Origin of the sequence: Halopseudomonas laoshanensis, from assembly GCF_008365385.1 — a bacterium.
GTDB classification, from domain to species: Bacteria; Pseudomonadota; Gammaproteobacteria; order Pseudomonadales; family Pseudomonadaceae; genus Halopseudomonas; species Halopseudomonas laoshanensis.
This window is the reverse complement of record NZ_QOVF01000003.1, coordinates 56,263-286,948: the sequence shown is the minus strand read 5'-3', so window position 1 is coordinate 286,948 and position 230,686 is coordinate 56,263. Positions and strand designations below refer to the sequence as shown.

Here is a 230,686-nt window from a genome sequence, read left to right as displayed (position 1 = left end):
AAAACTATGATGAGATGGGCGTTATGCTATTCACAATGGGAGCAGCGGTCCTTCATCTAACAGCCGACGAGATCGAAGAGTTCAGGAAGGTCAACGAAGAGACTGGGAGAATTGAAGATTTCAATGTCTCCGACAGCTGGCCTCCAAATGATTGATCGCCCCAGTGCGCCTGAGATATGCGCTTACCGGGGCGATTAAACATATGCTTGGACTCGCCTAAAACGAGTAATTCAGCGGGGAGCTCAAGACCCCCCCCACAACTAATCACACGTCGAGGTTAGACACCGCCAGCGCATTGGTTTCGATAAATTCACGACGCGGTTCGACGTGGTCACCCATCAGCGTGTTGAATATCTGATCCGCCGCGATGGCATCCTCAATATTCACCCGCAACATCCGCCGGCTTTCCGGATCCATGGTGGTTTCCCACAGCTGATCAGGGTTCATCTCACCCAGCCCTTTATAGCGCTGAATGGTATGCCGGCGGGCAGTCTCACTCATCATCCACTCCAGACCTTCCTTGAAATGGGTGATTGGTTTTTTCTTTTCACCGCGCTGCATGTACGCGCCTTCTTCCAACAGGCTCTGCAACTTCTCGCCTAACTCCGCCATAGTGCGGTAGTCGTTACTAGCGAACAAATCGCGGTTGAAGGTGCAGTAGCTTGAGAGGCCGTGTGAGATCGATTCAACCTCAGGCAGCCACAGGTGGCGCTCTTTATCTTCCCGCAGGCTCACAGCGTATTGCTGGCCGGATTTCTCGCCAGTTTTCACCATGGTTTCGAACTGCGCTACCCAGCTCTGCATAAAGGCTTTATCCGCCAGGTTATCCAGAGTCAAACGCGGCAGATAGATAAAGTGCTCCATCAGTTCCAGCGGGTACAGACGCGCCAGACGCTTTAGCGTCTTCATAACCGAGCGAAACTCTTGAACGATACGCTCCAGGCCTTCGCCGGTAATACCGGGTGCATCTTCATTTACAAACAGATAGGAATCTTCCAGTGCCGATTGCGTGAGGTATTCCTCAAGCGCTTCGTCATCTTTCAGGTACTGTTCCTGCTTGCCTTTCTTGATCTTGTACAACGGTGGCTGAGCGATGTAGATATAGCCGCGTTCGATCAGCAACGGCATCTGCCGGAAAAAGAAGGTCAGCAGCAAGGTACGGATGTGCGAGCCGTCGACGTCAGCATCGGTCATGATGATGATGTTGTGGTAACGCAACTTGTCGACGTTGAACTCGTCGCGGCCAATACCACAACCCAGAGCAGTAATCAGGGTGCCAACTTCGGCGGAGGAGAGCATCTTGTCAAAGCGGGCTTTTTCCACGTTGAGAATCTTGCCCTTCAACGGCAGAATCGCCTGGGTCTTGCGGTTACGGCCCTGTTTCGCCGAGCCACCCGCAGAGTCACCCTCCACTATGTACAGTTCGGAGAGTGCCGGGTCCTTCTCCTGGCAGTCGGCCAGCTTGCCGGGCAAGCCCGCGATATCCAACGCGCCTTTACGGCGGGTCATCTCACGCGCTTTGCGGGCAGCTTCACGAGCGCGCGCAGCATCGATCATCTTGCCGACGACGGCTTTGGCTTCGCCCGGCTTCTCCAGCAGGTAGTCGGAGAAGAACTTGTTCATCTCCTGCTCGACGGCGGTCTTTACCTCGGAGGAAACCAGCTTGTCTTTGGTTTGTGAGGAAAACTTGGGGTCAGGCACTTTTACTGAAATGATCGCGGTCAAACCTTCCCGCGCGTCATCACCAGAGGTACTGACCTTGAGCTTTTTCAGCAGACCTTCCTGCTCAATATAGCTGTTCAGAGTCCGCGTCAGTGCGCTACGGAATCCGGCCAAGTGAGCACCGCCATCGCGCTGCGGAATATTATTGGTAAAGCACAGGATGCTTTCATTAAAGCTGTCGTTCCACTGCATCGCTACTTCCACGGCAATGCCGTCATCGCGCTGCAAGTCAAAATGAAAGACCGAGTTGATGGTCGACTTGTTGACGTTGAGGTAGTCAACAAAGGCGCGCAAACCGCCTTCGTACTTGAACAGTTCCTTCTTGCCGGAGCGCTCGTCGGAGAGATGAATACCGACCCCGGAGTTCAGGAAGGACAATTCACGCAGACGCTTGGCGAGGATGTCCCAGCTGAAGCTGATGCTGGTGAAGGTTTCAGCTGACGGTTTGAAATGGATCTGCGTACCAGTAGTGTCGGTGTCGCCAACCTCTCTCAGAGGCTCCTGAGGCACGCCGTGGCTGTAAGTCTGCTCCCAGACCTTGCCAGCCCGGCGAATGGTCAATATAAGCTCTTCTGACAGAGCGTTGACCACTGACACCCCAACACCGTGCAAGCCGCCTGACACCTTGTAGCTGTTATCGTCAAACTTACCGCCAGCGTGCAACACGGTCATGATGACCTCGGCGGCGGAAACCCCTTCCTCGTGCATATCCACAGGGATACCGCGGCCGTTATCCCGTACGGTGATGGACTCATCGGTATGCATGGTGATGGTGATGTCACTGCAGTGACCCGCCAGCGCCTCATCGATCGAGTTATCGACTACCTCAAACACCATATGGTGCAAACCGGTACCGTCATCCGTATCACCGATGTACATGCCGGGGCGTTTCCGCACGGCATCAAGGCCTTTAAGTACCTTGATACTGGATGAATCGTAGGCTCTATTTTCGGTCATTTTTTAATCACTCCAGACGACGGTCGGTCTGCACAATGTGCCCATGTTCCACGTGGAACATCGACAAGGATGTATCTGTCTGCCAGCTGTTCGCTAGCTGTTCTGCTTCTACACCGGTAATAAATACCTGACAGTTGAGCGCTTCTAGAAGCCTGCACAGGGCATTGCGGTGTTGTTCGTCCAACTCGGAGGGCAGGTCATCAACCAGGAAAATACAATCCTGCTGACGGCCACGCTCCTTTAATAGGTGTCCCTGAGCAATCTTCAGGGCACAAACAACCAATTTCTGCTGCCCGCGAGATAACACCTCGGCAGCGTTCATGCCTTTTATGCGCAAGCGCAAATCTGCTCGCTGCGGCCCAGCTTGGGTATGACCTAACTGGCAATCACGTTCGAACTGAGAATCCAGCACCTGCTGCAAGCTGCGATCCTTATCCCAGCCACGGAAGTAGCTGAGAGTCAGATCATCCAGCTCTATCAACTGGCCAAGCACCGATTCAAATGCGGGCTTGAGCTTTAGCAAATAGGCCTGCCGGAAGGCGTCCATACGCTCACTGGCTTCACAAAACTCCAGTTCCCATGGCGTCAGCAGAGAACGTTCGATTCTACCACGTCGCAGCAATGAATTCCGTTGCTTGAGGCTTTTTTGCACCCGCTGCCACGTGATGAGAAACTGATGTTCCACGTGGAACACACCCCAATCAAGATACTGTCGACGCTGTTTGGGAGCGCCTTCAAGCAAACGAAAGCTATCTGGATTGATTAGCTGAAGCGGCAACGTATCCGCCAGTTGCGCGGTACTGCGGATAGTCTGACCGTCGATGCGAATCTGATAATCCGCTTGCTTACTTCGGGTTATACCCATCGATGTAGTCAGACCGCTGGCCAACGCCACTTCAGCAAAGACTGTGCAGGCTTGATGTTCGTGCTGGATTACCGGTTGCAGGCGAGTGCTGCGGAAAGAACGAGCGAGACCCAGTATATGAATAGCTTCAAGCAGGCTGGTCTTGCCGCTGCCGTTATCGCCGTAAATCAGATTAATGCGGGGGGAGGGGGAAATTGTCACCGGGTGCAGGTTACGCACCGCGGTGACGGATAGCTTTTTGAGGGGCATTAAACGGGCTTAGAGACGCATCGGCATGACGACGTAAACACTGTCATCGGATTCGGCTTCCTGCACCAGTGCGCTGCTGTTTGCATCGGACAGGATCATCTTGACCTGTTCGCTGCCAAGCACGTTCATCACATCCAGCAGATAGCTAACGTTGAAACCAATCTCCAGCGCACTGCCTGCATACTCGACCGCGATATCTTCCTCGGCCTCTTCCTGCTCAGGGTTGTTGGCCTGAATTTTCAGCAACGCATCGCTGAGCATCAAACGAATACCGCGGTATTTTTCATTGGACAGAATCGCGGTACGGCTGAATGCGTTGCGCAGTACCTGGCGCTCGGCGATAACGATCTTGTCGCCACCGCGTGGCAGTACGCGCTCGTAATCCGGAAATTTACCGTCAACCAGTTTGGAGGTGAAAGTAAAATCGCCTGTGGTTGCACGGATGTGATGAGTGCCGAGGACAATATTCACCAGGTCATCCGCTTCACCCAACAGTCGAGCCAATTCAAGAATACCCTTGCGCGGCACGATCAACTGATAGCGTTCCTGATAATCGATATTCGCATCCTGAGTACACATCGCCATGCGGTGGCCGTCAGTAGCCACTGCACGCAGTTGACCTTTATTGATCTCCAGCAGCATGCCATTCAGATAGTAACGGACGTCCTGCTGCGCCATGGCGAAACTGGTGCGCTCGATAAGGCGGCGCAATTTATTCTGATTGATCGCAAAGCTGAGTGAGCCAGGACCGTCTTCGACATTGGGGAAGTCGGAGGCGGGGAGAGTAGCTAGGGTAAACCGGCTGCGGCCCGCCTTGATGATCGCCTTGTTGTCTTCAACCTTGAAACTCAGTGCAACGTCATCAGGAAGCGACTTGCAGATATCCATCAGCTTGCGCGCCGGTACGGTAATCTCACCCGCTTCTGCCGGCTCTTCCAGATTGATACGTCCGACCAGCTCGACCTCCAGGTCGGTACCAGTCATCGACAACGTACTACCATCCACTACCAACAGCACATTGGACAGCACGGGCAATGTCTGCCGACGTTCTACTACCCCGGCAACCAGTTGCAGGGGTTTCAACAGGGCTTCACGCTGAATGGTAAATTGCATTGTCTTCCTTCGACCTCGTGCAGGTTATCTTGTGCTGAACACCGCACCCGAACATCAGGTGGTCAGTGTCCTCAGCAGGTTTTTGTAATCTTCGCGGATATCCGCATCCATTTCACGTAACTCGGCAATTTTCCGAGTGGCGTGCAAAACCGTGGTGTGATCCCGGCCGCCAAACGCATCACCAATCTCGGGCAAACTGTGATTGGTCAATTCCTTGGACAGAGCCATGGCTACTTGTCGAGGTCTTGCGACCGAACGCGAGCGACGCTTGGATAATACGTCCGATACCTTGATCTTGTAGTACTCGGCAACAGTGCGCTGGATGTTATCAATGCTCACCAGCTTATCCTGCAGTGCGAGCAAATCCTTGAGCGATTCGCGAATCAACTCGATGGTGATATCGCGACCCATAAAATGCGCGCTGGCAATCACTCGCTTAAGCGCACCTTCCAGTTCACGCACATTCGAGCGAATGCGCTGAGCGATAAAGAAAGCAGCGTCATGCGGCAGATCGACCCGCGACTGCTCGGCTTTCTTCATCAGGATCGCTACACGGGTTTCCAGCTCCGGTGGTTCAACCGCCACCGTAAGCCCCCAACCAAACCGGGATTTGAGCCGCTCTTCCAACCCATCAATTTCCTTGGGGTAGCGGTCACTGGTGAGGATGACCTGCTGGCCACCTTCAAGCAGCGCATTGAAGGTGTGGAAGAACTCTTCCTGGGAGCGTTCTTTCTTGGCGAAAAACTGAATGTCATCGATCAGCAATGCATCCACAGAACGATAGTAACGTTTGAAATCGTTAATCGCGTTCATCTGCAAGGCCTTGACCATGTCGGCGACAAAACGCTCAGAGTGCAGGTACACAATCTTGGCTGCGGGATTCTTCTTCAACAGATGGTTACCCACGGCATGCATCAAGTGGGTCTTACCCAGGCCTACGCCGCCATACAGGAACAGCGGGTTGTATCCATGCTTGGGATTGTCGGCGACTTGCCAGGCGGCAGCGCGAGCCAGCTGGTTGGATTTACCTTCAACAAAGTTTTCAAAGGTGAAGCTGCGGTTCAGGTAGCTGGTGTGCTTGATGACTGGCGAACTGGGTCCGGCCTGATCAGCGCGCTGCGGCGGGCGCGGATCTTCTTCATCTATACGCACACCCTGGGATTGCTCTGGCTGAAAGCCCTGAGCAATGACCTGGGTACGTGGTGTCACCGGGGCACTGGCGGTTTGCACGGTATCCGCGGACGCCGCAACGGATTGCACTGGAGCCGGAGCTCCCGCTTGCGCTCGCACCGTCGACGCCACCCGGCGACTACCTATAAGCAAAGACACCAAAGGCGCCTGACCCTGGGAGAGGTCGTCAAGCAGCTCTTGAACCCGATTGAGGTATTTGTCGTTTACCCAGTCAAGGACAAAGCGGTTCGGCGCGTAAAGGCGCAGCTCAGTCTGATCGCCATCAACCTGCAGAGGCCTGATCCAGGTATTGAACTCTTGGGATGGAAGCTCATCACGCAAAAAATCGATGCATTGCTGCCAGAGTACAACCGACACAAATATCCCCCGGAACATCAGCCGCATACGGCTTTATTGTTGGACAAATCAAACCCGTTTACTGGCGATTTGAAGGCGTATTTTCAGCGGCTATTCTAGCGCTTTCGGGGCCTACTTATCCACACTCTTGGTAGCTCAAAGAGCACTATCACACCCGCTACTTTAGTCAGAACTGGTTGACCCATATGGCAAATCCCTTGCATGGCGCGGCCTTGAGCATTGTGCATAAGCCAGCTTGGAGATTGTGTGTAAGCGCCCCCGAATACGGTGGATAAAACCGCCTGTGGATAAGACGCCTTTCTATCCACAGGCTGAACACAGGAGATCGCGCCGCCCAGCAACCGCTTGCACACATCTTTTTGTACAACGGAACGAACTGATTTCTAAGTGGTTTTTGCAGATATCCACAGCAAATCGTTTAACCATTAGTATTAACTTCATTAATCTCTTTAAAGAATTGATTTTATATTGTTTTTAATAGTCTTCAGGGCGTAAATCGAATTGACCTGCACAGGGTTATTCTCTAGAATTGCCGGTCCCTTGAAAGGGCTCACTGGCTCTGACGCGAATTAATCAGGTAACTCAAGATGAAAAGAACATTTCAACCCAGCGTTTTGAAGCGTAAGCGTAACCACGGTTTCCGCGCTCGCATGGCTACTGCCAATGGTCGTAACGTACTGGCACGCCGTCGCGCCAAAGGCCGCAAGCGTCTGTCAGCTTAAGACCCGGTTTTGCAGGTGGATTTCGGATTCGGTCCTGAGTGCAGGCTGTTAACGCCAAGTCAGTTCAAGAACGTATTCGATGGTGCCACCCGCAAGGCTTCCGGGCCTTATGTCTTGCTGTTGGCCAAGGCAAATACCACGGACCAGCCAAGACTGGGCCTGGTGATTGCCAAAAAAAGTGTCCGACGAGCCGTTGATCGCAATCGGATCAAACGTATAGCTCGAGACTCATTCCGGCTGAACAAGCCGGAACTGGGCAATCTGGACATTGTCGTCCTGGCTCGCAAGGGCCTGGGTGAACTGGATAATGCTGCGTTACATGAGCTGTTCAAAGGCATGTGGCGCAGGCTATCCCGGTCAACGGACAAGCCGCCACGTTCACGCCATTCCGGACCCCCGTCATCCAATGCGTAACCTCGCGCTCGGAGTGATCAAGGTATATCGCTACGCTATCAGCCCGCTGATGGCCAGTCATTGCCGTTTCTACCCGTCCTGTTCCTGCTATGCCCAAGAAGCCATTGAACAACATGGTTTTATCCAGGGCAGTCTGCTGGGTGCTAAGCGTTTGAGCCGTTGCCATCCCTGGAATCCCGGTGGATACGATCCGGTACCGCCTGCCTCTGCCACACCTTCTTCTCAGATGACCAATAAACCATGAACATGCAACGAAATATCCTCATAGCTGCTTTGCTCGTGATTACCTATCTCATGGTTTTGCAGTGGAATGCTGATTATGGCCAGGGCGATGAACTGCCGCCGGTTGCCACGGAATCCAGCCAGTCTGGAAATGATGAAGTCCCGTCATTACCCGAATCGCAGAATGCCGGCGAGACTGGTAACAGCAGCGCCGCTACCAGTGATGTCCCACCTGCAGTAGAGCCCGGTGGTGACGCAGAAGTGCCGCAAACCGCGGCAACGCCAGACGACACCAGCGGTAATCTGATCAGGATCGAGACCGATACACTGCGGGCGGAAATTGATCCCCGTGGTGGTGATCTGGTGACCTTGTCACTGCCCCAGTATCCGGTGCGCAAGGATCGTCCTGATCTGCCTTTCCCGATTCTGGAAAACTCCAACGCTATGACCTACGTAGCGCAAAGCGGGCTTACCGGTAAAAACGGACCGGATGCCCGCTCTGCCGGTCGCCCGTTGTACAGTGCTGAAAGCCAGAGCTACAGCCTGGGCGATGACGAGCAGTTGGTAGTAGACCTGCGTTTTGAAGAAAACGATGTCAGCTATATCAAGCGCTTTACCTTCACCCGTGGTGAGTATCTGGTAGACGTCGATTACATCATCGACAACCAGAGTGGCGAGACTTGGACTGGTAACCTGTTCGGTCAGATCAAGCGTGATGACAGCAGCGATCCTTCCAGTTCCAGCGCTACCGGCATGGCGACCTATCTTGGCGCAGCCTACTGGAGTGCGGACGAGTCCTACACCAAGGTGTCGATGTCCGACATGGACAAGAATCGCCTCAAGGAAACGGTCGGCGGTGGCTGGGTTGCCTGGTTGCAGCACTACTTCGTAACAGCCTGGATTCCCGCTGCCGATCAACAGCATGTGTACCAGACGCGCACTGACAGCGCCGGCAATTACATTGTCGGTTTCACCAGCCCGGCCAGCGTCATCGAGCCTGGCCAGCAAGCCAGCATCAGTGCCGACTTCTATGCCGGCCCCAAGATCCAGGACAGCCTGAAAGAAATTTCGCCTGGCCTGGAGCTGACTGTCGATTACGGTTTCTTGTGGTGGATTGCACAGCCTCTGTTCTGGGTATTGAGCCTGATCCACAGCTTTGTCGGTAACTGGGGCTGGAGCATCATCCTGCTCACCGTGCTGATCAAACTGGTGTTCTTCCCGCTCTCGGCTACTAGCTACCGTTCCATGGCCAACATGCGCCGCGTTGCACCCAAGCTGCAAGCGCTGCGTGAACAGCATGGCGACGACCGTCAGAAAATGTCCCAGGGCATGATGGAGTTGTACAAGAAAGAGAAGATCAATCCATTGGGCGGCTGTTTGCCGATCCTGGTGCAGATGCCGGTGTTTATTGCGCTGTACTGGACACTGATGGAAAGCGTCGAGATGCGTCAGGCGCCGTGGCTAGGATGGATCACCGATCTATCGCTCAAGGATCCCTATTTCATTCTGCCGATCCTGATGGGCGCCACCATGTTCATCCAGCAGCAGCTGAACCCGGCGCCACCGGATCCGATGCAGGCCAAGGTAATGAAGATGCTGCCGATCGTCTTTACCTTCTTCTTCCTCTGGTTCCCGGCAGGTCTGGTGCTGTACTGGGTGGTCAACAACATGCTGTCGATCGCACAACAGTGGTACATTACCCGTCAGATCGAAAAAGGCGCTGCAGCAAAAGGCGAGTAATTCCGCCTTCCGCAGAGCTAAGCACGCGCCCCGATATCGGGGCGTTTTGCTATCTGTCTTTCCACTAGCGTTACATCAGCATCCCGACACGCTTACCCAGAGAATGACCATGCCCAGTTATCACGCCGATACCATTGCCGCCATCGCCACACCACCAGGTCAGGGTGGGGTAGGGATTATCCGTGTATCCGGACCGGCCGCACCGGCTATTGCCAAACAGATAGCGCGTATCCAACCCACACCCCGGCATGCCCATTACGGTACCTTCTGGCAACAGGACGTAGCGCTGGATCAAGGCCTGACGCTGTACTTCCCCGGGCCACATTCCTTCACCGGCGAAGATGTACTGGAGCTGCAAGGTCATGGTGGGCCAGTGGTCATGGATCTGCTGCTCAAGGCCTGTCTGCACGCCGGCGCGCGCTTGGCCAACCCTGGTGAGTTCAGTGAACGGGCGTTTCTGAATGACAAACTCGACCTGGCCCAGGCTGAGGCCATTGCCGATCTGATCGAGGCCAGCTCGGAGCAGGCCGCACGCAATGCGTTGCACTCCTTGCAGGGCGCGTTTTCCACGCGGGTGAATGCGCTGACTGAGGCGCTTATTGCACTACGTATCTATGTGGAAGCGGCAATTGATTTCCCGGAAGAAGAAATTGATTTTCTCGCTGATGGTCACGTGCTGGCCCAACTTCAGACAGTCCGTGAGCAACTCCGGCAGGTGCAGCGGGAAGCCGGGCAGGGCGCGTTGTTACGTGACGGAATGACCGTGGTTATCGCCGGCCGGCCCAATGCGGGCAAATCCAGCCTGCTTAATGCCTTGGCCGGCAAGGACAGCGCCATCGTCACGGATATCGCCGGCACCACCCGGGATATCCTGCGTGAACATATTCACATCGACAGTATGCCGCTGCATATCATTGACACTGCAGGGCTGCGGGATACTGAAGACCAAGTCGAAAAGATCGGCGTCGAACGCGCCATGGCCGCCATCGCCGAGGCCGACCGGATCCTGTTAATGGTCGATGCGTCGCAGCCCGAGGCGCATCATCCGGAAAACCTGTGGCCAGAGTTTCTGCTGCAGCGACCCGACCCCAGCAAGGTGACCCTGATTCATAACAAGATCGACCTGATAGGTGAGCAGCCAGGCCAGCAACAGGCGGTTGATGGCAGCGTGACCATCCAGCTCTGTGCTCGTACTGGCGAGGGTGTGGAGCTGCTGCGTGAGCACCTGAAAACCTGCATGGGCTATGAGCAAGCATCGGAAAGCCTGTTCAGTGCTCGTCGACGCCATTTGCAGGCATTGGAACAGGCTAGCGAGCACCTGTCTCATGGTCACGACCAGTTAACCCTGATGGGTGCAGGAGAGTTGCTCGCTGAGGACCTGCGCATGGCGCAACAAGCCCTTGGCAGCATAACCGGCGAATTCAGCGCCGATGATCTGCTCGGCCGGATCTTCTCCAGCTTCTGCATTGGCAAATAAACAGCCCGTCAATACTGGAATTTTCGATCACGCCTCGGAATTGCACCTTCGTTGACGTCTTTTTTCGCTTATTTTTTCCCTTCTATACGCTTATTTCACCTCGTTCAACCTGACTGAGCCCTGTGTACAACTAGCCCTGAGACTAGGTCGAAAGTCTGTGTACAACCTGCACCCAAAACACCCTGTGGATAAGCATGCAAGTTATGCACAAGTAACACACCGCTTACGGACCCATTCAAACCCAGCCTGACCACAACCTTTCTTTCATTCCAAATGATTGATTTATATAGGTTTAAAGCAGTTACTCACAGAAAAGCGCTTACTCATTAACATTAACTACATAAAGCTTTTTAAATCTTTCTTTAATTTATTCTACTAATGAGCTGAGTAGGTCGAGAGTACCCAGACCTGTCTGACCGGCTGTTCAAAAAACATCCAGCACAAAGCTGCAATTTTCTCAACACAAGCCTATAATCAGCCCCTTTTCCCGAAGCCAGCCGTTGTCTGGCAACGAGGTTTACCGTGCAATTTCCAAGTCGTTTTGACGTAATCGTTGTAGGCGGGGGCCACGCTGGCACCGAAGCCGCACTGGCTGCTGCTCGTATGGGCGTGAAGACCTTGCTGCTGAGCCATAACGTCGAGACGCTTGGGCAGATGAGCTGTAACCCTGCGATCGGCGGTATCGGCAAGAGCCATCTGGTCAAGGAAATCGATGCTCTGGGCGGAGCCATGGCCAGGGCAACCGATCTGGCGGGTATTCAGTTTCGCGTGCTCAACAGCCGCAAAGGCCCGGCTGTGCGTGCCACGCGGGCTCAGGCTGACCGTATCCTGTACAAGGCGGCCATTCGTGAAATGCTGGAGAACCAACCCAATCTGTGGATATTCCAGCAGGCCTGTGACGATCTGATTGTCGAGAACGATCAGGTATGTGGGGTTGTTACCCAGATGGGTCTGCGTTTCCATGCCGACAACGTCGTGCTGACTACCGGTACTTTCCTCGGCGGCTTGATTCACATAGGTCTGGATAACTACTCTGGTGGCCGTGCCGGTGATCCACCGGCTATTGCCCTGGCTGATCGTTTACGTGAATTGCCCCTGCGCGTGGACCGCTTGAAGACCGGTACGCCACCGCGCATTGACGGGCGCACCGTGGATTACAGCAAGATGACCGTGCAGCCCGGCGACACCCCCTTGCCGGTAATGTCGTTCCTGGGCAACGTCAACGAGCATCCGCAACAGGTCAATTGCTGGATTACCTACACCAACGAGCGTACTCACGAGATTATTCGCAACAATCTGGATCGCTCGCCGATGTATACCGGTGTGATCGAAGGGGTAGGCCCACGCTATTGCCCGTCGATCGAAGACAAGATTCATCGCTTTGCCGACAAGAATCAGCATCAGGTGTTTATCGAGCCGGAAGGTTTGACCACCCATGAGCTGTACCCCAACGGCATATCCACTTCATTGCCGTTCGATGTGCAGTTGCAGGTCGTGCAATCGATCGAGGGCATGGAAAACGCCCACATCCTGCGTCCCGGTTACGCGATTGAATACGATTACTTCAACCCGCAGGATCTGAAGTACTCACTGGAAACCAAGGTGATTGGCGGGCTGTTCTTTGCCGGGCAGATCAACGGCACTACCGGTTATGAAGAAGCCGCTGCTCAGGGCCTGCTCGCGGGCATGAACGCTGCGCGACGCTCGCAGGATCAGGAAGCCTGGTGCCCGCGTCGTGATGAAGCCTACATCGGCGTACTGGTCGACGATCTGATCACCATGGGCACGCGCGAGCCTTACCGCATGTTTACTTCGCGGGCTGAGTACCGACTGGTATTGCGTGAAGACAACGCCGACCTGCGTTTGACGGAAAAGGGTCGCGAGCTGGGCCTGGTCGATGACCATCGCTGGTCAGTATTCAGTGCCAAGCGCGAAGCAATCGACGCCGAGCGTAAGCGCCTGAGCAGTACCTGGGTGCAGCCCAACAGTGAGATCGGCAAAGCTTTTGCCGAGCGCTACGCCACGCCGCTGAATCACGAATATAATTTGCTCGATTTGTTGCGTCGTCCAGAAGTGGACTACACGGCCCTGTGCGAGCTGACTGGCAAGGTGGATATTCCTGCGGATGCCGCGGAACAGGTGGAAATCCATACCAAGTACGCCGGCTATATCGAGCGACAGCAAGAAGAGATCGACCGTTTGCGGCAGCACGAACAGACGCTGCTCCCCGATGGGTTGGATTATCTGACGCTCAATGGTCTGTCCAACGAGATCAAGCACAAGCTCGCTGATGTGCGCCCGCAAACCCTGGGTCAGGCCTCGCGCATACCGGGTGTAACTCCGGCGGCGGTCAGTCTGCTGTTGATCCATCTGAAAAAACGCAGCGCCGCGGGCAGCAGCCTGGCAAGAGAGGCGTGAGCGCGATGGCCGATCATGCTGCTGAACTTATTCAAGGTGCTGCCGCCCTGGGCATCGAGCTGAGCCCGGAACAAACTCGGCAGCTGCTGGCCTATCTCGAGCTGTTGCACAAATGGAACAAGGCTTACAACCTGACAGCGGTGCGCGATCCGGATGAAATGGTCAGCCGCCATCTGCTCGACAGTCTGAGCATTTTGCCCTATGTGCAAGGCGAACGCTGGTTGGATGTGGGCAGTGGCGGCGGTATGCCGGGGATTATTCTGGCAATCATGCGGCCTGATGCGCGCTTCACCGTGCTCGATAGCAACGGCAAGAAAACCCGCTTTCTCACCCAGGTCCGACTGGAGCTGGGGTTGGCCAATCTGACCGTGGTGCAGAACCGCGTGGAAGCCTATCAGGCAGAGCAGCCGTTTCACGGCATTGTCTCCCGGGCCTTCAGTTCCCTCGCTGATTTTACTCATCTGACACGTCATCTGAGCGATACCGATACACGTTGGTTGGCAATGAAGGGGCAGTATCCGGAGGAGGAGTTGGCTGCATTGCCGGTCGACTTCCAGGTCACTGACAGCGCACAATTGGCGGTACCCGGTTGCCAGGGCAGCCGACATCTGCTGATACTGCAACGGCAGGTTCAGGCTGACAACGGATAGGAGGTCATAGTGGGCAAGGTATTGGCAATAGCCAACCAGAAAGGCGGCGTCGGCAAGACCACCACCTGCATCAACCTCGCCGCCTCGCTGGCTGCTACCAAACGCAAGGTGTTGCTGGTGGATCTGGATCCCCAGGGCAATGCGACCATGGGTAGCGGTATCGACAAATCCGATCTGGAGAATTCGGTTTACGAGTTGCTGACCGGTCGCTGTGAGCTGAAGCAGGCGCTGCAACGTTCCGAAAACGGTGGTTATGACATATTGCCGGCCAACGGTGATCTGACTGCTGCCGAAGTCGAACTGCTCGATGTGAAGATGAAGGAAAGCCGCCTGCGTTACGCGCTGACAACCCTGCGCAGTCAGTACGATTACATTCTGATCGATTGCCCGCCCTCGCTGAACATGTTGACCGTCAATGGATTGGTCGCCGCCGATGGGGTCATTATTCCCATGCAATGCGAATACTATGCGTTGGAAGGCCTGTCGGCGCTGGTCAATACTATCCAGCGGATCAGTTCGGTGCTTAATCCCACGCTGCAGATCGAAGGCTTGCTGCGCACCATGTACGATCCGCGCAATAGTCTGACGCTGGATGTATCGGCGCAGTTGACCAGTCACTTTGGTGACAAGCTGTACCAGACCGTGATCCCGCGTAATGTGCGTCTGGCCGAGGCGCCCAGCTTTGGCATGCCGGCGCTGACCTATGACAAGCAATCCCGAGGTGCTGTGGCTTATCTGGCGCTGGCCGGCGAAGTGGTAAGACGCTCCAAACAAGCTGCCAAAGCAAGTGCTCTGGCGAGCGCGAACGACTAATCGAATAAAAGGACAATACCGGCATGGCGGTCAAGAAACGCGGCTTGGGAAGGGGGCTGGATGCGCTGCTAGGGCAATCCAACAGCGCCGGTCAGGGATCTGAGAATCAGGAGCAACTGCTTAAGGAATTACCGGTTGATCTGATTCAGCGCGGCAAATACCAACCCCGCCGCGACATGGATCCCCAGGCTCTGGAAGAGCTGGCCAATTCCATTCGTGTGCAAGGCGTCATGCAGCCAATAGTGGTCCGCCCGATTGCCGAGGGTCGTTACGAAATCATCGCCGGCGAAAGGCGCTGGCGTGCCACACAGCAAGCCGGCCTGGATTCGATCCCGGCGGTAATCCGCGATGTACCCGACGAAGCGGCTATTGCCATGGCGCTGATCGAGAACATCCAGCGCGAAGATCTCAACCCGATCGAAGAAGCCATCGCCCTGCAACGTTTGCAGTTGGAGTTCGAACTGACCCAGCAGCAGGTTGCTGACGCGGTGGGTAAATCCCGGGTCAGCATTACCAATCTGCTGCGTCTGATGGCGCTGCCAGATGATGTCAAATTGTTACTGGAACGCGGTGATCTGGAAATGGGCCATGCGCGGGCTTTGCTGGGTTTGCCCAGCGAGGATCAGACAGCCGCGGCCCGGCAGGTAGTCGCCAAAGGTTTGACCGTTCGTCAGACTGAAGCATTGGTGCGCCAGTGGCTGAATCCCCGCCGCGAAGCCGGTGATACCCGCGCTAATCCTGATATTGAGCGGTTGCAACAGGATCTCGCCGAACGTATAGGCGCCGAAGTGAAGATTCAGCACGGCGCCAAGGGCAAGGGCAAACTGGTTATCAGCTATAGCTCGTTGGATGAACTTGATGGCGTGTTGATGCATATCAAGTGAGCCAGTTGGTGAATGCGGAAGAGACGTCATAGTCGCCAAACGGGCCGTCGAATGCGGCCTACTGATTGAAAAGACGGGGGATTCGCCCGGTTAGTGTTGAATCGGAGGATTATTCAACCTATACTCCTCGCGCTATTTTAGCTGGTGAAATGCACCAGTTTGTTGCGGGGAAAGCCCCGGAAAAGAACCTGAAGCAGCGGTCGCGAGGCGGGTAAATGGACGCAAGAACGCCCAATAGAACCCCTTTCCATCGCTTGCCAGCTTTCCCGGTGTTGTTGCTTCAAGCTTGCGTAGCCCTTTTGGCAGCGCTGATTCTGTGGTTTTTCCAGAATCCTGTAGCCGGATATTCCGGCCTCTTGGGTGGACTTGTCGCGCTGGTCCCCAATGCCTATTTTGCTTATCGGGTGTACCGCTATAGCGGAGCCCGATCAGCCCAGGCCATCGTCCGTGAATTTTATTCCGGCGAGGCTGGCAAAATAATATTGACCGCCGCACTTTTTGTGCTGGTGTGGGTAGGTGTAAAGCCGCTGGAGGCGACCGCAGTATTTGCTGGTTACCTCGCGGTGCTGGCCGTCGGAGCCAGTGGCCTGCTCATAGTCAAACGATTTCAAAAGCATTAGTCAGAGGCAAATATGGCAGGCACTTCAGCTGAATATATCCAGCACCATTTGCAGAACCTCACTTACGGCAAATTGCCCGCAGGTTACGAGCGTTATGACGGCACAGTTGTTCAGGAAACCACCTGGACGCTAGCCCAATCAGGCGCTGAAGCAACCGACATGGGCTTTATGGCGTTTCACGTGGATACCCTGGGTTGGTCGGTATTCATGGGTCTGATTTTCCTGTTCCTGTTCCGCACCGTTGCCAAGCGCGCCACGGTTGGCGTGCCGGGCAAGCTGCAGAACGTCGTCGAGATGACCGTGGAGTTCATCCAGGGCATCGTCAAGGATACTTTCCACGGCCGTAACGCCTTGGTTGCGCCTCTGGCGTTGACCATTTTCGTCTGGGTGTTCCTGATGAACTCCCTGAAATGGATACCGGTGGATTACATCCCCGGCCTGGCCACCGCTCTGGGACTGGATTACTTCAAGATCGTGCCGACGGCTGATCCGAACGGTACCTTTGGTATTTCCCTGGGTGTCTTCATCCTGATTATTTTCTACAGTTTCAAGGTCAAGGGCTTCGGCGGCTTTATCAAGGAACTGTCCTTCACCCCTTTCAAGCACTGGGCGTTGATTCCGTTCAACCTGTTCCTTGAACTGCTCGGCCTGCTGACCAAACCACTGAGTCTGGCATTGCGACTGTTCGGTAACATGTACGCCGGTGAAGTGGTCTTTATTCTGATCGCGCTACTGCCGTTCTACCTCCAATGGGGTCTGAACGTGCCATGGGCAATCTTCCATATTCTAGTCATTCCGCTACAGGCCTTCATCTTCATGGTGCTGACTGTGGTGTATCTAAGTGCGGCTCATGAGGATGCTCACTGACCGCACTCGAACCCTGTTCAATCAACCAACCTTGAACTGCAACCTTGAACTTTAGGAGTAATTATGGAACTCGTAATCATTGCTGCCTCCATCATGATCGGTCTGGGCGCCCTGGGTACCGGTATTGGCTTCGCCCTGCTGGGTGGCAAGCTGCTGGAATCCACTGCACGTCAGCCTGAGCTGGGCCCGCAGCTGCAAACCAAAACCTTCCTGATGGCCGGTCTGCTCGACGCCGTGCCGATGATCGGTGTTGGTATCGCGATGTACCTGATCTTCGTTGTTGCCCCTGGCGTTGCCGCTTAATTCAGATGACTGATCTCCGGTAAGCCACGGTTTGCCGGACCTATCATCTGGATCAAGAGATCCGGGACTCAACGAATAGCACGAGGTAAATCGCTGTGAATATTAATCTGACGCTGTTTGGTCAAACGATTGCCTTCGCTATTTTTGTCTGGTTCTGCATGAAGTATGTGTGGCCGCCGATCACGGCAGCCATGGCAGAGCGCCAGAAAAAAATCGCTGAAGGTCTGGACGCGGCTGGCCGCGCCCAACGTGACCTTGACCTGGCCCAAGAGAAAGCTTCCCAGACCCTGCGTGAAACCAAGGAACAGGCTACTCAGATCATCGAGCAAGCCAACAAGAGTGCCAACCTCATTGTTGAGGAAGCTAAAGAGCAGGCACGTTCCGAAGGTGAACGTCTGATCACAGCCGCTAAGGCCGAGATCGAACAGGAAGTGAATCGCGCCAAGGATGACCTTCGGGCCCAGGTGGCCGTATTGGCCGTTCGGGGCGCTGAGCAAATTCTGGGGTCGGAAATCGACGCCAAGGCGCACAGTGAGCTGGTCAATAAATTGGCCTCACAACTCTAAGCGAGGCGAGCTATGGCTACTATCAATACGCTAGCTCGGCCTTACGCAAAAGCAGCTTTTGAACACGCTTCTGCTGCCGGTGGTCTGGATGCCTGGTCTGGCATGCTGACCCTGGCAGCAGCGGCCGTTCAGGATGACGCTTTTGCCGCGAGGATGCGTAATCCCGGTCTGACCGAGGAACGCAAGGCCGACGACCTGCTCATGGTGTGCGAGGGTCATGTGGATGAGGCTTTCGGTAATTTTATCCGGACGCTGTCTGAGCATGACCGTTTGCCCTTGATCCCGGTTATTGCCGAGCTCTATGAGCAACACAAGGCAGAACATGATCGTAGCGTGGCAGTCGAGGTGGAATCCGCCTTTGAGCTGAGCGACGATCAACAGAAAACGCTGGCAACCGCTCTTTCCAAGCGGTTAGACCGGACAGTAACTCCTCATGTGACCATCAACCCGGCCTTGATCGGCGGTGTGTTGATTCGTGCGGGTGACTTGGTCATCGACGGTTCGGTCCGCGGCAAGCTGGATAAGCTGGCCGAGGCGTTGAAATCCTGATTTGAGGGACATGGCATGCAGCAATTGAATCCTTCCGAAATTAGCGAAATTATCAAGCAGCGCATCGAGAAACTCGATGTGTCTTCGCAGGCTCGCAATGTAGGCACCATCGTCAGCGTTTCCGACGGTATCGTGCGCATTCACGGCCTTGCTGATGTGATGTACGGGGAAATGATTGAATTCCCCGGTGGTGTATACGGTATGGCACTGAACCTGGAGCAGGACTCCGTGGGTTCTGTTGTATTGGGTGATTACCTGAATCTGACCGAAGGCATGACAGCCAAATGTACCGGTCGTATTCTGGAAGTTCCGGTCGGCCCCGAGTTGCTCGGTCGCGTTGTTGACGCGCTGGGTAACCCGATTGACGGCAAGGGCGTAATCGATGCCAAACTGACTGACGCGGTAGAAAAGGTTGCGCCTGGCGTAATCTGGCGTAAGTCGGTAGATCAGCCGGTCCAGACCGGCTACAAGTCCATCGATGCGATGATCCCGATTGGCCGTGGTCAGCGTGAGCTGATCATCGGTGACCGTCAGACAGGTAAGACGGCCATCGCGATCGACGCGATCATCAACCAGAAAGATTCCGGCATCAAGTGTGTGTACGTGGCTATCGGTCAGAAGCAGTCGACCATCGCCAACGTCGTACGCAAGCTGGAAGAGCATGGCGCGATGAGCAACACCATCGTCGTTGCGGCTTCCGCTTCCGAGCCGGCTGCCCTGCAATTCCTGGCACCTTACTCAGGCTGCACCATGGGCGAGTACTTCCGTGACCGTGGTGAAGACGCGCTGATCATCTACGATGATCTGTCCAAGCAGGCTATTGCCTACCGTCAGATCTCGCTGTTGCTGCGTCGTCCGCCGGGTCGTGAAGCCTACCCCGGCGACGTGTTCTATCTCCACAGCCGTCTGCTGGAGCGCGCATCGCGCATCTCCGAGGACTATGTCGAGAAGCTCACCAACGGTGAAGTGAAGGGCAAGACCGGTTCTCTGACCGCACTGCCGATCATTGAAACGCTGGCGGGTGACGTATCAGCATTCGTACCGACCAACGTGATCTCGATCACTGACGGCCAGATCTTCCTGGAATCCAACCTGTTCAACGCAGGTATCCGCCCGGCCGTTAACGCCGGTGTATCGGTATCCCGTGTTGGTGGTGCAGCCCAGACCAAGATCATCAAGAAGCTGTCCGGTGGTATTCGTACCGCGCTGGCCCAGTATCGTGAACTGGCGGCTTTCGCCCAGTTTGCTTCGGACCTCGATGAGGCTACCCGTAAGCAGCTAGAGCATGGTCAGCGGGTTACCGAGCTGATGAAGCAGCACCAGTATGCGCCTATGTCGATCGCTGACATGGCCATCAGTCTGTACGCTGCCGAGAAGGGCTTCCTGGTCGATGTCGAGCTGAACAAGGTCGGCCCGTTCGAGAAGGCTTTGCTCGCTTACTTCAAACGTGACAAGGCCGATCTGTTGGCCAAGATCAACGAGAAGGGCGACTACAACGACGAGATCGAAGCCGGTATCAAGTCTGGCATCGAGAACTTCAAGGCAACCCAGAGCTGGTAAGCCGAGCGCGGGGCATGATTCGATCATGTCCCGCATCGTGCGATCTGGCCTCGGGCTAACCTGAAAGGTGAGACATGGCAGGCGCAAAAGAGATACGCGGTAAAATTTCGAGTATCAAAAGTACTCAGAAGATCACCAGCGCCATGGAGAAGGTGGCGGTCAGCAAAATGCGCAGAGCACAACAGCGCATGGCCTCCAGCCGTCCCTACGCTGAGCGTATCCGTCAGGTCATTGGCCATCTGGCCAATGCCAATCCCGAATATCGTCACCCGTTCATGCAAGAGCGTGAAGTCAAACGGGTCGGCTATATCGTGGTCAGTACGGATCGGGGTCTTTGCGGTGGCTTGAACACCAACCTGTTCAAGGCGCTGGTACAAAACATGAAAGAGTGGCGTGACCGTAACGTCGAGACCGAGCTGTGCGTGATTGGCAGCAAGGGCGCCGCGTTTTTTCGCAGTTATGGCGGTAACGTTGTCGCAGCGATCAGTCACCTGGGCGAACAGCCCTCGTTGAATGATCTGATCGGTAGCGTCAAGGTCATGCTCGATGGTTATCAGGAAGGTCGTATCGACCGCTTGTACCTGGTCTCCAATGCCTTTGTGAACACCATGGTGCAAACGCCCAAGGTCGAACAAATGATCCCGCTGGTTCCGGCTGACAAAGAGGAACTCAAGGGGCATTGGGACTACGTTTACGAGCCTGACGCCAACGAGCTGCTCGATGGCCTGTTGACCCGTTATATCGAGTCGCAGGTATATCAGGCAGTGATCGAGAACAACGCCAGCGAACAGGCGGCACGGATGATCGCAATGAAAAACGCGACCGACAACGCAGGGGATATCATCGACAGCCTGCAGCTTATCTACAACAAAGCTCGTCAGTCTGCGATCACCCAGGAAATTTCGGAAATCGTCGGCGGCGCCGCCGCAGTCTCTTGAGACTTCGGACAGACGATAACGGTTTCATACCACTTAGAGGAACCAAACATGAGTAGCGGACGTATCGTTCAAATCATCGGTGCCGTCATTGACGTGGAATTCCCACGTGACAGCGTGCCGAAGGTGTATGACGCGCTGCATGTCGACGAAAAGGGTCTGACCCTGGAAGTCCAGCAGCAATTGGGTGATGGCATCGTACGGACCATCGCCATGGGTACCACCGAAGGTGTCAAGCGCGGCCTGGCCGTCAGCAGCACCGGTGCAGCCATCACCGTTCCAGTGGGCGTCAAGACCCTGGGCCGGATCATGGACGTACTCGGCAACCCCATCGACGAAGCCGGCCCGATTGGCGAAGAAGAGCGCTGGGGCATTCACCGCCCAGCACCTTCCTACGCAGAACAGGCCAGCTCCAACGAACTGCTGGAAACGGGCATCAAGGTTATCGACCTGATCTGCCCGTTTGCCAAGGGCGGTAAAGTCGGTCTGTTCGGTGGTGCCGGTGTTGGTAAAACCGTAAACATGATGGAGCTGATCCGTAACATCGCCATCGAGCACAGCGGTTATTCCGTATTTGCCGGTGTGGGTGAGCGGACTCGTGAAGGTAACGACTTCTATCACGAGATGAAGGACTCCAACGTACTGGACAAGGTAGCCCTGGTTTACGGTCAGATGAACGAGCCGCCGGGTAACCGTCTGCGCGTAGCACTGACTGGCCTGACCATGGCCGAGAAATTCCGGGACGAAGGTCGTGACGTACTGTTGTTCATCGACAACATCTACCGTTACACCCTGGCCGGTACCGAAGTATCCGCACTGTTGGGCCGTATGCCTTCAGCGGTAGGTTACCAGCCAACGCTGGCCGAGGAGATGGGTGTTCTGCAGGAGCGTATTACCTCCACCAAGCAGGGCTCCATTACGTCGATTCAGGCGGTATACGTACCAGCCGATGACTTGACTGACCCCTCGCCAGCCACCACCTTCGCTCACTTGGATGCGACCGTGGTACTGTCTCGTGATATCGCCTCGCTGGGTATCTACCCTGCAGTAGATCCGCTGGACTCCACCTCCCGTCAGCTGGACCCCCAGGTGATTGGTCAGGAGCACTACGATACTGCCCGTGGCGTACAGTATGTTCTGCAGCGCTACAAAGAGCTGAAAGACATCATCGCGATTCTGGGTATGGACGAACTGTCCGAGGAAGACAAGCAACTGGTAGCCCGCGCTCGTAAGATCCAGCGTTACCTGTCGCAGCCGTTCTTCGTGGCCGAAGTCTTCACCGGTTCGCCAGGCAAGTACGTTTCTCTGAAGGACACTATCCGTGCCTTCAAAGGCATTCTGGATGGCGAGTTCGACCACCTGCCCGAGCAGGCGTTCTACATGGTCGGCACCATCGATGAAGCCATCGAGAAAGCCAAGAAAATGTAATGCTAGCGCCCGCGCAAGCGGGCGCAGAATCGAGGCAATGACATGGCTATGACAGTGCACTGCGATATCGTCAGCGCGGAAGAAGAGCTGTTCTCAGGCCTGGTTTCGATGGTCGTCGCACACGGCAACATGGGTGATCTGGGTATTCTGCCAGGTCACACGCCGTTGCTTACCGACCTCAAGCCCGGCCCGGTTCGGGTGATCAAGCAGGATGGCAGCGAGGAAGTGTTCTACATTTCTGGCGGCTTCCTGGAGATCCAGCCGAGCATGGTCAAGGTGCTTGCCGACACGGCTATCCGTGCTGGCGACATCGACGAAGCATCTGCAGTTGAAGCGAAAAAGGCCGCTGAAAAGGCCTTGAGCGAGAAGGGCGCCGAGTTCGATTACGGTTCCGCTTCTGCGCGTCTTGCTGAAGCTGCAGCCCAGCTGCGTACCGTGCAGGAACTGCGCAAGAAATACGGCGGACCGGCATTCAACAATCGCTGAGTTCGTTTGCAATAAAAAAGGCAGCCTCGGCTGCCTTTTTTATTGCGCTGCAAGCGGCAAGCTACGGGCGACAAGTAGTTCGAGTGAACTTGTGTTTTTCTTGCTGATCTGAGGAGAGTGCTTGGCGGCTCGCCGCCAAGGCCATCCTGATAACGCTTGCAGCTCGCAGCTTTGCTATCATCCACCCACTCTCCACCAACCACGGTTCTCACTATGATATTGGATATCGTCATTCTCGCCGCCGGCCAAGGCACCCGTATGCGTTCAGCACTACCCAAGGTGCTTCACCCGGTAGCTGGCAAGCCGATGCTTGGGCATGTTATCGATTGCGCCCGGGCGCTGACACCTCGGCGCATCCATGTGGTGATCGGCCACGGAGCGGACAAGGTGCGTGAGACCCTGGCGGCCGACGATATCAATTGGGTAGTGCAAAGTGAGCAGCTCGGTACCGGGCATGCGGTGGCGCAGGCGTTGCCTGATATCACCGATGCGGATCAGATCCTGGTGCTCTACGGCGATGTGCCGCTGCTGCGCGCGGAGACTCTGCAGCGTCTGAGCACGCAGGCCGGCGTTCAGGCGTTGGGCCTGTTGACGGTGACTATGGCTGATCCCACCGGCTATGGGCGTATTGTTCGCAGCCCGAGCGGCGCAGTGAAAGCCATTGTTGAGCAGAAGGATGCCAGCGCGGAGCACCTGCTGATCACCGAAGGTAATACCGGCATCATGGCGCTGCCCGGTAACCAGGCAGCCCAGTGGCTTTCCAGCCTGTCGAATGACAACGCCCAGGGCGAATATTACCTGACCGACGTAGTGGCGTTGGCAGTCAGCCACAAGGTCCCGGTAGAAGTGGCGCAACCGCTGGATGAGCTTGAGGTAATGGGCGCCAACAACCGTCAGCAGCTCTCTGTCCTTGAGCGCGCGTGGCAGCAGCGGGAAGGCCTGCGCTTGATGAGCGAAGGCGTGACACTGGCGGATCCGGCCCGCCTTGATGTACGCGGTACCGTCAAGGTAGGGCGGGATATCTTCATGGATATCAACGTGGTGCTGGAAGGCGAGGTCGAGATTGGCGATAACGTCGACATCGGACCCCATTGCGTCATCCGTAACAGCCGTATCGCCGCCGGTACTGTGATCAAAGCGTTCAGCCATATCGACGGCGCCGATGTAGGCGAACGCTGCGATATCGGCCCGTATGCGCGGCTGCGTCCAGGCACCCGGATGCATGCCGGGGCGAAAATCGGCAATTTTGTCGAAACCAAGAAAGCTGAAATCGGCGCTGACTCCAAAATCAATCATCTGTCCTACGTAGGTGATGCGGTAGTGGGTGCCCAGGTCAATATCGGCGCCGGTACCATCACCTGCAACTATGACGGGGTGAACAAATTCGTCACGCGCATAGATGATGGCGTGTTTATCGGCTCCAACACCGCCCTGGTGGCGCCCGTCAGCGTTGGTGCCGGCGCGACCACGGCAGCGGGATCCACTGTCACCCAGGATGTGCCTGCCCAGGCCTTGGCGGTAGGCCGCGCCAGGCAGAAGAATATCGAAGGTTGGAAACGTCCGAGCAAGAAGACCTGAATAAGGAATTTGCTGGCGACGTGACAGCTGAGCAACTTGATCTATATTGAAGGGAGAGATGGCTAACCGCTATTTGGTCGCTTTGGAGGGTCGGTATGCTGACGCAACTGTCCGAGAGCCTGAGCAAGTTGAAGCTGCCCTTGAGAGTCAGTCTGGCGGGCGGGCCCAGTCTCGATCTGGGTCCAGATCCGCGAGTAACCCTCGAGATCCTTGACCCATTGTTGCTCAACGATCTGCGCCAACCCAGCCTGGACAAGCTCGGGGAGGCGTTTATCGATCAGCGCATGGAAGTACGTGGCCCGATCATGGATGTGGTCGAGATTGCCGACCACCTGAGCATGGGCCTGCTCGGTGACAATAGCGAGCCGGTGTGCTCCCGCACGACGCATGACAAGGCCATGGACGCCGAGGCCATCGCATACCATTATGATATTTCCAATGACTTCTATCGCCTCTGGCTCGACCCGGAGATGGTCTACTCCTGCGCGTATTTCCGCGATCCCCTGCACGACAGTCTGGCCCAGGCGCAGATCAACAAGCTGGATCATCTGTGTCGCAAGCTCCGCTTGAAGCCGGGAGAGCGTCTGCTGGATGTGGGTTGTGGCTGGGGCGGTCTGGCTCGTCACGCGGCACGGCACTATGGTGTAAGCGTATACGGGATCACCCTGAGCAAGGAACAGCTCGAGCTGGCCAGAGAGAAAAACGCCGAACAGGGTCTGGAAGACTCCATTGAGCTGCAGCTACAGGATTATCGGGATCTGCCCGGCGATCAGGCGTTCGACAAGGTGGTCAGCGTCGGCATGTTTGAGCATGTCGGTCATGCCAATCTGCAACATTACTTCAAAATGCTGTATGACCAGGTCAAACCGGGCGGACTGGTCATGAACCACGGCATCACCGCCAAATACGTTGACGGCCGCCCGGTAAGTCGCGGCGCTGGGACCTTTATCGGTCGGTATGTGTTCCCCCACGGCGAGTTACCCCACCTGTCCACGGCGATTGCCAGTATGAGCGAGGAGGGACTGGAAGTAGTCGATGTAGAAAGCCTGCGCCTTCACTATGCTCGCACCCTGGAGCATTGGAGTACCAATCTCGAAGCGCGGCTGGAGGAGGCTCGAGCGCTGGTTTCAGACAAGACCTTGCGCATCTGGCGCATCTATCTCGCTGGGTGTGCCTATGGCTTTCGCAAAAATTGGATGAATATTCACCAGATACTGGCGGTCAAACCGCTGCCAGGGGGGCAGCACCACCTGCCCTGGACGCGGGATGACATATATTCCTGATGCAGCGCCTTGCTCCCGCCGTCCAGAGCGGTCCGCTGAATTCTGGAAAAGATTGATAGCACTGTGCCTGTTACGCCTGTGATACATTTGCGGGGTAGTGATCCCCGATTTGGAATGGAGACCAAGCGTGACTTTGATACCTCTTACAGAACGAGAAGTCGGCGTGGGCAAACCTTTGCCATGGGACGTTCTGGACGCTGAGGGCAGTGTGTTGCTGGAGCAGTCGCGCATTATTGATAGCGAACCGTTACTGGCTCAGCTGTTGAAGATGGGACTCTTTCGAGCGGCCCCCGAACGCAACGCGGCCGAGGAAAAGCTTGATGTTGCCGGCAATGGTGCGACCGCCGAAGTACAGACCTCCAGTTTGTCGCAAATTCAGCTAGCCCCCGGGGATCTGGTGCAGTTGCAGACATTGCATCCGACGCATGCCGAGCGTTATCAGGTACGCATGATCGGGTTTCACGCACCCGTGAGCCTGATGGTGACTTCTCCCACAGTCCAGGGTCGTCTGGTATTCGTCAAGGAAGGCCAACAGTTTCTGGTCCGCGGGTTTGTGGGTAAGGATGCGGTCGCTTACAAGACGCGCGTGATCAAGTCGAACCTGTCGCCTTTCCCCTATCTGCATCTGGCTTACCCGGAAACCGTACAGTCCATGCGTATCCGAGGCTCCTCGCGCGTATCAGTGGAACTGGTAACCTCGGTTAATGGTCCCGCCGGTTCGGCGGCGGCCAAGATCGTTGACCTCAGTTGCGGTGGCGCTCGCATGATGTCGCCCAAACCGGTAGCCGCCAAGGGCGATGATGTAAAACTCTCGTTTCGTATCAACCCATCCGGGCTGGATGTGTATCTGACCATCAATGCCAAGGTGCGCGCGGTTAGCCGCGATGAAACGGCCAATAGCCAGGTAGCGACCGGCGTCGAATTTGTTGACCTGAATGAACAAGACAGGTTGTATCTGACTAATATGGTCTACCAGAACCTACTCAAAGATAACCTCTGATGCGCTCACTCCTGACTGCTCTGACAGGCTGCATACTGTTGATACTGGCATGCAGCGTGGTGGCCGAACCTGCTGCTGAAGGCGAGTGGTGGATCATGCAGCTGGCGGACGAAACCTTCCGGATAGAGCGGGTGGCTGACCCGGAAAGCCGCCGCCAAGGTTTGATGGGAAGGAGATTGGCTCCTGATGAGGGCATGTTGTTCGATTTTCCAGCGGGTACAGTCCCGGCCATCTGGATGCGCAACATGCAGATCAGTCTCGATCTGGTCTATATCGATGAGCGTGGGCAGATTACTAATATCTTTGCCGCGGTGCCGCCGTGCCGGAATATGCCCTGCGACATCTACCAGGCCGATCGCCCTTTGCGCTTCGTACTGGAGTTGCCGGCAGGGACTGCTGCACGCCTGGGGCTCACCGTAGGCCACCAGTTGCCGATGGATGAGCTACGGGCATTGCCGGTGCCCTCCGCATAAACTGCCCTCAGGGCGTGTCCCAGCGTCCTTCGCTGATGTTTTCACAGTATGCCTTAAGTATAGGTGCGTCATCGGCGTCGCTGTAGTAATGAATTGCCTGCTCGTAGGCCACGCCCGGCGTTTTCGCGCCATGACAGATTCCATAAGCGCCCTCAGGACATTCCTCGGTGAAAGCCACGTCAAAGGAGCGGTCGGGTATCTGCGGCTGGCAGAAGCTGTCGGTAAATAGCGACGGCGGTATGTTGATGTTCTGCTGGCACATGCGAATCGGCAACTGATCGTCATTGGAGCTGATCACGCACGCCGTCGCCATTACCTGAGAGCTGAACAGAGCCAGCATTGCACTACTGAGAAGGGTAAATTTCATGGTCTGCGCTGCATAAAAGGTTCTACCTTAATGGTTGCTCGTGGCCGCCCGCAAGCTGTTCTGCAGCGCTACCTGGTCGGGACGTTGTGCTGTCAGCAGCTCGATGCGGTTATCCTTATTCCAGCCGCTGTGTTGCCAGGCAATCGTCTCCCCTGGCAAGGCATTGAATGCCATCCAGCCGCCAGTGGTATGCACAACGCCTTTGGCGCGGATCCAGCGCTGCGTCGCCAGCCAGCTCTGCAGTGCTTCCGGCTCAAACAGCACATCAGGGTGCATGCGCCAGCCGATACTGTGGTGGGCCTCCATGCTCTGCACCCTGCAATGCCAATCCTCGATCGTTCTCCACAAGACCGGCATGTCCGGCAAAGCGGCGGCGTCAGGCAGGGCAGTGGCCTCGCTGCAGGCCGTGGTCGTGGTCGTGGTCGTGGGTAAAAGGTCGAAACTGATATTGGCCTTGTCGCACCAGAGTATTTGCCGATCTGGAAGTGAAGTGGCAATCCTTTGCTTGGCCAGAGCGTCCAAATCCACAGACTTATTCAGCAATAACAACCCGGCCTCTGGTAGCGCCAGGCGTTGCGACTCTGCCAACGGCTTGCCGCTGGCCAGTTGGCCGGCGTCCAGGACCATGATCAACGGCTGCAGCGCTAGTACCCCTTGCCAGGGTGGGGCCGCCAACTGCTGCTGCAGCTTGAGTGGATGGCCAAGCCCTGACGCTTCGATAAACACGCGAGTCGGTCGCGCTTTACGCAGCAGACGGTTCAAGCCGACCTGAAAAGGCAGGCCGTTCACACAACATAGGCAGCCGCCCGGCACTTCTGCGAGAGCAACGCCCTGGGCGTCGCTTTCCAGTAGAGCGGCATCAATGCCGATCTGGCCAAACTCGTTGATTAATATGCCCCACTTTTCGCCGCTCGGCCGCTGGCGTAACAGCTGTTTGAGCAATGTGGTCTTGCCCGCACCTAAGGGGCCGGCTATCAGATGGGTGGGGATATTCTCGATCATGTTGCCAAGCATAAAGCCAGAGCCCAGCCGCTGCCAGCCCTGAGGGTTCCACGTGGAACCTGCACCTCTTCCCTCAAACCTGTAAATTTTGCTCTCAGGGAAGGATCAGACCTGCTTGTAGGCGTTTTGGCAACCTGCCGACCACTAGTTGATGAGATTCGCGGACCAATCCGCGCAGCTCTTCAGTGGTGAGTTTGTAAGGGTAGTCGAGGCTTACCCAGTGCGCGCGGGCCAGGTAGGGCGATGGATGAAACCCTGGCCGGTCGCAAAATCCGAGAAAAAGGGGTTGATCCACCTTGAACGCGCAGCTATCGGTGGTCAAATCAATCAGCGCAAACATTTTGGTACCTGCGACCGAGAACACCCGATTTTGACCCCATTTGAGATCCTCTCGGGCGCCGGGCAGGCTCAGGCAAAAGTGCGACAGTTCGGCGGCATTCATAGCAGCTTTTCGCGCAGATTCGGATCATCCGGCCCCGCGCTGGGAAAGGGGTGCGGCGCCAATTCTATGCCGAGCAGGCGCGCCCCGTGTAGCTGAATATTGCCGTGGTATCGCCTTTCACCGGTGACGGTAAACTCAAACCCATAGCGGCGGACCACGCCAAAGCGGCCGCCCCGGTTGCGTGCCAGACGAATTCGGTTAAGGACGATGCTTTCGTCGAGCAACTGCACATCCACCTGCTTGCAATGCTGCCTGACCAGAATCAGAGCCCGGTCACGCAAGCCCAGGCCTCGCCATATCCAGGTGCCGATCAGGCCCGCCAGCATCAGCAGGGCCACATGGCTCAGATCAAACATCAGGCATCCTCTCGGGCAGATTAGTCGTCAGGCTACGCCATGGAGTCATACAGGGAGAGGGCAACCGGCGAGCCAACAATGGCGCGAGTATAGCTGCTGGTGGCCGCGTTAGTCGCGCCTTGGGGCCGGTCAGGCAGCGACCATACATGCCATTCAATGCGCGGCCGGCAAGATCTGTTCGATAGACAAAACGCAGATACGATCAGGTTGCGGGTAATGCCAGCACACATTCAGATCCCAGAAGCGTACCCCATAGCGGCGCTCCGTCCCCGGCTGCTGATAAGCAGGCTTGGGATCTTGCGCCAGGCACTGCTCGATTACCTCGACAACTGGCTGGCACAAGCGGTCAGCCTGGTCTCGGGCCTGTTGCAGGGCGGCGGGTGCCCAATCAACTGCCAGCAGGATCGGTGCGGCATCGGCCAGGCTGTTGCTGGCCATCGGCAGACTGTCAGCGTAGGGCACATAGGGTTTGATATCGAGGATGGGGGTGCCGTCCAGTAGATCGATCGACGAGATCCGCAGACGGCCCGGCTCTATGCCGTCGAGTTTCACCACGGACTGGCCGATAGGGTTGGGTCTATGGGTCGAGCGGCTGGCAAAAACGCCGATGCGCTGGTTGCCACCCAATCGCGGCGGCCTGACCCGAAGATGGGTCGGACCCGACGGCGCGGCGTGGAACACGAACAACAGCCACAGGTGGGACACCCCCTCCAGCCCGGCGACTGCCTCAGGTTGATCATAGGGCGGTAACAGTTCGATCACGCCGCTGGCGGCGGGCGCCAGACTTGGCTGCCTGGGTATGGCGAATTTCTCGCTGAAGCAGGAGCGGACGACCGCTATTGGTTCGAACTGATAAGCCATGGTCAGTTAGGCCGCAGCGGCGGGATGCTGTCCGGGTGGTCGGGCAGAACAAAATGGCTGCCCCCATCGATCTCGATGATCTGCAGGTTCTCTGCCTGCCGGGCGCTAGCGAGCATCGCGGCACTTTGCAGCACACGATCATCGCCGGGGACCAGGATCGCGCCGCGTTTGACGTATTGGTAGATATCGGTACCGGTGTTCGGCATCCAATCCGCCATATCCTTGAGGTTGGCCAGCATGATCGCTGCACGCTTGGGATTGAAAGGCACGCCCATGATCAGTTCGCGCTTGCGCGGGTTATCCAGAGGGCCCCAGATTTTCCGATTGCGCTCATTGATGGGCTGCTGCTGCCAGAAGGGTAAAAAGAACGGCAGTAACCAGCGTACTAGAGCAGGCATCGGCGTATAGGGCTGGCCTTGGGGTAGCACCGGTGCTTCCAGAATGACTTCAATCTGCTCGAATAGCGCGGGTTGCTGGCGAGCGGCTTCCAGGGTTACTGCGCCCCCGCGCGAATGGCCGTGTACACGCACATTCGGAGTCGTCACCAGGTGCGTCAGTGCCAGATTCAACACCTGCGCATCATAGGCAATGCTTCCCGCATGAGCTGTTGGCGCGGTGGCCCACTTTGCTTGGGTTAATCGCGGGTTGGTGACCGGTACATGGTAGTCAGCACTGGTCAGCAGAATCAGCTCGATGGCCGGGTCCGCATAGTACTCGGTGAAATACAGAAAGTTTTCTACAAAGCCGGGCATGACAACCACCGTAGAGGTAGCGCCGTTGTGCGCCCGCTTGGCCACACAGGCCAGACCGACCTGATACAACTCACCGCTGAAAGGCATAGCCTGTGTTTGCGGAGATTCCTTTCTCAGCAGGTACTTGCGCAGGTAAAACAGCACCAGTAGCGCAAGACCCGTAAAACCAATCAGCGATTCCATCTGAACTCCTGGTCAACTCATGGGCGAAGCGCCAAGCATACCGGAATTGGATGGCGGGTTACCCACCCGGAAGGGGGAGACCAGCGATTCACTCGCCGTCGTAGACCCACACCTGGTCCGCTTCAACGCGGTAACTGGCATCTGCCAGCGCATTACTGGTCTGGTCAATATGCAGCGTGCCAGACATCCAGAATGCTTCGTAGATATCGTCAATGGCGATTCCCTGCGGATAATCCACCAGAATGATCTGATTGGGCGGTGGCGGTGGGACGTGGATGCAGGCACCGGCATACGGCACCAGAAAAAACGAGGTGTAGTCGCCATTCTCGTTTGTTTCCAGCGGCACCGGGAATCCGGCGATTTTCACCTGCTGTTTGTCGAAGGATTCAACCACGCTGGTGGAGTACATGACGGCCGGAAGATCGTCACGCTGGCGCATGCTTTGGGTAAAGTCACCCGGCGCCTCGGTCTTGCCGTCATGGCCAATCTCAGGCATTTCCAGCATCGCCTGATAATCCTCTTCGGGGAGCAGGTCGAGCCAGTCCACGGTGCGGGGGGCGGCGTGCACAGTCGCCGACAATACAAGGCATAAGCAGACAAGACAAAGCAGGCGCATAAATCAGAACTCAAAACAGGAAGGATACAGGCTGAGACAACTCAAGCCCCAGGAGTTTCCCGAAGACCACGGGCTTTGCCAAGCAAATATTTTTCAGCGCCCTATGGCGCAGGGGTGGCGCTGGCACCTGATTGAGAAACGTCAGAGTTGTTCGTCCTGCAAGAAGCGGCTGAGGCGTTGTTTGAGATATTCATTCTCCGCCTTGAGTTGCTGTACCTCCTCAAGCAAGCCCAATACCAACGGGATATCGGCCCATTCAACCGTCAATTCATGGTGCAGGCGTTCCGCTTTGTGCACGATGCTGACGCAGGTACTATCAAACTCCCACTCCTCGGGCAGCTTGCCCACCTGCGGTGTGAGAATCCCTTCCGCCACCAACTCGAGTAATTGTTCCTCACTGAGGCTCACACACTGCCTCAGCTCGGCAAATTTGATGTGTACCTGGGTCACGGTGGTCATGATGCCTGGCTCCACTCTGCTCGTGGATCGAACTCGGCAGTTTTGGCCAGTTGCGTCCACAGTGTTCGGCTTGCCTCGTCAGCGTGTTGGGGCATGACGACCTTGAGTACGGCAAACAGGTCGCCCGGACCAGCCTTGCCGACCAAGCCCTTGCCCTTGATACGTAGCCGCTGCCCTGATTGGCTGTTGGGGCGAATGGTCAATTGGATTTTGCCGACCAATGTCGGGATCGTCACCTTGGCCCCCAGCGCCGCTTCCCAGGGAGCCAGTGGCACAGTAAGCACCAGATTATGCCCCTCCACATCAAACAGCGGGTGCGGTACCAGACGAATGTGCAAATACAGGTCGCCATTCGCCGCATTGCCGCTGCCGGGGGCGCCCTGGCCCTTCAGGCGAATCCGCTCACCATCACGCACGCCGGCTGGAATCTTGACCTTGAGGGATTTTTTCAGCTCCTGCATCCGGCCGCGTTCATCCCGGTAGGGCAGCATGAACTCCACTGGTTTGCTGGTGCTTTCCAGCGTTTCTTCGAGAAATACCGGCATCTCTATTTCCACGTCACTGCCTTTCTGAGCAAAGCGGTTGTCGCCAAAGGGCGATTGGTGGGCAGATCCCGAACCAAACATCGAGGCGAAGAAGTCGGCAAAGTCCTGATCGCTTCCTGCTGAGCCTGCTGACGCACCCTGTGATGTGCTGCTGTAGCGTTGCCGCTGCTGTCGCGCCAGGCGCAGCTCGTCGTACTCGGCGCGCTTTTCCGGGCTGTGCAGCACGTCGTAGGCTTCGGCGACTTCCTTGAATTTCTCCTCGGCGCCGGCCAGGCTGCTGACATCGGGATGGTACTGGCGCGCGAGTTTGCGATAGGCGGTTTTGATCGCCTTGTCGTCCGCGTCCGGTTCCACACCGAGCGTGGCGTAATAATCCTTGAATTCCATAATAGCGGTGGCCCGTGGTCGTCGATGAGGCCGGCGCGCTGCCAGCCTCCATCGTGCCTATCTTGCTCTGAGCATAGAGCATGTTGATCTGTAACGGGCAATTGTTACTGGGCGCCTGGCAAGCAGGCGTCCAGTAACAGGGGCAAGGCAGTGGGGGTGAGAAGAGACTAAGGCTGGATCAGACGCTGTACGTCACTGATACGCGCCTTTAACGTGGCGGCATCTGCACAGCGCAGCGTTGCGTGGCCCACTTTCCGGCCGCTTTTGAAGGCTTTGCCGTAGTGATGCAGGTGGCAATCGCTGATCGCGGTGACCTTGTCCACTGCCGGCACTTCGCCGATAAAGTTGAGCATCGCGCTTTCACCCAGCTTGGCGGTGGAGCCCAAGGGTAGGCCGGCGATCGCGCGTAGGTGGTTTTCGAACTGGCTGCATTCGGCCCCTTCAATGGTCCAGTGGCCGGAGTTGTGTACGCGCGGGGCGATTTCGTTGGCCTTGAGACCGCCGTCGATCTCAAAGAATTCGAATGCGAGTACGCCGACATAATCCAGCTGCTTGAGGACCCGGCTGGCGTAGTCCTCAGCCAGGCCTTGCAACGAGTGGTCAGTGCTGGCAATCGACAGACGCAGGATGCCCTGTTCATGAGTGTTGTGCACCAGCGGGTAGAAGGCGGTTTCGCCGTCCCGGCCGCGCACGGCGATCAATGAAACCTCACCGGTGAAGGGCACGAAACCCTCAAGAATGCAGGGTACATTGCCCAGTTCGGCAAAGGCGCCTTGCACGTCCTCGGCATGGCGCAAGACCTTCTGGCCCTTGCCATCGTAGCCCAGGGTGCGGGTTTTCATTACCGCCGGCAGACCGATGCGTTTCACCGCTGCATCAAGGTTGTCCTGGGATTGGATATCCGCAAATTCCGGCGTCGGGATGCCGAGGTCCTGAAACATGGATTTCTCAAACCAGCGATCCCGGGCGATCCGCAGCGATTCAGCATTGGGGAAAACAGGAACGAACTGCGACAGAAAGGCCACGGTTTCCGCGGGCACGCTTTCAAACTCGAAGGTCACCACGTCGGCTTCATCAGCCAGTTGGCGCAGATGATCGCGGTCGCTGTAGTCAGCGCGAATGTGTTCGCCCAGGGCCTGGGCGCAGGCGTCAGGTGCCGGATCAAGAAAGGCGAATTGCTGGCCCAGCGGGGTACCGGCCAGGGCCAGCATGCGTCCGAGTTGTCCACCACCAATGACACCGATTTTCATTGCATTGTCCTCAGGCCTGACGCGGGTCGGGGTTGTTCAGCACGGTGTCCGTCTGCTGGTTGCGGAAGGCTTCCAGCGCCTGGTGATACTCGGGGTATTTACCGCCAAGAATACTGGCAGACAGCAGCGCGGCATTGATCGCGCCAGCCTTGCCGATGGCCAGCGTCGCAACGGGCACACCCGCGGGCATCTGTACGATCGACAACAATGAATCCACGCCTGAAAGCATGGAAGACTGCACTGGCACGCCGAGCACTGGCAGGTGCGTCTTGGCCGCGCACATGCCGGGCAGGTGGGCAGCACCGCCGGCACCGGCGATGATCACTTCGATGCCTTTGCCCGCCGCTTCTTCGGCGTACTGGAACAACAGGTCCGGTGTGCGATGGGCAGAGACCACTTTCACTTCATAGGGGATGCCGAGCTTATCCAGCATATCCGCCGTATGGCTCAAAGTGGACCAGTCTGACTTGGAGCCCATGATCACGCCAACCAATGCGGTCATCTATTTTCTGCCTCGCTCAGTGTTCCGCCCTTGGACGGTAAAAACCAACAAGCCACGCCAGAGAACTGGAGTGGCTTGGAGAACACAGGCCGATTGGAAAGACGAGCCAGCCTGCAGATTGAAATCAAGCCGCAGAGTATAACCCGATTGACGCCAATACAGAATGGATGGTCGGGAGATATGACGCAGCCCCGTTATCCATCAGTGTTATTTCAAGCGCTTGGATGGCGATGGGTACCGCGCTCTGGGTGTGGCCATGGGCAGCGGACCGTCGCCGATCTGCCGGAATTCGCCGGTGTCGGCGTCATAGGCCCGAATCTGCGCAGTTTCGATGTCATACACCCAGCCATGGATAAACAGCTCGCCGCGGGCCAGACGCGATGCCACGGAGGGATGCGTCGCCAGATGCTGCAACTGAGCCAGAACGTTTTCCTCGGTCATCATGCCCAGCTTGTCTGCTTCACAACTGCAGTTGTCTTCCACCACGATCTTGGCCACCTCGGCGTGCCGCAGCCAGGCTTTGACGGTGGGCAGTGAGTCCAGGGTCGCCGGGTTGAGTACGGCTTTCATCGCGCCGCAGTCGGAGTGGCCACAGATGATGATGTGGTGAACGTTCAGCGCCAGCACCGCAAACTCGATCGCGGTAGAGACGCCGCCCATCATCTGACCGTAGGGCGGCACCACGTTACCGACGTTGCGCGATACGAACAAATCGCCCGGCGAGCTTTGGGTAATCAGCTCCGGGGCGACTCGCGAATCAGCACAGGTGATAAACATGGCCCGCGGTGTTTGCTCGTGAGCCAGCTTCTTGAACAGCTCCTGCTGATCAGGATAAATCTCATGGCGAAAGCGATTGAAGCCGTCGACAATATGCTGGAGGGCCTCTTCAGCCGTTTCGTTATGTTTTTCGTCGTTATTCATGTGCAGTCTCTTTGTTCCGGGTGGGCTGTACAGATAAACGTTCTCGTCGTTCATGCCGCACCGGCGCCGAGCGGACACCGGTGCTGACAGACCTCAGGCTTCGATTTCAATCAGGATCTCACCTGGATTGACCCGGTCACCCTTGGCCACGTTCACGGCCTTGACGGTACCGGCGATCGCCGCCTGAATTTCGCTCTCCATTTTCATGGCTTCGCTGACCAGTACGCCTTGGCCGGCTTTGACCACATCACCGACCGCAACCAGTACATCAACCACGTTGCCGGGCATGCTGGTGGTGACGTGACCCGGCTGGCTGGCCTGCTTGCGACTGCTGCCGCCGGTGCCGCTGAAGGAGTTCAAGGGTTCAAACACGGCTTCTTCAGGCATGCCGTCCAGGCTCAGGTAGAAATGCCGCTTGCCATCACCCTTGACGCTGACGCCGGTGATGTCAACGCGGTAGCTTTCACCGTGGACGTCGATGATGAACTCGGTCGGGGCGCCGTCTTCGGCCATGGGTTTGCCGGCAGCGCCGGGTTCCGGCAGCAACGCTTCAGGTTTGAGTGTGCCGGCGGCACGCTCTTCGAGAAACTTGCGACCAATGTCGGGGAACATGGCGTAGGTCAGCACGTCCTCCTCTGACTCGGCCAGGCTGCCGACTTCGGCCTTGAGCTTGTCCATTTCCGGCTTGATCAGATCGGCAGGACGCACGTCGATCACCGCCTCGTTACCAATGGCGCGGCGCTGCAGCTCGGCATTCACTTCACCGGGTGCCTGGCCATAACGGCCTTGCAGGTAGAGTTTCACCTCGTTGGTGATGGTCTTGTAGCGCTCGCCGGCCAGAACGTTAAATACCGCCTGGGTGCCGACGATCTGCGAGGTGGGCGTGACCAGCGGCGGGAAGCCCAGGTCTGCACGTACGCGCGGAATTTCGTCAAACACTTCCTGAATACGGCCCAGTGCATTCTGTTCCTTCAACTGGTTGGCCAGGTTGGACATCATGCCGCCCGGAACCTGGTTCACCTGCACGCGGGTGTCGACCCCGGTGAACTCGCTCTCAAACTGATGATACTTCTTGCGCACGGCATGGAAATACATGCCGATTTCCTGCAGCAGTTCCAGGTCCAGGCCGGTATCAAACGGGGTGCCACGCAGCGCCGCGACCATGGACTCGGTACCCGGGTGGCTGGTGCCCCAGGCCATGCTGGAAATGGCGGTATCGATGTGATCGGCGCCGTTTTCGATCGCTTTCAGCTGGCACATCGCGGCGAGGCCGGCGGTGTCATGCGAGTGAATATACACCGGCAAGGATTGTTCGGCTTTCAGCGCCTTGACCAGTTCGCCGGTGGCATAGGGCGTCAACAGACCGGCCATGTCCTTGATTGCCAGAGAATCGCAGCCCAGCGCTTCCATTGTCTGCGCCTGTTTTACGAAGGCCTCGACGGTATGCACCGGGCTGGTGGTGTAGGCGATGGTGCCCTGGGCATGCTTGCCCGCGTCCTTGACCGCCTTGATCGAGGTTTCCAGGTTACGCACGTCATTCATCGCATCGAAAATCCGGAACACGTCGATACCGTTGGCCGCCGCCTTGGCAACAAAGGCGCGCACTACGTCGTCGCTGTAGTGGCGGTAGCCGAGCAGGTTCTGGCCGCGCAACAGCATCTGCAGGCGCGTGTTGGGCAGCGCTTCGCGCAGTTGGCGCAGGCGCTCCCAGGGGTCTTCCTTGAGAAAGCGAATGCAGGCATCGAAAGTCGCGCCGCCCCAGACTTCCAGCGACCAGTAGCCAACCTGGTCGAGCTTCTCGCAGATCGGCAGCATGTCTTCGGTGCGCATGCGCGTGGCCAGCAACGATTGGTGGGCATCGCGCAGGATGGTATCGGTGACAGTAATTTTGCGTGTAGTGCTCATCATCTGTTCCTCGTTAGCTGCAAGCTTCAAGCGCGGAGCTGCCAGCGGATCGGTGTTCTTCTGTGGCTTGCGGTGGGGCGCATGCCGCTGTTTATAGGCCCGCGTGCGCCGCGATGGCAGTGGCAATCGCCAGGGCGAGCTCTTCCGGTTTGCGTTTGACCGAGTAGCGCGTCAGCTCGGGGTGGGCTTCAACGAAGCTGGTGTCAAATACCCCGGAACGAAACTCCTCATTGCGCAAGATCTCCTGATAGTAGGCCGTGGTGGTCTTCACACCCTGCAGGCGCATGTCGTCCAGCGCCCGCAGCCCGCGGTCCAGCGCCTCTTCCCAGGTCAGTGCCCAGACAATCAGCTTCAGGCACATGGAGTCGTAATAGGGCGGAATGCTGTAGCCGGTATAGATTGCCGTATCCACGCGCACGCCGGGGCCGCCGGGGGCGTAGTAGCGCGTGATCTTGCCGAACGAGGGCAGAAAGTCGTTTTTCGGGTCTTCAGCATTGATGCGGAACTGGATGGCAAAGCCGCGGTGCTGAATGTCTTCCTGCTTGACCGACAGCGGCAAACCAGAGGCAATGCGGATCTGCTCGCGAACAATATCGATACCGGTGATCTGTTCGGTAATGGTGTGCTCGACCTGGACGCGGGTGTTCATTTCCATGAAATACACCTCGCCTTCGGCGAGCAGAAACTCCACCGTGCCGGCGTTCTCGTAGCCCACCGCCTGTGCGGCCTTGACCGCCAGATCACCAATATAGGCGCGCTGCTCGGGGGTCAGCTGCGGGCTGGGGGCGATCTCGATCAGCTTCTGATTACGCCGCTGGATCGAACAGTCACGCTCGAACAGATGCACGGTGTTGCCGTGGCTGTCGGCGAGAATCTGCGCTTCGATATGCTTGGGATTGACGATGCATTTTTCCAGAAACACGTCGGCCGAGCCGAAGGCCTTGGTCGCTTCGGAAATAACCCGTGGCCAGGCCTGCTCTAGCTCGGCGCGGCTGTTACAACGACGAATACCGCGGCCGCCGCCACCCGAAGTAGCCTTGAGCATGACCGGATAGCCTACGCGTTCGGCTTCGCTCAGGGCTTCGGCCAGATCGGCCAGATTGCCATCGGTGCCTGGTGTCACGGGTACGCCAGCCCTGATCATGCTGCGCCGGGCTTCGGTTTTGTCACCCATACCGCGGATGACATCCCCACTAGGGCCAATAAACTTGATGCCGCGTTCGGCGCAAATATCGGCCAGCTCGGCATTTTCGGAAAGAAAACCATAGCCTGGATGCAGCGCGTCACAGCCGGTTTGCACCGCCAGATTGACCAGTTGCCGGGCATTCAGATAGCCCGCCAGGGGCTCACTGCCCAGGTTATAAGACTCGTCTGCGCGTTTGACATGCAGCGCGTAACGGTCGGCTTCGGAGTAGATAGCCACGGAACGAATGCCCATCTCCGCGCAAGCGCGAACTATTCGTACGGCAATTTCCCCGCGGTTAGCGATAAGAATCTTCTTGATCACGTCCGCTGTCCTCTTGGTGGTGATCGGTAGGTTTAAGCTACGCCTGCACGGCATCGATGAAAAATGAATAATAATGAGCTTGAGTATAAGTAATAACTTATACATCCTGCTGGCAGATGCATTTTAGTCTTCTTAAGGGTAGTCCAGCATGCGCAAATCCCTCTATCGGTTGACCCTGCGACAGATGCAGGTGTTCCAGGCGGTGTGCCGAAGCCTCTCCTACAGCCGGGCAGCGGAAGAGATGTCGCTGACCCAATCGGCGGTGAGTCAGCAGATTCGTCAGTTGGAGGAACTGGTCGGGCAGGGGTTGTTCGAGTACGTCGGCAAGAAGCTGTACATGACTGAAGCGGCTGACAGCCTGCTGCAGGCCAGTGGCGATATATTTGCCCGGCTGGACAGTCTGGACATGAGCCTGACCACCTTGCAGGGCAGTCTTCAGGGTGAGTTGCGGTTAGCGGTGGTGAGCAGCATTCAATACCTGACGCCTCACCTGTTGGCAGAGTTCCGGCAACGCTTCCCCCAGGTCAGCTTCCGCCTTGAAGTCACCCGGCGTTCACAGGTCATCCAGCGCTTACAGGACAATCAGGACGATATAGTGCTGATGGGTCTGGTGCCGGAGGATCGGGCGCTGGAGTTCTTCCCGTTCCTGAACAATGCCATCATTGCCGTGGCTGCGCCCAGCCATCCTCTGACCAATCAGCCTTCACTGGCGCTGGCGGAGCTGGAAACCCAGTGTGTGCTGCAGCGTGAGCCCGGCTCGGGCACACGCAAGGCCTGCGATGATTTCTTCGTCCAGCGCCGGGTGCATTTGCAGCACACCATGCAAATGGGCTCGGGCGAAAGCATGGTTCAGGGCGCCGCAGCCGGATTGGGCATAGCGCTGGTTTCCGAGCATTCGGCTGCAGCGTTCTTGCGCAATGGCGACCTGGTACGTCTGGATTTCACTGAGTTGCCGCTGTATCGCAGCTGGTGTGCGGTGCATGCCCGCGGCAAGCGCATGAGTCCGGTCGCCGAAGCCTTTCTGGCTTATTTGCGTGAAGAACGCGCGTCGATCAAACGTATTGCTGCCCGGTTTACTGTGAAAGGTTAATTCTGCAAGCAAGCACGGAAGACTGCGGCGCAAAGAAGCCCCAATGCCATTGCGAATCATTATCGTTATCAGTAGTATCCGTTGCCTCAGTCTTTCGATGTGAGCCACGAGCATGCTGTCTGCGGCAGAACCTACTCTGGACCGACTTTACACGCGCCACAGCCATTGGTTGAAGGCCGTGGTGTACCGTCGTGTAGGTTGCGCGGAGACCTCCGCCGATCTGGTGCAGGATGTGTTCATGCGCTTGTTGGGCAAGGCCGCTATGCCGGTCATGGACGAGCCCCGCGCCTACCTGGCGCGCATCGCTCACGGCTTGCTGATCGATTTTCGCCGACGGCAGGCGTTGGAACGGTCCTGGCTGGAGAGACTGAGGTCCTTGCCAGAGGCTGATATGCCTTCGCCAGAAGAACACCTGCAGATTGTCGAAGCCCTGGCGCGCATCGACGCCCTGCTTGACGGTCTCAACCCGCGGGTACGCCGGGTGTTTTTGCTGTCGCGGCTGGAAGGCAGGAGTTATCCCCTTATAGCTGCGCAGTTGAACGTATCTCTGAGCACGGTGGAAAAGGATATGGCCCAGGCCCTGCGTCATTGTTATCGCGTTCTGATGGGCTAGCCCAATGAGCAGCTTCGACGACAACCACGAGATTTCCGACCAGATGCTGGAGCGGGTGATTGCCTGGGCTGTTGCGCTCGGCGCCGAAGGTGCAGACGACTGCACTCGCCATGCCTTCGAGCTGTGGCTGCAGGAGCAGCCGTTGCATCGCGTGGCCTGGAATCGACTGCAGGTGGTGGAGCGTGAATTCGGCGGACTTGCTACGCGCAGGGGTAAATCAGCTTGGACCTCAACATTGAGTCATTATTTTTTACGGGTTTGCAACGCTCGCTCGGCATAGGGGTAATCATTTCGATGCCAAGGTCAAATCCATGTCCCGTTCTTCGCACTTTTCTCGTCTCGCTACTCGTCAATCGCTATTGTCTTTGAGCATCAGCCTCGCCGTTTTCGGTAGCGCTCCTGCCTGGGCTCAGAGTTCGGCAGACTCAGCCGTTCAAGCCGCCGAATCCATCACCCTTGAGGCGGTCACGGTGACGGCCACAGCGGGCAAAACCGCCACTACCGAAGGCACTGAGTCCTACACCACCGACTCGATGAATACCGCCACCCGGCTCTCGCTACCCATTCGCCAAACACCGCAGTCGGTCTCGGTGGTAACCCGTCAGGTAATCGATGACATGGCGCTGGAGTCGATTACGGACGTGGTGAACATGACCACCGGTGTGTCCAGCAAGGCGTTTGACAGTTCGCGCAGCGGATTTTCCGCACGCGGGTTTGATATTACCAATCTGCAGATCGACGGCGTGCCGACGACCTGGACCAGCGGTTGGTCTGCAGGTGAAACGGAGATGGATACAGTCCTGTATGACCGAGTCGAGATCGTCCGGGGCGCTACCGGTCTGGTCACCGGGGCCGGCAACCCGTCGGCAGCGATCAACCTGGTACGCAAGCGTGCCGACAGTGACCAGCTCACAGGATTTGTCAGTGGTCAGGTGGGCTCATGGGATCGTTACCAGGGCACCTTTGATGTGGCTGATGCGCTAAATGAAAGCGGCACGATCCGCGGCCGGGTAGTCGGCAGTTATCTGCAGCAGGACTCCTATATAGATCTGCTCGAAACGGAAAAATCGGTACTCTTCGGTACGCTTGGGATCGATCTTACCGAGCGTACCCTGCTTAATCTGGGCGCAAGTTACCAGGAGAACAGCCCGACCGGTTCGATGTGGGGTGGTTTGCCCACCTGGTTCAGCGACGGTACGCGCACTGACTGGAGTCGGTCGAAAACCAACGGCACCGATTGGTCGGAATGGGCTTCCGAGCACACGACATATTACGCCAACCTCGAGCACGTATTTGATTCCGGGGTGAAGTTATACGGGGCCTACACCCGCAGCATCAACGAGGGTGATCTGCGCCTGCTCTGGCTATCCGGCGCACCTGACAAGACAACCGGGCTGGGCATGAGTGGCGGCGCCAGCTGGTATGACGTCAGGCGCGAACAGGACACCCTGGACGTCTACGTCAACACACCCTTCCGCTTTGCCGGTCGTGAGCACGAGTTCACCGTCGGGCTCATGCATAGCCAGCAGGAGCTGGTAACTGACAACCGCCCGCGACTGGGGACGTCACCGACGGGTAACTACTACGAGTGGGACGGTTCCCACCCCGAGCCGCAATGGGGGCCCTCCAGCACCTATACCACCCAGGATATCGACCAATTGGGTGCTTACGCAGTCGCACGCCTGCAACTGACTGATCCCCTGCAACTGATCATCGGTAGCCGCATCAGCAACTGGGACACCAACGGCAGGAAATGGAATGGCGAGCTGTATGAGTTTGATCACGACAGGGAACTGACACCTTATGCCGGCCTGATCTACGACATCAACGATCAGCATTCAGCCTATGTCAGTTACTCGGAGATTTTCAATCCGCAAGAATATCAGGACCGCAACGGCGATTTCCTGGAGCCGCTGGAGGGCAAGAACTACGAAGCCGGGGTCAAGGGTGAGTACTTTGCCGGCCGCTTGAACGCATCGCTCGCCTTATTCCGCATAGAGCAGGACAACCTCGCCCAGCCGGACGTAGGAGCGGTTGTGCCTGGTGGAATTGCTCAGGCGTACTACCCCGCGCAAGGGACCACCAGCGATGGTTATGAGATCGAGCTTTCCGGCGCGCTGTCCGACAACTGGAACCTGTTATTTGGCTGGGCCCAGTTCAGTGCCAAGGACGCCGACGGAGAGCCGGTGAATACGAGGTTCTCTCGACGCACGGCGAATATCTTCAGTACCTACCGTCTTGACCGGCTGACCCTGGGCGGCGGTGTCAACTGGGAGGATGGCAACTACACAGTGGCGACCAATCCGCTGGGCGAGAAGGAAAAGCTCGAGCAGCCATCTTACGCCCTGGTCAATGTCATGGCCCGCTACCAGCTCAGCGACGCCCTCAGTGCCCAGTTGAATATCGATAACCTGCTCGACAAGAAGTATTACAGCCAGATCGGCTTCTATAGCCAGTACGCCTATGGCGAGCCGCGTAACGGCAAGCTCACCCTCAAGTACAGCTTTTGATCCCACCCAATACCACAGGGCCGGAGTAGTTCGGCCCGACAACCTGTGGAACAAGGAGATTTCCCATGTTGCAGCGCAATAAATGGGTACTTACCGCGAGCCTGGTTATAGCCAGTGCCTCAACAACAGCATTGCGAGCCGAAGAGGCGCCAACTGCGGGTCAAAGCAACGATGTAACCAATCTTGCACCGGTGACCGTGACCGCCGAGAAAGGCGCGCTCGACGAGAGCGTGACCGAGAACACCGGCTCCTACACCACCAGCAATATGCGCTCGGCGACCGGGCTCAATCTGGCGCCACGAGAGACACCGCAATCGGTGGCCGTTATCACCCGTCAACAGATGGACGACTTTGCCCTTAATGACGTGGCTGCCGCGCTGAGCCAGACCACCGGCGTCAGCGTCAATCAGGCGGAAAGTGACCGGGCGTTCCCCTCGGCGCGGGGCTTCCCCATTACCCATGTGCAGATCGACGGCACCCCGGTGGAAGCGCAAAGCAGCGTGGAGGGCGACTTTCTGGCAGATACCGCGATCTATGACCGGGTGGAAGTGGTGCGCGGTGCGGCGGGTCTACTGAGTGGCGCGGGCAACCCCTCCGCGGCGATCAATCTGGTGCGCAAACGGCCAACCCGGACATTCCAGGGCAGCACCAGTCTGAGTGCCGGTAGCTGGGACAAGTACCGCGCCGAAACCGACCTGTCCGGGCCCCTGACCGAGAACGGTCACATACGTGGCCGTCTGGTGGCCGCCTACCAGGGCAACAAGTCCTATATGGATTTTCTTCACCAGCAACGTGAGGTGCTCTACGGTATCGGCGAGATCGACCTGACGGAAAACACCACACTGTCATTTGGCTTGGATTACCAGAATCTGGGTTCCGACGGGACCACCTACGGCGAGCCGGTGCCATTGTTCTTTTCCAACGGGCAGCGCACCGACTTTTCCCGTTCGACTACCACGGGCACTGACTGGACGGTCTGGGACAAGAAACGCAGCATCTACTTCGCCGACCTGGTGCATCAGTTCGCCAATGGCTGGAATGCCAAGCTCTCGGTGAGCCATTTGCAGGGTGATTACTTTGGCCGCATGCAGTATCTGTCTGGCTACATCGACCAGGACACCGGCACCGGCTTCAATAGCTCCCTTAACAGCTTCAGTGTCGACCGTAGCCAGACCGGCGTGAACCTGTTCGCCAGCGGGCCTTTCGAATTCATGGGGCGTGAGCACGAGCTGATAGTCGGCTGGAACCGCGCCCGGGAGACCAACGACCGGGAATGGTACGACCCGGTGACCCGGCCTGATCCCGGTAGCTTCTATGATTGGGACTATCCGCGCCCGGTGTTCGACGAACAGGCCTCACGCTTTCGCAAGGCTACCACTGACCAGTCCGGCTATTACACTGCGGCGCGGCTAAGCGTTACCGATGCCCTTGCCGTGGTCGCGGGGGTCCGGGTCAGCGACTGGGAACGGGAGGAGTGGGTTAACAAGCAGAAGACCGACGAGTACAGCCATAGCGATGAAGTCACCCCCTACGGCGGCGTGATCTACGACATAAATGATACCTACTCGCTGTATGCCGGCTACAGCCAGATCTTCAATCCCCAGTCCAATCGCGACGTCAGCAACCAGGTGCTTGCGCCCATCGAAGGCACCAGCTACGACGCCGGCATCAAGGCAGCGTTTCTCAATGAGCGTGTGAATGCGTCGTTGTCGGTTTTTCGCATCGAACAGGACAACGTAGCTGAACCGGACCGCATGATTGATGGCGAGCAGCGCTATCGCCCTCGAGAAGGGGTGGTGTCCAAGGGGTTCGAGGCGGAAGTGTCCGGCGAAGTCACGCCGCGGGCGCGCTTGTACGCAGGCTATACCCATCGCGAGGCCGAAGACGCCGAAGGTGAGGCAGCGCTCACCTACGAGCCCGAAGACATGTTCCGACTGTCCGGCACCTACGACCTACTCGATGGACCCCACCGCACCGTTGTGGGCGGCGCGGTGCGCTGGCAGGGCGATATCTACAAGGAAAATTCCGGCCCCAATGGCGAAAAGGCAGAACAGGGCAGCTATGCAGTGGTGGACCTGATGGCTCGCCAGGAACTGCTACCGGACCTGACCGCCAGCCTGAACCTGAACAACCTGCTGGACCGTACTTACTACACCACCTTCGTCTATAACGGCGGCTTTTATGGCGCACCGCGCAATGCCGAAGTGAAGCTGCAGTATGCATTCTGATCAGCGATAAAGTCGCCAGCTGCCGCCGTTCCGTTAATGCAGGCGCTGGTGATTCTGTGCAGTACCGATCAGATCGGGGAAGTCGCACACCAGCGCATGCAGCGCTTTGCTTTCCCGGTAGTCCTCGATCGCACGGCGGTAGGCCATGCGCTTCTTGTCTTCCTGCTGGCGCCGTTGTTTACGTACGTTGCTGGTAGAGTCGTCGAGATTGTCTTGGTCAAAAGTCATGCTGCATCCTCCGATATGGGGGCGGGAGACTCGGGTAGCTCTGAGCGAGAAGCTTCAGATTGTCCCGGTGGCATGACAGCAGAGTGACAGGGGTGTTGCGGGGCGATGAATCTTTCGCGGTGGTGTTAATGACTCAAGCGCAGCATTGACAGGCGCGCCTGCCAATTGCCGTTATTGTGCCGCTGGCAGGCTTCTTCGGTATCGAAGCTGACATGGGCTTCCGCTGCGCGCACGGCAATTGCGGCCTCGGTGAAGGCTTGGGCCGTCAGTTCATACATGCGCTTACCCAGACCGGTTTCCAAAGCGTGCGCCAAGCTCGCCTGCGTGTCGAATATCCAGACAACGTGCAGGTTACCGGGCGACAGGTTGCGATCGCCCTCGTGTGTCAGCCAGAGAAAACCGGGGATTTCCAGCTTGGCTAGCTCGCAGGCGCGCGTCAGGCTGGTGACCAGGCGTTCTTCGGCCTGTGGGCTCGTATCGGTAGATCTGTTCAAGGCGCTCACTTTTTAAATCGGTTCAGGTACCTATAAGACCGCTATCCGCTGAAAAAGTTTGTTCAGCGCTGCTATGCTCCGAAACCTGAGCGGAGAGCCCTAGATGATCGAACTGGACACCACCCTGGCGCAGTACATCGTTGACCGTGCAATGGCCATCCTGCCGCATAACCTCAATGTGATGGATACGCAGGGCATGATCATTGGCAGCGGCGACCCGACGCGACTGCATACCCGCCACGAAGGGGCGCAACTGGTACTGGCCAACCAGCGTGTGGTGGAGATCGACGCCGAGGCCGCTGCCTGCTTGCAAGGGGTCCGCGCTGGGGTGAATCTACCGCTGATGCACGAAGGGCGTTTGATTGGCGTGCTGGGCATCACCGGCGATCCGGAGCAGGTTCGGCCGCTGGCCGAGTTGCTGCGGATGACCGCAGAAATGCTGGTGGAGCAGCGTGCTTCGTATGCCGAGCGGCAGTGGCATAACCAGCAGCAGGAAACCTGGCTCACCCATCTGCTGGATGATGGCTATTCTCTCGGCCGACTGCAGATCGATACCGAGCATCTGGGTCTGGCCCTGGCCTGGCCGCGGCAGGCCTGCCTGCTGAGTCTTGCCCGGGAAGCTGACAGCCCCACTAGTCAGGCACAGTTGATCATGCAGATGCGCGAGCGGCATCCCCAGCATGTGGTCCTGCCACTGGGAGCCAACGCTGTGCTGTGGTTGCGCTCGCCGCTGAATGCCGCGGCTGATCATGCCTGGCTTGAGCAGGCTGACCGTCGGCACTGGGCACTACAGCGTGTGCATACTGCGGAGCCGGTCGAATCATTGGCCGATCTGCGCCAGGCCTGTCAGGCGCTCCTGGCCCTGCGCGATTTTGCCGAAGACCTGGCGCTGCCCAGGCGGTATCTGGCGCTGGAGGATTTTCGCCTCACGGCGCTACTGCATGCCCAGCGCGAGTCCTGGACCGTCAGACAATTGCTGGCACCCCTCGAGCGCCTGCGCTTGGCGGATGCGCAAGACGTCTTGCTGGATACCCTGCGGGTTTGGCTGGCGCACGACGGCTCGGCGCAATTCAGTGCCGCGCAGCTCGGCATTCATCGTAATACGCTACGCTACAGATTGGAGCGCATCGGGCAGCTAAGCGCGCTTGACCTGAGCAGGGCCGATCATCGCATGCAGCTGGCGCTGAGCATGGCGTTGCAAGGTGAATGGCGACCGGCAGAGTAATTGTGCAACTGCACAGTATTTTATCTGCAGGGGCGCTATCGGGTGTTGCCTGTGCATAAGGATTTTGCACGGTGGCTGGGCGACAATGTTGGGCTGCGTATCCCACCCCTCAGACAATAATAAGGAGTTCGGTCATGGGTCTTGTTCTGATTCTGGTCGCCCTGGTCGTCTTTATCGTGTTGGCGACCACCCGCTTCAAGCTGCATCCGTTCCTGGCCCTGCTCGCCGCTGCCTTGTTGGCCGGTTTTGCCTATCAGGTGCCGGCGATGGAAATCGTCAAGCACATCACCACCGGCTTCGGTGGGATTCTCGGTTATATCGGCATCGTTATCGCCTTTGGCACCATCATCGGGGTGATTCTTGAGCGCAGCGGTGCCGCCATCACCATGGCGGAAACCGTGATCCGGGTACTGGGCGAGCGGTTCCCCACCCTGACCATGTCGATCATCGGTTATCTGGTGTCCATTCCGGTGTTCTGCGACTCCGGTTACGTGATCCTCAACTCGCTCAAGAACGCCCTGGCGGCGCGGATGAAAATTTCCGTTATCGCCATGAGTGTGGCGTTGGCCACCGGTTTGTATGCCTCGCATACCTTCGTCCCGCCCACGCCGGGCCCGATTGCGGCGGCGGGTAATCTGGGTCTCGAATCCAGTCTGGGGCTGGTGATTCTGGTTGGTCTGTTTGTCTCGGCGGTCACCGCATTGGCCGGGATGTGGTGGGCCAACCGGTTTATTGGCAAGGATATTCCGCTGGAAGAGGATGGCGCGCCAATCATGGCCAGCGAAGACTATCAACAGATGCGCGATAGTTACGGTGTGCTGCCCAGCGCCGGCAAAGCCTTTGCGCCCATCTTCGTGCCCATTGGCCTGATCTGTCTGGGTACCTTGGCCAACCTCCCGGCCAAGCCCGTCGGCGAAGGCTTTATTTACACTGTCATGGCCTTTCTCGGTCAGCCAGTCATCGCGCTGGCCGTCGGTCTGGGCCTGGCCTGTACGCTGCTGAAATCGGACAACAAGCGCCAGGAGTTTCATGATCGGGTGGTCGAGGGCATCCTCGCCGCTGCGCCGATCCTGCTGATTACCGGTGCCGGCGGTGCCTTCGGCGCAGTGCTCAAAGTCACGCCGCTGGGCGACTACCTCGGGGAAACGCTGTCGGCACTGGGCATCGGTTTGTTTATGCCGTTCCTGGTGGCTGCAGCGCTGAAATCGGCGCAGGGCTCGACTACCGTGGCCTTGGTTGCGACCTCGGCACTGGTAGCACCGATGCTCGGCCAGCTGGGCCTGGATAGCGAAATGGGCCGGGTGCTGACGGTGATGGCCATTGGCGCGGGCTCGATGACCGTATCGCATGCCAATGACAGCTTCTTCTGGGTCGTCACCCAGTTCAGCCGCATGAGCGTCGCCACGGCGTACAAGGCTCAGACCATGGCCACCCTGATTCAGGGGCTGACCGGTATGCTGACTGTCTGGCTGCTTAGCCTGATCCTGCTGTGAGCAAAGCCATGAAAGTCATCATCGCCCCGGACTCATTCAAAGAGAGTCTGAGCGCCAACGCCGTCGCCGAGGCTATTGCCGCAGGCTGGGCGAGCGTCTATCCGGAGGCGGAGATCGGGCTATTTCCGATGGCCGATGGCGGCGAGGGGACGGTGGACGCGGTACTGGCTGCCACCGGTGGCGAGCGCCGCGAGGCGCTGGTCCAAGGCCCGCTGGGGGAGCCGGTCAGCGCCCACTGGGGTTGGCTGGGTGACGGCCAGGCGGTGATCGAAATGGCTTCTGCCAGTGGCTTGCATTGTGTACCCAGCGAGCAGCGCGATGCTCTCAAAGCCAGCAGTTTCGGTACCGGGCAACTCATCGCAGCCGCACTGGATGCGGGGGCTACGCGGATTATTCTGGGCCTGGGGGGCAGCGCAACCAATGATGCGGGTACTGGCTTGCTGGCAGCCCTGGGCGCGCGTTTTCTGAATAACCAGGATCAGCCCTTGGCTCCGGGTGGCGGCGCCTTGCAGGGGTTGCACTACATCGATCTGGATGGCCTGGACGCGCGGCTGGACCGTGTGGAGTTCATGGTGGCGGCCGACGTCGACAACCCCCTGTGTGGGCCCCGCGGCGCCTCGCATGTGTTCGGGCCGCAGAAGGGTGCCAGCGCAGAACAGGTGGAACAGTTGGACCGGGCATTGGGCCATTTTGCCGACGTACTGGCCAAGACCATCAGTGTCGATCTGCGTCATGAGCCTGGCGTTGGCGCCGCTGGCGGGCTGGGGTTCGCTGCTGCCGCGGTGCTGCATGCGCGGTTTCGTCCGGGAATCGAGCTGGTGGCGGAGTTATCGGGTTTGGCGCAAGCCGTTCAAGACGCCGATCTGGTGATTACCGGCGAAGGCCGGCTGGATGGCCAGAGCCTGCACGGCAAAACGCCGGTAGGTGTTGCCCGTATCGCCAAAGCAGCGGGAGTGCCGGTTATCGCCCTGGCCGGGAGCCTTGGCGAAGGATATCAACGGCTTTACGAGGCAGGCATCGATGCGGCGTTCAGTCTGACGCCGGGGCCTATGGTACTCCAGGAAGCGATGGCGAACGCAGCTTCGCAGTTGCAGGCCCGTGCTGCTGACATTGCGCGTCTTTGGCGGGTTGCCAGGGGCTGACATTAACAACTCCCAATATCTAGGTGTTTTGGCCAGCGATGGAGTGGGCGGCTAACGGAAAAGCGGTAGGTAATAGACAATGGCTGCCCACAACATTGGATATTCGAGATCTGTTAATGGAGCAACGGGGCGTATTGCTGAGCTGGGATGACGGCAAGGGATTTGGTTTTATTCAACCGGAAAACGGCGGCACCAAGCTCTTTGTGCATATTTCGGTTATGCGCGGAGACGCTCGTCCGAGTCAGGGTGACACCGTGCTGTATCTGGCAGGCAAGGATGCAAAAGGACGGTTGCGGGCTACTCATATGCGCGGGGAAGGGCTGAGCCTCGATCGTCCCGCTATTCGGCGCAAGCCCAAAGAGCCATCAGGCCGTCCGCCTGCTGGCAGGGCGAGCAAGCCCGCTGCAACAGGTCGCTCTGCCACTGAAAGGAAAGTGGCAGTTCGGCGTAGCGCTTCCGTTCAGTATCTGTTGCCGAAGCTGATGGCCTGGTTGGCGCTATGCCTTCTGCCGTTGATCGGTTCATTGCAGATGCTGAATGGGCAGGGTTGGATCTTGCCACTGGCGGCCTATGGCGGCGTCAGCCTTATCAGCCTGTTTCTTTATTGGTCGGACAAGCGTGCCGCCGAACAGTCGCTGCAGCGGACGCCGGAAAAGGTTTTGCACCTGTCGGAGCTTTTAGGCGGTTGGCCCGGGGCGCTTGTTGCGCAGCAGGTGCTGCGTCACAAGACCCGCAAGGCCTCTTACCAGCAGCTATGCTGGCTGATCATCCTCGCCCACCAGCTGTTCTGGGTGGACTGGGTGCTACTGGATAGTCGCTACCTGCTACAACTGCTGGGGAATTGAAACTCAGACCGCAACGCCCAGCTCACGCAGGTAGTCGTCGTAGCTGCCGTTGAAGTCGGTCACGCCGTTTTCGTTCAGCTCGATGATGCGGGTCGCCAGACTGGACACGAATTCGCGGTCATGGCTGACGAAGATCAGCGTGCCGGGGTAGTTTTCCAGCGCCAGGTTCAACGCTTCGATGGATTCCATGTCCAGGTGGTTGGTCGGCTCGTCCATGATCATCACGTTGGCTTTTTGCAGGATCAGTTTGCCGAACAGCATGCGGCCCTGTTCGCCACCGGAGATCACCTTCACCGATTTCAGGATGTCATCGTTGGAGAACAGCATGCGCCCGAGGGTGCCACGCACCAGTTGCTCGCCACCGGTGGTCCACTGCGACATCCAGTCAAACAGGGTCCAGTCGTTCTTGAAGTCATCAGCGTGTTCCTGGGCAAAGTAGCCCAGATCCGCGCTTTCCGCCCACTTGACCGTGCCGGCCATCGGCTTCAGCTCATTGACCAGAGTCCGCAGCAGCGTCGTCTTGCCGATGCCGTTGGGTCCGATGATCGCCACGCGCTCGCCGGCTTCGATCTGCAGGCTGAGATTCTTGAACAGCGGCTTGCCGTCAAAGCCCTGGCTGACGTGATCGAGGATCACCGCCTGGCGGTGCAGCTTCTTGTTCTGGTCAAAGCGGATAAACGGGCTGATCCGGCTGGAGGGCTTGACCTCATCCAGCTGGATCTTGTCGATCTGCTTGGCGCGGCTGGTCGCCTGCTTGGCCTTGGAGGCGTTGGCAGAGAAGCGGCTGACGAAGGTCTGCAGCTCGGCGATCTGTGCCTTCTTCTTGGCATTGTCCGAGAGCAGGCGTTCACGCGCCTGGGTCGCGGCCATCATGTACTCATCATAGTTGCCCGGGAACAGACGCAGCTCGCAGAAATCCAGGTCAGCCATGTGCGTGCACACGCTGTTGAGGAAGTGGCGATCGTGGGAAATGATGATCATGGTGCTGTTACGCGAAGTCAGTATGCTTTCCAGCCAGCGGATGGTGTTGATATCCAAGTGGTTGGTTGGCTCGTCCAGCAGCAGGACTTCCGGATCGGAAAACAATGCCTGTGCCAGCAATACACGCAACTTCCAGCCGGGAGCGACTTCGCTCATCGGGCCGTTGTGCTGTTCCAGAGGAATGCCCAGGCCCAGCAGCAATTCGCCGGCACGGGCCTCGGCGGTATAGCCGTCCATCTCGGCAAATTCGGTTTCCAGGTCGGCGACTTTCATGCCGTCCTCTTCGCTCATCTCCGGCAGTGAGTAGATGCGGTCGCGCTCGGCGTGCACTTGCCACAATTCTTCGTGGCCCATGATCACGGTGTTCAATACCGTGAATTCTTCATAGGCGAACTGGTCCTGGCGCAGCTTACCCAGGCGCACATTGGGCTCGAGCATCACCTGACCACCGGAGGGCTCCAGATCGCCGCCAAGGATTTTCATGAATGTCGACTTGCCGCTGCCGTTGGCGCCGATCAGACCGTAGCGGTTACCCCCGCCAAATTTGACAGACACGTTCTCGAACAGCGGCTTGGCGCCGAATTGCATGGTGATATTGGCGGTGGAGATCACAATAGAGTCCTGCAAAGAGCAAATGGAGTGGCCGCAGACGGGGCGCAAAGTGAGCGCAGCAGTAAAGCGGGCCGCATATTGTACTGACTATGCGGCACAAGTGACAGGGCTGGCCGTCGGACGGCCAAGCGGGGATTAGTCGTTCAGCTTGCCGGCCATGCGCGGTAACACATCCTGTTCGGTGGCTTTGCGGCGATGGTAAAGCGTCATGCCGATATGGCCGATGATCATCGCCAGCAAAGTCCAGCCAAGCCAGCCGTGCAATAAGTTGCCAGGAGCGGTTAGCGCTTCGATCTCGCCCTCGAAACCGGACATCAGCTGCAGGCCAAACACGGCAAACTCCCGGCCTGACCCGTACTGGCGCAAGAGTGCAAGGAGCGGAATGATCAGCATCAGCGCATACAACACCCAGTGCCCCAGCCGAGCCGCCATGCTGAGCGCGGGCGGCCGCTGACGAGAATTGATCAGTGCCCAGATTACCCGCAGCAGGATCAACGTCATCAGCAAGGTACCCACGGCCTTGTGTGTGCCCCAGGTAAATTCATCCAGTGCAGAGTCTTCCATCAAAACGCGTACTGTGGTGGTGAAGAATTGCCACCCGAGCAGCAGCGCCATGCCCCAATGCAGGCAACGGCTGATCAGGCCGTAGCGGTAGGTCGAATCCTGAACGGTGGAAGACATTGGCGGTTCCGCTGTGTAGTAAGAGGCAGGTCAAATTACCATTCTTGACGGGTTTCTGCACAGCCTCTACAAACAAGAAGGGCTTTCAGCGCGGGGTGTCACCTGACCTGATCCGTGCCGGCAGCCTCAGCTGGAAAGCGATGATGCCATTGCTTTGCTGCACGTTAAGACTACCGCCGTGCGCTTGAGCGATGCGCGAGGTGACGAACAGGCCGATGCCCAGTTGCTTGCCAGGTGGTCCATCGCCGTCACGCTCGCCGCCTCGGTGGGCGCTGAGCAACGAGCCAAGCTGCGACGGGGGCAGGGTGGCGGCGTAGTTGCTGAACTCCAGCACTACGTCGCCATTCAGCGGGTCGCAGTTCAGTGTGATGCTGACCGGGGTGCCTGCAGTGGCGTACTGGGCGGCGTTATTCAGCAGATGTCTGACCGCCTCGGTGATCTTGTCTGGATCCAGCATCAATTGCAGGTCGGTATCGATGCTGGCTTGCAGGTTCAATTGCGGGCTAGTGTTGCGCAGCCGGCTGACCTCACTGGCGATCAGCGTCGACAGATTGGTATCGGCGGTCGCCAGCCGCGGGCTTTCACCGCCGTGCAGCCGATTGACCTCCAGCACGCGTTGAATCTGCTGGAGCATGCTCTCACTGGCCACATTGATGTGCTCGCGCAGATCAGTGCTGCGTTGGTCATGGGGTTTGAGCAACGCGGCGGACATGCTGATTGATTGCAATGGGTTGCACAGGCCGTGCCCGAGTGTGGAGATCAACCGGCGTTGTTTGGCGCCGAAGGCTCTGGCGTGATCCAGGCTGATCTCCAGCAACTCACAGCGCAGGGTTTCGGCCAGGTGTAACTCCGAAGCGTTCCATGCCTGCGCGGTGTCGGCACTGCGAAACCAGAGCAACCAGCCGTTACCCAGCCGATCAAAGGGCAGCGCCAGCACCTTGGTGCTACTGGCGGCGTCCCCGTGAATGGGGTTCTGCCAATCCAATTGATAACAGGCTTGCCGCGGCTGTTGCTGCAGTTGACCGATCAGCTTGCGGGTAGACGATGCATCACCATTGAGCAGGCGGCCGTCTTCAAGCAAGCGGATATCGTCGCCAAGACTCACCGCCGCGCCGTCACAGTGCAGCAGGTCAGCAATGTTAAGCTCGGGCTCGCATAGCGCGCCGAGCAAGTCATGACTGCGGCTGAGTTGCGTTAGCAGCGTGCTCAAACGCTCAGCGTTTTCCGAGGAGTGCTGAGTGGGGAAAAGGGTGTCGGGCATGTTAATTCCATGGTCCATCGATGGCTCCATTCAATATTAGCCTAGCGTGCCGTTCAAGCGGCTCTAGATAGGGCTTCTTATTTGTGGGACTGGCATGCATGGCTATCGTTCAGGTCGTTTGCTGGGGATCGCGGCAAAAATTGTTATGATGCGTCCACTGTAGTTGCGTTATCGGGAACCACTCAGGCAGTTGGGAATCGGATATTTCAGGCTTGGTCAGGCAGCGCATGAGTATGATTAAACAGAGGATGTAATGGTTAAACCTCCAAAACGGCGCTCTCCGAATGTGCCGCAAAATCAGCCGCAGTTGATGATGAGTCATCTGCCTTTTCCGGTAGTGGGAATAGGCGCTTCGGCGGGCGGTTTACAGGCGCTGCTGAAATTTTTCGAGCATATGCCGCAAGACAACGGCATGGCCTTCGTCATCATCATGCATCTGTCACCCGACCATGAAAGCAGCGCCGACCGGATTCTTCAGGGTGTGACCAACATGCCGGTGCAGCAGGTCAGCAAGCCGGTACCCATCGAGAAAAACAGTGTTTACATTATCTCGCCCGCGCATCTGCTGTCGATGAATGACGGCCACTTGCGGGTGCGTAAGCCTGACCCCTCCAGACCACGCCACGCCGCCATTGACCTGTTCTTTCGTGATCTCGCCGATGTGCACAAGGATCGAGCTTATTGTCTGGTGCTCTCGGGCACTGGATCGGACGGCGCCTCGGGGCTGTCACGGATCAAGGAACAGAACGGCATTACCATGGCCCAGTCGCCGGACGACGCGGAATTTGATGGGATGCCGAGCAGTGCGATAGCGACAGGCATGGTTGATCTGGTGCTGCCGGTCGCGGAAATGCCGCACAAGCTGATGGAGCTGTGGCGCAACGCGAGCAGTATTCATATGCCGGTCAGCGAGGATCCGGAAATCAGCGCCGCTGCGGCAAACGATGCTACCGATGATGGCCCGGCCGCGGAAACCGCGCTGCGTGCCGTCCTGGCGCAACTGTTCAACCGCACCGGTTATGATTTTGCCCACTACAAGCGCGCCACGGTGTTGCGGCGCATAGAGCGGCGCATGCAGGTCAATGCCCAGCCGGACATGCCAGCCTATCTTGAATACCTGCAGGCGCACCCGGAAGAAACCAAGCCGCTGCTGGACGACATGTTTATCGGCGTGACCAATTTTTTCCGCGACCGCGAGGCTTTCGAGGCACTGGAACGGGACGTGATTCCGCAGTTGTTCCGCTTCGGCATGGATTTTCCTGGCGATGAGAAAGCCGGGGTTAGGGTCTGGTCAGCGGGCACCTCAACTGGTGAGGAAGCTTTTTCGCTGGCCATGCTGCTGGCGGATCAGGTGCAACTGGAAGCGGCGCAGGTCAAGGTGCAGGTGTTCGGTACTGATATCGACGAACGTGCCATTGGTATTGGTCGCGCAGGGATTTATCCGGCGTCGATCATTACCGACGTTGCTCCGCCGCGCTTACGCCAGTACTTCATCAAGAACCAGACCCATTACAAAGTCAAAAAAGAGATCCGCGAGAAAATTCTATTTGCCCAGCATAGCCTGCTGCGCGACCCGCCTTTTTCCCACGTGCACTTGATCTGCTGCCGTAACCTTCTCATTTACTTGGATAGAGACGCGCAGCGCAAGATTCTTGAGATGTTTCACTTTGCCTTGCGTCCTGGCGGCTTCCTGTTTCTGGGTAGCTCAGAATCGGCGGACATTTGTGCCGATCTATTTACCCCGGTGGACAAGAAGAACAGGATTTACCGGGCCAAGAACGCCCCAGCCCCAGCGCGCCATGTTCCGGTGGTGCCAAGCGCGAACGGCAGCCGCCGGTTGGACATTCCGGCGCCGGTGATGCAGCCACGCAAACAATCATTTGCGGAAGTGCATCAGCGCGTGCTGGAGCAGTACGCGCCCCCCAGTGTGATTGTGGACACCGACGCAGACATAGTGCATATGTCCGATCGCGCGGGGCATTTCCTGCGCTTCATGGGCGGTGAACCGTCGCGTAATCTGCTCGCGGTGGTTGCGCCTGAGCTGCGTCTGGAGCTGCGCACCGCGCTATTTCAAGCACAGCAGACCGGCAAGAGTGTGGAAGCGCGGCGGGTCAGAGTACGCCGGGGTGATCGCTCCTACCATGTGCACATGGTGGCCAAACCCTTCAAGGATGAAACCGCCGGCAGCGAATTTATCCTGGTGATGTTCGATGAAGTCGAGGATGCCATTACCGAAGCCGCTGGGCAGAAAGAGCAGCAGGAGCAAGAGCAGGATCGCAGCAAGGACACAGTGTTAACCCTGCTCGAAGAGGAACTGCAACGGACCAAGCTGCATTTGCAGAATACCCTGGAGCAGTCTGGTACTTCGCATGAAGAGCTAAGAGCTTCAAATGAAGAGTTGCAGGCGATCAACGAAGAGCTGCGCTCGGCTACCGAAGAGCTGGAAACCAGCAAGGAAGAGCTGCAGTCAATTAATGAAGAGCTGATTACAGTCAACTACGAGCTCAAATCCAAGGTCGAAGAGACCGGCAAGATCAATGATGACCTGCAGAACCTGATCACCTCCACCGACATCGCTACCGTGTTTGTTGATCGCGGTATGCGCATCAAATGGTTCACACCCCGGGCTACGCAGATATTCAGCATGCTACCGGTCGATTCCGGGCGCTCGTTGCTGGATATTACTCACCGCCTGGATTACCCCGACCTGGCTGATGACGCCACTCTGGTGTTCGAGTCTCTCAAACTGGTCGAACGCGAGGTGCGCAGCAGCGACGGTCGCTGGTATATCGCGCGCTTGTTGCCTTACCGCACCAGCGATGACCATATCGAAGGCGCAGTGCTGACCTTTATCGATATTTCTGGCCGGCGCGCGGCGGAAGCCGAATTGCGCCTGGGCGAGGAGCGCATGCGCCTGGTGGCGGAAAGTACTGAAGACTACGCCATCATTGTGCAGGACACCGAAGGGATGATTACCGGCTGGAACCGGGGCGCCGAGCTGATCTTCGGTTATTCCAAGGCCGAGGCCGAAGGCCAGCCCTGTCATTTGATCTTCACCCCGGAAGATCGGGCTGCGGGTGTGCCGGAAATTGAGTTGCGCCGGGCCCGTGAAAGTGGTCGCGCCGAGGATGAGCGCTGGCATATGCGCAAGGATGGTTCACGGTTTTACTGCAGCGGGGTCGTTAACCCGTTACAGAATGACCATCTGCGCGGTTATGTGAAGATAGCCCGCGACCTGACGGATCGGCAGCAACGCCACGATGAGCAGGCCAAAAGGCTGGTGGAAACGCAAAACACCATACAGCTGAAAGATGAGTTCTTCGCTGTGATGTCTCATGAGCTGAAGCATCCATTGAATCTTATTCAGCTTAACGCCGAACTGCTCGGTCGCCTGCCGATTACCAAGCGTACGCCGACAGTGGCCAAGGCAGTCAGGACCATCAATGAGGCTGTCAGCAGTCAGGCGCAGATTATTGATGATCTGCTGGATGTCAGCCGCGTGCACACCGGCAAGCTCAAGCTTGACTGCCACAAAGTCGATTTGGGCAATGTGCTGCGCGACGTACTCGAGGTGGTCCACAACGATGAGCCAGCACGGACACTGACCCTGCATGTCGAGGAATCCGATATACAGCGCCTGCTGATCAACGTGGATTCGACGCGTCTGGAACAGATTATCTGGAACCTGCTGAATAATGCGCTGAAGTTCACCCCGATGAACGGTGAGATCACCATCAGCGCTACGCGCTCAGGTAACTGGGCGCAGTTGGACGTAAGCGATACCGGCGAGGGCATTGCGCCGGAATACCTGGACAAGGTGTTCGACCTCTTTGGTCAGGCGGATACGCAGCATGTGCGCATTCACCGGGACGGTTTGGGCATCGGTTTGTCGCTGGTACGCCAATTGGTCGAGGCCCACGGCGGCGATGTGCAAGTGAGATCCGATGGCATTGATAAAGGCAGTGCGTTCACGGTCTGGCTGCCGCTGTATCTGGAGCAGGATGAGCAAACGGAAGATCTGCGGCGCAGCGTCCCTACCGGCCGGTTGCATGATCTGCGCGTACTACTGGTGGACGATTCGCTGGAAGTGCTCGAGGTCATGACCATGCTGCTCGAAACTGAAGAGGCACTGGTCACCAGCTTCTCCGGTGCGCCCGAGGCGCTGGCCGCGGCGCAGGCGCAGGAACAGGTATTCGATCTGATTATCTCGGATATCGGCATGCCGACCATGGACGGCCATCAGTTGATCGCCGCGCTGCGCCAGTTGCCCGCGTTCGCGCAACTACCGGCGATTGCCTTGACCGGCTACGGCGGCAATCAGGACATCGACAAAGCGCTCAGGGCCGGGTTTAACCAGCACCTGAGCAAGCCGGTGTCCTATGAAAGCCTGATCAGCACCATTGAGAAACTGGCGCTGGACAAGGTGGACGAATAACGCCGGGCTTAGTACCGCTCAAGCCAATGCGCATAGGGTGCCGGCAGGGTCCAGGAGGCCTTGTCGATGCCCAGTTCACGGGCGGCGAAGTACGCCCAGTGCGGATTCGCCAGATGCGCCTTGCCGACCATGACCAGGTCGAGCTGGCCGTCCTTCACGGCTTTTTCAGCAATATGCGGCTCACCGAAACCCCAGGCTGAGGAGACCGGGATGCCGGCTTCACGGCGTACGCGCTCGGCAATCGGGCCCATAAAGCCTGGCGCCCAGGGAATCTTGGCATCGGGTGTGGAAAAGCCGATGCTGACGCTGAGCATATCCAGACCTGCGGCCTTGAACTGACGCGTCAGCTCGATGGAGTCGAGCATGGTCTGCTCGTCACGACCGTCAAACTCGATCACCCCGAAGCGCGCCGTCAGTGGCAGGTTTTCCGGCCAGACTTCGCGCACGGCGGCCAGGGTTTCCAGCAGAAAGCGGCTGCGCTTTTCTACGCTGCCGCCGTAGGCATCGTCACGCTGGTTGGAATGCGCGGAAAAGAAGCTTTGCCCCAGATAACCGTGAGCGAAATGCAGCTCCAGCCATTCAAAGCCGACATCGCGGGCGCGTTGAGCGGCGGCGACGAAATCGTCGCGGACCCGCGCGATGTCATCCAGGCTCATGGCCTCGGGTTGCTTGGGCAGGTTGGCGCCGAAGGGCAGGGCGGATGGGGCAATCGTCTGCCAACCGCGAGCGTCGCTGTCAGCGATATGATCGTCGCCTTCCCAGGGGCGATTGGCACTGGCCTTGCGGCCGGCGTGGGCAATCTGAATACCCGGGACCGAGCCCGCCGCTTTGATCGCTTTCACAGCAGGGACGAACGCCTGCGCCAATTGGTCGTTCCAGATACCGGCGCAGCCGGGGGTAATACGGCCTTCCGGCGCCACCGCGGTTGCCTCAACGATAACCAGCCCGGCGCCGCCGCGCGCCAGCGCAGCCAGGTGCACTTGATGCCAGTCGTTGATTAAGCCGTCGGTGGCCGAGTATTGGCACATGGGCGGCACGGCAATGCGATTGCGCAAAGTAACGTCTTTCAACGTGAAGGGTTGGAATAGGGCAGACATATTGACTCCAGAGAAATAAGGCAAGATCAGTGCTTGTTCAGTTGTTCGATAATATTGGAACTATGGATGAATGGCAACCTGCCGTGTATTATTCCGCCCATGCGACCTTTCAAACATCCTGCGGCAAATGACTTCGAGCTTGAGCGCGTGCTCTATGCGCTCAGCGATCCTGTGCGTCTGGAAATCGTCCGGCATCTGGCGGGTGTGCCGGAGGCCAGTTGCGGCGAGCTGGACGGCGGACGGCCTAAATCCAGTATGTCGCATCATTTCCGGGTGCTGCGTGACGCCGGTTTGGTGATGACCCAAGGGGTCGGCACCACGCATATGAATTCCCTGCGCCGCACGGATATGGATGCGCGCTTTCCTGGACTGCTGGACGCGATCCTCTCCCACCGCGGCTAGTTCGTCGGGCGTCAGCCTCTGTTCAATCGCTCTTGAGTAAGTATAATGCGAATTGTTTGTATTAATTTCTAGCGATTCGCGCGCTGACTGTGCGGTTCGCTGCTGCCCGCCGGGTAGTTTCGCTTACCTCAAGAGACTTTCTTCCCCATGCATGCCACTCCTTTCAAACGCACCTTGTTGTCGTTGACGATGTTCTCCGTGCTGCCTTTGACCGGCTACGCGCAAACCTCCACCGGCACCAATGCCGAAGATCCGCTGAACCTGCCCTCGATGGAAGTGCGCGCCAGCGCTGACGCTTCCGCTGAAGGCCTGCGTCCGGCCTATGCGGGTGGCCAGGTAGCGCGAGGCGGGCGAGTGGGTGTCTTGGGTAATCGCGACAATATGGAAACGCCCTTTGCCTTGACCAGCTACACTCAGATGCTGATTCAGGACCAACAGGCCGCCAGCGTGGGTGATGTATTGCTGAACGATCCGGCGGTGCGCGTGGCGCGCGGGTTTGGCAACTATCAGCAGGTTTATCTGGTACGTGGTCTGCCGATCTTTTCCGATGATATGTCCTACAACGGTTTGTACGGTCTGCTGCCCCGCCAGTATCTGGGCGCCGAGCTGGTCGAGCGGGTGGAAGTGCTGCGCGGCGCCAACGCCTTTCTCAATGGCGCGGCCCCCGGCGGCAGCGGCCTGGGTGGAGCGGTCAACGTAGTGCCCAAGCGTGCCCCCAACACGCCTTTGAACCAGGTTACCGCTGGCGTGCGCTCCGGCGGTGAAGCTTATGTGGCCGGTGATTTTGCCCGACGTTCCGAGGACGACCGCTTTGGCCTGCGCCTGAATATGGCCCGCCGTGACGGTGATACCTCGGTGGATGACGCTTCCCAGGAGCTGAGCCTGGTTTCGCTGGGCGCGGACTACCGGCATAACGGCCTGCGTATTTCCGCCGACCTGGGACACCAGGATCATCAGCTGGATGCATTGCAGCCGAGCATCACCTTTGCCCCGGGCGTGGATATCACCTCCGCTCCGGATGCGTCGCAGAGCATCGCGCAGCCGTGGACTTACTCCAACGCGCGCGACAACTTCGGCACACTGCGCGTCGAGTATGATTTCAACGAGGTGTTTACCGGTTGGGCGGCGGCAGGTATGCGTCAGAGCGATGAGTCCACATCCTTTGCCAACCCGACGGTGAACAATGCGCAAGGCGATAGCTCAAGCTCGCGCTTTGATAACACCCGTGAAGACAAGGTCCGCACCGGTGAGGCCGGTCTGCGGGCACGCTTCAACACCGGCGCTGTCGGCCATACCGTGACCGCTTCGGCTTCGACTTTTCATTCCGAAGAGCGCAACGCCTACGGCATGTCCGGCGCCTTTGCCGGCAATATTTACAACCCGTCGGATGTCATCGCCCCTGCGCCAACCGTCTTCACTGGCGGCGACTTGAGCAACCCTCTGCTGGTGGGTCGCGTCCAGACACGCAGCCTGGCGTTGGCTGATGTGCTGTCGTTTATGGACGATCGTTTGCAGGTTACCGTCGGTGCGCGCCATCAGAATATCAAGACCGATAGCTACGACTACAACACCGGTGATCGCAACGTTGGCGCCTCCTATTCCGACAGCGCAGTGACGCCAGTGGCGGGCGTGCTGTATCGCTTTACGCCGGGCCTCTCCGGCTATGTGAATTACATCGAAGGTCTGGTGAAGGGCGACGTCGCGCCTGACCTCGCCAATGGTCAGCCGGTAACAAATGCCGGTGAAGGGCAGGAGCCGTTCAAGACCGAGCAGGTCGAAGCGGGTCTCAAATACGATGGCGGCCGCATCGGCGGCGGGATCAGCGTATTTCAGAGCCGCAAGGAAGTGGCTGGCGTAGAGGATGCCGAATTCCAGATCATCGGTCACCAGCGTAACCGTGGCGTTGAACTGACTGCTTTCGGCCAGCCCATGCCTGGTCTGACCGTATTGGGTGGCCTGAGCCTGCTGGATACGGAGCTGGAGAGCAATGACGCGATTGGCTCACCCACCACTCAGGCGAATGTCGGTGTCGATTGGATGGTACCGGGTGTCAATGGCCTCTCGGTAGACGCCCGCGCCATTCATACCAGCTCGCAGTATGCTGACCTGGACAACACCCAGAAAGTGCCGTCCTGGTCGCGCTTCGATCTCGGTGCGCGCTATACCACGCTGGTCAATGATGAGCAGCAACTGACCCTGCGTGCCCGTGTCGAGAACGTCGCTGATCGTGACTACTGGGCCTCGGCAGGCGGTTATCCCGGTGCAGGCTATCTGACGGTTGGTGCCCCACGGACCTTTATCTTGTCCACCACGCTGGACTTCTAAAGTCTCAGTCTGCGGCACCTGCGTTCCCCTGAACGGCTGGAACGCAGGTGTCGCAACCCTCTGTGCAAATATAACCGCAACTTTACCGTAGGCGGCCTTACTAAAATTTAGTAGGCGCCCCGCCGCGGCCTGTCGCCAGCCTTCGGCTGCGTCCAATGTCATGTTCGGAAAATCACCCTGGCGGGTCTAACACTTACCGACCAGGAGATTTTCATGAGAGCGCTACGCTGGCATGGCAAGAATGATATCCGCTGCGACGATCACGTTCCCGACCCTCAAATAGAAGACCCGCGCGATGCGATTGTGCAGGTGTCGGCCTGTGCGATCTGCGGGTCGGATTTGCACCTGCACGATGGCTTCATGCCCGGCATGAAGCAGGGCGACATCCTGGGCCATGAATTCATGGGCGAAGTGGTGGAGCTCGGCTCGGCCAAACACAAACTGAAGATCGGTGACCGGGTGGTGGTGCCCTTTACCATCGTCTGTGGTGACTGCGACCAGTGTCGGCGCGGCAATTTTTCCGTGTGCGAGCGCAGTAACCGCAACAAGCATATCGCCGATAAAATGTTTGGGCACAGCGGCGCCGGGCTTTACGGCTATACGCATCTGACCGGTGGTTATGCTGGTGGCCAGGCCGAGTATGTGCGCGTGCCCTATGCCGATGTCGGCCCGGTAGTCATTCCCGAGGGCTTGACCGATGAGCAGGTGCTGTTTCTCGGTGATATTTTCCCCACCGGTTGGCAGGCCGCCGCCCAGTGTGAAATCGAGCCGACCGATACGGTGGCGATCTGGGGCGCCGGGCCGGTCGGCCAATTCGCCATTCGCAGTGCGATCATGATGGGCGCCGAGCAGGTGGTGTGTATCGACAATGTGCCAGAGCGTCTGTCGATGGCCCGAGCAGGGGGCGCGCTGACGATCAACTTCGACGAGGAAAGCGTACTTGAGCGCCTGCAGCAACTGACTCAGGGCAAGGGTCCGCAGAAGTGTATCGATGCGGTAGGTATGGAAGCGCATGCCGCGCGCTCTATCGACTCTATGTATGACCGCGCGAAACAGGCTTTGATGCTGGAAACCGACCGGCCACATGTACTTCGGGAAATGATCTACGTCTGCCGACCAGCGGGCATTCTATCGATTCCCGGCGTGTATGGCGGGTTGGTCGACAAAATCCCCTTTGGTGCCGCCATGAACAAGGGGCTGACCTTCCGCATGGGTCAGACCCATGTCAATCGCTGGACTGATGACCTGCTGCGTCGCATTCAGGAAGGCCAGATCGACCCCTCGTTCGTCATCACCCACACGGTGGGTCTGGAGCAGGGGCCGGAGATGTACAAGACCTTTCGTGACAAACAGGACGGCTGCATCAAAGTCGTCCTCAAACCTTGAGGAGAGCATCCATGGCACTTCCACGTGAGCAGTATCAGGAATATCAGCTCAATCACCCGGCGCGCCAATCTGCGCGGCGCCTCGGTTGGATCAGTATCGGCCTGGGTGTGCTTGAACTATGCGCCCCGGTGCCTCTGGCGCGGGCGCTGGGTCTGCCGGCGTCCACCAGTGTACTGCTGCGCTTGTGCGGGTTGCGTGAGCTGGCAACGGGCGCTGGGCTGTTGCTCAGCGACAAGCCCAAGCCCTGGGTCAAGGCCCGGCTTGCGGGCGACGCGCTGGATATGGCGGCGCTGGGCGTCACCATGCACTGCGGCGAGAGGCCGCTGACGGCAGCGCTAGCTGCTGGCGGCGTGGCTGGATTAGCGGTGATGGATATGACCTGCGCCAAGGGGCTGGCTACCGAGCAGCAACTCACCACCGTGTATGACTACAGTGATCGCAGCGGCTTCCCGCAGCCGGCAGCACAGATGCGCGGCGTCGCAGCCTCAGACGCGCCCAAGGAACTATCGCCCTCTAGCTGAACTGCAGCATGCGTTGCACCCTGTGCTTCAGGGTGCTGACGCTGAAGGGTTTGGTCAGCATTTCCATACCGGGGCGCATGAAACCATGGGCCTGGATGGCATTTTCGGCGTAACCGGTAATCAGCAGTACCTTCAAGCCCGGTACGCTTTCCATGGCTTGGCCAGCAAGCTGGTAGCCGTTCATCCCCGGCAAGCCGATATCGGTGATCAACAGATCTATGCCTTGATTCGCACGAAAAGTGGCCAGACCGGACAGGCCGTCTTCAGCCTGCAATACATCGCAATCGAGATCGCGCAGCATTTCCGCAGTCATATTGCGAATGACACTTTCATCCTCGACCACCAATACCTTAAGGCCGGTCCGAAGCTGGTGCTCTACCGGTTTTTCCAGCTTCGCGGGAACGTCCGTGAATACTTCCTGATAGCGCGGCAGGTAGATATTGATGCTGGTGCCGCGGCCTTCTTCCGAGAGAATTTCCAGGTGGCCTTCGCTCTGTTTGACGAAGCCATATACCATCGACAGCCCCAGGCCAGTACCTTGCTCCTGAGGCTTGGTAGTGAAAAACGGCTCGGTGGCGCGCTGCTGGATGGTCGAGGACATACCGGTGCCGGTATCGCTGATTGTCAGCAACACGCATTCGTCGGCAAGCTTCTTCAACTGCGTTTCATGGCAGCTGTGGGTGTTGCGGGCGGAGACTTTCAGGGTGCCGCCATCAGGCATCGCATCGCGGGCGTTGATGACGATATTGAGAACTGCGCTTTCCAGTTGGTAAGGATCGCACAGCGTGGTCCACAGGGGCTCTTCGATGTCGAACTCGATCAGGCATTGTTCGCCGAGCGTACTGCGCATCAGCTTTTCCATGCTGTAGACCAGATTGCCGGCGTTGACCGGCTTGGGGTCCAATGGCTGACGCCGGGCGAAGGCCAGCAGCCGATGGGTTAGCGCCGCAGCACGCTGGGACGAATTCATGGCGGTTTGCACATAGCGCTCGATGGAGTCAGCGCGGCCTTGTGAAATGCGCATCTGCATCAGCTCCAAGGAGCCCATGATACCGGTCAGAATGTTATTGAAGTCGTGGGCGATGCCGCCGGTCAACTGGCCGACGGCCTCCATTTTCTGCGATTGGCGCAATTGCTCTTCGGTTTTTAACAGGGTTTCCGACTGTAACTTTTCGGCCGTGACGTGACGGCCATAGGCATACACCGAATCACCGCCCGTGGAGGTGTACCAGCAGATCCAGCGCGGGGTGCCGTCACGGTGTTTGCAGCGATGCTCGAAATCAGTCAGCTGTATTCCGCCCACAGCGCTGTCGAAACCCCGGCTGGCCAGTTCTCCATCCTCTGGCCAGGCAAAGTCGAGAAAATGGCGGCCTTCCACTTCTTCGGGTTGATAGCCCAGGATCGCTGTCCAGGCGGGATTGGCGGCGCGGAAGATGCCGTCAGGACCGACGATGGCCAGGAGGTCCCGGCAGTTGTGCCATACCCGATCGCGTTCGGCGGTACGCTCGGCAACCCGCTGCTCCAGGGTGTCGTTCATCTCGCGCAATACTTGCGTGAGTGCGATATAGCGCCGCTCGCTGGCCCGCAGTGCTTCCTGTGAGCGGTAGGCCGTAGTGACGTCGTAACCTTCGACAAAGATGCCGGTAATCTCACCGTCTTTATCGCGCACCGGCTCGTAGATGAAGTCCACGAAGCGGTTGTCGATTGCGCCATTCGGCAAGCGTCTCAGGCTAATCGGGGCACCGGAGGAAATCACCCGTTCGCCACTCTGATAGACCTGATCCAGCAGTTCGTAAAAGCCTTGGCCTTCCAGCTCCGGCAACACTTCGCGCACAGTCTTGCCGGTAAAGTTATGGCGGCCGACCAGGTTGGCGAAGGCTTCATTGAAGAAATCGAAGGTATGGGTCGGGCCGTTGATGATCGCAATAAAGCCCGGGGCGCGTTCGAACAGCTGCCTTTGCCGCAGGCTCTCTTCGGCCAGCCGCCGTTCCGCCAATACCCGGGCGGTAATTTCTGTCAGCGGGCAATAAAAACCGGCGATAATGCCGGCTTCATCGCGAATCGGTGTGTAAGAGAAGGTAAAGTGCGTTTCTTCTACGTAGCCGCGGCGCTCGATCATCAGCATGATGTCGGCCATATGCACCGATTGCCCGGAGTAGGTGGTTTCGATGATCGGCAGCAGGTCTTCGCGGATCTCCGCAAAGACGTCCAGAAAGGGCTGGCCCAGCGCGGCGGGGTGCTTGTTACCGAGTACCTGTATGTAGGCATCATTGTAGATCAGACGGTGTTCCGGCCCCCAGACGACGAACATTGCCTGATTTGAACCCAGCACCAGGCTAACCACTGTCTGCAAGGGCTGTGGCCAGGTGTCGGGCGTGCCGAGCGGGGAACGCGCCCAATCATGAATCCGGGTAAGCTGGCCCATCTCGCCCCCACCACCGAGAAAGCCATTGGTCATATTATTCATTTGGATTACGTCTGATTTCCAGATTGTTCTATCAGCTACCCTGGATGGCCAGCTGAGATAAGCTCTCTGTCAATTCCTGCATATTGTATGGCTTGCAGAACACCGGATAGCCGGCCCATTCTGCGGGTAAGCCGGCTGCGCCGTACCCTGTGGTAAATACGAACGGAATACCGCGTTCCTTTAATTGCACCGCTAGCGGAAATACCGGCTCGCCATGCAGGCTGATATCCAGAAGCGCAATATCCATGCTTGCAGACTCGCCCATATGTTGTGCCTGCTCCAGCTCAGTGGCACGTGCTACGACCTCAAAGCCGCTGTTTGTCAGCATCTCTTCCAGCAGCATGCCAATCAGCTCTTCGTCTTCTACTATGAATACTTTGGTCATGCTGTCTCCGGCGCCATTCCATCTACCACAGCCTATGATAGGCAAACGGCCCTGCTTGTTCCTGATAAATGTAATTTGCCGGAACTTGACTGTTCCTGCGGCTACCAATACTTAACGAATATCGATCCGGGCGGTAATGGCCCAGGGCCGGTATTTTACCTTTATGCAGCTGTCAGCGTTAAGTCTGTTGTGCAGAACCCACGCTGCAAATGGAGAAATATAGATGAATATCAACCACCCTTGTGCATCCCCCTTGTGCCGTCCAGCCTCCGGCAGCCAACTGGTAGCAGTCAGTGGCGTGGCCAGAAAGGTCGCCGCTACGTTGATGCTGAGCTTATTGGGTAGTGGCTATGCCCTTGCCGATTCCACCAGCGTGAGCATTTCCAAGGTTAATGCTCAGGGCACCAGTGAAGAAGTGGGTCAGATCAGCATCGAAGAAACCGAGCACGGCCTGCTGTTTACGCCGGACCTGAATTCGCTACCCGGTGGCCTGCATGGCTTTCACGTGCATGAGCACGGCAGTTGTGATCCTGCGCACAAGGAAGGGGAGATGTCAGCAGCGGAAAGCGCTGGAGGGCATTTCGACCCGGATGCCAAGGGTAAACATCTTGGTCCTTATGCCGACGGCCACCTGGGCGATCTGCCTGCGCTCTACGTTGATGAGCAGGGTAGAGGGCAAACGCCGGTACTGGCGCCCCGGCTGACATCAGTCTCGCAACTGCAAGGGCGAGCATTAATGATTCATGCCGGTGGTGATAATTACGCGGATGAACCCAAGCCGTTAGGCGGCGGGGGCAGCCGCCTGGCCTGCGGCGTGATCTGAGCTGGCGAAGGTAATAAGCAGTCAGTCGCGGAAAAATACCTGCACCAGGTGATAACCGAACTGGGTCTTGACCGGGCCATGGATCTGCTTGAGCGGCTTCTTGAAAATGATCTGATCGATAGCGCGGACCATCTGACCCGGTTTGACCTCACCCAGGTCGCCGCCGCGCTTCTTCGACGGGCAGGTGGAATGCTTCTTTGCCAGCACGTCAAAAGCTTCGCCCGCGGCCAGGCGCTTTTTCAGCTGGACGGCTTCGGCCTCGGTTTTGACCAGAATATGGCGGGCCATGGCGATCGGCATGGGTGCTCCTTGGGTTGTTAACAGTGCTGGTTGCGCGGCGCTGGAGGGTTCAGTCCTGGCCTTCCGCGGCGCGCTGCCCGGCTTTGTGAGTCAGGCGCAGGCCGCGCAGGCTGCGCTTGACGTTCTTCAGGTGGTTGACCAGTTCGGGTCCGCGACGCATGGCCATGCCCATGGCCAGCACGTCGATCACCACCAGATGCGCGATGCGTGAGGACAGCGGCGTGTAGATGTCAGTGTCCTCGGTCACATCGATGGCAATATGAACACTGCCCAAATCCGCCAGCGGTGTGTGGCTTGGGCACAGGCAGATCAGTGTCGCCCCGGTCTCTGCCACCAATGCTGCCGAGTGCAGCAGATCCTTGGTGCGACCGGTTTGCGAAATGGCCACGGCCACATCCTCCGGCCCCAGCGTCACCGCAGACATCGCCTGCATATGCGGGTCGGAATAAGCCGCAGTGGAGACTTGCAAGCGAAAGAACTTGTGCTGCGCATCGCTGGCCACCGCACCCGATGCGCCGAAGCCGTAGAACTCCACCCGGCGGGCGACGCTCAGGGCAGCGATCGCCTGTTCCAGCCGCAACGGATCAAGGCTCTCGCGCACTTCCATCAGGGTCGCCAGGGTGGTATCGAAGATCTTGTGCGAGAGCTGATCGGTGTTGTCGTCTTCGCTGATGGAAAACTGCCCGAAGCTCGCGCCCGCAGCCAGACTTTGAGCCAGCCGCAGCTTCAGATCCTGAAATCCGGTGCAGCCAATGGCCCGGCAGAAGCGCACGATGGTCGGTTCGCTGACACCCACCTCCCGCGCCAGGTCGGCCATGGACGAGTGCATGACCAACGCAGCGTGGGCGAGTACATGGTCAGCCACCTTCAGCTCGGACTTGCGGAGCAGGAGGCGGCTGGCGGCGATATGCTGGAGCAGATTCACGTTGGCTTCATGTTAGTCTGAGGATCTGGAGGATCGATTCTTGTAGTTATACTACAAAAATCCGCTCTTCGCCTTGATCCTGAGACCATCTGGAGAAGCATCGTGCCTTCGCAACACCGCGCGGCCTGTGACATTGTAGTGTTTGGCGGGACCGGTGACCTGGCGCTACGCAAATTGTTGCCGGCGCTGTACTACCTGCATCGCGATAATCATCTGCATCCGGCTACCCGGGTCCTGGCGCTGGCGCGTGCTCGGCATGAGTTGCCTGCGTATCGCCAACTGGTGCAACGGCATGTCAGCCAGTACGTGGCCCAAGGCGATTTCGATCAGCACAGTTGGGACAGCTTTGCCGAGCGGCTCGACTACATGAGCCTGGATGTCAGCCAGCGGGTGGAATTTCCCAAGCTGGCCAAGGCCCTGGGCAAAAAGTCCGATCGGGTACGGCTGTTCTATCTGGCCACCTTCCCCAATCTGTTTGCCGCCACCGCTCACCATCTGGCCTCGGTCGGTCTGACCGATGGGCGTTCACGCATCGTTCTGGAAAAGCCCCTGGGGCAGAGTCTGACTACCGCCAATGCGATCAACGATGGTATTGGCAGCGTATTCGATGAGGCGCGGGTATTCCGCATCGATCACTACCTGGGCAAGGAAGCGGTGCAGAACCTTCTGGCGCTGCGGTTTGGCAACGCGCTGTTCGAGCCGTTGTGGCGCAATGCGCATATCGATCATGTTCAGATCAGCGTGATGGAAACCGTGGGCGTGGAGAATCGCGGTGATTACTACGATCACGCTGGCGCCATGCGCGACATGGTGCAAAATCATTTGCTGCAACTGCTGTGTCTGGTGGCCATGGAAGCCCCCGTGCATTTCGAGCCAGAGGCCGTGCGCAACGAGAAGCTGAAAATACTCGAAGCATTGCGTCCGATTTCCGGCATGGATGTGCAGGACAGCACCGTGCGTGGGCAATATTCCAGTGGCCAGCGCGCTGGCGAAAAACTGCCGGCGTATTACTTCGAGAAAAGCGTCGACCACGACAGCAATACCGAAACCTTCGTTGCCCTCAAAGCCGAGATAGATAACTGGCGCTGGGCCGGCGTGCCCTTTTACCTGCGTACCGGCAAGGCGCTAGCGCAGCGCAAGTCGGAGATCGTCATCCAGTTCAAAGCAGTACCCTACCGGCTGTTTGGCGGCAGTAATGAGCCAGCCCATAACCGTCTGGTGATTCGCTTGCAACCGGATGAAAGCATCAGCCTGTCGCTGATGGCCAAGACCCCCGGGCGCGGGATGGCTCTGCAGGAAGTCGAGCTGGATCTGAATTTCGCCGATGCGTTCAAGCGCCGTCGCTGGGACGCCTACGAACGCTTACTGCTGGATGTGATCGAAGGCGACGCCACCCTGTTTATGCGTCGGGACGAGATTGAAGCCGCCTGGCGTTGGGTCGACCCGATCATTCAAGGCTGGCAGGACTGCTACCGCTCGCCCAAACGTTACGCTGCCGGCAGCTGGGGACCGGATGCGGCAGACAGCCTGCTGGACCGACTCGGCCACGCCTGGTTGGATGAACGCTAGCGCACGGCTAAGCCTGAGCAGATTGCGGAGGCTTGTGTGGAGTCAGGCTGATGTGTAGCCGTGGATTGATCGCTAGGGTTGCACCGGTGCCTGAGCTTCGGCATTTTCCAGCAGTAGCGCGGTAAAACCACTGGCCGGTAGCGGACGGCTGATCAAATACCCCTGAACCTCATCACAGCCGTGTTGCTTGAGGAAGCTCAACTGCCCGGCCTCCTCGACACCTTCAGCCACCACGTTCATGTTCAAGCTATGCGCCATGGCGATAATGGCACGGACGATCGCCGCGTCGTGATCGGCCGCGTTGTCTTCGCTGAATTCGTTCAGCTCGCTGATAAACGCGCGGTCTATCTTCAGCGTGCTGATCGGGAAGCGCTTCAGATATGCCAATGACGAGTAACCGGTACCAAAGTCGTCGATGGCCAGCTTGATGCCCATTATCTGTAATGCGGCAATATTCTCGGTGACCGCATCCAGGTGCTCGAGCAGCATGCTTTCGGTCAGCTCCAGCTCAAGCATTTCGGCGGGCAGATTGGCGCTCTCGAGAATCTGCGCGATCCGCTCGGCAAAGTGATTTTGCCGCAGCTGCTGTACTGACAGGTTGACGGCTACGCGTATCGGCGCGGGCCCGCAGTGGTACCACTCGGCTGCTTGCTGGCAGGCCTTGACCAGTACGGCATCGCCCAGAGCGATGATCATGCCAGTCTCTTCGGCAATTTCGATGAAATGCCCAGGCATGATCAGCCCGCGTTCAGGGTGCTGCCAGCGCACCAGTGCTTCTGCGCCGCCAATCTGGTCAGTACTCAGGTGCAACTTGGGCTGGTAATGCACCACCAGTTGGTCGTCATCCAGGGCTTTGCGCAGTTGGTTTTCCAGCTGCAGGCGGTCCAGGCTGTACGCCTGCAGGCTGTCGGTGAAAAACTGGAAGCCGTTGCCGCCCAGATGCTTGGCGTGCTGCATGGCCTGATTGGCCTGGGTGATGAGGACCAGATTGTCACGCGCGGTTTTCGGGAACTGGCTGATGCCAACCGAGGCGGTGACGATCAATTCATGCTCGCCGATATTGACCGGCTGGCGCAGTACTTCAAGCACCTGATCCGCACGGTGGGCGAGCTGCTCGGGCTGGGTATCGTCTTCGATGATGATGACAAACTCGTCCGCCGACAGACGCGCCAGGGAGGTGGACTCCGGCGTCAGCTCGCGCAAGCGCACCGCCACTTGTTGCAGCAGTTCATCGGCTACCTTGTGGCCGAGGGTGTCATTGATGTACTTGAAGCGGTCCAGATCCACATGCATCAACGCCAGCGTGCTGCCATTCTGCCGCGCCCTGGAGGTCGCCTCCTGCAGCCGTTGGGTAAACATGTTGCGGTTGGCCAACTGGGTCAGGGCGTCGTGGGTGGTCAGGTACTGCAATTGTTCTTCGGTCTGGCGATGCACGCTCAGATCGGCAAAGAAGCCGACGTAGTGGCTGATGGTGCCGCTGCTGTCGCGCACCACCGCCAGCTGCATCCACTGCGGATACAGCTCACCGCTGCGGCGCTGGCCGACGCGCTCACCCTCCCAGCGATCCGCCGTCTGCAACGAGTTTTTCAGATCTTCCAGGGATTGCTGATTCTTGCTCTGTACTACCGGATCGTAAATCGGATGACCGATGCATTCTTCCAGCGCGTAGCCAGTGATCACACTGAAGGCGTGGTTGACCGAGAGAATTCGCAGCTCCGGGTCAAGAATGAAAATACCCTCGGCCGTGGCCTGAAATACCGTTGCGGCCAACTGTGCTTGCTCGTCCTGCTGCTTGCGCGCGCTGACGTCGCGCCGGGTGCCGATCATGCGCAACACGCGGCCGTTTTCGTCGCGCGCGACGGCACGGCCGCTGTCCTCGACCCAGATCCAGCTGCCGTCGGCGTGCATGACGCGATATTCGATGCGGTAGGAGGGGATCTGGCCTTTCATGTGTTTAAGCAGCGTATCGCGAACCAGCGGCGCATCTTCAGGATGCAGGCGCGGTTTCAGGTGATGCAGCATGGAGGTGACCGAGTCCTCTTCCAGGCCGAATATTTCCGCGACATGCGAGTGGTAGACGCGGTCGCTGATCAGGTCCCAGTCCCATAAGCCCAGTTGGCTGGCATCCAGCGCCAGACTCAGCTGCGCTTCACTGGCCTGCAAAGCGTCGCTCGCCTGCTGCAACTCCATGGTGCGCCGAGACACCCGTTCTTCCAGTTCGGTATGGCTCTCGCGCAGGCGTTGCTCAGCCTGTCGGCGCTGCTGTATCTCGCGGGTCAGTTGCTGATTCAGCGCCTCGGCCTGCTGGCGCGAATCGTCCAGGCCGGCGACCAGCGCTTCATTGCGCGCGTTGGCGCGCATGGCCATGCTCACGGAGCGGTTGATAAAGGCGGCGCCGAGCAGCAGGCAACCGAACAGCGTCACGCCCATCAGGCCCCAATAGGGGCTGGTAGGGCCGCCCTGGGTGAGCAAATACAGCGTGGGGGGTATCCAGGCCGGCACCGCGAAGGTGACGAACGCCATAAAACGGCTGGCGTAGATAATGCTCACGCAGAGGCTCACGCCAGCCGTCAGTCCGTAGGCGGGCGCCTGCAGATTGAAGGTATCTAGCGGCACCAGGCTCAGCTGCACCCAGGCCAGGCACAGCCCCGAGGCGAGATTGCCAAGATAAAACAGCAGGGTCCAGCGCAGGCGCAGGCGGGTGTTGGGCGCCGCCTGACGGTAATGACGCACCAGCAGGCTGCGCAGCAGAATCAATACAGTGACCACCGTCAGCCAGCCGAGCAGCATGCTGCGCGGCGCAACATCCCAGACCAAAGTGGTAATCACCAACGCGCTGAGCATGATCAGCCATTGGGGGAGACGGGAGTACTCGTAAAGCGTATCGAGTTCGCGAATACGCCGATGCTGCCGGTTGACGACTGGTTGTAATGGGGGAAACGTCATGTGACGCAGTTCCTCTGGAACGCTGGGCGTTTCTTGTTATCGATTTAGAGTCGCATTCAGTCGGCGATGCGACATTGCTGGCGTAACCTTACACTAGAGCATCTGACAGGCACAGCCCCCTATTTGGCAAAAAAATACAAAAGAAAGCCTCTGGGTTGGGCCTGTCCGTCATTGCTTCCGAGTTTGCTGCCGCGGCTGGTAGAATGCGCCGATGGATATTTCGCATCTACTCAATTCCCTGAATGACGCTCAACGCCAGGCCGTAACCGCCACCCCCGGCCAACAGCTGGTGCTGGCGGGTGCCGGCTCGGGCAAAACCCGTGTGCTGGTGCATCGCATTGCCTGGCTGGTCGAGGTCGAGAACGCCTCACCCTGGAGCATTCTCTCGGTGACCTTTACCAACAAGGCCGCCCATGAGATGCGTCACCGCATCGAACAACTGCTGGGCATTTCCCCACAGGGCATGTGGGTAGGTACTTTCCACGGCCTGGCGCATCGGCTACTGCGCGCGCATTGGAAAGAAGCCGGTCTGGCGGAACAATTCCAGATTCTCGACAGCGATGACCAGTTGCGGCTGGTCAAACGGGTTGTCCGCGAACTGGGACTGGACGAGAACCAATGGGCACCGCGCCAGGCACAGTGGTGGATCAACGGGCAGAAGGATGAAGGCCTGCGCCCGCAACATATCCAGGCCGCCGGCGATCTGTTTCTGACCACCATGTTGCGTATCTACCAGGCCTACGAGCAGGCCTGCGCGCGTGCCGGCGTGGTCGATTTCGCCGAGTTGCTGCTGCGTTCGCTGGAGCTGTGGCGTGATAACAACACGCTGCGTGAGCAATATCAGGCACGCTTCAAACATATGCTGGTGGACGAGTTTCAGGACACCAACGCCGTGCAGTACGCCTGGCTGCGCCTGATCGCCGGCAAGACGCCGAGCCTGATGGTGGTCGGCGACGATGACCAGTCGATCTACGGCTGGCGCGGGGCCAAGATCGAGAACATTCACCAGTTCCAGCGTGATTACCCGAACTCCGAACTGATCCGCCTGGAGCAGAATTACCGCTCCACCGCCTGCATCCTCAACGCCGCCAACGCGCTGATCACCCAGAATGCCGGGCGCATGGGCAAGGAGTTGTGGACCGATGGCGAAGAAGGCGAGCCGATTGCTTTGTACGCCGGCTTCAACGAGCAGGACGAAGCGCGGTTTATCGTCGAACGCATCGATCAGGCCGTGCGCGACGGCATGAATCGCAGTGAAATTGCCATTCTGTACCGCTCCAACGCCCAGTCCCGGGTGCTGGAAGAAGCGCTGTTGCGCGCCGCCGTGCCCTATCGCATTTATGGCGGGCAGCGCTTTTTCGAGCGCGCAGAGATCAAGAACGCCATGGCTTACATGCGCCTGGTGGCCAATCGCGGCGACGATGGCGCATTGGAACGGATCATCAACCTGCCGACCCGCGGCATCGGTGACAAGACTATCGAAGGTCTGCGCCAGCATGCGCGCCAGCAGGATGTATCCATGTGGCAGGCGGCTTGTGACTTGCTCGATAACAAGGGGCTGCCTGGCCGCGCGGCGAATGCGGTACAGGCGTTCTGTCAGCTGATTGAAGACATCACCGTGCGCGTGGAAGGAGTGCCGCTCTACAGCATGGCGCAGCAGGTGATTGAACACAGCGGCCTGCTGCAGTTTCACGAGAACGAGAAAGGCGAGAAGGCCCAGGCGCGGGTGGAAAACCTGGAAGAGCTGGTTTCTGCGGCGCGGGCGTTCGAGAACGATCAGGCTGATGAAGAAGCCGAGGGCGATACCTTGCTGGCGTTTCTCGCCCACGCTTCGCTGGAAGCCGGGGAAACCCAGGCTGACCGCTTTGAAGACAGCGTGCAGTTGATGACCTTGCACAGCGCCAAGGGCCTTGAGTTTCCGCTGGTGTTTCTCGCCGGCGTGGAAGAGGGCCTGTTCCCGCACAAGATGAGCCTGGAGGAGCCCGGCCGTCTGGAAGAGGAGCGGCGCCTGGCGTATGTGGGCATCACCCGGGCGATGCAGCAACTGGTGATCACCTGGGCTGAAACGCGGCGCCTGTATGGCAGTGAAACCTTCAACAAGGTCTCGCGCTTCGTTCGCGAAATTCCTTCCGAACTGATACGCGAAGTGCGCATGGGCAATCAGGTCAGCCGACCCTTTGGCCCCGGTAATGCCAGTACCAGCAGCCTGTTCCAGAATGACGCCACCGAAAGTACCGGCTTCGCGCTGGGTCAGCGGGTCATGCATACGCTGTTTGGTGAAGGCGTGGTGCTCAACTATGAAGGGCAGGGCGCGCAGGCGCGCATACAGGTCAATTTCGACGATGAAGGCAGCAAATGGTTAATGGTTTCCTATGCCAAGCTGCAGGCGCTGTAAATGCAACAGCGGCCCAAGTGCCGCCGCCAGCATTGTGCTCAGCCCTCACCGTCATTCCCGCGAACGCGGGAATCCAACTTGATCGGTGGCTCAGTAATCCCGACTCACACAACTACCACTAGAGAATCACGATGAAACGCCGCGAACTCCTCACTGCCGCCGGCCTCGGGCTGGGCGCTGTAGCCCTCAGCGCCTGCTCCGATCAGACCGCCTCCATCGGCGGGAATCCGACTCAGCCCGAGCAGCGTTTTCGCTGGAAAATGGTCACCTCCTGGCCACAGAACTTTCCCGGCCTGGGCACCACAGCGCAGCGTTTTGCCGAGACGGTGAACAGTCTCTCCAACGGTCGGCTGACCGTGCAGGTATTCGCCGCTGGCGAACTGGTACCGGCGTTGGAAGTCTTCGATGCGGTGTCCAGTGGCACCGCCGAATTGGGCCACAGCGCCGCCTATTACTGGAAAGGCAAAAGCCCGGCTGCGCCGTTTTTCACTGCGGTGCCCTTCGGCATGAACGCCCAGGAAATGAACGCCTGGCTATATGAAGGCGGTGGGCTGGAGTTATGGCAGCAGGCCTACGCCAGCATGGGTGTATTGCCCTTGCCCTGCGGCAATACCGGGGTGCAGATGGCCGGCTGGTTCAACAAGGAGATCAACAGCCTGGAGGATCTGCGCGGCTTGAAGATCCGCATGCCCGGTTTTGGCGGCGAGGTGCTGGCGCGTGCCGGCGCGACCACGGTCAATCTGCCGGGTAGTGAAATTTTCAGCTCCCTGCAAAATGGCGTGATCGACGCCACTGACTGGGTCAGCCCGTACAACGATCTGGCTTTTGGTCTGCACCAGGCCGCCAAGTATTATTACTACCCCGGCTGGCAGGAGCCCTGCGCGGTCCTGGAGCTGAGCATCAATCAGCAAGCCTTCGAGACCTTGCCCGAGGACCTGCAAGGCATCGTGCGCGAAGCCGCGCGCTCGACCAATCAGTTTATGCTCGACGAATATACCCGGCGCAATGCCGAGGCGCTGGATACGCTGGTCAATGAGCATCAGGTCCAGTTGCGCCGTTTGCCGGATGAGGTGCTTGATCGTTTGCGCGAGCTGTCCAAGGAAGTGCTCGAGGAAACCGCCGACGCCGACGCGTTGAACCGGCAGGTCTGGGACTCGATGGAGGCTTTCAGGGAAAAGGTCTGGGCGTATCACGCGATCAGTGAAAAAACCATGTATGACCTGCGCGGTTAACAGCCGGCAGAATGACGCTGTTCCGCGCTTTGCGGGCTTTCGGATCATCTGGAGTATGTCTTGAGAACGTTTTTCGTCGTGACCTGTTTTGCCGTGTTGCTGACCGGCTGCGCTGCTTTTGAGCAATCGCAGGAGCGGGAGTCCACCGCGATGTTGATGATGCAGGCCGCAGGGCAGGCAGAGGGCCTGCATGATCTGCGGGTACCGCCGGCAGCGGTCGATGACCGAGCGGCGTTGATCCAGGCAGCTGAAGCGGCCTTGGTCAGCGAACTCGCGCCCCTGAATGTCGGCCGCGCCGAGCCAGTAAGCTATCCGGTGCAGGCAGCCTTTATGACCACCAGCGCCCGCACGGATCCGACCTTGCACAGCCGCGCCGGTATTGGCTTGATCGGCTGGCTACCGGCCAGCCTTGCAGAGAATGACCTGGCCGCCCGAACCGCCTGGTCTGAGGTCGTCGAGCAGGCGGCCGCTCGGGCATTGCCGGAGGGCTATGAAACGCAGCCTTTCGAGTGGATTGACGTCTCGGCAGAGGGCAAAAAAAGCGCTCGCCGGGTGTTGCGGGTCCAGGGACCGCTCTGTCTGGACTGGTCCTGTGTTCTGGACGGCGCCTTTACCAGCCGGGAAGCACCGCGGTTGAACCCGGAAGGCCAGATGCAGCGCGTACAGACTCCCGAGCTGGCAGGGCATGGCGAAGCGGAGTCCTATACGCCGCTTCAGGCCCATCCCTTGAGCGTTCGCAGGCTGACAGCCCAGTATCTGGAGGTCGGTAACGGGCAGAGCCAGCAGTACCGTATGGAAACCCAACCGCTCGCCGAGTTCGACATCAGTGCTTTCTACCTGCGATTAAGTGCCGAACTGCCTGAGTGGGCCTTCATTTTTGTCGGTTCGGAGAACGCGGTGTATGACCCCGTCGTTCCGGTGGTGCTGCATCAGGGCCAGGAGCTGTTCTTTGCCGTTCCGGGAACAAGGCAGCGATAGCGTCATTGGGTCGCAGGGGTCAGGATGCGTGAGTGTGCAACAACTGTCTAAATGACCGGTCTATACCCCGGACGTTAACCGAGGTGAGACCTTGACCCAACCTGACCCCACAGCTGAAACGAACTCTGCTGCAACTGCCGCCACATGGTCTCCGCGAGCCTGGATTGCCCTGGTGCTGGGCGTGGTGGTGCAACCTTTTGTTTTTCTCTATATCAACCGCCCACGCATTTTCGCCGTCTATCTGGTACTGGCGCTTGGCGCGCTGGCGGCGGATTTTTACTGGACGGTGGGTTATTTCAATCTGCTGCTGAGCGTGCTTTGCCCGCTGCATGCCTGGTGGTTGATTCGCCGCTATGACAGGCGCCAGGTGTGCGGCTGGTATGCGCGCTGGTGGGTCAGTCTGGCGCTGTATCTGTGTTTGGTAATGAGCATTTTTGCGTTTCGCAGCTTTCTCTACGAGCCCTTTACCGTGCCCTCCGCATCGATGAATCCGACGCTGGAAGCGGGCGATCGCATTGTGGTGCGCAAGCTGGGGTTTGGTCATTACGCGAGCCTGGGGCTCAACCTGGGGACGCCGGGTGTGACCGATCCGCAGCAGATGCAACGGGGCGAGGTGTATGTGTTCCTGCATCCCGAACTCAATGTTCCGTATGTAAAGCGCCTGCTTGGGCTGCCGGGGGACCGCCTGGAGTTCACCGAGCGCACGGTGTTGGTCAACGGGCAGGCGCTGGCAGTGCAATCCGACAGGCAGGACGAACAGCAGCAGCTATTGACTGAAACCGCTGGCGCCGTGAGCTATCACATCCGTCATATGAGCCAGCCGGTATCGCCGGCCACCGGCACCTTTGTCGTGCCTGAAGGCCAGTACTTCTTTGTCGGCGATAATCGGGATGATTCATCCGACAGTCGTCACTGGGGCCCGGTCAGCAGTGAGAATATCATTGGCGAAGTCGTCTGGGTGATCGACTGAGCCGCGGCTCAGAGCACCGCCAAAGTCGCAACGCGTCAGAGCAGCCCAGGCAACCAGGTAACCAGCCCCGGCCAGATTGCGACTATGATCAGCATCAATAGCTGAATCGCAATAAAGGGCAGCACTCCGCGGTAGATCGCAGAGGTAGGCACGCTGGGCGGTGTGACGCCGCGCAGATAGAACAGCGCAAAGCCGAAGGGTGGCGTCAGGAAAGAGGTTTGCAGGTTCAGCGCGATCATCACGCCGAGCCAGATGGGGTCCAGGCCCATCATCAACAGCACCGGACCGACAATGGGCACCACGACAAAGGTGATCTCGATAAAGTCGAGAATAAAGCCGAGCAAAAAGATCACCAGCATCACCAGCAACGTCGCGGTAAAGACACCGCCGGGCAGTTGATTGAACAGCCCGTGAATCATGTCCTCACCACCAAAGCCGCGGAACACCAGCGAGAAAATCGAGGCGCCGATCAGGATCATGAACACCATGGCGCTGATATCGGTCGTCGCGGTGGTCACTTCACGCAGCCGGCGGAAGGTCAATTGCCGCTTGGCAATGGCTAACAAGGTGGCGCCGACGGCGCCGACGGCAGCGGCCTCGGTGGGCGTGGCGATACCCCAGAGAATCGAGCCCAGTACGGTGAGTATCAACAATAGCGGGGGAAGCAGTGCGGCAAACAACTTGCCCATGTGCAATTCGCCGCGCTCTTGCTTGCTCATCGCCGGCAGTTTGCCCGGCTGCCGCCAGGCGACCAATGCCAGGTAGGCCAGGTACAGCACCACCAGTAATAGCCCGGGCAGCAGCGAGCCCATAAACAGATCGCCGACCGTGACCGTCTTGGGTGAGAAGATGCCCATGCGCAACTGCGCCTGCTGATAGGCGTTGGACAACACATCACCGAGCAGCACCAGCACGATGGATGGCGGAATGATCTGCCCCAGCGTGCCGGTCGCCGCGAGCGTACCGGTGGCCAGCGCCGGATCATAGCCGCGCTTGAGCATGGTCGGCAGCGCCAGCAGGCCCAACGTCACCACGGTGGCGCCGACGATGCCGGTGCTGGCCGCCAGCAAGGCACCGACCAGGCAGACGGAAAATGCCAGGCCGCCCCGCAGGCCGCCGAACAGCCGCGACATGGATTCGAGCAGGTCTTCGGCGACACGCGATTTTTCCAGCATCACGCCCATGAATACGAACAGCGGGACCGCCAGCAAGGTCGCGTTGTTCATGGTGCCGAACAGACGGCTGGGCAGGGCGCCGAAGAAGCTCGGGTCGAATACGCCCAGCAGGACGCCGGCGCCTGCAAACAACAGCGACAAGCCGCCGAGGGTAAAGGCCACCGGGTAGCCGGCCATCAACGTCAGGCACAGGCAAATAAACAGCCCGATCGCCATGAATTCCGGCAGGCTCACAGGTGTTCTCCCGGGTGTTCTGTGACCGGTACGCTGGGCAGATGCGTTGGCAGTACTCCGGTAATCACGCAGGCGGTCTTGATGATTTGCGCCAGGGCTTGTAATAGCAGGCTGGCAACCAAAAGCAGGATGATACTCTTCTGCCAATAGACCCAGGGCAACCCACCGGCATCGGCGGAGCGCTCATTGCGCGCCCAGGACACCGCCACATAATCCCAGCAGTTCCAGGCCAGAAACAGGCACATGGGCAGCAGGAAGATCAGACTGCCGGTCAGGTCGACCAAGGCCTGGCGCCGCGGCGGCATGCGGCGGAAGAAGATGTCGACCCGCACATGTGCGTCACGTTGCAGGGCCCAGGCGGCCGCACCCATGAACACCAGCGCGTGGCAGTACATCACCAGTTCCTGAGTGGCGGTAGCGCCCAGATCAAAGCCGTAGCGCATCGCTACGACGAACACCGTCAGCAGGACCATGGCCAGCGTCAGCCAACTCAGCAGCCGACCCAGCACGCTATTCAGCGTATCGATCAGGCGGGCAATAGACAGGCAGCTGGAGGCAAATCGACCGGGCATGGCAGGGGTGTTCCAGATAGATGCGCCCCGGCACTGAGCACCGGGCAGGCTAGGGGCAGACAAAAAGGACGGTTCGCCTCAGGACGGAATAATGCGCGTCCGGCCGCGGTCGTCGATGGCGACGAAAACGAATATGGCTTCGGTCACCTTGCGGCTCTCGTCGTGAGCCAGATCCTCGCTCCAGACCTCGACCAGCATCTTCACTGAGCTGCGGCCGATTTCCAGCACGTGGGCATGGAAAGCCAACTGCGCGCCTATCGGTACCGGCACCATAAAGCCCATTCGGTCGATGGCGACCGTCGCCACACGGCCGCGCGCCAGGCGGGCTGCGGTACTGGAGCCGGCGATGTCCATCTGCGATACCAGCCAGCCGCCGAAAATATCACCAAAGCTATTACCGTCGCGCGGCAGAGCAGTGATCTTGAGCGCCAGCTCCCCCTTGGGTAGCGGATCCTTGTCTAATTCGTGCATGGATTACTCGAATAATGGTCTGTTGTATTTATTATCTTCACTCATGCGGTGAATGATCGTTGACATTCCTAAAACAGCGCTATGGTAAGGGAATGCGGGCTGCGTCTCAATCTTTGTCTGCAGCGCCCAGCCCTGCCGCAGAGGCTGCAGCCGATCAATCGTCGCGCGCGGGGGCGGTGCTGGGAAACCAGTGCTGAGTGCGGTTGGCGAATGCCACTAGCGACAGCATCACCGGTACTTCCACCAGTACACCCACCACGGTGACCAGGGCGGCGCCTGAATTGAGCCCGAACATGCCGATGGCCACGGCAACCGCCAGTTCGAAGAAGTTGGAAGTGCCGATCATGGCGCAGGGCGCAGCGACGTTGAACGGCACCTTCCAAAGCCTGGCGGCGGCGTAGGCGATAGCAAAAATGCCATAGGACTGAATCAGCAGCGGCACCGCAATCAAGCCGATCAGCAGCGGCTGTTGCAAAATGACAGTGCCCTGAAAACCGAACAGCAGCACTACCGTGGCCAGCAGGCCGAGCACAGACAAGGGTTTCACTGTGGAGATAAAGCGTTTTACTGCCCGTTCTGCATCCTCCCGGGAGCTGGCACCGGCGCTGATCTGCCAGCGGGTCAGCACGCCGGCGATCAACGGAATGAGCACATACAGGGCCACCGAGAGAATAAGCGTAGCCCAGGGCACTTCGATATCCGTGACCCCCAGCAGCAGCGCGACGATAGGGGCGAAGGCGAAAATCATGATGACATCGTTGAGGGCGACCTGGGCCAGGGTGTAGTTGGGGTCACCCTTGGTCAGTTGCGACCAGACAAAAACCATGGCGGTGCAGGGCGCCGCGCCCAGCAGAATCAGGCCGGCGATGTACTGATTGGCGTTAGCCGGGTCGATCAGGTCGATAAAAAAATAATGGAAAAACGCCACGCCCAGGCCGGCCATGGTGAATGGCTTGATCAGCCAGTTCACCACCAGGGTGATGATCAAGCCTTTGGGGCGCTCATGAACCCGTTTCAGGCTGCTGAAGTCCACCGACACCATCATCGGGTAGACCATAAACCAGATCAGTACGGCGACGATGAAATTCACCGAGCCGTATTCTATCGCGGCCAGCCATTGAAAACCGTCGGGCAGCAGACTGCCCAGCGCGATGCCGGCTGCGATGGCTAATGCCACCCATAGCGACAGGTAACGTTCGAATGCGGAAATGGAGGTGTGTTTGTTGCTCAGAGGTAGTTACCCAATGGATCAACGGCACTGACAGATGACGAGATGGCCAACTGCCGAGGTTGAACGCTAACGGATGAATGGCGGCTCACGCCGTTAGCGTCAGTTTGACTGAACGATTTGCCAGTCAGGCACGGTTGGCGAGCTGAATTACTTCAGGCTCAAAACCCACTCGGCCAATTCAGTGGCTTCTTCGTCAGTGACCTGGTTGGCCGGCATCGGGATCGGGCCCCACAGACCGGAGACACCGTTTTTGATATGTCCGGCAACAGTCGCAACTGCGCCTTCTTCGCCTTTGTATTTGGCCGCGACATCGTTCAACGCGGGGCCGACCAGTTTGCTGTCCACTTTATGGCAGGCGACGCAGGGCTTGCTGTTGAACAGTGCTTCGCCGTCGGCGAGCGCCAGAGGGGCGGCGAGCAGAGCGCCGACAGTCATCAAGGGTAGTATCAAACGTTTCATGGTGTTTCCTCACAGGGCTAATCAGGTGCGCAGTACCGATCTGAATGACGGCTTTTACGCAGCATGCAATCAAATTGCCGCTTTAACCTGGACAACACAAGTGGCGATTTGTCGCAGAATACGTAGGCGCGGCTTCTTTTGGCCGAGGCGCAAAATGCCTTGGCAGATAACAGCAATGGACGCGGTCAGCATGTTTGGGTATGTTTCGGGACACAAAATCGTTCTGTATCTATTGTTGTGCATCTGCGCTCTATGGTGCCGGTGACACTTTCTTCTGCAATTGTATTGGAGGCAGCATGGAAATCACGTCCTACAGCATGAATTGGCACTACCCCACCGCAATGCGTGTGGGCGCCGGGCGTATTCGTGAACTTGGCAAGTGTTGTGGGCAGTTGGGCATGCAGGCACCGCTGCTGGTCACTGATCCGGGTCTGGCTGCTTTCCCGATGGTCGAAGCGGCACTGCAGAATTGCCGTGATGCCGGGCTGCGCGTGGGTCTGTTCAGTGCAATCAAAGGCAATCCCACCGGCGCTAATGTCGCCGACGGAGTGGCCGCGTTGAAAGCCGGTGAACATGATGGTGTGATTGCCTTTGGCGGGGGCTCCGCTATCGATGCGGCCAAGGCCATTGCGCTGATTGCACACCAGAGCTGCGGCTTGTTCGAAGCCAACCCGGGCACGGTAGACGCCAGCAAGATGCTGCCGGTGGTCGCCGTGCCAACTACTGCCGGTACCGGTTCGGAAGTGGGCCAGGCGGTGGTGATCACTGACGAAGACAAGCACGTCAAGCGTCCGATCTTTCACCTGAAGATGGTGCCGGGCATTGTCATTCTGGATCCCGAGCTGACCCTGGGCCTACCGCCCAAACTGACTGCCGCTACCGGTATGGATGCGCTGGCGCACAACCTGGAAGCCTACTGCACGCCGCTCTACCACCCGATGGCCGAAGCCGTGGCCCTGGAGGGCATGCGTCTGGTCAAGGAGTACCTGCCGCGCGCGACGGCCAACGGGCAGGATGTGGAAGCGCGTCAACAGATGCTGGTGGCGTCCAGCATGGGCGCGGTGGCATTTCAGCGGGGTCTGGGTGCTATCCATGCGGTGTCGCATACTCTGGGCGCGCTTTACGACAGCCATCACGGGCTGCTGAATGCGATCATGATGCCCTATGTACTGCAGGCCAATCGCGCGCAGATCGAGCCCGAAATGCTGCGCCTGTCGCGTTATCTGGACTTGCCCACCCCAGGCTTCGAAGGCGTCCTGGCGTGGATACTGCAATTGCGTGCCGAACTTGATATTCCGCATACCCTGGCCGATATCGGCATGGACGACACCCAGGCCGAGACTATCGGCAAGATGTCCGCGAGGGACGTTACGGCGCGTACCAACGCAGTGCAGATGGATGCGGCGCAGTACCAGCAACTGTTTCTAAATGCCTTGAAGGGCACACTTTAAGGCGCGGTCCGTCGCGGTCCGTCGGGGCTTTCGCGTAGGTCATAGCCCGTTTTAAAGCGGTTACCACATGTTAGTGCAAATGCCGGCCCGGGGCTGCGCATTTGCGCTATTTGCCTATTCCCGGCGCAGGATTCGCTGACATGTCTGTGGTTTAGCGGCGGTCTGCGCTAAGCTTGGACTGAAATTCAGCTCAAGAGAAATGAGATGGCTAAAGTATCGGCCCTGATAGTGGATGATGCGCCCTTTATCCGCGATCTGGTGAAGAAGGCCCTGCGCGGACAATTCCCCGGTTTGCAGATCGAAGAGGCGGTGAACGGACGCAAAGCGCAACAAGTGCTTAGCCGTCAGGGTTTTGACCTTATTCTCTGTGATTGGGAAATGCCGGAGATGAGCGGGCTGGAACTGCTGCAGTGGTTCCGCGGCCAGCCAGGCTCGGAGAAAACCCCGTTCATCATGGTGACCAGTCGTGGTGACAAGGAAAATGTTATCGAGGCGATCCAGTCCGGGGTCAGCGACTACATAGGCAAGCCTTTTACCAACGATCAGCTCAGTGCCAAGGTGAAAAAGGCGCTGCATCGCAGCGGCAAGCTTGAACTGCTGATGGGACGTCAACCACAGGCGAGTACCGGCACCGCGCATGACTCGGTGAGCAATCTGATGGGCGGTAAATCGCCAGCTCCGGCAGCCCCGCCCGCGGCGAAAGCGCCGCCAGTCAACCCTTTCGAACGCCTGACGCCGGCCAGCCAGACCGCGGAGAAACCACCGGAAACCGCAGAAAAGCAGATTCGTGGCCAGGCGCAGTTGCGTCTGGCGGGTGAACAATTCGCCTGCGTGGTCAAGGCGCTGAGCCTGCGTGACGCGCTGGTCGTGGTGCGCCGGGGCGAGCGTCTACCTCAGGTGTTTGAAAGTGGAGTGCTGGATCTAGAGCAGGATGCTGATCAATCTGTCGCGCGAATGAACGTCTACGTTCACAGCGTCGCGGCAATGGAAGCCAACGTGGACTGTGAGTGGCTGAAAGTGACGCTCAAATTCGTCGATCAAGACCCCCAGAAAATGGAGTACCTGTCCCGCCTGATCGCCTCGGGTAGCGCCCAGCGACATTATTCGCCGGGCGCGTGAGAGGTTCGGCCGGACAGGCTCGGCCAGACAGGCTCGGCCAGACAGGTTCGGCCGGACAGGCTCAGACCAGCCGCGCAGCAGGGAAGTGGCAGATAAAAGTGCTGCCCTTGTCTGGCGCACTGACAATATCCAGTTTGCCCTGGTGACGCAGCAACACGTGCTTGACGATGGCTAGCCCCAGGCCGGTACCGCCGGTATTGGTACTGCGGCTGGAGTCCACTCGGTAGAAGCGCTCGGTCAAACGGTGGATATGTTGCGCAGCGATCCCGGTACCGTTATCCGCGACGCTCAGATGCGCGCCCTTGTCGTCCTGCCACCAGCGAATGTGAATTTCGCCGTTGTCCGGCGTGTATTTCACTGCATTGAACACCAGATTGGAAAAAGCGCTACGCAGTTCCATCTCGCTACCGCGCAGGCGCGTCTTGCTCGCCGCATCGAGGGTGATCTGGTGGTTGCGCTCGCCTGACAGCGCCTGGGCGTCGCGGCGAATGCCGATCAGCATCAGGTCGATGTCCACCGCGGTTTCTTCGGTCACCTCATCGCCGGTTTCCAGTCGTGCCAGCATCAGCAGGTCATTAAGCAGGCTCTGCATGCGCGACGCCTGTTGCTGCATCTGATGCAGAGGTCGTTTCCAGCGCGGATTGATTGGCTCTTCGCTGTCCTGCATGGTTTCCAGATAGCCAACCACCACCGTCAAGGGGGTGCGCAACTCATGGGAGACGTTAGCGACGAAATCCTTGCGCATCTGCTCAAGGTTATGCAGACGAGTAACGTCCCGCACGACCATCAGCCGTTCGCCTTCACCGTAGTGGGTGACGGTGTATTGCAGCCAGGTACTGACATCAATCGGTGAGGGGATGTCGAGCGGATCGCGATAATTGCCGGTTTCAAAGAAATCGACGAAGCGCGGATCGCGAATCAGGTTGGTCACGTATTGTCCGCTGTCGTCCGGGGCGCGCAGCCCGAGCATGCGCTCGGCGGCGTGGTTCCACCATTCCAGCTTGCCCTTGCTGTCAATCATCACCACCGCATCACTCAGCGCAGCGGTAGATGCCTGGATACGGTCGATGACCAATTGCAGGCGCGTGCGCATGCGGTTATTGCGCCGCTGCAAATGGTGAATGCTGTCGAAGATGTTGCCCCAGACGCCGCTGGTCTCGGGTGGGGGCTCATTGGGTTGGGTGGTCAGCCACTGGTGGAAGCGCAGCATCTGGCGCAGGTTCCACACCAGGTAAGCGCTAAGGCCGGCAACCAGCGCCCAGGCTATCTGACCGAATATGAATCCCGCGATCAGGCAGGGAAGAAGAATCCAGAACAGGCGATAGATCACGCCGCCCAGCCAGTTTGTCCTCACGCTTGCTCCCATAAGCTTGCAAACCCATACATTACGTCACTGAGGTGCATGCGTCATGCACCAGATCGGTATCAGCTTTTGGTCGAGAATCGGTAACCGGTGCCGCGTACGGTTTGTACCAGGTGCTCGTACTGGTTACCCAGCGCCTTGCGCAAGCGGCGGATATGCACGTCGACCGTGCGTTCTTCAACGTAAACGTTGCCACCCCAGACCTGGTCCAGCAACTGGCCGCGGGTGTAGGCGCGTTCCTGGTGAGTCATGAAAAATTGCAGCAGGCGGTATTCGGTCGGGCCCATATCGGCGGGGCGGTCATCGATGGTGACGCGGTGGCTGGCCGGGTCCAGGTGCAGACCGTTGATCTCGATCGGCGCATCGTTATCGGCGGGGCCGGCGCGGCGTAGTACGGCCTTCAGACGGGCGACCAGCTCGCGCGGTGAAAACGGCTTGGTGATGTAATCATCAGCGCCGACTTCCAGGCCCTGGATCTTGTTATCTTCCTCACCTTTGGCTGTGAGCATGATGATCGGAATCTCGGCGGTCATCTCATTGCGCTTGAGACGCCTGGCCAGCTCAATGCCCGTGGTACCCGGGAGCATCCAGTCGAGCAGGATCAGGTCTGGCTGCTTATCGATAATACAGGCATGCGCCTGTTGGGTATTCTCTGCTTCGATGCAGTCATAGCCCGCCATTTCCAGCGCTACCGCGATCATTTCCCGGATAGGGGCTTCATCATCGACGATCAGTATGGTCTTGCCTGCCATGGTATTGCCATCCCGTTGCATTCTGCTGATATGCGCCGATTAGATAACACTTTTGTTGCAGTTGTGTGACGCCGGGATGGCGGCTCGGTTAATTCGGCTGAGACTCGGCCTTAAACCGCCGGGGCATTCACGGCAAAGTGCAGCGCCAAGCCAATAAAAACCAGCATGCCGACCCAGTGATTGGATAAGAACGCGCGCAAACAGGCTTGTGGATCACGATCGCGGATCAGCCACTGCTGCCAGCAAAAACCCAGGAGCATGCCGAGCAGTCCCAGGTAGTAGAACAAGCCCAGCTCGAAGCGGCTGCCGACAACCAGCAGGCAAATCAGGGTCAGGCCCTGTAACACGCCTATCACCAGGCGGTCGGCCTCCCCGAACAGAATGGCGGTCGACTTCACGCCGAGCTGCAGATCGTCTTCGCGGTCACACATGGCGTACTGGGTATCGTAGGCCACCGTCCACAGCAGGTTGGCGATATACAGTAGCCACAGCAGTATCGGTAGGCTGTTGGTCTGCGCGGCAAACGCCATCGGGATGGCCCAGGAGAACGCCGCCCCCAATACCAGTTGCGGGTAAAAGGTGAAGCGCTTGCAGAATGGGTAGATGGCCGCCAGAAACACGCCCCCGAAGGAGAGGGCGATGGTCAGACCGTTGGTGGCTAACACCAGCACGGCGCTGATGCCGACCAATATGCCGAAGGTAATCAGTGCTTCCTGCTCGGAAATGCGCCCGGTTGCCATCGGGCGCTCGCGGGTACGCCTGACGTGCCCATCGATCTTGCGGTCGGCAAAATCGTTGATCACACAGCCAGCGGCGCGCATAAAGATGACGCCCAATATGAAAATGATCAGCACCGGGATGCTCGGGATACCTTCGGCGGCGAGCCACAACGCCCAGAGCGTTGGCCACAACAGCAGGTAGGTGCCGATCGGTCGGTCCAGACGCATCAGCTGGAAAAAATCCGGCGCGCGCGGATGCAGGCGCGCGAGAGTAGTGGTGACAAAACCGGGCACAGCTGTACTCCTGTTGAATATCGATTCAGCCCGCGGGCCAACCTGGCAGAAACACTTCGCATACCAGCAATGGCAACTCGCCGTCGCTGAACAGCGAGCGGCGGCCCCAGCAATCTGCCTGCTGCTCCGCCCAGGGCGATGGTAGCCACGCAGATGGATAGCGGCTGATCTGCAGTGGTCCGCGAGTGACCTTCGGGTTGCTGAATAGTAACAGCCCCAGGCTGCGCGTACCCAGGGTCTGCAGATCAATATTCGAGGCGCTGACGGCCGCCAGTGGGGCCACGCTGCGGGCAAACACGCGTGGCGCGCCGGCCGTGTGCAGCAGTACTTCACGGGTCCAGACCGGCTCACCGGTCGGTATGCCCAGCGCCTGCGCTTCATCTGCCCGTGCCGGCTGGCTCTGCTGTACCAGTAGCTGCACGCGAAAGTCATCCGCGCCAGCGTCCGTCAGACGCAAGGTCAGCGACCCCTGGTCATTCAACCAGTCGAGTAACGTCAGGCCGGGCGGGTCCGGGTGTTGTTCCACCGGATACCATTGCGGCATTGCAGGCGGTGACGAAGGAGGTAAAAACACGGCGTGGACTCGGTCCTGGGCAGTCATTCAGGCGGCCAAGATTAGCATGAATACAGAGTGTTACGCTGGCCTGCGGCGGTCTTGGCCTTGCTGGGCATTTGCGGTAGTGTCTGCCCCAGTCTCTTTTAACCGTGATGGGTAGCCGTATGAAGAAGTGGCAATGTGTTGTCTGTGGTTTTATTTATGATGAAGCGGAAGGCTGGCCGGACGATGGCATCGCTGCCGGTACGGCCTGGGAAGACGTGCCCGGTGATTGGCAGTGCCCTGATTGTGGCGTTGGCAAGGAAGATTTTGAAATGATCGAGATTGGCTGAAGCAGCCACAGGAGTACGACGTGTCTGACAGCGCACCACTGATCATTCTGGGAACCGGCCTGGCCGGCTACAACCTGGCCCGCGAATTTCGCAAGCTCGACAGCCAGCGCGAGTTGTTGCTGATCACCGCGGATGACGGCCGCTTCTATTCCAAACCCTTGCTTTCAACGGGCTTTGCCAAGGGTAAAGAAGCCGATGAGCTGGGCATGCAGGATGCGCAGACCATGGCGGCGCAGCTCAATGCGCAGGTGCTGACAGGGGTGCGCGTGACCGGCATCGATCGCGAAAATAAAACGCTGATACATACTGACGGTGAGCTGGCGTACAGCGAGTTGGTGCTGGCCTGTGGTGCTCAGGCGCGGCAACTTCCGGGCGCGGCGGCGATGGGCGAGCAGCTGTTGTCGATCAACGATTTGCAGGACTATGCACGTTTTCGCCGCGCGCTGGCCGGCAAGCAACGGGTGCTTATTATCGGCGCCGGATTGATCGGCAGTGAATTTGCCAATGACCTGGCGAGTGCCGGCATGCAGGTGGAGGTGGTCGCGCCTGATGCGCAGCTGATGCCCGGGCTGATTCCACCGCAAGTGGCAGCAGCGGTTCAGGCTGGGCTGGAAAGTCTGGGTGTGCGCTTTTATCTGGGCCGTTCAGTACGCGCAATGCAGCCGACTGAAGAAGGCCTGCAGGTCGAGCTGGATGATGGCAGCCAGTTGCACGCGGAGCTGGGATTGTCGGCTATCGGGCTGACCGCCAACACCGATCTGGCCAGCAGCGCAGGGCTTGAATGCGGCCGCGGGGTCAAGGTTGATCGCCAACTGCGCAGCAGTGATCCGGCGATTTACGCTCTTGGAGACTGCGCCGAAGTGCAGGGTCTGAGTCTGATGTACGTCATGCCGTTAATGACCGCGGCGCGCTCACTGGCGCAGACGCTGGCGGGCCAGACCACCCAGCTGGTCTATGGCCCCATGCCGGTGATGGTCAAAACACCCGCTTGCCCGTTGGTAGTGGCCCCGCCAGTGACGTCGCCCGACGGAAACTGGACGATCAGCGGCAGCGGCGCGGATATTACCGCGCTGTTCCATACCGCGCAGGGCGAGCTGGCAGGTTACGCGTTGACGGGGGCGGCGGTGAGCAAGAAACTCGAGCTGAATCGTCAGCTCGCAGCCTGGTTGCCCTGACATAACCGACAGAATGGCAGGACCTTTCTGCCTTTTGTCGGGAAAACAGTGAATCACAGCACAGCGGGGAACTATTTCGACTGGCGTGTACGCCATAGTCGTGCCATTCTGATTAGGCTGTGAAGGCCAGTCCAGGCAGCTCTGCCCGGCCTGACAAGTCGTTGCGAGGATGCAGCGGCAGTAAAAACAAAAACAACACGAACGAGGCTTCTATGCGTAAACCGGATCTCGCTGCGGCTATTGCCGATAAGGCTGACCTAACCAAAGACCAGGCCAATCGCGTACTAAACGCGGTTCTTGATGAAATCACCCAGGCACTCAGCCGCAAAGACACTGTGACCCTGGTCGGATTTGGTACCTTCCTCCAACGCCATCGTGGTGCCCGTACCGGCAAAAACCCGCAAACCGGCGCCCCTGTCGCCATCAAAGCCAGTAATACGGTGTCCTTCAAACCAGGCAAGAGCCTGAAAGAGTCGGTTAACTGAGTTACCGCTGCCGGGAGTCTGAGCAGGCCATCAGCGGATGGCCCAGACTCCCGGATTAATACCATTCAGCGCATGCCTGGACCGCGAGTCTTGTTCACTGTCCCGTCCTGATTTGTGTATGCGGCGACTGCCCCGTGAGGCAGGCGCTTCTCTCCGTAAAAAATCCAGTTCTTATGCCGCGTCGGGCTCAGTCATGCTGATAGCTGCTGACCAATACCTTTAGGGCATCACGGGCGTCCAGCACCTTGTGAATTACCTGGCGGGCATCCTCATCGGTCAGTTCCAGGCGCTTGAGCAGCGCGTCCGGGATATCTACCACGGGACCTCCGCCAATGCCTTCCTGGCGCAGCAGTGCCAATGCCAGAAACACCAGGTTGGCGTAGACGCTGTCTGGTCCCTGGTAGTCGCCATCATGCTGGTAGCGAATCGCGGTGGCCACCTCGGTAGGCATGTCCCAGAAGCGCATTAACCAGCTGCCGATCTGGTCGCGACTGACGCCGAGCAGATGCTGATCGATCAGTTCGACCGATACATGCGGGTTGGCTTCCTGATGCCGGCAGATGGTCTTGAAGTAAGGCGGAAAGATAAAGGCCAACACCAGATAGCCGAAATTGTGCAGCAACCCGGCAAGGTAATTGAGGCCCAGCTCCGGTCGTTTGGCGCGCGGCATGGCTTTGGCCAGCCCTTCAATAACGGCGGCGGTATAGATTGCCTGTTCGCGGTAGTTAGTATTTCCTTCGGGTGCATCCTTGGGCAGGCTGAAGGTTTTACCCAGGGATAGGCCCACCGCCAGATTGATCACCAGGTCAAAGCCCAGCACCCGGCCAATCGCGTCCTCCACCGAACGGATTTTGCCCGGGGCCGCGTAGAACGGCGATGAGGCCCAACTGACCACCTGTGCCGCCAGGCTTGGATCGGTTTCCACCACGTCGGCCAGATCGTCAATGCTGGCTTCGGGTTGGACGCGCAGCTTCATGACCTTCTGCGCGGTAATCGGCATGGGTGGAATTTCAATGGTTTCTTCCAGACGCTGACGCATGCGCAGGGCGGTGAAGTTTGTCACCGCACGGGTCAGGTCCTGGCTGTCCTGGGCTGGGTCTGCTGGCAGGCTCGGCAGGCTGTCCAGGCGAATCGAGAAGCGCGCCGCACTGGCTTTGGCAACCAGGGTGCGCGCCGCCTGTTGATCAATTTCCAGGCTCCAGCCCTGCAGGCCGCTGTCCAGCCACAGGGTCGGATGCTCCAGCAAGCTTTGCTCAAAGACGCAGGGTGAACTGAACAGTACCGGCAGGCCGGGCAGCTGGTTAAGCTGGTGCTTGGCCAGAATCCGCTGCAACTGTACGGCGCGGACCGGCTCCAGCTCGCGGCCGAGCAACACGCTGATGTTCTTCAGATCCAATAAATGGTCCTTGGGAAACAAGGCCAGCACCGTCCCCAGGCTATCGCAGAGCAGCGAGGCCTGGACCTGCTGAGCCGCCGGACCGGCATGCCGTGACGGTCGCAGCTGATAGCTTAGGCCCTGCTGTTGCAGCAGTTTTTCTATCAGATGGGGCAGGCTGGCATTGGCCTCCTCGGAGGCGGCAAGGGTATTCATCGGCATGGTCCTTGTTCAGGGAGACAGGATGCGTTGCTTCCGCTAAAGCGGGCACTGGACCGCAGTAGCATGCGCTTTCCAAGATCTTAGCATGGGCTCTGGTGTTGCGCTGTGACGCTGCACAAAGTCTGTGCAACAGGCGCTCTCCCGCGGCTCAATACTAAAACCCATTGGTCCTATACCTGCGCGAACTGCTGCCCGTGGGCCAGCCAGCGGTCGATCAGCGCCGGGCAGCGCTCAGGATGGCGCTGCTGCATCATGCCGGCCGCCTCCTGTACGCGCGGCAGCAGATCGGCGTCGCGCACCAGATCGGCAACACGAAATTGCATCAGGCCGGTTTGCCGGGTGCCGAGCACCTCTCCAGGGCCGCGCAGTTGCAGATCCTTTTCGGCAATGACGAAGCCGTCAGTGCTTTCGCGCATGATCCCCAGACGTTCGCGACCCAGATGCGAAAGCGGTGCGTGATAAAGCAGCACGCAGTGGCTGGCGGTGCTGCCGCGACCCACCCGGCCGCGCAACTGGTGCAACTGGGCGAGGCCCAGGCGTTCGGGGTTTTCGATAATCATCAGACTGGCATTGGGCACGTCTACGCCGACCTCGATGACCGTGGTGGCGACCAGCAAGTGCAGGTCGCCACCCTTGAAGGCGGCCATGATCTCGGCTTTTTCGCTGGGTTTCATGCGCCCGTGAATCAGGCCGATCGATAGTTCCGGCAGACTCTCGCAGAGCGATTCCCAGGTTACTTCCGCGGCTTGCGCCTGCAACTGCTCGGACTCTTCAATCAGCGTGCACACCCAATACGCCTGCCGCCCCTCTGCGCAGCCGGCGCGTACGCGCTCGACCACTTCTTCGCGGCGGCTGTCGGCGATCAGCACGGTGTTCACCGGTGTGCGCCCCGGTGGCAGCTCATCCAGCACCGAGGTATCCAGATCGGCGTAGGCGCTCATCGCCAGAGTGCGGGGAATCGGCGTGGCGGTCATGATCAACTGGTGCGGCGAGAACTGCCCGGCGGCGCCCTTGTCGCGCAGCGCCAGGCGCTGTTGCACGCCGAAGCGGTGTTGCTCATCAATGATCGCCAAGCCCAGATTGTGGAACTGCACTTCGCCTTGAAACAGCGCGTGGGTGCCCACCACCATGGCAGCGTCGCCGGTGGCGATCATCTGTAGTTGATTCTGCCGGGCTTTGCCCTTGAGCTTGCCCGCCAGCCAGGCGACAGATATACCCAGCGGTGCGAACCAGGCGCTGAAATTGGCATGATGCTGTTCAGCGAGAATCTCGGTAGGCGCCATCAAGGCCACCTGCCAGCCAGCCTCCAGCGCCTGCAATGCAGCCATGGCCGCGACTACCGTCTTGCCAGCACCGACATCGCCTTGCACCAGCCGCAGCATGGGTTGGCGCTGCTGCAGATCTGTGCTGATTTCCACGCCAACACGCTGCTGAGCGCCGGTCAGCGGGAACGGCAGGCGTTTGAGAAACTGCGCTGTCAGCTCCCGGCTGGGCGGCATCGCTGGCGCCTGATGCGCACGGAATTCGGCGCGCAGGCGCAGCATGGTCAGTTGGTGCGCGAGCAATTCCTCAAAGGCCAAGCGGTGCTGCGCCCAATGTCGCCCGTCTTCCAGTGCCTGCAGATCCACCGAGGGCGGTGGGCGGTGCAGGGTGCGGATCGCATCGTGCAGGGAACCCAGCTGATATTCGTTGGTAATCTCTTCCGGCAACAGATCGAGCAAGCTGTTGCCCTGTGCCAGCCACGCTAGCGCTGCATCGGACAAGCTGCGCAGGCGCTGTTGCGACAGGCCTTCAGTGCTTGGATAGATCGGCGTGAGGGTGTCGGAAACGGGGAGCGGCTCCGAGCTATCCAGGTTCTGCAGCTCTGGATGGTAGATTTCCAGGCCGGATGCGCCTGGGCGGACTTCGCCGTAACAGCGCCAGCGACTGCCGCGCTGCAAGTTGGATTTCAGTGCGCCGGAGAAATAGTAGAACCGCAGGCTCAGCGTGCCACTGCCATCCTGAATCCGGCACAGCAGGCTTTTACGCCGGCCCATGACCACATCGGCGCCTTGCACTACGCCTTCTATTACCGCATCCATGCCCGGGCGCAGCGCGCCGATCGGCATGACCCGCGTGCGGTCTTGATAGCGCAGCGGCAAATGAAACAGGATGTCCTGTACCGATCTCAGACCCAGCTTGGTCAGCTTTTCGGCCAGCGCCGGGCCGATGCCCTTCAGAGCCGTTAGCGAGGTGGTCTCCGGCACAGGCGGCATAGGCTTATTTGCGTACCTTGGGCTGGCCTACAGAGCACAGACGAATCGAGTCGCTGAGAATTTCGATGGCCTTGGGCCGCGGGAAGCTGGCGCGCCAGGCGATGGCCACGGTGCGATAGGGGGCCGGGGTCTTGAACTGTTTGGTCACCAGCAGCTCGGAGCTGTAGTAACGATCATCGGCCGCGGACATCGGCAATACGGTCATGCCAATCCCCGACGCGACCATATGCCGAATGGTCTCCAGCGAACTGGATTCGATCGTGGTTTGCCGCGACTGCTCATCGTTCTTGCGCAGGCTGGGGCAGGCTTCCAGTACCTGGTCGCGGAAGCAGTGGCCCTCGCCTAGCAGCAGTAGCTTGTTGTCGTCGAGATCTTCCAGGCTGACATTGTCGCGGTCGGCCCAGGCATGGTTGGCCGGAATCAGCAGGCTGAATGGCTCATCGTAAAGCGGCTTGGTCAGTACATCCGGCTCGCTGAAGGGCAGCGCAATAATGATCGCGTCCAGGTCACCGTTGCGCAGTTTGTCGCGCAGTACATGGGTGAAGTTCTCTTCAATATACAACGGCATTTCCGGCGCCACGTTGTGTAGCTGTGGCACCAGATGCGGGAACATGTACGGGCCGATGGTGTAGATGGCGCCGACCTTGAGTGGGGCGGACAATTGATTTTTGCCGGCGCTGGCCAACTCGCGAATGGTCATCGACTCTTCAAGCACCTTCTGCGCCTGGGCGACGATGCGCTCGCCGATCGGCGTGACCCTGACCGCACTTTTGCTGCGCTCAAAAATCATCACGCCCAGCTCATCCTCAAGCTTCTTGACCCCAACACTCAGCGTCGGCTGAGACACGTGGCAGCGCTCCGCCGCGTGGCCGAAATGCTGTTCCTGGGCCAGGGTAACGATGTAACGCAGTTCGGTTAGAGTCATGGCGTATACTGCTCTCATATTCAATGACCCTAAGCATAGCGGGTTGATCGATAGAGGAAAACAATGAAACAGGTACTTATTGTCGGTTGTGGTGATCTGGGAACGGCTCTGGGCCTGCGTCTGGTGCAACGCGGTTGGCAGGTTACCGGCGTGCGTCGCGACCCTTCTGCTTTGCCTGCGGAGATCACCCCGTTGGCCGCTGACCTGTTGAAGGACGACAAACCCGCCGGCTGGCCGGCGCGGGTGGATTATCTGATTTACTGCCCCGCTGCCGGCAACCGGGACGCCGAGCTCTATCAGCAGTTGTATGTTGAAGGGTTACAGCGCGTATTAGGCTGGCTGGGCGACGGCCGCAAGCAGTTAGGCTATCTGCTGCAGGTATCCAGTACCGGCGTGTATGCGCAAAGTGAAGGTGAGTGGGTGACGGAAAACAGTCCGGCCCTGGCGAACAGCGACACTGCCAAAGCGTTGATTCGCGCTGAAGATGTTGCCCTGCGCAGTGGTGTGCCGGCTAGCGTGGTGCGGCTGGCCGGCATCTATGGGCCCGGTCGTACCAGGCTGATTGAACAGGTGCGCGGTGGATTATGTGTGCCGCAAGAGCCGGTGCAATACAGCAATCGTATCCACCGTGATGATGCCGCGGCGCTGCTTGAGCATTTGCTGTTGCAGGTCGAGGAAGACGAGTTGCTGGCGCCCTGTTATCTGGGCGTGGATGACGAGCCAGCGAGCATGTACGAGGTGGCCAGCTGGTTGGCCGCTCAGTTGGGCGTGGCCTTGTTGGCTGAAGGTGCAACCAGCGGCCGGGTCGGCAGCAAACGCTGCAGTAACGAACTGGCGCGCGAAACTGGCTGGCAGCCAAAGTACCCAAGTTTTCGCGAGGGTTATGCCGAGATGCTGGGCGTAGATTAACCGCTCAACGCGGTCCGCTCTGGCGCAATACCAGGCAGATGGACCGAACCGGGTTTTGCGTTGTCCCAACAGGACCGGAAGCTGGCCATCAGGCCGGCTTTCATCTGGCAACCTGAAAAGAGGACACGTCATGAATAAGACTGCATCAGCCCACTGGGAAGGCGACCTTAAAAAAGGTAAAGGCACTATCTCGACCCAAAGCGGCGCTCTGAAAGACAATCCCTACGGTTTCAACACGCGTTTTGAAGATGCTCCCGGCACCAATCCGGAAGAGCTGGTCGGCGCGGCACATGCCGGCTGTTTCTCGATGGCCTTCTCCATGCTGCTCGGCGAGGAAAACTTCACACCGGACAGCATCGACACCAAAGCCACGGTGACTCTGGAAAAACAGAGTGATGGTTTTGCCGTGACCGCTGTGCGGCTGGATATGCGGGCACGCATCCCCGGTATCGATCAGGCCAAGTTCGAAGAGATAGCCAATAAGGCCAAGAGCGGATGCCCGATATCCAAGCTGCTCAATGCCGAGATCACCCTGGACGCCACGCTGGAAGGTTAAAGCGCAGAGTGCTTCAGGCAGGCAGGGAGCCCCGAGCGGGGCCCCTGCTGATTACGCTCTTAACCAACTACCATCACTGCATCCATTTCCACCGGCACACCTTTGGGCAGTGCTGCGACGCCGATCGCGGCGCGGGCGGGATAAGGCTGCTGGAAGTAGCGGGTCATGACCTCGTTGACCAGAGCAAAATGCCCTAGATCGGTCAGGAAGATATTCAATTTGACGATGTCCTGCAGCGTGCCGCCCGCGGCCTCTGCAACGGCGCTCAGGTTGTCGAACACCTGGCAAATCTGCTTCTCCATGCCTTCCACGACTTCCATGCTGGTTGGGTCGAGCGGAATCTGTCCGGACAGGTACACGGTATTACCGACCTTGATGGCCTGGGAATAGGGTCCGATAGCGGCCGGAGCCCGGTCGCTGGTAATCACTTGCTTGTTCATTGATGCTCCAGAGGTAGTCAGTTTTTCAGACGGGTAATGCGCATCACGCCTTTCAGGGCACGGATACGCTTGATCAGTTGGGAAAGGTGCAGGCGGTCGCGAACGCGCACCACCAGTTGCACGACGCTGATACGGCCATCACGCTCGTCGACGCTGATCTTGTCGATGCTGGCGTCGGCCATGGTGATGCCGGCGGCCAGTTGGGCGATGATGCCGCGCTCGTTTTCCAGCTCCACCTGCAGCTCCACGGTAAATTCGCCGCTGACATTCTTGTCCCAGGTCAGATGCAGGGTCTTTTCATTGCTGTGGCGATTGTCCGCCAGCTTGATGCAGTTTTCCTGGTGAATGACCATGCCCTTGCCGGAGGACAGGTAACCGACAATCGGATCCCCCGGGATCGGGTTGCAGCAGCGCGCGAAACTGACCACCAGGCCTTCGGTACCGCGGATAGCCAAGGGCAGTTCGCGGATGTCGGTATCCGATGGCGTGTTGACGGAGGTGGTTTCCGCATCCGATTCGACCACGTTGGAGCTCGCCAGCAGGCGACGCGCCACCACATAAGCCATACGGTTGCCCAGGCCGATGTCGGCCAGCAGATCTTCCATCAGCTCCATGCTGCAATCTTTGAGCACTTGCTGAATGTTCTCTGCCGGCACGTCGGCCAGGCTGGTGTCGAAGCTCGCGAGTACCTTGTCGAGTAGACGCTCACCCAGAGCAATGGACTCGGAGTGGCGCTGATGCTTGAGGAAGTGACGAATATTGCTGCGTGCTTTGCCGGTGATCACGAAGCTCAACCAGGCCGGATTCGGACGCGCGCCGGGAGCGGTAATGACTTCTACCGTTTGCCCGCTCTGCAGCGGCTCGGATAACGGCGCCAGGCGGCGGTTTACTCGGCAGGCGATGCAGCTGTTGCCCACGTCGGTATGCACTGCGTAGGCAAAATCAACCGGCGTTGAGCCCTTGGGCAGCTCCATGATGCGGCCCTTGGGGGTAAAGATATACACCTCATCCGGGAACAGATCTATCTTGACGTTCTCGATGAATTCCAGCGAGTTGCCGGCGTTCTGTTGCAACTCCATCACGCCCTTCAGCCACTGGCGGGTACGCGCGTGGTGGCCGTTGATCACATCATCCTTGGACTTGTACACCCAATGCGCGGCAATGCCGTTGTTGGCCATGTCCTCCATCTCCTCAGTGCGGATCTGGATTTCGATGGGTACCCCATGCAGACCAAACAGTGTGGTATGCAATGACTGGTAGCCGTTGGCCTTGGGGATGGCGATGTAATCCTTGAAGCGACCCGGAAAGGGTTTATACAGGCTGTGCACGGCGCCCAGCACCCGGTAACAGGTATCGGGTTTGTCGACGATGATGCGAAAAGCGTACACATCCATGATTTCGGTGAAGGCTTTGCGCTTGCCGCGCATCTTCTGATAGATGCCATACAAATGCTTTTCGCGGCCCATCACCTTGCCCGGCATGCCTTCGCGCTCAAGGCAGCTTTGCAAGGACTCGAGAATCTTGTTCAGTAACTCCTTGCGATTGCCCCGGGCGCTGCGTACCGCGCGATCAATCATGTTGGAGCGCATCGGATGCATGGCCTTGAAGCCCAGGTCCTCGAACTCGGTACTCAGGCTATGCATGCCCAGGCGGTTGGCGATAGGCGCGTAAATCTCCAGGGTCTCCTTGGCAATCCGCCGGCGCTTCTCCGGTGCCAGTGCGCCCAGGGTGCGCATGTTGTGCAGACGATCGGCGAGCTTGACCAGAATCACGCGAATATCGCGGGCCATCGCCAGGGCCATCTTCTGGAAGTTCTCCGCCTGCGCCTCGGCTTTGGTCTCGAAGGTCATCTGCGTAAGTTTGCTGACGCCATCGACCAGTTCGGCCACGGTGTCACCGAACTGGGTGACCAAGGCATCCTTGGGAATGCCGGTGTCTTCGATCACATCATGCAGCATGGCGGCCATCAGGCTTTGATGGTCCATATGCATGTCGGCGAGGATATTGGCTACGGCAAGAGGATGGGTGACGTAAGGCTCGCCACTGCGACGGGTTTGACCGTCGTGGGCCTGCTCGGCATAGAAATACGCGCGCCGGACCAGATTGACCTGGTCCGGCTCAAGATAACGGTCGAGCCGTTCGGCAAAAGCTTCTATACCGGGCATAGGATTCTCCCGGTCACGCGTGCGCAGGCTTCGGCGCCAGTGGTTGGCACCCAGGGGTGGCCTGTCACCGACCTGCGCAAGGCGATTACTCGTCCAGATCTGATTCCATCGAGTACAGCGGTTCCTGCTGATCCTGAATGGCTTCCTGTGCCAAAATCTCGTTGGAAATCAGGCCGCCAGCGATTTCACGCAGGGCGACTACGGTGGGCTTGTCATTTTCCCAGGCTACCTTCGGCTCCTTGCCGCCGGTGGCCAGCTGACGCGAGCGTTTGGTGGCCAGCATAACCAGCTCAAAACGGTTTTCTACATTTTCCAGGCAGTCTTCAACGGTAACGCGGGCCATGGGTGTACTCCGGAACGGCTTTAATATCGTAACTCGACGCGCCCAGAACGGGTCGCCGGACCGTGTAGTGTACTGAATTGCGCCCTAGTCTGACAAGAGCGCTGCCAACATACCCTGATAGCGGTCCTGCTGGCAGGCCTGGCTCAGGCGATGACTGCGGAGGATGGATTTGAGGTCATCCAGGGCAGTATTGAAGTCGTCATTGATCACCAGAAAATCATATTCCACGTAGTGGCTGATCTCATCGCGGGCCTGGGACATGCGTTTGTCGATCACGCCATAGTCGTCCGTACCACGGTTGGTCAGGCGTTCGCGCAGCGCCTCGCGCGAGGGTGGCAGGATGAAGATCGAGCGCGCCTGGGGCAGGGCATGGCGCACCTGCTGAGCGCCTTGCCAATCAATCTCCAGAATCATGTCGTGGCCTTCAGCCAGGGTTTTCTCTACCGCGCTTTGCGAGGTGCCATAGAGGTTGCCGAACACTTCCGCGTGCTCGAGAAAGTCGCCCTGCTTGATCTGCTCAACGAAAACGTCACGGCTGACGAAGTGGTAATTGACCCCGTCCAGCTCCCCGGGACGCATGCTTCTGGTGGTGTGGGAGACGGAGACTTTAAGACTCTCGAGCTGATCAATCAGCGCCTTCACCAGGCTGGTTTTGCCTGCGCCCGAGGGCGCAGAAACGATATACAGGGTGCCAGTGGCTTGGGTCATCAGAGGGGTGTCCTGCGGGTCAACGGCTGGAATAATGCGGGTGATTATAGGGGGATTGCGCTCCCGCGTCATGATTCAGCACTTTACGTAGGCTTACATGCGGCTATTCTAGCGGGGCAAGGCGCTTGCGCCGTCCCTTTTCTGGAGTAATGCATGATTTCGAAATGGCAGTGGGTGCTGGCGCAATTGACCCGAATGCTTTGGGTGCGCGCCTCGCTGTTCGCCTTGCTGGCAGTGCTTGCGGCGCTGCTGGCGAGCGCCGCCGACCGGGTTATGCCCGAAGGTTTGCCGATCAGCATCGGCGGGGACTCGGTCGAGACCATCCTGCATATCCTCGCCTCCAGCATGCTGACGGTGACGACCTTTTCCCTGACAGTGATGGTCTCAGCCTATGCGGCCGCGACCACCAGCGTAACGCCGCGGGCCATTCGGCTGCTGATGCAGGACACCACCACGCAGAATGTGTTGGCCACCTTTCTCGGCTCATTTCTATTCAGCCTGGTCGGCATTATTGCCCTGAGTACCGAGATCTACGGCGAACGCGGGCGGATCGTGTTGTTCGCCTTCACCTTGCTGGTGATTCTGATGATCGTGATCACCATGTTGCGCTGGATCGATCATCTGTCTTCATTTGGTCGCGTTGGCGATACCACGGACCGGGTGGAGCAGGCGACGCTCAAGGCGCTGGTTGACCGTATCGACAACCCCTGTGTCGGCGGTCATCCCTGGCTGGATGGCAAGCTCCCGGAAGGCTGGGTTCCGCTGTATGCCGATAGTATTGGCTATGTACAGCATCTGGACGTTGAAGAGATATCGGATTGCGCTCAGGAACATGATCTGCAGGTGTATGTAAGCAGCTTGCCGGGCAGTTTTGTGCACGAGTCGCGGCCACTGGCGTGGGTCGATCCCCAGGCCGATAGCGCTCAGTTTGATACTCTGCGTGCCGCGTTTACCGTGGGCAAGACCCGCTCATTTGATCAGGACCCGCGCTTCGGACTGGCGGTGCTTGCCGAGATCGCTTCCCGCGCCCTGTCGCCATCCATGAATGACCCGGGCACGGCGATCGACGTAATCGGCCGGGCGGTGCGTATCCTCTCCCATTGGCCCGTCGACGCTGAAATTCACCAGAGCAAGGACGTGAGTTGCCAGCGTGTGTGGGTCCCGGCACTGCAGCTGGAGGAGTTGTTCGATGATATCTTCCCGCCTATCGCCCGCGACGGTGCCTCGCTGATCGAGGTGCAATTGCGCCTGCAGAAGGCCTTTCAGGCATTGGCGGAACGGGGCGGTCAGTTCCGCCCGGTAGCCGTGCGGCATGCTCAGGTGGCGTTCAGGCGCGCTGAAGCGGTGATGGTGCTGGATGACGATGTCGCCCTGCTACGCGAACTGGCTGGCAAGCTTCAAAGCTGAACAGGGCTTTCGGCGCGGCTTGCCGGTGAAGCATCTTCGAACCGATTGACCTGGCGCAAGGACTTGAAGCCCAGCGCCAGGCCGCTGACCACACCCAGTGTGCACAGGCTGCCGATCACCGCCGCCGGCACCACGCCAAACCAGGCGGCGCTGGTCCCGCCGCGGAAAACCCCGAGCTCGTTGGATGAGCCGATAAACAGCATGTTGACCGCATTCACCCGGCCGCGCATGGTATCCGGGGTAGAAAACTGGATGAGTGCCGAGCGAATGTACATGCTGACCATATCCGCGGCGCCGGCGACCATCAGCGCCCCAAAAGACAGCCAGAACAGCGTCGACAGCGCAAAGACCAGATTGGCGACGCCGAAAATGGCCACGGCAATAAACATGGTGCGGCCCACATTGCGGTTGAATGGCCGCGCACTCAGGTAAATGCCAACCATGATTTCGCCGATGGCCATGGCGCTGCGCAAGGCGCCCAGCCCCTCTGGCCCGACTTGCAGCACCTCCTTGGCATAAATCGGCAGCAGCGCGACCACGCCGCCGAGCAGCACGGCAAACAGGTCCAGGGAGATAGTGCCGAGAATGATCGGCCGCGAGCGGATAAAGCTGATACCAGCGGTAAAGCGTTTCCAGGCGGTGGCCTCCAGGATCTGCCGCTTTTCGGCGTAGAGCACCGGCACCCGCAGCAGTAGACCGAGACCCCCGAGAAAACAGCCGAGACAGACCGAATAGGTCAGCTCGCCGCCGCCCAGCGCAAACAGCACGCCCCCCATCACCGGCCCCAGAATGGTCGCGGCCCGCATGATCATGCTGTTGGTGGCGATCGCCTGGGCCAGATGATCACGCGGCACAATCTGCGGCAACAGGCTCTGCAATGAGGTGCCAATAAACGCCCGGGCGCTGCCGTAAAGCATCAGTGCCAGGTAAAACCAGTAGACGTCTTCAGCGTCTGTCACCGACAACCACCAGAGCGCAGCGCTGCACAGCGCAGCACCGCTCCAGGCCAGGGCCAGAATGCGCTTGCGGTCGAAGCGATCAATAAGATCGCCTGCGGGCATCAGCAGCAAAACCATGGGGACGAACTGAGCCAGACCGACATAGGCCAGCGACAACGGATCGTTGGTGATCTCGTAAACCTGCCAGGCCACGACAATGGCCTGAATCTGCATCGCAAACACCGCGATCAGACGGGCGATGACAAAGGGCAGAAAGCCCGGCTGGCGATAGACGTTTGGGCGGCTGAGGCTGGGGTCAGGGCTGTGGCTGGCCAAATGGACGCTCTAGTGGTTCAGGGGGTTGTTAGCCACATCATTCGATGTTCTGCACTTGCTCGCGCATCTGCTCGATATACACCTTCAGATCCACGGCAGCCTGAGTGCTGCGACTATCAATGGCTTTGGAGCCGAGGGTATTGGCTTCACGATTGAACTCCTGCATCAGAAAATCCAGTCGCCGGCCCATCGCCGCCTTGCCGCCGAGCACGTGGCGGGTTTCGGTAACATGGGTATCGAGCCGGTCCAGCTCTTCAGCAACGTCAATCTTCTGCGCCAGCAGTACCAGTTCCTGTTCGACCCGGGTACCGTCGAGCTCCAGGCGCGCCTCGTTGAAACGGTCGATCAGTTTCTGTCGGTGCGCTGCCAGCAGGCTGGGCATCATCTCGCGCAGAGTCTCGACCCGCTCGGAGATTGCCTCAAGCCGTTCTTCGAGCAGCTTTTTCAGCTCCGCACCTTCACGCGCGCGTTGGGTCTTGAGCTCGGCCACGGCCTGCTCGAACAGCTTGTTGGCCTGGGCCGTCATTTCCGCCTGGTGGTCCTGTGCGCCGCCCAGTACGCCGGGCCAAGCCAGCACTTCCAGCGGATTGATTGGCGCTGGGGTGTCCAATTGCTGGCTCACCTGTCTGGCGGCAGCAAGCAGCTGGCTGACCAGTGGCTGGTTCAGTTGCAGGCTGTCGACGCTCTGGTCGGCGGGGTTGAAGCGCAGGGTACATTCCAGTTTGCCGCGGGCGAACTCCTTGCGCAGACGCTCCCGCAGCGGGCCCTCCAGCTCACGAAAAGCCTCGGGCATACGCAAGCTCGGCTCCAGGTAGCGATGGTTGACCGAGCGGATTTCCCAGGCAAGGTTGCCCTGATCTGTGCTCAATTCGCAGCGCGAAAAGGCAGTCATGCTATACACCATCGGTGGGCCTCGTAGAGGGGAAACGGAAACGCATTGTACCCCTGCGCACTCTCAGGTGTCGCCCCGCCTGCTTGAGCCGTATAATCCCAGGCACACATACTTGCAGTACAAGGATTCAATAGATGAAACGTCCCAGTGGCCGCGAAGCCGATCAGATGCGTCAGGTGACCCTGACCCGACATTACACCAAGCATGCCGAAGGTTCGGTGCTGGTGGAGTTTGGTGATACCAAGGTGATCTGTACTGTCAGCGTCGAGGCCGGTGTACCGCGCTTCCTGCGCGGTTCTGGCCAAGGCTGGATTACCGCTGAATACGGCATGTTGCCGCGTTCGACTGGTGGCCGCATGCAGCGTGAAGCCAGCCGTGGCAAGCAGGGTGGGCGTACCCTGGAGATTCAACGGCTGATCGGTCGGTCACTGCGTGCCGCGGTCGACCTGAAAAGCCTCGGCGAAAATACCCTGTATATCGATTGTGACGTGATCCAGGCCGACGGTGGCACCCGTACCGCGTCCATCACCGGCGCCTGCGTGGCATTGGTCGACGCCTTACGGGTCATGAAACAGCGCGGCGCACTGAAGAAGATGCCCGCTGTACAGATGATTGCTGCGGTTTCCGTGGGCATCTATCAGGGCGAACCAGTGCTGGATCTGGACTACCTGGAAGATTCCGCCGCAGACACTGACCTCAACGTGGTCGTGACTGACAAAGGCGGCTTTATTGAAGTGCAGGGCACCGCCGAAGCTGCGCCGTTCAGCGCGGAAGAACTGAATGCTATGCTGGCATTGGCCAAGCAGGGTGTTGATCAGCTGTTTGCCTTGCAGCTTGCCGCGCTGGAAACCGAGTAACCGCGCCTGGCGCGGTTCGGTGACTCAGCTTATACAATGTCAGCCCATGATAGGGAGTTCAGGCAATGATCGATGAAGCTCAAACGGTAGTAGATGCCGGGTTGCCCGGTCCGGAAGCGCGTCAGTGGGCAATGTTTGCCCATCTCTCGGGCTTTCTGGGTTGCCTGATCCCCTTCGGCAGCCTGATTGGGCCGCTGTTGGTCTGGCAGCTGAAAAAGGATCAGGATCCCTTTATCGATGATCAGGGCAAGGAAGCGCTCAACTTCCAGATCAGCGTCGCGCTGGCGGGATTGCTCTGTGTACTGCTGATGGTCGTGGTAATCGGCTTTCTGCTGATCTGGGCGGTAATTATCGGGGCGGTAATCTTGATGATCATCGCCGCGATCAAGGCCAATGAGGGCAAGGCCTACCGCTATCCGTTCTGCTGGCGAATCATCAAGTAGCTACCAGCTCGCGCCGCGGGGCCGCGGCGCGAACAACGTCTCAGATACTCAACGTCCAGTCATAATCAATGATCACCGGTGCGTGCTGCGAAAAACGCGCGTCACGGGGGATTTGTGCATTGGTGACGAAACGGCGCAGGCCGGGGGTCAGGATCTGGTAATCGAAGCGCAAGCCCAGATTCAGGCTCTCGGCCTGCTCGCTATCCGGCCACCAGCTATACAGCTCAGCTTCGCGGGTCACTTCGCGCAGGGCATCGACATAGCCCAGATTGCCAAAAATCTCATCCATCCAGGCCCGTTCCGGGGCCATGAAGCCGGGCTCATTCTGGCAGTCGCGCCAGTTTTTTACGTCCAGCTTCAGGTGGGCGCTGAACAGCGAACCGCAGTAGATAAACTCGCGACGTTTCCGGCGCTGCTTGTTCAGGTAGCCGGTAAAGTCGTTCATGAACTTGAATTTCTGATTCAGGTCAGCGTCGCCATTGCGCCCGGACGGCAGCAACAGGCAGCCAATGCTGACCTTGTCAAAATCGGCCTGAATGTAGCGGCCGTAACGGTCGGCCAGCTCAAAATCCAGCCCCATGATGATCGCTTTGGGCGCGGTCTTGGTGTAGATCGCAACGCCGCCCTGGCTCGGGACTTCTGCTTCGAAGCAGTATTGCCAGTAGCCGTCGATCCAGTAGGGGTCCTGCTCAAGTTCGGGGGCGGTAACTCGGATGTCCTGCAGGCAAATCACATCAGCATCTTGTGTGCGCAGCCAGTCAAACAGACCTCGGGCGGCCGCCGCCTCGACGCCGTTGACATTCAGACTGATAATTCGCATACATGGCTCCCCAAAAATCGAACGTGTATGATAACCGAGCTTGAGGGGATTTTGTTAAGAAGAGGGTGGGGATGCACGAATATCAGCGGGAATTCATACGTTTTGCTCTGGACCGACAGGTATTGCGCTTTGGCGAATTCACGCTGAAATCCGGTCGCAAGAGCCCTTATTTCTTTAATGCCGGCCTGTTCAACACCGGCTCTGCGTTAGGGCGCCTGGGGCGTTTCTATGCCCAAGCCTTTGTGCACAGCGGGCTGGATGATATCGACGTGATTTTTGGGCCCGCTTATAAAGGCATCCCCTTAGCGGCCGTCACCGCGGTTTCTCTGGCTGAAAGTTTTGATCGCGATGTGCCATACTGCTTCAACAGAAAAGAAGCCAAGGACCATGGCGAGGGCGGCACGCTGGTAGGCGCGCCACTCAAAGGCCGGGTGCTGATCATCGACGATGTGATCACTGCGGGCACTGCCGTGCGAGAGGTGATGGAGATTATCAAGGCCGCTGGCGCCGAGCCCGCCGCCGTGATGATTGCCCTCAACCGCGAAGAGCGTGGCCAGGGCGAGCTGTCGGCAATTCAGGAGGTCGAGCGCGATTTCGGCATTCCGGTTGTCAGTATTGTTTCCCTGACCCAGGTTCTGGATTTTCTGCAAGAAGACGCCGATTTGCGGCATCACCTGCCAGCCGTGCAGGCGTACCGCGCTGAGTTCGGCATATAAGTCCCGGCAGCCCTGTCGCAGGTTGTCTGGTCGTACACTGGGAGCCATGGCTCCAAGGACAGGGGTGTTGATTTTATGCTGAGGTCGTTTTCCGGCGTGCTCGTCGGGCTGCTGATCAGTGTGGCTGCTTATGGTCAGCAGGCGCAGCTCTATCGCTACGTTGATGACAAGGGGGTCACCGTATTGGGCAATCGGGTGCCTCCCGAGTTTGTCAGCCGCGGCTACGAAGTGCTGGACAGCAACGGCCGCGTGCGCGAAGTCATTCCCGCTGCGCCAACCCCCGAAGAGCTCCAGGCCACCCGCGAGGCCAGGGAAGCACAGGCGCGTCAGCGCCAATCCGATACCACTCTGTTACGGCTGTACAGCAGTCAGGCGGATCTGGATCGCGCTCACGCACGCCAGTTGGCCCAGATCGAGAGCCTCATTCAGTCCGCTCGCGGTGAGATCGACGGAGTGCAGGATCGTCGCGAAGAATTGCAGCAACGGGCTGCGGTGCAGGAACGTGCTGGCCGCGAGATAGATGCACAGATTCTGCAGGAACTGGCGCATGCCGACGATGAAACCGAGCGTCTGGAGCGGTTGATTGAAGCCAAGCAGTTGGAAATAAAAGAAGTACGCGCCAGTTTTGTGCATCAGCGCGCACGTCTGGGTTACTTGCTGGGCGCCAGCGACAGCGATAGCTGATCACAGCTGAGCTGCCTCGCCTCAGTACTCTCTGCGCAAGCTCAACCACTCGGGCGCCGTTCAGGCGCCTTCGGGAAGCACTTTTTCGAATTCGCTGACTGCGCTACGAAAGCTGGCAGGAATCGGGCTCGGTCTGCGACTGCTCTGGTCGGCATGCACATAGACGATTTCGCCATTGACCAACAGCTCCTCAGCGCGATAAATCCCGATCAGAAACTGCATGCTCGAATTGCCCAGCCGAGCGATGCGCACATGCACATCCAGCAGCTCATCGAAGCGTGCGGGTGAGCGGTATTCCAGCAGGGTGCGCACGGCGAAGAAGTCGCTGCCATTCACGCCGGTTTCGCCGCTATAGGTCTGACCCATGGCGCGAAAATACTCGGTGATACCGACGTCGGCATAGGTCAGATAATGGCCGTTGAACACGATGCCTTGCATATCGGCCTCGGCCCAACGCACGCGCAGCGTGTGATGGAAGCGGAAGTCATCCAGTTGCATCGTTCAGTCCTGCTTCTGATTGGTAATCAGGGTGCCCACGCCGGTATCGGTGAAGATTTCCAGCAAGACAGCATTTGGCACCCGACCGTCGACGATGATCGCGCTGCTGACGCCGCCCTGCACCGCATCCAGTGCGCAGCGGATCTTCGGCAGCATGCCGCCATAGATGGTGCCGTCGGCGATCAGTGCGTCGACCTGAGCGGTAGTGAGCCCGGTGAGCACATTGCCGGCCTTGTCCATCAACCCGGCGATGTTGGTGAGTAGCATCAGTTTCTCTGCCTGCAGCGCTTCGGCAACCTTGCCCGCCACGAGATCAGCATTGATGTTGTATGAGGCGCCATCGCTGCCCACCCCAATGGGTGCAATTACCGGGATGTAGTCATCGCAGACCAGGCTATTGATCAGCTTGGTATTGATCTCCACGACTTCGCCTACGTGGCCGATGTCGATGATCTCCGGCTTGTCCATGCCGGGGGTGTTGCGCGTGACCTTGAGCTGACGCGCCTTGATCAGGCCCGCGTCCTTGCCGGTGAGTCCGATTGCGCTACCACCGTGCTGGTTGATCAGGTTGACGATGTCCTTGTTCACCAGGCCGCCGAGAACCATTTCCACCACGTCCATGGTCTGGGTGTCGGTAACGCGCATCCCTTCAATGAACTGGCTTTCAATATTCAGACGCTTGAGCAGATCGCCGATCTGCGGCCCGCCGCCATGCACTACCACCGGATTGATGCCGACGGTTTTCATCAGCACGATGTCGCGGGCGAAGCTGTTTTTCAGCTCGTCGCTTTCCATCGCGTTTCCGCCGTATTTGATCACAATGGTCTTGCCGGTAAAGCGTTGGATATAGGGCAGAGCTTCGGTAAGAACCCGGGAAACCTGGGTGGCGGCGTCACGACTCAACATGGTGGGTCTCATTCTCCTATCGATAAGATATTCAGTCCGGGATGCCGGGCATCACCGCTACGCAAAGCAAGGCCCGCCGCTGTATGACAGGGGCGGGCCGGTAATTGTTCAGAATGTTGGCTGTATATCGCTGGCGACCAGCGCCAGCTGCTCGCGGAACAGTTGCTGGATCCGCTCGAGTTCTTCGGCTTGATCGGCCTCGAAGCGCAGTACCAGCATTGGCGTGGTGTTGGAAGCACGTACCAGACCCCAGCCTGAGGGATAGTCGACGCGGATCCCGTCCAGCGTGGAGACCTTGCCGGTGCCCCATTGCGCCTGCTTTTTCAACGCCTCGATGATCTCGAACTTGCGCGCTTCGCCCACGCTCAGGTTGATCTCGGGGGTCACCAGGCCAACCGGGTACTTGTCGAAGATATCGGCGCTCTCGTCACTGTTGTGCGTCAGAATGGACATCAGCTCCAGCAGACGGCAGGCGCTGTACAGGCCATCATCGAAGCCGAACCAGCGCTCCTTGAAGAAGATGTGCCCGCTCATCTCGCCGCCGAGCATCGCGCCGGTTTCAATCATCTTGGCCTTGATCAGCGAATGGCCGGATTTCCACATCACCGGCCGGCCGCCCATGCGGCTGATCAGCATCGGCAAGCGCCGTGAGCACTTGATGTCAAAGACGATGTCGGCGCCGGGATGACGGGTGACGATATCTTCGGAAAACAGCATCATCAGGCGATCGGCATAGATCATCTCGCCCTTGGCGGTGACCACGCCGAGGCGGTCAGCATCGCCGTCCAGGGCTATGCCGACATCGGCGCCCTGACGGGCTACCTCGGCGATCAGGTCCTGCAGGTTTTCCAGCTTGCCTGGGTCCGGATGATGGTTAGGGAAGTTACCGTCCACCTCGCAATACAGTGGCGTCACTTCGCAGCCCAGGCTTTCGATCAATTGCTGGGCGATCACACCGCCGACGCCGTTGCCGCAATCAATGACCACCTTCAACGGGCGTACCAACACCACATCTTCGGTGATCTGACGACGATAGGCGTCCAACAGATCCAGTTGCCTGCGGCTGCCGGCACCTTCGTGCAGATCGTTTTCGCGCAGCCGCCGGTGCAGATCGCTGATGCGCTTTTCAGAGAGAGTTTCGCCAGCAATAACGATCTTCAAGCCGTTATAGTCGGCCGGATTGTGGCTGCCGGTGAGCATCACGCCGGAGGTGGCTTCACTAGTGTGGGTGCCGTAGTAGAGCACCGGGGTTGGCACCATGCCCAGATCGGTAACATGACAGCCGCTATCCATCAGGCCGCGAATCAGTTGCTCGCTAAGTGCCGGTCCGGAGAGCCGGCCATCCCGGGCGACCGCGACCTTGGCTTCATCCGCAGCGATGGATTCGCTACCGATAGCTCTGCCCAGCCAGTAAACGGCCTCTTCGGTAAGGGTTTTACCCACTACGCCGCGGATGTCATAGGCGCGGAAAATTTCGGCGGGGATGTCAGGAATGGCTGGGCCGGCAGGCTGCTCGCCCGACATGCCGAAGGCGTCGTCGTCACTGTCGACGATGTCGATGTCGAGTATGTCGCGGCGGGCAAGAGGCTGGTTGTCAGGCACTTCCTGACGCACCGGCTTGGAGGGCTTCCTGCCGGCATTCTCGCGCTCCGGGCTGGGGCCCAGGGTGCGACCATTGCCACTGGCCAGTTGCATGATGCTCTGGCCCACGGGCACTAACGGACCGAGCTGCAAGCCGGCGGCCTTGTGCCCATAGGTGAGCTGCGTCAGCACCTCGGCATCCGCGTTCAGCCTCGAGGTCCAGCTGCGCTGTAACTGCCACAGACCGATCATCAGGCCAAACAGAGCCAGTAGAACCGCTGCGAGCAACAGTAGCGGATTGACCAGGCCGGCGCTGAGCGCGGGGCCAGCCATGAACTGGATACTCCAGGCCGGATTGACGCTGGTGATCGACACCGGTTCGCCAAAGCCGCTGCCCGCCTGATATAGAGTTTGTGTCGTGGCGCCGGGAAAGGTCTGAGTCAGGGTAATCTGGCCACTGTCTTCAGGGAGGGCGGGGAGGGCGGAAGTAAGCCGCTGCAGTTCGAAAACGGCGATCAGCGTGCCACCGATGGGCGCGTTCTCTGAAGCGCGCAGGGGCTTGACCGCATACAGGCGCCACTGGCCGTCCACCGGATGCACTTCCATGGGCACCGGCATGTTGCGTTCGGCACGCCGAATCATGTCCAGGGCGGCAAAGCTGAGCGGCGCATCCTGCGCATCGGTCACTTCAGCACGGCCGACGGCGTTGGTGTAAATCGCCAGATTGCCGGCCAGGTTGTAACGCAGCAAGCGCTGCATGCTGGCGCTGCCGCCTTGCTGCAGCGCGACCTGCAACTGCGGATTGGCGGCCAGCCGGCTGAGGTCGGCATCCAGTTGACGAATGCTCTGGTTCAGCGCGCCGGCCTGTTGTGTCGCATAGGCGCTGGTCATGTCTGTGCGGTAGCGTTCACTGCCCATGCCGAACAGCGCGATCCAGATCGGAATCGCCGCCAAAGCCAAGCCTATCAGTGCCAGCAGCAACGGCGTCAAAGTACTGGGCAGGGTTGATCCTGCTTTGGCCGTCTTTTGTTTTTTTAGTTTGATCACTGCGTACCGCCTCCCTGCCCACTGCGTCGTGAATGGTTAATGGCTGCCAGTATGGCCGAATCCGCCAGCGCCCCGCTGACTGTTATCGAAGCTGTCGACGATGTCCAGCTTTGCTTGCAGCACCGGCACCAGAATCAGCTGAGCGATGCGTTCGCCGGGCTCTATGGTGAAAGCGTTGTGGCTGCGATTCCAGCAGGAGACCATCAGTTGGCCCTGGTAATCGGAGTCAATCAGGCCAACCAGATTGCCCAGTACTATCCCGTGTTTATGGCCCATGCCGGAGCGCGGCAGAATCATCGCAGCCAGGCCCGGATCGGCAATGTGGATGGCCAGTCCGGTGGGCAGCAGTTGAGTCTGGCCAGGCTCAAGTGTCAGCGGCTCATCCAGCATGGCGCGCAGGTCCAGCCCGGCGGAGCCTTCGGTGGCGTAATGCGGCAAAGGCCACTGCTGACCCAGACGCGGGTCCATTACCTTGGCTTGAAGTGTGTGCATGCGGCTTCCTTATGAAGTCTGGATCATGAAATCGTCAGTCACGGGTCTGAGAAGAGGGCTGCCGGGCAAGCTGCTCGGCTATAAAGGCAATGATCTGCCGGGCCAGCTTCTGTTTGCTGGCGTGCGGCAGGCTGTGCTGTTGCAGCGACCGGTCAATCAGAGTCACGGCATTGTCATCGCTGTTAAAACCAATGCCCGGTTGGCTGACGTCATTGGCGATGATCAGATCAAGATTCTTGCGCTGCAGTTTGCCCTGGGCGTAGCTGAGCACCTCATTGGTTTCAGCGGCGAAGCCGACGCACCAGGGACGTGCCTGGCCTGCTGGAGGCGAGGAGAGCGTGGCGAGAATATCCGGATTGCGTACCAGGCTCAGCGTCATGCCGTCTCCTGAATGCGGATCTTTCTTCAACTTGCTGTCGGCGCAGTGTGCAGGGCGGTAGTCGGCTACCGCCGCAGAGGCAATGAATACATCGGCGGGCAGGGCGTTCTGGCAGGCGTGGAGCATATCTTCAGCGCTGACCACGTCCACCCGTTGCACTCGTGGCGGGGTCGGCAGGTTCACCGGTCCGGCGACCAGGGTGACCCGCGCACCGGCTTCGGCGGCCGCTTCAGCCAGCGCAAAGCCCATTTTTCCGGAACTGTGATTGGAGATGTAGCGTACCGGGTCGATGGCCTCGCGTGTGGGGCCGGCGTTGATCAGCAGATGCAGGCCGGCGAGGCTGCCGCGCTCAAAACAGCCAGCGACCTTCATGGCAATATCCGTCGGTTCGAGCATGCGGCCGGGGCCGACATCGCCACAGGCTTGTTCGCCGGCTCCAGGCCCGAAGACGCTGACGCCGCGTTGCAGCAGGGTATCGAGGTTGGCCTGGGTCGCCGCATCGCGCCACATAGCCTGGTTCATCGCGGGTGCCAGGGCGATTGGCGCATCAGTAGCCAGTACCAGTGTGGTCAGCAGATCATCGCCACGGCCCTGGGCCAGGCGGGCCATCAGGTCGGCAGTGGCAGGCGCGATCAGCACCACATCAGCCCAGCGCGCAAGTTCGATATGACCCATGGCCGCCTCGGCAGCCGGATCGAGCAGATCACCATGCACGGGGTGCCCCGACAACGCCTGCAGTGTCAGCGGAGTAATGAACTCGCGCGCGGCCTGGGTCATGACCACCCGTACCTCGGCGCCGGCATCACGCAGCCGGCGAATCAGTTCCGCGCTTTTATAGGCGGCAATGCCGCCGCTGACGCCGAGAAGAACCCGTTTGTTGACCAACCGCTGCATGCTTGACTCCTGAGCTACGCCGAACTATGGCGAACACATTCCAGCCCAGTGATACTAGCACAAGGCCGCTATTTGGCTGCGCAGGCGGGTATCGACCCGCTTGTCGTCAGCTTTTATACTGCGCACATATTACACCGCACGAACAGGAAGTACGTGCCTGACTAGCAGGGAAATGCGCATGCCTATTACCGACTGGCCGCTCGCAGAACGTCCGCGGGAAAAACTCATAAAGCAGGGCGCCGCTGCGCTGTCGGATGCCGAATTGCTCGCGATCTTTCTCCGCACGGGTATTCCCGGTCGCAGCGCGGTGGACCTGGCGCGGGACCTGCTCAGCAGTTTCGGCAGCCTGCGTGCCCTGGTGCAAGCGGATATGCCCGACTTTTGCACGCATCCCGGGCTTGGTCCGGCCAAATATGTGCAGTTGCAGGCGGTGATGGAAATGGCCCGCCGGCATCTGTTCGAGGAACTCAAGCGCGGCACGGCGCTAACCTCGCCCGGTGCAGTGCGCCAATACCTGCGTAGCCGCATGGCGCATCTGCCGCATGAAGTCTTCGCCTGTCTGTTTCTGGATAACCAGCACCGTGTCATCGCGTTCGAAGAGCTGTTCCAGGGCACGCTCGATAGTGCCAGCGTTTACCCACGCGAAGTGGTCAAGCGCGCCTTGGCACTGAACGCTGCTGCGGTGATTCTTACGCATAACCACCCGTCGGGTGTGGCCGAGCCGAGTCAGGCTGATCAGATGCTTACACGGCGCCTGAAAGAAGCGCTGGGGCTGGTGGATATACGCGTGCTTGACCACTTGGTGGTGGGTGATGGGGATCCGGTTTCCTTTGCTGAACGGGGCCTGCTATAAAGTAGAAATAATCAAAAGTCGTTGCTTGCAGGGCCTGCTTTTGATATAAAGCTCCGCTCTTCTCGGGGCTGCGCCTGCACAGATGCATTTGCAGGTCGGCATAAAGGCTTGCCCCGGCTGGAAAACACATTTTTTATGGCTTCCAACCAGTTCGGGTTGGGCAAGTGGTTGGAGAGGGTTAACCATGTCTCGAGTATGTCAGGTGACCGGTAAAGGTCCAGTGACTGGGAACAACGTTTCCCACGCTAACAACAGAACCAAGCGTCGTTTTCTGCCTAACCTGCAGCATCATCGTTTTTGGGTAGAGTCAGAGAAGCGTTTTGTGCGTCTGCGCACGTCCACCAAGGGTATGCGTATTATTGACAAGCGCGGCATTGATGTCGTCCTGTCTGAAATGCGCGCCCGTGGCGAAAAAGTTTAAGGAGCAGTTCCATGCGTGAATTAATTCGTCTGATTTCTTCTGCCGGTACTGGTCACTTCTACACTACCGATAAGAACAAGCGTACTACGCCCGATAAGATCGAAATCAAGAAGTTCGATCCCGTCGTTCGCAAGCACGTGATGTACAAGGAAGGCAAGATCAAATAAGGTCTGCCTCCCACAACAAAAAACCCGCTTCGGCGGGTTTTTTGTTGTCTGGATTTTGCTTGGTATTGGTTGCCAGTCGGCTCTTAAGGCTCGCCGCCCACTGCAAAGTTGGGCAGCCGGTCCACGGCCTGGGTGAAAGCGAAGGGAATGGAGATGGTATCCAGCCCTACATTCTTCTGCACCACGAAATGCAGGTGCGGACCGGTACTGTTACCGGTATTGCCGGACTTGCCCAGTGGCGTACCGACATTCACACGCTGGCCTTCCTGCACCACCACCGAGCGGTGTTTGAGATGCAGGTACACACTCATGGTGCCGTCATCATGCAGCAACCTTACAAAGTTACCTGAGGGGTTGGTACCGCGGCCAGACTGGTTGTTTTCGGTTTTCACCACCACACCGGGGCGCGAAGCCACAATCGGCGTGCCTTCCGGCATGGCGATATCAATGGCGTAGCGGCCCTTGGCCCCGGTATGGCTATAACCGCCGCCCGGGCCCTGGGTCACGCGGAAAGGACCACCCTGCCAAGGCAAGGGGTAATCCTTCAACGCATGTTTAGCACGTGGGTCACCTACGGCGTGCCGCAGCTTGTAGCTGTAGCTGGGCGGCCCGGCACCGACTTCGGGAGCCAGGGTCAGCAGGCGCATCTGCTGGCGTGGTTGCAAAATCCAGCGCACCGGTTTGGCCGGTACGCCGATCAGATTTTTTGCCGACTCAATGCTCAGCTCAACTTCCACTGGCGCATACAGATCGTTATGCACCACCAGGGTTTCGCCGCCGGCATGCTTGTCGGTGGTGACGTAAACGTCTTTATCGAAGGTTTCGACCATGGCATCGCGAAACACGAATATCTCGGCGCCCTTGGTTTCCTTGTCGGTGTAGGTCACTACACCATTGCTGTCGACATATTTATAGATGGTCGATGCCAGCAGCACAGGGCTTGCCAGCAGCAAAGCCAGGCCGGTGAAGAAGGTCCGCATCCTTTGCAACCTCACATAATGCGTGTTGGCGAAAAACCCGAGTCTATCCTGTTGTGCGCGTGGTGGCGACACGCACAACAGGGCGCTGTGGATCAGCGTGCCATGCCCGGCGCAGGTTGCAGGGAATAGGTCCGCAGCGTCGCAGCAAAATCCTGCAGCGCCTTGATCCCACTGGTTTCTGCCTGGTGACACCATTCACGCAAAGCCTGCAGCATATCGTGGCCATTGGCACTGGTGCGCCCCCAGATCTGCTGTAGCGCCAGACGCTTCTCGTAGATCACTTTCAGTGCCTGACTCTCAGCCAGTACACGCTGCAGTTTTTCTTCATTCTGGCTGTCCATCAAACTGCTTTCGCGGCTGAGCAGGCGCTTGGCGCGACGAAACAGGTGGCGGACCGATTCATCAACCCGATGCATTTCCTGCTGCACCAGCGGTTTGATCACCAACTTGCGATACTGGGCCATGATCTGAAAGCGATTATTCAAGATCGCCATCGCGGTATCCATGTCCAGCGTCTGCTTGCCTTCGACCTGGTGCGCGATGGGCGCGGTACGCCGCACCTTGGCCAGCCCCAGCAGGCTGAACAGGCGGATCCACAACCAACCCATATCGAATTCCCACTTCTTCACCGACAGCTTGGCGGAGTTCGGGTAGGTGTGATGATTGTTATGCAGTTCTTCGCCGCCAATCAGAATGCCCCAGGGCATGATATTGGTCGCGGCGTCCTTGCATTCAAAGTTACGGTAGCCCAGCGCGTGGCCCAGTCCATTGATCACGCCTGCGGCCATCACCGGGATCCACATCATCTGCACAGCCCAGACAGTCAGGCCGAGCACGCCGAATAGCGCCAGATCAATGAACGCCAGCAGGGTCACGCCAGCAATCGGAAAGCGGCTGTAGAGATTGCGCTCGATCCAATCATCCGGGCAGTTCTTGCCATAGATACGCAGGGTTTCTTCGTTCTTGGCCTCTTCCATATACAGCTCGGCGCCTTTGCGCAGCACGGTGGACAGGCCTTTATGCACCGGGCTATGTGGGTCTTCCGGTGTTTCACATTTGGCGTGATGTTTACGATGGATGGCGGTCCACTCGCGGGTATTCATGCTGGTTGTAAGCCACAACCAGAAACGGAAAAAGTGCTGCAGCGCGGGGTGTAGCTCGAGCGCACGGTGGGCCGAGTAACGGTGCAGATAAACAGTGACGCTGACGATGGTGATATGCGTCAGAACCAGAGTCACGGCCAGGATTTGCCAGCCGTTGAGTTGCAGTAAACCTTGATACCACATAGGGGTTCTATTCCTCTTTCAGCATTTCCGGAAAAACACCGGAATTTCGATTATGGACCAGGACACAGCGAAATGACACGCCCGTCAGACAATCGGCGGGTGCTATATTGCTAACGAAGCCTGAATACAATACTGAGTAATGCATGACATCCAGCCGCAGTGCCTGGCACATCAGCCTTATATATATGGTAGTCGCTACCCTGTGGATTCTGTTCAGTGACAAGGTGTTGCTGTGGATGGGTGTGGAAGTCATCACCCAGCAGCGCTTGCAGACGATTAAAGGGCTGGTGTTCGTTGTCGTTACCGGCGCGCTGCTATTTTATTCAACGCGCCATCATCTGCGCGGCCGGCAGCAGCAGGAGCAGGCGCTGCGTCACAGCGAAGAACGTTTTGACCTGGCATTGCTGGGCTCCAACGACGGCGTCTGGGATTGGGATATGGTCTCCGGTGAGCTGTACTTTTCCGATCGCTGCAAGCTGATTCTTGGTCACCCGCCCGAGTTCAACATGAATCAACAGGACACCTGGCTGAAGCATCTGCATCCGGAAGATCGCCTGTCACTGCAGGCGGAGCTGCGCCGGCATATAAGGGGCGAAACCGAGCGTCTGGATCATGTGCACCGGATCCGCCGGCGCGATGGGTTTTACGCCTGGGTCCAGGCGCGCGGCCAGGCGGTGCGCAACGCGCAGGGCAGAGCAATCCGCATGGTCGGCATCGTTTGCGATGTGACCCAGCAGAAACTGGATAACGAGCGCCTGCAGCAGGCCGCGGTGGTGTTCGACAGTACCAATGAAGGCGTCGTGGTCAGCGATAGCCGTAATCGTATTACCAACGTCAATAACGCCTTCTGCCGTATTACCGGTTATACCCACGATGAGGTGGTCGGGCAGAAGCCCGGGTTGCTGAAATCCGGTTGGCATGACGAGCTGTTCTATCGGGAAATGTGGGAAACCTTGGCCCATACGGGTAGCTGGCAGGGCGAAATCTGGAACCGGCGCAAGGATGGCGAGATATACCCGCAATGGCAGGCCATCAATACCGTAAAGGACAGCAGCGGCAAGCTCACGCATTACGTAGCGGTATTCTCGGATATATCCGTGCTCAAGCAGTCGCGTCAGGAGATCGACTTTCTCGCGCACCATGATCCGCTCACACGGTTGCCGAATCGACTATTGCTGACCGAGCGGCTGACCAATGCCCTGGTGCGCGCCAAGCGCCGTGAGCACCGGCTAGGCCTGATCTTTATTGATCTGGACCGCTTCAAGACGGTTAACGATAGTCTCGGGCATACCGCCGGCGATGAACTGCTGCGCCAGGCGGCCAAACGCATGTCGCGTCTGTGTCGCGAAGAAGACACGCTAGCCCGTCTGGGGGGTGATGAGTTTGTCATGCTGGTGGAAAATCTTGCCGAGACTGACGACATCACGCCCATCGCGCAACGCTTGCAACGCGGCTTTGCCCGACCCTTCGACATCAACGGGCAACTCATTCACCTGAGCGCCAGCCTAGGGATGAGCATCTTCCCCGAAGACGGACAGGAAGGTGGCGAGCTGCTGACCAATGCCGATGCCGCGGTTACCCAAGCCAAGCAGAATGGCCGCAATACCTACGCTTTTTACACCCAGGCGCTGACCAACAATGCCCGCCTGCAGATGTCCCTGCAGGCGGACCTGCACCGGGCGATCAAGCTGCATCAACTGCAGGTGTTCTACCAGCCGCAGATCGACATGCACAGTGGGCGCGTCATCGCTCTTGAGGCGCTGGTGCGTTGGCAGCATCCGCAGCGAGGCCTGATACCTCCGGCGGAGTTTCTGCCGGTGGCTCAGCATGTCGGCTTGTTGATACCAATTGATGAATACGTGCTGCAGCAGGCCTGTCTGCAAATGCGTCAGTGGCTGGATGCGGGGTATCCGCTGACCTGCGTGGCGGTGAACATGTCCGGCTCCACGCTGGAACGTGGCGATGTGGTTAGCAACGTTAAAAAGGCGCTCGCGGGCGCCAATCTCCCCGCCGCACACCTGGAATTGGAATTGACTGAAAGCGAAATCATGCAACAGGACGATCGCTGTATAGATACTCTCGATGCCCTGCGTGGCATGGGAGTCCGGCTATCGATTGACGATTTCGGCACCGGCTATTCTTCGCTGCTCAGGCTCAAGCGCCTGCCGGTCGATACCTTGAAGATTGATCGCGGTTTTATTAACGACTTGCCGGGTTCGGCAAACGACAGCGCCATATCCCGGGCCATCATTGCCTTGGGCCAGAGTTTGCAAATGTCTATCGTCGCCGAGGGTATCGAGACTCAGGCACAGCACGACCTGCTCCGAGAGATGAAGTGCGATGTCGGGCAGGGCTATCTGTACAGCAAGCCACAGGATGTAACGACGATCACCGCCTATCTGCTCGACCACTTCAGCGCTGAGTTGAAATAGCCAAGGTGTGTAACATGGATTGTACATTGCGGAATTTATTGTACAGGTACTGTACAAAGATAGTGCAACTCACATAACACCCTCCTTGGAGAATACTATGTTTGCACTGACTCAAAACTTCACCCAACGCGCTCGCTACACCCTGCTGGCCATGTTCAGCGCCAGCATGTTGATAGCAGCTCCCGCTTATGCGGATCACCATGGCGACAAGAAAGCCGCGGCGGACATCGTGGATACTGCGGTAGCAGCTGGCAGCTTCGAAACCCTGGTCACGGCAGTACAAGCGGCTGACCTGGTGGACACGCTGAAAGGCGACGGCCCGTTCACCGTATTTGCGCCTACTGACGAGGCTTTTGCCAAGATCCCTCAGGCCGACCTGGAGGCCCTGTTGGCCGATAAGAAAAAACTGACGGAAGTACTCACCTACCACGTGGTGCCAGGCAAGGTGATGGCAGCCGACGTGATCAGCATGACCAGCGCTGAAACGGTGCAGGGCGGTATGCTGACGATTGATGCTTCTGACGGCGTGAAGGTCAATGACGCTACTGTTACTGATACGGACATCAAAGCCAGCAATGGTGTGATCCATGTGATCGACACAGTATTGATGCCGGGTATGTAAGTACGCGGTTGCATTACAGCGGGGCAGACTTTGGTCTGCCCTTTTTTATGGGCAGGGCTTTATGAGAACGGCGTGCTCACTTCAACAAATTCTCCTCATCCGAGGTGCGCAGTTCCTCCGCCACTTGCTTGTCTATGCTCAGATCGGTCGCGGTATCCATGGCGCTCGAGTGGGAGGCCGGCGCAGGATTGTTTGTGATCGCGGATGGAGGTGAAACAGACTGTGCATCATTGTCCAGCAGCACCCGGTAGGTCGCTAAAGGTGCGACTATCGCCGCCTGGTCGAAAGCCAGCTTCACGATGCGAATCGCTTCGCTGCGGGACTTGTGAAAATCACTCTCGCGTTGATCAATCCAGGCCAGAAAGCGCAGTTGCGCTGCGCTGTCACCCAGCTCCATGATCAGGCCCTGGGGTTCCGGATCATCGAGTACACCAGGGATGCCGCGAAGCGCGTCGAGCCCCAATTGGCGAGCCTGGGCCAGGTCGTGAGGGCTGGGGATGCTGATATTGAACTCAAAGCGGCGCAGCGGGTTGCGGGTGAAATTGGTCATTGCTGAGGTGATGATGACGCTGTTGGGGATGCGCAGATGGTTGCCGTCGCGGGTCATCAATACCGTATCCCGCGAGGTCAGACGCATGACCTTGCCGTTGAATGCGCCGACCTCCACCTGGTCGCCGATGCTGAAGGGATTGCGGGCGCTGAGCAGGATGCCTGCCAGGTAGTTCTCAACGATATTGCGAAAGGCAAAGCCCACGGCAATGCCGGCTACGCCGGCGATACCCAGAATGGCGCCTACCAATGCTGTGGCGTCCATGACCTCCAGAGCGATTAACACGCCTACAGCGGTGATCACCAGGCGAACAATCCGCTTGCCGAGGTTGGAAGCCAGCTCGGACAGGCCGATTCGTCGCAGCCATGCGTCGTGGTTGCCGGCCCAGCGACCGAGCAGCGCGAAGACGATAAAGATCGCCAGCGCCATCAGGCCCACCGGAAGCGTCTGCAATGCGCTGGCGCTCATGTCCCTGAAGCGGCGCGTTAACGGCTGAACGCGCGCTGAAATGTTCACATCATCTTCCAGGCGATTCTGAACGTAGACCACGCCTTCAACTCGACGGGCAATGTCGTCGATATCCCGAGCGACGCGCAGATTGCTGACATTGCCGCTCAGCGTGACCACGCCGGCACTGACCTGAATCTGAATGGCATCCAGGCCGTCAATCGCGCCGAGGACCTGGGTCAGGCGCTGCTGGATGGCCTCGTCCTGGGGGGCGTCGATGACGCGTATTTCCGCATCCAGATTAGCTCCTTGCTGACTCTGCGCCAGGGGCATCCAACTTAGCAGCAGGGCTAGGGTGAAGAGCAGTCGCTTGGTCATCATCAGACTCTTGACGGTTAAGTGATGGCATTGGAGCAAGTAGCTGGGCAGTTTAGAGCAAGAGCGCGGCGTCGCCTATTGGAACGAAAATCATCAAGTGTCAGTCACACATAGCGAATTGTTCTCAAAGAGGTTATTCATGCGACTGAAAATGCTGACACTGTGCTCTGCTTTGCTAATGACCTGTGGTGCTGCGATGGCCAACCAGCCAAACGTTTATGGGCTGAGTGAAAAGGCCTTGCTGCCGGAATTGGATCTGGAAGTACCTGCCAAGCTGGATACCGGTGCGGTTACCGCATCGCTCAGCGCCCAGAACATCAAGCTGTTCAAGCGTGATGGCGAGGATTGGGTGCGTTTCGAACTGGCGGTTGAGGGTGAGCAGGAAGGTAAAGAGCTGGAGCTGCCGGTAGTGCGCATCAGCCAGATCAAGCGCCGCGCAGCGGACATACCAGAAGGCGAAAGCAAGGATTATACGTCCCGGCCGGTGATCGAAATGGCCGTGTGCATGGGTGGTGTGAAAGAGAATATTGAGGTCAATCTGACTGACCGGACCTCGTTTTCCTACCCTTTACTGATCGGTTCGACTGCGTTACAGCAGTTTGATGCGATGGTTGATCCGAGCCTGGAATATTCTGCCGGCAACCCGGAATGTACATCATAGCGCTTGAGTCATAGCCGCTAAGGCTTTGTGAACAACGGTCGCCGTAGCACTGTCGTGCTCGGCGGCCGTTGTTGTTTCTGCTGCAGTTGCCCGCTTATTCCTCGGACCTTATTCCTCGGAACCCAGCTTGTACGCGAGTACATAGTCGCCAATGGTGGTGCCTACCGAACCATGTCCGCCGGCTACCAGTACTACCATCTGCTCGCCCTGGCTATTCAGATAGGTCATCGGCGTAGCCTGGCCGCCCGCGGGTATGCGCTGCTCCCAGAGCTGCTCACCGTCGGTAAGACGATAAGCGCGGAAGTAGTTGTCTACGCTCGCCGCCAGAAAGGCCACGCCACCCCGGGTGATGATCGGACCGCCGATGCCGGGCACACCCATCTTGATCTTCAGGGGCAATGGAGTCATATCCTGGACGGTGCCGTTCTTGTGTTTCCAGTGAGTTTCACCGGTACGCAAATCAGCGCCTGCCACGTAGCCCCACGGCGGTTGCTGGCAAGGAATGCCCAGCGGCGACAGGAAGGGGCTCAGCTCCACTGCGTACTCGGCACCGGCGTTCTCGTTAAGGCCCTGCTCGCCGGAATTGGTCGCGCCTTCTAGGTCTTTGCCCTCTTCCTTGGCGACCAGCTTTGATGTGAACGCCAGGTACAGTGGCATGCCGAACATGACCTGACGCTCGGGATCAACGGCAATGCTGCCCCAGTTGAACACGCCGAAGTTGCCCGGATATACCAGTGTGCCCTGCTCGGAGGGCGGTGTGTAACGACCCTCGTAATGCAGCGACTCGAACTGGATACGGCAGATCATCTGATCCACCAGGGTGGCGCCCCACATGTCTGCGGAGCGCAGCGGTTCAGGGGCAAAACTCAGCGCTGACACCGGCTGGGTCGGCGCAGTCCAGTCGCCTTCAATGGCGCCTTGCGGCGCAGGTACTTCGCTGATCGGCAATAGCGGCTCACCGGTTTCCCGGTTCAGCACGTACACATCGCCCTGTTTGGTCGGCACTACCAGGCCCGGCTGCAGCCCCTGTTCGGTCTGAATATCGACCAGGCTGGGCTGCGCCGGCGTGTCCATGTCCCACAGGTCGTGGTGGACGAACTGCTGCACCCATTGCGCCTGCCCGGTTTCCAGGCTCAGGGCCACCACGGAGCTGGCGTACTTTTCCTCTTCGGGAGTGCGGTACATGCCCAACTGGTCGGGGGTACGGTTACCCATGGGGAAATAGATCAGCCCCAGCTCCTCATCCGCGCTGGCAACGGCCCAGCTGTTGGGCGAGCTGGTGGCGTAGGTGTCACCTTCGGCGATCGGCGCGGTGTCTTCGGGGTTGGCTGAATCCCAGTTCCAGCGCAACTCGCCAGTGCGGGCGTCGTAAGCACGGATCACGCCGGAGGGAGCATTGATGTCGTAATTGTCATTCACCGCACCGGCGACCACGATCAGGCCGGCCGCGACCACAGGAGGCGATGTGGAGTAGTAGAAGCCGTCCTGGGTGTGGGGCATGTTGTGCATCAGATCGAGCACGCCGTTATCGGCAAAGTTGCTGCAACGGGCGCCTGTTTGCGGATCTACCGCGATCAGTCGTGCGTCCGAGGTAGGCATGTACAGCTGCGCATCACAGCGGATCGCAGCCAGGTCTTGGGCTGGCTCCGAGGCAGGCACGCTGGCGGTAGTGCTGGTGCGCTCCGCTGCAGGTGCCAGATAGGACACGCCGCGACAGGTCTGATGCTGGCGCTGGCTTTCGGCAGGTACCTTGGCGTCATACACCCAGAGTTCTTCGCCGGAGTCTGCATCCAGTGCTACCAGCCAGTTATGCGGTGTGCACAGAAACAGACTATTACCGATTTTCAGCGGGGTAGCCTGGTAGGTTGTTTCGGTCACATCTTCAGGGCCCTTCAGGTCGCCGGTCTGGTATTCCCAGGCCAGCTCCAGCTCGGCCACGTTGTCTGGCGTGATCTGCTCCAGCGGGGAATAGCGTTGGCCATAATTGCTGCGGCCATAGCTTGGCCAGTCGTTCTGATTCGCTGCCAGACCCAGCTCAGGATCGGTAACCACGGAGTCTGTCGTCAGTTCGCCTTCAATACGGTGGGCATCATTGAACAGGCTGCCGAGCAGCACCAACCCAGTCACCGCCCAAACGCCGAACAAGACCAGCGCCGGTGCCCGGCTTGCCTGCCTGGCCGGCCACAATAGCGGAATGGCGAGCAGCAATAGCACGCCTAGCCGGGTTGCCAGCGGCCACCAGTCGTATCCACTCTCCCACAGAGCCCATACCGCTGTACTGGCGAGTAACAAGGCGTAGATCAGTTGCGCTGCCGTGCGGCGCGAGCGCAGCAACATGGCCACCGCCAACAGGGCTGCGCCCGCGATAGCGTAATAGACGCTGCCCCCTAATGCGGCCAGCCAGAGACCTCCGGCCAGTAACGCTAAGCCGAGCAATGCAAAAATCAGTAAGAGGACAATCATCTATTGGCGCCTTGTTCCATGGTCTTTTTAAATCCGCTTGGGCTACGCACAAGGCGGAGCCAGCGTGCTGAGGTGCTGCAAACTACCAGCTCGGACGCAGGAAATCGCCTCCGGTTCCCTCACCAGCATAGACCACATGGGTTGCAGGATGGCTTGCGGCGGCACCTCTGAGTAAAAACGGCCGGTAATGGGGCTCTTCGAGCATTCTTGCCTATACTCATATCGAGTTCTGCCTGACCGCCCGCGGCCACGCAGAATCCTGCCCACGCAGCGTCACCCGGCTGCGGGTCAGTCCACCGGTCACAAGCTGGTGGATCAGGGGTCGCGGCCTACCGGCCGGACTGGCACTCGCCATCGGCAGCCACCAGAGCATGCCGATTGAGGAGATACATTATGTCTTTGACGGTAAACCTGCCTTACACCCGCCTGATCGACGATGAAGGCCAGCCGCTGGGCGAACTGCCAGCCTGGACCGCAGATCACGCGCTGTTGTTGTCGTTATACAAAAACATGCAACGCGTTCGCAGCTTTGACCAGAAGTGCGTGGCTTTGCAGCGCACTGGCCAACTGGGTACCTATGCCTCGACGCTCGGGCAGGAGGCGATCGGCTCGGCCGTCGGCCGGGCCATGGCTTCAGAAGACGTACTCATTCCCTATTACCGCGACACAGCCACCCAGTTGCAGCGCGGCGTGGCCATGCACGAAATTCTGCTCTATTGGGGCGGCGACGAGCGGGGCAGCGCCTGGGAAAATCCAGCGGTGGCGGAGGACTTCCCCATTTGCGTACCGATCGCCACCCAAGCCTGTCATGCCTGCGGTATTGCCGCTGCCTTTCGGATTCGTCAACAGCCACGGGTGGCGGTGACTACGTGCGGCGATGGGGCGACCAGCAAGGGCGACTTTCTTGAGAGTCTGAACCTGGCGGGCGTGTGGCAACTGCCGGTGGTCTTTGTGGTGAATAACAACCAGTGGGCGATCTCGGTACCGCGCAGCCTGCAGAGCGCCGCACCGACCCTGGCGCATAAAGCGCTGGGTGCCGGCTTGCCGGGCGAGCAAGTGGATGGCAACGATGTGCTGGCTGTCTATGACCGGGTGCTGCATGCGATTGAGCGAGCTCGGGCTGGCAAAGGCGCAAGCCTGATCGAGTGCGTCAGCTATCGGCTAGGTGATCACACCACCGCAGACGATGCCAGCCGCTATCGCTCCGATGATGAACTGAACGCGGCCTGGAAACATGAGCCGGTAGGCCGCATGCGGCGCTTTCTGCATGGCCAGCATCTATGGGATGAGGACAAGGAGCAGGCGCTGCAGGCCGAGCTTGGCGAAGCAGTCACTGCCGCGGTCGAGCGTTATCGCGGCACGCCGCCAGCAGAGGCCACCGCCGCCTTTGATCATTTGTTTGCACAGTTACCGCCTGAGTACGATCACCAACGTGCCGAGCTTGGCAAACGGGTGGCGTCGCTGAACGGAGGTGACCATGAGTGAGGACAAATCCCTGTGCATGGTCGAGGCCATCAACCTGGCGTTACATCGGGCGATGCAGGATGACCCGGATGTTGTAGTGCTGGGCGAAGATGTTGCCGGCAATGGTGGCGTGTTTCGCGCGACGGTGGGCTTGCACGAGCGCTTCGGGTTCCGGCGGGTGATGGATACGCCACTGGCCGAAACGCTGATTGCCGGCATCAGTGTGGGCATGGCTGCGCAGGGCTTGAAGCCGGTCGCGGAGATCCAGTTCATGGGCTTTATCTACGCTGGCATGGAGCAGCTGATTTCCCATGCCAGCCGTCTGCGCAGCCGCACCCGCAGCCGGCTAAGTTGTCCGATGGTGGTGCGTACGCCGCATGGCGCGGGGATTCATGCGCCCGAGCATCATGGTGAAAGTACCGAAGCGCTGTTCGCGCATATTCCCGGCCTGCGCGTAGTGATTCCGTCCTCGCCCCGGCGGGCCTACGGTCTACTGCTGGCGGCAATTGCCGATCCGGATCCGGTAATCTTTCTTGAACCCACGCGGCTGTATCGCTCGGTGCAGCAGCGGGTCCGTGACGACGGTAAAGCTTTGCCGCTGGATAGCTGTTTTACCCTGCGCGAAGGCCAGGATCTCACATTGATCAGTTGGGGTGCGGCGCTCAAGGAAACGCTGGAAGCCGCGGCGCTGCTGGCGGAGCAGGGCGTGGATGCAGAAGTGATTGATGTCGCCTGCCTCAAGCCGCTGGACAGCCAAACGCTGATCGCCTCGGTTAGCAAGACCGGGCACTGCGTGATTGTTCATGAAGCGGCGCGCAGTTATGGCCCGGGTGCGGAAATTGCCGCATTGCTGCAGGAGCACGCCTGGCAGGCGTTGCGCGCACCCATATTGCGTGTCACCGGGCTCGACTGTGTGATTCCCTACGCGCGTCAGGAGCTGGCCTATCTGCCCGACGTGCAGAGTATCTGTCAGGCCGCGCGTGCGGTAATGAACGGAGAACAGCTATGAAAACTTTCAAATTGCCAGACCTGGGAGAAGGGCTTCAGGAATCGGAGATTGTCGAGTGGCATGTGCAGGCTGGCGATCAGGTCGAGGTGGATCAGTTGCTGGTCTCGGTGGAAACGGCCAAGGCGATCGTCGATGTACCCTCGCCCCAGGCGGGCGTGATAGCGCGCTGTTTCGGTAAGCCGGGCGACCAGTTGCACGTGGGTGAGCCGTTGGTGGTTTTCGAGGGCGAAGCCGAAGACAGCGGTACTGTGGTTGGTGATCTTGGGGTTGGCAATCTGGACAAGGCGGATGCCAGTGCGGGCCTGGCCGCGGAGGAATTCCATATCGGCATGTCGCCCTCCACCCGCGATTATCAGCCCGCCAGAGCCACGCCCTCGATCCGCCGTCTGGCGCAGCAATTGGATGTGGATCTGGCGCGCCTGCATGGCTCCGGTGACAGCGGGCTGATCAACGAAGAGGATGTGCGCCGGGCCGCAGAGCCGCTTGGGCAGGGCCAGGGCGAAGCGCTGCGCAGCGTGCGCCGGACCATGGCCAAGAATATGGCCCGCGCGCATGCCGAGGTAGTGCCGGTGATGCTGGTTGAGGATGCCGACCTGCATGCCTGGACCGCCCCGGTGCGCGACCCGATGATCCGGCTGACCCGGGCCATCGCCATCGCCTGCAAGGCGCAACCGGCCTTGAATGCCGGCTTTGATGGAAGGCGGCTTACGGTACAGCCGCATGCGCAGATCGATCTGGGAGTCGCCGTGGATACGCCGGACGGGCTATTTGTGCCGGTGCTGCGGGATATTGCCGAGCGTGACCCAGACGACCTGAGGCGCGGCCTGGCACAGCTGCGCGAGGATGTCGCCAAACGTTCGATTCCGCCCAGGGAATTGATGGGCGCGACCATTACGCTGTCCAATTTCGGCACGTTGTTTGGCCGTTACGCCAATCCAATAGTGATGCCGCCGCAGGTCGCCATCATTGGCGCGGGTACGCTGCGTAAACAGCCGGTGGCATGGGAAGATCAGGTAGTGATACATCCTGTACTCCCGCTGTCACTCACCTTCGATCATCGTGCAGTGACGGGCGGCGAGGCCTCGCGTTTTCTCAAAGCGCTGGTGCTGGATTTGCAGTTGCCGGAGTAGGCTACTTTTTCTGTAACAAGCGCGGCCTGTCAGCGGTCGGTTTGGGAGTTATGCTGGCAACTCACTCATGCCTGTGGAGATCATCTTGTCCAGTTCCTTTACGCCGCTGAATATGGATCGCCGGCTGGCGGTACTGGTCCGCCCCGGCGATCAACATTGGCTGGATGCCCCCCAAGCACCAGTCAGACGCTGGCCACTGGAACGGGAAGCGCCGGAGAGCGGCGAAGTCACCAGCCTGGTCGAGTATCTGCCCGGAGCGCGCTTTCCCGAGCACCGTCACCCCAATGGCGAAGAAATACTGGTGCTGAGCGGCGTGTTCAGCGACGAGGGCGGAGATTATCCGGCGGGCAGTTACCTGCGCAGCCCTGCCGCCTCCCGTCACAGTCCGTTTTCACAGCCCGGCTGCCAGATCTTCGTCAAGCTCAACCAGTTTGCCCAGGGCGATATGACCACACTGCGGCTCGGGCCGCAGCAGATGCGCTGGCAGACGCTGAACCAAGGCATGGAGCAGGCCCAATTGCATACCTTTGCCAACGAATGCAGCAGCCTGCAACGTTACGCCAAGACGATGCGGGTTCCTTTGCCAGAGCAGAACCGGGGTGAAATTCTGGTGTTGGAGGGGAGCCTTACGCTGAATGATGAGCCCTTGCCTGCGGGCAGCTGGCTTCGCGCTCCCAGTTTTGATGCATTGTGTCTGACTGCGGCCGAGAACACGCTGATATTGGTTAAAACTCAGCTGGTAGGGGATTACCAGCTGTCGTAGGGAATGCCGTGGGCTTTGATATAGGCTTTCGACTCTTCGGAGAGAGGCAAGGCATAGCGGCCCTCCGACCTGCCTTGATCCGGACCCTCTGGGTGAATTTTGCCAACAAAACGGCCTATCTCAATGGGCTCAAGGCAACCGCCGATTAACCAGGCTTTGGCGATACCGCCTGGGGCGAGACCAAGAGTGACATTCTTCCGGTAACTCGTAACATTCTTGCCGTCAAACCGACAATAGGCCTCGTCAGGTTTGAGCATTTCCTCCCGCGCCCACTCGGGAATATTGATCCGAACATGGTAGGTCTGCGGCTCCACTAGGGATTGCCACCGTACAAAGATTATTTCGGGAAGGTCTATGTTTGTCATGGGTTTGAGCGCCCCGGAGCCCACACGCTCAGGCCAGCCAGTGGGATTGCCCCGATTATCCGGGGGGGTTTGAATTGAGGCCAACCCGCCGTGAACCCGGTAATAAGCAAGACCTCGCTGGTCCAAGACGTCGACACTTTCCACCCAGACCTCCATATAGTTCGGCGCCATCATTCCGATACTCCAGCGGTCGTAGGGTAGCTTGGGCGGCGGCGGATTAAGCGGGTCGCGAGCGCAGGCACTCAGACTGATGATCAGGCCGAGCAGCAGACAAAGCGATTTCATTGGGGATAACCTTTATGCGGTTGATCTGGATAAATAGCCCTACCGCCTGCCTTGGGGCGATTAAGTAGGAGCCCTCTTGACGTAGTCCAGTTGGCCGAGCGATGTATGTAATGGCCTTGAAGAAAGCGAGATTCATCGGGGGAGAGCGGAGCGACTATGCCGCGGAGTGCATGAGAAATAATGGTTTGTGCGATAGCTTGCAGCTCGCTAGGGAGTTTAAATTTTTCGGTATCGGGTATGCTTCTGAACGGTACCGAAAATTTCACCGACCATCCGTGCATTACCCGCAGCGCCACTCTCGACAATTCCCCTCTGACCTTTCGATCCAGCCCCAGAGTTAATACGGTATCGGTAGCGTCCAGATTGCGCTGATTCGGAGCGACTCGGCTGATTTGCTCTCGTTTAAACTCACCGGGCCCGGGCAGACCCAGCCCCATCAGTTGCATTTGCACGGTATTGCGTTCGTCCCACTGCCGAGTAGCGCGAATGGCATTTGTGCTGCTATTGTCTCCACCGCGTTGGAAAGGAATGACTCTGGGACGATCAACCAGCAGCCGCTCATGCATCATTGCTGGGTACCCACCCCCGATATCCGAATGCACACCCGGCAGGGCAATTTCCTCATGGGCGGGGCCAACCTGATTGAGGCTGAACAGATAGCGTTCCTCATGCTGAGCGGTCAGTTGCACTACCTTGCGCGCACAATCTGGCGGCAAATACAGATTGATACCTGGGTTTCGCGCATTTCCGGGATTCAGGTCGCCACTCAGTGGATCGACCATTGCAGCGACTGTATCAAATAGGCCAATAAAGTTGATGCAAACATGTTTAGCCCATTCAAAACCGGCTTTGTATGCGGGCGAATTCTGATTAAGTGTTTTGGATAGCATCCCCCCGTCAGGTTTCAGCAGCTCATTGGCAAAATGACGTGCCGCAGCGGCACCTCGACTAAAGCCAAAGATATCGAACTCAACGCGCTCGATAACAAGATGGGGGTTATTGGCAAGCAGTAGGCGTAGTTGTCCAATAATAACGTTAGGGCTTTGTGCCACACCCGCAATAACACCAGTGTCTCCCTGCCCGGTCGCAAGACCTCGAAGCGAGTCAGATCCGCCACTGCGAGTACCCGCACCTTCGATGTACGCCTTCAAATACGCCTGCTTGGCTGTGCTCTCCAACTGCTGATCTGCTTGATCTTCATAAAGATCAAACAACAACGCTACATTCGTCATGGCATTGCCATAACTGCTCCCCGGCATTTGGTCAAACAGCCCGTCACCATTGGTGTCGCGGTATTGTCGGGATTCACATAGCTGGGTAATGGCTTGCAGGGTCTCGGGGTCGAAGTCGTGCAGATCCTGACGCCTGCATTGTTCAGTCAGGGCGGCGTTGGCCAGGTTGTTGCCGGTGCCGTCGAAGAACATGCCCAGGCGCAGTGTGATGCGCTGCTCAAGCGGGAGCTCGGTTTCCTCTTCCTCCTCTTCGTACTCAAGCGTTTCTGCAAGCTGCTCTGATTGAAGGTTTCGACGCAGCTCCTGGGCGGTCGGCGCCAGAGCCTGGGTGGTGTGGGACTCTTCGGCATCCAGCGCAGCCCCGTTGCCAAAACTTACCGCGCCACCAATAACGATATTGCCCGATCCGCCGATTACCACGTCGCCATGGGCACCGGTACTGCCGGTCACCACCGCAGGGCGGCCGTTGATCAGTACGTTGGGTATCACCTGGCCGGTAATGGTGCTGCCACACGCGGTTTTATCGCCGAGGCGTGCGGCGGGCATGCCGTTGAACGATACATCCGGTGAGCCACTGACGATGGCGCTGCTGCCGTGGCCTTTCTTGGGGCATTGGGTGGCGTCGCCCTGACGCGCTGCGGGTTTTCCTGACATGGCCTTGTTCCCTGGCGGTGGATAATCCGTTACCTGTGCCAGGATGCTAGTGCCAGGAAAGGCCCTCTACAAGGCGGGCAGCCCCGGAATGTGAACCGGTAGGCATGCGGGCTACCTAGTCCTTTATCAGGCCCGCTAGCGTAGCCTGACGGTTCAGAGGAACATCCAGAGCAGCGCGACCCCCAGAATGATGCGGTAGATCACAAACGGCTGCATACCGATGCGATTGATAAACGCCAGGAAGAAGTGGATACACAGAAAGGCGCTGATACCGGAGGCGACTACGCCGCCGATCATGAAGGCCCAATCTACTGGCACGCCGGCAGTTGCGAGATCGAATGACTTCAGTGCGCAGGCGATCACGATCACCGGAATCGAAAGCAGAAAGGAAAAGCGCGCAGAGGCCTCGCGGCTGAGACCGAGCATCAGGCCAGCGGTCATGGTTATGCCCGAGCGGGAAGTGCCTGGGAACAGCGCCACGGCCTGGGCCAGACCGATGAACAATACATCCTTCCAGTTCATCTCCTCGACTTCACGCTCACCCTTGTGGCGCCAGTCGGCCCAACTCAGCAGCAGACCGAACACGATCAAACCGATCGCCAGATAGATGGGCGAGCGCAGCACGGTTTCGATACTGTCTTTGAGCAGCAGCCCGGCAATGCCGACAGGGATAGTGCCCAGAATAACCGCCCAGGCCAGGCGTGCGTCGCTGTCCATCTCCCGGTGGGTCACCGAACGCGTCCAGCTGCGGGTCATCTTGATCAGATCGCGCCGGAAATAGATCACCACCGCCGAAAGACTGCCCAAATGCAGCGCCACGTCAAAGGCCAGACCCTGGTCCTCCCAACTGGTCAGTGCGGGTACCAGAATCAGGTGGGCAGAACTGGAAACGGGGAGGAACTCGGTCAGGCCTTGCACCATGGCCAGAACAATGACTTGCAGCCAATCCATTTGGGTGTCCATCGGTAGTGAATAGAAGGGGTGGCAATTAAACCATGCCGGCCATATTCGCGGCGACAGCTGCACGCGGCTTTTTCGCGAGCGGTTGTTATGTTCATGCAACACCGGGGGTGATAAGCGTGACCGACGCCTTTGAGCATGGCATCTTGAGGGCTGAAGCCGCGAACGCAAAGGAGACGCTCATGCGCTGGAAAAACCGCCCGGAAGGGTCTAACTGGGGTGACTTTGGGCCCGACGATGAACTCGGCAGGCTTAATCTGCTCACCCCTGACAAGGTGTTGCAGGGCGTAGCCGAGGTACATGAAGGCCGCTCATTCTGCCTCAGCCTGCCGCTGGATTATCCCGGCGGCAACGCCCTGAACCGCCTGCGTCACCCTCCGCGGCGCTTTACCTCCGGGCGCGGTGACAAGCTCAACTACAATTTCGCCCTGAACCGTATCAACCCGAGCTTTACCGACGTGGTCAGCGACGATGCGGTGTTGCTGTTCACCCAGTATTCCACCCAGTGGGACGCGCTCTCGCATGTCGGCGCGCTGTTCGACGCGGACGGTGACGGCGAAGCTGAACCGCTGTACTACAACGGCTGGCGCGCCGGTGAAGATATTCAGGGCCCAAGTGGTCACGAGGATGCGCTGGAAGGCGTCTGCGCCAAGCGTCTGGGGATCGAGAAAATGGCCGAGACCGCGGTGAGCGGCCGTGCGGTGATGATCGATCTGGAAAAACATTGTGGCCACGAGCGGGTACTGGTCGATTACGCACGCCTGCAGCAGATCTTGAAACTGGACGGGGTGGTGATCGAACCGGGAGACATGGTCTGCCTGTATACCGGCTTTGCCGATGTGGTGCTGGGTATGCGCAAGAATCCGGATGCGCCCACGCTGGAAAACAGCTGTGCGGTGCTGGATGGTCGCGATCCATTGCTGCTGCAATGGATCACTGACAGCGGCCTGAGCGTGTTGATCGCCGACAACTATGCGGTCGAGGCCTACCCGGCGCGTGAAGGGCAGGGCTGTTGCGCCGCACTGCCGCTGCATGAGCATTGCCTGTTCAAGCTCGGCATTCATCTGGGCGAACTCTGGTACCTCAGCGAGTTGGCCAGCTATCTGCGCGCCAACGGGCGCTCGCGGTTTATGCTGACCGCGCCGCCGCTGCGCCTACCCGGTGCTGTTGGTTCACCGCTAACCCCGGTGGCGCTGGTTTAGCTAGCGATCCGTGCTGACCTGGAAGCTGTCGGACAATTGATGCCCGGCCAGCTCCTCAAGCCGGCGCCCAACGCCTATGCACAAGGCCCAGGGCAAGAGTCAGCGCGATCAGCCCAAAGGAGAGGATAAACAGGGTCTGCTCACTGATCAGAATATAGGGGTTGTGGGGCATCGCCAGGAACAGCCCGCCAACGATCAACCCCAGGCGCAATGGCCAGTGCAACAGTCCGCGCTCGGTAAGATCGCCGAGTTTCGGCAGGTAACCCTGCAAGCCCCCCGAGATCAGCACGATACCGCCCACAGCGCAGGCAATGGCGATGATGATTTCTGTCGCAGTGCCTTGCAGCAACAGGGCTGGCTCCAGCACGAAGAAGAAGGGGATGAAGTAGATGATGCTGCCCATTTGCATGGAAACCAGACTGGTCCGCATCGGGCTGGACCCCGCTACCGAAGCAGCGGCAAAGGCACCGATGGCCACTGGCGGTGTGATAAAGCTGAGCATGCCCCAGTAGAGGATGAACATGTGCACAGCCATCGGGTTCATCCCGCCATTGATCAAGGCCGGAGCCAGGGCAATGGCGAGGAAGATATAGGCGGCGGTCACCGGCATGCCGATGCCGAGAATAAAGCTGGTCAAGGCGCCCATGATCAGCAGCACCAGCATGTCACCACCAGCGATAAACAGCAGGTCGTTGGCAATGGTTCCAGACATGCCGGAAACCGCCAGCGCACCCATGATCAGGCCCACCCCGGCCATCAGGCCGGTCAGTTCGGCGAACAGCGCCCCGCAGGATTCGGCAAAGTCCTTGAAATCCTGCCATTTCCAGCGGCTGTGCTTGCGCAGCTGGTTGATCACCAGCAGCAGAGCGGTCGCATAGAACGGCGCAATCGCTTCCTGCTTCATGAATAGCAACATCCAGATCAGAAAAGCGAAAACGAAAATGTAGTGCCAGCCTTCGATCATGGTCTGTTTGATCTTCGGCAAGTCAATCGCTGGCAATCCGGCCAGACGATTGCGGGCTGCGTAGAAATCGATCTGGGTAAACAAACCAAAGAAATACAGGGCCGATGGTATGGCCGCGGCCAGGGCGATATCGCCATAGGGAATATCGAGAAAGGTCGCCATGACGAAGGCCGTCGCGCCCATTACCGGCGGCATCAACACGCCCCCGGTCGAGGCGCAGGTTTCCACGCCAGCGGCGTAGGTCTTGCTGAAGCCGACCTTGCGCATCGCCGGAATAGACAGCGGGCCGGTGGTCAATACGTTGGTCACTACACTGCCGGACATTGAGCCCATCAGGCCGCTGGAAAAGATCGAAACCTTGGCCGGCCCGCCGCGGACCTTGCCCAGCAATGCGAACGCCAGGTCGATAAAGAACTTGCCGCCGCCGGTGCGCTGCAGTGCGATGCCGAACAACAGAAAGCCGATCACCAGGTTGGCGAAGGCCTGAGAAGGAATGCCCAGCAGGCTCTCGTCACTGTTGGTGTGATAGATCGCGGCCAGATCGATAGGGGTGGAAATACCGGCAAAGCTGTCCGGCAGGTAGCCGGCGAATAGCGGGAATAGCGACGCGAGAAATACCACGATAAAGATTGGCCAGCCGCCGCAGCGACGCGTGGCTTCCAGCGCCAGGGCCCAGGTCAGCAAGCTGATGTAGACCACATTCTGCGGCGCGGCGTATTCCCAGCCTTCATCGACCGCTTCGTTGGAGTTGATGATAAAGAATATGCAGCACAGCGAGCTGGCCACTGCCAGAAGCCAGTCATACCAGGGCGTTGGCTCGATTCGGCGGCCGCGGGCTAATGGGATGGCGATAAATACCGTAGGCAGCATCATCGCCAGCAGCGCATAGATATATTGGCTGGTGAGCATGGTGAAGCCGGTGTAGGTACCCAGATTGAAGATCTGGTAGATAGCCAGGGTTGCGGTCAGCAGCGCGCCAATGGCTAGTATCTTGCCCGTCAGCGGGTTGCGCAGGTCTTGTTGTTCTTCTGACATATCAGCCTCATGGTCATACGTGGTCGAGCCAGCAAAAGCCGGCTGGCAGTCAAATCATTCGGGTGTGGTTAACGCTCAGCGCTGGAAACCCGGATCGAATCCGGCAGCGGTCAGCACCTGGCTGCGGCGCTCCATCCAGCTGCGTTGAAACTCGGGTAGCGGCAGGTCAGCCGAGGCAGCTAGCTGCTCTTCCCAGGCATCAAGCATGAGTTGCTGGCGCTGTAGCAGATTGTGGTTATGCGCTTCATGCGCCTCGGTCCAGACACCCGCTTCACGGAAATAGCGGATAGCCCCCTCGTGGTAGGGCATCACCCAGTCAAACACCTGACGACTCAACTCCCAGCCTTCAGCGCCAGGCGCCAGATTCTTGAATTCGTCGTAATGCTCATCGACAAAGCGCGTCAACGCATAGATCTCGTCAGTATCACGATCGGCATTGGTCACCAGAATTGGCAGAGCGTACCCACCACCGTGCCAGGGGGTTTCTTCCGAAACACCGGCGCCACGTGTTTCGAACTGTGGCAGGTAATAAGGAATAATCTGTTTTGCACGTGCCCAGGCAGCTTTCTCTTCCGGTGTTTCGTTGGGCATGCCCAGCCAGCTGATCCCGCGCGGGCTGGCGGCGATACGCTCCATCAAGGGGGTGCGAGTAGACATGGGCATGATGTCGGCATGGCCGTTGATCAGCGCTTCAATGGCTTCATTGGTGCCGGAGGCATCGACCCGGCGCACATCGTCCCAGGTGAGTCCGCCATAGGCCAGTACCGCGCTGGTGATCATGTTGATGGAGTCGGCGCCGCGGATAAAGATGATGCGCTGGCCCTTCAATTCGCTTGGATGCTTCAGGCCGGTATCGGCGGCGGCGGCCAGGCCAAAGCTCTGAGTGCCCTGTGATGCCAGGACCATACGAATTGGCTGCGGACCCCAGTCCGGCTTGTTGAACAGGAATATTCCCTCCTGGCCAAAGTAGCTGGCGATACCGCACAGGCAGTAGCCGGCGCGGCCGGTTTTAAGGGGGATCATTCGAGACACGTCATTGCGGCCGGGGAGGATACGAATATTGCTATTCTCCTCAAACTTCAGCAGCCCGCCCAACGCTGCAGCCTGGGCGTACCCGGCAGCGCCGGTACCATAAGCGGTCCAGACCATGACGCGGGGTAGAGCAGATTCGGCAACGGCTGCTATTGGCAGGGTAAACGCTAATGCCAGTGTGGTGGCGAGCCTGGAAAGAGAAATTCGCATAGAAGACGCCTTTTATATTCCGCTGTGCGGAACATTATTGTATTTATGTTTCGCTAATCAGAATGGCATTTTACTTTGCGTGAGACACATTGCAAAAGACTTGAGGTAATGAAAGGTTAATATGGCGGCATAAAATGACAATAAATGATACAGATTGTTGCGTATAACGGCATTCAGGGCTTCTGGATGTACAGTATTGCGAAGCGCACTTTTACACAGTTGCGGTAAATACAGACTCCGTCACGCCGCAATACCTCGTCATTCCCGCGCAGGCGGGAATCCATTTTGACTGTGACTTTGACTTCCCAAAAGCCCAATAAAAAACCCCGGCTCTCGCGAACCGGGGTTTTCCTAAGGCGTTTAGCGTAAAGCGGCTATTACACCTTGCTTTCCAACTCCGGAATCGCTTCAAACAGATCCGCAACCAGACCGTAATCGGCTACCGAGAAGATCGGCGCTTCTTCGTCCTTGTTGATCGCGACGATCACTTTGGAGTCTTTCATACCGGCCAAGTGCTGAATCGCACCGGAAATGCCGACAGCGATATACAGGTTCGGCGCAACGATCTTGCCGGTCTGACCGACCTGCATGTCGTTGGGCACAAAGCCTGCGTCAACCGCGGCACGCGAAGCGCCTACAGCCGCGCCAAGCTTGTCGGCCAGCGAGTACAGGTGCTTAAAGTTGTCACCGTTCTGCATGCCACGGCCGCCGGAGATCACGATCTTGGCACCGGCCAGTTCAGGACGGTCGGACTTGGCCAGCTCTTCGCCAACAAAGCTCGATACACCGGCGTCCTGGACGCTGGAAACCGCCTCGACGCTGGCGCTGCCGCCTTCGGCTGCAACGGCGTCAAAGCCGGTGGCGCGTACAGTGATGACCTTGACCGCAGCGCTGGACTGCACGGTGGCAATCGCGTTACCGGCATAGATCGGACGCTTGAAGGTATCAGCGCTATCGACCGCAATGATCTCGGAGATCTGATCCACGTCCAGTAGTGCAGCGACGCGCGGGCCGTAGTTCTTGCCGTTGGTGCTGGCAGCACAGAGGATGTGGCTGTGGCTCTTGCCAACTTCAGCAATCAGCAGTGCCAGGTTTTCCGGCAACTGGTGGCCGTAGGCAGCGTTATCCGCCAGCAGCACCTTGGTTACGCCTTCGGCCTTGGCCACTTGATCAGCGACTGCAGAGCAGCCTTCGCCAGCGACCAGTACGTCGATATCACCACCGATCGCTTTGGCAGCAGCCAGGGTGTTCAGCGTCGCGGCATTCAGTTCGGCGTTGTTGTGTTCAGCAATAACTAGAATCGTCATCTCAGATCACCTTGGCTTCGTTCTTGAGTTTGTCGACCAGCTCGTCGACGCTCTTGACCTTGATACCCGCGCTGCGGGCAGCCGGCGCTTCGACCTTGATGGTCTTGACGGTAGAAGAGACGCTCACGCCGAGATCTTCCGGCTTGAGGTTTTCCATCGGCTTTTTCTTGGCCTTCATGATGTTCGGCAGCGACGCATAGCGCGGCTCGTTCAGGCGCAGGTCGGTGGTGACGATCGCTGGCAGTTTCAGGTCAACCGTCTGCAGGCCGCCGTCGATTTCACGGGTGACCTTGACGCTCTCGCCGGAGACTTCCACAGCAGAGGCGAAGGTGCCCTGGCCGTAGCCGCTCAGCGCAGCCAGCATCTGGCCGGTCTGGTTGTTGTCGGAATCGATAGCCTGCTTGCCGAGAATGACTAGCTGGGGCTGTTCTTTATCGACAACGGCCTTGAGCAGCTTGGCAATGGCCAGCGAGCTCAAGTCATCGGCGGACTCGACCAGAATGGCGCGGTCAGCACCCAGAGCCAGTGCAGTACGCAGTTGTTCCTGGGCGGCTACGGGGCCGACGGAAACGGCGATCACTTCAGTCGCAACGCCTTTTTCTTTCAGGCGCACGGCCTCTTCCACGGCGATTTCGCAGAAGGGGTTCATGGACATCTTGACGTTGGCGAGATCGACACCGGAATTGTCCGCTTTGACGCGAACCTTGACGTTGTAATCGACCACGCGCTTAACGGCGACGAGGATTTTCATGGACGCTAGTCCTCCAAAGTCTGTAGGACGCCCGCAAGGGCGCTCGAAAGGGGTGCCATAGGATACCGAGCCTGAACCCTGGCCGATAGTACCTATCTAGTACCTATGTGCAATATGTGACGGCATAAGTGCCGGAATAACGGCTAATTTGCCGTTATTCCGCGAGTTGAAGCTATCAGGCAACGCTCATCTGATTGGCGTAGGCTTCCAGATGATGGTCGTCGTCACCCAGCTGGTGGCTGATCATGACCAGGCGCTTGGCGTAGTGAGCCAGGGAGTATTCCCAGGTCATCGCGATGCCGCCGTGCAGCTGAATAGCCTCTTCGGCGACCTTGCGGCCACAACGGTTGATCATGAACTTGGCCGCCGTCAGGGTGCGGGTGCGTTCAGCGTTATCGGCTTCATCAGCTACGCAGGCAGCCAGAATGGCCATCGAAGTAGCCTGCTCCAGCTCGGTACGCATATCCACCATGCGGTGCTGCAGTGCCTGGAACTTGCCGATCGGCACGCCGAACTGCTTGCGTGTCTTCAGGTAGTCCAGGGTGATGTCGCAGGCCACTTCCATCGCGCCGACGGCTTCAGCGCACAGTGCAGCCATGGCACGACCAGCCTGGTAGCTGATGGCGTCAAAGGCTTCGCCGGCTTGACCCAGCAGTTCGCCCTGGGCGTTGTCCAGGAACAGTTCGCAGGCTTTACGACCGTCTACGGTCGCGTAGTTGCGGCGGGTGACGCCAGTGCTGGCCGGATCAACGATAAACAGGCTGATGCCTTGCTGATCGCGCAGATCACCTGCGGTACGTGCAGACACCAGAATCTTGCCAGCGGTGTGGCCACCGATAACAACGGCCTTGCGACCGGTCAGGCTCCAGCTGTCGCCCTGCTGCTTGGCAGTGGTTTGCACTTCAGACAGCTGATAGTGGCTGTTGGGCTCGTCGAGAGCGACGGCCGCCTGCAGCTCACCGCTGGCGATACCGGCCAGCAGCTCGTCTTTCTGAGTATCGGAACCCAGCTGGGTGATCAGACCGCCGGCGAAAATCACCGACTCCATGTAGGGCTCCAGGCAGATACCGCGGCCCAGTTCCTTCATGATCAGCATGTTTTCCACGCCAGTGCCGCCGAAGCCGCCGAGTTCTTCCGGGAACGGAATCGCGGTCAGGCCCAGTTCACCCATCTGTTGCCAGAATTCAGGGCTGAAGCCGGTGTCGCTGGCGCTGGCCTTTTCACGCTTGTCGAACGTGTAGGTATCACGTACCAGACGGGCCGCAGTTTCCTGCAGCATCTGTTGCTCTTCTGTGAGTTTAAAGTCCATGACTAATCTCCTACAGTTCCAGAATCATTTTAGAGACGATGTTCTTCTGGATCTCGTTGGATCCGCCGAAGATCGACAGTTTGCGCATGTTGAAATAATCACCGGCCAGCGCTGGGCTGGACTCGCTGTTCAACATCTCGCCATCAAAATCGTATTCCAGCTCTTCCGGCAGGAAGGGCAGGGCGTAAGGGCCAACGGCCTTGCGCAGCAGGTTGGTGATCGCCTGACGGATCTCGGTACCCTTGACCTTGAGGATCGAGCTCTCGGCACCGGGTACGCCACCTTCACGGGCCGCGGCGATGATACGCAGCGTGCTCATTTCGGCTGCCATCAGCTGGATTTCAACTTCAGCTACCTGGGTGCGGAACAGGGTGTCTTCGATCAGCGGCTTGCCATTCTTCTGCTGCTTGGATGCAACCTTTTTCAGGTGCGTCAGCGCTGCCTTGGACGCGCCGATGCCGGCCAGGCCAGTACGCTCGTGAGTCAGCAGGTACTTGGCGCAGGTCCAGCCCTTGTTCTCTTCGCCTACCAGGTTCTCGACCGGTACCTTGACGTCGTCGAAGAACACTTCGTTGACTTCATGGTCGCCGTCCAGGGTGATGATCGGACGCACGGTAATACCCGGGGTAGCCATGTCGATCAGCAGGAAGGAAATACCGCGCTGCTGCTGGGCTTCGGGATCGGTACGCACCAGACAGAAAATCCAGTTGGCGTGCTGACCCAGTGTGGTCCAGGTTTTCTGACCGTTGACGATGTAGTGGTCGCCATCGCGCACGGCGCGGGTTTTCAGCGAGGCCAGGTCGGAACCGGCACCGGGCTCTGAATAGCCCTGGCACCACCAGTCTTCACCAGACAGGATGCGCGGCAGGTAATGTTCTTTCTGCTGCTCTGTACCGAACTTGATGATTACCGGGGCAACCATGTTCACACCGAATGGAATGGTGCGTGGCGCGCCAAAAGCGGCAGACTCTTCATCGAAAATGTGTTTTTCGACCGGGCCCCATGTAGTGCCGCCGTGCTCTACCGGCCAGCCGGGAGCGTACCAACCGCGCTTGGACAGAATTTTCTGCCAGCGCTGATGATCTTCCTTGGACATGTTCTTGCCATTTTTTACCTTGGCAGCGATATCTTCCGGCAGCTCGTTTTTCAGGAATTCACGCACTTCATCGCGGAAGGCGAGTTCTTCTGGGGTGTAATGAATGTCCATGTAAGGTCCTCGTTATAAAGCGAATACGAGCCCCCGGCACTCAGTGCTCGGGGGCCGATTTTATCTGTACTTATAAGTTCAGAGATCAGCGAACTTGCGACCTTCCTTGGCCAGCTTTTCCAGCAATGGGGCCGGCTTCCACCAGGCACCGTGCTGCTTGTGGAATTCGCAAATCCGGTTGTAAACATGATCCAGTCCAAGACTATCAGCATAGAACATCGGGCCACCCTGGTGGGCAGGGAAACCGTAGCCATTTATGTAGATCACGTCGATATCGCTGCTGCGCTGGGCAATGCCTTCTTCGAGGATCTTCGCGCCCTCGTTGATCAGCGCAAACAAGGTGCGCTCAAGAATATACTCGTCAGTCAGTTCACGGCGCTCGATGCCTTGCTCTTTTGAAGCAGCCTCGAGGATGGCCGGCAGTTCAGGGTTGTTCAGCGGGGTACGCGAACCCTTTTCGTATACATAAAAACCTTTGCCGGTCTTCTGACCGAGCATACCGGCTGCAGCCATCTTGTCCAGGATGGTCGGCAACTTGAACTCGGCCGGCAGGGTCTGACGCTGGCGGGTACGGATGCTCAGGCCAATATCCAGGCCGGACAGATCGCGCATCGCAAAAGGACCCATAGCCATGCCGAACTTGCGCAGCGCGCCATCGACCTGGGCCGGGGTGGCGCCTTCTTCCAGCAGGAATTCAGATTCGCGACCGTATTGGAAGACCATGCGGTTGCCGACAAAGCCGTCGCACACGCCCACCGGCACAGCCACTTTCTTCAGCTTCTTGCCGATCGCCATGGCGGTCGCCAGTACGTCGTTGGCAGTCTTCTCGCCGCGCACCACTTCCAGCAGGCGCATGACGTTGGCCGGGCTGAAGAAATGCAGGCCCACTACGTCCTGCGGACGCTTGGTGAACTCGGCAATCTGGTTCAGGTCCAGCGATGAGGTGTTGCTGGCCAGGATAGCGCCGGGCTTGCAATGGGTATCCAGCGCTTCAAAGACCTTCTGCTTGACGCCCATCTCTTCAAATACGGCTTCGACCACCAGATCAACACCGGACAGGTCCGCATAGTCGGTAACGCCTTCGACCAGGGTCAGACGCTTGTTCATCGCGTCTTCGGTCAGGCTGCCGCGCTTGACGCTCATCATGTAGGTATCGCGGCAACGCTCCATGGCTTTGTCCATGGCCTCGTCGCTGACTTCCAGAATCTTCACTGGAATACCGACGTTGGCAAAACACAGGGCAATACCGACGCCCATGGTGCCGCCACCGATAACGGCTGCGGAATTGATCTCGCGTACCGGGGTGTCCTTCGGCAGATCGTCGATCTTCGACGCCAGACGCTCGGTAAAGAAGGCATGCACCAGTGCGCTGCGCTGCGGCGATACCAGACACTCGCCGAACAGTTCGCGCTCGCGCTTGAGACCTTCTTCCAGCGGCAGGGTAAAGGACGCCTCAACAGCAGAGATGCAGCGCTGGGGCGAGAACAAACCAGGGGTTTTCTTCTCGACTTCGGCGCGCTTGGCGGCAACCAGGGCGGCATTGTCGATGCCATCGAGCTTGTCGGTGCGCTCGCCGGTGCGGCGTGCACCCTTGCCATCGGCAATCAGTTTCTCGGCGAAGGCGATGCCAGCAGCGGTCAGGTCGCCGTCAACCAGTTCATCAATCACGCCCAGTTCCAGGGCTTCGCTGGCGCTGATCGGGTTGCCGCTGACAATCATGTCCAGGGCTTTCTCGACACCGACCAGGCGTGGCAGACGCTGAGTACCACCGGCACCCGGCAACAGGCCGAGCTTCACTTCCGGCAGGCCGACCTTGGCGCTTTTCAGCGCGATGCGGTAATGGCAGCTGACTGCCACTTCCAGACCACCACCCAGTGCGGTGCCATGGATCACGGCGACGCTGGGCTTGCTGCCCGCTTCGATGCCGCTGACCACTTCGGGCAGGCCTGGGGATTTTGGCGGCTTGCCGAATTCCTTGATGTCGGCGCCGGCGATAAAGGTCGAACCCTCGCAGACCAGCACGATGGCCTTGACCTGCGGATCGGCTTCGGCTGCCTTGAAGCTGTCCTGAAGACCTTCACGCACGGCAATGCCCAGCGCGTTGACGGGTGGATTATTGACTCTGACGACCGCAATGGCGCCCTGTCTTTCCAGTGTGACCACGTCCGACATGCTAAATCTCCGAGTGTGAGCGCCTTTGAGTAATCCGCTGGCGGGTTATGAAACGCTGTAAATAAGTCGACAGCAGTTTGCAGCGGCTTGTTCAAATAACGCCTGATTCAAAAAGGTGTTTCACTATGCGAAATAATGAAACCGTGTTCCGCTAGGCAAAATACAAAAAAACAAAGCCGTTGTCGATGCCCGTGTTTTAGCGAAATGTATACAGATTAGCCAAGATGATGGTCAGCCCTCGCTCGCGAGGGCTGCGGCTCACACCCCGAGGCGTTCGATGTCGCGAGCGAGCATGGCCAACTGGTGCGCCAGCTGATTTTTGACCTTCTCTTCCGAAACCAGATAAGAGGGTGCGCCGCAGGTCAGGGCCATGATGGTGCCGTCCTGCAGAAACAGGGGTACGCCGGCGGCGTTTACATTACGGTCCCAGTTACCCAGCGACAGGCAGAAACCGTGCTGACGATAGTCTTCGAAACTGTCCATCAGCTGTGCATGCATTTCGGTCCAGTTATCCGGGTTGCGGGCGGCGAGGGCATCCAGCACGTGGCTGCGTTCATCATCTTTCATCGCAGCCAGGTAGGCGCGGCCGGCGGCGGTGGTGGCCAGCGGCAGGCGGACGCCAACATCCATACGCAACGAGGTGGATTCCGCCGGCCGGCAGTTCTCGACGTAGATCATCGACAGACGATCACGGCAGGTCAGGCCCACAGAGGTATTGGTCGAGCGGGCGAATTCATCCATATACGGCTTGGCCAGTTGGCGCACGCGCAGATTGGACACATAAGCATAGCCCAGCGCCAACACCCCGGAATCCAGCTGGTACTTTTCCAGCTGCGGCGAATAGCTCAGGTAACCCAGCTTGGTCAGGGTATAGGTCATACGCGATACGGTAGGCTTGGGCAGCCCGGTGATGCGAGCGATGTCCTGATTGCCCATGACCACCGCGCCCTGGCTGAAGGCGCGCAATACGTCCAGCCCGCGCGATAACGCCTCGACAAACTTGCGGTCCTTGGCTACAGCGGGTTCCTTGAGTAGTTCGAGATCGTCATTCATGGGGCATTAACCTTGTGATCTTATCAATCGAAACAAAGGCCTTGCTTGGGAGCCAGCACGTCTCCAAACCTATTGTTCGACATCAGTCTATTATTGTTGCACACAGAGTCAGAACCATAGCAGATATGGCCGTTCTGCATAGCGGTATGCAAGCAGTTTTGTCTCAATGATTGCACAGCGTTAGACGATAGAATAGCATCTTTTTGGTATTGTATTCCGCTGTGCAAAATAATGATTCGATAAGAGGTTTCCATGTCAACACCCGCTCATTCCCCTGTCGGCACTATCGTCAGCACTCAACTGGCGCAGTTGGGTCACACCAGCCTTGCTGATGTTCTGACCAAGGCCTGCCAGGACTACGCCGACAAGCCCGCCTTCTCCTGTGGCATGGACACCCTTTCCTTTAATGACCTGGATGCCAAGGCGGACGCGCTGGCGCGATACCTGCGCGGTCCCCTCGGCTTGCAGCCGGGCGAGCGCATCGCCATCCAGCTGCCTAACTTGCTGCAATACACCATCAGCATTTTTGCGGCACTGAAAGCCGGCCTGGTTATCGTCAACACCAACCCGCAATACACGCCGTTCGAAACCCGCCATCAGTTTGCCGATTCCGGCGCCCGCGCGCTGATCGTGCTCGACAAGCTGCTGCCCATGGTGCGCAAGATCCAGCCAGAGACGCAGATTGAAAAGCTGATCGTGACCAGCATGGACGATATGACCCAACCGGTGTTCGAGTCGGACGAGGCGGATCTCACGCGCTTTATGTTGGCCCTGCGCGAAGGCGCGCAGCAACCGGCCGTCAGCCCCGAACAGGGCCTGGATGATCTGGCGATTCTGCAATACACCGGCGGCACTACGGGCGTATCCAAGGGTGCGATGCTCAGCCACCGGAATATTCTCAGCAACGTGCTGCAGGCAGTCGATGTAATCAAGCCCGGGGATGTGGAGTACGGCAACGAAGTCCGCGTCTCGCCGCTGCCGCTGTACCATATCTTCGCTTTTACCGCGAACTGCATAGCCTCTGTATTCACCGGCTTCCACAGCATTTTGATCACCAATCCGCGCGATCTGGACGGCATGATCGGCGACCTCAAGCGGCATCGGATCACGCTGCTGACCGGCATCAATTCGTTGTTCGTGTCGCTGATGGCGCATCCGGATTTCGACAGCATCGACTTCTCGCATCTCAAGTGGGTCAACTCCGGCGGCGCTCCGCTGAATACCGAGATCGCACGGCGTTGGTTCGAGCGTACCGGCAGTGTCGTGCGTGAAGGCTACGGTCTGACGGAAACCTCGCCGGTGGTTGTCGCTTCCACCGCGTTCACGCCCTATAAAGAAGGCTTTATCGGCAAGGCGGTAATCGATACCGAGATGAAGACGGTCGACGACGATGGCCAGGAAACGCCCCGCGGCGAGCCCGGCGAACTGCTGATCCGTGGTCCACAGGTGATGCAGGGCTATTGGCAGCGCCCCGAGGCCACGGCCGAGACCTTCGCTGATGGCTGGCTGAAAACCGGCGACGTTGGCGTCATCGATGAAGAGGGCTTTCTCAAGCTGGTTGATCGCAAGAAAGACATGATTCTGGTCTCCGGTTTCAACGTCTACCCCAATGAAGTCGAAGACGCCGTCATGCGCCACGCTGGTATTCGCGAGTGCGTCGCTGTGGGCGTGCCGGACGAGAAGAAGGGTGAGTCGATCAAGCTGTTCGTCAGCCTGCATGATCCCAAGTTGGGCCAGGCCGAGATCATCGCCCATTGCCGCGAGCATCTGACCGGTTACAAGGTACCGAGCACCGTGGAAATCCGCGACGATCTGCCCAAGTCCACCGTAGGCAAGCTGCTACGCCGCGTATTGCGTGACGAAGCGCGGGCGGCCTCATGAGCGGCCTGAGCATGGCCACCCGTGATGGCATGGCCGAGATCACGCTGAATGACGGCAAGGTCAATGCCCTGTCGCAGGTGATGATCGAGTATCTGCTGGCCGCGCTGGATCAAGCTGCTCAAGCCGACTGCGCGGTGCTGATTGTCGGCCGCGAGGGTATTTTCAGCGCCGGTTACGATCGCAAGGTGATTGACGCGGGCGGCCCGGCACGCGATGCCATGCGCGCCGCCGGCGACCGGCTGACACTGGCGCTGCTCGATCACCCGGCCCCTGTAGTGATTGCCAGTACCGGTCATTGCATGGCCAAGGCGGCATTCATGTTGCTGCTGGCCGATTATCGATTGGGTGCTGATGGCGCCTTTACTACGGGCTTGAATGAAGTGGCGATTGGCATGAGCATGCCACCGGCGGCGATGGAGCTGGCCCGGGAACGCATAACCCCGCAATGGTTGTCACGCTGCGCACTGCAGGCCGAGTCGATGGACCCTGCGCAGGCACTGCAAGCCGGTTTTCTGGATGAGCTAGCCGCTCCTGATCAACTGCTGGGCAAGGCCCGCATCAAGCTCGCCGAATTGGCTGCGCTGGATCGCACAGCCTATCGGGAAACCCGCCAGCGCATGAACGCACCGCTGCGTGAGCGGATACTGCCCCTGCTGACCCTGAGCTAAATCACCAGGCCGAGATGGACCTCGGCCTGGTCGGAGCCTTTGTTGGGGGTGCTTTGTTAGCCGCGCTGATAAGTACCGATCAGCCGGTTCATCGCCAGGCAATGCGGTTCAACCTTTGCCAGCAGCTCCCACAATGTCAGCCCTTCCGGCAGATTCAGTTCGCTGTCCAGCGCCAGTACCCAGAAGTAATACTGATGCTTGCCATGGCCTTCGGGCGGCATGGGGCCGTTGTAACCGGTCTTGCCAAAGTTGTTCTTGCCCTGGGTATGCTGATCACAGCCTTCGGAGATCGAAGTAACCGAGCCCGGAATGTTGTAGTGCACCCAGTGTACGAAGCCGTAGGTGCCGTTGGCAGAGATCAGCGGCGCGTCCGGGTCATGGCAGACCACGGCATAGCTTTTGGTGCCTTCGGGAGCTTTCTTCCAGCTCAGCGCCGGGGAGACATCTTCACCCTCGCCGGTATGCTTGCTGGGGATAGCCGCTTCGTTACCGAAAGCACTGCTGCTCAGGTGTAGATCATTGCTGAATGCGAAACCCATAACGTTCTCCTCGAATAGTCCAGGTGAAACTCGGTTGGAATCAACTCCAGCGTATCAGTGCGCTAAGCAACCATAAACCCAGCAAGCACCAGATGACGCCGCCAAAAATGCGTTTGTGCAGGAAGGCGCGAACCCCTGCGTAAATCATGATCAGGCCAACCACCACAAAGATGACGGTGAAGATATTGCTGTCGACCCCCAGTGCCCGGGAGAAACCGTTTACAAAGGCGGAGCTGGCGCCAGCGAGCACGTCAAAGATCCATGCCAGGCTATCGACCAACAGGCGGATGACGGTACCAAAGGCTTCGCCGAGCCATTCAAACGGGTTGGAGTTCAGTTGCATTGATGCATTCACTATACGGGTGGATGTGGTGGAGCACTTTATCAGAAAACAAGGCGGGAGCTTAGTTCAGTGGGGCGGGATGGGTGCTTGAAGCCCTTCGCGGCGAGGCCGCGAAGGGTTTACGAACAAAACAGACAGGTATCAGACGCGCTCGATAACCGCAGCCACACCCTGACCCAAACCAATACACAGACTGACCAGCGCATAACGCTTACCGGTACGCTCCAGCTGACGCAGTGCAGTCAGGGTCAGACGCGCACCGGAGGCGCCGAGCGGGTGGCCGACGGCAATCGCGCCGCCGTTCGGGTTCAGGCGCGGATCGTCAAAGGCAATGCCCAGTTGCTTGGCGCAGCCGAGAACCTGGGAAGCGAAGGCTTCGTTGATCTCGATCACGTCCATATCATCCAGGCTCAGGCCGGCACGGCTCAGCGCCTTTTTGCAGGCTTCAACCGGGCCCAGGCCCATCACCCGCGGAGCGACACCGGACACAGCGCCGGCGAGAATCTTCGCCCGCGGCTTGATGCCGTACTTCTGGCCAATAGCTTCAGAGCCAATCAGCAACGCGGCTGCACCGTCATTCACGCCGGAAGCGTTGCCGGCAGTGACCACGCCATCCTTGAACAGCGAACGCAGGTTGGAAAGCACTTCCAGGGTGCTGTCTGCACGCGGATGCTCATCCTGATCCACCAGCTTGGCTGGCTTCTTGCGGCCCTGGGAGACTTCAATCGGGTGGATTTCTTCGGCAAAAAAACCATCGGCACGTGCTGCTTCATACAATGCCTGGCTGCGCGCGGCGTAAGTGTCGGCCTGTTCGCGGGTAATACCCAGATCGGCGGCAACGTTGTCGGCGGTTTGCGGCATGGTGTCATCGCCGTATTCATCTTCCACCTTGGGGTTGGGGAAGCGCGCGCCGATGGTGCTGTCGAACGCGCGGAAATCGCGTGAGTAGGCACTTTCGCTCTTGGCAATCACAAAGGGCGCGCGGCTCATGCTCTCGGCACCGCCAGCGACAAACAGCTCGCCTTCGCCGGTTTTCACCGCGCGCGAGGCATCCAGAATCGCCGCCAGACCAGAGCCGCACAGACGGTTCACGGTCACGCCAGCGACTTCTTGCGGCAGCCCGGCCAGCAGGCCGGCGTGACGCGCGATATTGCGCGCATCTTCGCCCGCCTGATTGGTGCAACCCATGATCACATCTTCGTAATCCCGACCTTCAAAACCATTACGGGCAACCAGCGCGCGCATGACTTCAGCGAGCAGGTCATCGGGGCGCACGCTGGCCAGAGCACCGGCGTGGCGGCCAAAGGGGGAGCGCAAACCATCATAGATATAGGCAGTCATTCAAATTACTCCTGGATGTCGGGTGTGGTCAGCGGCAGGTCAAGCTGCACGCGGCGTCGCAGCCAGGGGCTGGGACGGTAGCGCGGCTCGCCATACACGGCCTGCAGATTGTTCAATACGGTGAGAATGTTGCACTTCTTGTAATGTTCGCCGAACGCCAGTGGGCCTTTGGGGTAACCCAGGGCCAGTTGAATGGCACGGTCGAGCGTGTCCGGCGTGGCGATGCCTTTCTGCGCAATCTCGCAGCCAAGGTTGACCACGCTGGCCATCAGCCGCTGGATAATAAAGCCGGGCGAGTCGTTGATTACTTCCACCGGCACACCGTCGGCACTCAGCGCCTGACGGGCCTGGGCAACGATCTCGGCACTGCTGGCCGGGTTGCGCATCAGCACGCGGCGCTTGTCCCAGTCGGCAAAGCAGTCAATCGCGACCGTGCGCTCGGCCGGCAGCGCCTGGCGCGCCAGGCTGTTGGTGCAGTCTTCACCCAGGGGAGCAACCAGGCAAATCGCCTCGGGGCTGGGGATATTGGTGTCTTCCAGTGTGGCGCCAGCGGCGGAGAGGGCAGCAGATACATTGCTGCGCACCACGTCATCATGGCTGTCCAGCCAGAACGGCCGGTTGACGATCACCGTTTCCGGTTCGGCTTCTGGCTGCTCGATCTTCTGGCCATCTTCGTACCGATAGAAGCCCTGCCCGGTCTTGCGACCCAGCAAACCCGCGGCCACGCGCTGGGCGGCAATAAAGGACGGGGTGTAGCGCGGGTCATGGTAGAACTGCTCGTAGACCGACTCCATCACCGCGTGCGACACGTCCAGGCCAGTCAGGTCGAACAGCTCGAACGGCCCCATGCGAAAGCCAGGGCCATCACGCAGAATCCGGTCGATCTGCTGCGGTGTCGCCACACCCTCGCTGAGAATGCGCAGCGCTTCGGTGCCGAACGCGCGGCCTGCGTGGTTGACCAGAAAGCCGGGGGTGTCCGGAGTGATCGCAGCAAAATGCCCGGCGTTCTCCGCCAGCTCGACCAGCCCCTGCACATAGCGCTCATCGGTGCGCTCGCCACGGACCACTTCGACAATCTTCATCAACGGCACGGGATTGAAAAAGTGGAAACCCGCAACGCGTTCGGGCCGCTTGCAGGTACTGGCAATGCGCGTAACCGACAGGGAAGAGGTGTTGGTCGCCAGCACGCAGTCTTCGCGCACGATGGCTTCCAACTGATCGAACAGCTTCTGCTTGACCTCGAGCAACTCGACGATGGCTTCAATCACCAGATCGCAATCTTTCAATGCATCGAGTTCGGCGGCCGGCTGCATGCGCGCCATGGTCGCCTCAAAATCCGCTTCGCTGAGCTTGCCCTTGGCCACCGAGCGCTGCAGCAGGTTGCGATTAAAGGCGATGGCATCATCAATCGCTTCAGCCCGGGTATCGTAAATCAGTACCTGCTGGCCACTGCTGGCGAACAACTGGGCAATACCGCGACCCATGGCTCCTGCGCCGATCACGCCAATTCGGTTGAACATGCAATGACTCCTTATTCACCCTGTCAATTCCGCATGGCGGAATAGTATTTCGTTTAAGATGGTGCGAGATTAAATCCTGCCGGGGATCAGCGCAAGTTCGCTGGCCTGAGATGGACCGACGTACCGCAGGTCGGTATTGCCTGTGGCATAATTGTCTCCCGCTGGTACAAATCGAGCTCAACATACAAGCACGCCCGCCCTTGGCGGTTTGCGCCGCTGTCAGCTTGAATCTCTATCGGATGTGGCAGAAACGAGTGTAGTAACAATAGCGTAGTTAAAAAGGGTAGGTGTCCGTGAATAAAGACCAACAGCAAGCCGTAGAACGCTCCGTTACCGGATTCTTTCAGGATGTGGGTTGTGAGTTGCTGGAGTATTCCGAAGGCCGCGCCGTGGTCGGGCTGACGCTGACACCGCGACATATGAACAACGCCGGCAACCTGCACGGCGGCGTTACCGCCAGCCTGCTGGATATCGCCATGGGCTTGTGCGGCACCTGGGCACCGACCGCCGAAGAACGACGGGTAGCCATCACCCTGTCACTCAATGTCAACTTCTCTGCAACCGCGCAAATCGGCACCCAGGTACGCGCCGTAGCGACCTGCCGCAGCGCCGGGCACAAGGTATTCATGGCTGCCTGCGATCTGCTGGATGAAAACGACAACCTGATCGGCTTTGGCGAAGGCGTGTTGAAAAAGGGTGCCTACCGCAAGGACCTGCCGTGAGCCAACGCGTATGAAACTGGCGCTGCTGCCACTTGGAGTAGGCCTGGAGCTGACGGCACTGCTGCTGCAATTGCCGATGCTCAGCTGGCTGGCCGCCGCCGTGTTTCTGCTGTATTTCCTGCTGCATTTCAGCCGCCTTAATCGTTACCCGCAGTGGCTGGGCATTATCACCCTGGCGGTATTGATCGCCGCGGCGCTGAATGCGCGAACGGACGCGAGCTTGTGGCCCAAACTCGCCGCATCAGCCGCCTATTACACCAGCTTCCTCGCGGCGCTTGGCCTGATGCAGCTGCTGGCCAAGCGTCTGCCGCAGCTCAGCGAACTGCATAAGGCGCTGCTCTCCGGCTCCAAGGTCGTGCTCTACCCACGCTATGTGCTCACCGCCGGCAGCATCGGTTCGATTCTTAATTTCGGCATGATGAACCTGCTCTGCGGCACCCTGACCACACATCTCAAGCGCTATCCACTGACCGATGACCAGCGCCGCGACGGCCTGCGCAGTGTCATGGTCACCACGCTCCGTGGTTTTGCCTTGGTGCCGCTGCTGGCGCCGACCAGTGTGACCATTGCGATCATCTCCCGGGAAATGCCCGAGCTGTCCTGGAGCGCCATGCTGCCCTACGGAATCGTTGCGGCGGTAATGATGATCCTGGTCGGCTGGCGCCGCGAAACCCGCGGCCTGCTGGCGCTACGAGACAATATCGGCGACAGCACGCGTGCCGAAGGCATGATCAGTCTGCTGCTGGGCAGTCTGTTAGGTTTGCTGGCCATTGGCGCCATGGCGTCAGTCTCGGCCCTGACCGCGTCGCAATCGGCGATGGTACTGGTGCCAGTCGGAGTCATCAGTTACCTCCTGTGGCGCGATCGCTCACCCAAGCGCGCGCTGGAAGAAGTAGCCGAGAATATGGGCAGCATGCATAACGAAATGTTTATCTTCGGCTGTGCGGCGCTGCTCGGTGGTGCCCTCGGCGCCATCGCCCCGCTGGAAGAAATCGCCGCCTGGCTCGCCGCCGAACCCAAATACAACCTGTTGCTCGCTGTCGCCAGCCTGTTCAGCACCATTACCCTGGCAGTGATGGGAGTGGCGCCGATCGTTTCGCTGTCGTTGATTGCAGGCCTGTTGGCGCAACTGGCGGTGCTGGGCGTGCCGATCATGACCCCGGCGGTCGGCTTGATGTGCGGTTTCTCGCTGGCGATGATCTGCTCACCCTTCGGACCCTCGACGCTGATCCTGTCGCGCTACAGCGGCGAGACGCCATTCCGCGTGGCGTTCGGTTGGAACGGACGCTTCGTCATGAGCGTCATGCCCCTGCTCTTGCTCCTGCTGTTCGGAACCTACTGGCTGCATAGTTAGTAAAGCGGCAAGCCACGAGCCACAAGTCAAAAAGAAGAAACCAGAAAGCTTCAGAGGGCATGTTGAGCTAACGCAGCGTTATCAGGCGCCGGTCAGAAGTCCCGCTTTGCTGTACCGTCGGAGCCCATGGATGGGCGACGCCGAGCGCCCAGGGATGGGACAGCGTGTCAGCAAAGCGGGGCTGCTGATCGGCGCCCCGCACAGACCCAGTGCTCAACATGCCCCACCCGGACTCAGCGCTCAACATGCGCTCACGCAGAATCTCTAGCACGCTCCGGCGCATAACCTCTAACATGTCCCCACGCTAACGTCTTACAGGCCGCTAAATGCCCGAACTACCCGAAGTAGAAACCACCCGCCGCGGCATTGCCCCGCATTTGGAAGGTCGCAAGGTCACCCGGCTGATTGTGCGCGACAGCCGTCTGCGCTGGCCGATCCCGGAAGATCTGGCAATCCAAATAGAAGATCAAACCTTCAGCCAGATCCGTCGCCGGGCCAAATACCTGTTGATGGATATCGGCGGCGGCAGCCTGATCAGTCATTTGGGCATGTCCGGCAATTTGCGTCTGGTACCCATCGGCAGTCCAGTGGGCAAACACGAGCACGTGGATATCGAGCTGGATTCGGGCATGGCGCTGCGCTACACCGATCCGCGGCGCTTTGGCGCGATGTTGTGGATCAAGGCTGGAGAGATGCATCCGCTGCTGTCACGGCTGGGTCCCGAGCCGCTGTCGGAGTTGTTCGACGGCGAGCGGCTCTATCAATGCTCACGGGGCAAATCCATGGCCGTGAAACCCTTCATCATGGATAACGCCGTGGTCGTCGGTGTCGGTAATATCTACGCCACCGAAGCCCTGTTTGCCGCCGGGATTGATCCGCGTCGTGAAGCAGGGCGCATCAGCCGCGCGCGCTATCAGATACTCGCCGAAGAGATAAAACGCATCCTCGCCTACGCCATCGAACGCGGCGGCACCACCTTGCGTGACTTCCTCGGCGGCGACGGCCAGCCCGGATACTTCCAGCAGGAGCTGTTTGTTTACGGGCGCGGCGGGCAACCCTGCAAGGTCTGTGGCACAGAGCTTTCAGAGTGTCGGCTAGGTCAACGCAGCTCGGTATTTTGTCGGCGTTGTCAGCGCTAAACCGGTCGGATCCAGGACCTGGTTGGCAATTTTCACGCACCTGATTCCGAAACCGGCGTAATGTGCCTACAATGAAGGCTGAAGGCTACCCCGGATGGGAGTCTCTCCAAGAATAACGCCTATGGGCAACTACCAGGGATTCAACTATGCGCCTGTTACGTCACACTACCGCTCTCATGGCTGGCATGCTGCTCAGCGCCAGCGTTCTGGCCCAAGAAAACTCGCATTCGCCTTATCAAGATCATGTTGAGAACCCCGGCATATTTGCCATGATTGGTGACCTCGTGATTGCCCGGCCCTTGCTGTTGGGCGTGACCGCGATTGGCGCAGCTGCCTTTGTAGTCAGTCTGCCTTTCACCCTGGCGGGCGGGAATGTGACAGAAGCAGGTCAGGAACTGGTCTTGCGTCCTGGTACCGAAACCTTTGTACGTTGCCTGGGTTGTACAAAAAGCGGTTATGGCCGTAGCCAGCAGGATGAAAATCTCTAAGCAGATTTTCCGTTCGATATGAGTTCAGGCCGCTGATTGTCACGTTGGTGGCCTGCAGCCTCTTTGCAGAGAAGTAAGGCTGATGCACGTATTGTTCAAACCACTCTGGGTGCCCGTTGTTCTACTGGTGCTCGTATTCCTGTTCGTCTGGAAGCCCGAGCTGGCCACGCTGGCAGCGGGCATCGCGCTGTTCATGCTAGGCATGTTCCATCTCGAAGATGGCTTCCGCGCTTTTACCGGCGGCGCCCTTGAACGCTGGCTGAAGCGCAGCACCAATCGCCTGTGGAAAAGCCTGCTGTTCGGCATTACCAGCACCGCGCTGGTGCAATCCAGCTCCCTGGTTACCGTACTCAGTATTGCCTTCCTCAGCGCTGGCATGATCAGCCTTGTGGCCGGTATTGGCATTGTGTTCGGTGCCAACCTGGGTACCACCACCGGCGCCTGGTTGATTGCTCTGGTGGGCCTCAAAGTCGATCTCGCGCTCGTAGCCATGCCTTTGCTGGTGTTCGGTGTGCTGCTCGGCCGGCGCATGGAAAGCCTGTGGAAGGGCGCAGGTCAGGTACTGCTCGGGGTGGGTCTGCTGTTTCTCGGCATCGACCTGATGAAGGACGGCTTCGCCAGCTTCGATGGCCTGCTGGCGCTGGACGGCTTTGCGGTAGAGGGTTGGACTGGCGTGGTGCTGTATGCGCTGTTGGGCCTGGTAGCGACCATTCTGATGCAGTCCAGCCATGCGGCCATGATGATCACTCTGGCTGCGTTGGCCAGCGGCCAATTGGCTTACGGTAATGCGCTGGCCATGGCGATTGGCGCCAACTTGGGCACCACCGTCACCGCGCTGCTAGCTGCTCTGGGCAGCAACAACGCCGGTCGCCGCCTGGCGGCTGCGCATATTTTGTTCAACCTGGTCACAGCGCTGGTCGCCCTGGCGATATTGCCGAGCCTGACGCGCTCGGTAGACTGGCTGGCCGATGTGCTGGGCATAGCCGCAGATGCCTACACGCTCAAGCTGGCGCTGTTTCATACCCTGTTCAATGTCCTGGGCTTGGCGATCATGCTGCCCTGGATCCCGCTGATGGTGAAATGGCTGATGCGCTGGCTGCCTGACGCCACATCCGTTGGCAGCCCGCGGGAAAGGCATGCAGCCTTGAGCGAGCAGCCGCGCATGCGCGCACGCTTTCTCAATGACTCAGCCCTGCAGCATGCGGATACCGCGCTTAAGGTACTGGGCCAGGAAGTGCAGAATCTCGGCGCATTGAGCCGCCAGGTGATTGCCGCTGCGTTGTATCTGCCGCCGGGCAATCTCAGCGATCTGTCCCGTGAGCAGTTGCACAAGTTGGTACTGCGCGCCGTGCCTGAAGATCGCCGCGAGGATGCTGACGCGCTGTACGAGCGGCATGTCAAAGGCGTGTACGCGGACATTATCGACTTTATCAGTCGGATGGATCTGTCACTGCTGCCGGCCCAGCAGCAAGTTCTGATGGACTACAACGCGGCCGCCCGCGAGCTGATAGAAGCGGTAAAAGCGGCCAAGCATCTACAGTCCAATCTGCGCAAACAGATCGACAGCCGCCAACCGGCAATCCATGAAGCCTACGATCTGTTGCGTGAACAGGGCGGTCAGGCGCTGGTGGATATGGGGCGGTTGATGAACATGCAAGGCGACACGGAAGCGCGGGGAGAGTTGTTCGGCGCTTATGAGGAGCAGGAGCGGCTATTTGCCGATCATTTCCAGCAGACCATTCAGACGCGTCTGCGTAACCGGGAGCTGGACGGCTGGCAGGCCTCATCGATGCTCAACGATCTGCATTACCTGTTGCGCGTCCGTCAGCACCTGTACCGCGCGCATGCCGAGTTGCATGACCAGGATGCGCAGGTACTCAGTACTTCGCCCACCGGGCGTATCGAGCCATCGCTCAGTCTGCCGTAACCGCGCGCGGCTCAGCGTTACGCTGGGCCGGCTGCTCGGCGCGCGCTTTAACCTGAGCCTGGCCCACGCCGCGCGGATCACTGGCAGCCTGCAGTTCGCCGGTCTGCTTGTTCCAGTGCACTGCGTGCATATCGCCGTAATCCCGGCCCACCGGCTTGATGCTGTGGCCCAGCGCTTCCAGCTCGCTTTGCAGTTGCGGGCTGAAGGCGCCGTCTTCGATCTGAATATGATCTGGCAGATACTGATGATGGAAGCGCGGTCTGCTGACCCAGGCCTCTACGTTCTCGCCCTCAATTGCTTCCAGCGCGCCCAGCAGCACCATGGTGATGATGCGGCTGCCGCCCGGTGTACCCAGAATCGCCAGTTGCTCACCGCTTTCCAGCATGGTCGGGGTCATGCTGGATAACGGCCGCTTGCCCGGCCCGACACTGTTGGGTTCGCTGCCGGCCAGTTGATAGGCATTTTCGCCGGTGGGGTCGGTGGCAAAGTCATCCATTTCGTTGTTCAGCAGCACCCCGGTGCCGGGCACCGTGAAAGCCGCGCCGAACGGTAGATTGATGCTTAGCGTTGCAGCCACGGCATTGCCCTGGGCGTCGATCAGCGAAAAGTGCGTGGTATCGGTGCCCTGGCTGAACGGCGCAGGGTCTCCCAGCTCGCTGCTCGGCGTGGCTCTGTTCGGATTAATGCTGGCGGCCATGGCCTGGGCATGTTCGGCGGACAGCAGTCTTTCTGTGGGTACTTCAACAAAATCACTATCACCCAGCAGCATGCGCTCGCGGTAACTGCGGCGCATCAGCTCCACCAACTGGTGAGTCCAGGTGGTTGAGCCGGGAGTTGCCTGCGGCAATGCTTCGAGCCCCTGGAGTATGTTGGCCAGCGCAATGCCGCCGGCGGAGGGCAGGGGCGCGCTGAAGACTTGCATACCGAAGCTGTTAAAGCTGACCGGTTGGCGTTCAATCACCCGGTAATTATCCAGATCAGCTTGCTTCCAGGCTCCGCCGCCAGCGTGCACGGCATCCAGCAGTAGCTTGGCCACCGGCCCCTGATAGAAGCCCGCGTGGCCGCGTTCGGCCAGGGCGCGTAGGGTCAGCGCCAGTTCCGGCTGACGGATCAGCGTGCCCACGGCGGGGATGTCGCCCTCGCGCAGGAACAGCCGTGTGGTTTCAGCGTTGCGACGCATCGCCTCCAGTCTAAAACCACCAAGCATGCGGTAACGCTCGGTCACGGCAAAGCCCTGCTCTGCGGCGTTGATCGCCGGCTGCAGGCTCTGCTTCAGGCTCAGATTGCCATATTCCTCGGCCAGCAACACCAATGCGGCGGGCAGGCCCGGAATACCGGCGGCGCGGGGGCCGTTCAGCGCAGGGTCACGTTGAAACTTGCCGTCAGCATCCTGATAGAAGTCGCGCCCAGCGGATAACGGGGCGGTTTCCCGCGCATCGAGGAAGCGATAGTCGGTGCCGCTTTCAGCCTGCTGGCGCAGCAGAAAGAAGCCGCCGCCACCCAGCCCGGAGCTGTAGGGCTCGGCTACTGCCAATGTGGCTGCAACCGCGACAGCAGCATCGAAGGCATTGCCGCCCTGGTCGAGAATCTGATGGCCGGCGGCGGTGGCAGCAGGGTGAGCGCTGGCGACGGCTTGCTGGTTTGGAGTTTGCGCCTGGGTGAACGGGGCGAAGATCAGGGCACACAGCAGAAGCAGAGGCGCTACCTGACGCTGGGCTAAGAGCATCGGCTCAGTTGCCTGTCAGGATATGATATTTGGCCATCAGCTCCTCCTGGCTCTCCACATTTTCCGGATCCAGGGGAATACAGTCGACCGGGCAGACCTGCTGGCACTGCGGCTCGTCAAAATGCCCCACGCATTCGGTGCAGAGGTTAGGGTCGATCACATAGATCTCTTCGCCAGCCGAGATCGCCCCGTTGGGGCACTCAGGCTCGCAGACGTCGCAGTTGATGCAATCGTCGGTAATGATCAGCGACATGAATCGATAACTCCGTGGGCCGTTGGCCCGGTTACTCGTGGTAGCGCTTGATCAGCGCGGCGTTCACCGAAGGGTGCACGAATTTGGTAACGTCGCCATTTAGAGCGGCGATTTCCCGAACCAGCGAAGAGGAAATATACGAATATTTTTCCGACGGGGTCAGGAACAGGCTTTCGACATCGGGGGCCAGCACCCGGTTCATGTTGGCCAGCTGGAATTCGTATTCGAAATCCGAAACCGCGCGCAAACCGCGCAACAGCACATTGGCATCGACCTTCTTGACGAAATGCGCAAGCAGTTCGGAAAAGCCCACGACTTCCACGTTGGGTATGTGGCTGAGCACTTCCCGCGCCATGTTTACCCGCTCGTCCAGGGTAAACGCCGGATTCTTCTTGGTGCTGGCGGCCACGGCAACAATCACCTTGTCGAACAGCCGCGCGGCGCGCTCGACCAGATCGGTATGGCCTTTGGTGATCGGATCGAAAGTGCCGGGATAAAGAACCGTATTCATGCGCATGTTCCTGCAGCAGTGTGGATGGGGCAGATGGTAGCTGAATGGCGTCCCGGGGCCAACCAGCGTGATCAACCCAACGGCTAGGCCAGAGTTTTGGCCAGGTCCGTCGCCAGCCGCGCTACCAGGCCATAAATGGATAGTTGCGGGTTGGCGCCAATGCTGGTGGGAAACAGCGAGCCATCCAGGATCGACAGATTCTCCAACTGGTGATGTTGCCCTTTGCTGTTGGTCACCGCGAGCATCGGATCCTCGCCCATGGCGCAGCCGCCCATTACGTGGGCACTGGCCAGACGCACATCGTAGCGTGCGTAACTCAGGTTGTTCACCTGCTCCTGAAAGTCCTGCCAACTGCTGCTCAGGCGGCCCCGACTGTGGGTCGGCATCACCGCGGTGGCGCCAGCGGCGAACTGGATTTCACCCATGGCCAGCCAGGCACGGCGGGCGCCGTCCCAGATGTAATCGTCCAATGGGTAATCCAGCACCGGGCTGCCGTCATCACGCAATACGACTTCACCGCCCTGGCTGCGCTCGTCAAAGCCGTCACGCATCAGCGCGATCAGAATATTGCTCTGCGCCAGCTTCTGCATACGCTGGAAGTGGTCCTGGCCATAGCCCCCCAGCAGCGCAGCGGTGATGCTTGGCTGCATGGGCGGTACTTCCAGCTTGAAGCCGATCGGCCCTGTGGTGCCGTTGTTCCACTGAAAGTGGTCGGAATACACCGACTGCGGCGCGCCATAGAAACCATTGATGGTCTTGTCGTACTGGGCCAGGGAAAAATTCACCGGGTGCAAGAAGGTGCGTTTACCCAGCCGGCCATGGGGGTCGGGGGCTTTGGAGCGCATCAGCAGCGCCGGGCTGTTGATCGCGCCGCCGGCGAGAATCACATGGCGGCCACGCAGCCGAACGCTGCGGCCGTCTGCGCGGGTCATCTGTTCATTCATGCCGCGGCAGAGTACTTCTGTCACCTGATCACCCTCGAACACCAGTTGCTCGGCCTTGAGCCGGTGAATCAGGGTTGCGCCCTTTTCCAACGCGGCGGGCAGAGTGGTGACCAGCATTGATTGTTTGGCGTTGGTCGGGCAGCCGGTACCGCAATAGCCCAGGTTCCAGCAGCCGCGCACGTTGCGCGGAATGACTTCCCAGTGCCAACCCAGAGCTTCGCAACCGGTGCTGATCACCTCGTTGTTGGCATTCGCCGGCACCGCCCAGGGCGCGACGCCCAGGCGTTCTTCCATGCGCGCAAACCAGGACGCCATGCTCGCGGAATCCAGACCCTTGACCCCATGCACCTGTTCCCAGTGGGCGAGGGTCGGGTCTGGGGTGCGGAAGCTGCTGGTCCAGTTGACGGTGGTGGTGCCGCCCACGGTGCGGCCCTGCAGAATACCAATGCCGCCGTCCTGGGTGGCGCGGGCCAGGCCCTCCTGATATAGCTCGGCATAGGCCTTGGCCTCGTCATTCTTGAAGTCGCTGGAGGTTTTCAGTGAGCCTTCTTCCACCAGCAAGACCTTGAACCCCGCATTGGCGAGGATCTCGGCACTGGTGCCGCCACCAGCGCCGGTGCCGATGATAATCACGTCCGCCTCGAACGAGCGGTCGGCGTCTAGTTCGCCGGCATCAATTACTTGCCAGCCGCGGGCTATACCTTGCAAAAAAAGATCAGGAACGGGCATCTCGGGTCACCTGGGCAGTGGCGAAAAAGGGAGATTCAGATGGCTGGCGGGCCGGGGTAGCCGGTGGCTTCCCAGGAAACGGGCAGCGCGTACCAGGCCATCTGCAGCGCCTGGTTCAGCGCGCTGTGACCCTGGCGTAACATATCCAGGCGGCTGTCGCGCCAGCGCTCCAGAAACGCCCGCACCTCCGCATCGCTGGCGTTTTCCCAGCTTCCCCAGATCCCGGTCAGGGGGCCGCGGGTGACGCCCATGCTGAGCAGCCCGAACAGATCGGATACCTGCTTCTGCGCTGCCGTGGAGGTCCACGCCAGGGTCTTGTCCAGTTGCGCGATGGCAGCGTCCAGATTGGCCGGATTCAGCGCCGGGTGCGGGCCGACCAGCGTCTTCATGATGGCTTTGAGCATCGGAATATCGCTGTCGCGCAACACCTGAAAGCCGCTCGCCGGCGCGTCGCTGCTACAACCGGACAACGTGGCGGTCAGGCCCGCAGTCGCCAGCACTGCGCTGGCGCCGACACCGAGCTTGAGCAGGCTTCGGCGACTCAGCTGGATTGAAGCCCGCTGTGTTGAAGAGTGAGTCGACATGGTGTGCGTCTCATTTGTTTTTATGGGTTGAAACACGTTCTGTCAGTGCTGTTTGAGGTCACCGGATAAAGAGTTTGTACACCAGTTTCAGGATCATCCCGCCATAGGGAGGGTAGATCGGCTTGGCGCCGTTAAAGCGCTGCTTGATATACACGCCCTTGGCCTTGCTGAACGTCAGGAAACCCTCGTGGCCGTGGTAGTGGCCCATGCCGGATGGCCCGACGCCGCCGAACGGCAGGTCGTCCTGGGCCACATGCAGGATGGTGTCATTGATGCACATGCCACCCGCATGGGTCTGCTCCATCAGCCGCTGCTGTTCGGCCTTGTCATAGCCGAAGTAATACAGTGCCAGCGGCCGCGGCCGGTCGGCCACGTACTGCATCGCTTGATCCATGCTGTCGTAGGGCACGATCGGCAGCAGGGGGCCGAAGATTTCGTCCTGCATGACTTTCATGTCGTCGCTGACATTCAGCAGCAAGGTCGGGGCGATGACCCGTGTCTGGCTGAAATCTTCCGTGCGCGGGTTCAGCTCGATTACCTGCGCGCCCTTGCTGCGCGCATCGTTCAGATAACCCTGAATACGCTGATGCTGGCGCGGATTGATGATTTGCGTGTAGTCCGGGTTGGCCGCCAGGTGCGGATAGAGCTTGCTGAACTGCTTGCCCAGCGCGGTGACCAGCTCTTCTACCCGGCCGCGCGGGCAGAGCACGTAATCGGGGGCGACGCAGGTCTGACCAGCGTTCACGCCCTTGCCGAAGGCGATCCGCTCGGCGGCGTCATCGATCGGCACCTCGAGTGAAACAATCGCCGGGGACTTGCCGCCCAGCTCCAGCGTGACCGGGGTCAGGTTCTCTGCAGCAGCGCGCATCACATGGCGACCGATGCCGGTGCCGCCGGTGAACAGCAGATGATCTAGTGGCAATCGCGAAAAGGCCTCGCCGACCTCCGCCTCGCCGGTGATCACGGCAACCTGATCCTCGGTAAAAATCTCAGCCAGCATGCGCTCGAAGGCTTCGGCGGTGGCCGGGGTGGACTCGCTCATCTTGATCAGCACCCGATTGCCGGCAGCCAGCGCTGCCGTGAGCGGGCCCATGGCGAGATAGAGCGGGTAGTTCCAGGGCACGATTACGCCGACCACGCCCAGCGGTTGATAAATCACCTGCGCCTTGCCGGGCTGAAAGGCCATGCCGACGTGGCGTTTGGAGGGCTTCATCCAGCGTCGTACGCGCTTGGTAACGTAATTGATGCCTTCGATCGACGGCAGAATTTCCGCCAGACGCGTTTCGTCCGCCGAGCGCCGGCCAAAATCCGTGCTGATCGCCTCGATCAGGCTCTGCTGGTGGTCGAGCAGGGCACCTTTAAGCGCCTTGAGCATTTCAATGCGATTATCGGCGGAGGGCATTGGATGCTGTTTGAATGCCCGTTGCTGCGTGGCAAAAACCTGATGCATGCGGGAAATCGACTGCTGCTGGTCCTGCATATAGGCAATATCGGCTACCATGTGGCCTCCACAGAGTCCGCTGAACGGCTCTGGTTTTATGATGACTATTGAGCTTTTTAGAGCAATTGCTCTAAGCTGTCAAACAGACTTTGCATCATCCGCCCTGGCAGCCGGATCTCAGGTAATGGAAACAAGATAATGAAAACCCGTGATCGCATTCTTCAGGCTAGCCTGCAACTGTTCAACGAGCAGGGCGAACGGCTGGTGACCACCAACCATATTGCCCAGCATATGGGCATGTCGCCGGGCAATCTGTACTACCACTTCCGCAACAAGCAGCAGATCATCGCCGAGCTGTTCAGCCATTACGAAGCCCAGGTGGATGATTATCTGCAGGTGCCGGCAGGGCGTGAACTGGAAGTGGCGGACAAGGCGGTTTATCTGGAATCGATTTTCCGTGGCCTCTGGGAGTACCGTTTTCTGCATCGCGATCTGGAGCACCTGCTCAACAGTGACGCAGAATTGGCCGGCCGTTACCGGCTGTTTTCACGGCGCTGCGTGCAGAGTGGGCAGACGATCTATCAGGGGCTGGTGGACGCCGGCATTCTTTGCGCCGAGCGCACCGATCCGCAGGCGCTGGCGATCAACAGCTGGCTGTTGATGACCGGTTGGGTAGGCTTTCTCTGTGCCTCGGTACTGGATGAGCAACAGCCGGAACTGACCCCGGAGCTGCTGCGCCGGGGCGTGTATCAGGTGTTGTCACAGGAAACCGGGCTGCTGACCGAGCGGGTCAGGCCCGCTGTCGAAGCAATGCTGCGGGATTATTACGTACCGCTGAAATAGGCCTTGATCAGACGCGCGGCCTGGTCTCAGGTGCGCTGCCAGAGGCTGTACCACACCTGGCCGGCGCGTTTTTCGCGATGCAGGCTCCAGTTCGCCGGCCGCTCCAGCTGCGTAGGCCGCAATTCGCTTTCGGTATAAATCCAGGCGTTGGCGGTCAGCCAGCCGTTGGCTTCCAGCGCGGCGCAGCTGGGCGCCAGCAGGCCCTGATGAAAGGGCGGATCAAGGAACACCAGGTCGTAGGGCTTTTCCGGGCTGCCGGCCAGGAACGCCAGCGCGTCCTGCTGCTGGATATCCGCATGCGTGCAGGCCAGCGTCTGCAAATGCCCACGCAGGGTATTGACCACATCGCGGCTGCTGTCGCAGGCCAGCGCGTAAGCCGCCCCGCGCGACAGCGCTTCCAGCGTCAGCGCGCCGCTACCGGCGAAAGGGTCCAGGCAGCGCGAACCTTCTATCCGGCCACTCAACCAATTGAACAAGGTTTCCCGCACCCGGTCCGGAGTCGGGCGCAGGCCGGGTTGCTCGGTAAAGGTGAAACGGCGGCTGCGCCATTCACCGGCGATGATGCGCAGCTGGCTGGTTCTGGCGGGGGTGTGCTTCATGCTTCGGGCGCCTCCGTCGCTGCATCGCTTGTTGGCTCGGCGGGCGCATCCTCGGCGCTCATTTCCTGGTCTGCTTCCACTTCAGGCTCTGGTAACGGCTGGCCGACGGTGACGATCAACCGCTGCTCTTTGCTCAAGTGACGCTGAAACGCGGAACGCACATCCTCGACCGTGAGTTTCTCCACCTGATCCAGAAACAGCTGCAGGTGATTGAGCGGCAGATTGTAGAAGCCGATCATGCCCAGCTGACTAACGATGGCGCTATTGCTGGCGGTGGATAGCGGAAACTCGCCCATGATCTGGCGCTTGCTGCGGATCAGCTCGGCCTCGGTCGGGCCCTCCTCGATAAAGCCGTCCAGGGTGGTATTGATCACCTCCAGCGCCTGCTCGACCTGATCAGTCCGCGTCTGCATATTGATCACGAAGGGCCCGGTGGCCTGCATCGGCGAAAAATTGCTGCTGACCGAATAGGACAACCCACGGGTTTCTCTGATCTCTTCCATCAGGCGTGAACCGAAGCCCGAGCCAAGTATCTGATTCCCGACGTAGAGCGCCGGGTAGTCTTCGGCGCTGCGGCTGACGCCCAGCTGACCCAGCATGATATGCGTCTGTTGCGAATCGAAGTCCACATGCCTGCGCGCGGACTGGATGGGTTCCGGTTCCGTTACCGCTGGCGCTGCGGGCCCTTCCGGCAATGCGCTGGACAGGCGCGCGGCAATGCGCTCGGCCTGCTGACGGTCGACATCACCTACCAGTGAGATCACCGCATTGCCTGCCGAATAGTATTGCTCGTGAAAGGCGCGCAGATGCTTCGGAGTGATTTCCGCCAGGCTCTCGGGTTGGCCTTCCGGCAGGCTGGCATACGGGTGGTTGCCATACAATCCGCTCCAGAATGCTTCGCTGGCTTGTGCGGCGGGGCTTTGCAAACGGAACTGCAGCCCGGCCAGAAGCTGATTGCGCAGGCGCTGGTAGGCATCTTCGGGAAAGTCGGGCTGGCTGACCACCTGGGCGAACAGCGCCAGGGCCGGGTCGAGCTTGTCGGCAGCGGTCAGGCTGCGCACGCTGACCAGCGCCATATCCCGGTGGGAGCTGTTTTCGAACTCGGCCCCCAGGTTCTCGAAGCCGGCGGCGATTTCACCTGAATCCAGCCCGGCTGCGCCTTCATTCAACATGCCGTTGACCAGCGTGGCCAGGCCGGGCAGCTCGCCGTCGCGGCTGGCGCCAGCGGCAAACAGCAACTGCAGATCAAGCATCGGCAGCTCGCTGGCCTGCATGAAATACACGCGCGCACCTTCGGCGGTGGTCCAATGCTGCAGATCCAGAACGCGGCGGGCCGGAGCCTTGTCGCGGTCGATGCTTTGCAGCGTGGTCAGCGGCGGAATGGGGTCGAGTTCCGGATCCACATCCGGAACGCTGACGGCGGGTGTTTCGGTTGTGTCGGTGGTGGCCGCAGGCGGGGCGCTGGGCGCTTGATTGCGCTCGTTGATCAGGACGGCAACGATCAGAATCAGCACCGCCACAGCCACGATCCAGCGTAGTGGGGACATCGGCTTGGCGGACATCAGTTGCTTTCCTCTTGTGTGTTATTTGCGGCCGGCGACCCGGCGGCAGGCGACCCTGCGGCAGGCAAAATATGCCCACGGGTCAGGCGTTCGCTGACCAGATAGCGTCGGGCGACTTCGCTGACCTGCTCGGGCGTTATCGCCTCAAGCGCTGCCGCGTCCTCTTCGATCAACGTCCAGGGCAGGCCTACGCTTTCCAGCTGGCCAATCTGCGTGGCCTGATGGCTGATGCTGTCCTGCTGGTAGACATCCGCAGCAATCATCTGGGTTTTCACCCGGGTCAGTTCGGCGGAGGATGGCGGGGTGTTCTTCAGCTCGTCGATTTCCTTCCACAAGGCTGCTTCCAGCTGCTCGAGGCTGATATCGCGCGCCTGATTGGGCAGGCCGTTGAGGGTGAACAAGGTGTCGCCGCGGGTAAAGCCGCTGTAACTGGCGGACGCTGAAGTGGCAATCGACTCACCGCGTTCCAGCCGGCTGGCCAGTCGCGCGCTGTAGCCGCCATCCAGTACACCGCTGAGCAATCTCAGCGCATGCACTTCCCAGGCCTCGGCGGCGGTGCTCAGGCTTGGCACATTGAAACTCAGCAACAGGCTGGGTAATTGCACGTCCAGATGCATGGTCACTTCACGCTCGGCACCGCCGGGCAGTTCCAATGGCTTTTTGTGATCCGGCACCGGGCCAGCCGCGATGGGCGCAAAATGCTTTTCCACTAGCGGCTTGATTTCGTCCAGGGTCACATCGCCGACAATCACCAGCACCGCGTTGCCCGGCACGTAGTGGGTGGTGTACCAGGCGCGCAGATCCTCAACGGTCAGCCGTTCGATATCATGCATCCAGCCGATCACCGGCTGCGCGTAGGGGCTGGCGATATGCGCCTGGGTCAGATAGCGCTCATAGGCCAGGCTGTTGGGATTGTCATCGACGCGCAGGCGACGCTCTTCCTTGATCACCTCCATCTCGCGGATAAACTCATCTTCCGGCAGCGTGGCGGTATGCATTCTTTCAGCTTCCATTTCCAGCGCAATCGGCAGCTGGTCACGGCTTAACACCTGGTAATAGGCGGTGTAATCGCGGCTGGTAAAGGCGTTTTCTTCGGCGCCCAGGCTGCGCAGCACGCGCGAGGATTCACCCGGTCCGAGGTTCTTGCTGCCCTTGAACATCATATGTTCCAGCGCGTGGGAAATACCGGTCTGGCCGGGCGGCTCATAGCTGCTTCCGACTTTGTACCAGATTTGCGAAACGACCACCGGGGCGCGATGGTCTTCACGCACTATGACCTTCAGGCCATTGTCCAGCGTCAGCTCGTGAGTGGGTTGGCGGGCGTCTTCCGCCACAACCGGGCTGGCGAGAACCGCCAGCAGAAAATAACCAAGTGAAGTCTTCAGCCGTAACATGCATGCATCCTGTAGGAACTTACCGCCTGCGGCGGAAGTGGGGTAGGATAACCCAACCTTCAACGCGGTGGCTAAACAGCCGCCGCCAGCCATAGATAGTGATCGTCAATGTTTGGTTCCAAAGACAAGCCAGAACACCCCGAAGCACCCAAAAGCGCGCAGGACAAGGCCAAAGCCGAGAAAAAAGGCCTGTTTGGCTGGGGGCGTCGCAAGCAGGAAGAAGCTCCCTCCGCGCCTGCCAGTACTGAACAGCCGCCTGCCGCTGCTGACCAGGCACCCGCCAGCCATGACCAGGCGGCGAAGGACGCGGCTGCGTCGCTGTTCGCCGGCCTAGGCAGTGCCGAAACTGTGGAGCCGGGCACTGAAGCAGCCACGGAGCAGAGCAAAGAGCCCCAGGGCTTTTTTGCCCGGATGAAGCAGGGCCTGTCGAAGACCAGTGTCAATCTGGGCGACGGCATGGCCAATCTGTTCCTGGGTGAAAAGGATATCGATGACGAGCTGCTCGAAGAGCTCGAAACCCGTCTGCTGATGGCCGATGTGGGCATTGAAGCCGCGACCCTGATCATGGAATCGCTGCAATCCCGCGTGCGCCGCCACCAGCTGTCCAACCGCAAGGCGCTGTATACCGCGCTGCAGAATGAGCTGGAGGCCTTGCTGGCCAATGTGGCCAAGCCGATGGTCATCAGTGCGGATAAAAAGCCCTTTGTGATTCTGGTGGTGGGCGTTAATGGCGTGGGTAAAACCACCACCATTGGCAAACTGGCCAAGCGTCTGCAGGGCGAGGGCAAGCAGGTGATGCTGGCCGCGGGCGATACCTTCCGCGCCGCCGCCGTCGAGCAATTGCAGGTCTGGGGTGAGCGCAACAAGATCCCGGTGGTCGCCCAGCATACCGGCGCCGATTCCGCGTCAGTCATTTTTGACGCGCTGCAGGCCGCGAAATCCCGTGGTGCAGACGTACTGATCGCCGATACCGCGGGCCGTCTGCACAATAAAGACAACCTCATGGACGAGCTGAAGAAGGTCAAGCGTGTGCTGGCCAAGCTCGATCCGGAAGCGCCGCATGAAGTGCTGCTGGTGCTGGATGCCGGTACCGGCCAGAACGCGATTTCTCAGACCAAGCTGTTTGACCAGGCAGTGGGCCTGACCGGCCTGGCGCTGACCAAGCTCGACGGGACCGCCAAGGGCGGGGTGATCTTTGCGCTAGCCAAGCAGTTTGGTTTGCCGATCCGCTTTATTGGCGTGGGCGAGCAGATCGACGATCTGCGTCCCTTCACCGCCTCGGAGTTTGTCAAAGCCCTGTTTGGGCGCGATTAAGTCATGATTCGTTTCGATCAGGTCAGCAAACGCTACCCCAACGGTCATATGGGCTTGAACAAGCTCAGCTTGCATATCAAGACCGGCGAAATGGTGTTTATCACCGGGCATTCCGGCGCGGGCAAGAGCACGCTGCTCAAATTGATCATGTGCATGGAGCGTCCCAGCTCCGGGCAGGTGCATGTCGGCGGGCAGAATTTGGCAGAGCTGAGCAGTGATGACATCCCCTATCTGCGCCGCCAGGTCGGCGTGGTGTTCCAGAATCACCAGTTGCTGTTCGACCGCACGGTATTCGACAACGTCGCGCTGCCGCTGATTATCAATGGCACGCCGCCAGACGAGATCGGCCGTCGCGTACGCGCAGCCCTGGACAAAGTTGGCCTGCTGAGCCGCGAGGCGCTGTACCCGATTGCGCTGTCCGGCGGTGAGCAGCAGCGCGTCGGCATTGCCCGTGCGGTAGTGCACAAACCGGCTTTGCTGCTGGCGGACGAACCCACCGGTAACCTGGATCCGGAGCTGTCAGCCGAGATCATGGGGCTGTTTGAAGATTTCAACCGGGTGGGCGTGACGGTGATCATTGCCAGTCACGATCTACCCTTGATCGCCACGCTGGACCACCGCATGTTGACGCTCGATCAGGGCACTTTGCTCAGGGATGGTGATCAGCATGGCTGAAGACAAACGCAAGGCACCCGGTAAAGCGCTTGGCAAAACGGCTGATAAAGCCGCCGGTAAAACCGTCAAGCGCCCGCAAAAGGCACCGGCCAAAGGCGCAGCGCGCTCCGAGCGCAGCTGGCGGCATCCGCTGCGCAGTTGGGCCGGCAGCCACCGCGCCAGTGCCCGCCAGGCGGTTGATCGCGTACGCCATCACCCGCTCAGCAGCGCCATGACGATTCTGGTGATGACGATCGTGCTGGCTTTGCCCATGGGGCTGGCCGTGCTGATCGGTCAGGTCGAGCGCTTGGGCGTGGATTGGCAGCGGGCGGCGCAACTATCGGTCTACCTGCAGGACAGCGTCTCCAGCGAAGCGGCGGAGCAACTGCTCGGCGATATCCAGGCGCTGGAGGGCGTGGCCGAAGCCACCTTGCTCGACAAGGCGCTGGCGCTCGAAGAGTTTCAACAGCATTCGGGCATGGGCGAGGCGTTGCAGCAGCTGTCCTACAATCCATTGCCCTCGGTGATCGTGGTGACCCCGGCGAGTATCGACGGCGGCGCGGCGGCATTGGAGCCGGTGCGTGATCAGCTGGCCGCGCTACCCGGTGTGGAGCTGGTGCAGATTGATTTGCTCTGGATCGAACGCCTGACCAGCATCCTCGCCATGCTGGAACGCTTTACCGGCGGTCTGGCGGTATTGCTGGTGCTGGCGCTGTTACTGGTGATGACCAATACCATTCGCCTGGCGATTGAAAGCCGGCGCAACGAGATTCTGGTGATCAAGCTGGTCGGCGGCACCGATGCCTTCGTGCGCCGACCGTTCCTGTATATCGGCGTGCTCTATGGGCTGTTGGCCGGGCTGTTGGCCTGGTTGCTACTGGGCCTGGGCATGCTTTGGTTGAATGGCACCGTGCGCGAGGTTGCCGCACTCTATCAAAGCGACTTCGAACTGGCCGGGATGCCGGTGGTCGATGGCCTGAGCCTGGTGGCGGGTGCCATGCTGCTGGGCCTGGTTGGCGCCTGGTTGGCAGTCGGGCGTCATATCCGCGACATACAGCCGCAGTAAAATGCAGGTAAAACACTCTGTTTTTAGACGCAAGCTGTTGATTTATATGGCCATAGGTTGTTGTAAGGGAACTTATCCAAGGCATTCACACTCTTAGTCCGGAGTGATACACTCGGCTACCATTTTCTTGGAGTTCAAGCATGAGCACTGCGTTGCAGCCCATACACAGTCTGGTCCCAGGCGCGAATCTGGAGGCCTACGTTCAGACAGTAAGCGCCATCCCGATTCTGAGCGTCGAGGAAGAGCGCACGCTGGCTGATCGCTTGTACTACAACGAAGATCTCGAAGCGGCACGTCAACTGGTTATGTCGCACCTGCGCTTTGTCGTGCACATCGCGCGCAGCTACTCCGGTTACGGCCTCAACCAGTCCGACCTGGTGCAGGAAGGCAACGTCGGCCTGATGAAGGCGGTCAAGCGCTTCAACCCGGAAATGGGTGTGCGTCTGGTGTCCTTCGCCGTGCACTGGATCCGCGCCGAGATTCACGAGTTCATTCTGCGCAACTGGCGCATCGTCAAGGTCGCCACCACCAAGGCCCAGCGCAAACTGTTCTTCAATCTGCGCAGCGCGAAGAAAAAGCTTTCGTGGTTGTCCCAGGATGAAGTCGATGCGGTAGCGGCGGATCTGGGTGTGGCCACGCGCGAAGTGCGCGAGATGGAAAGCCGACTATATGGTCAGGATTTGGGCTTTGATGGCGCCCAGGACGATGAAGATGACACCGTAGCTTACGCGCCGGTGCATTACCTGGAAGACAAGCGCTACGACCCGGCGACCCAACTGGAGTCCGCAGACTGGTCCGACAGCTCGGTCCATCAGCTGCAGCAAGGCCTGGAACAGCTGGACGAGCGCAGCCGCGATATTCTTTACCAGCGCTGGCTGGCTGAAGAAAAAGCTACGTTGCACGAATTGGCAGCCAAATATCAGGTATCGGCTGAGCGCATTCGTCAGTTGGAAAAGAACGCTATGAACAAGCTGAAGAAGAACCTCGAGACTGAAGACGATCTCTGATTTTCCGGCCAGGCGTTGAATCAAAGGCATCCTTCGGGATGCCTTTTTTGTGGCCTGGCTGGCAGCTAACCCGTCCAGCCCGCATAATCCCCCGTTCAAACAACAATCGGAGCTTCACATGGCATTTCGCCCGCGCCTTGGTATGGCCACGTTTTTCAGTCTGATCATCATTGGTCTGTTTGCCCTGGGTAACTGGATCATGGACCGGCCCGGCGCGGAGCCCGAACCCATGCAGTGGCGAGCTACCTACGAGGAACGCCTCTGGGCTCCGCTGCGTGACGGCAATCTGACCCTGGCCGATGTGGTGGCCGTGATGGGCGAGACCGGCGAGCTATGGATGATCAGTGCCGACGGCGAACCGCAACTGGTCAGCCGGCATGTTATTCAGAGCGATGACGCCGACTGGCGGATGCAGGCGGTTATCAGCCTGGACGAGCAGCGTATGGAAAGCCTGAAGCAAGCGCAGGACTGGAAAGCCGACATGGCCGACCAATCCGTATCGCCGGCGGTCGCCGCCGCATTGGTTGGTCAGCCGGTGGAGCGCATGAGCCTGATGCCGTTCAAGCCGATTGAAACCCAACGTATTATCGCCACCCTGGGTGAGCCGGACATGCGCATGGAGGTCAGCGGCGATGATCAGGCCTGGGTTTACGGCCGTGCGGGCATCGTGGTGGCGGTGACCGGTGAGGAAGCCTACTCGATCATGTTCGGCCTGCGCGGTAACCGCTAAAGGGCTATACCTCGAGACGGTTGCGCCAGTAGCTCAGGCTCAGCCATTCCGGTAGCGGCCGGCCGGCTTCCATCTCGCGCAGGTAATGCGCGCCGCCCAACTGCCGGGACTGGCGTTGAATCCAGCTGGCGCGGCGCTGCACATGCGCCGGCGGGGCCGCCGCACTCCATTCGCGCGGATTCGGCAGTACCGCGGCCAGCTGCGCGGCATGGCGATCGGACAGGTAGCTGGCATCAATGCCGAAGTGTTGCTGGGCTGCGGCCTGAACACCAAACACACCTTCATCCCATTCGACAATATTCAGATAGATTTCCAGAATGCGCTGCTTCGGCCAGAGCACTTCGATCCACAGGGTGAACCAGGCTTCCAGTGCCTTGCGCGGCCAACTGCGCCCCGACCAGAGAAACTGATTCTTGGCTACCTGTTGGGTCAGGGTGCTGGCGCCACGCAGGCTGCCGCCCTGACGGTTATGCTCCACCGCCGCCTTGATCGCTTCCAGGTCGAAGCCGAAGTGCTCGGCAAACCGCTGATCTTCACCAGCAATCACCGCCATCTTCATACTCTCGGGTATGCTCTTGTAAGGCACCCACTGCCGGCGGATCTCGGTGGGGTTGTCGTCCTGACGAAACTCGAACCAGCGCTCGACCATCAGCGCCGAACCGGGGGAGGGCACCCAGCGCAGCAGAATGACCGGAATCAGGCTTAATGCCATGAGAATGATCAGCCATTTGCTGATCTTGAGAAAGAGTGTTTTCAACATGCGGTGAGTCGTCTGGGCGGCTTGACCCGCAGTATAGAACGGAGGATTCAAGCTTGGCCAAACTATTGCTTCTACTGGCGTCATTCAGTGGCTTTACCGGCGTGGCACTGGGCGCGTTCGCCGCCCACGGCCTGCGCAGCCGTCTGCCGGAAAATCTGCTCGGCGCTTTTCAGACCGGTGTGCAGTATCAGCTCTGGCACACTGCAGCACTGATGGGCGTGGCGCTGTTGTTGCTGCGCTGGCCGGAGGCAACGCTGTTCAAGAGCGCCGGGGCGCTGCTCGTGCTGGGTATGCTGCTGTTTTCCGGCAGCCTGTACGTGATGGCCCTGACCGGCGTGACCAAGCTGGGCATTATCACGCCCTTTGGCGGTGTGGCGTTTCTGCTCGGCTGGCTATGCCTGGGCATTGGTGTGTGGCGTCATCTTTAAGTGCGTATCATGCCGCGTGAGTTGGGCGCGGCGTGGCCACAGCGGCGCCCGTCGCGTTATAATGCGGCCTTTCCCGCACGACCACAGAGACCTTACCCATGCAGATCCAACTGAATGGCGAAGCCTGCTCCCTCGATCACCCGCTCAGTGTTACCGAGCTGCTTGAGCGCATGGGGCTGACCGGCAAGCGACTGGCCGTGGAACTGAATCTGGAGATCGTGCCGCGCAGCGAGCACGCCCAAACCCGGTTGGCCGAAGGCGACCGAGTGGAAATTGTCCAAGCCATCGGCGGCGGCTAGCCGCCCATCGGAGACCCTCATGACAGATACCAATCAGGACGCCTTTGAAATTGCCGGCGTGCGTTACCGCTCCCGTCTGCTGGTGGGTACCGGAAAGTACAAGGATATGGACGAAACCCGCGCCGCTATTGAAGCCTCTGGCGCGGAAATCGTCACGGTGGCGATCCGCCGCAGCAATATTGGCCAGAACCCTGACGAGCCGAATCTGCTGGATGTGATCCCGCCGGATCGTTACACCATCCTGCCGAATACCGCGGGCTGCTATACCGCCGAAGATGCGGTGCGCACCTGCCGCCTGGCGCGCGAACTGCTGGACGGCCACAAGCTGGTAAAGCTGGAAGTACTGGCCGATCAGAAGACCCTGTTCCCCAACGTGATCGAAACCATCAAGGCCGCCGAAGTGCTGGTCAAAGACGGCTTCGACGTGATGGTCTACACCAGCGATGACCCGATCATTGCCCGCCAGTTGGCGGAGATGGGCTGTGTGGCGGTGATGCCGCTGGCCGGCTTGATCGGCTCGGGTCTGGGCATCTGCAACCCCTACAACCTGCGGATCATTCTGGAAGAAGCCACGGTGCCGGTACTGGTTGATGCCGGTGTGGGTACTGCGTCTGATGCCGCCATCGCCATGGAGCTGGGCTGCGCCGGGGTGTTGATGAACTCGGCCATTGCCCATGCGCAGAAGCCGGTACTGATGGCTGAAGCGATGAAGCACGCCATACTGGCCGGCCGCAGCGCCTACCTGGCTGGGCGCATGCCGCGCAAGCTGTACGCCACGGCGTCGTCACCGCTGGACGGCACCTTCGTCTGAATCTTTTTTCCGGCACGCTCTGATCCCGTATCAGAGCAGCCTTTGCACGCAACCGAGCCCGACATGACCGACAACCACGATCTGCCCGACACCGCCGACCTCCCCGAGGCCGGTGCCGAATCAAGCTTCCCGCGCCGCGCCATCCGCAGCTTCGTGATGCGCGCGGGACGCATGACCGACGCGCAGAAACGCGGCATCGATCTGGGCTGGCCGCGCTTCGGGCTGAATCTGGAAAACGGGCTGCTGAATCTGGATGCGCTGTTCGGCCGCGAAGCGCCGCGCACCCTGGAGATTGGCTTCGGCATGGGCCAGTCCCTGCTGGAAATGGCCCAGGCCGCGCCCGAGCAGGACTTTATCGGTGTGGAAGTACACCGCCCCGGCGTGGGTTCGCTGCTCAATGGCGTACTGACCGCGGGTATCGACAACCTGCGCGTATTCGACTGTGACGCCATCGAAGTGCTCAACCAGTGCATCCCCGACGCCAGTCTCGACCGCGTCCTGCTGTTCTTCCCCGATCCCTGGCACAAGAAGAAGCACAACAAGCGCCGCATCGTGCAGCTGGCCTTTGCCGAGCAGTTACGCAGCAAGCTGAAGATCGGCGGCGTATTCCATATGGCGACCGACTGGGAAGCCTATGCCGAGCACATGCTGGAAGTCATGAGCGCTGCGCCGGGCTATCGCAATCTGGCCGAAGACGGCACCTACGTACCGCGCCCGGAAGAGCGCCCGATCACCAAGTTTGAGCGCCGTGGTGAGCGGTTGGGGCATGGGGTGTGGGATCTGAAGTTCGAGCGGATTGAGTAAGCCGACAGGGCTCGTCAATACGCCGAACCTCACCTGTCAGCCAGGCCAGCCAGCGATTAGCAATCGTCTGGCGTCCGGTCCGCTTTTATCGCTATTGATCACGCCTCATGGGTGCGGGCCTCTTCGGTGAGGGTGGGTTCGTCAGCCTCCTGTTCGGTTTGCGGTTCTTCTTTCTCGGGCTTGCCCAATGTCTTGTCGACATCGTCCTGCACGCCATCAATCGTTTCGTTCATCTGCTCCATTGCATCAGCAAGGGTCTCGTTAACCAGCTCACGGGCCGCTTCGGTCGTCTTTTCGACGGTCTCGTCGAACAGTTCCTGGGCAGATTGTTCTGCGGCCTCACAGCCGGTGAGTATCAGCAGCGCCAGACCAAGGGCTGGCAGTGATATGTAGCGCGTCTTGATATTCATGTTTTCACCTTCCAGATAGTTTGCCCGGGAGGCCAATCGGCCTCCCGAACAGCACTCAGACGTGGGGGGACCCGTCGATGACGTGCGGCGGCTGGCCGCGTGTTTTGTAGAGCGACACCAGCACACCACCAACCAGCAGAGCCAGGGTCACGCCGAGGGAAATGCTCGAGGGTATCTTGCCGATGATGCCGACCAGAAAGATCTTCGAACCAATGAATATCAGCACCAGTGCCAGGGCGTATTTCAGGTAGGCGAAACGATGGATCATCGCAGCCAAGGCAAAGTACAGAGCGCGCAGGCCAAGGATCGCGAAGATGTTCGAGGTGTAGACGATAAACGGGTCCTGGGTGATCGCAAAGATCGCCGGAACGCTGTCTATGGCAAACACCAGGTCCGCACACTCAATCAGGATCAGAGCCAGAAACAGCGGCGTCACCCAGAGCACGCGCTTGCCGCTGGCATCAGGCTGCTTGACGAAAAAGCGCTGTTCATGGAGCCGATCGGTTACCCGCAGATGCCGACGCAGGAAGTTCACGAAAGCATTCTTTTCAAGATCGGGATGATCATCCACCTTGGTGAACAGCATCTTCACGCCGGTGATCGCCAGGAACGCACCGAACACATAGAGAATCCAGCTGTACTCGTGGATCAGCGCCGCGCCCAGGCCGATCATCAGCGCGCGCAGCACGATCACGCCCATGATCCCCCAGAACAGCACCTTGTGCTGGTACTGCCGCGGGATAGCCAGAAAGCTGAAAATCAGCGCCATCACGAACACGTTGTCCATGGACAAGGATTTTTCGATCAGAAATCCGGTGTAGAAGTCCATGCCGGCAATACTGCCCTTCTGGGACCATACCCAAAGGCCAAACAGCAGACCGGCGCTAATGTAGCCGGCGGACAACAACAGACTCTCACGCACGCCAATTTCTCGATCATCACGGTGCAGTACACCGAGATCGAAGGCCAGCAGAGAGAAAACAACCGCGAGAAAGACCAGCCACAACCAGGTAGCCGTACCGAGAAAATCAGAAAACAGGAATAGTTCTAGGGCGTTCATGAGCCCCTCCTTACAGTCAAGTTGAATAGACTGTGATTCCGACATCGCGGTATTAACCGCCAGAGGGGCCCGGCTTCACGGCGCCAAAATAGCACTTCGCCGAAAGCGCACAAGCGAGCAGATGATACAGAATGTTTCATAAAGCTATCGTGACGAAAAAGGCGTTATTACCGAAAGCCAACAACCTCATTCTTGACCGCAGATCAAACACTGCCTAGGGTGGCGCTCGAAATTCAACCCGAGGCCTTCATGAGCAAGCGCTACACACTCCCACCCACCGTTTACCTGCTGTCGTTCACCATCTTCTCGCTGGTCACTGCCGAATTCATGGTCGCAGGCATGATGCCCGCGCTGGCGGATGCGTTCTCGGTCAGCATTGCCCAGGTCGGCAATTTGATCGCCTTTTACGCTCTGGGTATGGCGCTGGGTGGGCCGCCGGTCATCATGTTGCTGTTGGTACGGCGCGTGAGTAACAAGCACGCGTTGGTGGGGCTGCTGGTGCTTTACGTTCTTGCCGCTGCGCTTGCTGCCGCCGCGCCCACCTACCCTGTGATGCTTATAGCGCGCTGCCTTATGGGCATTTCCAGCGCTGCATGCATCGGCCTGTGTCTTACCATATGCGCCGCTTTGGTACCGGTAGACGCAAGGGGTCGCGCCATCTCCGTGGTGCTGGCAGGCCTGATGCTCGCGCCCGTCGCCGGCGTGCCGTTGATGGCCTGGCTTGAACAGCACTTCGGCTGGCGCGCCAGCGGTTGGCTGATCGTGGTGATGGCGTCACTCTGCACCCTGCTGGCGGCCACTCGTATCCCGAGGGTTGAGCCGGGCAGCGAACCCGCGTTGAGCCAGCAATGGGCGACATTGAACAGGCGCAGCCTGTGGGCAGCCTACCTCACCAGCGGCCTGATCATCGGCGCGACCTTCGCCGCGTTTAGCTACTGTGCGCCTATCCTGATTGATGCGGCAGGCTTGCAGCCGCGACATCTTGCACCCTTGCTAGCGCTTTATGGCATCGCCAACCTGTTGGGTAATTACGTAGTAGGGCGCATCGCTGACCGCTACACCATGCCCGCCCTGGGTTGGGGCCTGGCGATGCTGGTGGTCAGCTTGAGCGGCTTTGCCCTGGCCGGTGATCGGCTTTGGCTGAATATCGGATTCTTTATCATGCTGGGCCTGACCGGCGTCGCACTCAACCCGGCCATGGTCGCGCGCGTGATGAAAGCGGCAGAGCCAACTGCCCTGGTCAACATCCTGCACACGTCGGTGATTACGGGTGGGCTGGCGGTAGGCAGTTGGGCGGGAGGCGCGGTGATCGAAGCAGGTTATGGTCTGCGTGCGCCGCTTTGGGTGGGGGCGGGTATTGCACTGGTTGGGTTGGTCAGTCTTTGGCGTCCGTTTGTGGTTCGGCGGGAGGCGGAGGTTTGTGTTTAGGTGCGGTGGTGAATAGCTTAGTCACGACTCTAAATCGATCTGCCCTCATGTCGGTTAAGTGGCTAACTCCGCTTGGCCGGGCTTCCGGGGTAGGGCAGTGTTGGCTGACAGGGCACGCCGACACGCAGCAAGTACGTCCATGTAGCTCGGCGATGGCATCCCTGCCATCGACGGTCGGCTTAGCCCTATCAGCCAACACTGCCTGCTGCTTTAGTGTTGCCAGCAGGTAATTTTCATCTGACCCCGATTACCCAGATCTATCTCCCATAGATTTTATCTAGAACACTTCTAAACTCTAGGCCTTCCCATTCGGGACTACTCATGCTCAATAATTCGAATGTGTTTCCATTAGTATGTACTAACCATAAAACCTCTACTGGAGTGCCTGCCTTCCAAAACGCCTCACTAAACGCCGTCAATGCGGCCAAGAGATAGGGTTGATTGTTATCTTGGTCATCACAATTGGGCGAAATAACGCCCGACAATGTTGGTGTGGGATCGCACCGATATGCTTGGTTGAGGTCAAGAATCATTGTACTGTTGATCCTTTTGAAGTATTCAATTGCGTGCCACAACTGATTTTTATTTTCAAAATCAGCTTCTGGCCCTTCTTTTTTTATAAATAAATCTATCTTATAAGTTGCTTCGCGATGCAGCTTTTCAGAGATTTTTCCGGAGAATTTAACAATCCGCTCGCCTCTCTCTGTTTCATAGCTTTGCCATTCCGCTTTATCGAAAGATGCTGAAAACGCCTTGTCTATAGTAGTAGAGTTATAGTTCGAGATCGTGCCATTTCTGACTGTAGATATATCTGATTTTCCACAGCCAGCAATGGAAATAGCGATCACACAAATAAAAAGGACCATTCTTTTAAGCTTCATTTTATATCCTTAATAATAAATGCGTATGATTTAATTAAATATTGCTGGTAGCTATGGGTTTCTGAAAAATAAATATTCATCCACTCGCTAGGTATTAGCAGGTAAAATATTTGAACAGATAAATTGCTAGCTTGTTAGTTTTAAATTATATAGATGCTTCGGCACACAATGTCATTTCGTAAACTAGTGTTACCGCCGATAAAGCTGTTGCTATGATTTTCAGAAAATTTACGTAGTCAAGTATTGTTGATGTCGAGGGCCAGTCTAACTCCCCCGCAGGATGTGCGATTTTGTTCCGGAGATCCATTAACTCATTCAGCTTTTTCTTCGCCTTTGCTTCAGTTGTTCCGGTATCTAATTCCTGGAAATGATGCTTAACCGCTGCTTGCTCCGAAATCCTAAACCATACCTTTTCGGCACCCACCCTCGCGAATAGATCATTCAATGCTTCTGCCCGCATATTCGTATCAGTAATAGAAAGACATTCGTGATTAACTTTGCTGAAAGGGGATCTGGCGTCTAGGTTGGCGGCTAAGGTGGCCACAAATGAGCGAACGCCATTTTCTGCATGACCGTATTTTCGCGGCTCGGCAATTATTTTCGCCGTGTAGATGGTGAGATTGTCACGCATCTTTTTAGGTAGACTATCGAACTTATCAGCTTTTGAAACCAGTCTCTGGCATAAATCTTCAAACAGAGTTCGTGCCATCGATTCGAATCGCCCACAAGTGTACAAAATTAGAGTTCCACTAATTATGGGAAGGTGGTTGTGTATCAGCTTGGCATTGGCGTGGATATCTCGAGCTGCCGCTAGAAAATCATCATCTGTACCCTTGGGGACTAACGGCGAGCAGCTTGAAAAACTCCTAAGTTCATCAATGAAGTTAAGTTGGCTAACGATCGTCTCAAGATCTTTTCCAAACTCATTAACAATAATATCCATTTGTACTAGCCCGCCAGAATTTTTTGAGCTAGACCTACTCGGTTCTTAATCGAATCAAGCGTATTACCTCTTCCCACGAGTATTTCATACGACTCGGGGCTTGCTAAGGCGGCGTCTAATCTCGCGTGAATAGCTGGAGCATCATGCTGAAGATTTACGCTCGGAAGCAGGTGTGCTGCAACCAATATGGCATCATAAAGAGGTCGGCTCGCTTGCTTTCCATTGGGGAGGATATGAAAATCTAACCCTAACGCTTCAATAACTCTTGAAAGACTTTCATTAAATTGGCTCTCCAACGTCTCAATCTGAGAGGACGATGCTTGACTGTAACGCTCCATTGTTTTGTCAAATATTTGTCTTAATGAGCCTTTGACTTTTCCGTTAACTACATCAGATACCGAAAAAAATCTCAAGACTAGTTCGCAGTCCATCATGGATTTGTATAAAACGTTTTTTTGAAGGTTAGCAGGGGGGGCTTGGTCTTCTTTCGGGGTCTTTTTCGGTATCCGCCAAAGAGAAGTAAAGTTTTCACTTCGAGACAAAGTGTGCAACATCTCATTGAACGAACCTGGGTACAGAGCATTGCGCATTTCTTGCGCATTAAGCTTCACCCCACCTGTATTCAGGCGTCTAAAGAGAATGAGTCGTATATCGAAGGACTCATCACTTTTCTCAGTTTCCGCAAGTAGTACTACTGCATTGATAGTTCTGCGAAGCAAGCCACGCTGAATAGTACCCGGAAGATCATCGTACCTTCTCCCCTGAAGTTCAGGCCAAAACTCTAAGCCCGTAAGTGCGTATTTATTGTCTAGAAACTCCGAAATGGCCTCCAGCCGCTGGCGTCCGTCCATGATTTCATATTGATTGTAATCTTTTTCAAACAAAAAAATCGGTGGAATAGGGATATTCATCAAGAAAGATTCGATTAATAACGACTTTTTCTTTTTATCCCATCGGGCGCGGCGCTGGTAGCCCGGAGCAATATCAATGTAGTTTTTGTCTTTGATTGAGGAGGCTAGAGTGTGAAGCGTGAAATCTAGTGAGGAACGGACAATACGAATCTGTGATTCGGCATACTTAGTCGCTAACTCCTCGTCCGACAATGGTTCGCCTACTGTCGACTCGTCTTCCGTATCAAACCACAGCTCAATATCTTCCTCTGAAAGGTCATCAATGTTCTTATTAGAGCTAGGCATTTCCATTCCTTAGAACCTACGTTTTCGTGGTGAGATCTTGATTTTCCAGCCGGATATACCGGCGGTCTGAGATTGAGTTTACCTTAGTAGTCAGCCTTGTTGAAAATTATGTAGAAATTCCCATTCCGCAACTCTATATGACTGATGTTGCTTTTTCTCAAAGCAATTCCCGTAGAACTAGGCTAAAGCGTCGAGCTTATTTACCCTTGTGGCAGCTGATAAATCAGACACGCTGGTGTAGATGATGCAGGTTGTTATGGACGCGAAAAGTGATGAGCAGTGTCAATGAACCGGGCACAGATTAATTTCTGCTCTCTATATCACTGAAGTGTTGTCAGGCTGGAATGGCCAACACCTGGCTCTGCTGCCCAATATCTTAAGTCATCAGTGCCGACAGGGTAATCTCATCCACCCCAACAATACCCCCACATACGCCTCATAACTTAACTGGTCCCTGTGACCGGTCAGTTCTACACTGGGCGGCATCTGATCAACAGGGAGCACCCTCATGTCTTACGAAACGCTCGATTACCAGGTAAAGGACGGCATTCTCACGCTGACCCTGAACCGCCCCGACCGCATGAACGCCTTTAACGCTGCCATGTGCCGCGAACTGATCGCTGCTTTTGATGCGGCAGATGCCGATGACAATGTGCGGGTGATCATCATGACCGGCGCGGGCAAGGCGTTTTGTGCGGGTGCGGATTTGGAGAAGGGGGGTGACACCTTTAACCGCCACAAGCGCCAGAGTGAGCCTGAGGGTGACACGCTGCGTGATGGTGGCGGTACCGTTTCCCTGCGGATTTATGAGTGCACCAAGCCGGTGATCGGTGCCTTTAACGGCGCTGCGGTGGGTGTGGGTGCGACCATGACGTTGCCGATGGATATTCGTATGGCTTCGACCAAGGCTCGCTTCGGCTTTGTGTTTGCGCGTCGTGGTATCACCATGGAAGCTTGCTCCAGCTGGTTCCTGCCGCGTCTGGTTGGGCCGATGCAGGCTGCTGAGTGGGTATACACCGGTCGTGTGTTTGATGCTGAGGAAGCGCTGAAAGGCGGGTTGATTCGCAGTATTCATGAGCCGGAAGAATTGCTGCCTGCGGCTTATGCATTGGCGCGTGAAATTGCTGACAACACCTCGGGCATGTCTGCGCTGCTCAACCGTCAGTTGTTGTGGCGCATGATGGCGGCGGATCATCCGATGGAAGCGCACAAGGTTGATTCGCGGGCGATTGCCTTTATGGGCGAGTCGGCCGATGCCCAGGAGGGTGTACAGTCCTTCCTGGAAAAGCGTCCGCCGCAGTTCAAGCTCAGCCCGAGCAAGGACCGCCCGGCGTTCTACCCCTGGTGGGATGAGCGGCCCTTCAAGTAATTCCCCCTCCGCAGTGCAAACAATCGTTTGCACTTGCGCGCTTCGAGCGGGTCAATGTGAATGTTACTCTTGTAACCCTTTCCATTGACCTGCCCGGGAGCTATTACCATGAGTCGCCATTTTGAATCCGCTGTCGGACTCTGCGAGAACCGCGATCCGGCCACCGAAGGTTTCGTATTCAACCAGACCATGCTGCGCATCAAGTCGCCGAAAGCGACGCTGGATTTCTATACCCGCATTATGGGCATGACGCTGGTGAAGAAGCTGGATTTCGAAGAGATGAAGTTCAGCCTGTACTTCCTGGCTGCTATCGATACCCATGAGCTGGTGGACTGGTCGCACGATAACCGCGAGCGCCTGGTGCAGACTTTTGGCCGCCCGGCGATGCTGGAGTTGACGCATAACTGGGGCACCGAGGACGATGCCGACTTCAGTTACCACAACGGCAATGACGAGCCCAAGGGCTTTGGGCATATCGGCTTCGCCGTGCCGGATCTGGAGGCGGCCTGCGCGCGCTTTGAGGAGCTGGGGGTCAGCTTCGTCAAACGCCCGCAGGATGGCAAGATGAAGAATATTGCCTTTATCCGCGATCCGGATGGTTACTGGATTGAGCTGTTCACGCCGGGCGATCTGCCCGCTGTGTTGGGCTGATCTTCAGACCAGCAACTTCTCCAGCGCTGCGCGGGGCCCTGCGGGTATTGCGCAGGAGCGGTTGCTGGCGCGTTCGACAAATACATGCACGAAGCGGCCTGCGGCGCAGGCTTCTTCGACACCTGCCTTGAACACCGCCAATTCATAGTGCACTGAGCTGTTGCCGAGCTTGGCGACACGCACGCCGATCTCGATGGTTTCAGGAAAAGCGATGGGGGCGAAGTAGTCGCAGCCGGAGCTGACGACGAAGGCGATCTGATCGCCCTGATGAATATCCAGCCCACCCTGTTCGATCAACCAGCTGTTTACCGCGCTGTCGAAGTAGTTGTAGTACACCACGTTGTTTACATGCCCGTACACGTCATTGTCGTGCCAGCGGGTGGTGATGGGGTGTAGGTGGGGGTAGTCGCTGCGTGTTTGTTTTTCACTCATATCAGAAGTCTTTTCTCGGGAAACTTGGTTCAGCTGAAGGCGGTTTGACGGTGATGATGGATTCTATATACCCGCTGCCTTGACCGACACCCTCCGTAGACACGCCATAAACCCGTCCCTGGGGGCTCGGCAGCGCCCATCCAGGGCGCAGACGGTCTACTGCGGGTGTCGCCCAAGGCTGCTTTAGCGTTGAGCTGGCTGCGGGCAAAAACCTTTAAAATCAGTACGCCTTGCGATAAATCGCCAGCGCATCCGCCTCAGTCAGCTCCCGTGGGTTATTGACCAGCAGGCGCTGTTGCAGCATCGCGTCCTTGGCCAATTGCGGCAGCATATCTTCCGGTACCCCGGCGTCACGCAGGCGTGTCGGCAGCTTGCAGCGTGGGCTTAGCGCGGCCAATTCTGAGACCAGTTGTGCGGTCAGGCTGGCGGCATTGCCGGGCTTCAGGTCTTTGACCAGCAGCGGTGCCAGATCGGCGTACAGATCTTCTGCGGCCGAGGCGTTGAATTCGATTACTGCGGGCAAAACCAGCGCATTGGACAGGCCGTGGGGGATATGGAAATGCCCGCCCAGCGGATAGGCCAGTGCGTGTACTGCTGCAACCGGGGCGTTGGCAAAGGCCTGGCCGGCCAGCAGGGCGCCGAGCAGCATGCCTTGGCGGGCTTCACGGTTGCTGCCGTTGTGAACGGCTTCATCCAGATTGGCGGCTAGCAGGCGCAGGGCTTCGCGGGCGAGCATGTCCGATAGCGGGTTCTTTTTGACCTTGCTGGTGTAAGCCTCAATGGCGTGCACCATCGCATCAATACCGGTGGCGGCGGTGACGGCCGGGGGCAGGCCTAGGGTCAGGTCGGCGTCCAGCAAGGCCATGTCTGGCAGCAGGATCGGCGAGACGACGCCCATCTTGGTGGTTTCTCCGGTGGTGATGATGGAGATCTGCGTGACTTCCGAGCCGGTACCGGCGGTAGTCGGAACCTGGATCAGCGGCAGGCGCTGGCCTTTGGCATTGCCGACGCCGTAGATGTCGGCCAGTTGCTGCTGGCAGCCGGGGTGGGCAAGAAAGGCCACCAGTTTGGCGACGTCCATCGAGCTGCCGCCGCCGAAACCCACGACCAGATCCGCCTTCATCGCGCGGCCCTGTTCTACCGCTGCCATCACTACTGATTCTGGCGGATCAGCCTGCACGGCGTCGAAGATTTCCACGGCCATGCCGGCCTTGGCAAAGCCGGGCAGGATGTCATTGAGCATGCCCAGTTTGGTGATGCCCGGATCGGTCACGATCATCACACGATTGGCACCGCGCTCCTTGCAGAGTTCGGCCAGGCGAATGGCCGAACCGGACTCGCAAAGAATCTGGGCGGTGGTGGCAAACAGAAAGGGAGACATGGGGCACCTCTGTAAATGAGACAGTTTGCAATACTGTATGGGGGCAGAGCCCAAGCTGCAAGTTTCAAGCGGCAAGCTACAAGTTTAGACCAACGCGTTAAACCCTTCGCCGCGTAAGGGTTTGGCGTATGCCTAAAGAAACATCTCAAGCAGGTCATTGAGAAATAGCCGACCGCGCTCGGTCGGGCGCAGTTGCTGGTCCCAGGGTTCGAGCAGGCCTTTGCGTACGGCTTCGTTCAGCTGTGGCGCAATGGCTTCAATGGGCTGGCCGGTGCGCGCCAGATAGAACGCGGTAGGTACGCCGTCGCTCAGGCGCAGGGCGTTCATCAGGAAGTCGAAGGGCAGGTCAGCGGCTGCGATGACTTTGCGGCCGGCGCAATAGTCCTTGGCGGCGTCCAGATAATCTCTGGGTAGACGGGTTTTCCAATAGCGTTCGATACGACCATCGGCATGGCTCAGCTTGCCGTGCGCGCCGGCGCCGATGCCGAGAAAGTCGCCGTATTGCCAGTAATTGAGATTGTGCCGGGCCTGGCGGCCTGGCTGGGCATAGGCGGAGACTTCATATTGCGCCAGCCCGGCTTCGGCCAGCCTGGCCTGACCGGCTTCCTGAATGGCCCACAGGGTGTCTTCCACCGGCAGGATCGGCGGCTTGCTGTAGAACACGGTATTGGGTTCCAGCGTCAGCTGATACCAGGACAGATGCTCCGGGCCCAGCTCGATGGCCTGGTTGATATCTGCCATGGCGTCGTCCAGCGACTGATCCGGCAGGCCGTGCATCAGGTCCAGATTCAGGTTGTCGAAGCCGGCCTTGCGCGCCATGGCTACAGCGGCCAAGGCTTCCTTGTCATCGTGGATGCGGCCCAGCGCTTTCAGGTGTTTGGCGTTAAAGCTCTGAATGCCAATCGACAGGCGATTGATGCCTGCCGCGCGGTAGCCGGCGAACTTGATCTGTTCGAAGGTGCCGGGGTTGGCTTCCAGGGTGATTTCGATATCCGCGGCGAAGTTCAGGCGGCTGGCCATGGCATCCAGTAGCCGGCCGAGGCTTTCTGCAGAAAACAGGCTCGGCGTACCGCCGCCAAAGAAGATCGAGGTCAGTTCCCGCCCTTGGGCGCCGGGCAGGTCCAGTTCAAGATCGGCAATCAGCGCATCAATATATTCAGCTTCGGGCAGGCCCCGTTCGCTGACGTGGGAATTGAAGTCGCAATAGGGGCATTTGCGCACGCACCAGGGGATATGTACGTAGGCTGCCAGGGGCGGCAATACCAGGCTGGCAGCGTTAGACGGGGTCACGCCAATCCCAGCCGCGCTCGCAGCTGAAACATGGCCTTGGCGCGGTGACTCAGGCGGTTCTTGTCTGCCGGGCTGAGTTCGGCGCTGGAGCAGTTGGCTTCGGGTACCCAGAACAGCGGGTCGTAGCCGAAGCCGTGCTCGCCCCGGGCTGAGTGAAGAATACTGCCGTGCCAGACGCCTTCGCAGATGATCGGCGTCGGGTCTTCAGCGTGCATCATCAGTACCAGCACGGATATAAAGCGCGCGCCGCGTTGTTCGGGCGGTAACCCTTCGAGCGCTTGCAGAAGCTTGGCGTTGTTGGCTGCGTCACCGCCGGCACCAGCGTAGCGAGCGGAATAGATGCCGGGTGCGCCGGCCAGTGCATCCACGGCAATGCCCGAGTCATCCGCCAGTGCGGGTAATCCCGAGGCTCGGCAGGCGTGTCGCGCCTTGATAATGGCGTTCTCGACAAAGCTGAGTCCGTCCTCCACCGCTTCAGTGGCTACAAACTGGCTTTGTGGCAACACAGTCACCTGTTCGCCGAGCATCGCTTGCAGTTCCTTGAGCTTGCCGGCGTTGCCGCTGGCCAGGACCAGCTGCTGGAAGGGCAGGCGTGTATCACTCATCGGGGAAGAACTCCTGCTGGAAGCGCAGGGTTTGCGTGGTGCCGCCGGTGCTGGGGCGCACTTCCACTTCAAAGCGCAACAAGCCGCGCTGAGTAGCGGTGTAATTGGCGACGAAGTAGATCGACTCTTCTTCCTGTATGCGAATAAAACGCAGCGGCGATCTCTGCCCCAACAGGTTGGTCACGTTACCCGTAAGCAAGGCATCGACGGCGACGGGGCCGTCCTGCGTTTCGCGCTGGATGGCGATGTTGACGACGCCATGATTAGGTCCGCGCGTCAGCCCGGTGGTCGCGGCGATGTCCGGCAGCAGATAGCTGCTGTTGAAGGTGTTGTAGTACACCAACATATCGCCGAAGCGTTGCGGGCTTGTTTGCTGGGCGTTAGCCAGAGCAGGCAGCAGTAGCAGGCTCAAGAGCAGGGCGCGAAACATCATGATTCTCCTTTCAAAGGCCAATGGGCCTAGCGGGTAACCCGGTAAATGGCGATCTCGCCCAACAGATTCGGCCACAGACCGCTGAGCACTCCGCTGCGATGGGTCTGGTCGACCACTAATCGATCAAGGATGCGAATCGAGCGTTCGCGACACAGCGCTTCGAAATCCTTGAAAGTACAGAAGTGGATATTGGGCGTGTTGTACCAAGTGTAGGGCATGAACTCGGAGACCGGCATGCGGCCCTTTGTACCCAGATATAAACGGCAGCGCCAATGGGCGAAGTTGGGGAAGGTCAGGATCGCTTCGCGGCCGATGCGCAGCATTTCTTCCAGCACCTGATCGGGGTAATGCACGGCCTGCAGCGCCTGGGTCATCAATACGCTGTCAAAGGTATTGTCGCCAAAGTTGCTCAGGCCGGTGTCCAGGTTCTGTTCGATCACGTTGACGCCGTTGTCGATACAGGCGTTGATCTTCTCCGGATCGATTTCCAGACCGTAGCCGGTAACCTTGCGCTGCTCGGACAGGTAGCGCAGCAGTTCGCCGTCGCCACAGCCCAGATCCAGCAGGCGGCTGCCGGGTTTGATCCATTCCTGAATGATTTCCAGATCCGCGCGCATGCTCATGCATTCACCTCGATACGGTTCATGTACGCCTGCAGTGCCTGCACATAGCGGGGAATCGGCAGCAGGAAGGCGTCGTGGCCCTGGGCTGCTTCAATTTCCAGGTAGCTGACCTGCTTGCGAGCGGCGAGCAGGGCGTCGACCAGTTCGCGTGAGCGCGCCGGCGAGAAGCGCCAGTCGGTGGTGAAAGACATGACCATGCAGCGCGCCTGAATACCTTCCAGCGCTTTCGCCAGGTTGCCATCATGGGCACCGGCGGGGTCGAAATAATCCAGCGCCTTGGTCATCAGCAGATAGGTGTTGGCGTCAAAGCGCTCGGAGAATTCCTGGCCCTGATAGCGCAGATAGCTTTCCACCTGGAACTCGACGCTGGTGAAGTCGTAATTGAGCACATCGGTACGCAGCTCGCGGCCGAATTTCTCGCCCATGGAGTCGTCTGACAGATAAGTAATATGCCCGACCATGCGCGCCAGCATCAGGCCACGTTTGGGGATCACGCCGAAGGCGGCGTAATCGCCGTTGTGGAAATCCGGATCGGTAATGATCGCCTGGCGCGCTACTTCGTTGAAGGCGATGTTCTGCGCCGAGAGTTTCGGTGCGGTGGCAATCGCCAGGCAGTGGCGAATACGCTGCGGGTAGCTGATCGCCCATTGCAGCGCTTGCATGCCGCCAAGGCTGCCGCCGACCACAGCGGCCCAGGTGTCGATGCCCAGCTGGTCGGCCAGCAGCGCCTGGCTGTGTACCCAGTCTTCCACGGTCAGTACCGGGAAGCTGGCGCCATAGGGCTTGCCGGTCGCCGGATTGATGCTGGAGGGACCGGTGGAACCGTGGCAACCGCCGAGGTTGTTCAGGCTGACAACAAAGAAACGGTTGGTGTCGATCGCCTTGCCGGGGCCGATGCAGGCATCCCACCAACCCGGCTTGCGCTCATCGGCGCTGTGAAAGCCGGCGGCGTGATGGTGGCCGGACAGCGCATGGCAGATCAGCAGCGCATTGCTGCGGCTGGCATTCAGTTGACCGTAGGTTTCATACACCAGCTCGAACTGTTCCAGGGATTTGCCGCAGGCGAGTTTCAACGGCTCGCTGAAGCTAAGGCGCTGGGGTGTTACCAGTCCGACGGAGTCGGCAGGGAATGTCGACATGAATAGGCAGTTCCTTTATAGGTTGGCGGTGGCCAGCCAGGGGCGGTGCCAACAATCGAGGCGCCAGTCTAAAGAGCGCCATCGCTGGACGCAATATTTCCCGGCGGGGCTATGGCCAACCCCTCTGGCAACCGCTCGGGCGCCTGGACAAGTACGCGTTTCTGCCGGCTCTGCTGGCCGCTGAGCAGGCTGACCTGCTGCTTGCTGACGGCGAATTCCTCGGCCAGAAAGGCCAGCAGCAACAGATTGGCCTTGCCATCAACCGGTGGGGCGCTGATGCGGATTTTCAGCCGCTCGCCGTGTTGCCCGGCAAAGCCCATGGTCTTGGCGCCGGGCTGCAGGTGGCAATCCAGGATCAGATCGGCGCCGCGCCACTGGTAGAAAGACATCGCCGGATCAGATCGCCAGTGTCAGCCCGCGCGGCATGCCGGTGGCGGCGGCGATATTGGCGATGATCAGCATGTCGAACAGGCGCAGCGCGATAAAGCCGAAAATCGGCGACAGATCCAGCCCGCCCATGGACGGCAGAATCTTGCGGATCGGTGCCAGCACCGGCTCACACAGCTGGTGGACCAGCAGCGCCGCGGGATTGCTGCTGGTCGGTGCGACCCAGGACAGAATCACGCTGATAATCAGCGCGAAGAAGAAAATCTTCAGGAACAGCGCAGTCAGCGCGACCATCGACCAGACCAGCAATTGCAGCACGTTCGGCAACGCATAACCCATCAACTTGATGATCACGGTCATCAGCAGCATCTGCAGGATCAGCGCCAGTACCAGTGAGGCAAAGTCGATACCACCAAAGCCGGGGATCACTCGACGCAGGGGCATCAGCAATGGCTTGGTGGCGCGCACGATAAACTGCGAGACCGGGTTATAGAAGTCGGCCTTGACCAGTTGCAGCACAAAGCGCAGCAACACGATAAGCAGGTACAGACTGCCGAGGGTCTGGACGATATAGATGGCGGCCATATTAAGGCTGTTCATGCGGTTTCCTCAGGCTAGTTCTTTGGTCATTTCGGCGGCGCGTGCGGCGGCGGCCTGCATGGCGCGCGCGACGATCGCGGGTAGGTCATCTTCGGCAAAGCTGTTGATCGCGCGCTCGGTGGTGCCGCCGGGGGAGCAGACCCGGCGGCGCAGTTCGGCTGCGTCCACGTCACTGTGCACGGCCATGTCGGCGGCGCCCAGGGCGGTAAACAGCGTCAGGCGCTCGGCGGTGTCACGCGGCAGGCCGAGCTGCTCGCCGGCCGCGGTCATGGCTTCCATCATGTAGAAGAAGTACGCCGGGCCACTGCCGGATACCGCGGTGACTGCGTCGATCAGCTCTTCGCGCTCCAGCCACAGGCTGATGCCCACGGCGTTGAGGATAGCTTCGGTCTGTTGCTTTTGCGTGTCGCTGACCTGGGCATTGGCGAACAGGCCGCTGACACCTTGGCGGCGCAACGACGGCGTATTGGGCATGCAGCGCACGATAGCGCTGCCTGCGCCCAGCCAGTTTTCCAGGCTGGCACAGCTGATGCCTGCGGCAATCGAGATGATCAACTGGCCGGGTTTGCGCTCGGCCGGCAGTGCACGGCAAACCGCCTGCATCACCTGCGGCTTGACCGCCAGTACCAGCACGTCGCATTCGGCGGCGAGCAGGTCGTTGTCGGTGCTGGTACGAATACCGAATTGCTTGCCCAGCCGCTCGACCTGCTCGGCGGTGCGATCGCTGGCGAGAATCTGGCTGGCCTTGATGTTCTGCTGCAGCATGCCGCCAATCAGGCTGGTAGCCATATTGCCGGCGCCGATGAATCCGATGGTCGGAGTGCTCATGGGGTTTATCCTTGCGCGGATGGGGGTGGAGTGGGGTTGCGCTCGCCAAACAGCGCGGTGCCAATACGTACTTGCGTGGCGCCTTCCTGAACCGCTTCGGTCAGGTCATCGCTCATGCCCATGGACAGGGTGTCCAGCGGCAAGGGCAATGCTTCCAGAGCTTCGCGGAGTGCTTTTAACGGGGCGCGGCGGCCTACGCTGTCCTGCGCCGGCGCAGGTATCGCCATCAGCCCACGCAGCTTGATATTGGGCAGTTCGGCAACTTCGGCGGCCAGCGCCGCCAGCTCTTCCGGCATGACGCCGGACTTGCTTGGCTCGCGGCTGATATTCACCTGCAAACAGATGTTCAACGGCGGCAGCTCGGCGGGGCGCTGCTCGGACAGGCGCCGGGCAATTTTCAGCCGGTCTACGCCATGCACCCAGTCGAAGTGTTCGGCGATGGATTTGGTCTTGTTCGATTGGATCGGGCCGATGAAATGCCAGGTCAGCGGCAAGTCTGCCAGCTGCGCCTGTTTATCCAGTGCTTCCTGCAGATAATTTTCGCCCACATGGGTGATGCCGGCAGCCCAGGCGTCACGGATCGCGCTGGCTGGACGGGTTTTGCTGACCGCGACCAGCGTCACCTCCTGGGGATTTCGTCCGGCACCGACCGCAGAACGCTGAATACGCTCATGAACGTTTGCAATATTCTCTGCTATCGTAGACATTACGGACATTAATACCTGCCAATCTAATAAAATCTTCTGGCATTCTACATGCTTGCTGGTTGTTATGGGGAACCCTATGGATATTACCGAGCTGTTAGCCTTCAGCGCCAAACAGGGCGCGTCGGACTTGCACCTGTCGGCCGGACTGCCGCCCATGATTCGTGTCGATGGCGACGTACGCCGCATCAACGTACCGGCCATGGATCACAAGATGGTTCATGGTCTGATCTACGACATCATGAACGACAAGCAGCGCAAGGATTTTGAAGAGTTCCTCGAAACTGACTTCTCCTTTGAAGTGCCCGGTGTGGCGCGCTTCCGGGTTAACGCTTTCAACCAGAATCGTGGCGCCGGTGCGGTATTCCGTACCATCCCCTCGAAGGTCCTGAGCATGGACGATCTGGGCATGGGCGATGTGTTCAAGAAGATTTCCGATGTGCCGCGTGGTCTGGTGCTGGTCACTGGCCCGACTGGTTCGGGCAAGTCCACCACCCTGGCGGCAATGCTCGACTACCTGAACAACACCAAATACCAGCACGTACTGACCATCGAAGACCCGATCGAATTCGTGCATGAATCGAAGAAGTGCCTGGTCAACCAGCGTGAAGTGCACCGCGATACGCTCGGCTTTGCTGAAGCCCTGCGCTCGGCACTGCGGGAAGACCCGGACATCATCCTGGTCGGTGAGATGCGTGACCTGGAAACCATTCGCCTGGCATTGACCGCCGCGGAAACCGGCCACCTGGTGTTTGGCACGTTGCACACCACCTCGGCGGCAAAAACCATCGACCGGGTAGTCGACGTGTTCCCGGCCGAAGAAAAATCCATGGTGCGTTCGATGTTGTCCGAGTCACTGACGGCGGTGGTTTCGCAAACGCTGCTGAAGAAGATCGGTGGCGGCCGGGTTGCGGCCCACGAGATCATGATCGGCACGCCGGCGATTCGTAACCTGATTCGTGAAGACAAGGTTGCGCAGATGTATTCCGCTATTCAGACCGGTGGCAACATCGGCATGCAGACGCTGGATATGTGCCTCAAGGCCCTGGTTGCCAAGGGCCTGGTTACCAAGGAAAGTGCGCGCGAGAAAGCCAAGAACACCGACAGTTTCTAAAGCGCGGCCATTACAGCGGCGCAGGCGTCACTGCCTGCACTCGGAAGTGAGAAGAGGCACATCATGGAGTTTGAGAAATTATTGCGGCTGATGGTCGAGAAGGGTGCTTCTGACCTTTTCATCACCGCCGGCGTTGCCCCGAGCATGAAGGTCAACGGCAAGATCCTGCCCGTCACCAAGACGCCGCTGTCGCCTGAGCAAACACGCGAGACCGTGCTGGGGGTGATGACTGAATCCCAGCGCCGCGAGTTTGCTGAAAAGCGTGAGTGCAACTTCGCCATCAGTGCGCGTGGCATTGGCCGTTTCCGCGTCAGTGCTTTCTACCAGCGCAACCTGGTGGGTATGGTGCTGCGCCGCATCGAAGTTAATATCCCGAGCATGGAAGAACTGCGCCTGCCGGAGGTGCTGAAAAAGCTGTCTATGACCAAGCGCGGTCTGGTGATTTTTGTTGGCGCCACCGGCACCGGTAAATCTACCTCGCTGGCGTCAATGATTGGCTACCGCAACAAGAACTCCAGCGGTCACATCATCACCATCGAAGACCCGATCGAATTTATTCACCAGCATCAGAACTGCATCGTCACCCAGCGCGAAGTCGGTATCGATACCGATTCCTTCGAGGTGGCGCTGAAGAACACCCTGCGTCAGGCGCCGGATGTGATTCTGATCGGCGAAGTGCGGACCAAGGAAACCATGGACCACGCCGTGGCCTTCGCCGAAACCGGTCACCTGTGTCTGGCCACATTGCACGCCAACAACGCCAACCAGGCGCTGGACCGCATCATTCACTTCTTCCCTACCGAAATGCACCAGCAGGTGTGGATGGATCTGTCGCTGAACCTCAAGGCGATTGTCGCCCAGCAGCTGATTCCGACGCCGGATGGCAAGGGTCGCCGCGCTGCGATTGAAGTGCTGCTCAACACGCCGCTGGCCGCAGACATGATTCGCAAGGGTGAAGTGCACGAGCTCAAGCCGTTGATGGCGCGCTCTACCGAGCTGGGTATGCAGACCTTTGACCAGGCCTTGTACCGCCTCTACAGCCAGGGTGAGATTACCTATGAAGATGCCCTGGCACATGCCGACTCGGCCAACGATCTGCGCCTGCTGATCAAGCTGGGTTCGGAAACCGACGGCAAGCAGCTGATGGGCAGCAAGAACGACTTTGCCCTGGAAGAGGACGACGAGGACTACCGGCGCTGACCGAAGCGATCAGCTGGCGGCTACCGCCAGCTCGATGCGGTCGCGACCGGAACGTTTGGCCAGCAGCAGGGCCACGTCGGCCTGATTGATGGTATCTGAATAGCTGAAGCCCGGTTGGTACTCGGCCACGCCGATACTGGTGGTCGCACTGATGGTATCTTCGCCAATGCGCACGACCAGGCCAGCTATAGCTGAACGGATTCGCTCCATGACTTGCGCGGCTTTCTCCAGCCCGGTTTCCGGAAGTAGAACCAAAAACTCTTCTCCTCCCCAGCGCCCGCACAGATCCTGTTCGCGCACCTCAGCATCCAGTACCCGGGAAACTTCCACCAGGACCTGATCACCCAGCTCGTGGCCGTGCTCATCGTTGATCGATTTGAAGCGGTCGATATCCAGCATGGCGATACTGAACGGGCGGCTGTAACGGCGCGCGCGCTCGGTTTCCTCCTTGAGCCTCTCCAGTAGCAGCCGGCGGTTGCCCAAGCCGGTCAACGGATCATGGTTGGAGGCTTCGCGCAGCGCCAGGTTAAGGTCATGCATCATCTTCTGATAGTGGTCGGAAATTCTTGCCACCTTGCTCAGTTGACGCAGCTGTTTGTTGATGCGCTCGGTCAGGGACTGCTCTTTCTCCTTGGTAAGGCTCTGATAGGCATCCGAAATACGACTGATCCGATCAATCCGTCGAGCCAGATCGCGGTGCGTTGCCCACAGGTTTTCCAGCGGCGCGTAGAGCGGGTTGGATCGGTTGGCGTCGTCGCCCAGAAGCTCTTCCAGCTGTTCTTCGAGGGACTTGTTTGTGCCGGTCATAATCAGCCACTGAGGATGTCGAAGGGGAACGTACAATCTTCCTTGAACTCTTCAGCCAGCTCTGCGACGCGCTCGTTGCGCGGGTCGTAACGCCAGTTCACCTGAACACTCTTGCCCTCGCCATGGGCCGCTTCAAGCTGATCGAAGATGTCCATAAGCGCTTTGATGCTGCTGGTGTTGAGGTACAGCAAGTGCAGTTCAAGCGTTAGCGGACGGCCTGTTTCGCGCAGATATTGCTCAATCCAGTCCAGCACCTGGCCGAACAGCTCGAAGGAGTTTTCCGGATAGGAATCGCCTTGCATGTAAAGCAATCCGGCATCCCAGTCGCTGCGGATCTCTGGGGTGGATTGAGTGCCGGGTATTGAAAAATCAGTCATGTTATATAACTCGCTTACCTTCAGATAACAGCGCGCAGGCTGAGAAAACCACGACCCTCGGCCACTGGGCGCAAAGAGGCATGAAGCGGCTGGCTGGACTTGCGTGCGATGTCGATCAGGCCCAGTCCTGCACCAGTGGTTTTCTCTGCGTCACGCGGTTTGCGCAGTTGTTCCTTGTACCGAGCCTTGAGCTCGGTCTTGTCCAGCCCTGCCAGGTCTTCGACCGCTTGCAGCAACGCCTCGCCGTCCGCGTGCTCTACCAGATTGCCGGCCGAGACCACATAATGACCCTCTTCATCACGCGAGACGACGACCGTAGCGCCGGACTCCTGCTCGCTCCAGCCGCGAACCCGAGCATAGTGGCTGATGTTCTGGGTCATTTCGATATACACCGCGAATACATCCATTGCGGCGGAAGGGTGCGCGTGATCGGCACTGAGGTAATTGCGCAATGCATTGCCAATTTCCTCAATCAGACTGCGAGAGATAGGTCCGTTGAAGCACAGCATGATCTGCTGGTTATCGAAGCGCTCGCGCATGGCAAACAAGTCAATCGTATCCATCACTGCTCCATTAATGCACTGTTTTTATCGGTGGCCAGGACGCGTCCTGGCGGCTCAATCGAAACGAAAGCACAGCATGGTAATGTCGTCACGCTGAGCATAATCACCCTGGTAGCTAGCCAGAGTGTCACTGAAAGCGGTGTTCTGCTGCCCCAGTGGCAAGCGCGCATGCTGCAATAGCATATCGGCAAAGCGGCTGTTGCCAAAGCCGAATCCGTCTTCGCCGCCGGCCTGATCGAGGAACCCATCGGTGCTCATGTAGAAGGTGCGGCCGGTTTCCAGGGCGATGCTGTGGTTGGCGTATTGCGCCTGGCGCTTGTCACCCAAGGCCCGTTTGGCGCCTTTTACCAGATCGACGGTCTTGCCATCGCTGTAGTACAAGGCGATTTTGGCTCCAGCAAAGGTCACATTGCGCTGGTTCAGGTCGACGTAGGCAAGGCCTACGTCCATGTTGGTTGCCAGCGCCTTGTATTCAGGTGCATCACTGAGCATCTTGCGGATAATCTGGTCAGTCCGCTGCAGCACTCCCGCGGGGTCCTGCATGCCACAGTCGCTGATCGCCTGGTCCAGGGCAGCGTGCGCGAGCATGGTCATCAGTGCGCCGGGTACGCCATGGCCGGCGCAATCAACGACGCCAAGCAGGCAATGCTGGCCTTCACTGCGAAACACATAGAAGTCGCCGCCGACCACATCCCGCGGCCGCCAGAGCACGGCATGGTGTTCGCCCAGCGCATTAACCAGTTCACGGTCAGGCAGAATCGAGCGCTGAATCAGGCTGGCATAATCAATCGAGTCGCCGATCTTCTTCTGCGCGTGGGACATTTCCTGATTGGCCTGTTCCAGCTCGCTGGTGCGCTCCTGAACACGCTGTTCCAGCTCCAGAGTATTTTGTTTGACCTTGTTGGCCATGACTCCGAAGGCAGTGCTCAGTTCGCCAATCTCGTCATCTCGTGCGGTCGGCATCTGCACGTCATAGCGGCCTGAAGCCATGGCCTGGGCGCTGTATTTAAGCTGGCGCAGGGGCTTGAGCAGCAGGCGTTCGATCGCCAGTGCAAACAGCAGCATCAGCACCAGAATCAGGCCGCCCAACGCGAGCAGAATCGGTAGCAACCACTCGCCGTCAATGACCTGAGCACTATCCAGGTCCACGCCATTGGCGACATACCAGCCCAATTCCGGCAGGTAACTCAGCGCCAGCAGTTGGGGTTTACCGTCCAACGCCACCCGTACCGTGACGACGCTGTCTGGTTCCGCCAAAGCGGCTTGCATCGCACTGCGCACCTGATCGCGCTGAGCCTCGTCGGCAATCATCCCGAACAGACTGAATTGTTCCTGCGCATTGGCGTCGGCGCCGGAGTTGAGGGCAATCAGCGCGGCGTTCTGATGCGCCTGAATTGCGCCGTTGTGATCAAAGATCATCGGACTGACACCAGGGTTCTCGCTGGCGATAAAGTCTCGAACGAAGTCAGACAGGTCCAGGCCCGAGCCGGCCAGCCCGATAGTAGTGCCGTCGTGATCCTTGACCAGGATATTGAACCAGACCTTGGTAGTGTCCAGAGTTGGATTGAAATCGACGTTGATGTTGTATTTGTCGGTGTCGCGCAGGGAGCTGAAGAACCAGCTGTCGGCGGGTTTGTCGGCGTCCAGCACGTAGCGTGGTTCGGGATTGAGCGGCTCGTCGTTGCTGTTGAAGTAGTAGCCCTGGCTAGCCACGCTGCCAATAAAATAGGCATGATCACGAAAGTCCCGGCGGTAGCCTTCGGCTTCCATGAAGAACAGCTCGCTTTTGGCCTGGTCTTGCTCGTCCAGCAGCCATTGGCGGGTGACTTCCGAATCCGCCAGGCGCAGCGACAGTGCCAGCTCACGGGAAATAGGTGCGCGGATTTTTTCGCGATTCAACAGTGTGGCGTTGCGCGCATAAGCATCGCCGAAGTGCTCATGAATACTTTGCAGTGCCAGCCAACCAATGAGTGCCGCGGGCACCAACGCCAGTAGACATGCCAGCAGCAAGGCTAAAAGCGATTTACCGCGTAAGCCAAAAGTTGCCATCGTTCCCAACCCTTCCTTGTCGTTATCCTAGGCCTGATAGACCAGTTTTCCGTGACTGATGGTGTGCGTGACCTTGCACGGTGCACCCTTGCCGATGAAGGGGCAGTTGGCGCCCTTGGACAGCCAGTTGTGACCAATCAGGCTGGCGGCCACCGGGTCGAACAGGGTGATGTCCGCCCGTCCGTGCAAGCTGATGCTGCCTGCTGGCAGATTGAGCGCGGTGGCCGGCCCGCAGGTCAGCCGTGAGAGCAACGCCGGGAGCTCCAGCAGGCCGTCGGCGACCAGGGTCAGAGCCAGCGGCAGGAGAATTTCCACACTGCTGATACCCGGCGCGGAAGCGGCAAAGGGCACGCGCTTGGCTTCCTGTTCGTGCGGCTGATGGTGCGACGCGATCGCCTGCACCACGCCACTTTGCACCGCCTGGCGCAAGGCATGGCGATCCTGCTTGCTGCGCAGCGGCGGCTGCACGTGCAGCAGGCTGGAAAAGCCTTCCAGATCCTCATCGCACAGCAGTAACTGATACATCGCCACGTCGGCGCTGACGCGCAGGCCGCGGGCCTGGGCATCAGCGAGCATATCCATCGCCCGGGCACTGGTCAGGCCACTGAAATGTGCCTGCACGCCGGTCTGCTCGACCAGCAGCAGATCGCGAGCCAAGGCTACCGTTTCTGCGGTTTCGGGAATACCTACCAGGCCCATGCGTGCTGCAGTGGCGCCTTCGTGCGCGCTGCCGCCCTCGGCAATATCCGGATCCTGGGGCATGAAGACCACAGGCAGATCAAAGCCGGCCGCGTATTCCAGTGCCCGGCGCAGAATGCGGTTGCTCTTCATCGGCGCCAGACCCTGGGTAAAGGCGACGCAGCCTACGTCGCGCAGGGCTACCAGTTCACTCAGTTGCTCGCCATCCAGGCCGCGGGTCAACGCGCCAAACGGGAAAACGCGAACCTGTCCGGCTTGTTCGGCGCGGTCCAGAATCAGCTCGGCCACCGCAGGTGTGTCCAGTACCGGCAAGGTGTCGGGCAGGCTGCACAGGCTAGTCACACCACCTGCGGCGGCGGCGCGGGTTTCGCTGTCGATGGTGCCCTTGCGGGTGCGACCGGGCTCACGCAGGCTGACATTCAAGTCCACCAGGCCGGGACTGGCGATCAGCCCGCGAGCGTCGATGCGTTGATTGGCGCTGAAACCTTCCGGGGCCTCGCCGATGCCGACGATATGGCCTGCGGCGATGTGCAGGTCGGTGATCTGGTCAAACTGGCTGGCCGGGTCAATGACCCGGGCGCCTTCAATGGTCAATCGCATGCTGGGGTTTCCTGACCTGATTTCCTGGCCTGGTCGGCTGCCAGGATTTCCTGATTGTGCTGGCGCTGGGCGTTCTGTCCGGTCATGGCCATGGACATCACGGCCATACGCACGGCGATGCCGTAAGTGACCTGATTGAGGATCACCGATTGGGCGCCGTCGGCCACTTCGGATTCAATCTCCACACCGCGGTTGATCGGCCCGGGGTGCATGACCAGCGCATCCGGCTTGGCCAGTGCCAGAGTTTCCCGGGTCAGGCCGTAGAGCCGGTAGTATTCGCCCTCGCTGGGCAGCAAACCGCTTTGCATGCGCTCCTTCTGCAGACGCAGCATGATTACCACATCGACATCGCGCAGGCCGACGCGCAGATCGTTGAACACGCGCACGCCGTATTGATCGATGCCGGCCGGCAGAAGCGTCCGCGGGGCGATTACGCGAATGTCCGGACAGCCGAGAGTCTGCAGCGCCTGCATGTTCGAGCGGGCCACGCGGGAGTGCAGAATATCGCCGACAATCGCCACCGACAGCTTGGTGAAATCGCCGCGGTGCCGGCGAATGGTCAGCATGTCGAGCATCGCCTGGGTCGGGTGCGCGTGGTTGCCGTCACCGGCGTTGATGATCGCCACATCGGGGCACACATGGCCAGCGATGAAATGCGCCGCGCCCGAGTCGCCGTGGCGGACCACAAACATGTCGGCGGCCATCGCTTCCAGGTTGCGCAGGGTGTCGTACAGGGTTTCACCCTTGCTGGTCGAGGAGGTTTGAATGTTCAGGTTCAGCACGTCGGCCGACAGCCGCTTGGCCGCCAGCTCGAAGGTGGTGCGGGTGCGCGTGGAGTTCTCGAAGAATACGTTGCAGACGGTCTTGCCACGCAGCAGCGGGACCTTCTTGACTGCCCGTTCGCCCACTTCAAGAAAGGAGTCGGCGGTATCCAGCAGCTCGGTTAGCAGGTCGCGGGACAAGCCTTCGATAGTCAGAAAGTGCCGCAGCTGACCCTGGAAGTTAAGTTGCAAATGGCTGGGTGGGGTGCTCATGGGCCTCTCAGTGTTTGGCAACAGGGTTCAGGGTGAGCTGCAAAGGGTCAGGCCCCGTCAGCTTGACGCGCTGGCCGGCCGGCAGGACCAGGCTACTGCCCAGTACATCGGCGCGAATCGGCAGCTGCCGCGCTTCGATATCTAGCAGGGTTACCAGCGTAACGGAAGCCGGCCGGCCGTAATCGAACAGCTCGTTCAGCGCAGCGCGGATGGTGCGCCCGGTCATCAGCACATCGTCGACCAGAATCAGGTGGCGATCATCTACCGAAAAGGGCAGCTCTGAGGGTTGCACCCCGGGCTGCAGACCGTTCTGGGCAAAGTCATCGCGGTAGAAGGCGATGTCCAGCGTGCCCATTGGCGCATCGGGCAGGCATAGCTTGCGCAGCCGCTCCGCGACCCAGACGCCGCCGGTATGAATGCCGACAAAGGCCGGCTCGCTAATCTGACGCTGCTTCAGGTAATCGGTCAATTCGTCAGCCATGCGTTGCAGCAATGGGCCGACCTCGGGCAAGGCGCTCATGGCGTCTCCTCGGGTTGTTCGTTGAGCCAGGTTTCCAGCAGCAGCGCCGCAGCCAGGCTGTCTACCGGATTGTCGCGGTAGCTGGCCGGAGTGCGGCCGCTGTCACGCAGGCTCTGTTTGGCTTCGAAGGTAGAAAGGCGTTCGTCGATGCAGTGGACTGGCAGGTTGAAGCGGCCATGCAGGCGGCGGGAGAATTTCTCCGCGCGGCCGCTCATCTCGCTCGGGCTGCCGTCCATGTTCAGCGGCAGGCCGACAACTAATGTATCGGGCTTCCATTCGCTGATCAGGCGGGCGATGTCGTTCCAGTCGGGAACGCCATCACGGGCGCGCAGGACTGCAACGGGTTCGGCGCGGCGGGTCAGGGTCTGACCTACCGCCACGCCGATCTGCTTGGTGCCGTAATCGAAGGCCATAGCTCGCTGCAGTGCTGCCATCAAGCGTGTCCGGCCTGGCTGGTCAGTAGACGCAAATCGATACCCAGGCTGCGCGCGGCGGCTAACAGCCGCTCTTCACTGGGCAGTTCGAACAGAATATGCAGATCGGCCGGACAACTGAGCCAGACGTTCTCAGCCAGTTCCTGATCCAGTTGGCCTGCGTCCCAGCCAGCATAACCCAGCGCCAGTAATACCTCGGAAGGGCCAATGCCGTGCGCCATGTCGAGCAGGATGTCGCGCGAGGTAGTCAGCTGTAACTGTCCCAGATCCATGCTCGCTTCCCATTGTTCCGGGCCGCGGTGCAGCACGAAACCGCGTTCGGTCTGCACCGGGCCGCCGTTATACACAGGGAAGCTGGCAACCTTGCCGGGCAGGTCGACCGCCGGTTGCAGTTGTTCGAGGATGTCGGCCAGATGCAGGTCGCTGGGCTGATTGATCACCAGGCCCATGGCGCCGTCCTCGTTGTGATCACAAAGGTAAATCAGGCTATTGACGAAACGCGGGTCTGCCATATGCGGCATGGCTATGAGGAAGTGGTGCTTGAGGTAATTCGGTTTGGTTTGGCTCATGACCATAGTATTGGGCTTTGCGCGATAAGCTTCAAGCGCCAAGGGCGGCACGGGGTATGTCAGAAACTCGAAACCCGGTTGCCCGGCTCAAAGCGCCAGGTGCGTATGATTTCCAGCACATCGACGTCCATCAGATCCCCAGTGAAGGGTGCGTAGGGTGCAGCCAGGCGCACGATGCGCAGCGCGGCGTTATCCAGAATGCGGTGTCCGGAGGACTCCAGCACCTGCACTTCGCGCAGCGTGCCGTCGCGATTGATCGATACCAGCAGGCGCAGGCTGCCGTAAATGCTGTTGTCGCGTGCTTCGGCTGGATAGTTCTGATTGCCGATACGCTCGACTTTCCGCCGCCAGGCGTCTTTGTAATAAGCACCCTTGTCCTGCATGGTCGAGGCGGCGTTGAGGCGGTGCACGCGCGGGCGGTTGGCGTATTGCTGGCGCTCTTCGGCCAATTGCGCTTCCAAGCTGGCGATTTCCTGGGACAGGCGAGTGACGTCAAAGCGCTGCAGGGTCACGCTGGTATCCACCGGATCGGGGGTCGGCGGCGCCTTGGCGACGCGGTCCGGTTGCGGCGCGGTGGTGGTGACGACCTGTTGTTCGCGTACTGGCTCGGGTTCCGGCGCACTGGCTTCCTGCGGCGGTTCAACCTCATTGACCTCGGTATCCTGGAACACCGCCTCTTCGGTGGTGCTGGGTGCGGCCTTTTCCTCCAGCGTGCCGCTGCCTTCCTGATTCATCTGCGCCAGGTAGTCAGCTTTTTCCGGCTGTTGCTCGGAAGGCTGGGTAGCGAGTGTGATTTCCAGGGTTTTTGACAGTTCGCTTGGGGTGGGCAGATCGAAGGTGATACCCAGAATAACCAGAGCGTGCAGAACCGCCGCTAGAAACAGGGTAAAACCCAGGCGATCACGCGCCGTAACCACCGGTGGGTCGGGCTGCTTGGCGATTTCCGAGGGTGTCACGGCTTTATTCATGCTGTCCGTAGGCTGGCGGCGGCTGACATTTTCCTGCGAAGTCTGCCGCGCGCGCCGGAAAAAGTCTATGCGCCCCTGCGCGCTTTGAGACGTTGGTCAATCACGTCCATCAACTGCCCGCCAATATCGGTTTGGTAAGCGGCGTCGATTTCACGGATACAGGTCGGACTGGTGACGTTGATTTCGGTCAGATAATCGCCAATCACATCCAGGCCGACAAACAGCAGACCGCGTTCGCGCAGGCTCGGGCCTACCTGATTGGCGATCCAGCGATCACGCTCGGTCAGCGGGCGTGCTTCGCCACGCCCGCCGGCTGCCAGGTTGCCGCGCGTTTCGCCCTGCTGGGGAATGCGCGCCAGGCAATACGGCAGCGGCTCGCCATCAATCATCAGGATGCGTTTGTCGCCGTCCTTGATTTCCGGCAGGTAACGCTGGGCCATGATCTGCTGTTGACCGAACTGGGTCAGGGTTTCGATGATCACGCTCAGGTTCGGATCGTTCTCCTGAATACGAAAAATCATCGATCCGCCCATTCCATCGAGCGGTTTGAGAATGACGTCACGGTGTTTTTTTGCAAAAGCGCGCAAAATGTCGGCGCGGCGGGTGACAACATTTTCCGGGGTGCATTGGGGAAACTGGGTAGCAAACAGCTTTTCATTGCAGTCGCGCAGACTCGCGGGCCGATTGACCACCATTGCACCAGCGCGCTCGGCGGCTTCCAGAATATGCGTGGCGTAGAGAAACTCGTTATCAAAAGGCGGATCCTTGCGCATCAGGATCACGTCCAGATCGGCCAGTGGTGTGTGTTGGTGTTCTTGCAGATCGAACCAGTGCTGTGGATCGGCATGCACCTTCAGTTCGCGCATGTGGCCCATTGCCTGGCCGTCAGCAAGGTAGAGATCCTGGGGCTCCATATACTGCAGTTCCCAGCCGCGCTGCTGGGCAGCAAGCAACATGGCCAGGGAGCTGTCTTTCTTGTAGTGGATCGCGTGAATCGGATCCATGACGATGCCAAGACGAATGCGCATAAGGTGGTTGGTCCGCTATAGGTGAGCAACTTGGTTGAGCGATGTGGCTAGCAATATGGCTCAGTTTCGAAAGGCTGAGTGTACTCCCAGCTTTGCTCGCGATGAAAGGTTGACTAATGTTGACGGATGTCTCATATCTGATGCATTGCAGCAGAAAAGCGTGAAACGGTGCTGCCTCAATAGATTGGCTGCATAAACTATGTTAAAAGTACGCGGAAAAGGGATTGGCTGGTTGTGCGCTGGCAACAGGCCATTTGCGCTAACCACCCACCATCAATAACAAGGGCTGGTCATAATGGAAGAAAATTTCGAAAGCCTGAAAGTCATGGTCATTGACGACAGCAAGACCATCCGCCGTACAGCAGAAACCCTGCTGAAAAAGGTCGGATGCACAGTGATTACCGCCGTCGATGGTTTCGATGCGCTGGCCAAGATCGCTGACCACCACCCCGATATTATCTTTGTTGACATCATGATGCCGCGTCTTGATGGCTATCAGACCTGTGCGCTGATAAAAAACAACAGCGCCTTCCGGGGTACCCCGGTGATCATGCTGTCCAGCAAGGACGGGCTGTTCGATAAAGCCAAGGGGCGCATTGTTGGTTCAGATCAATACTTGACCAAACCCTTCAGCAAGGAAGAGCTGCTGGGCGCGATTCGTGCCCATGTTCCACAAACCGACGATTTAGCGGGTGCATCCGGCGCGTGAGCCGGTTGCAGCCTTATTGCCTTACCGGGGGAGTAAAATGGCCCGAATTCTTGTAGTAGATGATTCGCCTACTGAGCTGTACAAGCTGACTGGCATGCTGGAAAAACATGGCCACGAAGTACTCAAGGCCGAAAATGGAGCAGATGGGGTGGCATTGGCCCGGCAGGAAAAGCCGGACGCGGTGCTGATGGACATCGTCATGCCTGGCCTGAACGGTTTTCAGGCAACACGACAGCTGACCAAAGACCCTGAAACGGCGCATATTCCGGTGATTATCGTCACCACCAAAGACCAGGAAACTGACAAGGTCTGGGGCAAGCGTCAAGGCGCCAAAGACTACCTCACCAAGCCGGTTGAGGAAGATACGCTGATCAAGACATTGAAGTCGGTGCTGGGCGGCTGATTCAGCCGCTGGCATGTTGCCGCATAACAACCAGAACAGGCACGGCATGGCAGAATCAATTCATCCTTTCGATCTTCTCCAGCAGTTGGCAACGCAATGTCGCCGGCAGGCCATAGGTCTGCCAGCGCAGGACGTTGTCAGCGAGACCTGGAGTGGTGTGGGCTTTCGGCTCGCCGGGCAGCCTATGGTGGCGGCCATGGGCGAAGTCAGTGAAATCCTGCATGAACCTCGGTATACCGCATTGCCCCGGGTCAAGACCTGGGTACGAGGTGTCGCGAACGTGCGCGGACGCCTGTTGCCCATCGTCGATTTGAGCCGGTTCTTTGATTCCACTAGCAGCAGCCCCCGTAAGCAGCGACGCGTCCTGGTACTGGACCGCGATGAACTGTTTGTGGGCTTGCTGGTAGATGAGTTGCTGGGAATGCAGCATTTTCCCGTCAGCAGCTTCAGCACCGAATTGCCCGCTATTGAGGAAGGCTTCAGACCTTTCGTGGTGGGAGCCTATGTTCAGGAGTCGGTATCGTCACTGGTATTCAATTTCCGGGCGTTGGCACGCGATCAGGCGTTTCTCGACGTGGCGATCTGATTGAGGGAGGGGCGATGGCCGGCGTGTCGGTGTCGCGACTAAATCACGGGTAACGAGAATAATGTTGTAGGCCAGGTAGGGGCCAGATGATGAAAAAGTTCGATAAACAGATACTGTCCAACATGCGCGGTAACCGCACGCTCACCGGCCTGTTTGCCGCGCTGATCGTCTCGCTGTTGTTGCTCTTCGTCAACTTCCTGTACCTGAACATTCAGAGTGCCTACGACACGGAATACATCGGTCACGCCGGTGAGTTGCGGGTGCTCTCGCAGCAGATCTCCAAGTCTGCCAGTGAGGCGGCTACCGGCACGCCCGAGGCGTTTGGCCTGTTGCTGGAGGCGCGTAATGACTTCCAGCAGCGCTTCGAATATCTGACCAATGGCCGCGAGGAAACCGGTCTGCCGGCTACGCCCCAGTCACTGCAGGATCAGCTGCAGACTGTGCAGGCTAACTGGGACCGGGTGCGTAGCAATGCCGACGAAATTCTTGCCAGCGAAGCCACGGTTCTGTCTCTGAACGAAGTGGCGCTGACCCTCTCCGACACGATTCCGCAGTTGCAGGTCGAGTACGAAGACGTGGTAGATGTGCTGATCTCCAGTAACGCTGCTGCGGATCAGGTAGCGATTGCCCAGCGTCAGTCGCTGCTTGCCGAACGTATCCTCAACTCGGTAAACCGGGTACTGGCCGGTGATGAGGATGCGGTCATGGCCGCCGACAGTTTTGGCCGAGATGCCAGTCTGTTTGGTCGTGTACTGCAGGGCATGATTGAAGGCAACCCATCGATTGGTATTGAGCGGGTAACAGATCCGGACGCGATCATCCGGCTGAACGACATTGCTGATCTGTTTACCTTCGTTTCCGAATCGGTAGACGAGATTCTGTTGACCTCGCCCGAGCTGTATCAGGTGAGTCTGGCCGCGAGCGAGACCTTCACTGACTCCCAGCTGTTGCTGGATAACGTATCTGCACTCACCGCCGGTTTCGAGGCGCGCAGCGACGCGCGCTGGATCAACACCGTGCTGGGCTATGTGTTGGCGCTGATCGCGCTGGGTTCGATCCTGCTGATCGGTGTGCAGATGACTCGTGAAACGCGTATTCGTCTGGCCGAAACCGCCGAGAAGAACGACAAGAACCAGGCGGCGATTCTGCGACTGCTGGACGAAATTGCCGACCTTGCTGATGGTGACTTGACGGCCCAAGCGACGGTAACCGAAGACTTCACCGGGGCGATTGCCGACTCGATCAACTTCTCCATCGACCAACTGCGCGCGCTGGTACAGACGATTAACGAAACCGCGCTGCAGGTGTCTTCGGCTGCCCAGGAAACCCAGGGCACAGCGATGCATCTGGCCGAAGCGTCCGAGCACCAGGCGCAGGAAATTGCCGGAGCATCGGCAGCCGTGAACGAGATGGCCGTGTCGATTGACCAGGTATCAGCGAACGCCGCCGAATCCTCTGCGGTAGCAGAGCGCTCGGTAGCCATCGCCAACAAGGGTAACGAGGTGGTGCAGAACACCATCACCGGCATGGATACCATTCGCGAACAGATCCAGGACACCTCCAAGCGGATCAAACGTCTGGGTGAATCGTCCCAGGAGATTGGCGATATCGTAAGTCTGATCAACGACATTGCCGACCAAACCAACATTCTGGCTTTGAACGCCGCGATCCAGGCCTCCATGGCCGGTGACGCAGGCCGCGGCTTCGCCGTGGTAGCGGACGAAGTACAGCGTCTTGCGGAACGTTCGTCTGCGGCAACCAAGCAGATCGAAGCGCTGGTTAAGACGATTCAGACTGACACCAACGAAGCGGTTATTTCGATGGAGCAGACGACCTCTGAAGTAGTACGCGGTGCCCGTCTGGCGCAGGACGCCGGTGTCGCACTGGAAGAGATCGAGAAGGTATCGACCAGTCTCGCGGCCTTGATTCAGAACATCTCCAATGCCGCTCGCCAACAGGCTTCTTCGGCCGGCCATATCTCCAACACCATGAACGTGATCCAGGAGATTACCTCGCAGACGTCGGCAGGTACCACGGCGACCGCGCGCAGCATTGGTGAGCTAGCGGTGCAGGCCGAATCCATGCGCCAGTCGGTCGATGGTTTCACCCTGCCGCAGCAGTACTGAGAAGAGATGTCGGGCAGCCCCGAGGCCGCCCGTAAGCCGGCATGAGCAAGGGACATACTGTGCAGAGAACGCCAAACTGGTCATTGCAGCAACTGCCGGAGATGGACGCTGAACAATTCCATCAGTGGCAGGCGCTGCTTGAGTCGCGGACGGGTGTCTGCGTCAATGATCAGCGCAAGGTGTTCCTGCAGACCAGCCTCTGCGCGCGCATGCGCGAGCTGAGCATGGCTGACTACCAGGCCTACTACGAACATGTCACCCAGGGCCCGACCGGTGCGATCGAATGGTCTGCGCTGATTGACCGCCTGACCGTACGCGAAACCAGCTTCATGCGGCACCGGCCTTCCTATGATGCGGTGACCCGGCATTTGCAGGCGCAGCTTGCGGGGCGCACTCAGGAGCGTCCGCTGCAACTCTGGAGTGTTGGCTGCGCCAGTGGCGAGGAAGCCTATTCGCTGGCGATGGTCAGTGAAGAGGCCATGCAGCTGGCTGCGAACAAGCAGCCCGGCTACGCCATATGGGCTACCGACATCAGTCTCAAGGCACTGGAGCAAGGCCGTGCCGGGCAATATCCTGGCAGCCGGCTAGGCGGCCTGACCGACACGGAAAAGCATCAGTGGCTGCGCGCTGGCGACAAAGAAGCCTTCGAAATAGTGCCGGCGTTGCGTGATCGAATCTGCTTTACCAGGCTCAATATCCTGGACATGGCCCAGGCTCCGATTCAGGACCTGGATATCATCTTCTGCCAGAACCTACTTATCTACTTCCGACGTTGGCGTCGCCGCGATCTGCTGAACCTGCTGGCCAAACGGCTGGCTCCTGGCGGCATGCTGATGATCGGACTGGGTGAAATAGTGGACTGGAATAATCCCCTGCTGGAGCGGCTGCCCGATGACCGGGTGCAGGCTTACGTGCGACGGGATACTAATGGACGGCTGGAGTGAATATGGGTGATCGGCATGATTATGTCGCCCTCGACTGGGTCAAAGGCGAAATTTCCGAGACGCTGAATCAGGCGCGTCAGGCCCTTGAAGCCTTTGTTGAGAACCCGGGAGACTCGACTCGGCTGCGTTTCTGTCTGACCTATATTCATCAGGTCCACGGCACGCTGCAGATGGTCGAATTTTACGGCGCAGCCCTGCTTGCAGAGGAAATGGAAAAGCTCGCTCAGGCATTGATGCATGGCAGTGCCAGCCGTGAAGGCGAGGCGCTGGACGTGCTGATGCAAGCCATACTGCAACTGCCCACTTACCTTGACCGGGTCCAGAGCGGCCGCCGCGATCTGCCGTTGGTGTTGCTGCCACTGCTCAATGACATGCGCACCGCGCGCGGCGAAAAGCTGCTGTCGGAAACCGCGTTGTTCAGCCCGGACGTAGATACCGGCGAGCCGGTAGACGCCTCCGAGAGACTGACCAATTTCAGCGATGAACACACCGTATGGCAATTGCGCAAATTGCGTCAGGCCATGCAGATTGCCCAGGCGGGCATCATTCGTGGCCAGGACGTATCCGGCAATGCACGGCAGTTGGGCAAGGTCTTCAGTCGCTTGCAGGCGCAATGCCGGGGCTCTGCTTATGCCGATTTGTGGGCCGCCTATGCTGGTGTCGTCGAAGGGGTCGAGCACGGCACGATTGAAAATGGCGCGGCCATTCGGCAACTGTTGCGCCAGGCCGACCGCGAGGTACGGGTGCTGCTGGACCAGGGCCCCGCGGCGCTGGATACGCCGCCTGCGCAGGAACTGCTGCGCAACCTGCTGTTTTACGTGGCCAAGAGTCCAGGCGGCAGCCCGCGCCTGGATGCCCTCAAACAACGTTATCAACTCAAGGCCCTGCTGACCGAAGACGATATTGCCAATCAGGCCACCGGCTCACGCCTGGTTGGCCCTGATCGCAGCGCGATGCAGTCGGTGGTTGAGGCGTTGGGTGAAGAGCTGATGCAGGTCAAGGATCGGCTCGACCTGTTTGTCCGCAGCGATCGTAGCCAGATGGACGATCTTGCCACGCTGGCTCCGAATATGAAGCAGATCGCCGATACGCTGGCGATGCTCGGATTAGGTCAGCCGCGTCGGGTCCTGCAGGAGCAGATCCAGCAGGTCGAACAGCTGGCCAGCGGGCAGAGCGAAGTCAACGATGCCTCACTGATGGATGTGGCTGGCGCGCTGCTCTACGTGGAAGCCAGTTTGCAGGGTATTCTGGGTATCGAACGCAATGACGGCGGAAACGCTGGCGGCACCGACATGCAGCGCATGGCGGCGGCTCAGGACATGGCGCTGGTGCACCAGCAGGTGATACAGGAAGCACGCAACGCGCTGGAGCAAACGCGTGAAGCCATCAACGCTTTCATTGCCAGCCAGTGGGATCATGCCCAACTGGAACCCGTCAGCGAACTGCTCAACAGCGTCCGCGGCGGCCTGGGTATGTTGCCATTGGAGCGCGCCGCGGCGACCGTGCGTAGTTGTCGACAATATATCAACGACCAACTGTTAGGCCCCAAGGCGGTGCCGGACTGGGTCGCGCTGGATGCGCTGGCGGATGTGATCACCAGCGTTGATTATTATCTGGAACGTTTGGCGGAAGATGATGCCGAGCGCAGTGACAATATTCTCGCCGTGGCGGCAGAGCGCCTGCAAACGCTGGGCTATGACCTCAATGGCGTCATCGGTAACAGCGCCGCACCGCTGGCGCCGGAGACGGAGCTTAAAGAAGAAACAGCTCCTCCCGCCCTGACCCCCGAGCTCGACGACATGTCGTTCGAGGACCTGGACGAGAGTCCTGCCGAGACAGCATCGGATGCTGCGTTCGTGACTTCGCCCGAAGCGCTAGAGCCAGAGCAAGAGCAAGAGCCAGAGCCTGAAGAGCCGCTTCAGCCGGCTGCTGAGGTCGAGCCGTTGGTCGTAGAGCAGGATGATCAGGACGACGAGATGGACGCCGAACTGGTGGAAATCTTCGTTGAGGAGGCGGGCGAAGTACTGGACACGCTCAGCGAATTTACCCCGCTGTGGCAGGCCAATGATGATGACCACAAGGCGCGTGCGGAAGTGCGCCGTGCTTTCCATACCCTCAAGGGCAGTGGGCGTATGGTCAAGGCCGGCATTCTCGCCGAGCTGGCCTGGTCGGTAGAGAACATGCTCAACCGGGTGATTGATCGCAGCATCGATCTGTCACCGGCGATTTTCGAGGTGATTAATTCAGTCCGCGAGGTGATGCCGCGCCTGGTAGAGGATTTTGAACATAATCGTCAGCAGCCTTTGCCGGAGGTAGCCCGCTTGGCGGCGCTGGCCGATGCGCTATCTCAGGGTGAATCGGGTGAGGATTTGTTGTTCGATGTCCAGATCGAGGCTGAGAGTGCCGCTGACAACGAGCCGCAGATCGACGGCGATATCGAGGGCGCTGACAGCAGCGATCTGATCGGCGAGGAAGTCGATAGCGAGACCGAGCCTGCAGCGGAAGAGCCTGCTGAGCACCTTGAGTTCGATGCGGAGCTGGAGCAGCAACAGGAGCTGCCCGCCGAAGAGCCTGCACCCGAGTTGCCGGATACTGAAGAGTCAAAGGTCGAGCCAGCCGCTATACACACCACTGAGAGTGGTCTGGACCCGATACTGCTGGAGATCTTTCGCAACGAAACCCAGTCGCATATCGAACAGATCAATGCCTTTCTCGACAGATGCGCGGAAGCGCTGCCGAGGCCGGTCAGCGATGCATTGCAGCGCGCGTTGCACACGCTCAAGGGCAGTGCGCACATGGCCGGCATCCAGCCCATCGCCGTGTTGGCGACACCGCTGGAAAAACTGGCCAAGGATTTCAAGGCCAATCTGATTTCGGTCGACCAGGCGCTGGCCGATCTGTTGACCGACTCAGTGCAATTGATCGAGGCCGGCGTTGCTCAGCTCGACACCACGCCTGAACAGCCTATCCCTGGTACACCAGAGTTTCTCCAGCAACTCGACAAGGTGCGTGAACAAGGCATGGCGGCTCGTCACAGCGGCCGCGATGAACTCGAAAGCGGCGCCGCCAGCGTGGGTCTGTTGTCGATTTTCCTTACTGAAGGCATCGATCAACTGATGGATGCAGCGGATGTGCTGGAAGCGCGTCAGCGCGGTCAGGATGTCGAGCTGGACAGTCAGGAGTTGCGTCAGAGCCTGCGTGCGCTGGCTGATGTCGCCGGTGAAGTGGATCTGCCGCCGATTGAAGCCCTGGCTCAGTGCCTGGAAGACGTGCATGAAGCGCTGGTTGCCGGTCGTGTCGAGCTTGACGAAATGGCTATCAGCGCGCTTGCTGCTGGACATGAGCGCCTTATAGGCATGATGGATCAGGTCGCTGCGCATCAGCATATTCCGCCTGCGGTGATGGAAATTGGCGCGTTGCGCGAGCTACTCCCCGCGGCCGCGGCGGTGACTGTGGCGAAGATGGTCACGCCCTCGGCAGGTACCTGGAATCCGCAGGATGCAGTGACCGACGCCGAACTGGTAGAAATCTTTCTTGAAGAGGCGCAGGAAATCATCGATAGCGCCTCGGCGAGCCTGCAGCAGTGGATCGCTGACCCGGGTAACAGCCTGGCGGTCGAGTCGCTCCAGCGTGACCTGCACACCCTCAAGGGTGGCGCACGCATGGCCGAAATCCCGCCGGTTGGGGATCTCGCCCACGAGCTGGAATTCCTCTACGAAGGGCTGGCCGACCAGCGCTACCAGCCCAGCGACGGGCTCAACGATCTTCTGCATGCGTGTCACGACAGCCTGGCAGAAATGGTTGAAGGGGTCGTAGCGGGTCGAATCATCAGCGACGGCTCTGGATTGATCGCCGCGATCAAAGGTTTCCGTGCGCGGCCTGATCTCCCGCCTCAGTTGCCCGGGCAGGCGCCCATTGCCGCCGCGACAGACGCTGCTGCAGAAGCTGAATTGCGTCCAAATGAGCAGCCGACCGAGCCGGCGGCTGATCCGTTACTGGCGATGTTCCTGGAGGAGGCCGTCGAACTCATGGCGCCTTGCCAGGAGCTGCTGCTGCAACGGGACAGGGATCAAAAGGCGGGCGCAGACCTGATTCACCGGGTGCAAACCCTCAAGGGCAGCGCGCGTATGGCCGGTCAGACCGCACTGGCCGAGCAGGCTCGGGAGCTGGAAGCCGCGTTGCAGATGGACGGCATGCCCAGCGAAGCCTTGCACGATGGTCTACTGGCGCTGATGACGGCGCTGGAAGGATTGTCAGGTGGTGTGGATCTGGGCCCGGCTGATTGGAGCATGCCGGCTCTGCCGGTGGCCAGTCAGCCAGTGGTGGCTCCTGAACCGGCGCAGACGCAGACGGACTTGGCACCGCGGCAAACGCTGGCCCAGGTCAAGGCGATTCTGCAAAGCGCGATGCAGGCCAGTGAGGCTGGCGACGACAACCAGAACCGTGTCTCCGGGCAGGAAACCGTCAAGGTCTCCGCCAAGTTGCTGGAAGAGCTGGTCAACCTGGCCGGTGAAACCTCGATTTTCCGGGGCCGTATCGAACAGCAGGTCAGCGACCTGGGTAACACGCTGCACGATGTGGACGCCACCATCGAGCGGGTCCGTGACCAGTTGCGACGTCTGGACATGGAAACCCAGGCGCAGATTCTTTCGCGTCACCAGGAAGAGATCGAACAGGGTGGATACGAAGAATTCGACCCCCTGGAAATGGACCGCTATTCACAGCTCCAGCAGTTGTCCCGGTCGTTGTTCGAATCGGCGTCTGACTTGCTGGATCTGAAAGAAACCATGGCGGCCAAGAGCCGCGACGCCGAAACCCTGTTGCTGCAACAGGCGCGGGTTAATACCGAGCTGCAGGAAGGCCTGATGCGTACGCGCATGGTGCCCTTCGATCGCTTGCTGCCCCGGATGCGCCGCGTGGTCCGGCAGGTGGCAGGTGAGTTGGGCAAACAGGTGGTGTTGGACATCGGCAATGCCGAGGGCGAGATGGACCGCAGCGTGCTGGAGCGGATGATCGGACCGCTGGAGCATATGCTGCGTAACGCCGTCGATCATGGTATCGAGCTACCTGACGTGCGTGCAGCCAAGGGTAAACAGGAAGAAGGGCGCATCCGTATCGATCTGCACCGCGAAGGCGGTGAGATTGTGCTGCAATTGGCCGATGACGGCGCCGGCATCAATCTCGATGCGGTCAAGCGCAAGGCGATTGAGCGCGGACTGATGGACGCCGACGCGGAATTGACCGATCAGGAGATCCTGCAATTCATTCTTGAAGCGGGGTTTTCCACCGCCGACAAGATTACCCAGATCTCCGGGCGTGGTGTCGGCATGGACGTGGTCAATGCCGAGGTCAAGCAGCTCGGCGGCAGCATGAGTCTGGATACCGAGCCCGGGAAGGGCAGTGTATTCACCATCCGCCTGCCGTTCACCGTGTCGGTTAACCGCGCATTGATGGTTTATTCCGGCGATGACCTGTACGCGATCCCGCTGAATACCATTGAAGGTATCGTGCGCGTCTCCGGTTATGAACTGGAGGCTTATTACGCGCCGGACGCGCCGCCGTTCGAATACGCTGGCAAGCGCTATGATCTGCGCTACCTGGGCAATCTGCTGGTCACTGGCCAACAGCCACGCTTGAGCGGGCACACGTTGCCGCTACCGGTGATTCTGGTGCGCGGCGCCGAGCATACGGTGGCGGTGCAGGTTGACGCGCTAGCCGGTTCGCGCGAGATCGTGGTGAAGGGCCTGGGCAAACAGTTTGCCGTCGTGCCGGGGATCGCCGGCGCGACCATTCTCGGCGACGGACGGGTGGTGGTGATTCTCGATCTGTTGGCGGTCATTCGTGCTCAGTTGGCTTTGCAATCGCAACAGCGGCTGGCCGCAGAACGGGCGCATGCGATAACCGAGAAGGAAGACGAGCGCTCGACCCTGGTTATGGTGGTGGACGATTCGATCACGGTACGCAAGGTGACCTCGCGGTTGCTGGAGCGTCACGGCATGGAGGTGATTACCGCCAAGGACGGGATCGAAGCTATTGCGCGGCTGCAGGACGTGCATCCGGACATCATGCTGCTGGACATCGAAATGCCGCGCATGGACGGGTTTGAAGTGGCCACGCTGGTGCGCCACGACGAGCGTCTGGCGGATCTGCCGATTATCATGATTACCTCGCGAACCGGTGAAAAGCACCGCGAGCGCGCCCGTACCATCGGGGTGAATGATTATCTGGGCAAGCCCTATCAGGAAGCTCAGCTGTTGGAGGCGATAGGCAAACTGGTCAAGGTTCGTGGCTGAAGCAACTGCGCCCGCCATCGGCCTGTTGGCCGGTAATCCGGACAAGCGCCGGTTGTTGACCGAGGTGCTCCAGCACTTTGGCTACCGGATCAGCTTTTGCGCTGATCCCGGTCAGCTGGATTGCCAGCGGCTGGCCAGTATAAATACTGACGCCTGGCTGCTTGAGTTGCCGGAGGAGTCGGCGCTGTCAGACTGGTTACTTGAACACAGCGCGGTTCCGGTACTGCTCGGTGCAGGCGAAATTCCAGCGCCTGACACTGAAGATTATCCGCGTTGGGAGCGCCGCCTTTACAACAAGCTGCTGCCGTTATTGGGTCCTGCGCCCGCGGGTCAGTTGCCGAGCATGCTGACGGTCAGCGACACGGTCACAGACAGTCAGCCGGTCAGACCTCCCGCACGTTGTGTCTGGTTGTTGGGCGCCTCCCTGGGTGGTCCCGCTGCGGTAAAGGTCTTCCTCGATAGCCTGCCGGCGGACCTGCCGGTCGCCTTTATTTATGCGCAGCATATCGATGCCGGATTCGAAGAGCGGCTGCCAGGCATTATTGGCCGCCAGAACGACTGGCGCATCCTCAACTGTGTCGCGGGCAGCGGCTTGCATGACGGCGATGTGCTGGTCGCACCGATCAAACGTAGCCTGAGCTTTTCTCCGGAAGGTCGGGTGCGGCTCAGTGATACGCCTTGGCCGGGTCTGTATCAGCCGTCAATCGAGACGTTGCTGGACCAGGTGGGCGATGCGTTCGCGCCGGCCTGCGGGGCAATCATTTTCAGCGGTATGGGCGAAGACGGCGTGCAGGCTTGCCGGCGTCTGCGCAAGCAGGGCGTCGAGGTGTGGACGCAAGACCCGAATAGCGCCGCCTGCTCGGTGATGCCTGAAGCGGTCATGGCGGCGGGCTTCAGTAGCCGTCAGGGTACCCCGGTAGAGCTGGCGGCGGCGTTGCAGTCCTGGCTGGCGCAGGAGTGGCCGGTAGCGCTGTAAGCGCCGGTGAAAACCCATCAAGAGGAAAGGCTATGTCAGATGCACTGGAAAGTCTGAACGGACTGATTGTTCCGCTCGCCGAGCAGGGCCTGTTGCTGCCCAACGTCGCGGTAGCCGAACTAGTCAGCTTCCGCATTACCCGTGACGTGCCGGGTGCGCCAGCCTGGTTTCTCGGCTGGACGCGCTGGCGCGATCAACAGGTACCGCTGGTTGATCCCTATGCGTTGCTCGGCCAGGCGCAGGACAATAGCGGCCGGCAGCCCCGGACGCTGATCATGAATGCGATTGGTGACCGTGAGGGAGTGCATTTTATTGGCATGCGCGTCTGGAGTATTCCGCGCTCGCGCAAAGTGTTGCGTGGCGAAATCAGTGAGGCTGGCGCGCCGGGCCCCTACATCAGCCAGCGAGTGCAGTTGGCCGATGAACCGGAACTGTTGATGATTCCGGATCTGCAGGCGATCGAGTCAGCGTTGGACCAGGCCGGTTTATTGCGGGGTTGAGCGCCGGCTCAGATCGGAAAGCTGAGCCGTGCTTCGGTACCGCCGCCGCTGCGGTTGAGCAACTGCACCGTCGCCCCATGGGTTTCGGCGATGCGCTTGACGATCGCCAGACCCAGACCGGTGCCGGTAGTGGTTCTGGCCCGGTCGCCACGGGTAAAGGGCACGAACAGTGATTCGCATTCGGTAGGATCGATCCCCGGTCCGCGGTCCAGCACCGCCACCACCAGATAGGGTTGAGCTGCGGCCCGCGTGACATAGGTGCAGACCTCAATCCCGCTGCCGCCATGATGCAGTGCATTGTCGATCAGATTGCTCATCACCCGTTTGATCGACAGGCGTCTGAGCTTTATCTTGGGCACCGGCTCCAGGCACAGGCGGACTTTTTCCTCGCCGGTATTCAGCGGCGCGACCACCTCCATGATGATGTCGTTGATGTCCTCCGGCTCAACCGCCTCAGTACTGCCATCGCGCATAAATGCCATGAACTGGTCGAGAATGGCATCCATATCCTCAATATCGCGAATCATGCCCTCGGTCAGATCCGGCTCGGCGCTGGACAGCAGTTCGGTGGATAGACGCATGCGCGTCAGCGGCGTTCGCAGATCGTGGGAGACGCCGGCCAACAGCATCGAGCGATCACGGTTGGCTTGTTCGACGTCCTGGGCCATCTGGTTAAAGGCCCGATACACCTCGGCGATTTCCGCAGGACAGTTGGTGTCGAGCAGACGCACACTTTGCCCTCTACCGATACGTCGGGCTGCTTGTTCGAGCTTTTTCAGGGGTTTGTTCAACTGGCGGACGAATATCCAAGCGGCGGCAGTAGACAGAATGCCGATCAACACAAACCACAGCACCACCATCCAGATCCGCTGCCCACGCAGCGGGTGCGCATAGAGTGGTACTTTCAGCCAGTTGTCCTGATAGGCCGGCTGGTGCACCCAGATCGACGGCTCACCCTGAATACGTACGCGGACCTCGGTGCGATCCCCCAGCTCGGCGCGTAACTGATTGGTGAATATGCCGGTGTACGGCCAGTGCACTTCGCCGGGCGGTACCTGGTAGTGCGGGACCAGCATCATGCCGGTCATCTTTTCGATGTCGGCCCGGGTCTCAGGGCCCGCAGCCCAATAAGAGCCGATTAACATGGCAGTCCCGTGACTGTACTGGCGGTCGACCAGCAGATCCTCGTTGCTCATCAGATAGAACATGGTGAGCAACTTGGAGAACAAGGTGACCAGCAGAACCAGCAGGATGGTGCGGGCAAAGAAGCTGCGTGGCAGCAGCGGATGCCAGCCAGGGCCGCCCTTCACGAATGTTTACCGTCCGGCACAAATACGTAGCCGACACCCCATACCGTCTGAATATAACGGGGTTTGGACGGATCTGGCTCCAGCATGCGGCGCAGGCGGGAGATCTGTACGTCGATCGAGCGCTCCAGCGCATCCCACTCGCGGCCGCGCGCCAGTTGCATCAGCTTGTCGCGCGTCAGCGGTTCGCGCGGGTGCTGCACCAGCGCTTTGAGTACGGCGAACTCACCGGTTGTGAGCATGTGCACTTCTTCACCACGGCGCAGTTCACGGGTAGCCAGGCTGAGGACAAACTCGCCAAAGGTCACTTCTTCATCTTCGCCACCTGGGGCACCTGGTACCTGTGGCGCCTGGCGGCGCAGCACCGCTTTGATCCGAGCTACCAGTTCGCGGGGATTGAACGGCTTGGGCAAATAATCGTCAGCGCCCTGTTCCAGACCCAGAATCCGGCTGGCTTCATCGCCCTTGGCGGTGAGCATGATGATCGGGGTAGTGTTTTCCTGGTCACGCAGGCGTTTGCAGGCAGTCAAGCCATCTTCACCGGGTAACATCAGGTCGAGCACGATCAGGGAATACAGTTCGCGGGCCAGCAGACGGTCCATCTGCTCGGTGTTTTCCACCGCGCGTACCCGGTAACCCTGCTCGGTCAAAAAGCGCTCGAGCAGTCTGCGCAATCGAACGTCGTCATCAACAATCAGGATCTTTTCGCCTTCGCTGGTCATGCGCTTTCTCACCTTGTTCAAGTTGTAAGCATTGTGGCTGAAGCGGCCTGTTTGGGTGTTCAGGCATTGTTACAAGAGGTTTCTTTTGTACAAGTTTCGCGGCGCTTTGGCCAGAATTCTTCCACCCTCGGTGCTGTCACCCCATATCGGGTTTCGTCGGTTATACTGCCGGGCCTGCCAACTTTGATCTGGATACTTCAGCATGGAATCTATTGCCTCGCGCATCGCCAATGAACTGGCGGTTCGCCCGGAACAGGTCGACGCCACTGTCAGACTGCTTGATGAAGGCGCCAGCGTGCCGTTTATTGCCCGTTACCGTAAAGAGGTTACCGGTAGTCTGGACGATACCCAACTGCGCTATCTCGAAGAACGCTTGCGCTACCTCCGGGAAATGGAGGACCGCCGCCAGGCGATTCTCAACAGCATCACTGAGCAGGGCAAGCTGACGGCCGAGCTGGAGCGGGACATCCGCGGGGCTGAAACCAAGACCCGGCTGGAAGATCTGTATCTGCCGTACAAGACCAAGCGCCGGACCAAGGGCCAGATTGCTATCGAAGCCGGCCTGGAGCCGTTGGCCGACCTGCTGTTTGGCGACCCGACACAGGATCCCGAGCAGACCGCTGCCGGTTATGTGGATGCCGACAAGGGCGTTGCCGATACCAAGGCGGCTCTGGATGGCGCCAAATATATCCTGATGGAACGCTTCAGCGAGCAGGCCAGCCTGCTGGAAACGCTGCGCCGTGCGCTGCGGGAAGACGGCCGCGTGGTCTCCAAACTGGTGCCCGGCAAAGAGCAGGACGGCGCCAAGTTTCGCGATTACTTCGATTATTCTGAAGCACTGAGCAAGGTCCCATCGCACCGCGCGCTGGCGATTCTGCGTGGCCGCAACGAAGGCATGCTGAGTATCGCCCTGGAGTTGGGCGACAGCGATGCGGCTGCCGGTACACCGCACCCCTGCGAGGGCATGATTGCCCAGGCGTTTGCGATAAAGGACCAGGGCCGCGCAGCGGACAAATGGCTAGCCGAAGTGGTGCGCTGGACCTGGCGGGTAAAGTTGCTGGGCCATCTGGAAACCGAGCTGCTGGGTGATCTGCGTGAAGGCGCAGAAGACGAAGCGATTCGGGTATTCGCCAGTAATCTGAAAGATCTGCTGCTGTCGGCGCCCGCCGGGCCAAGGGTCACGCTGGGGCTGGATCCGGGTTTGCGTACCGGGGTCAAAGTGGTGGTGGTGGATGCGACCGGCAAGTTGGTCGATCACACGACGATTTTCCCGCATGCGCCGCGTAATCAGTGGAACGAGTCGCTGGCGGTACTAGCGGCATTGAGTAAAAAGCACAGCGTTACCCTGGTCGCCATCGGTAACGGCACCGCCTCGCGGGAAAGCGACAAGCTGGCCGGTGAGCTGCTGAAACTCTGCCCGCAGTTGCCGATGCAGAAGATCATGGTGTCCGAGGCGGGCGCCTCGGTGTACTCGGCATCGGAACTGGCGGCCAAGGAATTTCCCGAGCTGGATGTGACCTTCCGCGGCGCGGTGTCCATTGCCCGGCGTTTGCAGGATCCGCTGGCCGAGCTGGTCAAGATTGACCCCAAGTCCATCGGTGTAGGCCAGTACCAGCACGACGTGTCACAGGTGAAACTGGCGCGTAGCCTGGATGCGGTGGTGGAAGATTGCGTGAACGCGGTGGGCGTGGATCTGAACACCGCCTCCGCGCCCTTGTTGACCCGCGTCTCGGGGCTGAATCCGAGCATCGCGCAGAACATCGTCGACTATCGTGATCAGCATGGAGCCTTTGCCAGCCGCCGTGAGCTGCTCAAGGTCAGCCGTCTGGGTGACAAGACCTTTGAGCAGGCCGCAGGTTTCCTCCGGGTAATGAACGGCAGCAATCCGCTGGACGCCTCGGCGGTGCACCCCGAGGCCTATCCGCTGGTCGAGCGCATCGCCAGTCAGACTGGCCGGGATATCCGTAGTCTGGTTGGCGACTCGACGTTTCTGCGTCAATTGGAACCGTCGCAGTATACCGACGAGCACTTCGGTATCCCGACCATCACCGATATTCTCAAGGAGCTGGACAAGCCCGGTCGGGATCCACGCCCGGAGTTCAAGGCGGCGACCTTCCAGGACGGGGTCGAGAGCATTCGCGATCTCAAACCGGGGATGCAGCTTGAAGGCGTAGTCAGCAACGTGGCGAACTTCGGTGCCTTCGTCGATATTGGCGTGCATCAGGATGGGCTGGTGCATATCTCCATGCTCTCGCAGCAGTTCGTAAAAGACCCGCGGGAAGTGGTCAAAGCCGGGGATATTGTCCGCGTTAAAGTCATGGAAGTGGATATTCCGCGGCAGCGCATCAGCCTGACCATGCGCCTGTCGGACGAGCCCGGCGCCGCTGGTGAAAAGACTGGGCAGCCGTCAGGTTCGCAGGGTGAGCGCAATCGAAACCAGGGCAAGGGCCAGGGGCGCAATCAGGCGGGCGGGGCTGGTGCGCCAGCGTCGGCCGGTGGTACCTTTGCCAACCTGTTCGCCAATGCCAAAGACCTGAAGAAGCGCTGACCATGAGCCAACACCCGAATCTGCAAGAGATCGCGAGGAACCGCATGAGCCCATTTACCAAGATGCTGGGTGTGGAATTCAAGTTCATCGAGAAGGGCTTGTGCACCTTGTTGTTGCCCATCCGCGAGGAGCATTTCAACGGGACTGCGCGGGTTCATGGTGGGGTGATCTTCTCTCTGCTCGATTCGGCCATGGGCGCTGCCGCGTTCAGCGTTCTGGAGCCGCATGAATCCACTGCTACGGTAGAATGCAAGATCAGCTACACGCGCGCGGTGATTGGCGGCGAACTGGAGTGCTTTGGCAAGGTCGTACATGCTGGCACCCGCACCGTGGTGGTGGATGGGGAGATCTGGCAAGACGGCGCATTGGTGGCCAAAGCGCTGGGTACCTTTGCGCGGATCTGATCCATACTTATTCAAGTTCACGCTGGTGCGCAGATCGCGGCCAGCCTGACAGCTAGGAGTGGCAACCTTGTCACCAACGTTTAGCAATACCCTGGAACTGCTGGCTCAACCGATCTACCGCGAGCGGTTAAATGGTTGCCAGCACGGGATAGAGAAAGAAAGCCTGCGGACCACGCCAACGGGTGGCCTGGCAAGCACGCCGCACCCGCTGGCGCTGGGCTCGGCGCTGACACATCCGACCATTACCACGGATTACTCCGAAGCGCTGATTGAACTGATTACGCCAGTGAGCACCAGCCTGGACACCCTGTTCGAGCATCTGGACGTCACTCACCGCTTCGTCTACAGCCAGTTGGACAACGAGTTGCTCTGGACCGAGTCCATGCCGTGCAAATTACCGGCGGTGGATGCCGACATTCCGATTGCCTGGTACGGCACCTCGAATATCGGCATGCTCAAGCATGTCTACCGTCGTGGCCTGGCTATCCGCTACGGCAAGGCCATGCAGTGTATTGCCGGCATTCACTACAACTTCTCTTTGCCGCCGCAGCTATGGGCCGTATTGCAAGAGCAGGCCGGTGATGCGCGCTCGGCGCAGGACTATCAATCCGAGCGCTATATGGATCTGATCCGTAACTTCCGCCGCTATGCCTGGCTGCTGATGTACCTGTTTGGTGCCTCGCCGGCGGTCTGCGCAACCTTTCTGCAGGGCCGCGATCACAAGTTGTTGCCTTTGGGTGAGAAAAGTCTGTACCTGCCCTATGCGACCAGCCTGAGAATGAGCGACCTGGGCTATAACAACAACGCCCAGTCCGGCCTCAACGTCTGTTACAACAGCCTGGACAGCTACATCATCAGCATGCAGGAAGCCATCAGCCTGCCCTATGCGCGCTACGACCAGTTGGGGACGCATGATGCCCAGGGTCAGTGGCAGCAATTGAATACCAACCTGCTGCAGATCGAGAACGAGTTCTACAGCCCTATCCGCCCCAAGCGTGTCACTCGCAGCGGCGAGAAGCCGGTGTACGCATTGGCGTCGCGCGGAGTGGAGTACATCGAAGTGCGGTGTATGGATATCGACCCCTTTGTGCCGCTGGGCATAGAGCCGACCAGCGCGCGCTTCCTCGACAGCTTCCTGCTCTATTGCGCGCTGCAGGACAGCCCGGCGCTGACCGAAGAGGCCTGCACCGAGACCGGCGACAACTTCGCGCTGGCGGTCAAACGCGGGCGTGAGCCCGGTTTGCAGTTGGCCGATGGCGGCCAGCCACGGGAGCTGAAGGAGTGGGGCCTGGCGTTGCTGGAAGACATCGCCAAGTGCGCGAGCCTGCTGGATAACAGCCATCAAACCAGCGACTACAGCGCCAGCCTGGCACTGCAGCGGACGAAGCTTGAAGACGCCGCGCTTACTCCTTCCGCGCGGGTTCTGGAAGCTCTGGCCGAGCATGGCAACAGTTTCTTCCGCTTCGCTCTGGCACAGTCACAGGCACATGCTCGCGACTTTATCAGCCGGCCATTGGACGCGGAAACGTTGCGTGCGTGCAAAGCCCAGGCGGATAGCTCGTTGGCAGAGCAGGCGGCCATTGAAGCAGCGGATGAAGTGGATTTTGACAGTTTCGTCGAGGCCTATCTGAGCCAGCGCGCCTGAGATCCAGGCGCGTTGGCTCGGGCCACGTTGGTTCGGGCAGTGCGGTTACTGCGTCACCAGATTGGTAAACAGCAGATCATCTACCAGCGGCTTGCCTTCCTCTTCCTCCAATACCGCACGCACTGCCTCCAGGGCTTGCTGCTTGAGCTGCTCCTTGCCTTCCAGCGTCGCCAGCTCTTCAGGGGTCTGGCGCCCGAACAGCGACACCAGAGCATTGCGAATCAGCGGGTCATGATATTGGATGCGCTCCACCGCAGTCGGATCATTGGCGCGCAGCGCCACATCGACTTTCATATATTGAATGCGCGGGCCGGGACCGATGGTGCCGACGAACGATGGGTTCATTTCCACATACTGCGGCCCTGCTGGTGCGGCCTCTTCATTGGCCTGGGCCGGCAACGCGACTACAGCGGATAACAGCAGCGCATACAAGGTGGTTCTCAATCGCATCAGCTTTGACTCCCTTAACGTTGGCGTCAGGATAGCCGAGCGGGCCCGCGTCGCCAAACTTTCCTGCGGCGCCAGCTTCCCTGTCGCCTTCTTATGGGTATCAATCAATTCAAGGCATGGTCATTGACCCGGCGGCCCTGCATGCGACTAGACTGTGTGAAAACCTGATAACCGCCCTGATAACAATGGAGTCGTCATGAAAGCCGTATTGTGCAAATCCTTTGGACCGCCGAGCAACCTGGTACTGGAAGAGGCCGCTGATCCGGTCGCCAAAGCCAATGAAGTGGTTCTCGACATTCACGCTGCCGGGGTCAACTTCCCTGACACCCTGATCATTGAAGGCAAATATCAGCTCAAGCCGCCATTCCCGTTTTCACCCGGTGGTGAAGCGGCGGGTGTGATTTCCAGCGTGGGCGAGAAGGTCAAACACCTGAAGCCGGGTGACCGGGTCATGGGCCTGACCGGCTTCGGCAGCTTTGCCGAGCAGATCGCCATCGACGCGATGCGCGTATTGCCGATGCCCAAGGATATGGACTTCGTCACCGCCGCTGGTTTCAGCATGACCTACGGCACCTCCATGCACGCGCTCAAGCAGCGCGCCAATATCCAGCCGGGCGAAACCCTGCTGGTACTCGGTGCTTCCGGTGGTGTGGGTCTGGCCGCCGTGGAGATCGGCAAGGCCATGGGTGCCCGGGTCATCGCCGCTGCCTCCAGCGCCGAGAAGCTGGAAGTGGCTAAAGCCGCTGGCGCCGATGAGCTGATCAACTACAGCGAAGTCAGCCTCAAGGATGCGGTCAAGGAGCTGACCAAGGGCCAGGGCGCGGATGTGATCTATGATCCGGTCGGTGGCGATCTGTTTGACCAGGCGGTGCGCTCGATCAACTGGAAGGGTCGTTTGCTGGTAGTAGGCTTTGCCAGCGGCCGCATCCCCGAGTTTCCGGCCAACCTGGCACTGCTCAAAGGCTCGTCCATTGTTGGCGTATTCTGGGGCTCGTTCGCGGCGCGTGAGCCGCAGGCCAACCTGGAAAACTTCCAGCAACTGTTCGCCTGGTTCAGCGAAGGCAAGCTCAAGCCGTTGGTGTCGCTGACCTACAAGCTGGATCAGTACGAAGACGCCCTTGAAGTGCTGAGCTCGCGCAAGGCTGTGGGCAAGGTCGTGGTTAAAGTCCGCGACTGATCTTGATCAAAGCCCGGCGCCGGTAAAACCTTGCTGGCGCCAGGCTTCGTAGATCAGCACCGCAGCACTGTTGGACAGGTTGAGACTGCGGCTGCCGGGCATCATTGGCACGCGCAACACCTGGTCCTGCGGCAACGCATCGCGTATCTCGGCAGGCAGCCCCCGGCTTTCCGGCCCGAACAGAAACAGATCCCCCGGCTTGAACGCCACCTCACTGAATCCGTGTTTACCTTTGGTGCTCAGGGCAAAAACCCGCGCCGGCTGTACCGCTGCCAGACAGGCCTCGAGATTGGGGTAGGTCTTCACTGCAGCAAATTCGTGATAGTCCAGCCCGGCACGGCGCAATCGCTTGTCATCCAGCTCAAACCCCAGCGGTTCGATCAGATGCAATTGGCAGCCGGTGTTGGCACAAAGACGGATGATGTTGCCGGTATTGGGCGGGATTTCGGGTTCGAGCAGGGCGATATGGAACATGGGTGCGCCATTGGATGCGATGTGGAGCGCAGTCTAGGCGCTGGCAAGCTTAGCGGCAAGCCGCAAGCTAGCGCCTGCTTTTCCTTCGCCCATAAAAAAAGGCGACTCTGGCCTGCCTGAACCAGAGTCACCCCAAATACACCCACTATTACTAAAGCATCAAGCGTGCCAGTTTCGCATGGAGTGTCGCTTATTCGCTTTCGTCCTCGTCATTGCCGTCAATATTCATCCCCAGTTCCTTGATCTTGCGAGTCAGGGTATTACGGCCCCAGCCCAGTAACTGCGCGGCATCCCGGCGTCTACCGGCGGTGTGCTTGAGGGCGGTTTCGATCATGATGCGCTCGAATGCAGGTACCGCGATATCCAGCAGGTTGGACACGCCACGGGCCAGCTCCTGGTCGGCCCAAGTGCGCAAACTGTGCTCCCAATGCCCATCCGGCGCACTGTCCTGGTGCTGAGTGAGCATTTCCGGGGGCAGGTCTTCGATCAGCACTTCACGGCTTGAGGCCATGACGGTGATCCAGCGGCAGGTATTCTCCAGCTGCCGCACGTTACCCGGCCAGGGCAGGTTGCGCAGGTAATCCTGGGTTTGCGGTTTGAGGACCTTGGGTTCCACCGCAAGCTCCTGCGCCGCACGAGCAAGAAAGTGTTGCGCCAGCGCGGGAATATCTTCACGGCGCTCGGCCAGCTTGGGAATGTGAATGCGGATTACATTGAGGCGGTGGAACAGATCCTCGCGGAAACCGCCGGCCTGTACCAGACCTTCCAGGTTCTGGTGGGTGGCAGCGATGATGCGCACGTCGACTTTGATCGGCGTATGCCCGCCGACCCGATAGAACTCGCCGTCGGCCAGTACGCGCAACAGCCGGGTCTGGGTCTCGGCCGGCATGTCGCCAATCTCATCCAGAAACAGCGTGCCGCCGTCGGCCTGTTCAAAGCGTCCGCGGCGCTGCACGGCGGCGCCGGTGAAGGCGCCTTTTTCGTGGCCGAACAATTCGGATTCCATCAGATCCTTGGGGATCGCCGCCATGTTCAGCGCAATAAAAGGGTTGCGCGCACGCGGGCTGTGGCGATGCAGGGCATGGGCGACCAGCTCCTTGCCGGTACCCGACTCGCCGTTGATCAGCACCGTGATGTTGGAGTGCGAGAGGCGACCGATAGCGCGAAAGACTTCCTGCATGGCCGGGGCTTCGCCGATGATTTCCGGCGTGCGCGCCTGTGCGGGATCCGGCTCCTGGCCATCCTGCTCGCGGCTATGGGCCAACGCACGACGCACCAGCGCAACGGCTTCATCCACATCGAAAGGCTTTGGCAGGTATTCGAATGCGCCGCCCTGGTAGGACGCCACCGCGCTGTCCAGGTCGGAGTGCGCGGTCATGATGATCACCGGCAGTTTGGGAAACTGCTCGCGGATACTCGCCAGCAACTCCAGACCGCTGGTGCCGGGCATGCGGATGTCGCTGATCAGGACGTCCGGGTGCTGACGCTGCAGCCGCGCCAGAGCGCTGTCGGCGTTGTCGAAGCTGACCGGTTCCATGCCCTCCTGCTGCAATGCCTTTTCCAACACCCAGCGGATGGATCGGTCATCATCAACAATCCAGACATTTTCAGCTCGGCTCATAGGGTTAGTCTCCCGGTATGGGTTCCAGTGGCAGGAACAGGGTAAACACGGTGCGGCCGGAGGTGCTCTCACATTCAATCAGGCCCTGGTGCTGGCTGATGATGTTTTGTGTGATAGAGAGCCCAAGCCCGGTGCCTTCGGCACGGCCGCTGACCATGGGATAAAAAATACTTTCGACGATCTCGGCGGGAATGCCGGGACCGTTGTCGATCACTTCCAAGCGGCAAACCAGGCGATGACGCACCTGGCCGATAGTGAACTGGCGTAATGTGCGGGTGCGCAGGGTGATGCGGCCCTGGCGCAGTGCGCCGCTTTCGGCGATTGCCTGCATGGCGTTACGCACTATATTCAGTAGCGCCTGAATGAGCTGTTCGCGGTCGGCCATGATGTCCGGGATGCTCGGATCGTAGTCCCGGCGCAGGGTCAGTTCGCCCTGGGTTTCGGCTTCGATAAGGCTGAACACGCGTTCGGTGATCTCATGAATATTCAGTGGCTGCAAATTGGGCGGGCGATAGGGACCAAGCATGCGGTCGACCAGATTCCGCAGGCGATCTGCCTCTTCAATAATGACGTCGGTGTAGTCACGCAGTGACGGCTCCGGCAGCTCGCGGGCCAGTAGTTGCGCCGCGCCGCGAATGCCGCCAAGCGGGTTCTTGATCTCGTGGGCCAGGCCGCGGACCAGGACCTTGGTGACCTCCTGTTTGGACAGCTGTGCTTCTTCTTTGGTGATGCGCAGTAGGCGATCGCGGGGGTGCAGCTCCATCAGCAACCAACTGGTGTTCTGGTTGCCGATAGGGGTCACGGAATAATCCACCATCAAAGTCTGGCCATTGGTCAGATTGAGCTGGGCTTCACGCTTGGTAAACGGGTTGGCGCTGAGAATGGCTGCTTCCAGGGGTTGGATTGCCGCTTCAGAATCATTGAACAGCTCACCAAAATGTTGCAGCGCAACGCGTTGGCCGCTGACCGCGAGCAAAATCTCGGCTGCCGGGTTGATGTAATTCACGCGCAGCTCGGCATCCAGCATGATGACGGCTGTGGTCAGGTTATCGAGAATCTGGCGTAAAAATCGATCAGTCAGCATCACTACTCCCTTGGGTTGTGCAGACAAATGCAAGAAGCGAACCAATACAGGGCGTGGTCTCGATTGACGTGCGTCATGTCACGCTTTCGACGACCAATGGCATGCGGCTGGTTGCATGGAAGGGGCTGCTGCGCGACTACAAGGCCTGGCAGCAGGGTTTCCAACCTGCTTTTGCATCAGGTTGGTGCTCTGTCCGCCAGTCTCAGATTAGCGCATGACAAGCGCACTCCGGCGCCGAGGTATAGAGGCAGTGCACGGAAAAAGCTGCTCGCTTTCCGAGTATGCACAAAAATGGTGCGCCGTGATACGCGGCTGTGCGGTGGGCTGCCCTGGCGAAGGTCAGTTGCTGCCCGAGCCGCCGCTGTTTCCGCCGCCCGGATTGGGGTTGCCCGGACGTGGTGCCTGGTTGCTGCCAGTGCGACCGGGTTGATTCACTGATGTGCGTTGGATATGCACGGTAATGGCTGCGGTGCTCTGTACCACGTTGCCCCGCGCGTCATACACCACTGCGGCCAGGGTATGGCTGCCCCGATCTACGTTGTTCAGGTTCAAAGTTTGCGTGGCCTGGCCATTGCCCGCGACAGCTTCTTCGCGCAGTTCGCCATCCATCACTACGCGCATGAGATGCCCGCTGGACAGCGGTGGATCAGTATTGACTGTTACGCTCAGCGTGCCCTCGTTACTGCGAATGGCCTCATCATTCGCCGGGCTGGCGATCTGTAGATCGCGATAGCTGCGGCCCGAGCTCTGCTCATCGTCATTGCCGTTACCGGAAGTGTTGCTGCCTTGCGACGCTTGCGGGTTGGGCGGCGGCTGCACGGTATTGGTGGGCTGCAATTCGATGGTCTTGGCATTGGGGTGCGGCCGGTCACTATAGATAGTGTTGCCATCGGCATCTTTCCAGGTATAGATCTGGGCCAGGGCCGAGACGCTCGCCAGGGAGAGCAGCGCGCCCAACGCCAGGGACAGGTAACTACGCGGCATGACGTGTAACTCCTTTATAGTCTGCGTTAAGACTTGCACTCAATTGGATATCTGGCAAGGTCTGACGCACGAGTAAAAAAAAGGGCGCCCGAATGGGCGCCCTTTCTGGTATTACACCGCCTGGATCAGACGCTGTAGTACAGGTCATATTCCAGTGGGTGAACGAAGGTGCGAACCTTGAGTTCTTCAGCGGCTTTCAATTCGATGTAGGCATCGATCAGCTCGTCGGTGAACACGCCACCTTTGGTCAGGTACTCGCGGTCGGCGTCAAGGGACTCCAGCGCTTCTTTCAAGCTGCCGCAAACCTGAGGAATCTGGCTGGCCTCTTCGGGCGGCAGATCGTACAGGTTCTTGTCAGCTGCATCGCCAGGGTGAATCTTGTTCTGGACGCCGTCCAAACCAGCCATCAACAGTGCGGCGAAGCACAGGTAAGG

General features: G+C 59.0%; 217 protein-coding genes (2 of these 217 running past the window's edge). 100 read left to right on the top strand and 117 right to left on the bottom strand.

Annotated features, from left to right (window positions below; all coding sequences use genetic code 11):
* Positions 1–155 carry the end of a hypothetical protein gene (locus DT594_RS12115; RefSeq protein WP_149332901.1) on the top strand. It extends 253 nt beyond the left edge of the window, so 155 of the gene's 408 nt are visible here — the last part of the coding sequence; its start codon lies beyond the left edge, outside the window; it ends in the stop codon at positions 153–155.
* 109 nt (positions 156–264) lie between these two features.
* Here DT594_RS12115 and gyrB read toward each other — a convergent pair whose 3' ends face one another.
* Genes gyrB through dnaA form a run of 4 tightly spaced genes read right to left on the bottom strand, consistent with a single transcriptional unit; the run spans position 265 to position 6,472 of the window.
* Positions 265–2,679, bottom strand: a complete 2,415-nt coding sequence (gene gyrB / locus DT594_RS12110; protein WP_149332900.1) for a DNA topoisomerase (ATP-hydrolyzing) subunit B — start codon at positions 2,677–2,679, stop codon at positions 265–267.
* 7 nt (positions 2,680–2,686) lie between these two features.
* Complete coding sequence (recF, locus tag DT594_RS12105) at positions 2,687–3,793, bottom strand: DNA replication/repair protein RecF (protein ID WP_149332899.1); 1,107 nt, start codon at positions 3,791–3,793, stop codon at positions 2,687–2,689.
* A gap of 9 nt (positions 3,794–3,802) precedes the next feature.
* Complete coding sequence (gene dnaN / locus DT594_RS12100) at positions 3,803–4,906, bottom strand: DNA polymerase III subunit beta (protein WP_149332898.1); 1,104 nt, start codon at positions 4,904–4,906, stop codon at positions 3,803–3,805.
* A gap of 54 nt (positions 4,907–4,960) precedes the next feature.
* Positions 4,961–6,472 carry a chromosomal replication initiator protein DnaA gene (gene dnaA / locus DT594_RS12095; RefSeq protein WP_410402921.1) on the bottom strand — a complete coding sequence of 504 codons (1,512 nt, stop codon included), beginning with the start codon at positions 6,470–6,472 and terminating at the stop codon, positions 4,961–4,963.
* Between the two features lie 569 nt (positions 6,473–7,041).
* Here dnaA and rpmH point away from each other — a divergent pair.
* The 22 genes from rpmH (at position 7,042) to DT594_RS11985 (ending at position 27,442) form a co-directional block, all read left to right on the top strand.
* Positions 7,042–7,176 (top strand): 50S ribosomal protein L34, encoded by a 135-nt coding sequence (gene rpmH / locus DT594_RS12090; protein ID WP_084671860.1) that lies wholly within the window; start codon positions 7,042–7,044, stop codon positions 7,174–7,176.
* A gap of 15 nt (positions 7,177–7,191) precedes the next feature.
* A complete protein-coding gene (rnpA, locus tag DT594_RS12085; RefSeq protein WP_096345641.1) occupies positions 7,192–7,590 on the top strand; it encodes a ribonuclease P protein component in 399 nt (132 codons plus the stop codon).
* Positions 7,583–7,834 carry a membrane protein insertion efficiency factor YidD gene (gene yidD / locus DT594_RS12080; RefSeq protein WP_218574510.1) on the top strand — a complete coding sequence of 84 codons (252 nt, stop codon included), beginning with the start codon at positions 7,583–7,585 and terminating at the stop codon, positions 7,832–7,834. Before rnpA ends, yidD begins: the two co-directional genes overlap by 8 nt.
* Entirely contained in the window at positions 7,831–9,552 is a 1,722-nt protein-coding gene (yidC, locus tag DT594_RS12075; protein WP_149332897.1) for a membrane protein insertase YidC, read from the top strand. The genes yidD and yidC overlap by 4 nt, the downstream gene beginning before the upstream one ends.
* Before the next feature lie 109 nt (positions 9,553–9,661).
* Positions 9,662–11,029, top strand: a complete 1,368-nt coding sequence (mnmE, locus tag DT594_RS12070) for a tRNA uridine-5-carboxymethylaminomethyl(34) synthesis GTPase MnmE (protein WP_425460551.1) — start codon at positions 9,662–9,664, stop codon at positions 11,027–11,029.
* A 522-nt stretch (positions 11,030–11,551) separates the two neighbouring features.
* Positions 11,552–13,447 carry a tRNA uridine-5-carboxymethylaminomethyl(34) synthesis enzyme MnmG gene (gene mnmG, locus DT594_RS12065; protein WP_149332895.1) on the top strand — a complete coding sequence of 632 codons (1,896 nt, stop codon included), beginning with the start codon at positions 11,552–11,554 and terminating at the stop codon, positions 13,445–13,447.
* 5 nt (positions 13,448–13,452) lie between these two features.
* Entirely contained in the window at positions 13,453–14,097 is a 645-nt protein-coding gene (rsmG, locus tag DT594_RS12060; RefSeq protein WP_096345522.1) for a 16S rRNA (guanine(527)-N(7))-methyltransferase RsmG, read from the top strand.
* Positions 14,098–14,106: 9 nt separating this feature from the next.
* Entirely contained in the window at positions 14,107–14,910 is an 804-nt protein-coding gene (locus DT594_RS12055; protein ID WP_149332894.1) for a ParA family protein, read from the top strand.
* A 23-nt stretch (positions 14,911–14,933) separates the two neighbouring features.
* Positions 14,934–15,794: a ParB/RepB/Spo0J family partition protein gene (locus DT594_RS12050; protein WP_096345524.1), complete on the top strand. Its 861-nt coding sequence runs from the start codon at positions 14,934–14,936 to the stop codon at positions 15,792–15,794.
* A gap of 215 nt (positions 15,795–16,009) precedes the next feature.
* Entirely contained in the window at positions 16,010–16,414 is a 405-nt protein-coding gene (locus DT594_RS12045; RefSeq protein ID WP_149332893.1) for a F0F1 ATP synthase subunit I, read from the top strand.
* Between the two features lie 12 nt (positions 16,415–16,426).
* A complete protein-coding gene (gene atpB / locus DT594_RS12040; RefSeq protein WP_096345526.1) occupies positions 16,427–17,281 on the top strand; it encodes a F0F1 ATP synthase subunit A in 855 nt (284 codons plus the stop codon).
* Between the two features lie 63 nt (positions 17,282–17,344).
* Positions 17,345–17,584 (top strand): F0F1 ATP synthase subunit C, encoded by a 240-nt coding sequence (atpE, locus tag DT594_RS12035; protein WP_022960829.1) that lies wholly within the window; start codon positions 17,345–17,347, stop codon positions 17,582–17,584.
* A gap of 95 nt (positions 17,585–17,679) precedes the next feature.
* Positions 17,680–18,150 carry a F0F1 ATP synthase subunit B gene (locus DT594_RS12030; RefSeq protein ID WP_149332892.1) on the top strand — a complete coding sequence of 157 codons (471 nt, stop codon included), beginning with the start codon at positions 17,680–17,682 and terminating at the stop codon, positions 18,148–18,150.
* 12 nt (positions 18,151–18,162) lie between these two features.
* Positions 18,163–18,699, top strand: a complete 537-nt coding sequence (locus DT594_RS12025) for a F0F1 ATP synthase subunit delta (RefSeq protein WP_149332891.1) — start codon at positions 18,163–18,165, stop codon at positions 18,697–18,699.
* Between the two features lie 15 nt (positions 18,700–18,714).
* Positions 18,715–20,259, top strand: coding sequence for a F0F1 ATP synthase subunit alpha (gene atpA / locus DT594_RS12020; RefSeq protein WP_096345529.1), 1,545 nt, complete (start codon positions 18,715–18,717; stop codon positions 20,257–20,259).
* A 74-nt stretch (positions 20,260–20,333) separates the two neighbouring features.
* The gene (gene atpG / locus DT594_RS12015) at positions 20,334–21,197 is read left to right on the top strand and encodes a F0F1 ATP synthase subunit gamma (protein WP_149332890.1); all 864 of its coding nucleotides are present in this window, start codon (positions 20,334–20,336) and stop codon (positions 21,195–21,197) included.
* A gap of 48 nt (positions 21,198–21,245) precedes the next feature.
* Positions 21,246–22,622 (top strand): F0F1 ATP synthase subunit beta, encoded by a 1,377-nt coding sequence (gene atpD / locus DT594_RS12010; protein ID WP_149332889.1) that lies wholly within the window; start codon positions 21,246–21,248, stop codon positions 22,620–22,622.
* A 42-nt stretch (positions 22,623–22,664) separates the two neighbouring features.
* Entirely contained in the window at positions 22,665–23,108 is a 444-nt protein-coding gene (locus DT594_RS12005) for a F0F1 ATP synthase subunit epsilon (protein WP_149332888.1), read from the top strand.
* 213 nt (positions 23,109–23,321) lie between these two features.
* Positions 23,322–24,686 (top strand): bifunctional UDP-N-acetylglucosamine diphosphorylase/glucosamine-1-phosphate N-acetyltransferase GlmU, encoded by a 1,365-nt coding sequence (glmU, locus tag DT594_RS12000; protein ID WP_149332887.1) that lies wholly within the window; start codon positions 23,322–23,324, stop codon positions 24,684–24,686.
* Between the two features lie 95 nt (positions 24,687–24,781).
* A complete protein-coding gene (gene cfaB, locus DT594_RS11995) occupies positions 24,782–25,969 on the top strand; it encodes a C17 cyclopropane fatty acid synthase CfaB (protein ID WP_149332886.1) in 1,188 nt (395 codons plus the stop codon).
* Positions 25,970–26,096: 127 nt separating this feature from the next.
* Positions 26,097–26,969, top strand: a complete 873-nt coding sequence (locus DT594_RS11990; RefSeq protein WP_149332885.1) for a flagellar brake protein — start codon at positions 26,097–26,099, stop codon at positions 26,967–26,969.
* On the top strand, positions 26,969–27,442 hold the full coding sequence (locus DT594_RS11985; RefSeq protein WP_149332884.1) for a DUF192 domain-containing protein: 474 nt from the start codon (positions 26,969–26,971) through the stop codon (positions 27,440–27,442). The genes DT594_RS11990 and DT594_RS11985 overlap by 1 nt, the downstream gene beginning before the upstream one ends.
* A gap of 7 nt (positions 27,443–27,449) precedes the next feature.
* Here DT594_RS11985 and DT594_RS11980 read toward each other — a convergent pair whose 3' ends face one another.
* The 14 genes from DT594_RS11980 to DT594_RS11915 form a co-directional block, all read right to left on the bottom strand.
* Positions 27,450–27,809 (bottom strand): NADH:ubiquinone oxidoreductase, encoded by a 360-nt coding sequence (locus DT594_RS11980; protein ID WP_149332883.1) that lies wholly within the window; start codon positions 27,807–27,809, stop codon positions 27,450–27,452.
* A gap of 27 nt (positions 27,810–27,836) precedes the next feature.
* The gene (locus DT594_RS11975; RefSeq protein WP_149333145.1) at positions 27,837–28,811 is read right to left on the bottom strand and encodes a CobW family GTP-binding protein; all 975 of its coding nucleotides are present in this window, start codon (positions 28,809–28,811) and stop codon (positions 27,837–27,839) included.
* A gap of 94 nt (positions 28,812–28,905) precedes the next feature.
* Positions 28,906–29,253, bottom strand: coding sequence for an MmcQ/YjbR family DNA-binding protein (locus DT594_RS11970; protein WP_149332882.1), 348 nt, complete (start codon positions 29,251–29,253; stop codon positions 28,906–28,908).
* Positions 29,250–29,609 (bottom strand): DUF3301 domain-containing protein, encoded by a 360-nt coding sequence (locus tag DT594_RS11965; protein ID WP_149332881.1) that lies wholly within the window; start codon positions 29,607–29,609, stop codon positions 29,250–29,252. The genes DT594_RS11970 and DT594_RS11965 overlap by 4 nt, the downstream gene beginning before the upstream one ends.
* A 153-nt stretch (positions 29,610–29,762) precedes the next feature.
* Entirely contained in the window at positions 29,763–30,470 is a 708-nt protein-coding gene (tsaA, locus tag DT594_RS11960) for a tRNA (N6-threonylcarbamoyladenosine(37)-N6)-methyltransferase TrmO (RefSeq protein WP_149332880.1), read from the bottom strand.
* A 2-nt stretch (positions 30,471–30,472) separates the two neighbouring features.
* On the bottom strand, positions 30,473–31,405 hold the full coding sequence (locus DT594_RS11955; protein WP_149332879.1) for an alpha/beta hydrolase: 933 nt from the start codon (positions 31,403–31,405) through the stop codon (positions 30,473–30,475).
* An 88-nt stretch (positions 31,406–31,493) separates the two neighbouring features.
* On the bottom strand, positions 31,494–32,021 hold the full coding sequence (locus DT594_RS11950; RefSeq protein WP_149332878.1) for a DUF3299 domain-containing protein: 528 nt from the start codon (positions 32,019–32,021) through the stop codon (positions 31,494–31,496).
* A 141-nt stretch (positions 32,022–32,162) separates the two neighbouring features.
* Entirely contained in the window at positions 32,163–32,480 is a 318-nt protein-coding gene (locus DT594_RS11945) for a chaperone modulator CbpM (protein ID WP_149332877.1), read from the bottom strand.
* Positions 32,477–33,412 (bottom strand): curved DNA-binding protein, encoded by a 936-nt coding sequence (cbpA, locus tag DT594_RS11940; RefSeq protein ID WP_149332876.1) that lies wholly within the window; start codon positions 33,410–33,412, stop codon positions 32,477–32,479. Before cbpA ends, DT594_RS11945 begins: the two co-directional genes overlap by 4 nt.
* 167 nt (positions 33,413–33,579) lie before the next feature.
* Positions 33,580–34,662 carry a 5-(carboxyamino)imidazole ribonucleotide synthase gene (locus tag DT594_RS11935; protein WP_149332875.1) on the bottom strand — a complete coding sequence of 361 codons (1,083 nt, stop codon included), beginning with the start codon at positions 34,660–34,662 and terminating at the stop codon, positions 33,580–33,582.
* Positions 34,663–34,672: 10 nt separating this feature from the next.
* Entirely contained in the window at positions 34,673–35,164 is a 492-nt protein-coding gene (gene purE, locus DT594_RS11930) for a 5-(carboxyamino)imidazole ribonucleotide mutase (RefSeq protein WP_149332874.1), read from the bottom strand.
* 207 nt (positions 35,165–35,371) lie between these two features.
* Positions 35,372–36,085: a carbonic anhydrase gene (locus tag DT594_RS11925; protein ID WP_149332873.1), complete on the bottom strand. Its 714-nt coding sequence runs from the start codon at positions 36,083–36,085 to the stop codon at positions 35,372–35,374.
* Positions 36,086–36,178: 93 nt separating this feature from the next.
* On the bottom strand, positions 36,179–37,990 hold the full coding sequence (gene oadA / locus DT594_RS11920; RefSeq protein ID WP_149332872.1) for a sodium-extruding oxaloacetate decarboxylase subunit alpha: 1,812 nt from the start codon (positions 37,988–37,990) through the stop codon (positions 36,179–36,181).
* Between the two features lie 91 nt (positions 37,991–38,081).
* A complete protein-coding gene (locus DT594_RS11915; protein ID WP_149332871.1) occupies positions 38,082–39,497 on the bottom strand; it encodes an acetyl-CoA carboxylase biotin carboxylase subunit in 1,416 nt (471 codons plus the stop codon).
* Between the two features lie 148 nt (positions 39,498–39,645).
* On the opposite strand from DT594_RS11915, the gene DT594_RS11910 reads away from it, so the two are divergent.
* The 5 genes from DT594_RS11910 to DT594_RS11890 all read left to right on the top strand — a co-directional run bounded on the left by DT594_RS11910 (position 39,646) and on the right by DT594_RS11890 (position 45,938).
* The gene (locus DT594_RS11910; protein WP_149332870.1) at positions 39,646–40,587 is read left to right on the top strand and encodes a LysR family transcriptional regulator; all 942 of its coding nucleotides are present in this window, start codon (positions 39,646–39,648) and stop codon (positions 40,585–40,587) included.
* Between the two features lie 112 nt (positions 40,588–40,699).
* The gene (locus tag DT594_RS11905) at positions 40,700–41,200 is read left to right on the top strand and encodes a sigma-70 family RNA polymerase sigma factor (protein ID WP_178091514.1); all 501 of its coding nucleotides are present in this window, start codon (positions 40,700–40,702) and stop codon (positions 41,198–41,200) included.
* A gap of 4 nt (positions 41,201–41,204) precedes the next feature.
* Positions 41,205–41,480, top strand: a complete 276-nt coding sequence (locus DT594_RS11900) for a FecR/PupR family sigma factor regulator (protein ID WP_149332869.1) — start codon at positions 41,205–41,207, stop codon at positions 41,478–41,480.
* 31 nt (positions 41,481–41,511) lie between these two features.
* A complete protein-coding gene (locus DT594_RS11895; RefSeq protein ID WP_149332868.1) occupies positions 41,512–43,710 on the top strand; it encodes a TonB-dependent siderophore receptor in 2,199 nt (732 codons plus the stop codon).
* A 65-nt stretch (positions 43,711–43,775) separates the two neighbouring features.
* Positions 43,776–45,938, top strand: coding sequence for a TonB-dependent siderophore receptor (locus tag DT594_RS11890; RefSeq protein WP_149332867.1), 2,163 nt, complete (start codon positions 43,776–43,778; stop codon positions 45,936–45,938).
* A gap of 33 nt (positions 45,939–45,971) precedes the next feature.
* Here DT594_RS11890 and DT594_RS11885 read toward each other — a convergent pair whose 3' ends face one another.
* Together DT594_RS11885 and DT594_RS11880 are read right to left on the bottom strand one after the other, a co-directional pair.
* On the bottom strand, positions 45,972–46,166 hold the full coding sequence (locus DT594_RS11885; protein ID WP_149332866.1) for a PA3496 family putative envelope integrity protein: 195 nt from the start codon (positions 46,164–46,166) through the stop codon (positions 45,972–45,974).
* A gap of 125 nt (positions 46,167–46,291) precedes the next feature.
* A complete protein-coding gene (locus tag DT594_RS11880) occupies positions 46,292–46,660 on the bottom strand; it encodes a hypothetical protein (RefSeq protein ID WP_149332865.1) in 369 nt (122 codons plus the stop codon).
* Positions 46,661–46,763: 103 nt separating this feature from the next.
* On the opposite strand from DT594_RS11880, the gene DT594_RS11875 reads away from it, so the two are divergent.
* The 4 genes from DT594_RS11875 (at position 46,764) to DT594_RS11860 (ending at position 51,365) form a co-directional block, all read left to right on the top strand.
* The gene (locus DT594_RS11875; protein WP_149332864.1) at positions 46,764–47,885 is read left to right on the top strand and encodes a sugar diacid recognition domain-containing protein; all 1,122 of its coding nucleotides are present in this window, start codon (positions 46,764–46,766) and stop codon (positions 47,883–47,885) included.
* Positions 47,886–48,019: 134 nt separating this feature from the next.
* Positions 48,020–49,378, top strand: a complete 1,359-nt coding sequence (locus tag DT594_RS11870) for a GntP family permease (RefSeq protein ID WP_149332863.1) — start codon at positions 48,020–48,022, stop codon at positions 49,376–49,378.
* Between the two features lie 8 nt (positions 49,379–49,386).
* A complete protein-coding gene (locus tag DT594_RS11865) occupies positions 49,387–50,520 on the top strand; it encodes a glycerate kinase (RefSeq protein ID WP_149332862.1) in 1,134 nt (377 codons plus the stop codon).
* A gap of 116 nt (positions 50,521–50,636) precedes the next feature.
* Positions 50,637–51,365, top strand: a complete 729-nt coding sequence (locus DT594_RS11860) for a DUF1294 domain-containing protein (protein ID WP_149333143.1) — start codon at positions 50,637–50,639, stop codon at positions 51,363–51,365.
* 3 nt (positions 51,366–51,368) lie between these two features.
* On the opposite strand, the gene DT594_RS11855 is transcribed toward DT594_RS11860, so the two are convergent.
* The 3 genes from DT594_RS11855 to DT594_RS11845 form a co-directional block, all read right to left on the bottom strand.
* Positions 51,369–52,958, bottom strand: coding sequence for an ABC-F family ATPase (locus DT594_RS11855; protein WP_149332861.1), 1,590 nt, complete (start codon positions 52,956–52,958; stop codon positions 51,369–51,371).
* 135 nt (positions 52,959–53,093) lie between these two features.
* Complete coding sequence (locus DT594_RS11850; protein WP_149332860.1) at positions 53,094–53,639, bottom strand: cytochrome b; 546 nt, start codon at positions 53,637–53,639, stop codon at positions 53,094–53,096.
* A gap of 85 nt (positions 53,640–53,724) precedes the next feature.
* Positions 53,725–54,900: a GAF domain-containing sensor histidine kinase gene (locus DT594_RS11845; RefSeq protein ID WP_178091513.1), complete on the bottom strand. Its 1,176-nt coding sequence runs from the start codon at positions 54,898–54,900 to the stop codon at positions 53,725–53,727.
* A 253-nt stretch (positions 54,901–55,153) separates the two neighbouring features.
* Here DT594_RS11845 and DT594_RS11840 point away from each other — a divergent pair, with 253 nt between their 5' ends.
* A complete protein-coding gene (locus DT594_RS11840) occupies positions 55,154–59,335 on the top strand; it encodes a chemotaxis protein CheB (RefSeq protein WP_149332858.1) in 4,182 nt (1,393 codons plus the stop codon).
* A gap of 8 nt (positions 59,336–59,343) precedes the next feature.
* On the opposite strand, the gene DT594_RS11835 is transcribed toward DT594_RS11840, so the two are convergent.
* Positions 59,344–60,432 carry an NADH:flavin oxidoreductase/NADH oxidase gene (locus tag DT594_RS11835; RefSeq protein ID WP_149332857.1) on the bottom strand — a complete coding sequence of 363 codons (1,089 nt, stop codon included), beginning with the start codon at positions 60,430–60,432 and terminating at the stop codon, positions 59,344–59,346.
* A gap of 66 nt (positions 60,433–60,498) precedes the next feature.
* On the opposite strand from DT594_RS11835, the gene DT594_RS11830 reads away from it, so the two are divergent.
* The 4 genes from DT594_RS11830 (at position 60,499) to DT594_RS11815 (ending at position 65,066) form a co-directional block, all read left to right on the top strand.
* A complete protein-coding gene (locus DT594_RS11830; protein WP_246164626.1) occupies positions 60,499–60,834 on the top strand; it encodes an ArsR/SmtB family transcription factor in 336 nt (111 codons plus the stop codon).
* Positions 60,835–60,981: 147 nt separating this feature from the next.
* The gene (locus tag DT594_RS11825; RefSeq protein ID WP_149332856.1) at positions 60,982–63,159 is read left to right on the top strand and encodes a TonB-dependent receptor; all 2,178 of its coding nucleotides are present in this window, start codon (positions 60,982–60,984) and stop codon (positions 63,157–63,159) included.
* Positions 63,160–63,372: 213 nt separating this feature from the next.
* On the top strand, positions 63,373–64,545 hold the full coding sequence (locus DT594_RS11820) for a zinc-dependent alcohol dehydrogenase (protein WP_149332855.1): 1,173 nt from the start codon (positions 63,373–63,375) through the stop codon (positions 64,543–64,545).
* A gap of 11 nt (positions 64,546–64,556) precedes the next feature.
* Positions 64,557–65,066, top strand: coding sequence for a transcriptional regulator (locus DT594_RS11815; RefSeq protein WP_149332854.1), 510 nt, complete (start codon positions 64,557–64,559; stop codon positions 65,064–65,066).
* On the opposite strand, the gene DT594_RS11810 is transcribed toward DT594_RS11815, so the two are convergent.
* Positions 65,059–67,533 (bottom strand): PAS domain-containing protein, encoded by a 2,475-nt coding sequence (locus tag DT594_RS11810; RefSeq protein WP_149332853.1) that lies wholly within the window; start codon positions 67,531–67,533, stop codon positions 65,059–65,061. The two genes, DT594_RS11815 and DT594_RS11810, sit on opposite strands and share 8 nt — an antisense overlap.
* A gap of 31 nt (positions 67,534–67,564) precedes the next feature.
* Positions 67,565–67,918, bottom strand: coding sequence for a response regulator (locus DT594_RS11805; protein ID WP_149332852.1), 354 nt, complete (start codon positions 67,916–67,918; stop codon positions 67,565–67,567).
* A gap of 325 nt (positions 67,919–68,243) precedes the next feature.
* On the opposite strand from DT594_RS11805, the gene sodC reads away from it, so the two are divergent.
* A complete protein-coding gene (gene sodC, locus DT594_RS11800; protein WP_149333141.1) occupies positions 68,244–68,741 on the top strand; it encodes a superoxide dismutase family protein in 498 nt (165 codons plus the stop codon).
* Positions 68,742–68,762: 21 nt separating this feature from the next.
* Here the strand turns inward: sodC and DT594_RS11795 are convergent, their stop codons facing one another.
* On the bottom strand, positions 68,763–69,041 hold the full coding sequence (locus tag DT594_RS11795) for a peptidylprolyl isomerase (protein WP_149332851.1): 279 nt from the start codon (positions 69,039–69,041) through the stop codon (positions 68,763–68,765).
* 49 nt (positions 69,042–69,090) lie between these two features.
* Positions 69,091–69,966 (bottom strand): transcriptional regulator HexR, encoded by an 876-nt coding sequence (gene hexR / locus DT594_RS11790; protein ID WP_149332850.1) that lies wholly within the window; start codon positions 69,964–69,966, stop codon positions 69,091–69,093.
* 102 nt (positions 69,967–70,068) lie between these two features.
* Between hexR and zwf the strand changes: the two genes are divergently transcribed.
* Entirely contained in the window at positions 70,069–71,535 is a 1,467-nt protein-coding gene (gene zwf, locus DT594_RS11785; RefSeq protein WP_149332849.1) for a glucose-6-phosphate dehydrogenase, read from the top strand.
* A 72-nt stretch (positions 71,536–71,607) separates the two neighbouring features.
* Here zwf and DT594_RS11780 read toward each other — a convergent pair whose 3' ends face one another.
* On the bottom strand, positions 71,608–74,481 hold the full coding sequence (locus DT594_RS11780) for a GGDEF and EAL domain-containing protein (protein ID WP_149332848.1): 2,874 nt from the start codon (positions 74,479–74,481) through the stop codon (positions 71,608–71,610).
* A gap of 211 nt (positions 74,482–74,692) precedes the next feature.
* On the opposite strand from DT594_RS11780, the gene uvrD reads away from it, so the two are divergent.
* From uvrD to lepB, 4 genes are all read left to right on the top strand, one after another.
* Positions 74,693–76,876: a DNA helicase II gene (uvrD, locus tag DT594_RS11775; protein ID WP_149332847.1), complete on the top strand. Its 2,184-nt coding sequence runs from the start codon at positions 74,693–74,695 to the stop codon at positions 76,874–76,876.
* Positions 76,877–77,007: 131 nt separating this feature from the next.
* Positions 77,008–78,108 (top strand): TRAP transporter substrate-binding protein, encoded by a 1,101-nt coding sequence (locus DT594_RS11770; protein ID WP_149332846.1) that lies wholly within the window; start codon positions 77,008–77,010, stop codon positions 78,106–78,108.
* 60 nt (positions 78,109–78,168) lie between these two features.
* Entirely contained in the window at positions 78,169–79,086 is a 918-nt protein-coding gene (locus tag DT594_RS11765; protein WP_149332845.1) for a hypothetical protein, read from the top strand.
* A 91-nt stretch (positions 79,087–79,177) separates the two neighbouring features.
* A complete protein-coding gene (gene lepB, locus DT594_RS11760; RefSeq protein ID WP_149332844.1) occupies positions 79,178–80,056 on the top strand; it encodes a signal peptidase I in 879 nt (292 codons plus the stop codon).
* Between the two features lie 35 nt (positions 80,057–80,091).
* Here lepB and DT594_RS11755 read toward each other — a convergent pair whose 3' ends face one another.
* The 5 genes from DT594_RS11755 to DT594_RS11735 form a co-directional block, all read right to left on the bottom strand.
* A complete protein-coding gene (locus tag DT594_RS11755; RefSeq protein ID WP_149333140.1) occupies positions 80,092–81,459 on the bottom strand; it encodes a TRAP transporter large permease in 1,368 nt (455 codons plus the stop codon).
* Between the two features lie 2 nt (positions 81,460–81,461).
* Positions 81,462–82,037: a TRAP transporter small permease subunit gene (locus DT594_RS11750; RefSeq protein ID WP_149332843.1), complete on the bottom strand. Its 576-nt coding sequence runs from the start codon at positions 82,035–82,037 to the stop codon at positions 81,462–81,464.
* A 78-nt stretch (positions 82,038–82,115) separates the two neighbouring features.
* Positions 82,116–82,508, bottom strand: coding sequence for an acyl-CoA thioesterase (locus DT594_RS11745; protein WP_096345578.1), 393 nt, complete (start codon positions 82,506–82,508; stop codon positions 82,116–82,118).
* Positions 82,509–82,662: 154 nt separating this feature from the next.
* A complete protein-coding gene (arsB, locus tag DT594_RS11740; RefSeq protein ID WP_425460546.1) occupies positions 82,663–83,685 on the bottom strand; it encodes an ACR3 family arsenite efflux transporter in 1,023 nt (340 codons plus the stop codon).
* A 201-nt stretch (positions 83,686–83,886) separates the two neighbouring features.
* A complete protein-coding gene (locus tag DT594_RS11735; protein ID WP_149332841.1) occupies positions 83,887–84,198 on the bottom strand; it encodes a c-type cytochrome in 312 nt (103 codons plus the stop codon).
* A 296-nt stretch (positions 84,199–84,494) separates the two neighbouring features.
* On the opposite strand from DT594_RS11735, the gene DT594_RS11730 reads away from it, so the two are divergent.
* A complete protein-coding gene (locus DT594_RS11730) occupies positions 84,495–85,649 on the top strand; it encodes an iron-containing alcohol dehydrogenase (RefSeq protein WP_149332840.1) in 1,155 nt (384 codons plus the stop codon).
* Between the two features lie 204 nt (positions 85,650–85,853).
* A complete protein-coding gene (locus tag DT594_RS11725; protein WP_149332839.1) occupies positions 85,854–86,768 on the top strand; it encodes a response regulator in 915 nt (304 codons plus the stop codon).
* A gap of 61 nt (positions 86,769–86,829) precedes the next feature.
* Here the strand turns inward: DT594_RS11725 and phoR are convergent, their stop codons facing one another.
* The 4 genes from phoR to DT594_RS11705 all read right to left on the bottom strand — a co-directional run bounded on the left by phoR (position 86,830) and on the right by DT594_RS11705 (position 90,440).
* The gene (gene phoR / locus DT594_RS11720; RefSeq protein WP_246164625.1) at positions 86,830–88,122 is read right to left on the bottom strand and encodes a phosphate regulon sensor histidine kinase PhoR; all 1,293 of its coding nucleotides are present in this window, start codon (positions 88,120–88,122) and stop codon (positions 86,830–86,832) included.
* Positions 88,123–88,193: 71 nt separating this feature from the next.
* A complete protein-coding gene (phoB, locus tag DT594_RS11715) occupies positions 88,194–88,883 on the bottom strand; it encodes a phosphate regulon transcriptional regulator PhoB (RefSeq protein WP_096345648.1) in 690 nt (229 codons plus the stop codon).
* 110 nt (positions 88,884–88,993) lie between these two features.
* Complete coding sequence (ubiA, locus tag DT594_RS11710) at positions 88,994–89,896, bottom strand: 4-hydroxybenzoate octaprenyltransferase (RefSeq protein WP_246164624.1); 903 nt, start codon at positions 89,894–89,896, stop codon at positions 88,994–88,996.
* Between the two features lie 25 nt (positions 89,897–89,921).
* A complete protein-coding gene (locus tag DT594_RS11705; RefSeq protein ID WP_149333138.1) occupies positions 89,922–90,440 on the bottom strand; it encodes a chorismate--pyruvate lyase family protein in 519 nt (172 codons plus the stop codon).
* A 176-nt stretch (positions 90,441–90,616) separates the two neighbouring features.
* On the opposite strand from DT594_RS11705, the gene DT594_RS11700 reads away from it, so the two are divergent.
* The 3 genes from DT594_RS11700 (at position 90,617) to DT594_RS11690 (ending at position 92,444) form a co-directional block, all read left to right on the top strand.
* The gene (locus DT594_RS11700) at positions 90,617–90,784 is read left to right on the top strand and encodes a rubredoxin (protein ID WP_096345587.1); all 168 of its coding nucleotides are present in this window, start codon (positions 90,617–90,619) and stop codon (positions 90,782–90,784) included.
* Positions 90,785–90,804: 20 nt separating this feature from the next.
* The gene (locus DT594_RS11695; protein WP_149332837.1) at positions 90,805–91,959 is read left to right on the top strand and encodes an NAD(P)/FAD-dependent oxidoreductase; all 1,155 of its coding nucleotides are present in this window, start codon (positions 90,805–90,807) and stop codon (positions 91,957–91,959) included.
* 212 nt (positions 91,960–92,171) lie between these two features.
* Positions 92,172–92,444 (top strand): HU family DNA-binding protein, encoded by a 273-nt coding sequence (locus DT594_RS11690; protein WP_096345589.1) that lies wholly within the window; start codon positions 92,172–92,174, stop codon positions 92,442–92,444.
* Positions 92,445–92,631: 187 nt separating this feature from the next.
* On the opposite strand, the gene DT594_RS11685 is transcribed toward DT594_RS11690, so the two are convergent.
* The 3 genes from DT594_RS11685 to DT594_RS11675 form a co-directional block, all read right to left on the bottom strand.
* Positions 92,632–94,035: an aminoacyl-tRNA deacylase and HDOD domain-containing protein gene (locus DT594_RS11685; RefSeq protein ID WP_149332836.1), complete on the bottom strand. Its 1,404-nt coding sequence runs from the start codon at positions 94,033–94,035 to the stop codon at positions 92,632–92,634.
* A 176-nt stretch (positions 94,036–94,211) separates the two neighbouring features.
* The gene (recG, locus tag DT594_RS11680) at positions 94,212–96,296 is read right to left on the bottom strand and encodes an ATP-dependent DNA helicase RecG (RefSeq protein WP_149332835.1); all 2,085 of its coding nucleotides are present in this window, start codon (positions 96,294–96,296) and stop codon (positions 94,212–94,214) included.
* Between the two features lie 4 nt (positions 96,297–96,300).
* A complete protein-coding gene (locus tag DT594_RS11675; protein WP_149332834.1) occupies positions 96,301–97,221 on the bottom strand; it encodes a hydrogen peroxide-inducible genes activator in 921 nt (306 codons plus the stop codon).
* 63 nt (positions 97,222–97,284) lie between these two features.
* Between DT594_RS11675 and DT594_RS11670 the strand changes: the two genes are divergently transcribed.
* The gene (locus tag DT594_RS11670; protein ID WP_149332833.1) at positions 97,285–98,130 is read left to right on the top strand and encodes an NAD-dependent epimerase/dehydratase family protein; all 846 of its coding nucleotides are present in this window, start codon (positions 97,285–97,287) and stop codon (positions 98,128–98,130) included.
* A 130-nt stretch (positions 98,131–98,260) separates the two neighbouring features.
* A complete protein-coding gene (locus DT594_RS11665; protein ID WP_149332832.1) occupies positions 98,261–98,686 on the top strand; it encodes an OsmC family protein in 426 nt (141 codons plus the stop codon).
* A gap of 59 nt (positions 98,687–98,745) precedes the next feature.
* Here DT594_RS11665 and DT594_RS11660 read toward each other — a convergent pair whose 3' ends face one another.
* The 4 genes from DT594_RS11660 to gmk form a co-directional block, all read right to left on the bottom strand.
* Complete coding sequence (locus DT594_RS11660) at positions 98,746–99,126, bottom strand: RidA family protein (RefSeq protein ID WP_096345595.1); 381 nt, start codon at positions 99,124–99,126, stop codon at positions 98,746–98,748.
* Positions 99,127–99,143: 17 nt separating this feature from the next.
* Positions 99,144–101,291, bottom strand: coding sequence for a bifunctional GTP diphosphokinase/guanosine-3',5'-bis pyrophosphate 3'-pyrophosphohydrolase (gene spoT / locus DT594_RS11655; RefSeq protein WP_149332831.1), 2,148 nt, complete (start codon positions 101,289–101,291; stop codon positions 99,144–99,146).
* Positions 101,292–101,376: 85 nt separating this feature from the next.
* Positions 101,377–101,634: a DNA-directed RNA polymerase subunit omega gene (rpoZ, locus tag DT594_RS11650; protein WP_022960916.1), complete on the bottom strand. Its 258-nt coding sequence runs from the start codon at positions 101,632–101,634 to the stop codon at positions 101,377–101,379.
* An 84-nt stretch (positions 101,635–101,718) separates the two neighbouring features.
* Positions 101,719–102,342, bottom strand: coding sequence for a guanylate kinase (gene gmk, locus DT594_RS11645; RefSeq protein WP_149332830.1), 624 nt, complete (start codon positions 102,340–102,342; stop codon positions 101,719–101,721).
* Positions 102,343–102,495: 153 nt separating this feature from the next.
* Between gmk and DT594_RS11640 the strand changes: the two genes are divergently transcribed.
* Complete coding sequence (locus tag DT594_RS11640) at positions 102,496–103,749, top strand: DUF2254 domain-containing protein (RefSeq protein ID WP_149332829.1); 1,254 nt, start codon at positions 102,496–102,498, stop codon at positions 103,747–103,749.
* Here DT594_RS11640 and DT594_RS11635 read toward each other — a convergent pair.
* Positions 103,740–105,023 carry an MFS transporter gene (locus tag DT594_RS11635; protein WP_149332828.1) on the bottom strand — a complete coding sequence of 428 codons (1,284 nt, stop codon included), beginning with the start codon at positions 105,021–105,023 and terminating at the stop codon, positions 103,740–103,742. The two genes, DT594_RS11640 and DT594_RS11635, sit on opposite strands and share 10 nt — an antisense overlap.
* 37 nt (positions 105,024–105,060) lie before the next feature.
* On the bottom strand, positions 105,061–105,927 hold the full coding sequence (locus DT594_RS11630; RefSeq protein WP_149332827.1) for a YicC/YloC family endoribonuclease: 867 nt from the start codon (positions 105,925–105,927) through the stop codon (positions 105,061–105,063).
* Between the two features lie 122 nt (positions 105,928–106,049).
* On the opposite strand from DT594_RS11630, the gene rph reads away from it, so the two are divergent.
* Positions 106,050–106,772, top strand: a complete 723-nt coding sequence (gene rph / locus DT594_RS11625; protein ID WP_149332826.1) for a ribonuclease PH — start codon at positions 106,050–106,052, stop codon at positions 106,770–106,772.
* 65 nt (positions 106,773–106,837) lie between these two features.
* On the top strand, positions 106,838–107,215 hold the full coding sequence (locus DT594_RS11620) for a DUF4870 domain-containing protein (protein WP_149332825.1): 378 nt from the start codon (positions 106,838–106,840) through the stop codon (positions 107,213–107,215).
* Positions 107,216–107,255: 40 nt separating this feature from the next.
* Here the strand turns inward: DT594_RS11620 and DT594_RS11615 are convergent, their stop codons facing one another.
* A complete protein-coding gene (locus DT594_RS11615) occupies positions 107,256–108,035 on the bottom strand; it encodes an exodeoxyribonuclease III (protein ID WP_149332824.1) in 780 nt (259 codons plus the stop codon).
* A 71-nt stretch (positions 108,036–108,106) separates the two neighbouring features.
* Between DT594_RS11615 and pyrE the strand changes: the two genes are divergently transcribed.
* Together pyrE and DT594_RS11605 are read left to right on the top strand one after the other, a co-directional pair.
* On the top strand, positions 108,107–108,751 hold the full coding sequence (pyrE, locus tag DT594_RS11610; protein ID WP_149332823.1) for an orotate phosphoribosyltransferase: 645 nt from the start codon (positions 108,107–108,109) through the stop codon (positions 108,749–108,751).
* Between the two features lie 75 nt (positions 108,752–108,826).
* Positions 108,827–109,435, top strand: a complete 609-nt coding sequence (locus DT594_RS11605; RefSeq protein ID WP_149332822.1) for a DUF4124 domain-containing protein — start codon at positions 108,827–108,829, stop codon at positions 109,433–109,435.
* 60 nt (positions 109,436–109,495) lie between these two features.
* On the opposite strand, the gene DT594_RS11600 is transcribed toward DT594_RS11605, so the two are convergent.
* The 5 genes from DT594_RS11600 to coaBC form a co-directional block, all read right to left on the bottom strand.
* Positions 109,496–109,933, bottom strand: coding sequence for an acyl-CoA thioesterase (locus DT594_RS11600; protein WP_149332821.1), 438 nt, complete (start codon positions 109,931–109,933; stop codon positions 109,496–109,498).
* Positions 109,934–109,936: 3 nt separating this feature from the next.
* Positions 109,937–110,839: an acetylglutamate kinase gene (argB, locus tag DT594_RS11595; RefSeq protein WP_096345606.1), complete on the bottom strand. Its 903-nt coding sequence runs from the start codon at positions 110,837–110,839 to the stop codon at positions 109,937–109,939.
* 108 nt (positions 110,840–110,947) lie between these two features.
* Positions 110,948–113,467: a phosphomannomutase/phosphoglucomutase gene (locus tag DT594_RS19150; RefSeq protein ID WP_425460543.1), complete on the bottom strand. Its 2,520-nt coding sequence runs from the start codon at positions 113,465–113,467 to the stop codon at positions 110,948–110,950.
* Positions 113,468–113,503: 36 nt separating this feature from the next.
* A complete protein-coding gene (gene dut, locus DT594_RS11585) occupies positions 113,504–113,959 on the bottom strand; it encodes a dUTP diphosphatase (protein ID WP_149332820.1) in 456 nt (151 codons plus the stop codon).
* Between the two features lie 34 nt (positions 113,960–113,993).
* Positions 113,994–115,232: a bifunctional phosphopantothenoylcysteine decarboxylase/phosphopantothenate--cysteine ligase CoaBC gene (gene coaBC / locus DT594_RS11580; protein WP_149332819.1), complete on the bottom strand. Its 1,239-nt coding sequence runs from the start codon at positions 115,230–115,232 to the stop codon at positions 113,994–113,996.
* Positions 115,233–115,410: 178 nt separating this feature from the next.
* Between coaBC and radC the strand changes: the two genes are divergently transcribed.
* The 3 genes from radC to rpmG all read left to right on the top strand — a co-directional run bounded on the left by radC (position 115,411) and on the right by rpmG (position 116,673).
* On the top strand, positions 115,411–116,085 hold the full coding sequence (radC, locus tag DT594_RS11575) for a RadC family protein (RefSeq protein WP_149332818.1): 675 nt from the start codon (positions 115,411–115,413) through the stop codon (positions 116,083–116,085).
* A gap of 184 nt (positions 116,086–116,269) precedes the next feature.
* Entirely contained in the window at positions 116,270–116,506 is a 237-nt protein-coding gene (gene rpmB, locus DT594_RS11570) for a 50S ribosomal protein L28 (RefSeq protein ID WP_022960959.1), read from the top strand.
* Positions 116,507–116,517: 11 nt separating this feature from the next.
* Entirely contained in the window at positions 116,518–116,673 is a 156-nt protein-coding gene (rpmG, locus tag DT594_RS11565; RefSeq protein ID WP_022960960.1) for a 50S ribosomal protein L33, read from the top strand.
* Between the two features lie 83 nt (positions 116,674–116,756).
* On the opposite strand, the gene DT594_RS11560 is transcribed toward rpmG, so the two are convergent.
* Together DT594_RS11560 and desA are read right to left on the bottom strand one after the other, a co-directional pair.
* Entirely contained in the window at positions 116,757–117,653 is an 897-nt protein-coding gene (locus tag DT594_RS11560; RefSeq protein WP_149332817.1) for a peptidoglycan DD-metalloendopeptidase family protein, read from the bottom strand.
* Positions 117,654–117,745: 92 nt separating this feature from the next.
* Positions 117,746–118,939, bottom strand: a complete 1,194-nt coding sequence (desA, locus tag DT594_RS11555; RefSeq protein WP_149332816.1) for a delta-9 fatty acid desaturase DesA — start codon at positions 118,937–118,939, stop codon at positions 117,746–117,748.
* Between the two features lie 143 nt (positions 118,940–119,082).
* Here desA and DT594_RS11550 point away from each other — a divergent pair, with 143 nt between their 5' ends.
* Together DT594_RS11550 and DT594_RS11545 are read left to right on the top strand one after the other, a co-directional pair.
* Positions 119,083–121,371, top strand: a complete 2,289-nt coding sequence (locus DT594_RS11550) for a sensor domain-containing protein (protein ID WP_149332815.1) — start codon at positions 119,083–119,085, stop codon at positions 121,369–121,371.
* Positions 121,372–121,468: 97 nt separating this feature from the next.
* Entirely contained in the window at positions 121,469–121,993 is a 525-nt protein-coding gene (locus tag DT594_RS11545; protein ID WP_218574509.1) for a fasciclin domain-containing protein, read from the top strand.
* Between the two features lie 76 nt (positions 121,994–122,069).
* Here the strand turns inward: DT594_RS11545 and DT594_RS11540 are convergent, their stop codons facing one another.
* The gene (locus tag DT594_RS11540) at positions 122,070–123,368 is read right to left on the bottom strand and encodes a mechanosensitive ion channel family protein (protein WP_178091512.1); all 1,299 of its coding nucleotides are present in this window, start codon (positions 123,366–123,368) and stop codon (positions 122,070–122,072) included.
* A 139-nt stretch (positions 123,369–123,507) separates the two neighbouring features.
* Between DT594_RS11540 and DT594_RS11535 the strand changes: the two genes are divergently transcribed.
* On the top strand, positions 123,508–124,029 hold the full coding sequence (locus DT594_RS11535; RefSeq protein WP_149332813.1) for an ATP-dependent zinc protease family protein: 522 nt from the start codon (positions 123,508–123,510) through the stop codon (positions 124,027–124,029).
* A 108-nt stretch (positions 124,030–124,137) separates the two neighbouring features.
* On the opposite strand, the gene DT594_RS11530 is transcribed toward DT594_RS11535, so the two are convergent.
* Positions 124,138–126,492 (bottom strand): glucose/quinate/shikimate family membrane-bound PQQ-dependent dehydrogenase, encoded by a 2,355-nt coding sequence (locus DT594_RS11530; protein ID WP_149332812.1) that lies wholly within the window; start codon positions 126,490–126,492, stop codon positions 124,138–124,140.
* A gap of 393 nt (positions 126,493–126,885) precedes the next feature.
* Between DT594_RS11530 and pdhA the strand changes: the two genes are divergently transcribed.
* The 4 genes from pdhA to DT594_RS11510 all read left to right on the top strand — a co-directional run bounded on the left by pdhA (position 126,886) and on the right by DT594_RS11510 (position 130,858).
* A complete protein-coding gene (gene pdhA / locus DT594_RS11525; protein ID WP_149332811.1) occupies positions 126,886–127,977 on the top strand; it encodes a pyruvate dehydrogenase (acetyl-transferring) E1 component subunit alpha in 1,092 nt (363 codons plus the stop codon).
* A complete protein-coding gene (locus DT594_RS11520; RefSeq protein WP_149332810.1) occupies positions 127,970–128,965 on the top strand; it encodes an alpha-ketoacid dehydrogenase subunit beta in 996 nt (331 codons plus the stop codon). The genes pdhA and DT594_RS11520 overlap by 8 nt, the downstream gene beginning before the upstream one ends.
* Entirely contained in the window at positions 128,962–130,095 is a 1,134-nt protein-coding gene (locus DT594_RS11515; RefSeq protein ID WP_149332809.1) for a dihydrolipoamide acetyltransferase family protein, read from the top strand. The genes DT594_RS11520 and DT594_RS11515 overlap by 4 nt, the downstream gene beginning before the upstream one ends.
* An 85-nt stretch (positions 130,096–130,180) precedes the next feature.
* On the top strand, positions 130,181–130,858 hold the full coding sequence (locus DT594_RS11510; protein WP_178091511.1) for a cupin domain-containing protein: 678 nt from the start codon (positions 130,181–130,183) through the stop codon (positions 130,856–130,858).
* Here the strand turns inward: DT594_RS11510 and DT594_RS11505 are convergent.
* From DT594_RS11505 to DT594_RS11495, 3 genes are all read right to left on the bottom strand, one after another.
* Positions 130,843–131,508: a DUF2931 family protein gene (locus DT594_RS11505; RefSeq protein WP_096345618.1), complete on the bottom strand. Its 666-nt coding sequence runs from the start codon at positions 131,506–131,508 to the stop codon at positions 130,843–130,845. The genes DT594_RS11510 and DT594_RS11505 overlap by 16 nt on opposite strands.
* Entirely contained in the window at positions 131,505–133,394 is a 1,890-nt protein-coding gene (locus DT594_RS11500; protein WP_149332807.1) for a PAAR domain-containing protein, read from the bottom strand. Before DT594_RS11500 ends, DT594_RS11505 begins: the two co-directional genes overlap by 4 nt.
* Before the next feature lie 153 nt (positions 133,395–133,547).
* Positions 133,548–134,345: an undecaprenyl-diphosphate phosphatase gene (locus tag DT594_RS11495; RefSeq protein WP_149332806.1), complete on the bottom strand. Its 798-nt coding sequence runs from the start codon at positions 134,343–134,345 to the stop codon at positions 133,548–133,550.
* 191 nt (positions 134,346–134,536) lie between these two features.
* Here DT594_RS11495 and DT594_RS11490 point away from each other — a divergent pair, with 191 nt between their 5' ends.
* Positions 134,537–135,556, top strand: coding sequence for a cyclase family protein (locus DT594_RS11490; protein WP_149332805.1), 1,020 nt, complete (start codon positions 134,537–134,539; stop codon positions 135,554–135,556).
* A 55-nt stretch (positions 135,557–135,611) separates the two neighbouring features.
* On the opposite strand, the gene DT594_RS11485 is transcribed toward DT594_RS11490, so the two are convergent.
* The 8 genes from DT594_RS11485 to DT594_RS11450 form a co-directional block, all read right to left on the bottom strand.
* Entirely contained in the window at positions 135,612–137,555 is a 1,944-nt protein-coding gene (locus DT594_RS11485) for a TRAP transporter permease (protein WP_149332804.1), read from the bottom strand.
* 75 nt (positions 137,556–137,630) lie between these two features.
* Positions 137,631–138,797 carry a TAXI family TRAP transporter solute-binding subunit gene (locus tag DT594_RS11480; protein WP_149332803.1) on the bottom strand — a complete coding sequence of 389 codons (1,167 nt, stop codon included), beginning with the start codon at positions 138,795–138,797 and terminating at the stop codon, positions 137,631–137,633.
* 377 nt (positions 138,798–139,174) lie between these two features.
* Entirely contained in the window at positions 139,175–140,104 is a 930-nt protein-coding gene (locus DT594_RS11475) for an electron transfer flavoprotein subunit alpha/FixB family protein (RefSeq protein WP_149332802.1), read from the bottom strand.
* Position 140,105: 1 nt separating this feature from the next.
* Positions 140,106–140,855 carry an electron transfer flavoprotein subunit beta/FixA family protein gene (locus DT594_RS11470; protein WP_149332801.1) on the bottom strand — a complete coding sequence of 250 codons (750 nt, stop codon included), beginning with the start codon at positions 140,853–140,855 and terminating at the stop codon, positions 140,106–140,108.
* A 175-nt stretch (positions 140,856–141,030) separates the two neighbouring features.
* Positions 141,031–142,164, bottom strand: coding sequence for an acyl-CoA dehydrogenase family protein (locus DT594_RS11465; protein WP_096346978.1), 1,134 nt, complete (start codon positions 142,162–142,164; stop codon positions 141,031–141,033).
* Between the two features lie 10 nt (positions 142,165–142,174).
* Entirely contained in the window at positions 142,175–143,371 is a 1,197-nt protein-coding gene (locus DT594_RS11460) for an acyl-CoA dehydrogenase family protein (RefSeq protein ID WP_149332800.1), read from the bottom strand.
* Positions 143,372–143,449: 78 nt separating this feature from the next.
* Positions 143,450–145,543 carry a 3-hydroxyacyl-CoA dehydrogenase NAD-binding domain-containing protein gene (locus DT594_RS11455; RefSeq protein WP_149332799.1) on the bottom strand — a complete coding sequence of 698 codons (2,094 nt, stop codon included), beginning with the start codon at positions 145,541–145,543 and terminating at the stop codon, positions 143,450–143,452.
* A gap of 258 nt (positions 145,544–145,801) precedes the next feature.
* Entirely contained in the window at positions 145,802–146,596 is a 795-nt protein-coding gene (locus DT594_RS11450) for an IclR family transcriptional regulator (RefSeq protein WP_096346975.1), read from the bottom strand.
* Between the two features lie 252 nt (positions 146,597–146,848).
* On the opposite strand from DT594_RS11450, the gene DT594_RS11445 reads away from it, so the two are divergent.
* Both DT594_RS11445 and DT594_RS11440 read left to right on the top strand, forming a co-directional pair.
* The gene (locus DT594_RS11445) at positions 146,849–148,477 is read left to right on the top strand and encodes an AMP-binding protein (protein ID WP_149332798.1); all 1,629 of its coding nucleotides are present in this window, start codon (positions 146,849–146,851) and stop codon (positions 148,475–148,477) included.
* Entirely contained in the window at positions 148,474–149,145 is a 672-nt protein-coding gene (locus DT594_RS11440; RefSeq protein WP_149332797.1) for a crotonase/enoyl-CoA hydratase family protein, read from the top strand. Before DT594_RS11445 ends, DT594_RS11440 begins: the two co-directional genes overlap by 4 nt.
* Before the next feature lie 56 nt (positions 149,146–149,201).
* Here DT594_RS11440 and DT594_RS11435 read toward each other — a convergent pair whose 3' ends face one another.
* From DT594_RS11435 to DT594_RS11420, 4 genes are all read right to left on the bottom strand, one after another.
* Entirely contained in the window at positions 149,202–149,684 is a 483-nt protein-coding gene (locus tag DT594_RS11435) for a YbhB/YbcL family Raf kinase inhibitor-like protein (protein WP_149332796.1), read from the bottom strand.
* Positions 149,685–149,724: 40 nt separating this feature from the next.
* Positions 149,725–150,027 (bottom strand): hypothetical protein, encoded by a 303-nt coding sequence (locus tag DT594_RS11430; RefSeq protein ID WP_231703270.1) that lies wholly within the window; start codon positions 150,025–150,027, stop codon positions 149,725–149,727.
* 141 nt (positions 150,028–150,168) lie between these two features.
* On the bottom strand, positions 150,169–151,368 hold the full coding sequence (locus DT594_RS11425; RefSeq protein ID WP_149332795.1) for a 3-oxoadipyl-CoA thiolase: 1,200 nt from the start codon (positions 151,366–151,368) through the stop codon (positions 150,169–150,171).
* Positions 151,369–151,373: 5 nt separating this feature from the next.
* On the bottom strand, positions 151,374–152,888 hold the full coding sequence (locus tag DT594_RS11420; protein ID WP_149332794.1) for a 3-hydroxyacyl-CoA dehydrogenase: 1,515 nt from the start codon (positions 152,886–152,888) through the stop codon (positions 151,374–151,376).
* A 293-nt stretch (positions 152,889–153,181) separates the two neighbouring features.
* On the opposite strand from DT594_RS11420, the gene DT594_RS11415 reads away from it, so the two are divergent.
* The 5 genes from DT594_RS11415 to DT594_RS11395 all read left to right on the top strand — a co-directional run bounded on the left by DT594_RS11415 (position 153,182) and on the right by DT594_RS11395 (position 158,518).
* Positions 153,182–153,610 (top strand): PaaI family thioesterase, encoded by a 429-nt coding sequence (locus DT594_RS11415; protein WP_149332793.1) that lies wholly within the window; start codon positions 153,182–153,184, stop codon positions 153,608–153,610.
* Between the two features lie 10 nt (positions 153,611–153,620).
* Entirely contained in the window at positions 153,621–154,964 is a 1,344-nt protein-coding gene (locus DT594_RS11410) for a hypothetical protein (RefSeq protein ID WP_149332792.1), read from the top strand.
* Positions 154,965–155,290: 326 nt separating this feature from the next.
* On the top strand, positions 155,291–156,103 hold the full coding sequence (gene mutM / locus DT594_RS11405) for a bifunctional DNA-formamidopyrimidine glycosylase/DNA-(apurinic or apyrimidinic site) lyase (RefSeq protein ID WP_149332791.1): 813 nt from the start codon (positions 155,291–155,293) through the stop codon (positions 156,101–156,103).
* A 146-nt stretch (positions 156,104–156,249) separates the two neighbouring features.
* The gene (locus DT594_RS11400; RefSeq protein WP_149332790.1) at positions 156,250–156,591 is read left to right on the top strand and encodes a multidrug transporter; all 342 of its coding nucleotides are present in this window, start codon (positions 156,250–156,252) and stop codon (positions 156,589–156,591) included.
* A gap of 82 nt (positions 156,592–156,673) precedes the next feature.
* The gene (locus tag DT594_RS11395; protein ID WP_149332789.1) at positions 156,674–158,518 is read left to right on the top strand and encodes a Na/Pi cotransporter family protein; all 1,845 of its coding nucleotides are present in this window, start codon (positions 156,674–156,676) and stop codon (positions 158,516–158,518) included.
* On the opposite strand, the gene ggt is transcribed toward DT594_RS11395, so the two are convergent.
* From ggt to DT594_RS11365, 6 genes are all read right to left on the bottom strand, one after another.
* Positions 158,505–160,244 carry a gamma-glutamyltransferase gene (gene ggt / locus DT594_RS11390; RefSeq protein WP_149332788.1) on the bottom strand — a complete coding sequence of 580 codons (1,740 nt, stop codon included), beginning with the start codon at positions 160,242–160,244 and terminating at the stop codon, positions 158,505–158,507. The two genes, DT594_RS11395 and ggt, sit on opposite strands and share 14 nt — an antisense overlap.
* A gap of 4 nt (positions 160,245–160,248) precedes the next feature.
* Entirely contained in the window at positions 160,249–160,497 is a 249-nt protein-coding gene (locus DT594_RS11385) for a YfhL family 4Fe-4S dicluster ferredoxin (RefSeq protein ID WP_149332787.1), read from the bottom strand.
* 31 nt (positions 160,498–160,528) lie between these two features.
* A complete protein-coding gene (coaD, locus tag DT594_RS11380; RefSeq protein WP_096346962.1) occupies positions 160,529–161,008 on the bottom strand; it encodes a pantetheine-phosphate adenylyltransferase in 480 nt (159 codons plus the stop codon).
* 83 nt (positions 161,009–161,091) lie between these two features.
* Positions 161,092–162,681: a GMC family oxidoreductase gene (locus tag DT594_RS11375; protein WP_149332786.1), complete on the bottom strand. Its 1,590-nt coding sequence runs from the start codon at positions 162,679–162,681 to the stop codon at positions 161,092–161,094.
* Positions 162,682–162,716: 35 nt separating this feature from the next.
* A complete protein-coding gene (locus tag DT594_RS11370) occupies positions 162,717–163,265 on the bottom strand; it encodes a twin-arginine translocation pathway signal protein (RefSeq protein ID WP_149332785.1) in 549 nt (182 codons plus the stop codon).
* 58 nt (positions 163,266–163,323) lie between these two features.
* Entirely contained in the window at positions 163,324–164,766 is a 1,443-nt protein-coding gene (locus DT594_RS11365) for a coniferyl aldehyde dehydrogenase (protein ID WP_149332784.1), read from the bottom strand.
* Positions 164,767–164,904: 138 nt separating this feature from the next.
* On the opposite strand from DT594_RS11365, the gene DT594_RS11360 reads away from it, so the two are divergent.
* Positions 164,905–165,549 carry a TetR/AcrR family transcriptional regulator gene (locus DT594_RS11360; RefSeq protein ID WP_149332783.1) on the top strand — a complete coding sequence of 215 codons (645 nt, stop codon included), beginning with the start codon at positions 164,905–164,907 and terminating at the stop codon, positions 165,547–165,549.
* A 26-nt stretch (positions 165,550–165,575) separates the two neighbouring features.
* Here DT594_RS11360 and rsmD read toward each other — a convergent pair whose 3' ends face one another.
* The 3 genes from rsmD to DT594_RS11345 are packed head-to-tail and all read right to left on the bottom strand — an operon-like array spanning position 165,576 to position 169,104.
* Complete coding sequence (rsmD, locus tag DT594_RS11355) at positions 165,576–166,148, bottom strand: 16S rRNA (guanine(966)-N(2))-methyltransferase RsmD (protein ID WP_149332782.1); 573 nt, start codon at positions 166,146–166,148, stop codon at positions 165,576–165,578.
* Positions 166,145–167,710, bottom strand: coding sequence for a M16 family metallopeptidase (locus DT594_RS11350; protein WP_149332781.1), 1,566 nt, complete (start codon positions 167,708–167,710; stop codon positions 166,145–166,147). The genes rsmD and DT594_RS11350 overlap by 4 nt, the downstream gene beginning before the upstream one ends.
* Positions 167,710–169,104 carry a M16 family metallopeptidase gene (locus DT594_RS11345; protein WP_149332780.1) on the bottom strand — a complete coding sequence of 465 codons (1,395 nt, stop codon included), beginning with the start codon at positions 169,102–169,104 and terminating at the stop codon, positions 167,710–167,712. The genes DT594_RS11350 and DT594_RS11345 overlap by 1 nt, the downstream gene beginning before the upstream one ends.
* A gap of 108 nt (positions 169,105–169,212) precedes the next feature.
* On the opposite strand from DT594_RS11345, the gene ftsY reads away from it, so the two are divergent.
* From ftsY to DT594_RS11320, 5 genes are all read left to right on the top strand, one after another.
* Positions 169,213–170,418, top strand: coding sequence for a signal recognition particle-docking protein FtsY (gene ftsY / locus DT594_RS11340; protein WP_149332779.1), 1,206 nt, complete (start codon positions 169,213–169,215; stop codon positions 170,416–170,418).
* Between the two features lie 3 nt (positions 170,419–170,421).
* Positions 170,422–171,093, top strand: coding sequence for a cell division ATP-binding protein FtsE (gene ftsE / locus DT594_RS11335; protein WP_149332778.1), 672 nt, complete (start codon positions 170,422–170,424; stop codon positions 171,091–171,093).
* On the top strand, positions 171,086–172,138 hold the full coding sequence (gene ftsX, locus DT594_RS11330) for a permease-like cell division protein FtsX (protein WP_149332777.1): 1,053 nt from the start codon (positions 171,086–171,088) through the stop codon (positions 172,136–172,138). The genes ftsE and ftsX overlap by 8 nt, the downstream gene beginning before the upstream one ends.
* A 140-nt stretch (positions 172,139–172,278) precedes the next feature.
* On the top strand, positions 172,279–173,145 hold the full coding sequence (gene rpoH / locus DT594_RS11325; RefSeq protein ID WP_149332776.1) for an RNA polymerase sigma factor RpoH: 867 nt from the start codon (positions 172,279–172,281) through the stop codon (positions 173,143–173,145).
* Between the two features lie 118 nt (positions 173,146–173,263).
* Positions 173,264–173,875 carry a hypothetical protein gene (locus tag DT594_RS11320; RefSeq protein ID WP_149332775.1) on the top strand — a complete coding sequence of 204 codons (612 nt, stop codon included), beginning with the start codon at positions 173,264–173,266 and terminating at the stop codon, positions 173,873–173,875.
* A 4-nt stretch (positions 173,876–173,879) separates the two neighbouring features.
* Here DT594_RS11320 and mtgA read toward each other — a convergent pair whose 3' ends face one another.
* On the bottom strand, positions 173,880–174,635 hold the full coding sequence (gene mtgA / locus DT594_RS11315; protein ID WP_149332774.1) for a monofunctional biosynthetic peptidoglycan transglycosylase: 756 nt from the start codon (positions 174,633–174,635) through the stop codon (positions 173,880–173,882).
* A gap of 53 nt (positions 174,636–174,688) precedes the next feature.
* Here mtgA and DT594_RS11310 point away from each other — a divergent pair, with 53 nt between their 5' ends.
* The 4 genes from DT594_RS11310 (at position 174,689) to trmB (ending at position 176,977) form a co-directional block, all read left to right on the top strand.
* A complete protein-coding gene (locus DT594_RS11310) occupies positions 174,689–175,063 on the top strand; it encodes a DUF423 domain-containing protein (protein WP_149332773.1) in 375 nt (124 codons plus the stop codon).
* Between the two features lie 98 nt (positions 175,064–175,161).
* A complete protein-coding gene (gene thiS / locus DT594_RS11305) occupies positions 175,162–175,362 on the top strand; it encodes a sulfur carrier protein ThiS (RefSeq protein ID WP_096346947.1) in 201 nt (66 codons plus the stop codon).
* 19 nt (positions 175,363–175,381) lie between these two features.
* Positions 175,382–176,173 carry a thiazole synthase gene (locus tag DT594_RS11300; protein WP_149332772.1) on the top strand — a complete coding sequence of 264 codons (792 nt, stop codon included), beginning with the start codon at positions 175,382–175,384 and terminating at the stop codon, positions 176,171–176,173.
* A 156-nt stretch (positions 176,174–176,329) separates the two neighbouring features.
* Complete coding sequence (gene trmB, locus DT594_RS11295; protein ID WP_246164636.1) at positions 176,330–176,977, top strand: tRNA (guanosine(46)-N7)-methyltransferase TrmB; 648 nt, start codon at positions 176,330–176,332, stop codon at positions 176,975–176,977.
* Between the two features lie 98 nt (positions 176,978–177,075).
* Here the strand turns inward: trmB and DT594_RS11290 are convergent, their stop codons facing one another.
* The gene (locus DT594_RS11290; RefSeq protein ID WP_149332770.1) at positions 177,076–177,387 is read right to left on the bottom strand and encodes a hypothetical protein; all 312 of its coding nucleotides are present in this window, start codon (positions 177,385–177,387) and stop codon (positions 177,076–177,078) included.
* A gap of 55 nt (positions 177,388–177,442) precedes the next feature.
* Positions 177,443–178,447: a TerC family protein gene (locus DT594_RS11285; protein WP_149332769.1), complete on the bottom strand. Its 1,005-nt coding sequence runs from the start codon at positions 178,445–178,447 to the stop codon at positions 177,443–177,445.
* Between the two features lie 249 nt (positions 178,448–178,696).
* Here DT594_RS11285 and DT594_RS11280 point away from each other — a divergent pair, with 249 nt between their 5' ends.
* Positions 178,697–179,875, top strand: a complete 1,179-nt coding sequence (locus DT594_RS11280) for an MFS transporter (protein ID WP_149332768.1) — start codon at positions 178,697–178,699, stop codon at positions 179,873–179,875.
* A 257-nt stretch (positions 179,876–180,132) separates the two neighbouring features.
* On the opposite strand, the gene DT594_RS11275 is transcribed toward DT594_RS11280, so the two are convergent.
* From DT594_RS11275 to DT594_RS11265, 3 genes are all read right to left on the bottom strand, one after another.
* Complete coding sequence (locus DT594_RS11275; RefSeq protein ID WP_149332767.1) at positions 180,133–180,756, bottom strand: hypothetical protein; 624 nt, start codon at positions 180,754–180,756, stop codon at positions 180,133–180,135.
* A gap of 145 nt (positions 180,757–180,901) precedes the next feature.
* Positions 180,902–181,699, bottom strand: a complete 798-nt coding sequence (locus tag DT594_RS11270) for a HEPN domain-containing protein (RefSeq protein WP_149332766.1) — start codon at positions 181,697–181,699, stop codon at positions 180,902–180,904.
* A 5-nt stretch (positions 181,700–181,704) separates the two neighbouring features.
* Positions 181,705–182,895, bottom strand: a complete 1,191-nt coding sequence (locus DT594_RS11265; RefSeq protein ID WP_178091510.1) for a DUF262 domain-containing protein — start codon at positions 182,893–182,895, stop codon at positions 181,705–181,707.
* Between the two features lie 508 nt (positions 182,896–183,403).
* Here DT594_RS11265 and DT594_RS11260 point away from each other — a divergent pair.
* Both DT594_RS11260 and gloA read left to right on the top strand, forming a co-directional pair.
* Complete coding sequence (locus DT594_RS11260; RefSeq protein ID WP_149332764.1) at positions 183,404–184,264, top strand: crotonase/enoyl-CoA hydratase family protein; 861 nt, start codon at positions 183,404–183,406, stop codon at positions 184,262–184,264.
* A 108-nt stretch (positions 184,265–184,372) separates the two neighbouring features.
* Positions 184,373–184,915 (top strand): lactoylglutathione lyase, encoded by a 543-nt coding sequence (gene gloA / locus DT594_RS11255; protein ID WP_149332763.1) that lies wholly within the window; start codon positions 184,373–184,375, stop codon positions 184,913–184,915.
* 3 nt (positions 184,916–184,918) lie between these two features.
* On the opposite strand, the gene DT594_RS11250 is transcribed toward gloA, so the two are convergent.
* The 11 genes from DT594_RS11250 to DT594_RS11200 all read right to left on the bottom strand — a co-directional run bounded on the left by DT594_RS11250 (position 184,919) and on the right by DT594_RS11200 (position 193,340).
* Positions 184,919–185,347: an acyl-CoA thioesterase gene (locus DT594_RS11250; RefSeq protein ID WP_149332762.1), complete on the bottom strand. Its 429-nt coding sequence runs from the start codon at positions 185,345–185,347 to the stop codon at positions 184,919–184,921.
* A 220-nt stretch (positions 185,348–185,567) separates the two neighbouring features.
* Complete coding sequence (locus DT594_RS11245; RefSeq protein ID WP_149332761.1) at positions 185,568–186,728, bottom strand: iron-containing alcohol dehydrogenase; 1,161 nt, start codon at positions 186,726–186,728, stop codon at positions 185,568–185,570.
* A 132-nt stretch (positions 186,729–186,860) separates the two neighbouring features.
* Entirely contained in the window at positions 186,861–188,024 is a 1,164-nt protein-coding gene (gene hemW / locus DT594_RS11240; RefSeq protein WP_149332760.1) for a radical SAM family heme chaperone HemW, read from the bottom strand.
* Entirely contained in the window at positions 188,015–188,623 is a 609-nt protein-coding gene (gene rdgB, locus DT594_RS11235) for an RdgB/HAM1 family non-canonical purine NTP pyrophosphatase (protein WP_149332759.1), read from the bottom strand. Before rdgB ends, hemW begins: the two co-directional genes overlap by 10 nt.
* A complete protein-coding gene (locus DT594_RS11230; RefSeq protein WP_149332758.1) occupies positions 188,616–189,056 on the bottom strand; it encodes a DUF4426 domain-containing protein in 441 nt (146 codons plus the stop codon). The genes rdgB and DT594_RS11230 overlap by 8 nt, the downstream gene beginning before the upstream one ends.
* Before the next feature lie 26 nt (positions 189,057–189,082).
* Positions 189,083–189,673 carry a methionine biosynthesis protein MetW gene (metW, locus tag DT594_RS11225; protein ID WP_096346584.1) on the bottom strand — a complete coding sequence of 197 codons (591 nt, stop codon included), beginning with the start codon at positions 189,671–189,673 and terminating at the stop codon, positions 189,083–189,085.
* Positions 189,674–189,675: 2 nt separating this feature from the next.
* Complete coding sequence (gene metX / locus DT594_RS11220; RefSeq protein WP_149332757.1) at positions 189,676–190,818, bottom strand: homoserine O-succinyltransferase MetX; 1,143 nt, start codon at positions 190,816–190,818, stop codon at positions 189,676–189,678.
* Positions 190,819–190,886: 68 nt separating this feature from the next.
* Positions 190,887–191,207, bottom strand: a complete 321-nt coding sequence (locus DT594_RS11215) for a DUF167 family protein (protein WP_149332756.1) — start codon at positions 191,205–191,207, stop codon at positions 190,887–190,889.
* 7 nt (positions 191,208–191,214) lie between these two features.
* Positions 191,215–191,805: a YggT family protein gene (locus DT594_RS11210; protein ID WP_149332755.1), complete on the bottom strand. Its 591-nt coding sequence runs from the start codon at positions 191,803–191,805 to the stop codon at positions 191,215–191,217.
* Between the two features lie 9 nt (positions 191,806–191,814).
* On the bottom strand, positions 191,815–192,633 hold the full coding sequence (gene proC / locus DT594_RS11205) for a pyrroline-5-carboxylate reductase (protein ID WP_149332754.1): 819 nt from the start codon (positions 192,631–192,633) through the stop codon (positions 191,815–191,817).
* Between the two features lie 5 nt (positions 192,634–192,638).
* Positions 192,639–193,340 carry a YggS family pyridoxal phosphate-dependent enzyme gene (locus DT594_RS11200; protein WP_149332753.1) on the bottom strand — a complete coding sequence of 234 codons (702 nt, stop codon included), beginning with the start codon at positions 193,338–193,340 and terminating at the stop codon, positions 192,639–192,641.
* A 76-nt stretch (positions 193,341–193,416) separates the two neighbouring features.
* On the opposite strand from DT594_RS11200, the gene DT594_RS11195 reads away from it, so the two are divergent.
* Together DT594_RS11195 and DT594_RS11190 are read left to right on the top strand one after the other, a co-directional pair.
* Positions 193,417–194,451: a type IV pilus twitching motility protein PilT gene (locus DT594_RS11195; protein WP_149332752.1), complete on the top strand. Its 1,035-nt coding sequence runs from the start codon at positions 193,417–193,419 to the stop codon at positions 194,449–194,451.
* Positions 194,452–194,514: 63 nt separating this feature from the next.
* Positions 194,515–195,651, top strand: coding sequence for a PilT/PilU family type 4a pilus ATPase (locus DT594_RS11190; protein ID WP_149332751.1), 1,137 nt, complete (start codon positions 194,515–194,517; stop codon positions 195,649–195,651).
* A 9-nt stretch (positions 195,652–195,660) separates the two neighbouring features.
* On the opposite strand, the gene siaD is transcribed toward DT594_RS11190, so the two are convergent.
* From siaD to gshB, 11 genes are all read right to left on the bottom strand, one after another.
* Positions 195,661–196,458, bottom strand: a complete 798-nt coding sequence (siaD, locus tag DT594_RS11185; RefSeq protein ID WP_149332750.1) for a biofilm regulation diguanylate cyclase SiaD — start codon at positions 196,456–196,458, stop codon at positions 195,661–195,663.
* A gap of 2 nt (positions 196,459–196,460) precedes the next feature.
* The gene (gene siaC / locus DT594_RS11180; RefSeq protein ID WP_149332749.1) at positions 196,461–196,835 is read right to left on the bottom strand and encodes a biofilm regulation phosphoprotein SiaC; all 375 of its coding nucleotides are present in this window, start codon (positions 196,833–196,835) and stop codon (positions 196,461–196,463) included.
* Between the two features lie 20 nt (positions 196,836–196,855).
* Positions 196,856–197,398, bottom strand: a complete 543-nt coding sequence (gene siaB / locus DT594_RS11175; RefSeq protein ID WP_149332748.1) for a biofilm regulation protein kinase SiaB — start codon at positions 197,396–197,398, stop codon at positions 196,856–196,858.
* A gap of 54 nt (positions 197,399–197,452) precedes the next feature.
* The gene (siaA, locus tag DT594_RS11170; RefSeq protein ID WP_149332747.1) at positions 197,453–199,447 is read right to left on the bottom strand and encodes a biofilm regulation protein phosphatase SiaA; all 1,995 of its coding nucleotides are present in this window, start codon (positions 199,445–199,447) and stop codon (positions 197,453–197,455) included.
* Between the two features lie 27 nt (positions 199,448–199,474).
* Positions 199,475–200,746, bottom strand: a complete 1,272-nt coding sequence (locus DT594_RS11165) for a dihydroorotase (protein ID WP_149332746.1) — start codon at positions 200,744–200,746, stop codon at positions 199,475–199,477.
* Positions 200,737–201,780 carry an aspartate carbamoyltransferase catalytic subunit gene (locus DT594_RS11160; RefSeq protein WP_149332745.1) on the bottom strand — a complete coding sequence of 348 codons (1,044 nt, stop codon included), beginning with the start codon at positions 201,778–201,780 and terminating at the stop codon, positions 200,737–200,739. Before DT594_RS11160 ends, DT594_RS11165 begins: the two co-directional genes overlap by 10 nt.
* Before the next feature lie 7 nt (positions 201,781–201,787).
* Complete coding sequence (pyrR, locus tag DT594_RS11155) at positions 201,788–202,300, bottom strand: bifunctional pyr operon transcriptional regulator/uracil phosphoribosyltransferase PyrR (RefSeq protein WP_149332744.1); 513 nt, start codon at positions 202,298–202,300, stop codon at positions 201,788–201,790.
* On the bottom strand, positions 202,297–202,734 hold the full coding sequence (ruvX, locus tag DT594_RS11150) for a Holliday junction resolvase RuvX (protein ID WP_149332743.1): 438 nt from the start codon (positions 202,732–202,734) through the stop codon (positions 202,297–202,299). The genes pyrR and ruvX overlap by 4 nt, the downstream gene beginning before the upstream one ends.
* The gene (locus DT594_RS11145) at positions 202,734–203,303 is read right to left on the bottom strand and encodes a YqgE/AlgH family protein (protein ID WP_149332742.1); all 570 of its coding nucleotides are present in this window, start codon (positions 203,301–203,303) and stop codon (positions 202,734–202,736) included. The genes ruvX and DT594_RS11145 overlap by 1 nt, the downstream gene beginning before the upstream one ends.
* A gap of 59 nt (positions 203,304–203,362) precedes the next feature.
* Positions 203,363–204,271, bottom strand: coding sequence for an energy transducer TonB (locus DT594_RS11140; protein ID WP_096346596.1), 909 nt, complete (start codon positions 204,269–204,271; stop codon positions 203,363–203,365).
* Between the two features lie 65 nt (positions 204,272–204,336).
* On the bottom strand, positions 204,337–205,299 hold the full coding sequence (gene gshB / locus DT594_RS11135) for a glutathione synthase (protein ID WP_149332741.1): 963 nt from the start codon (positions 205,297–205,299) through the stop codon (positions 204,337–204,339).
* A gap of 295 nt (positions 205,300–205,594) precedes the next feature.
* Between gshB and DT594_RS11130 the strand changes: the two genes are divergently transcribed.
* The 8 genes from DT594_RS11130 (at position 205,595) to DT594_RS11095 (ending at position 217,836) form a co-directional block, all read left to right on the top strand.
* Complete coding sequence (locus DT594_RS11130) at positions 205,595–206,008, top strand: response regulator (RefSeq protein ID WP_149332740.1); 414 nt, start codon at positions 205,595–205,597, stop codon at positions 206,006–206,008.
* Between the two features lie 37 nt (positions 206,009–206,045).
* Positions 206,046–206,411 carry a twitching motility response regulator PilH gene (pilH, locus tag DT594_RS11125; protein ID WP_096346599.1) on the top strand — a complete coding sequence of 122 codons (366 nt, stop codon included), beginning with the start codon at positions 206,046–206,048 and terminating at the stop codon, positions 206,409–206,411.
* Between the two features lie 46 nt (positions 206,412–206,457).
* Positions 206,458–206,997, top strand: coding sequence for a chemotaxis protein CheW (locus DT594_RS11120; protein ID WP_149332739.1), 540 nt, complete (start codon positions 206,458–206,460; stop codon positions 206,995–206,997).
* 89 nt (positions 206,998–207,086) lie between these two features.
* The gene (locus tag DT594_RS11115) at positions 207,087–209,123 is read left to right on the top strand and encodes a methyl-accepting chemotaxis protein (protein WP_149332738.1); all 2,037 of its coding nucleotides are present in this window, start codon (positions 207,087–207,089) and stop codon (positions 209,121–209,123) included.
* Positions 209,124–209,182: 59 nt separating this feature from the next.
* Positions 209,183–210,067, top strand: a complete 885-nt coding sequence (locus DT594_RS11110) for a CheR family methyltransferase (RefSeq protein WP_425460542.1) — start codon at positions 209,183–209,185, stop codon at positions 210,065–210,067.
* 2 nt (positions 210,068–210,069) lie between these two features.
* Positions 210,070–216,360 carry a hybrid sensor histidine kinase/response regulator gene (locus DT594_RS11105; RefSeq protein ID WP_149332736.1) on the top strand — a complete coding sequence of 2,097 codons (6,291 nt, stop codon included), beginning with the start codon at positions 210,070–210,072 and terminating at the stop codon, positions 216,358–216,360.
* Positions 216,353–217,336 (top strand): chemotaxis protein CheB, encoded by a 984-nt coding sequence (locus tag DT594_RS11100; protein ID WP_149332735.1) that lies wholly within the window; start codon positions 216,353–216,355, stop codon positions 217,334–217,336. Before DT594_RS11105 ends, DT594_RS11100 begins: the two co-directional genes overlap by 8 nt.
* Before the next feature lie 32 nt (positions 217,337–217,368).
* Positions 217,369–217,836, top strand: coding sequence for a chemotaxis protein CheW (locus DT594_RS11095; RefSeq protein ID WP_149332734.1), 468 nt, complete (start codon positions 217,369–217,371; stop codon positions 217,834–217,836).
* Positions 217,837–217,844: 8 nt separating this feature from the next.
* Here DT594_RS11095 and DT594_RS11090 read toward each other — a convergent pair whose 3' ends face one another.
* On the bottom strand, positions 217,845–219,146 hold the full coding sequence (locus tag DT594_RS11090; RefSeq protein WP_246164621.1) for an ATP-binding protein: 1,302 nt from the start codon (positions 219,144–219,146) through the stop codon (positions 217,845–217,847).
* Positions 219,143–219,865, bottom strand: coding sequence for an osmolarity response regulator transcription factor OmpR (gene ompR / locus DT594_RS11085; RefSeq protein WP_096346604.1), 723 nt, complete (start codon positions 219,863–219,865; stop codon positions 219,143–219,145). Before ompR ends, DT594_RS11090 begins: the two co-directional genes overlap by 4 nt.
* Before the next feature lie 202 nt (positions 219,866–220,067).
* Here ompR and DT594_RS11080 point away from each other — a divergent pair, with 202 nt between their 5' ends.
* The 3 genes from DT594_RS11080 to gshA all read left to right on the top strand — a co-directional run bounded on the left by DT594_RS11080 (position 220,068) and on the right by gshA (position 224,462).
* Positions 220,068–222,413 carry a Tex family protein gene (locus tag DT594_RS11080; RefSeq protein ID WP_149332733.1) on the top strand — a complete coding sequence of 782 codons (2,346 nt, stop codon included), beginning with the start codon at positions 220,068–220,070 and terminating at the stop codon, positions 222,411–222,413.
* Positions 222,414–222,457: 44 nt separating this feature from the next.
* Positions 222,458–222,817: a PaaI family thioesterase gene (locus DT594_RS11075; protein ID WP_178091509.1), complete on the top strand. Its 360-nt coding sequence runs from the start codon at positions 222,458–222,460 to the stop codon at positions 222,815–222,817.
* A 67-nt stretch (positions 222,818–222,884) separates the two neighbouring features.
* Positions 222,885–224,462, top strand: coding sequence for a glutamate--cysteine ligase (gshA, locus tag DT594_RS11070; RefSeq protein ID WP_149332731.1), 1,578 nt, complete (start codon positions 222,885–222,887; stop codon positions 224,460–224,462).
* 45 nt (positions 224,463–224,507) lie between these two features.
* Here the strand turns inward: gshA and DT594_RS11065 are convergent, their stop codons facing one another.
* A complete protein-coding gene (locus tag DT594_RS11065) occupies positions 224,508–224,912 on the bottom strand; it encodes a flagellar basal body-associated FliL family protein (protein WP_149332730.1) in 405 nt (134 codons plus the stop codon).
* A 196-nt stretch (positions 224,913–225,108) separates the two neighbouring features.
* On the opposite strand from DT594_RS11065, the gene DT594_RS11060 reads away from it, so the two are divergent.
* Complete coding sequence (locus tag DT594_RS11060; protein ID WP_096346609.1) at positions 225,109–226,089, top strand: NADPH:quinone oxidoreductase family protein; 981 nt, start codon at positions 225,109–225,111, stop codon at positions 226,087–226,089.
* Between the two features lie 6 nt (positions 226,090–226,095).
* Here the strand turns inward: DT594_RS11060 and trmL are convergent, their stop codons facing one another.
* The 5 genes from trmL to glnA all read right to left on the bottom strand — a co-directional run.
* The gene (gene trmL, locus DT594_RS11055; protein WP_149332729.1) at positions 226,096–226,563 is read right to left on the bottom strand and encodes a tRNA (uridine(34)/cytosine(34)/5-carboxymethylaminomethyluridine(34)-2'-O)-methyltransferase TrmL; all 468 of its coding nucleotides are present in this window, start codon (positions 226,561–226,563) and stop codon (positions 226,096–226,098) included.
* A 190-nt stretch (positions 226,564–226,753) separates the two neighbouring features.
* The gene (ntrC, locus tag DT594_RS11050; RefSeq protein WP_096346610.1) at positions 226,754–228,184 is read right to left on the bottom strand and encodes a nitrogen regulation protein NR(I); all 1,431 of its coding nucleotides are present in this window, start codon (positions 228,182–228,184) and stop codon (positions 226,754–226,756) included.
* A 4-nt stretch (positions 228,185–228,188) separates the two neighbouring features.
* A complete protein-coding gene (glnL, locus tag DT594_RS11045; RefSeq protein WP_149332728.1) occupies positions 228,189–229,268 on the bottom strand; it encodes a nitrogen regulation protein NR(II) in 1,080 nt (359 codons plus the stop codon).
* Positions 229,269–229,607: 339 nt separating this feature from the next.
* Positions 229,608–230,252 (bottom strand): DUF4124 domain-containing protein, encoded by a 645-nt coding sequence (locus DT594_RS11040; protein WP_149332727.1) that lies wholly within the window; start codon positions 230,250–230,252, stop codon positions 229,608–229,610.
* A gap of 125 nt (positions 230,253–230,377) precedes the next feature.
* A protein-coding gene (gene glnA / locus DT594_RS11035; RefSeq protein ID WP_096346613.1) for a glutamate--ammonia ligase crosses the window boundary here: on the bottom strand, positions 230,378–230,686 show its 3' end. 1,095 nt of this gene lie beyond the right edge of the window; 309 of the gene's 1,404 nt are visible here — the last part of the coding sequence; its start codon lies beyond the right edge, outside the window — the gene reads right to left on this strand; the stop codon is at positions 230,378–230,380.

Bases quoted from the DNA above. Each gene is read 5' to 3' on its own strand.
- gyrB (WP_149332900.1), bottom strand. From the start codon at position 2,679: ATGACCGAAAATAGAGCCTACGATTCATCCAGTATCAAGGTACTTAAA.
- recF (WP_149332899.1), bottom strand. From the start codon at position 3,793: ATGCCCCTCAAAAAGCTATCCGTCACCGCGGTGCGTAACCTGCACCCG.
- dnaN (WP_149332898.1), bottom strand. From the start codon at position 4,906: ATGCAATTTACCATTCAGCGTGAAGCCCTGTTGAAACCCCTGCAACTG.
- dnaA (WP_410402921.1), bottom strand. From the start codon at position 6,472: ATGTTCCGGGGGATATTTGTGTCGGTTGTACTCTGGCAGCAATGCATC.
- rpmH (WP_084671860.1), top strand. From the start codon at position 7,042: ATGAAAAGAACATTTCAACCCAGCGTTTTGAAGCGTAAGCGTAACCAC.
- yidD (WP_218574510.1), top strand. From the start codon at position 7,583: ATGCGTAACCTCGCGCTCGGAGTGATCAAGGTATATCGCTACGCTATC.
- yidC (WP_149332897.1), top strand. From the start codon at position 7,831: ATGAACATGCAACGAAATATCCTCATAGCTGCTTTGCTCGTGATTACC.
- mnmE (WP_425460551.1), top strand. From the start codon at position 9,662: ATGCCCAGTTATCACGCCGATACCATTGCCGCCATCGCCACACCACCA.
- rsmG (WP_096345522.1), top strand. From the start codon at position 13,453: ATGGCCGATCATGCTGCTGAACTTATTCAAGGTGCTGCCGCCCTGGGC.
- DT594_RS12050 (WP_096345524.1), top strand. From the start codon at position 14,934: ATGGCGGTCAAGAAACGCGGCTTGGGAAGGGGGCTGGATGCGCTGCTA.
- DT594_RS12045 (WP_149332893.1), top strand. From the start codon at position 16,010: ATGGACGCAAGAACGCCCAATAGAACCCCTTTCCATCGCTTGCCAGCT.
- atpB (WP_096345526.1), top strand. From the start codon at position 16,427: ATGGCAGGCACTTCAGCTGAATATATCCAGCACCATTTGCAGAACCTC.
- atpE (WP_022960829.1), top strand. From the start codon at position 17,345: ATGGAACTCGTAATCATTGCTGCCTCCATCATGATCGGTCTGGGCGCC.
- DT594_RS12025 (WP_149332891.1), top strand. From the start codon at position 18,163: ATGGCTACTATCAATACGCTAGCTCGGCCTTACGCAAAAGCAGCTTTT.
- atpA (WP_096345529.1), top strand. From the start codon at position 18,715: ATGCAGCAATTGAATCCTTCCGAAATTAGCGAAATTATCAAGCAGCGC.
- atpG (WP_149332890.1), top strand. From the start codon at position 20,334: ATGGCAGGCGCAAAAGAGATACGCGGTAAAATTTCGAGTATCAAAAGT.
- atpD (WP_149332889.1), top strand. From the start codon at position 21,246: ATGAGTAGCGGACGTATCGTTCAAATCATCGGTGCCGTCATTGACGTG.
- DT594_RS12005 (WP_149332888.1), top strand. From the start codon at position 22,665: ATGGCTATGACAGTGCACTGCGATATCGTCAGCGCGGAAGAAGAGCTG.
- glmU (WP_149332887.1), top strand. From the start codon at position 23,322: ATGATATTGGATATCGTCATTCTCGCCGCCGGCCAAGGCACCCGTATG.
- cfaB (WP_149332886.1), top strand. From the start codon at position 24,782: ATGCTGACGCAACTGTCCGAGAGCCTGAGCAAGTTGAAGCTGCCCTTG.
- DT594_RS11985 (WP_149332884.1), top strand. From the start codon at position 26,969: ATGCGCTCACTCCTGACTGCTCTGACAGGCTGCATACTGTTGATACTG.
- DT594_RS11980 (WP_149332883.1), bottom strand. From the start codon at position 27,809: ATGAAATTTACCCTTCTCAGTAGTGCAATGCTGGCTCTGTTCAGCTCT.
- DT594_RS11975 (WP_149333145.1), bottom strand. From the start codon at position 28,811: ATGATCGAGAATATCCCCACCCATCTGATAGCCGGCCCCTTAGGTGCG.
- DT594_RS11970 (WP_149332882.1), bottom strand. From the start codon at position 29,253: ATGAATGCCGCCGAACTGTCGCACTTTTGCCTGAGCCTGCCCGGCGCC.
- DT594_RS11965 (WP_149332881.1), bottom strand. From the start codon at position 29,609: ATGTTTGATCTGAGCCATGTGGCCCTGCTGATGCTGGCGGGCCTGATC.
- tsaA (WP_149332880.1), bottom strand. From the start codon at position 30,470: ATGGCTTATCAGTTCGAACCAATAGCGGTCGTCCGCTCCTGCTTCAGC.
- DT594_RS11955 (WP_149332879.1), bottom strand. From the start codon at position 31,405: ATGGAATCGCTGATTGGTTTTACGGGTCTTGCGCTACTGGTGCTGTTT.
- DT594_RS11950 (WP_149332878.1), bottom strand. From the start codon at position 32,021: ATGCGCCTGCTTTGTCTTGTCTGCTTATGCCTTGTATTGTCGGCGACT.
- DT594_RS11945 (WP_149332877.1), bottom strand. From the start codon at position 32,480: ATGACCACCGTGACCCAGGTACACATCAAATTTGCCGAGCTGAGGCAG.
- cbpA (WP_149332876.1), bottom strand. From the start codon at position 33,412: ATGGAATTCAAGGATTATTACGCCACGCTCGGTGTGGAACCGGACGCG.
- DT594_RS11935 (WP_149332875.1), bottom strand. From the start codon at position 34,662: ATGAAAATCGGTGTCATTGGTGGTGGACAACTCGGACGCATGCTGGCC.
- purE (WP_149332874.1), bottom strand. From the start codon at position 35,164: ATGACCGCATTGGTTGGCGTGATCATGGGCTCCAAGTCAGACTGGTCC.
- DT594_RS11925 (WP_149332873.1), bottom strand. From the start codon at position 36,085: ATGAATAACGACGAAAAACATAACGAAACGGCTGAAGAGGCCCTCCAG.
- oadA (WP_149332872.1), bottom strand. From the start codon at position 37,990: ATGAGCACTACACGCAAAATTACTGTCACCGATACCATCCTGCGCGAT.
- DT594_RS11910 (WP_149332870.1), top strand. From the start codon at position 39,646: ATGCGCAAATCCCTCTATCGGTTGACCCTGCGACAGATGCAGGTGTTC.
- DT594_RS11905 (WP_178091514.1), top strand. From the start codon at position 40,700: ATGCTGTCTGCGGCAGAACCTACTCTGGACCGACTTTACACGCGCCAC.
- DT594_RS11900 (WP_149332869.1), top strand. From the start codon at position 41,205: ATGAGCAGCTTCGACGACAACCACGAGATTTCCGACCAGATGCTGGAG.
- DT594_RS11895 (WP_149332868.1), top strand. From the start codon at position 41,512: ATGTCCCGTTCTTCGCACTTTTCTCGTCTCGCTACTCGTCAATCGCTA.
- DT594_RS11890 (WP_149332867.1), top strand. From the start codon at position 43,776: ATGTTGCAGCGCAATAAATGGGTACTTACCGCGAGCCTGGTTATAGCC.
- DT594_RS11885 (WP_149332866.1), bottom strand. From the start codon at position 46,166: ATGACTTTTGACCAAGACAATCTCGACGACTCTACCAGCAACGTACGT.
- DT594_RS11875 (WP_149332864.1), top strand. From the start codon at position 46,764: ATGATCGAACTGGACACCACCCTGGCGCAGTACATCGTTGACCGTGCA.
- DT594_RS11870 (WP_149332863.1), top strand. From the start codon at position 48,020: ATGGGTCTTGTTCTGATTCTGGTCGCCCTGGTCGTCTTTATCGTGTTG.
- DT594_RS11865 (WP_149332862.1), top strand. From the start codon at position 49,387: ATGAAAGTCATCATCGCCCCGGACTCATTCAAAGAGAGTCTGAGCGCC.
- DT594_RS11860 (WP_149333143.1), top strand. From the start codon at position 50,637: ATGGAGCAACGGGGCGTATTGCTGAGCTGGGATGACGGCAAGGGATTT.
- DT594_RS11850 (WP_149332860.1), bottom strand. From the start codon at position 53,639: ATGTCTTCCACCGTTCAGGATTCGACCTACCGCTACGGCCTGATCAGC.
- DT594_RS11845 (WP_178091513.1), bottom strand. From the start codon at position 54,900: ATGCCCGACACCCTTTTCCCCACTCAGCACTCCTCGGAAAACGCTGAG.
- DT594_RS11840 (WP_149332858.1), top strand. From the start codon at position 55,154: ATGGTTAAACCTCCAAAACGGCGCTCTCCGAATGTGCCGCAAAATCAG.
- DT594_RS11835 (WP_149332857.1), bottom strand. From the start codon at position 60,432: ATGTCTGCCCTATTCCAACCCTTCACGTTGAAAGACGTTACTTTGCGC.
- DT594_RS11830 (WP_246164626.1), top strand. From the start codon at position 60,499: ATGAATGGCAACCTGCCGTGTATTATTCCGCCCATGCGACCTTTCAAA.
- DT594_RS11825 (WP_149332856.1), top strand. From the start codon at position 60,982: ATGCATGCCACTCCTTTCAAACGCACCTTGTTGTCGTTGACGATGTTC.
- DT594_RS11820 (WP_149332855.1), top strand. From the start codon at position 63,373: ATGAGAGCGCTACGCTGGCATGGCAAGAATGATATCCGCTGCGACGAT.
- DT594_RS11815 (WP_149332854.1), top strand. From the start codon at position 64,557: ATGGCACTTCCACGTGAGCAGTATCAGGAATATCAGCTCAATCACCCG.
- DT594_RS11810 (WP_149332853.1), bottom strand. From the start codon at position 67,533: ATGAATAATATGACCAATGGCTTTCTCGGTGGTGGGGGCGAGATGGGC.
- DT594_RS11805 (WP_149332852.1), bottom strand. From the start codon at position 67,918: ATGACCAAAGTATTCATAGTAGAAGACGAAGAGCTGATTGGCATGCTG.
- sodC (WP_149333141.1), top strand. From the start codon at position 68,244: ATGCTGAGCTTATTGGGTAGTGGCTATGCCCTTGCCGATTCCACCAGC.
- DT594_RS11795 (WP_149332851.1), bottom strand. From the start codon at position 69,041: ATGCCGATCGCCATGGCCCGCCATATTCTGGTCAAAACCGAGGCCGAA.
- DT594_RS11780 (WP_149332848.1), bottom strand. From the start codon at position 74,481: ATGACGTTTCCCCCATTACAACCAGTCGTCAACCGGCAGCATCGGCGT.
- uvrD (WP_149332847.1), top strand. From the start codon at position 74,693: ATGGATATTTCGCATCTACTCAATTCCCTGAATGACGCTCAACGCCAG.
- DT594_RS11770 (WP_149332846.1), top strand. From the start codon at position 77,008: ATGAAACGCCGCGAACTCCTCACTGCCGCCGGCCTCGGGCTGGGCGCT.
- DT594_RS11750 (WP_149332843.1), bottom strand. From the start codon at position 82,037: ATGCCCGGTCGATTTGCCTCCAGCTGCCTGTCTATTGCCCGCCTGATC.
- DT594_RS11745 (WP_096345578.1), bottom strand. From the start codon at position 82,508: ATGCACGAATTAGACAAGGATCCGCTACCCAAGGGGGAGCTGGCGCTC.
- DT594_RS11735 (WP_149332841.1), bottom strand. From the start codon at position 84,198: ATGAAACGTTTGATACTACCCTTGATGACTGTCGGCGCTCTGCTCGCC.
- DT594_RS11730 (WP_149332840.1), top strand. From the start codon at position 84,495: ATGGAAATCACGTCCTACAGCATGAATTGGCACTACCCCACCGCAATG.
- DT594_RS11725 (WP_149332839.1), top strand. From the start codon at position 85,854: ATGGCTAAAGTATCGGCCCTGATAGTGGATGATGCGCCCTTTATCCGC.
- phoB (WP_096345648.1), bottom strand. From the start codon at position 88,883: ATGGCAGGCAAGACCATACTGATCGTCGATGATGAAGCCCCTATCCGG.
- DT594_RS11705 (WP_149333138.1), bottom strand. From the start codon at position 90,440: ATGCCGCAATGGTATCCGGTGGAACAACACCCGGACCCGCCCGGCCTG.
- DT594_RS11700 (WP_096345587.1), top strand. From the start codon at position 90,617: ATGAAGAAGTGGCAATGTGTTGTCTGTGGTTTTATTTATGATGAAGCG.
- DT594_RS11690 (WP_096345589.1), top strand. From the start codon at position 92,172: ATGCGTAAACCGGATCTCGCTGCGGCTATTGCCGATAAGGCTGACCTA.
- DT594_RS11685 (WP_149332836.1), bottom strand. From the start codon at position 94,035: ATGAATACCCTTGCCGCCTCCGAGGAGGCCAATGCCAGCCTGCCCCAT.
- recG (WP_149332835.1), bottom strand. From the start codon at position 96,296: ATGCCGCCTGTGCCGGAGACCACCTCGCTAACGGCTCTGAAGGGCATC.
- DT594_RS11675 (WP_149332834.1), bottom strand. From the start codon at position 97,221: ATGACTCTAACCGAACTGCGTTACATCGTTACCCTGGCCCAGGAACAG.
- DT594_RS11670 (WP_149332833.1), top strand. From the start codon at position 97,285: ATGAAACAGGTACTTATTGTCGGTTGTGGTGATCTGGGAACGGCTCTG.
- DT594_RS11665 (WP_149332832.1), top strand. From the start codon at position 98,261: ATGAATAAGACTGCATCAGCCCACTGGGAAGGCGACCTTAAAAAAGGT.
- DT594_RS11660 (WP_096345595.1), bottom strand. From the start codon at position 99,126: ATGAACAAGCAAGTGATTACCAGCGACCGGGCTCCGGCCGCTATCGGA.
- spoT (WP_149332831.1), bottom strand. From the start codon at position 101,291: ATGCCCGGTATAGAAGCTTTTGCCGAACGGCTCGACCGTTATCTTGAG.
- rpoZ (WP_022960916.1), bottom strand. From the start codon at position 101,634: ATGGCCCGCGTTACCGTTGAAGACTGCCTGGAAAATGTAGAAAACCGT.
- gmk (WP_149332830.1), bottom strand. From the start codon at position 102,342: ATGACCCAAGCCACTGGCACCCTGTATATCGTTTCTGCGCCCTCGGGC.
- DT594_RS11640 (WP_149332829.1), top strand. From the start codon at position 102,496: ATGATTTCGAAATGGCAGTGGGTGCTGGCGCAATTGACCCGAATGCTT.
- DT594_RS11630 (WP_149332827.1), bottom strand. From the start codon at position 105,927: ATGGTGTATAGCATGACTGCCTTTTCGCGCTGCGAATTGAGCACAGAT.
- rph (WP_149332826.1), top strand. From the start codon at position 106,050: ATGAAACGTCCCAGTGGCCGCGAAGCCGATCAGATGCGTCAGGTGACC.
- DT594_RS11620 (WP_149332825.1), top strand. From the start codon at position 106,838: ATGATCGATGAAGCTCAAACGGTAGTAGATGCCGGGTTGCCCGGTCCG.
- DT594_RS11615 (WP_149332824.1), bottom strand. From the start codon at position 108,035: ATGCGAATTATCAGTCTGAATGTCAACGGCGTCGAGGCGGCGGCCGCC.
- pyrE (WP_149332823.1), top strand. From the start codon at position 108,107: ATGCACGAATATCAGCGGGAATTCATACGTTTTGCTCTGGACCGACAG.
- DT594_RS11605 (WP_149332822.1), top strand. From the start codon at position 108,827: ATGCTGAGGTCGTTTTCCGGCGTGCTCGTCGGGCTGCTGATCAGTGTG.
- DT594_RS11600 (WP_149332821.1), bottom strand. From the start codon at position 109,933: ATGCAACTGGATGACTTCCGCTTCCATCACACGCTGCGCGTGCGTTGG.
- argB (WP_096345606.1), bottom strand. From the start codon at position 110,839: ATGTTGAGTCGTGACGCCGCCACCCAGGTTTCCCGGGTTCTTACCGAA.
- dut (WP_149332820.1), bottom strand. From the start codon at position 113,959: ATGCACACACTTCAAGCCAAGGTAATGGACCCGCGTCTGGGTCAGCAG.
- coaBC (WP_149332819.1), bottom strand. From the start codon at position 115,232: ATGCAGCGGTTGGTCAACAAACGGGTTCTTCTCGGCGTCAGCGGCGGC.
- radC (WP_149332818.1), top strand. From the start codon at position 115,411: ATGCCTATTACCGACTGGCCGCTCGCAGAACGTCCGCGGGAAAAACTC.
- rpmB (WP_022960959.1), top strand. From the start codon at position 116,270: ATGTCTCGAGTATGTCAGGTGACCGGTAAAGGTCCAGTGACTGGGAAC.
- rpmG (WP_022960960.1), top strand. From the start codon at position 116,518: ATGCGTGAATTAATTCGTCTGATTTCTTCTGCCGGTACTGGTCACTTC.
- DT594_RS11560 (WP_149332817.1), bottom strand. From the start codon at position 117,653: ATGCGGACCTTCTTCACCGGCCTGGCTTTGCTGCTGGCAAGCCCTGTG.
- desA (WP_149332816.1), bottom strand. From the start codon at position 118,939: ATGTGGTATCAAGGTTTACTGCAACTCAACGGCTGGCAAATCCTGGCC.
- DT594_RS11550 (WP_149332815.1), top strand. From the start codon at position 119,083: ATGACATCCAGCCGCAGTGCCTGGCACATCAGCCTTATATATATGGTA.
- DT594_RS11545 (WP_218574509.1), top strand. From the start codon at position 121,469: ATGTTTGCACTGACTCAAAACTTCACCCAACGCGCTCGCTACACCCTG.
- DT594_RS11540 (WP_178091512.1), bottom strand. From the start codon at position 123,368: ATGACCAAGCGACTGCTCTTCACCCTAGCCCTGCTGCTAAGTTGGATG.
- DT594_RS11535 (WP_149332813.1), top strand. From the start codon at position 123,508: ATGCGACTGAAAATGCTGACACTGTGCTCTGCTTTGCTAATGACCTGT.
- DT594_RS11530 (WP_149332812.1), bottom strand. From the start codon at position 126,492: ATGATTGTCCTCTTACTGATTTTTGCATTGCTCGGCTTAGCGTTACTG.
- pdhA (WP_149332811.1), top strand. From the start codon at position 126,886: ATGTCTTTGACGGTAAACCTGCCTTACACCCGCCTGATCGACGATGAA.
- DT594_RS11520 (WP_149332810.1), top strand. From the start codon at position 127,970: ATGAGTGAGGACAAATCCCTGTGCATGGTCGAGGCCATCAACCTGGCG.
- DT594_RS11515 (WP_149332809.1), top strand. From the start codon at position 128,962: ATGAAAACTTTCAAATTGCCAGACCTGGGAGAAGGGCTTCAGGAATCG.
- DT594_RS11505 (WP_096345618.1), bottom strand. From the start codon at position 131,508: ATGAAATCGCTTTGTCTGCTGCTCGGCCTGATCATCAGTCTGAGTGCC.
- DT594_RS11500 (WP_149332807.1), bottom strand. From the start codon at position 133,394: ATGTCAGGAAAACCCGCAGCGCGTCAGGGCGACGCCACCCAATGCCCC.
- DT594_RS11495 (WP_149332806.1), bottom strand. From the start codon at position 134,345: ATGGATTGGCTGCAAGTCATTGTTCTGGCCATGGTGCAAGGCCTGACC.
- DT594_RS11490 (WP_149332805.1), top strand. From the start codon at position 134,537: ATGCGCTGGAAAAACCGCCCGGAAGGGTCTAACTGGGGTGACTTTGGG.
- DT594_RS11485 (WP_149332804.1), bottom strand. From the start codon at position 137,555: ATGTCAGAAGAACAACAAGACCTGCGCAACCCGCTGACGGGCAAGATA.
- DT594_RS11480 (WP_149332803.1), bottom strand. From the start codon at position 138,797: ATGCGAATTTCTCTTTCCAGGCTCGCCACCACACTGGCATTAGCGTTT.
- DT594_RS11475 (WP_149332802.1), bottom strand. From the start codon at position 140,104: ATGACGATTCTAGTTATTGCTGAACACAACAACGCCGAACTGAATGCC.
- DT594_RS11470 (WP_149332801.1), bottom strand. From the start codon at position 140,855: ATGAAAATCCTCGTCGCCGTTAAGCGCGTGGTCGATTACAACGTCAAG.
- DT594_RS11465 (WP_096346978.1), bottom strand. From the start codon at position 142,164: ATGGACTTTAAACTCACAGAAGAGCAACAGATGCTGCAGGAAACTGCG.
- DT594_RS11460 (WP_149332800.1), bottom strand. From the start codon at position 143,371: ATGGACATTCATTACACCCCAGAAGAACTCGCCTTCCGCGATGAAGTG.
- DT594_RS11455 (WP_149332799.1), bottom strand. From the start codon at position 145,543: ATGTCGGACGTGGTCACACTGGAAAGACAGGGCGCCATTGCGGTCGTC.
- DT594_RS11450 (WP_096346975.1), bottom strand. From the start codon at position 146,596: ATGAATGACGATCTCGAACTACTCAAGGAACCCGCTGTAGCCAAGGAC.
- DT594_RS11445 (WP_149332798.1), top strand. From the start codon at position 146,849: ATGTCAACACCCGCTCATTCCCCTGTCGGCACTATCGTCAGCACTCAA.
- DT594_RS11440 (WP_149332797.1), top strand. From the start codon at position 148,474: ATGAGCGGCCTGAGCATGGCCACCCGTGATGGCATGGCCGAGATCACG.
- DT594_RS11435 (WP_149332796.1), bottom strand. From the start codon at position 149,684: ATGGGTTTCGCATTCAGCAATGATCTACACCTGAGCAGCAGTGCTTTC.
- DT594_RS11430 (WP_231703270.1), bottom strand. From the start codon at position 150,027: ATGCAACTGAACTCCAACCCGTTTGAATGGCTCGGCGAAGCCTTTGGT.
- DT594_RS11425 (WP_149332795.1), bottom strand. From the start codon at position 151,368: ATGACTGCCTATATCTATGATGGTTTGCGCTCCCCCTTTGGCCGCCAC.
- DT594_RS11420 (WP_149332794.1), bottom strand. From the start codon at position 152,888: ATGTTCAACCGAATTGGCGTGATCGGCGCAGGAGCCATGGGTCGCGGT.
- DT594_RS11410 (WP_149332792.1), top strand. From the start codon at position 153,621: ATGAAACTGGCGCTGCTGCCACTTGGAGTAGGCCTGGAGCTGACGGCA.
- mutM (WP_149332791.1), top strand. From the start codon at position 155,291: ATGCCCGAACTACCCGAAGTAGAAACCACCCGCCGCGGCATTGCCCCG.
- DT594_RS11400 (WP_149332790.1), top strand. From the start codon at position 156,250: ATGCGCCTGTTACGTCACACTACCGCTCTCATGGCTGGCATGCTGCTC.
- DT594_RS11395 (WP_149332789.1), top strand. From the start codon at position 156,674: ATGCACGTATTGTTCAAACCACTCTGGGTGCCCGTTGTTCTACTGGTG.
- ggt (WP_149332788.1), bottom strand. From the start codon at position 160,244: ATGCTCTTAGCCCAGCGTCAGGTAGCGCCTCTGCTTCTGCTGTGTGCC.
- DT594_RS11385 (WP_149332787.1), bottom strand. From the start codon at position 160,497: ATGTCGCTGATCATTACCGACGATTGCATCAACTGCGACGTCTGCGAG.
- coaD (WP_096346962.1), bottom strand. From the start codon at position 161,008: ATGAATACGGTTCTTTATCCCGGCACTTTCGATCCGATCACCAAAGGC.
- DT594_RS11375 (WP_149332786.1), bottom strand. From the start codon at position 162,681: ATGCCCGTTCCTGATCTTTTTTTGCAAGGTATAGCCCGCGGCTGGCAA.
- DT594_RS11370 (WP_149332785.1), bottom strand. From the start codon at position 163,265: ATGTCGACTCACTCTTCAACACAGCGGGCTTCAATCCAGCTGAGTCGC.
- DT594_RS11365 (WP_149332784.1), bottom strand. From the start codon at position 164,766: ATGGTAGCCGATATTGCCTATATGCAGGACCAGCAGCAGTCGATTTCC.
- DT594_RS11360 (WP_149332783.1), top strand. From the start codon at position 164,905: ATGAAAACCCGTGATCGCATTCTTCAGGCTAGCCTGCAACTGTTCAAC.
- rsmD (WP_149332782.1), bottom strand. From the start codon at position 166,148: ATGAAGCACACCCCCGCCAGAACCAGCCAGCTGCGCATCATCGCCGGT.
- DT594_RS11350 (WP_149332781.1), bottom strand. From the start codon at position 167,710: ATGTCCGCCAAGCCGATGTCCCCACTACGCTGGATCGTGGCTGTGGCG.
- DT594_RS11345 (WP_149332780.1), bottom strand. From the start codon at position 169,104: ATGTTACGGCTGAAGACTTCACTTGGTTATTTTCTGCTGGCGGTTCTC.
- ftsY (WP_149332779.1), top strand. From the start codon at position 169,213: ATGTTTGGTTCCAAAGACAAGCCAGAACACCCCGAAGCACCCAAAAGC.
- ftsE (WP_149332778.1), top strand. From the start codon at position 170,422: ATGATTCGTTTCGATCAGGTCAGCAAACGCTACCCCAACGGTCATATG.
- ftsX (WP_149332777.1), top strand. From the start codon at position 171,086: ATGGCTGAAGACAAACGCAAGGCACCCGGTAAAGCGCTTGGCAAAACG.
- rpoH (WP_149332776.1), top strand. From the start codon at position 172,279: ATGAGCACTGCGTTGCAGCCCATACACAGTCTGGTCCCAGGCGCGAAT.
- DT594_RS11320 (WP_149332775.1), top strand. From the start codon at position 173,264: ATGGCATTTCGCCCGCGCCTTGGTATGGCCACGTTTTTCAGTCTGATC.
- mtgA (WP_149332774.1), bottom strand. From the start codon at position 174,635: ATGTTGAAAACACTCTTTCTCAAGATCAGCAAATGGCTGATCATTCTC.
- thiS (WP_096346947.1), top strand. From the start codon at position 175,162: ATGCAGATCCAACTGAATGGCGAAGCCTGCTCCCTCGATCACCCGCTC.
- DT594_RS11300 (WP_149332772.1), top strand. From the start codon at position 175,382: ATGACAGATACCAATCAGGACGCCTTTGAAATTGCCGGCGTGCGTTAC.
- trmB (WP_246164636.1), top strand. From the start codon at position 176,330: ATGCGCGCGGGACGCATGACCGACGCGCAGAAACGCGGCATCGATCTG.
- DT594_RS11290 (WP_149332770.1), bottom strand. From the start codon at position 177,387: ATGAATATCAAGACGCGCTACATATCACTGCCAGCCCTTGGTCTGGCG.
- DT594_RS11285 (WP_149332769.1), bottom strand. From the start codon at position 178,447: ATGAACGCCCTAGAACTATTCCTGTTTTCTGATTTTCTCGGTACGGCT.
- DT594_RS11280 (WP_149332768.1), top strand. From the start codon at position 178,697: ATGAGCAAGCGCTACACACTCCCACCCACCGTTTACCTGCTGTCGTTC.
- DT594_RS11275 (WP_149332767.1), bottom strand. From the start codon at position 180,756: ATGAAGCTTAAAAGAATGGTCCTTTTTATTTGTGTGATCGCTATTTCC.
- DT594_RS11270 (WP_149332766.1), bottom strand. From the start codon at position 181,699: ATGGATATTATTGTTAATGAGTTTGGAAAAGATCTTGAGACGATCGTT.
- DT594_RS11265 (WP_178091510.1), bottom strand. From the start codon at position 182,895: ATGCCTAGCTCTAATAAGAACATTGATGACCTTTCAGAGGAAGATATT.
- DT594_RS11260 (WP_149332764.1), top strand. From the start codon at position 183,404: ATGTCTTACGAAACGCTCGATTACCAGGTAAAGGACGGCATTCTCACG.
- gloA (WP_149332763.1), top strand. From the start codon at position 184,373: ATGAGTCGCCATTTTGAATCCGCTGTCGGACTCTGCGAGAACCGCGAT.
- DT594_RS11250 (WP_149332762.1), bottom strand. From the start codon at position 185,347: ATGAGTGAAAAACAAACACGCAGCGACTACCCCCACCTACACCCCATC.
- DT594_RS11245 (WP_149332761.1), bottom strand. From the start codon at position 186,728: ATGTCTCCCTTTCTGTTTGCCACCACCGCCCAGATTCTTTGCGAGTCC.
- rdgB (WP_149332759.1), bottom strand. From the start codon at position 188,623: ATGAGTGATACACGCCTGCCCTTCCAGCAGCTGGTCCTGGCCAGCGGC.
- DT594_RS11230 (WP_149332758.1), bottom strand. From the start codon at position 189,056: ATGATGTTTCGCGCCCTGCTCTTGAGCCTGCTACTGCTGCCTGCTCTG.
- metW (WP_096346584.1), bottom strand. From the start codon at position 189,673: ATGCGCGCGGATCTGGAAATCATTCAGGAATGGATCAAACCCGGCAGC.
- metX (WP_149332757.1), bottom strand. From the start codon at position 190,818: ATGTCGACATTCCCTGCCGACTCCGTCGGACTGGTAACACCCCAGCGC.
- DT594_RS11215 (WP_149332756.1), bottom strand. From the start codon at position 191,207: ATGTCTTTCTACCAGTGGCGCGGCGCCGATCTGATCCTGGATTGCCAC.
- DT594_RS11210 (WP_149332755.1), bottom strand. From the start codon at position 191,805: ATGAACAGCCTTAATATGGCCGCCATCTATATCGTCCAGACCCTCGGC.
- proC (WP_149332754.1), bottom strand. From the start codon at position 192,633: ATGAGCACTCCGACCATCGGATTCATCGGCGCCGGCAATATGGCTACC.
- DT594_RS11200 (WP_149332753.1), bottom strand. From the start codon at position 193,340: ATGTCTACGATAGCAGAGAATATTGCAAACGTTCATGAGCGTATTCAG.
- DT594_RS11195 (WP_149332752.1), top strand. From the start codon at position 193,417: ATGGATATTACCGAGCTGTTAGCCTTCAGCGCCAAACAGGGCGCGTCG.
- DT594_RS11190 (WP_149332751.1), top strand. From the start codon at position 194,515: ATGGAGTTTGAGAAATTATTGCGGCTGATGGTCGAGAAGGGTGCTTCT.
- siaD (WP_149332750.1), bottom strand. From the start codon at position 196,458: ATGACCGGCACAAACAAGTCCCTCGAAGAACAGCTGGAAGAGCTTCTG.
- siaC (WP_149332749.1), bottom strand. From the start codon at position 196,835: ATGACTGATTTTTCAATACCCGGCACTCAATCCACCCCAGAGATCCGC.
- siaB (WP_149332748.1), bottom strand. From the start codon at position 197,398: ATGGATACGATTGACTTGTTTGCCATGCGCGAGCGCTTCGATAACCAG.
- siaA (WP_149332747.1), bottom strand. From the start codon at position 199,447: ATGGCAACTTTTGGCTTACGCGGTAAATCGCTTTTAGCCTTGCTGCTG.
- DT594_RS11165 (WP_149332746.1), bottom strand. From the start codon at position 200,746: ATGCGATTGACCATTGAAGGCGCCCGGGTCATTGACCCGGCCAGCCAG.
- DT594_RS11160 (WP_149332745.1), bottom strand. From the start codon at position 201,780: ATGAGCACCCCACCCAGCCATTTGCAACTTAACTTCCAGGGTCAGCTG.
- pyrR (WP_149332744.1), bottom strand. From the start codon at position 202,300: ATGAGCGCCTTGCCCGAGGTCGGCCCATTGCTGCAACGCATGGCTGAC.
- ruvX (WP_149332743.1), bottom strand. From the start codon at position 202,734: ATGGCAGCACTGCAGCGAGCTATGGCCTTCGATTACGGCACCAAGCAG.
- DT594_RS11145 (WP_149332742.1), bottom strand. From the start codon at position 203,303: ATGAGCCAAACCAAACCGAATTACCTCAAGCACCACTTCCTCATAGCC.
- DT594_RS11140 (WP_096346596.1), bottom strand. From the start codon at position 204,271: ATGAATAAAGCCGTGACACCCTCGGAAATCGCCAAGCAGCCCGACCCA.
- gshB (WP_149332741.1), bottom strand. From the start codon at position 205,299: ATGCGCATTCGTCTTGGCATCGTCATGGATCCGATTCACGCGATCCAC.
- DT594_RS11130 (WP_149332740.1), top strand. From the start codon at position 205,595: ATGGAAGAAAATTTCGAAAGCCTGAAAGTCATGGTCATTGACGACAGC.
- pilH (WP_096346599.1), top strand. From the start codon at position 206,046: ATGGCCCGAATTCTTGTAGTAGATGATTCGCCTACTGAGCTGTACAAG.
- DT594_RS11120 (WP_149332739.1), top strand. From the start codon at position 206,458: ATGGCAGAATCAATTCATCCTTTCGATCTTCTCCAGCAGTTGGCAACG.
- DT594_RS11115 (WP_149332738.1), top strand. From the start codon at position 207,087: ATGAAAAAGTTCGATAAACAGATACTGTCCAACATGCGCGGTAACCGC.
- DT594_RS11105 (WP_149332736.1), top strand. From the start codon at position 210,070: ATGGGTGATCGGCATGATTATGTCGCCCTCGACTGGGTCAAAGGCGAA.
- DT594_RS11095 (WP_149332734.1), top strand. From the start codon at position 217,369: ATGTCAGATGCACTGGAAAGTCTGAACGGACTGATTGTTCCGCTCGCC.
- ompR (WP_096346604.1), bottom strand. From the start codon at position 219,865: ATGACCAGCGAAGGCGAAAAGATCCTGATTGTTGATGACGACGTTCGA.
- DT594_RS11080 (WP_149332733.1), top strand. From the start codon at position 220,068: ATGGAATCTATTGCCTCGCGCATCGCCAATGAACTGGCGGTTCGCCCG.
- DT594_RS11075 (WP_178091509.1), top strand. From the start codon at position 222,458: ATGAGCCCATTTACCAAGATGCTGGGTGTGGAATTCAAGTTCATCGAG.
- DT594_RS11065 (WP_149332730.1), bottom strand. From the start codon at position 224,912: ATGCGATTGAGAACCACCTTGTATGCGCTGCTGTTATCCGCTGTAGTC.
- DT594_RS11060 (WP_096346609.1), top strand. From the start codon at position 225,109: ATGAAAGCCGTATTGTGCAAATCCTTTGGACCGCCGAGCAACCTGGTA.
- trmL (WP_149332729.1), bottom strand. From the start codon at position 226,563: ATGTTCCATATCGCCCTGCTCGAACCCGAAATCCCGCCCAATACCGGC.
- ntrC (WP_096346610.1), bottom strand. From the start codon at position 228,184: ATGAGCCGAGCTGAAAATGTCTGGATTGTTGATGATGACCGATCCATC.
- glnL (WP_149332728.1), bottom strand. From the start codon at position 229,268: ATGCTGACTGATCGATTTTTACGCCAGATTCTCGATAACCTGACCACA.
- DT594_RS11040 (WP_149332727.1), bottom strand. From the start codon at position 230,252: ATGCCGCGTAGTTACCTGTCCCTGGCGTTGGGCGCGCTGCTCTCCCTG.